The organism is Puniceibacterium sediminis, from assembly GCF_900188035.1.
In the GTDB taxonomy this organism is placed as follows: Bacteria; Pseudomonadota; Alphaproteobacteria; order Rhodobacterales; family Rhodobacteraceae; genus Puniceibacterium; species Puniceibacterium sediminis.
Genome location: NZ_FZNN01000002.1, coordinates 1 through 225797 on the forward strand (window position 1 = coordinate 1; position 225797 = coordinate 225797).

The 225797-nt window shown below is 61.0% G+C and carries 212 protein-coding genes, 2 tRNA genes, 1 pseudogene and 1 riboswitch (1 of these 216 running past the window's edge); of the genes and pseudogenes, 128 read left to right on the top strand and 87 right to left on the bottom strand.

All coding sequences use genetic code 11. The features are described from left to right. The coding region (locus tag CHB75_RS02665) for a transposase (protein WP_176439043.1) at positions 1-305 on the bottom strand (305 nt) is incomplete at its 3' end. A 567-nt stretch (positions 306-872) separates the two neighbouring features. Here CHB75_RS02665 and CHB75_RS02670 point away from each other — a divergent pair. The 5 genes and pseudogenes from CHB75_RS02670 (at position 873) to CHB75_RS02690 (ending at position 7164) form a co-directional block, all read left to right on the top strand. After that, positions 873-3416, top strand: a complete 2544-nt coding sequence (locus CHB75_RS02670; RefSeq protein WP_176439044.1) for a xanthine dehydrogenase family protein molybdopterin-binding subunit — start codon at positions 873-875, stop codon at positions 3414-3416. Next, a complete protein-coding gene (locus tag CHB75_RS02675) occupies positions 3413-3928 on the top strand; it encodes a (2Fe-2S)-binding protein (protein ID WP_089268994.1) in 516 nt (171 codons plus the stop codon). The genes CHB75_RS02670 and CHB75_RS02675 overlap by 4 nt, the downstream gene beginning before the upstream one ends. Before the next feature lie 2 nt (positions 3929-3930). Next, positions 3931-4920: a hypothetical protein gene (locus CHB75_RS02680; RefSeq protein WP_089268995.1), complete on the top strand. Its 990-nt coding sequence runs from the start codon at positions 3931-3933 to the stop codon at positions 4918-4920. A 333-nt stretch (positions 4921-5253) separates the two neighbouring features. Beyond that, positions 5254-6615: pseudogene (locus CHB75_RS02685) on the top strand (transposase). A 192-nt stretch (positions 6616-6807) separates the two neighbouring features. After that, complete coding sequence (locus tag CHB75_RS02690) at positions 6808-7164, top strand: phasin family protein (protein ID WP_176439045.1); 357 nt, start codon at positions 6808-6810, stop codon at positions 7162-7164. 108 nt (positions 7165-7272) lie between these two features. On the opposite strand, the gene xylA is transcribed toward CHB75_RS02690, so the two are convergent. The 5 genes from xylA to xylF all read right to left on the bottom strand — a co-directional run bounded on the left by xylA (position 7273) and on the right by xylF (position 13239). Beyond that, a complete protein-coding gene (gene xylA, locus CHB75_RS02695; RefSeq protein ID WP_089268997.1) occupies positions 7273-8574 on the bottom strand; it encodes a xylose isomerase in 1302 nt (433 codons plus the stop codon). Positions 8575-8586: 12 nt separating this feature from the next. Continuing rightward, positions 8587-10026, bottom strand: a complete 1440-nt coding sequence (gene xylB, locus CHB75_RS02700) for a xylulokinase (protein ID WP_089269294.1) — start codon at positions 10024-10026, stop codon at positions 8587-8589. 5 nt (positions 10027-10031) lie between these two features. Continuing rightward, on the bottom strand, positions 10032-10781 hold the full coding sequence (locus tag CHB75_RS02705) for an ATP-binding cassette domain-containing protein (protein WP_089268998.1): 750 nt from the start codon (positions 10779-10781) through the stop codon (positions 10032-10034). After that, positions 10782-12080 (bottom strand): sugar ABC transporter permease, encoded by a 1299-nt coding sequence (locus CHB75_RS02710; RefSeq protein ID WP_089268999.1) that lies wholly within the window; start codon positions 12078-12080, stop codon positions 10782-10784. It abuts the gene before it with no gap. Between the two features lie 124 nt (positions 12081-12204). After that, the gene (xylF, locus tag CHB75_RS02715) at positions 12205-13239 is read right to left on the bottom strand and encodes a D-xylose ABC transporter substrate-binding protein (RefSeq protein WP_089269000.1); all 1035 of its coding nucleotides are present in this window, start codon (positions 13237-13239) and stop codon (positions 12205-12207) included. Between the two features lie 221 nt (positions 13240-13460). On the opposite strand from xylF, the gene CHB75_RS02720 reads away from it, so the two are divergent. Both CHB75_RS02720 and CHB75_RS02725 read left to right on the top strand, forming a co-directional pair. Continuing rightward, positions 13461-14729 carry an ROK family protein gene (locus tag CHB75_RS02720; protein WP_089269295.1) on the top strand — a complete coding sequence of 423 codons (1269 nt, stop codon included), beginning with the start codon at positions 13461-13463 and terminating at the stop codon, positions 14727-14729. Then, positions 14726-16192, top strand: coding sequence for a CRTAC1 family protein (locus tag CHB75_RS02725; protein ID WP_089269001.1), 1467 nt, complete (start codon positions 14726-14728; stop codon positions 16190-16192). Before CHB75_RS02720 ends, CHB75_RS02725 begins: the two co-directional genes overlap by 4 nt. A gap of 2 nt (positions 16193-16194) precedes the next feature. On the opposite strand, the gene CHB75_RS02730 is transcribed toward CHB75_RS02725, so the two are convergent. The 3 genes from CHB75_RS02730 to htpX all read right to left on the bottom strand — a co-directional run bounded on the left by CHB75_RS02730 (position 16195) and on the right by htpX (position 20057). Continuing rightward, complete coding sequence (locus CHB75_RS02730) at positions 16195-17514, bottom strand: cytochrome-c peroxidase (protein ID WP_089269002.1); 1320 nt, start codon at positions 17512-17514, stop codon at positions 16195-16197. Positions 17515-17583: 69 nt separating this feature from the next. Continuing rightward, positions 17584-18840, bottom strand: a complete 1257-nt coding sequence (locus CHB75_RS02735; RefSeq protein ID WP_089269003.1) for a D-amino acid dehydrogenase — start codon at positions 18838-18840, stop codon at positions 17584-17586. Positions 18841-19127: 287 nt separating this feature from the next. Further along, on the bottom strand, positions 19128-20057 hold the full coding sequence (gene htpX / locus CHB75_RS02740; RefSeq protein WP_089269004.1) for a zinc metalloprotease HtpX: 930 nt from the start codon (positions 20055-20057) through the stop codon (positions 19128-19130). Positions 20058-20276: 219 nt separating this feature from the next. Here htpX and fnrL point away from each other — a divergent pair, with 219 nt between their 5' ends. Beyond that, on the top strand, positions 20277-21014 hold the full coding sequence (fnrL, locus tag CHB75_RS02745; RefSeq protein WP_089269005.1) for a transcriptional regulator FnrL: 738 nt from the start codon (positions 20277-20279) through the stop codon (positions 21012-21014). A 2-nt stretch (positions 21015-21016) separates the two neighbouring features. Here fnrL and CHB75_RS02750 read toward each other — a convergent pair whose 3' ends face one another. Next, positions 21017-21847 carry a universal stress protein gene (locus CHB75_RS02750; RefSeq protein ID WP_089269006.1) on the bottom strand — a complete coding sequence of 277 codons (831 nt, stop codon included), beginning with the start codon at positions 21845-21847 and terminating at the stop codon, positions 21017-21019. A 172-nt stretch (positions 21848-22019) separates the two neighbouring features. On the opposite strand from CHB75_RS02750, the gene ccoN reads away from it, so the two are divergent. The 8 genes from ccoN (at position 22020) to ccoS (ending at position 30101) form a co-directional block, all read left to right on the top strand. Then, positions 22020-23621, top strand: coding sequence for a cytochrome-c oxidase, cbb3-type subunit I (ccoN, locus tag CHB75_RS02755; protein ID WP_089269007.1), 1602 nt, complete (start codon positions 22020-22022; stop codon positions 23619-23621). Further along, entirely contained in the window at positions 23621-24370 is a 750-nt protein-coding gene (ccoO, locus tag CHB75_RS02760; protein WP_425439484.1) for a cytochrome-c oxidase, cbb3-type subunit II, read from the top strand. Before ccoN ends, ccoO begins: the two co-directional genes overlap by 1 nt. A 19-nt stretch (positions 24371-24389) precedes the next feature. Continuing rightward, entirely contained in the window at positions 24390-24614 is a 225-nt protein-coding gene (locus CHB75_RS02765; protein ID WP_089269008.1) for a cbb3-type cytochrome c oxidase subunit 3, read from the top strand. After that, positions 24601-25467 (top strand): cytochrome-c oxidase, cbb3-type subunit III, encoded by an 867-nt coding sequence (ccoP, locus tag CHB75_RS02770; RefSeq protein WP_089269009.1) that lies wholly within the window; start codon positions 24601-24603, stop codon positions 25465-25467. The genes CHB75_RS02765 and ccoP overlap by 14 nt, the downstream gene beginning before the upstream one ends. 332 nt (positions 25468-25799) lie before the next feature. Beyond that, positions 25800-27338 carry a cytochrome c oxidase accessory protein CcoG gene (gene ccoG / locus CHB75_RS02775; protein ID WP_089269010.1) on the top strand — a complete coding sequence of 513 codons (1539 nt, stop codon included), beginning with the start codon at positions 25800-25802 and terminating at the stop codon, positions 27336-27338. Beyond that, entirely contained in the window at positions 27335-27796 is a 462-nt protein-coding gene (locus CHB75_RS02780; protein ID WP_089269011.1) for a FixH family protein, read from the top strand. Before ccoG ends, CHB75_RS02780 begins: the two co-directional genes overlap by 4 nt. Continuing rightward, positions 27793-29946 carry a heavy metal translocating P-type ATPase gene (locus CHB75_RS02785; protein WP_089269012.1) on the top strand — a complete coding sequence of 718 codons (2154 nt, stop codon included), beginning with the start codon at positions 27793-27795 and terminating at the stop codon, positions 29944-29946. Before CHB75_RS02780 ends, CHB75_RS02785 begins: the two co-directional genes overlap by 4 nt. Next, positions 29943-30101: a cbb3-type cytochrome oxidase assembly protein CcoS gene (gene ccoS / locus CHB75_RS02790; RefSeq protein ID WP_089269013.1), complete on the top strand. Its 159-nt coding sequence runs from the start codon at positions 29943-29945 to the stop codon at positions 30099-30101. Before CHB75_RS02785 ends, ccoS begins: the two co-directional genes overlap by 4 nt. Before the next feature lie 102 nt (positions 30102-30203). Here ccoS and CHB75_RS02795 read toward each other — a convergent pair whose 3' ends face one another. Both CHB75_RS02795 and CHB75_RS02800 read right to left on the bottom strand, forming a co-directional pair. Then, positions 30204-30824: an enoyl-CoA hydratase/isomerase family protein gene (locus tag CHB75_RS02795; protein ID WP_089269014.1), complete on the bottom strand. Its 621-nt coding sequence runs from the start codon at positions 30822-30824 to the stop codon at positions 30204-30206. After that, the gene (locus CHB75_RS02800) at positions 30821-31570 is read right to left on the bottom strand and encodes an SDR family oxidoreductase (protein ID WP_089269015.1); all 750 of its coding nucleotides are present in this window, start codon (positions 31568-31570) and stop codon (positions 30821-30823) included. Before CHB75_RS02800 ends, CHB75_RS02795 begins: the two co-directional genes overlap by 4 nt. Before the next feature lie 125 nt (positions 31571-31695). On the opposite strand from CHB75_RS02800, the gene CHB75_RS02805 reads away from it, so the two are divergent. Beyond that, positions 31696-33222, top strand: a complete 1527-nt coding sequence (locus CHB75_RS02805) for a DUF2125 domain-containing protein (protein WP_176439046.1) — start codon at positions 31696-31698, stop codon at positions 33220-33222. A 154-nt stretch (positions 33223-33376) separates the two neighbouring features. Here the strand turns inward: CHB75_RS02805 and CHB75_RS02810 are convergent, their stop codons facing one another. After that, a complete protein-coding gene (locus tag CHB75_RS02810; protein ID WP_089269017.1) occupies positions 33377-34642 on the bottom strand; it encodes a UbiH/UbiF/VisC/COQ6 family ubiquinone biosynthesis hydroxylase in 1266 nt (421 codons plus the stop codon). Between the two features lie 50 nt (positions 34643-34692). Between CHB75_RS02810 and CHB75_RS02815 the strand changes: the two genes are divergently transcribed. Beyond that, the gene (locus tag CHB75_RS02815; RefSeq protein WP_089269018.1) at positions 34693-36024 is read left to right on the top strand and encodes an amidase; all 1332 of its coding nucleotides are present in this window, start codon (positions 34693-34695) and stop codon (positions 36022-36024) included. 62 nt (positions 36025-36086) lie between these two features. Here CHB75_RS02815 and CHB75_RS02820 read toward each other — a convergent pair whose 3' ends face one another. Both CHB75_RS02820 and CHB75_RS02825 read right to left on the bottom strand, forming a co-directional pair. Beyond that, on the bottom strand, positions 36087-37331 hold the full coding sequence (locus tag CHB75_RS02820) for a multidrug effflux MFS transporter (RefSeq protein WP_141135064.1): 1245 nt from the start codon (positions 37329-37331) through the stop codon (positions 36087-36089). Beyond that, positions 37328-37807 (bottom strand): MarR family winged helix-turn-helix transcriptional regulator, encoded by a 480-nt coding sequence (locus tag CHB75_RS02825; protein ID WP_089269019.1) that lies wholly within the window; start codon positions 37805-37807, stop codon positions 37328-37330. The genes CHB75_RS02820 and CHB75_RS02825 overlap by 4 nt, the downstream gene beginning before the upstream one ends. A 505-nt stretch (positions 37808-38312) precedes the next feature. Between CHB75_RS02825 and CHB75_RS02830 the strand changes: the two genes are divergently transcribed. The 3 genes from CHB75_RS02830 to CHB75_RS02840 all read left to right on the top strand — a co-directional run bounded on the left by CHB75_RS02830 (position 38313) and on the right by CHB75_RS02840 (position 43510). Continuing rightward, positions 38313-39494 (top strand): aminotransferase class I/II-fold pyridoxal phosphate-dependent enzyme, encoded by a 1182-nt coding sequence (locus tag CHB75_RS02830; protein WP_089269020.1) that lies wholly within the window; start codon positions 38313-38315, stop codon positions 39492-39494. A gap of 46 nt (positions 39495-39540) precedes the next feature. Then, complete coding sequence (locus CHB75_RS02835) at positions 39541-42615, top strand: DNA translocase FtsK (RefSeq protein WP_089269021.1); 3075 nt, start codon at positions 39541-39543, stop codon at positions 42613-42615. Positions 42616-42910: 295 nt separating this feature from the next. Then, the gene (locus tag CHB75_RS02840; protein WP_089269022.1) at positions 42911-43510 is read left to right on the top strand and encodes a LolA family protein; all 600 of its coding nucleotides are present in this window, start codon (positions 42911-42913) and stop codon (positions 43508-43510) included. Between the two features lie 31 nt (positions 43511-43541). Here the strand turns inward: CHB75_RS02840 and CHB75_RS02845 are convergent, their stop codons facing one another. Continuing rightward, on the bottom strand, positions 43542-44132 hold the full coding sequence (locus tag CHB75_RS02845; RefSeq protein ID WP_089269023.1) for a transglycosylase SLT domain-containing protein: 591 nt from the start codon (positions 44130-44132) through the stop codon (positions 43542-43544). A gap of 288 nt (positions 44133-44420) precedes the next feature. Here CHB75_RS02845 and hspQ point away from each other — a divergent pair, with 288 nt between their 5' ends. After that, positions 44421-44747, top strand: a complete 327-nt coding sequence (gene hspQ, locus CHB75_RS02850; RefSeq protein WP_089269024.1) for a heat shock protein HspQ — start codon at positions 44421-44423, stop codon at positions 44745-44747. A gap of 52 nt (positions 44748-44799) precedes the next feature. Here hspQ and CHB75_RS02855 read toward each other — a convergent pair whose 3' ends face one another. The 6 genes from CHB75_RS02855 to CHB75_RS02880 all read right to left on the bottom strand — a co-directional run bounded on the left by CHB75_RS02855 (position 44800) and on the right by CHB75_RS02880 (position 49739). Continuing rightward, the gene (locus CHB75_RS02855; protein ID WP_089269025.1) at positions 44800-45840 is read right to left on the bottom strand and encodes a threonine aldolase family protein; all 1041 of its coding nucleotides are present in this window, start codon (positions 45838-45840) and stop codon (positions 44800-44802) included. After that, the gene (locus CHB75_RS02860; protein WP_089269026.1) at positions 45840-46310 is read right to left on the bottom strand and encodes a YcgN family cysteine cluster protein; all 471 of its coding nucleotides are present in this window, start codon (positions 46308-46310) and stop codon (positions 45840-45842) included. Before CHB75_RS02860 ends, CHB75_RS02855 begins: the two co-directional genes overlap by 1 nt. After that, a complete protein-coding gene (locus CHB75_RS02865) occupies positions 46307-47239 on the bottom strand; it encodes a bifunctional riboflavin kinase/FAD synthetase (protein WP_089269027.1) in 933 nt (310 codons plus the stop codon). The genes CHB75_RS02860 and CHB75_RS02865 overlap by 4 nt, the downstream gene beginning before the upstream one ends. 109 nt (positions 47240-47348) lie before the next feature. Beyond that, positions 47349-47792 carry a MaoC family dehydratase gene (locus CHB75_RS02870; protein ID WP_089269028.1) on the bottom strand — a complete coding sequence of 148 codons (444 nt, stop codon included), beginning with the start codon at positions 47790-47792 and terminating at the stop codon, positions 47349-47351. Between the two features lie 136 nt (positions 47793-47928). Continuing rightward, entirely contained in the window at positions 47929-48624 is a 696-nt protein-coding gene (locus CHB75_RS02875; RefSeq protein ID WP_089269029.1) for a helix-turn-helix transcriptional regulator, read from the bottom strand. 242 nt (positions 48625-48866) lie between these two features. Then, the gene (locus CHB75_RS02880) at positions 48867-49739 is read right to left on the bottom strand and encodes a TIGR01459 family HAD-type hydrolase (protein ID WP_089269030.1); all 873 of its coding nucleotides are present in this window, start codon (positions 49737-49739) and stop codon (positions 48867-48869) included. Positions 49740-49904: 165 nt separating this feature from the next. On the opposite strand from CHB75_RS02880, the gene CHB75_RS02885 reads away from it, so the two are divergent. Continuing rightward, a complete protein-coding gene (locus tag CHB75_RS02885; protein WP_089269031.1) occupies positions 49905-50369 on the top strand; it encodes an NUDIX hydrolase in 465 nt (154 codons plus the stop codon). A 159-nt stretch (positions 50370-50528) separates the two neighbouring features. Here CHB75_RS02885 and CHB75_RS02890 read toward each other — a convergent pair whose 3' ends face one another. The 3 genes from CHB75_RS02890 to mutY form a co-directional block, all read right to left on the bottom strand. After that, entirely contained in the window at positions 50529-50936 is a 408-nt protein-coding gene (locus CHB75_RS02890) for a hypothetical protein (protein ID WP_141135065.1), read from the bottom strand. 201 nt (positions 50937-51137) lie between these two features. Then, positions 51138-52058, bottom strand: coding sequence for a manganese-dependent inorganic pyrophosphatase (locus CHB75_RS02895; protein WP_089269033.1), 921 nt, complete (start codon positions 52056-52058; stop codon positions 51138-51140). A gap of 133 nt (positions 52059-52191) precedes the next feature. Then, positions 52192-53247 (bottom strand): A/G-specific adenine glycosylase, encoded by a 1056-nt coding sequence (gene mutY / locus CHB75_RS02900; protein ID WP_089269034.1) that lies wholly within the window; start codon positions 53245-53247, stop codon positions 52192-52194. Positions 53248-53340: 93 nt separating this feature from the next. Here mutY and CHB75_RS02905 point away from each other — a divergent pair, with 93 nt between their 5' ends. Genes CHB75_RS02905 through CHB75_RS02915 form a run of 3 tightly spaced genes read left to right on the top strand, consistent with a single transcriptional unit; the run spans position 53341 to position 55669 of the window. Then, a complete protein-coding gene (locus tag CHB75_RS02905; protein ID WP_089269035.1) occupies positions 53341-53856 on the top strand; it encodes a DUF721 domain-containing protein in 516 nt (171 codons plus the stop codon). 32 nt (positions 53857-53888) lie between these two features. Continuing rightward, positions 53889-54551, top strand: coding sequence for a DsbA family protein (locus tag CHB75_RS02910; protein WP_089269036.1), 663 nt, complete (start codon positions 53889-53891; stop codon positions 54549-54551). Next, entirely contained in the window at positions 54548-55669 is a 1122-nt protein-coding gene (locus CHB75_RS02915) for a CaiB/BaiF CoA transferase family protein (protein WP_089269037.1), read from the top strand. Before CHB75_RS02910 ends, CHB75_RS02915 begins: the two co-directional genes overlap by 4 nt. An 86-nt stretch (positions 55670-55755) precedes the next feature. Here CHB75_RS02915 and CHB75_RS02920 read toward each other — a convergent pair whose 3' ends face one another. Both CHB75_RS02920 and CHB75_RS02925 read right to left on the bottom strand, forming a co-directional pair. Beyond that, a complete protein-coding gene (locus CHB75_RS02920) occupies positions 55756-56898 on the bottom strand; it encodes a saccharopine dehydrogenase family protein (protein WP_089269038.1) in 1143 nt (380 codons plus the stop codon). Beyond that, entirely contained in the window at positions 56895-57953 is a 1059-nt protein-coding gene (locus CHB75_RS02925) for a saccharopine dehydrogenase (protein ID WP_089269039.1), read from the bottom strand. The genes CHB75_RS02920 and CHB75_RS02925 overlap by 4 nt, the downstream gene beginning before the upstream one ends. A 300-nt stretch (positions 57954-58253) precedes the next feature. Here CHB75_RS02925 and fdhF point away from each other — a divergent pair, with 300 nt between their 5' ends. Both fdhF and CHB75_RS02935 read left to right on the top strand, forming a co-directional pair. Further along, positions 58254-61040 (top strand): formate dehydrogenase subunit alpha, encoded by a 2787-nt coding sequence (gene fdhF / locus CHB75_RS02930; protein ID WP_089269040.1) that lies wholly within the window; start codon positions 58254-58256, stop codon positions 61038-61040. 143 nt (positions 61041-61183) lie between these two features. Next, positions 61184-62380, top strand: coding sequence for a Zn-dependent hydrolase (locus CHB75_RS02935; protein WP_089269041.1), 1197 nt, complete (start codon positions 61184-61186; stop codon positions 62378-62380). Here CHB75_RS02935 and CHB75_RS21245 read toward each other — a convergent pair. After that, a complete protein-coding gene (locus tag CHB75_RS21245) occupies positions 62377-62589 on the bottom strand; it encodes a hypothetical protein (RefSeq protein WP_141135066.1) in 213 nt (70 codons plus the stop codon). The two genes, CHB75_RS02935 and CHB75_RS21245, sit on opposite strands and share 4 nt — an antisense overlap. 169 nt (positions 62590-62758) lie before the next feature. On the opposite strand from CHB75_RS21245, the gene CHB75_RS02940 reads away from it, so the two are divergent. Further along, entirely contained in the window at positions 62759-64723 is a 1965-nt protein-coding gene (locus CHB75_RS02940; RefSeq protein WP_089269042.1) for an AMP-binding protein, read from the top strand. Positions 64724-64816: 93 nt separating this feature from the next. Here CHB75_RS02940 and CHB75_RS02945 read toward each other — a convergent pair whose 3' ends face one another. Continuing rightward, positions 64817-65542: a VPLPA-CTERM sorting domain-containing protein gene (locus CHB75_RS02945; RefSeq protein WP_089269043.1), complete on the bottom strand. Its 726-nt coding sequence runs from the start codon at positions 65540-65542 to the stop codon at positions 64817-64819. Between the two features lie 191 nt (positions 65543-65733). On the opposite strand from CHB75_RS02945, the gene CHB75_RS02950 reads away from it, so the two are divergent. From CHB75_RS02950 to CHB75_RS02985, 8 genes are all read left to right on the top strand, one after another. Next, positions 65734-66534: an ABC transporter ATP-binding protein gene (locus CHB75_RS02950; RefSeq protein ID WP_089269298.1), complete on the top strand. Its 801-nt coding sequence runs from the start codon at positions 65734-65736 to the stop codon at positions 66532-66534. Positions 66535-66613: 79 nt separating this feature from the next. Further along, entirely contained in the window at positions 66614-67567 is a 954-nt protein-coding gene (locus tag CHB75_RS02955; RefSeq protein ID WP_089269044.1) for a branched-chain amino acid ABC transporter permease, read from the top strand. Between the two features lie 36 nt (positions 67568-67603). Further along, positions 67604-67978, top strand: coding sequence for a VOC family protein (locus CHB75_RS02960; protein WP_089269045.1), 375 nt, complete (start codon positions 67604-67606; stop codon positions 67976-67978). A 109-nt stretch (positions 67979-68087) separates the two neighbouring features. Beyond that, a complete protein-coding gene (locus CHB75_RS02965) occupies positions 68088-69164 on the top strand; it encodes a branched-chain amino acid ABC transporter permease (protein ID WP_089269046.1) in 1077 nt (358 codons plus the stop codon). Between the two features lie 61 nt (positions 69165-69225). Then, the gene (locus tag CHB75_RS02970) at positions 69226-70512 is read left to right on the top strand and encodes an ABC transporter substrate-binding protein (protein WP_089269047.1); all 1287 of its coding nucleotides are present in this window, start codon (positions 69226-69228) and stop codon (positions 70510-70512) included. A gap of 67 nt (positions 70513-70579) precedes the next feature. Beyond that, complete coding sequence (locus CHB75_RS02975; protein ID WP_089269048.1) at positions 70580-71404, top strand: ABC transporter ATP-binding protein; 825 nt, start codon at positions 70580-70582, stop codon at positions 71402-71404. A gap of 28 nt (positions 71405-71432) precedes the next feature. Continuing rightward, positions 71433-71819: a cupin domain-containing protein gene (locus CHB75_RS02980; protein ID WP_089269049.1), complete on the top strand. Its 387-nt coding sequence runs from the start codon at positions 71433-71435 to the stop codon at positions 71817-71819. 27 nt (positions 71820-71846) lie between these two features. Beyond that, positions 71847-73067, top strand: coding sequence for a phenylacetate--CoA ligase family protein (locus CHB75_RS02985; protein ID WP_089269050.1), 1221 nt, complete (start codon positions 71847-71849; stop codon positions 73065-73067). Positions 73068-73335: 268 nt separating this feature from the next. Here the strand turns inward: CHB75_RS02985 and ykgO are convergent, their stop codons facing one another. Both ykgO and CHB75_RS02995 read right to left on the bottom strand, forming a co-directional pair. Continuing rightward, positions 73336-73461, bottom strand: a complete 126-nt coding sequence (ykgO, locus tag CHB75_RS02990) for a type B 50S ribosomal protein L36 (protein WP_089269051.1) — start codon at positions 73459-73461, stop codon at positions 73336-73338. 83 nt (positions 73462-73544) lie between these two features. Then, a tRNA-Val gene (locus CHB75_RS02995) sits at positions 73545-73619 on the bottom strand. Between the two features lie 146 nt (positions 73620-73765). Here CHB75_RS02995 and CHB75_RS03000 point away from each other — a divergent pair. Beyond that, positions 73766-74626 carry an N-formylglutamate amidohydrolase gene (locus CHB75_RS03000; RefSeq protein WP_089269052.1) on the top strand — a complete coding sequence of 287 codons (861 nt, stop codon included), beginning with the start codon at positions 73766-73768 and terminating at the stop codon, positions 74624-74626. 78 nt (positions 74627-74704) lie between these two features. On the opposite strand, the gene CHB75_RS03005 is transcribed toward CHB75_RS03000, so the two are convergent. From CHB75_RS03005 to CHB75_RS03020, 4 genes are all read right to left on the bottom strand, one after another. Further along, positions 74705-75496, bottom strand: coding sequence for a phosphodiesterase (locus CHB75_RS03005; protein ID WP_089269053.1), 792 nt, complete (start codon positions 75494-75496; stop codon positions 74705-74707). Positions 75497-75658: 162 nt separating this feature from the next. Next, positions 75659-76645 (bottom strand): tetraacyldisaccharide 4'-kinase, encoded by a 987-nt coding sequence (gene lpxK, locus CHB75_RS03010; RefSeq protein WP_089269054.1) that lies wholly within the window; start codon positions 76643-76645, stop codon positions 75659-75661. Beyond that, a complete protein-coding gene (locus CHB75_RS03015; RefSeq protein WP_089269055.1) occupies positions 76645-77856 on the bottom strand; it encodes a 3-deoxy-D-manno-octulosonic acid transferase in 1212 nt (403 codons plus the stop codon). The genes lpxK and CHB75_RS03015 overlap by 1 nt, the downstream gene beginning before the upstream one ends. A 3-nt stretch (positions 77857-77859) precedes the next feature. After that, positions 77860-78099 (bottom strand): DUF4170 domain-containing protein, encoded by a 240-nt coding sequence (locus CHB75_RS03020; protein ID WP_089269056.1) that lies wholly within the window; start codon positions 78097-78099, stop codon positions 77860-77862. A 199-nt stretch (positions 78100-78298) separates the two neighbouring features. Between CHB75_RS03020 and CHB75_RS03025 the strand changes: the two genes are divergently transcribed. Continuing rightward, positions 78299-78775 (top strand): BrnA antitoxin family protein, encoded by a 477-nt coding sequence (locus CHB75_RS03025; protein WP_089269057.1) that lies wholly within the window; start codon positions 78299-78301, stop codon positions 78773-78775. Positions 78776-79059: 284 nt separating this feature from the next. On the opposite strand, the gene CHB75_RS03030 is transcribed toward CHB75_RS03025, so the two are convergent. Together CHB75_RS03030 and CHB75_RS03035 are read right to left on the bottom strand one after the other, a co-directional pair. Then, complete coding sequence (locus CHB75_RS03030) at positions 79060-79515, bottom strand: hypothetical protein (RefSeq protein ID WP_089269058.1); 456 nt, start codon at positions 79513-79515, stop codon at positions 79060-79062. After that, positions 79508-79954, bottom strand: coding sequence for a helix-turn-helix domain-containing protein (locus CHB75_RS03035; protein WP_089269059.1), 447 nt, complete (start codon positions 79952-79954; stop codon positions 79508-79510). Before CHB75_RS03035 ends, CHB75_RS03030 begins: the two co-directional genes overlap by 8 nt. A 997-nt stretch (positions 79955-80951) precedes the next feature. Between CHB75_RS03035 and gpmI the strand changes: the two genes are divergently transcribed. The 4 genes from gpmI (at position 80952) to CHB75_RS03055 (ending at position 85556) form a co-directional block, all read left to right on the top strand. Further along, positions 80952-82472, top strand: a complete 1521-nt coding sequence (gene gpmI, locus CHB75_RS03040; protein WP_089269060.1) for a 2,3-bisphosphoglycerate-independent phosphoglycerate mutase — start codon at positions 80952-80954, stop codon at positions 82470-82472. Further along, on the top strand, positions 82469-83593 hold the full coding sequence (locus tag CHB75_RS03045; RefSeq protein ID WP_089269061.1) for a murein hydrolase activator EnvC family protein: 1125 nt from the start codon (positions 82469-82471) through the stop codon (positions 83591-83593). Before gpmI ends, CHB75_RS03045 begins: the two co-directional genes overlap by 4 nt. A 4-nt stretch (positions 83594-83597) precedes the next feature. Further along, positions 83598-84935 (top strand): S41 family peptidase, encoded by a 1338-nt coding sequence (locus tag CHB75_RS03050; RefSeq protein ID WP_089269062.1) that lies wholly within the window; start codon positions 83598-83600, stop codon positions 84933-84935. 123 nt (positions 84936-85058) lie between these two features. Next, a complete protein-coding gene (locus CHB75_RS03055; protein WP_089269063.1) occupies positions 85059-85556 on the top strand; it encodes an RNA pyrophosphohydrolase in 498 nt (165 codons plus the stop codon). A 7-nt stretch (positions 85557-85563) separates the two neighbouring features. Here the strand turns inward: CHB75_RS03055 and CHB75_RS03060 are convergent, their stop codons facing one another. Next, positions 85564-86901: a lytic murein transglycosylase gene (locus CHB75_RS03060; RefSeq protein WP_089269064.1), complete on the bottom strand. Its 1338-nt coding sequence runs from the start codon at positions 86899-86901 to the stop codon at positions 85564-85566. Positions 86902-87114: 213 nt separating this feature from the next. Between CHB75_RS03060 and CHB75_RS03065 the strand changes: the two genes are divergently transcribed. Next, positions 87115-87741, top strand: coding sequence for a 3'-5' exonuclease family protein (locus CHB75_RS03065; RefSeq protein ID WP_089269299.1), 627 nt, complete (start codon positions 87115-87117; stop codon positions 87739-87741). Positions 87742-87764: 23 nt separating this feature from the next. Here the strand turns inward: CHB75_RS03065 and rnr are convergent, their stop codons facing one another. From rnr to CHB75_RS03100, 7 genes are all read right to left on the bottom strand, one after another. Beyond that, positions 87765-90053 carry a ribonuclease R gene (gene rnr, locus CHB75_RS03070; protein ID WP_089269065.1) on the bottom strand — a complete coding sequence of 763 codons (2289 nt, stop codon included), beginning with the start codon at positions 90051-90053 and terminating at the stop codon, positions 87765-87767. Between the two features lie 72 nt (positions 90054-90125). Further along, complete coding sequence (locus CHB75_RS03075) at positions 90126-90548, bottom strand: GNAT family N-acetyltransferase (protein ID WP_089269066.1); 423 nt, start codon at positions 90546-90548, stop codon at positions 90126-90128. Beyond that, positions 90545-91690, bottom strand: a complete 1146-nt coding sequence (gene dapE / locus CHB75_RS03080; RefSeq protein ID WP_089269067.1) for a succinyl-diaminopimelate desuccinylase — start codon at positions 91688-91690, stop codon at positions 90545-90547. Before dapE ends, CHB75_RS03075 begins: the two co-directional genes overlap by 4 nt. 66 nt (positions 91691-91756) lie before the next feature. After that, positions 91757-92110, bottom strand: coding sequence for a hypothetical protein (locus CHB75_RS03085; protein WP_089269300.1), 354 nt, complete (start codon positions 92108-92110; stop codon positions 91757-91759). A gap of 70 nt (positions 92111-92180) precedes the next feature. Continuing rightward, entirely contained in the window at positions 92181-93209 is a 1029-nt protein-coding gene (locus CHB75_RS03090; RefSeq protein ID WP_089269068.1) for a sodium:calcium antiporter, read from the bottom strand. Between the two features lie 88 nt (positions 93210-93297). Next, on the bottom strand, positions 93298-94125 hold the full coding sequence (gene dapD, locus CHB75_RS03095) for a 2,3,4,5-tetrahydropyridine-2,6-dicarboxylate N-succinyltransferase (protein ID WP_089269069.1): 828 nt from the start codon (positions 94123-94125) through the stop codon (positions 93298-93300). Between the two features lie 153 nt (positions 94126-94278). Then, positions 94279-95190 carry a threonine/serine dehydratase gene (locus CHB75_RS03100; RefSeq protein ID WP_089269070.1) on the bottom strand — a complete coding sequence of 304 codons (912 nt, stop codon included), beginning with the start codon at positions 95188-95190 and terminating at the stop codon, positions 94279-94281. A gap of 73 nt (positions 95191-95263) precedes the next feature. Here CHB75_RS03100 and CHB75_RS03105 point away from each other — a divergent pair, with 73 nt between their 5' ends. After that, complete coding sequence (locus tag CHB75_RS03105; protein WP_089269071.1) at positions 95264-96106, top strand: LOG family protein; 843 nt, start codon at positions 95264-95266, stop codon at positions 96104-96106. A gap of 73 nt (positions 96107-96179) precedes the next feature. Here CHB75_RS03105 and CHB75_RS03110 read toward each other — a convergent pair whose 3' ends face one another. Further along, entirely contained in the window at positions 96180-98054 is a 1875-nt protein-coding gene (locus tag CHB75_RS03110; protein ID WP_089269301.1) for a polysaccharide biosynthesis protein, read from the bottom strand. Next, complete coding sequence (locus CHB75_RS21250; RefSeq protein ID WP_141135067.1) at positions 98054-98434, bottom strand: hypothetical protein; 381 nt, start codon at positions 98432-98434, stop codon at positions 98054-98056. The genes CHB75_RS03110 and CHB75_RS21250 overlap by 1 nt, the downstream gene beginning before the upstream one ends. 98 nt (positions 98435-98532) lie before the next feature. Between CHB75_RS21250 and CHB75_RS03115 the strand changes: the two genes are divergently transcribed. From CHB75_RS03115 to CHB75_RS03125, 3 genes are all read left to right on the top strand, one after another. Then, entirely contained in the window at positions 98533-99555 is a 1023-nt protein-coding gene (locus tag CHB75_RS03115) for an aspartate-semialdehyde dehydrogenase (RefSeq protein WP_089269072.1), read from the top strand. Positions 99556-99689: 134 nt separating this feature from the next. Continuing rightward, entirely contained in the window at positions 99690-100727 is a 1038-nt protein-coding gene (locus CHB75_RS03120) for an ATP-grasp fold amidoligase family protein (RefSeq protein ID WP_089269073.1), read from the top strand. A 261-nt stretch (positions 100728-100988) separates the two neighbouring features. After that, positions 100989-101318 (top strand): hypothetical protein, encoded by a 330-nt coding sequence (locus tag CHB75_RS03125; RefSeq protein WP_089269074.1) that lies wholly within the window; start codon positions 100989-100991, stop codon positions 101316-101318. 1 nt (position 101319) lies between these two features. Here the strand turns inward: CHB75_RS03125 and CHB75_RS03130 are convergent, their stop codons facing one another. Then, positions 101320-101988: a carbonic anhydrase gene (locus tag CHB75_RS03130; protein ID WP_089269075.1), complete on the bottom strand. Its 669-nt coding sequence runs from the start codon at positions 101986-101988 to the stop codon at positions 101320-101322. Between the two features lie 147 nt (positions 101989-102135). On the opposite strand from CHB75_RS03130, the gene CHB75_RS03135 reads away from it, so the two are divergent. From CHB75_RS03135 to speB, 4 genes are all read left to right on the top strand, one after another. Then, positions 102136-102519, top strand: a complete 384-nt coding sequence (locus CHB75_RS03135; RefSeq protein WP_089269076.1) for a hypothetical protein — start codon at positions 102136-102138, stop codon at positions 102517-102519. 64 nt (positions 102520-102583) lie between these two features. After that, positions 102584-103969 carry a leucyl aminopeptidase family protein gene (locus CHB75_RS03140; RefSeq protein ID WP_089269077.1) on the top strand — a complete coding sequence of 462 codons (1386 nt, stop codon included), beginning with the start codon at positions 102584-102586 and terminating at the stop codon, positions 103967-103969. After that, complete coding sequence (locus CHB75_RS03145) at positions 103966-104832, top strand: C40 family peptidase (protein ID WP_089269078.1); 867 nt, start codon at positions 103966-103968, stop codon at positions 104830-104832. Before CHB75_RS03140 ends, CHB75_RS03145 begins: the two co-directional genes overlap by 4 nt. After that, positions 104829-105797 (top strand): agmatinase, encoded by a 969-nt coding sequence (speB, locus tag CHB75_RS03150; RefSeq protein WP_089269079.1) that lies wholly within the window; start codon positions 104829-104831, stop codon positions 105795-105797. The genes CHB75_RS03145 and speB overlap by 4 nt, the downstream gene beginning before the upstream one ends. A gap of 21 nt (positions 105798-105818) precedes the next feature. Here the strand turns inward: speB and CHB75_RS03155 are convergent, their stop codons facing one another. Next, positions 105819-106160, bottom strand: a complete 342-nt coding sequence (locus tag CHB75_RS03155; protein WP_089269302.1) for a DUF2794 domain-containing protein — start codon at positions 106158-106160, stop codon at positions 105819-105821. Positions 106161-106627: 467 nt separating this feature from the next. Between CHB75_RS03155 and CHB75_RS21590 the strand changes: the two genes are divergently transcribed. The 3 genes from CHB75_RS21590 (at position 106628) to rpsU (ending at position 108294) form a co-directional block, all read left to right on the top strand. Continuing rightward, a complete protein-coding gene (locus CHB75_RS21590) occupies positions 106628-107065 on the top strand; it encodes a c-type cytochrome (RefSeq protein ID WP_176439047.1) in 438 nt (145 codons plus the stop codon). Between the two features lie 130 nt (positions 107066-107195). Continuing rightward, on the top strand, positions 107196-107747 hold the full coding sequence (locus CHB75_RS03165) for a carboxymuconolactone decarboxylase family protein (protein ID WP_089269081.1): 552 nt from the start codon (positions 107196-107198) through the stop codon (positions 107745-107747). 346 nt (positions 107748-108093) lie between these two features. After that, complete coding sequence (rpsU, locus tag CHB75_RS03170; RefSeq protein ID WP_089269082.1) at positions 108094-108294, top strand: 30S ribosomal protein S21; 201 nt, start codon at positions 108094-108096, stop codon at positions 108292-108294. A 410-nt stretch (positions 108295-108704) separates the two neighbouring features. On the opposite strand, the gene CHB75_RS03175 is transcribed toward rpsU, so the two are convergent. The 8 genes from CHB75_RS03175 to CHB75_RS21255 form a co-directional block, all read right to left on the bottom strand. Next, a complete protein-coding gene (locus CHB75_RS03175; RefSeq protein ID WP_089269083.1) occupies positions 108705-109001 on the bottom strand; it encodes a putative quinol monooxygenase in 297 nt (98 codons plus the stop codon). Between the two features lie 71 nt (positions 109002-109072). Further along, positions 109073-110629 carry an amidase gene (locus CHB75_RS03180; RefSeq protein ID WP_089269084.1) on the bottom strand — a complete coding sequence of 519 codons (1557 nt, stop codon included), beginning with the start codon at positions 110627-110629 and terminating at the stop codon, positions 109073-109075. Positions 110630-110692: 63 nt separating this feature from the next. Next, positions 110693-111400: an ABC transporter ATP-binding protein gene (locus tag CHB75_RS21945; protein ID WP_089269085.1), complete on the bottom strand. Its 708-nt coding sequence runs from the start codon at positions 111398-111400 to the stop codon at positions 110693-110695. After that, a complete protein-coding gene (locus CHB75_RS03190) occupies positions 111397-112119 on the bottom strand; it encodes an ATP-binding cassette domain-containing protein (RefSeq protein WP_089269086.1) in 723 nt (240 codons plus the stop codon). The genes CHB75_RS21945 and CHB75_RS03190 overlap by 4 nt, the downstream gene beginning before the upstream one ends. After that, positions 112116-113147: a branched-chain amino acid ABC transporter permease gene (locus CHB75_RS03195; RefSeq protein WP_217898757.1), complete on the bottom strand. Its 1032-nt coding sequence runs from the start codon at positions 113145-113147 to the stop codon at positions 112116-112118. The genes CHB75_RS03190 and CHB75_RS03195 overlap by 4 nt, the downstream gene beginning before the upstream one ends. Beyond that, a complete protein-coding gene (locus tag CHB75_RS03200) occupies positions 113147-114013 on the bottom strand; it encodes an ABC transporter permease subunit (RefSeq protein WP_089269087.1) in 867 nt (288 codons plus the stop codon). The genes CHB75_RS03195 and CHB75_RS03200 overlap by 1 nt, the downstream gene beginning before the upstream one ends. A gap of 10 nt (positions 114014-114023) precedes the next feature. Further along, positions 114024-115262, bottom strand: a complete 1239-nt coding sequence (locus CHB75_RS03205; RefSeq protein WP_089269088.1) for an urea ABC transporter substrate-binding protein — start codon at positions 115260-115262, stop codon at positions 114024-114026. A 128-nt stretch (positions 115263-115390) separates the two neighbouring features. Beyond that, entirely contained in the window at positions 115391-115612 is a 222-nt protein-coding gene (locus CHB75_RS21255) for a hypothetical protein (protein WP_141135069.1), read from the bottom strand. Between the two features lie 300 nt (positions 115613-115912). Between CHB75_RS21255 and CHB75_RS03210 the strand changes: the two genes are divergently transcribed. Together CHB75_RS03210 and CHB75_RS03215 are read left to right on the top strand one after the other, a co-directional pair. Then, complete coding sequence (locus CHB75_RS03210) at positions 115913-116803, top strand: helix-turn-helix domain-containing protein (RefSeq protein WP_245840690.1); 891 nt, start codon at positions 115913-115915, stop codon at positions 116801-116803. 319 nt (positions 116804-117122) lie between these two features. Continuing rightward, complete coding sequence (locus tag CHB75_RS03215; RefSeq protein ID WP_089269090.1) at positions 117123-119006, top strand: methyl-accepting chemotaxis protein; 1884 nt, start codon at positions 117123-117125, stop codon at positions 119004-119006. A 369-nt stretch (positions 119007-119375) separates the two neighbouring features. Here the strand turns inward: CHB75_RS03215 and CHB75_RS03220 are convergent, their stop codons facing one another. Genes CHB75_RS03220 through CHB75_RS03230 form a run of 3 tightly spaced genes read right to left on the bottom strand, consistent with a single transcriptional unit; the run spans position 119376 to position 121814 of the window. Further along, the gene (locus tag CHB75_RS03220; RefSeq protein ID WP_089269091.1) at positions 119376-120602 is read right to left on the bottom strand and encodes a CaiB/BaiF CoA transferase family protein; all 1227 of its coding nucleotides are present in this window, start codon (positions 120600-120602) and stop codon (positions 119376-119378) included. Beyond that, a complete protein-coding gene (locus tag CHB75_RS03225; protein WP_089269092.1) occupies positions 120595-121026 on the bottom strand; it encodes a PaaI family thioesterase in 432 nt (143 codons plus the stop codon). The genes CHB75_RS03220 and CHB75_RS03225 overlap by 8 nt, the downstream gene beginning before the upstream one ends. A 2-nt stretch (positions 121027-121028) precedes the next feature. After that, positions 121029-121814 carry an IclR family transcriptional regulator gene (locus tag CHB75_RS03230; RefSeq protein WP_089269093.1) on the bottom strand — a complete coding sequence of 262 codons (786 nt, stop codon included), beginning with the start codon at positions 121812-121814 and terminating at the stop codon, positions 121029-121031. Between the two features lie 146 nt (positions 121815-121960). On the opposite strand from CHB75_RS03230, the gene CHB75_RS03235 reads away from it, so the two are divergent. From CHB75_RS03235 to CHB75_RS03275, 9 genes are all read left to right on the top strand, one after another. Then, positions 121961-123520 carry an acetate--CoA ligase gene (locus CHB75_RS03235; protein WP_089269304.1) on the top strand — a complete coding sequence of 520 codons (1560 nt, stop codon included), beginning with the start codon at positions 121961-121963 and terminating at the stop codon, positions 123518-123520. Positions 123521-123555: 35 nt separating this feature from the next. Further along, the gene (locus CHB75_RS03240; RefSeq protein ID WP_089269094.1) at positions 123556-124692 is read left to right on the top strand and encodes an FAS1-like dehydratase domain-containing protein; all 1137 of its coding nucleotides are present in this window, start codon (positions 123556-123558) and stop codon (positions 124690-124692) included. Positions 124693-124725: 33 nt separating this feature from the next. Next, a complete protein-coding gene (locus CHB75_RS03245) occupies positions 124726-125214 on the top strand; it encodes a TRAP transporter small permease (protein WP_217898758.1) in 489 nt (162 codons plus the stop codon). Positions 125215-125239: 25 nt separating this feature from the next. Beyond that, on the top strand, positions 125240-126241 hold the full coding sequence (locus tag CHB75_RS03250) for a TRAP transporter substrate-binding protein (RefSeq protein WP_245840649.1): 1002 nt from the start codon (positions 125240-125242) through the stop codon (positions 126239-126241). A gap of 74 nt (positions 126242-126315) precedes the next feature. Further along, positions 126316-127605: a TRAP transporter large permease gene (locus CHB75_RS03255; RefSeq protein WP_089269095.1), complete on the top strand. Its 1290-nt coding sequence runs from the start codon at positions 126316-126318 to the stop codon at positions 127603-127605. 105 nt (positions 127606-127710) lie between these two features. Continuing rightward, a complete protein-coding gene (locus CHB75_RS03260; protein WP_089269096.1) occupies positions 127711-129318 on the top strand; it encodes a carboxyl transferase domain-containing protein in 1608 nt (535 codons plus the stop codon). After that, positions 129318-131321 carry an acetyl-CoA carboxylase biotin carboxylase subunit gene (locus CHB75_RS03265; protein WP_089269097.1) on the top strand — a complete coding sequence of 668 codons (2004 nt, stop codon included), beginning with the start codon at positions 129318-129320 and terminating at the stop codon, positions 131319-131321. Before CHB75_RS03260 ends, CHB75_RS03265 begins: the two co-directional genes overlap by 1 nt. Beyond that, positions 131318-132181, top strand: a complete 864-nt coding sequence (locus tag CHB75_RS03270) for a hydroxymethylglutaryl-CoA lyase (RefSeq protein ID WP_089269098.1) — start codon at positions 131318-131320, stop codon at positions 132179-132181. Before CHB75_RS03265 ends, CHB75_RS03270 begins: the two co-directional genes overlap by 4 nt. 13 nt (positions 132182-132194) lie before the next feature. Continuing rightward, positions 132195-132986, top strand: a complete 792-nt coding sequence (locus tag CHB75_RS03275) for a crotonase/enoyl-CoA hydratase family protein (protein ID WP_089269099.1) — start codon at positions 132195-132197, stop codon at positions 132984-132986. Between the two features lie 87 nt (positions 132987-133073). Here CHB75_RS03275 and CHB75_RS03280 read toward each other — a convergent pair whose 3' ends face one another. Beyond that, complete coding sequence (locus CHB75_RS03280) at positions 133074-133457, bottom strand: winged helix-turn-helix transcriptional regulator (protein WP_089269100.1); 384 nt, start codon at positions 133455-133457, stop codon at positions 133074-133076. 100 nt (positions 133458-133557) lie between these two features. Between CHB75_RS03280 and CHB75_RS03285 the strand changes: the two genes are divergently transcribed. Continuing rightward, a complete protein-coding gene (locus tag CHB75_RS03285) occupies positions 133558-134625 on the top strand; it encodes an SDR family oxidoreductase (protein ID WP_089269101.1) in 1068 nt (355 codons plus the stop codon). 125 nt (positions 134626-134750) lie between these two features. Then, entirely contained in the window at positions 134751-135068 is a 318-nt protein-coding gene (locus CHB75_RS03290; protein WP_245840651.1) for a hypothetical protein, read from the top strand. Between the two features lie 186 nt (positions 135069-135254). Here CHB75_RS03290 and ychF read toward each other — a convergent pair whose 3' ends face one another. Beyond that, positions 135255-136352, bottom strand: coding sequence for a redox-regulated ATPase YchF (gene ychF / locus CHB75_RS03295; RefSeq protein WP_089269102.1), 1098 nt, complete (start codon positions 136350-136352; stop codon positions 135255-135257). Between the two features lie 88 nt (positions 136353-136440). Then, a complete protein-coding gene (locus tag CHB75_RS03300) occupies positions 136441-137604 on the bottom strand; it encodes an alpha-hydroxy acid oxidase (RefSeq protein WP_089269308.1) in 1164 nt (387 codons plus the stop codon). 283 nt (positions 137605-137887) lie between these two features. Here CHB75_RS03300 and rsgA point away from each other — a divergent pair, with 283 nt between their 5' ends. Genes rsgA through nagA form a run of 3 tightly spaced genes read left to right on the top strand, consistent with a single transcriptional unit; the run spans position 137888 to position 141003 of the window. After that, complete coding sequence (gene rsgA, locus CHB75_RS03305) at positions 137888-138922, top strand: ribosome small subunit-dependent GTPase A (RefSeq protein WP_217898759.1); 1035 nt, start codon at positions 137888-137890, stop codon at positions 138920-138922. A 51-nt stretch (positions 138923-138973) separates the two neighbouring features. Continuing rightward, positions 138974-139846: a glucosamine kinase nucleotide-binding domain-containing protein gene (locus CHB75_RS03310; RefSeq protein WP_089269309.1), complete on the top strand. Its 873-nt coding sequence runs from the start codon at positions 138974-138976 to the stop codon at positions 139844-139846. Then, positions 139843-141003, top strand: coding sequence for an N-acetylglucosamine-6-phosphate deacetylase (nagA, locus tag CHB75_RS03315; protein WP_089269104.1), 1161 nt, complete (start codon positions 139843-139845; stop codon positions 141001-141003). The genes CHB75_RS03310 and nagA overlap by 4 nt, the downstream gene beginning before the upstream one ends. 10 nt (positions 141004-141013) lie before the next feature. On the opposite strand, the gene irr is transcribed toward nagA, so the two are convergent. Further along, positions 141014-141445 carry a Fur family transcriptional regulator Irr gene (irr, locus tag CHB75_RS03320; RefSeq protein ID WP_089269310.1) on the bottom strand — a complete coding sequence of 144 codons (432 nt, stop codon included), beginning with the start codon at positions 141443-141445 and terminating at the stop codon, positions 141014-141016. Positions 141446-141621: 176 nt separating this feature from the next. Between irr and fabA the strand changes: the two genes are divergently transcribed. From fabA to CHB75_RS03335, 3 genes are read left to right on the top strand one after another with little or no spacing between them, the layout of a single operon-like run. Beyond that, positions 141622-142131, top strand: a complete 510-nt coding sequence (fabA, locus tag CHB75_RS03325) for a bifunctional 3-hydroxydecanoyl-ACP dehydratase/trans-2-decenoyl-ACP isomerase (RefSeq protein ID WP_089269105.1) — start codon at positions 141622-141624, stop codon at positions 142129-142131. A gap of 36 nt (positions 142132-142167) precedes the next feature. After that, entirely contained in the window at positions 142168-143394 is a 1227-nt protein-coding gene (gene fabB / locus CHB75_RS03330) for a beta-ketoacyl-ACP synthase I (protein WP_089269106.1), read from the top strand. A gap of 10 nt (positions 143395-143404) precedes the next feature. Continuing rightward, entirely contained in the window at positions 143405-144196 is a 792-nt protein-coding gene (locus tag CHB75_RS03335; RefSeq protein WP_089269107.1) for an enoyl-ACP reductase FabI, read from the top strand. Positions 144197-144683: 487 nt separating this feature from the next. Here CHB75_RS03335 and CHB75_RS03340 read toward each other — a convergent pair whose 3' ends face one another. Further along, entirely contained in the window at positions 144684-145352 is a 669-nt protein-coding gene (locus tag CHB75_RS03340) for a Crp/Fnr family transcriptional regulator (protein WP_089269108.1), read from the bottom strand. A gap of 439 nt (positions 145353-145791) precedes the next feature. Between CHB75_RS03340 and miaB the strand changes: the two genes are divergently transcribed. The 10 genes from miaB to CHB75_RS03385 all read left to right on the top strand — a co-directional run bounded on the left by miaB (position 145792) and on the right by CHB75_RS03385 (position 156193). Continuing rightward, positions 145792-147111 (top strand): tRNA (N6-isopentenyl adenosine(37)-C2)-methylthiotransferase MiaB, encoded by a 1320-nt coding sequence (miaB, locus tag CHB75_RS03345; protein ID WP_089269109.1) that lies wholly within the window; start codon positions 145792-145794, stop codon positions 147109-147111. Between the two features lie 475 nt (positions 147112-147586). After that, positions 147587-148570, top strand: a complete 984-nt coding sequence (locus tag CHB75_RS03350) for a PhoH family protein (RefSeq protein ID WP_089269311.1) — start codon at positions 147587-147589, stop codon at positions 148568-148570. Between the two features lie 14 nt (positions 148571-148584). Next, a complete protein-coding gene (gene ybeY / locus CHB75_RS03355; protein WP_089269110.1) occupies positions 148585-149088 on the top strand; it encodes an rRNA maturation RNase YbeY in 504 nt (167 codons plus the stop codon). Between the two features lie 55 nt (positions 149089-149143). After that, positions 149144-150073, top strand: a complete 930-nt coding sequence (locus CHB75_RS03360) for a hemolysin family protein (protein WP_089269111.1) — start codon at positions 149144-149146, stop codon at positions 150071-150073. Then, entirely contained in the window at positions 150066-151589 is a 1524-nt protein-coding gene (gene lnt, locus CHB75_RS03365; protein WP_342745285.1) for an apolipoprotein N-acyltransferase, read from the top strand. The genes CHB75_RS03360 and lnt overlap by 8 nt, the downstream gene beginning before the upstream one ends. Positions 151590-151628: 39 nt before the next feature. Then, positions 151629-151676, top strand: a riboswitch (SAM-SAH riboswitch). A 6-nt stretch (positions 151677-151682) separates the two neighbouring features. After that, positions 151683-152864 (top strand): methionine adenosyltransferase, encoded by a 1182-nt coding sequence (metK, locus tag CHB75_RS03370; RefSeq protein WP_089269112.1) that lies wholly within the window; start codon positions 151683-151685, stop codon positions 152862-152864. 187 nt (positions 152865-153051) lie between these two features. Further along, complete coding sequence (locus tag CHB75_RS21595; protein WP_176439048.1) at positions 153052-153225, top strand: hypothetical protein; 174 nt, start codon at positions 153052-153054, stop codon at positions 153223-153225. A 100-nt stretch (positions 153226-153325) separates the two neighbouring features. Then, positions 153326-154039 (top strand): tRNA (guanine(46)-N(7))-methyltransferase TrmB, encoded by a 714-nt coding sequence (gene trmB / locus CHB75_RS03375; RefSeq protein WP_089269113.1) that lies wholly within the window; start codon positions 153326-153328, stop codon positions 154037-154039. Positions 154040-154176: 137 nt separating this feature from the next. Beyond that, positions 154177-155550, top strand: coding sequence for a 3-phosphoshikimate 1-carboxyvinyltransferase (aroA, locus tag CHB75_RS03380; protein WP_089269114.1), 1374 nt, complete (start codon positions 154177-154179; stop codon positions 155548-155550). Between the two features lie 28 nt (positions 155551-155578). Continuing rightward, complete coding sequence (locus CHB75_RS03385; RefSeq protein WP_089269115.1) at positions 155579-156193, top strand: (d)CMP kinase; 615 nt, start codon at positions 155579-155581, stop codon at positions 156191-156193. Between the two features lie 26 nt (positions 156194-156219). Here CHB75_RS03385 and CHB75_RS03390 read toward each other — a convergent pair whose 3' ends face one another. Both CHB75_RS03390 and CHB75_RS03395 read right to left on the bottom strand, forming a co-directional pair. Next, entirely contained in the window at positions 156220-156489 is a 270-nt protein-coding gene (locus CHB75_RS03390) for a hypothetical protein (protein ID WP_089269116.1), read from the bottom strand. A gap of 387 nt (positions 156490-156876) precedes the next feature. Then, positions 156877-157485, bottom strand: coding sequence for a hypothetical protein (locus tag CHB75_RS03395; protein ID WP_089269117.1), 609 nt, complete (start codon positions 157483-157485; stop codon positions 156877-156879). A 580-nt stretch (positions 157486-158065) separates the two neighbouring features. Here CHB75_RS03395 and rpsA point away from each other — a divergent pair. From rpsA to CHB75_RS03415, 4 genes are all read left to right on the top strand, one after another. Beyond that, positions 158066-159745 carry a 30S ribosomal protein S1 gene (gene rpsA, locus CHB75_RS03400; protein WP_281253177.1) on the top strand — a complete coding sequence of 560 codons (1680 nt, stop codon included), beginning with the start codon at positions 158066-158068 and terminating at the stop codon, positions 159743-159745. 298 nt (positions 159746-160043) lie between these two features. Then, positions 160044-160325, top strand: a complete 282-nt coding sequence (ihfB, locus tag CHB75_RS03405; protein ID WP_089269119.1) for an integration host factor subunit beta — start codon at positions 160044-160046, stop codon at positions 160323-160325. A gap of 4 nt (positions 160326-160329) precedes the next feature. Further along, the gene (locus CHB75_RS03410) at positions 160330-160680 is read left to right on the top strand and encodes a lipopolysaccharide assembly protein LapA domain-containing protein (RefSeq protein ID WP_089269120.1); all 351 of its coding nucleotides are present in this window, start codon (positions 160330-160332) and stop codon (positions 160678-160680) included. 124 nt (positions 160681-160804) lie between these two features. Then, positions 160805-161470, top strand: a complete 666-nt coding sequence (locus tag CHB75_RS03415) for a phosphoribosylanthranilate isomerase (protein ID WP_089269121.1) — start codon at positions 160805-160807, stop codon at positions 161468-161470. 1 nt (position 161471) lies between these two features. Here CHB75_RS03415 and arsC read toward each other — a convergent pair whose 3' ends face one another. Genes arsC through CHB75_RS03430 form a run of 3 tightly spaced genes read right to left on the bottom strand, consistent with a single transcriptional unit; the run spans position 161472 to position 163209 of the window. Next, a complete protein-coding gene (arsC, locus tag CHB75_RS03420; protein ID WP_089269122.1) occupies positions 161472-161819 on the bottom strand; it encodes an arsenate reductase (glutaredoxin) in 348 nt (115 codons plus the stop codon). Next, positions 161816-162871, bottom strand: a complete 1056-nt coding sequence (locus tag CHB75_RS03425) for a quinone-dependent dihydroorotate dehydrogenase (RefSeq protein ID WP_089269123.1) — start codon at positions 162869-162871, stop codon at positions 161816-161818. The genes arsC and CHB75_RS03425 overlap by 4 nt, the downstream gene beginning before the upstream one ends. Continuing rightward, positions 162868-163209, bottom strand: coding sequence for a DUF952 domain-containing protein (locus CHB75_RS03430; RefSeq protein WP_089269124.1), 342 nt, complete (start codon positions 163207-163209; stop codon positions 162868-162870). Before CHB75_RS03430 ends, CHB75_RS03425 begins: the two co-directional genes overlap by 4 nt. Before the next feature lie 281 nt (positions 163210-163490). On the opposite strand from CHB75_RS03430, the gene CHB75_RS03435 reads away from it, so the two are divergent. Beyond that, complete coding sequence (locus CHB75_RS03435; protein WP_089269125.1) at positions 163491-165050, top strand: bifunctional metallophosphatase/5'-nucleotidase; 1560 nt, start codon at positions 163491-163493, stop codon at positions 165048-165050. A gap of 142 nt (positions 165051-165192) precedes the next feature. Next, entirely contained in the window at positions 165193-166386 is a 1194-nt protein-coding gene (locus CHB75_RS03440) for a class I SAM-dependent methyltransferase (protein WP_089269126.1), read from the top strand. A 706-nt stretch (positions 166387-167092) separates the two neighbouring features. Here the strand turns inward: CHB75_RS03440 and CHB75_RS03445 are convergent. Then, the gene (locus CHB75_RS03445; RefSeq protein WP_089269127.1) at positions 167093-168472 is read right to left on the bottom strand and encodes a hypothetical protein; all 1380 of its coding nucleotides are present in this window, start codon (positions 168470-168472) and stop codon (positions 167093-167095) included. 744 nt (positions 168473-169216) lie between these two features. Here CHB75_RS03445 and pnp point away from each other — a divergent pair. Both pnp and CHB75_RS03455 read left to right on the top strand, forming a co-directional pair. Then, complete coding sequence (gene pnp, locus CHB75_RS03450; RefSeq protein WP_089269128.1) at positions 169217-171361, top strand: polyribonucleotide nucleotidyltransferase; 2145 nt, start codon at positions 169217-169219, stop codon at positions 171359-171361. 188 nt (positions 171362-171549) lie between these two features. Next, positions 171550-171903, top strand: a complete 354-nt coding sequence (locus CHB75_RS03455; RefSeq protein ID WP_089269129.1) for a cupin domain-containing protein — start codon at positions 171550-171552, stop codon at positions 171901-171903. A 174-nt stretch (positions 171904-172077) separates the two neighbouring features. Here CHB75_RS03455 and CHB75_RS03460 read toward each other — a convergent pair whose 3' ends face one another. After that, positions 172078-172764: a response regulator transcription factor gene (locus CHB75_RS03460; RefSeq protein WP_089269130.1), complete on the bottom strand. Its 687-nt coding sequence runs from the start codon at positions 172762-172764 to the stop codon at positions 172078-172080. 153 nt (positions 172765-172917) lie between these two features. Between CHB75_RS03460 and ribA the strand changes: the two genes are divergently transcribed. The 3 genes from ribA to CHB75_RS03475 all read left to right on the top strand — a co-directional run bounded on the left by ribA (position 172918) and on the right by CHB75_RS03475 (position 175620). Continuing rightward, the gene (gene ribA / locus CHB75_RS03465) at positions 172918-174009 is read left to right on the top strand and encodes a GTP cyclohydrolase II (protein WP_089269131.1); all 1092 of its coding nucleotides are present in this window, start codon (positions 172918-172920) and stop codon (positions 174007-174009) included. Between the two features lie 106 nt (positions 174010-174115). Then, a complete protein-coding gene (locus CHB75_RS03470; RefSeq protein ID WP_089269132.1) occupies positions 174116-175117 on the top strand; it encodes an LLM class flavin-dependent oxidoreductase in 1002 nt (333 codons plus the stop codon). Next, a complete protein-coding gene (locus CHB75_RS03475) occupies positions 175114-175620 on the top strand; it encodes a L,D-transpeptidase family protein (protein WP_089269133.1) in 507 nt (168 codons plus the stop codon). The genes CHB75_RS03470 and CHB75_RS03475 overlap by 4 nt, the downstream gene beginning before the upstream one ends. Positions 175621-175728: 108 nt before the next feature. On the opposite strand, the gene CHB75_RS03480 is transcribed toward CHB75_RS03475, so the two are convergent. Continuing rightward, positions 175729-176757, bottom strand: a complete 1029-nt coding sequence (locus CHB75_RS03480; protein WP_089269134.1) for a permease — start codon at positions 176755-176757, stop codon at positions 175729-175731. After that, a complete protein-coding gene (locus CHB75_RS03485) occupies positions 176750-177133 on the bottom strand; it encodes an ArsR/SmtB family transcription factor (protein ID WP_089269135.1) in 384 nt (127 codons plus the stop codon). The genes CHB75_RS03480 and CHB75_RS03485 overlap by 8 nt, the downstream gene beginning before the upstream one ends. A 241-nt stretch (positions 177134-177374) precedes the next feature. On the opposite strand from CHB75_RS03485, the gene CHB75_RS03490 reads away from it, so the two are divergent. Both CHB75_RS03490 and tuf (CHB75_RS03495) read left to right on the top strand, forming a co-directional pair. Further along, on the top strand, positions 177375-178088 hold the full coding sequence (locus tag CHB75_RS03490; RefSeq protein ID WP_176439049.1) for a hypothetical protein: 714 nt from the start codon (positions 177375-177377) through the stop codon (positions 178086-178088). 115 nt (positions 178089-178203) lie between these two features. After that, positions 178204-179379, top strand: a complete 1176-nt coding sequence (gene tuf / locus CHB75_RS03495; protein WP_089269136.1) for an elongation factor Tu — start codon at positions 178204-178206, stop codon at positions 179377-179379. Positions 179380-179659: 280 nt separating this feature from the next. On the opposite strand, the gene CHB75_RS03500 is transcribed toward tuf (CHB75_RS03495), so the two are convergent. After that, positions 179660-179878, bottom strand: coding sequence for a hypothetical protein (locus CHB75_RS03500; RefSeq protein WP_089269137.1), 219 nt, complete (start codon positions 179876-179878; stop codon positions 179660-179662). Between the two features lie 42 nt (positions 179879-179920). Beyond that, the gene (locus CHB75_RS03505) at positions 179921-180139 is read right to left on the bottom strand and encodes a hypothetical protein (RefSeq protein ID WP_089269138.1); all 219 of its coding nucleotides are present in this window, start codon (positions 180137-180139) and stop codon (positions 179921-179923) included. Between the two features lie 528 nt (positions 180140-180667). On the opposite strand from CHB75_RS03505, the gene CHB75_RS03510 reads away from it, so the two are divergent. Continuing rightward, a tRNA-Trp gene (locus CHB75_RS03510) sits at positions 180668-180743 on the top strand. Positions 180744-181099: 356 nt separating this feature from the next. Here the strand turns inward: CHB75_RS03510 and CHB75_RS03515 are convergent. Continuing rightward, on the bottom strand, positions 181100-181867 hold the full coding sequence (locus CHB75_RS03515) for a hypothetical protein (protein WP_089269139.1): 768 nt from the start codon (positions 181865-181867) through the stop codon (positions 181100-181102). A gap of 371 nt (positions 181868-182238) precedes the next feature. Between CHB75_RS03515 and secE the strand changes: the two genes are divergently transcribed. The 8 genes from secE (at position 182239) to rpoC (ending at position 194436) form a co-directional block, all read left to right on the top strand. Further along, positions 182239-182436 carry a preprotein translocase subunit SecE gene (gene secE, locus CHB75_RS03520; protein WP_089269313.1) on the top strand — a complete coding sequence of 66 codons (198 nt, stop codon included), beginning with the start codon at positions 182239-182241 and terminating at the stop codon, positions 182434-182436. Between the two features lie 236 nt (positions 182437-182672). Then, positions 182673-183209, top strand: a complete 537-nt coding sequence (nusG, locus tag CHB75_RS03525) for a transcription termination/antitermination protein NusG (RefSeq protein ID WP_089269140.1) — start codon at positions 182673-182675, stop codon at positions 183207-183209. A 129-nt stretch (positions 183210-183338) separates the two neighbouring features. Next, complete coding sequence (gene rplK, locus CHB75_RS03530; RefSeq protein ID WP_089269141.1) at positions 183339-183788, top strand: 50S ribosomal protein L11; 450 nt, start codon at positions 183339-183341, stop codon at positions 183786-183788. 1 nt (position 183789) lies between these two features. Continuing rightward, complete coding sequence (rplA, locus tag CHB75_RS03535) at positions 183790-184488, top strand: 50S ribosomal protein L1 (RefSeq protein WP_089269142.1); 699 nt, start codon at positions 183790-183792, stop codon at positions 184486-184488. A gap of 258 nt (positions 184489-184746) precedes the next feature. Next, entirely contained in the window at positions 184747-185262 is a 516-nt protein-coding gene (gene rplJ / locus CHB75_RS03540; RefSeq protein ID WP_089269143.1) for a 50S ribosomal protein L10, read from the top strand. A 71-nt stretch (positions 185263-185333) separates the two neighbouring features. Continuing rightward, positions 185334-185711 (top strand): 50S ribosomal protein L7/L12, encoded by a 378-nt coding sequence (rplL, locus tag CHB75_RS03545; protein WP_089269144.1) that lies wholly within the window; start codon positions 185334-185336, stop codon positions 185709-185711. Between the two features lie 247 nt (positions 185712-185958). After that, the gene (gene rpoB, locus CHB75_RS03550) at positions 185959-190095 is read left to right on the top strand and encodes a DNA-directed RNA polymerase subunit beta (protein ID WP_089269145.1); all 4137 of its coding nucleotides are present in this window, start codon (positions 185959-185961) and stop codon (positions 190093-190095) included. Between the two features lie 99 nt (positions 190096-190194). Next, positions 190195-194436 carry a DNA-directed RNA polymerase subunit beta' gene (gene rpoC, locus CHB75_RS03555; protein ID WP_089269146.1) on the top strand — a complete coding sequence of 1414 codons (4242 nt, stop codon included), beginning with the start codon at positions 190195-190197 and terminating at the stop codon, positions 194434-194436. 401 nt (positions 194437-194837) lie between these two features. Here the strand turns inward: rpoC and CHB75_RS03560 are convergent, their stop codons facing one another. Then, complete coding sequence (locus CHB75_RS03560) at positions 194838-195839, bottom strand: HWE histidine kinase domain-containing protein (RefSeq protein WP_089269147.1); 1002 nt, start codon at positions 195837-195839, stop codon at positions 194838-194840. Between the two features lie 688 nt (positions 195840-196527). On the opposite strand from CHB75_RS03560, the gene rpsL reads away from it, so the two are divergent. The 10 genes from rpsL to CHB75_RS03610 all read left to right on the top strand — a co-directional run bounded on the left by rpsL (position 196528) and on the right by CHB75_RS03610 (position 204604). Next, entirely contained in the window at positions 196528-196899 is a 372-nt protein-coding gene (gene rpsL / locus CHB75_RS03565; protein WP_005621086.1) for a 30S ribosomal protein S12, read from the top strand. Between the two features lie 12 nt (positions 196900-196911). Next, positions 196912-197382, top strand: coding sequence for a 30S ribosomal protein S7 (gene rpsG, locus CHB75_RS03570; RefSeq protein WP_089269148.1), 471 nt, complete (start codon positions 196912-196914; stop codon positions 197380-197382). A 24-nt stretch (positions 197383-197406) separates the two neighbouring features. Further along, positions 197407-199530: an elongation factor G gene (gene fusA / locus CHB75_RS03575; protein ID WP_089269149.1), complete on the top strand. Its 2124-nt coding sequence runs from the start codon at positions 197407-197409 to the stop codon at positions 199528-199530. A gap of 84 nt (positions 199531-199614) precedes the next feature. Continuing rightward, the gene (tuf, locus tag CHB75_RS03580; RefSeq protein WP_089269136.1) at positions 199615-200790 is read left to right on the top strand and encodes an elongation factor Tu; all 1176 of its coding nucleotides are present in this window, start codon (positions 199615-199617) and stop codon (positions 200788-200790) included. Positions 200791-200941: 151 nt separating this feature from the next. After that, positions 200942-201250 carry a 30S ribosomal protein S10 gene (gene rpsJ / locus CHB75_RS03585; protein WP_047995998.1) on the top strand — a complete coding sequence of 103 codons (309 nt, stop codon included), beginning with the start codon at positions 200942-200944 and terminating at the stop codon, positions 201248-201250. Between the two features lie 14 nt (positions 201251-201264). Beyond that, on the top strand, positions 201265-202077 hold the full coding sequence (rplC, locus tag CHB75_RS03590) for a 50S ribosomal protein L3 (protein ID WP_089269150.1): 813 nt from the start codon (positions 201265-201267) through the stop codon (positions 202075-202077). Next, positions 202074-202691 (top strand): 50S ribosomal protein L4, encoded by a 618-nt coding sequence (rplD, locus tag CHB75_RS03595; RefSeq protein WP_089269151.1) that lies wholly within the window; start codon positions 202074-202076, stop codon positions 202689-202691. Before rplC ends, rplD begins: the two co-directional genes overlap by 4 nt. After that, the gene (locus CHB75_RS03600) at positions 202688-202984 is read left to right on the top strand and encodes a 50S ribosomal protein L23 (protein ID WP_089269152.1); all 297 of its coding nucleotides are present in this window, start codon (positions 202688-202690) and stop codon (positions 202982-202984) included. The genes rplD and CHB75_RS03600 overlap by 4 nt, the downstream gene beginning before the upstream one ends. Before the next feature lie 231 nt (positions 202985-203215). Further along, on the top strand, positions 203216-203734 hold the full coding sequence (locus CHB75_RS03605) for a GNAT family N-acetyltransferase (protein ID WP_425439485.1): 519 nt from the start codon (positions 203216-203218) through the stop codon (positions 203732-203734). A gap of 141 nt (positions 203735-203875) precedes the next feature. Then, on the top strand, positions 203876-204604 hold the full coding sequence (locus tag CHB75_RS03610; protein WP_089269153.1) for an NYN domain-containing protein: 729 nt from the start codon (positions 203876-203878) through the stop codon (positions 204602-204604). Between the two features lie 3 nt (positions 204605-204607). Here the strand turns inward: CHB75_RS03610 and CHB75_RS03615 are convergent, their stop codons facing one another. After that, the gene (locus CHB75_RS03615) at positions 204608-205225 is read right to left on the bottom strand and encodes a TetR/AcrR family transcriptional regulator (protein ID WP_089269315.1); all 618 of its coding nucleotides are present in this window, start codon (positions 205223-205225) and stop codon (positions 204608-204610) included. A gap of 163 nt (positions 205226-205388) precedes the next feature. Between CHB75_RS03615 and mbfA the strand changes: the two genes are divergently transcribed. The 6 genes from mbfA (at position 205389) to CHB75_RS03645 (ending at position 210336) form a co-directional block, all read left to right on the top strand. Next, positions 205389-206363, top strand: a complete 975-nt coding sequence (gene mbfA / locus CHB75_RS03620) for an iron exporter MbfA (protein WP_089269316.1) — start codon at positions 205389-205391, stop codon at positions 206361-206363. An 82-nt stretch (positions 206364-206445) separates the two neighbouring features. Continuing rightward, a complete protein-coding gene (locus CHB75_RS03625) occupies positions 206446-207375 on the top strand; it encodes an AEC family transporter (RefSeq protein WP_089269154.1) in 930 nt (309 codons plus the stop codon). 76 nt (positions 207376-207451) lie between these two features. Beyond that, a complete protein-coding gene (gene fghA, locus CHB75_RS03630) occupies positions 207452-208282 on the top strand; it encodes an S-formylglutathione hydrolase (protein ID WP_089269155.1) in 831 nt (276 codons plus the stop codon). Beyond that, positions 208279-208734: a YaiI/YqxD family protein gene (locus CHB75_RS03635; protein ID WP_089269156.1), complete on the top strand. Its 456-nt coding sequence runs from the start codon at positions 208279-208281 to the stop codon at positions 208732-208734. Before fghA ends, CHB75_RS03635 begins: the two co-directional genes overlap by 4 nt. 76 nt (positions 208735-208810) lie before the next feature. Further along, the gene (locus tag CHB75_RS03640; protein WP_089269157.1) at positions 208811-209428 is read left to right on the top strand and encodes an HAD-IA family hydrolase; all 618 of its coding nucleotides are present in this window, start codon (positions 208811-208813) and stop codon (positions 209426-209428) included. Beyond that, positions 209425-210336: an ornithine cyclodeaminase family protein gene (locus CHB75_RS03645; protein WP_089269158.1), complete on the top strand. Its 912-nt coding sequence runs from the start codon at positions 209425-209427 to the stop codon at positions 210334-210336. The genes CHB75_RS03640 and CHB75_RS03645 overlap by 4 nt, the downstream gene beginning before the upstream one ends. Positions 210337-210440: 104 nt before the next feature. Here CHB75_RS03645 and CHB75_RS03650 read toward each other — a convergent pair whose 3' ends face one another. Next, complete coding sequence (locus tag CHB75_RS03650) at positions 210441-211679, bottom strand: MFS transporter (RefSeq protein ID WP_089269159.1); 1239 nt, start codon at positions 211677-211679, stop codon at positions 210441-210443. 172 nt (positions 211680-211851) lie between these two features. On the opposite strand from CHB75_RS03650, the gene zapE reads away from it, so the two are divergent. Further along, the gene (gene zapE / locus CHB75_RS03655) at positions 211852-212907 is read left to right on the top strand and encodes a cell division protein ZapE (RefSeq protein WP_089269160.1); all 1056 of its coding nucleotides are present in this window, start codon (positions 211852-211854) and stop codon (positions 212905-212907) included. A gap of 306 nt (positions 212908-213213) precedes the next feature. Here zapE and CHB75_RS03660 read toward each other — a convergent pair whose 3' ends face one another. Further along, the gene (locus CHB75_RS03660; RefSeq protein ID WP_089269161.1) at positions 213214-214488 is read right to left on the bottom strand and encodes a bifunctional folylpolyglutamate synthase/dihydrofolate synthase; all 1275 of its coding nucleotides are present in this window, start codon (positions 214486-214488) and stop codon (positions 213214-213216) included. Continuing rightward, positions 214485-215438 (bottom strand): acetyl-CoA carboxylase, carboxyltransferase subunit beta, encoded by a 954-nt coding sequence (gene accD / locus CHB75_RS03665; RefSeq protein ID WP_089269162.1) that lies wholly within the window; start codon positions 215436-215438, stop codon positions 214485-214487. Before accD ends, CHB75_RS03660 begins: the two co-directional genes overlap by 4 nt. Positions 215439-215674: 236 nt before the next feature. Here accD and ilvD point away from each other — a divergent pair, with 236 nt between their 5' ends. From ilvD to CHB75_RS03680, 3 genes are all read left to right on the top strand, one after another. Next, positions 215675-217438 carry a dihydroxy-acid dehydratase gene (ilvD, locus tag CHB75_RS03670; RefSeq protein ID WP_089269163.1) on the top strand — a complete coding sequence of 588 codons (1764 nt, stop codon included), beginning with the start codon at positions 215675-215677 and terminating at the stop codon, positions 217436-217438. A 4-nt stretch (positions 217439-217442) separates the two neighbouring features. Continuing rightward, entirely contained in the window at positions 217443-218093 is a 651-nt protein-coding gene (locus tag CHB75_RS03675) for a hypothetical protein (protein ID WP_089269164.1), read from the top strand. A 177-nt stretch (positions 218094-218270) separates the two neighbouring features. Next, a complete protein-coding gene (locus CHB75_RS03680; protein ID WP_089269165.1) occupies positions 218271-219185 on the top strand; it encodes a DMT family transporter in 915 nt (304 codons plus the stop codon). A gap of 14 nt (positions 219186-219199) precedes the next feature. Here CHB75_RS03680 and CHB75_RS03685 read toward each other — a convergent pair whose 3' ends face one another. The 5 genes from CHB75_RS03685 to CHB75_RS03705 all read right to left on the bottom strand — a co-directional run bounded on the left by CHB75_RS03685 (position 219200) and on the right by CHB75_RS03705 (position 224621). Continuing rightward, positions 219200-220522, bottom strand: coding sequence for an NAD(P)/FAD-dependent oxidoreductase (locus tag CHB75_RS03685; RefSeq protein ID WP_089269166.1), 1323 nt, complete (start codon positions 220520-220522; stop codon positions 219200-219202). Then, on the bottom strand, positions 220519-221337 hold the full coding sequence (locus tag CHB75_RS03690; protein ID WP_089269167.1) for an ABC transporter permease: 819 nt from the start codon (positions 221335-221337) through the stop codon (positions 220519-220521). The genes CHB75_RS03685 and CHB75_RS03690 overlap by 4 nt, the downstream gene beginning before the upstream one ends. Positions 221338-221422: 85 nt before the next feature. Then, positions 221423-222313 carry an ABC transporter permease subunit gene (locus CHB75_RS03695; protein WP_089269317.1) on the bottom strand — a complete coding sequence of 297 codons (891 nt, stop codon included), beginning with the start codon at positions 222311-222313 and terminating at the stop codon, positions 221423-221425. A gap of 35 nt (positions 222314-222348) precedes the next feature. Beyond that, positions 222349-223470 carry an ABC transporter ATP-binding protein gene (locus tag CHB75_RS03700; protein ID WP_089269168.1) on the bottom strand — a complete coding sequence of 374 codons (1122 nt, stop codon included), beginning with the start codon at positions 223468-223470 and terminating at the stop codon, positions 222349-222351. 65 nt (positions 223471-223535) lie between these two features. Continuing rightward, on the bottom strand, positions 223536-224621 hold the full coding sequence (locus CHB75_RS03705; protein ID WP_089269169.1) for a polyamine ABC transporter substrate-binding protein: 1086 nt from the start codon (positions 224619-224621) through the stop codon (positions 223536-223538). Positions 224622-224776: 155 nt separating this feature from the next. Here CHB75_RS03705 and CHB75_RS03710 point away from each other — a divergent pair, with 155 nt between their 5' ends. Both CHB75_RS03710 and CHB75_RS03715 read left to right on the top strand, forming a co-directional pair. Beyond that, the gene (locus CHB75_RS03710) at positions 224777-225466 is read left to right on the top strand and encodes a GntR family transcriptional regulator (protein ID WP_245840655.1); all 690 of its coding nucleotides are present in this window, start codon (positions 224777-224779) and stop codon (positions 225464-225466) included. A gap of 51 nt (positions 225467-225517) precedes the next feature. Further along, positions 225518-225797, top strand: the beginning of a protein-coding gene (locus CHB75_RS03715) for an aspartate aminotransferase family protein (protein WP_089269171.1). Its footprint extends 1124 nt past the window's final position; the window shows 280 of its 1404 coding nt (coding positions 1-280); the start codon lies at positions 225518-225520; its stop codon lies beyond the right edge, outside the window.

The window sequence follows — 225797 nt, forward strand, 5'->3', positions numbered from 1 at the left end:
GTTCTCTGTCTACGGCACAGGGTGCTGAAGTCAGGAACGGACCAATTCAGCCCCGCCAGCCGCAGTAGGCTGGCCACCATCCCCGCGGTCTGTCGCAACGGGAGCTTAAAAAGAACCTTAACCGAAAGGCAGAACTGGATGGCGGCATCGGAGAAGACGGGTGGACGGCCGGGGCGGCCTTCATGCGGTGCCAGCCAAGCCATGTCTTGGTCCACCAAGATCAACATCGAGCCGCGCCTGCGCAGCGCCGCGTTGTAGCTGGACCAGTTCGTCGTGCGGTAGCGGGCGGGAGGTGGCTTGCTCATAAAGACCCTCTAACCGCATAGATTCACGTTGTGAATCGTCCATAGTCAGAGTTGTGCAACAATGCCAGTTGCGACACTACTCTTGGCATACGCGTCACAGAGATCGCGCATGAGTCAGTTCGAGACAAGGGAGCATCGCCCAAAGATCGTTTCATCAACAGAGCCCATGGCCTGACCAAAGCCCATCAAGAACGTGGCGATCCGCTCCGACCTAATATTGATGTCAATCTGAGTAGTATTACTAGAAGTTGTGCTAAAGTCATGTTTAGTTGTTTGTTCTCAGGGGGGGCAGTCGTGTCTCAATCACATCTGGGCGGTGCACAGATCACGCGCCGCATGTTTCTTAGATCCACAGGCGCTGCTGTTGCCGTTTCCGTAATGGGGGTTCCGGGGCTCGCCACGACGGCAAATTCTGGTCCAGCCGCAATCGGGGCAACTGCCTCGGCGATGCCTGGGGTTGCTAGTCAGCGTATTGACGGGCTGGCCAAAGTGACGGGCCAAAAGGTCTACGCACGGGATTTCAATGCACGAGACATGCCAGGCTGGCCGCAAGGCCAATGGTACGCGATGTATATGCGGGCCCTAACCACCGGTAGCGCCTTTGAAGGGGTCGATCTCAGTTTGCTGCCTGCGACGGCGCAGCCGACCCGGGTGGTGCTGGGCAACGAACTGAACGAGGTGCTTCGCGCGCCCAAGCTGCAATTCAACCGTGACCTGCATTTGCAGGAGCGGATTGCTCAGCTGCGGGCCAAAGGAGGCAATAGTCAAAATGACAACAGCTTCGACCTGCCCCCGGACATGTCCTATGATCTGATCGTGGTGCCCGGCAACGTGCCCGACTATCTGGGGCAGGCGGTCGCGCTTTTGATGTTTGACAGCCTCGCTGCTTTTCGATCCGCCAAGTCCGCAATGCAGTTCAATGATGCAGCCTTTCAGGTTTATGAGACCACCGACCAAGACAGTCCGGCGATGGGCAGCGCATTTTCGCCCCAGACCACCTATGTGAAATACAACGATGAGTTCAGCTATGCTTCGGCGGATCCTGAAACATATATGGACCAGGTAGGTGACTATCAGAGCAAAATCCGCAGGTCGCTGGGCCGCGAGCCGGACCTGATCCGACAGCCATTTCAGGCCGATATGCGGGCGATGGATCCGATGTTCATGGAACCAGAGGCCGGGTTGGTCTGGATCGAACAGGGCACTGGTACGATGAACATCGTTCTGGGCACGCAGTCGCCCGATGGCGACATCAGCAATATTCTGTCCATGTATGACAGCCCCGATGCGCCAGAGCATCTGCAGGCGGTCAACCTGACCAGCTGCTATCCTGGGGGCGGGTTCGGCGGGCGGGACAGTTCGCCATTTTCGCTCATGTTGGCACTGGCGGGCGCCTATTCCGACGGCAACCCCGTGCGTCTGGCCTATGATCGGTTCGAACAGTTTCGCGTTGGATTGAAACGTCACGGGGCAAGGCTTTCGGGCGAGCTGGTGGCTGGCGTTGACATGAAGCTGGAAGCCGTACAGATGAATCTGACCTTTGACGGCGGCGGTGAGCGTAACCTCAGCCCCTATGTGGCCTCACTGGGGGCGCTTTGTGCCGGCGGATCCTACAAGGTGCCGAAGGCCAGTATCTTTGCAGAAGCCCTGCATACCCAGAACATCACGGGCGGCTCTCAGCGGGGCTTTGGCGGGCCGCAGGCGTTCTTTGCCGTTGAAACGGCGTTGGACGATCTGGCTGCAGCGCAGGGGTGGGATCCTGTGGAATTGCGCGCAGCCAACCTGATCTCTTTGGGCGACACCACCGTCGTTGGCGGCCCGATCGAACAACCCTTGCGCCTTGACGAAATGCTGGAGATTGCGAGTAACCATCCGCTCTGGGCCGAGCGTGAGGCGATCCGGCAGGACTATGGCTCGCGTGGCATGACCTACGGCACCGGGATTGCCATGTCGTTGCAGGCCTATGGCACCTCGGGTGACGGTATGGTCGCGTCCGTCCGGCTGGAACCCGATGGCACCCTGACGGTGCAATCGGATGCGGTCGATATGGGGAATGGATCGGCCACCACGCTGGGGGTAACCATCGGCCCGATCTTGGGCTCCAATGCCGCGCGGGTGGATATGGGCTGTTACACGCTGTTCGGTCAAACCGGGCTGACCACAGATGATCCGGGCGGAGAACGTTGGGAAAAACCTAACTGGACGGCCAAATCCGTAGGCTCGTCCTCGGCCTGCCTGACCGGACTGCATCAGGTGCACACCGTCCAGCAAACCGCAAACGCGCTGTTTGAGGGCTCCATCCTGGCCGCCGCTGCACAGATATGGGGTGTTGCGGGCGTGTCTGCTTCGGAGGTCGTCTGGCGGGACGGCGCGCTTGGCCGCATAACCGTCGAAGGCAATCAACTGAGCCTGAAAACTCTGGCCGAAGAAATCCATGCCAGTGGTCTGCCTACCGGAGCGCTCGGCCATGCCTATTTTCAGAACACATGGGCGCAGGCACAGTACCAGACCCCCGGTGGCAGCTTGCTGCTGAAGCTTGACGGGCTGTCGTTTTATCACGCAGGCGGTGGCGATCCGGTGCAGATCGAGCGACAGGAGACAAGGGGACCGGACAAGCACAGCACGCGATATGCGCGCTATGTCTGGGCACCCTGCATCAATGTAGTTGGTCTGACTGTGGACACGAAAACCGGCGCGGTCCAGGTCGAGAACGTCCTGAGCGTTCTGAACGCTGGCCATATTCATGTGCCTCAGCTCGTCTCGGGGCAGAGTCAGGGCGGCGTTGCCATGGCCATCAGCTATGCCCTGCTTGAGGATATGCCACCCGGCATGGACGGTCCGGCAGATGGCATGTGGAACCTCAACCGCTATCACATCGCCCGCGCACAGGACGTTCCCTTGCGAAACGTCTACACGCCGGGCTTGCGCGGTCAGGAACTTATCACCCTTCCCCAACCGGAGGGTAGCGAACCTGCAGGCCGCGGTATAGCCGAGGCGGTGATGTGTTCGATCCCACCGGCGATTTCAAATGCACTGCGCGACGCTACGGGAAAACGCTTTTCATCGCTGCCGATAACGCCGACGAAAATTATGGAGGGTCTTGGCCAATGACGCTTTCTTTTACTGTCAACGGTGCGGCGTACAAGTTGGACGAAGGCCGCGCAGAAGAGCGGCTGATCGATTTCTTGCACGAAGATCTGAACCTGACGGGGACAAAATTCTGCTGCGGGATCGGCGTGTGCCGGGCCTGCACCGTGCAGGTATCCAAGCCGCCCAACCCAACGCCGTCGCCGGTGATCAGCTGTTCGACCACCTTGGGCATGGTGGACGGTAGCGCCATTTCGACCATAGAGTCTGTGGCCACAGACGGGGTGCCGGATGCGGTACAGCAGGCCTTTCTCGACAATTTCTCGTTTCAGTGCGGTTATTGTACACCCGGGTTTGTCATGGCGGCGCGGATGCTGCTGGCGGGATTGCGGGCCCAACCGATCCCGGAGGAACAGATCGATGCGGCGATGATGCAGGCGATTGGCAGTCATATCTGTCGCTGCACCGGCTATGCGCGTTATTTCGAAGCCTTGCGGCCGCTCGCAGTAGCGGCCAATGCCGGGGAAGGAAACTGACGATGAAGATCGCATCTCTATTCGCCACGGCGCTTTTGTTTTTTGCCGGGCCGGTTGCGTCTCAGACCTCTTCAGAGATCTATAGCGCGGCATGCATTGAAGAAATCGGTGCAATCCCGGTCTTTGACTGCGATGCAGGGGTGGTTGTGCCCGTCACCGTCGATGGTGTCCGTGTGAGCGACCATGCCCCGCCCCTCTGCGATCATCCGGCCCTGCTGAGCAATGGCGCGGATTCCGATGGTCAATGCGTACCGCATTCCCGCATTCTCAACCTGTCGACGGACACCGCCCAGGTGTCGGTGATGTGCCGCCAAAAACTGTATCGCGCGCCAGACAGCACCGACTATGATGAGATCGACGTAATCGCGCATAATCCCGATACCGGCGCAACCTGCTGGTTTCAGGCAAAGGCCGACGCCGAGACCCCCGTCAGTGGTTTGCAGGTTCCCTCGCCCACTTCTGCGATTGATGGCAGTTTTTGGGCCGAGCCAGAGCGTGTTGCCAGTGACGGTTGTGGCTTCTGCCACGACAATGATCCGTTCATGTATTCGCCCTTTGTGGGGCAAGTCTGGTCGCATGTGCCGGTCAATCCCTTTGGGCCCTATGCCCATGTTGACCCGGGAGGGATCTTTGCGGACTGGCCGACCACAGTGATGAATATGCGCGACAATACCTGCACGGGCTGTCACAGGATCGGCTCCGGCCAGCTGGGAGCAGAGGGTCCATGGGGGACTGAAAAGCCGGGGACTTGCGGGCAGCTTGCCGACTGGATGACGGGCCAGCAGATCCCCGAGGGCGCGGATAGCCGCGCGGCGACCTATCCCGGCAGCCATGCGATGCCCCCGGGGTTCGGGGAGACTGAGGCCGCGTGGAATGTGATCTATGCCGAAGCCACCAGCATGGTGAAGTCCTGCTGTTCCGATCCTGAACAGGCGATATGCAGCCTGACGCCGATACAGTCCTATCTTGATGAGATATATTCAAAACGATGAAATCCTTTTGACCCGCGTGTTGGAATATGGGTCCTGTCGCAAGTTTCGCGGATGTCTGTCATGTCGACTGTATCGTCGGATATGCTTGCGCAAAAGCTGGCGACGGGAAACCGTTCATGAGGATAGGTTTCATGAGCTCTCATTAGCCAAAGCTATGTGCCTCCAGGCAGTGTCATTTCGCGATCTGGAAGAGATATTGGTAGCCTGCAGCTCGGGAATTTCCGCCAGCAATCCTTCTGGGCGGATGCTGCGCTTGATCACTGGTGCTCCCCCCTAAAATTAGTGGTGTTCAAAAGTAGAATTTTCTCGGCAAGATATCTGAGGAGATTTACGATGAAGAACGGACGATTTAGCGATGCGCAGATCATGGCTGTGTTGAAGCAGGCGGAGGGCGGTGTGCCGGTCTCTGAGCTGTGCCGGGAGCATGGGATGAGCAGTGCCAGCTTTTACAAATGGCGGGCCAAATTTGGCGGTATGGACGCGTCGCTCATCGCAGAGATGAAGGACATGGCCGAGCAGAACCGCCGCCTCAAGAAGATGTATGCGGAGATGAGCATGCAAAACGAGCTGCTTAAGGAAGCCCTTGGAAAAAAGTCCTAAGGCCGTCCATTGCCCGACAGGCGAATGTCGGCATTCGCCGACAGGGTCAACGACGAGAGATGGCCATGAAGGTGGTCGCCGTGCATAGGGGGCAGTGTCGCGCTGGCGTGCCGCACGTTCCAGATCAGTGAGACATGTTATCGCTATAGCCCAACGCTGAGCGACGAGAACGAGGAAATCGCTGATTGGCTGGAACGTTTGACCACTGCCTGTCAGGGCATTGGAAATGCCTGAGAAGGGGCGAACAAGCGCAGTTGGGGCTTTGGCCTTTGCTTTCTGTATCTGCGCAACGTGCAAGGCTATGGCTGGAACCACAAACGCGTCTATCCCACTGGCCGTCAGGTGATTGCCTGCAATCACCGTCAGGCGGATCTACCGCGAACTGGAGCTGAATCTACGCCCCTCTCGGGACATTGCTGGGCAATGCCCTGCCGGGTGACAATCAAACCCAAGAAACGGCTGAAGCGCGACAAGCCAGAACCGCTGGCTGTGCCTGACAAGCCAAATGAGACGTGGTCGATCATTGCCCGGCAGGCGATGCGAAGCATCGCTGGGAGGGGATTTATGGCCGATCAGCTCTCTGACGGCCGGTCGATCCGGACACTGAACGTCCTGGATGACTTCAATCGCGAGGGCCTTTGCATCGAAGTCGACTTCTCATTGCCAGCCGAGCGCGTGGTGCAGAGTTTGAACCAGATCATCGAATGGCGTGGAAAGCCGCAGGCCATTCGTATCGATAATGGCCCCGAATATGTCAGTGGCAAGCCCCCCCCTCGGGACATTCCTTCGGAATACCCTGCCGGGCAATGCATGGAATGGGCTGAAAAACAAGGCATTAGGCTCGTATACATCCAACCAGGAAAGCCCCAACAGAACGCCTATATCGAGCGCTACAACCGCACGGTTCGGGGCGAATGGCTCAGCCAATACATCTTTGAAACGATCGAGGAGGCGCAGGATCAGGCCACGGTATGGCTATGGACTTACAACAACCCCTCTCATGGTTTGCACGCAAACCACTGCCGGGCAGCGGACCGACCCAACATGGGCATCGGCGGCATAACACCCGCTATGAAACTGAAAACAACCGCCTGAATTCTACGGCTGGACCCCATTAAAAATGGAGGGATTACCGATCCGGGCAGGTCAGCGAGAGCGCGCCTTGCGCAGGAGGCAAATGGACGAGGTTGATCTTCATCAATGCGAGTCAGGGCGGGATCGGGCATTATGGGCCGAGAAACTGGGGATTCGCCCTTTAATTTTCACCGAAATTCAGGAGCCGCCAACATGACCAAAGCGATTCACGAAAAGACATCTTCGCAATCGGGCGCACCGGAAAAGGCGCTTGAGGTTACACAGTTGGCGCAAACTGCCAGCGTTGCGGCATGGCTCGATCTAATTGAGGAGAGCACGCGGTTCGTGACAGAGCGCTGGGAACAGGACGTGAAGACGCAGCAGGCGTTGTTCGCTTGCCGCACCCCGCAGGACCTTCTGAAGCTTCAGTCCGACTACTGTCAGAAGGCAATAGAGCAATATACCGATCAGGCGACCCGGATGAGCGGCAAGATGTCCGGCGCCGCGACCCAGACAATGGGCGACATGAGCGCGACTTCGGCCCGCAAGTATGATGATGTCCCACTTTGAGCGTCACAAATTAGGTCCGGCAATATGAACCGGGCGAGCTGGCGCTGACGGTCTGACATCAGCGCCTTGAGGTTGAACGCCCCGGTGTTTCACAGGGCGCTCAGGTCGTCACAGGTATCTGTTTACCAGATTTTCCAGCCGCTCCTGTCGGCCAGAACGCGGCTGCGGGTTGATCCCTTCGGACTGAACGCGGGCGGCGATGCTCTCAAGATCGCTGTCGAGCATGGCCTTGGCGGTCGCCGTTTCCCAGCCCGAGTAACGCTCATCCCGCGCCGCTTCGAGCTTGCCATCTTCAAGCATTGCCGCCGCCGCCTTGAGCCCCGCCGCGCAGGCATCCATTCCGCCCACATGAGCAAGGATCAGATCCTCGGCATCCAGTGACTGGCGCCGCAGCTTGGCGTCGAAGTTGGTGCCACCGGTGGTGAACCCGCCAGCGCGCAGAACCTCGTAGTAGGCCAGCGTCATCTCGGGGACATTGTTCGGAAATTGGTCGGTATCCCAGCCGGACTGATAGTCGTTCCGGTTCATGTCGATGGATCCGAAGATGCCAAGCGACCGCGCCATCGCCAGCTCATGCTCGAACGAGTGGCCCGCCAGAATGGCATGGCCCTGCTCGATGTTCATCTTGACCTCGTTCTCCAGCCCGAATTCCTTGAGGAAGCCGTAGACCGTGGCGACATCGTAATCGTACTGGTGCTTTGTCGGCTCCTGCGGCTTTGGTTCGATCAGAATCGCGCCGTCAAAGCCGATCTTGTGCTTGTAGTCGACGACCATCTGCAGGAACCGCCCCGCCTGGGCGCGTTCGCGCGCCAGATCGGTGTTGAGCAGTGTTTCATACCCTTCGCGCCCGCCCCACAGGACGTAATTTTCGCCACCCAGCTGTTTCGTTGCATCCATGCAGGTCTTTACGGTCGCTGCGGAAAAGGCAAAGACATCAGGGTCAGGGTTCGTGGCTGCACCCGACATGAAGCGACGGTTGGAAAACAGGTTCGCCGTACCCCAAAGCAGTTTTACGCCGGTCGCTGCCTGCTTTTCCTCAAAGTAATCGACGATCTCGCGCAGGTTGCGGGTGTTTTCGGCAAAATCCGCGCCTTCGGGGCGCACATCCGCGTCATGGAAGCAATAGAACGGCACATCGAGTATCTGGAACATCTCGAACGCTACATCGGCCTTCAGCTTGGCCAGTACCATCGTGTCGCCGAACCAGGGGCGCTCGAACGTCTGGCCGCCAAACGGATCACCGCCGGGCCAGGCAAAACTGTGCCAATAGGCGGCGGCAAAGCGCAGGTGATCCTTTAGCGTCTTTCCCATCACAACCTCTTCAGGGTTGTAGTGACGGAAGGCGAAATCATTGTCGCTGTCCGGCCCCTCGAACTGGATTTTCGGGATGCCTTGGAAAAAATCGGTCATGGGTGGGGTCCTTCAGGTCAGGCTTTTCAGGGCCGTATAACTTTCGCGGTAGCGTGCGTGTGCCTCGGAAAAGGCCGGGGCGAGGGCGATATCCGGGTCGATACTGCGTTCAATCGGAGGCGCGGTGGCGATTTCGGCACCGGCGCCCGTGGCGGCCATCATGCCCAGACGTGCGGCACCAAAAGCTCCGCCGAAATCACCCGAGACAGGCAGGTCGATGGGCATGCCAAGTGAGGTGGCAATTGCCTTGACCCAGTAATCAGAGCGGGTGCCGCCACCAACGCCGATCAGGCGCGTGATCTGTGTGCCGGTGCCGGTCAGCGCGTCGAAACTGTCGCGGAAGGCGTGGGTGACACCTTCCAGAACGGCGCGGGTCAGGGCTGCGGTGTCGTTGCTATGATCCAGATGCAGGAAGGCACCCCGGATCGCAGCATCGTTGTGCGGTGTCCGTTCGCCGCCAAGGTAGGGCAGGAACAGCATGCGTCCGGGGGCCCTGAGATCGCCCAGAGACCTGGTCAGCGCATCCGCCTTTTGGCCCACGGTTCCGGCAAACCAGTTCAGAGCATCCGCTGCCGCCAAGATCACGCCCATCTGGTGCCATGTGTCGGGCAGGGCGTGGCAGAAGGTGTGCACGGCACTGGCTGCGTCCGGCTGATAGGCGGCGGATGACGCAAAAAGAACGCCCGAGGTGCCAAGCGACACGAAGGCCTCGCCGGGTTTGACCACGCCGACGCCGACCGCGCTGGCCGCATTGTCGCCGCCGCCACCCGCAATGACGACCCCTTTGGGCAGGCCCCATTGCGTGGCGAGCGTATCACGCAGGGTGCCCGAAACTTCGGACCCTTCGACCAGACGTGGCATGTGATCCCGGCTGAGGCCCGTCGCGGCAAGCAGGTCATCGGACCAGTCCCGCGCGCCGGTGTCGAGCCAGCTTGTCCCGGCGGCATCCGACATTTCGGCCACGTGATCGCCTGTCAGCCAAAGACGCAGATAATCCTTGGGCAGCAAGACCTTGGCGACCTTGCTAAATATCTCGGGTTCGTTTTCGTTGACCCACACCAGCTTGGGCGCGGTGAACCCGGGAAAAACGATGTTGCCAGTCAGGGCGCGAAAACGCGGATCGGCGTCCAGCGCCGCCGCCTGTTTCGCGGACCGTGTGTCGTTCCACAGGATGCAGGGCCGCAGAACGGCGTCATCCGCACCGAGCAGCGTGGCCCCGTGCATGTGGCCCGACAGGCCGATGCCCGCCACACCGTCCAGAGATACCTGCGACGCGAGCGCGCTCATCACCTGATCCGCCGCCTTCAGCCAGCTTTCGGGATCCTGTTCGGACCAACCATCGTGTGGGCGGGCCACGGTCAAAGGCGCAGTCGCCTCTGCCAGAATCGTCTGCTCCGAGTCGATTACGATCCCTTTGAGCGACGACGTGCCCAAATCCAGCCCGATATACATGCCGCTCATGCTGCCGCCTTGGGGTTCTTGCCCAGGATGATCATCGACAGGATGTCATCCTCGGTCACATCCTCGACCCGTTCGGTGCCGACGATCTGGCCGTTCTTCATCACCGACACCCGGTCGCAAAGCTCCATCATCTCGCGCGTGTCGTGGCTGATCAGGAAAATGCCAAGACCCTGCTTTTTCAGCTCGGTGATCAGGTCGGCAACCATCTTGGTCTCGTGTACACCCAGCGCCGCCGTGGGTTCGTCCATGATCAGAATGCGGGCCTTGAAATAGACCGCGCGCGCAATCGCGACCGACTGGCGCTGACCGCCGGACAGGGCCGATACCGGTTCCTTCAGTTTCTTGAAGTTGGGGTTGAGCCGCGCCATGATCTTGCGCGTTTCGGCCTCTTGCCGCGAGTCATCGACAAAACCAAAGGGCGTGGTCAGTTCGCGCCCCAGAAACAGGTTCGACGCGGCATCAAGGTTATCGGCAAGCGCAAGCGTCTGATAGATCGTCTCGATGCTATTGGCACGGGCATCGCGGGGGGACTGGATGTCGACCTTTTTACCATTGATCCAGATCTCGCCCGCATCTGCCTTATAGGCGCCGGACAGGATCTTGATCAGGGTCGATTTACCGGCACCGTTATGGCCCAGCAGTCCCACGACTTCGCCGGGGTAGAGGTCGAGGCTCACGTCCTCGACCGCATGTACGCCGCCGAAGGCAATCGAGATATTCTTCATCTGCACAAGGGGTGTGGTCATTTACTTGGCTCCCGTCCGCTTGCGATATTCGATGTCCACCCAGACGGCAAAGACCAGAACCGCACCCACCACAATATTCTGATAGGGTGCGTCGACCCCAACCATCGCCATGCCTGATTGCAGCGACTGCATGATCAAGGCACCAAAAATCGCGCCGTAGATCGTGCCGATGCCGCCCGAGAGGGCCGTCCCGCCAATCACCGCCGCCGCGATTACGCGAAGTTCGTCCAGCGTGCCGATGTCATTGGTGTGATACCCCAGCCGGGCCGAAGCGACGACGCCGCCCAAGGCGCAGAGCACTCCGACCATGGCAAAAATCTTGACCGTCAAAAGGCGTGTGTTGATCCCCGACAGGCTTGCCGCATCCGGGTTGCCGCCGGTGGCAAAGATGTAGCGACCCAGCCGTGTGCGCGTCGCGATAACTGTCATGACGATGGCGACAAAGATAAGCAGCAGTACGGAATAGGGGATGCCGTAAGCGACGTTGCAGCCTTCGGCCTGCGCACAGCCGTAGGCCGCAAAATCCCGCGCCACAACGCGCTCGGGCAGTTCATAGGCGTTCAGCACTGCGACAAAACCCAGGATCGCGAGGACCGTGACGGCGATCACCGCAACTTCGGCCCAGACCGGTTTGACCGGGAATTCATGGCGAATCTTGGTGCGCCGCGCTGACCAGAGGCCGGCGGCAGCCGCCACAGCTGCTGCGATCCCGATGATCCAGCTCCAGTCGGCGCCCAGCGTGCCTGTGATCCCGCCGAACAACACATATGTTTCGTCAAGCGGCCCAATCGTTTGGCCGCTGGTCAGATACCACCCGACGTTGCGCCAGACCAGAAGCCCGCCCAATGTCACGATAAAAGCCGGAATGCCGCGATAGCCCACCAGCCAGCCCTGCATTGCGCCAATCAGGGCACCCGTCAGCAGCCCCAAGCCGATGGTGATCCAGGGAATCAGGGGTGACCCGATCTCGATACCCAGCATTCCGGGCAGCCACCGCGTCTGTAGCATCCCCATTACCGCGGTGCAGGTGGCCAGAAGGGCACCGACAGACAGGTCGATATGGCGGGTGACGATCACGAAGACCATGCCGGTCGCCATGATGGCGACGCTGACCGTCTGGATTGTCAGGTTGAAGATGTTGCGCGGTGTCAGGAAACGTCCGTCGGTCCAGACGTTGAAGACAAGACAGACCACCAGAAACGCCCCGATCATGCCCAAAAGGCGGGTGTCAAGTTCTAGCTGTTTGAAAATGTTGCGCTTTGTTGCGGGCGTCGGTGTGGATTGTGTCTGATCAGACATTCTTGCTCCAAGGTGCAGTAGGTAGTCTGCAGGTCATCGCGGCGGTTCGTCGGCACGGTCTGTGCGGAACGCCTGCGGAAAAAAAGATCCCGGCCCGCACGGATGCAGGCCGGGAATGGTCAACTTAGTTGCAGGGCGCGGGGCCGTCGGTCACACCCTGGCAGAGCGCGTCCTTGGTGATCCAGCCGGCATCGACCACGACGGACAGGTTGTCCTTGGTGATCGGCACGGGGGTCAGGAACATCGCATCCATCTCGGTCCCCGAGGGCGACGTCCAGGGCGCGGCGCCCGCAATCTCGACCTTGCCATCTTCGTCGCTGGCCAATTCCACGGCGATTTCCGCAGCAGCCTTGCCCAGATCACGTGCGTCCTTCCAGACGGATACGGTCTGCGTTCCCAGCGCGACGCGGTTCAGCGCAGCGTGGTCGCCGTCCTGGCCGGACACCGGAATGCCCTCCATGCCCTGTGCGGTCAGTGCCGCTACTGAGCCACCCGCAGTGCCGTCATTCGAGGCAACAACCGCGTCGACCTTGTTGTCGTTCGCGGTCAAGATCTGTTCCATGTTGCGCTGTGCGTTCGCGGGCAGCCAGCCGTCGGTATAGGCTTCGTCCACGATCTTGATAGCGCCGGAGTCGATGGCTGCTTGCAGAATTTCCTGCTGTCCGCCACGCAGGAAGTCAGCGTTCGGATCGGTGGGCGACCCCTTGATCATCACGTAGTTACCCTCGGGCTTGGCGGCCAAAACAGCGCGCGCCTGCATCCGGCCCACTTCGACGTTGTCGAAGGTGAGGTAAAAGGCGCGCGGGTCTTCGATCAGGCGATCGTAGGCCACGACCGGAATGCCTTCGTTCGCGGCGGCATCTACGGCCGGGCCGATGGCGGCAGTGTCCTGCGCCAGAATGATCAGCGCGTCGACACCCTGTGCGATCAGCGATTCAACGTCCGACAGCTGCTTGGACGAAGATGACTGCGCATCGGCCGACACATAGGTCGCGCCCGCTGCTTCAAGGGCTTCCTTGATGGCGGCTTCGTCGGTCTTCCAGCGCTCTTCCTGAAAGTTCGACCAGCTGACGCCGACGGTCATGCCGTGGCTTTCGGCCAGAGCGGCCGAGTTTAAACCAACGACGGCGATGGCCGCTGCTATAATGGATCTATTCATAATGTCCTCCCGAGACGTATCCCCGCCTTGATGCGGGGCGTGGGGCCTGCAGCCCGACCCGCGCAAAATGCCATATTTATTTCAGGTGTCAAAATAAAAAAGACGTCACGGAGCCTAGGTGGTGCATTTTTTGCTGTTAAACCGCAAATAATTGCGGCAAATTCGGTTTCAGGGAAGGGGCTCACCTTTGCGGGTGCAGCAATTAGTTCGATTTGCAAAAAATACATGAAACCGGCGTCAGCCGCATAGAGGACGCGCCGCGAATCAGCGGCTGCGGACCGATTCTGTCGGCTTCTGCTGCGCCCTCTCGGCCTTTGCGCCAGCAGATTTTCGAATCGGTTCGCGCGGCGGGCCGAAGCGCGCGAGCTGATGTGACCCGCAATCTGGGTATTAGCGCTGGATCGGCTACTACGCTCAGCGCAGAACTGATAGCCGCCGGTTTCCTGCGTGAGGTCGAGGGCCTGACACGCGAGGCGGGGCGGGGTCGCCCGCCTGTCGCGCTCGAAGTGGTCCCGGATGCGCGGCTGGTCATCGGGATAAAGCTGTCCGATGCGCTGCACACGGCGGTACTGACCGATTTCGCGGGCACTGTGCTTGCCAATGCATCGCAGCCTACACCGGATCACCGCAAATCGGTGGAGAATATCCTGACCGAGGTGAGCGATCTGATCGCGGCCCTTCTGGCAAATGCCGATCGCTCTTTGTCCGAGGTCAGCGCGATCGGTGCCGGACTGTCCGGTCTGATTGATCACAATACCGGAATGGTGCTTTGGTCACCGCTGCTCGATCAGCGTGATCTGCCACTGGGGCCAGCGCTGCAGCAGCGTTTCGGCCTTCCGGTGTTTCTTGATAACGATGCCAACATGCTGACCCTGGCGGAATTGTGGTTTGGCGCAGGGCGAGCGCGGTCGGATTTCGCGGTGGTCACGATTGAGGAGGGCGTCGGCATGGGCGTGGTGCTGGGCAATCGCCTGTTCCGTGGCAGCCGCGGTATCGGGCTGGAACTGGGACACACCAAGGTGCAATTGGATGGTGCCCTGTGCCGCTGCGGTCAGCGTGGCTGTCTCGAAGCTTATGTCGCCGACTATGCTCTTGCACGCGAGGCGGCAACGGCGCTTGGTCGCAACGCACACAACCTGCAAAGTGCCAGCGTCATGTTGGACAAGCTCTTTGCTCAGGCCAAGGCGGGCAATGTCTCGGCGCGCACCATCTTTCGCCGTGCCGGGCGCTATCTGTCTTTGGGTCTGGCAAATGTGGTGCAGCTGTTCGATCCGGAACTGATCATTCTGTCGGGTGAGCGCATGCAGTACGACTATCTTTATGCAGAAGAGGTCATGGCCGAAATGCGCGCCCTGATTCTGGCGGATGGCCGCGAACCCTGTCCGGTCGAGATCCATGCCTGGGGTGATCTGGTCTGGGCCCGTGGCGCATCGGCTCTGGCGCTGAGCGCGGTCACCGATATGGCGCTTGGTGAAGGCTGGGCGGGATGATCCGGGCGGTGCTACTTTGCCTGCTTGCTACCTCAACGGCGGCTGATCCGTTGTTCGAGGACCATTCCGACGCCCTTCCGGAACACATCTATTCGGGCGGATGGGAGCATTTTGTCGGCGGTGGCGTGGCGGTTTTCGACTGCAACGGCGATATGCGGCCAGACATCTTTGCCGCCGGTGGCGAGGCGTCGGCGATCCTCTTGCGCAATATAGGCGGGTTTACCTTTGACGCTGTCCCGCTGGAGGAAATGACTTCTGTCACCGGTGCCTATCCTTTGGATATGGATGCTGATGGCTGGATGGACCTTTACGTGCTGCGTGTCGGGCCGGACAAGGTGCTGAAAGGTGGCCCAGATTGCACATTTTCCGACGTGACTGACGATTGGGGAATTCCGCAAAGTGACCAGTGGAGCACGGCATTCACTGCGTGGTGGGTGGATGATCGCCGACCGCAGATTGCCGTGGGGCACTATGTCGACCGCGCGAACGCAGAGGGGCCATTTGGTGCCTGTGACACCAATACCCTGCTGATCCCCGAGGCCAAAGGCTACCGCGCTGACATTCTGGCGCCGGGGTTCTGCAGTCTGTCGATGCTGGCGGCGCGGGATGCGCGGGGTCGTGCGACACTGCGTATTTCGAACGACAGGCATTACTATGTAAAGGGCGGCTACGAACAGATGTGGGACATCCCGCTGGGCCGGTTTCTGGACGAGGATGACGGTTGGGCCAAGGTGTCGCTGTGGGGTATGGGGATCGCTAGCCGGGATCTGACCGGGGATGGCAGGCCAGAAGTCATGCTGACTTCCATGGCCGACCAATTGCTACAGATTGCCCAGGCGGATGGCACCTATGTGGGGGCACCCCACGACATAGGCACCTATGCGACGCGACCGCATGTGGGCGATGACGGGCGGCCGTCGACAGGATGGCATGCGCAGTTTGGCGATGTGGATAATGACGGGCGCGCCGATCTGTTCATCGCCAAGGGAAATGTCGATCAGATGCCCGGCATGGCGATCCATGACCCCAACAACTTGCTGATGCAGCAGGCGGACGGAACCTTTGTTGAGCGGGCCGCTACGGCTGGCGTTGCCACAACGGCACGGTCCCGCGGCGCGGCGCTTGCGGATTTCGACGGTGACGGGCGGCTGGATTTGGTGGTTTCCAACCGCCGTGCGCCGCTGGAGCTGTATCGCAACGTGACCAAAGGGACTGGCCACTGGCTGGAGGTCGCACTGACCCAGCCGGGGGGCAATCGCAATGCAGTCGGGGCGCAGGTCACGGTGAACGGGCAGGTGCAAGAGATCACGATCGGCGGCGGCCATGCTGGTGGGCAGGCCGTGCCACTGCATTTCGGTCTGGGGGGTGAGGCCACGGCGCAGGTGTCGGTGATCTGGCCGGATGGAGAGGTATCCGATGAAAACGTTCAGGCGGACAGGATGATATCCCTGTCCCATCCCTGACGTCAGCGCGCCACCGGTAGCCCGCTGGGCAGGCTTTCCGGCACGCCCAGCCGCCCCTTCATGGCGGCAGAGTCGGTGAGAGTGCCAAGAAAAGCCACGAGGTTCGCGATGTCATCGTCGCTGAGCGGGACTGACCAGGTCGCGGTGGCGGAAATGGCGGCGACCTCCTCTGCGTCGGCCATGAGAAGCCCGTCGTCAAATGGCAGGTTTGGCAGAACGGCCTGAGTTATGTCGTAGTCTCGTAATCCCGCGGCGGGGTCCGCATGGGAAGCGATGAACCCAGCCAGATCGGCATGTCCCCCGGCATGGCCATAGGGCGCGGTCAGCGCGATGTTGCGCAGGGATGGCGTGCGAAAGGCATAGAGATCCTCCTCCTTACCGGTCACGCGATAGCGGCCTTCGTCTCGGAAATGGCTCTCAAATTTTGCTGCCTTGCCCGGCCCGATCTGGGGCGCGCCCATGGCGTGAAAACCGTGGTCGGTCTGGAAGGGACCAGAGTGGCAGGTGCTGCATTCGGCGCGGCCGTAGAACAATTCCATCCCTTTATTCGCGGTCGTCGGCAGGGTGCTTTCGCCTCTCAGGTATGCATCGAACGGTGACGTGTCGGAACGCCATTCCAGTTCCATGAAGGCGGCAATGGCGTTCGAGATATCGGTAAAGGCAATGTCGTCCGGCCCTGTGATATGCGGATAGATCTGGGGAAACCGGTCAGCATAACCCGGCACTGCTGCCACCCGGCGTGCGATCATGTCCCACGCGCCACCCGGACCGGTGATCAGCCCTTGTCGCACAGCGCGGGATACGTCGTTTTCCTGTACATGGCCCGCCATCTCATCAGCGCTGACCACGGGGAACATGGTCTGAGCTGAAAGAAGCGAGGCGAATCCTACCACCATGTCGTCGTCCAGCGGGGTGCGGAAACCACCGGGGCGGGCGGGATCGACTTCGATCCGGCCATCGTCAAAGAGGCGGGTGAACTCGTGCGCGCCAAGGTTGAATAGGGCGGGCGCGTTGCGGGGCACGCGGGCCTCTGGCGGGTTGGCAGGGTCGGCGCGCCGGTCCGGGCCTAGGCCGATGCCGCCGTCGCCCAGCGAAAGGGACAGCCCGTCGCCGGTGCCGAACCGGGGGTGATGGCAGGTGGCGCAGGACACCTCGCGGTTGCCCGACAGGATCGAGTCGTAGAACAGCAGCTGACCCAAGGCGGCCTCTGCCGGATCGACCGGCGCATAGGCGGCATCGGTTATCGGCGCGGGTATCTCTTGCGCCCAGACTTCAGGCACCAGCGCGAGGCTGACAAAGATCGCCGCAATCCCGTTTCGCATGAACAAACTCCCCGCTGCTTCCGCCATATTGGCCGGGCGGGAGCGGTACCGCAAGGGACCGGGCGCGCGTCAGGCGTAGCGTTCCGCCGTCAGCCCATCCATGGCGATTTCGGGCGTCTTGCCCAGCACCACATCAGCCACGGCACGGCCCGACCCGCAGGCCATGGTCCAACCCAGCGTGCCGTGCCCGGTATTGAGGAACAGGTTGTCATAGCGTGACCCGCCCAGAACGGGTGTGCCGTCCGGGGTCATCGGGCGCAGGCCTGTCCAGCCTTCGGCCTTGGTGATATCACCGCCCTTGGGGAACAGATCGCTGATGACGTGTTTGACCGTGTCAGTGGCGTGCGGCCCAAGGCGGTTGGAATAGCCTGCAATCTCGGCCGTGCCGGCAACACGGATGCGGTCGCCCAGCCGGGTGATCGCCACCTTGTGCGTCTCGTCCATCAGCGTGGATTGCGGGGCATAGGCATCGTCGGTGACGGGCAGAGTGACCGAGTAGCCCTTGACCGGATAGACTGGCAGCCTGACCCCGATGGGATTGAGCAGGCGCGGGCCAAAGCTGCCCAGAGCGCAGACATAGGCATCGCCCGTGATACGCCCTGCCAGTTCAGTATCGACGCCTGCAATCTTGTCATTTTCGATGGCGATGGCGCGGATCGACTGGCCGTATTGAAATTCGACCCCCATTTCGGCGCATTTATCGGCCAGGGCGATGGTGAACATCCGGCAGTCGCCCGTGCGGTCTGCGGTCAGGCGCAGCCCGCCGACGAACTTGTTGCGCACTTCGGCCAGGGCCGGTTCGACGGCAATGCAGGCGTCGCGGCCCAGAACCTCGTAGGGGCTGTCATATTCGGCAAGGATATCCTGATCGGCCTTGGATCCCTTCATCTGCTTGGCCGTACGGAACAGCTGCAAAGTGCCCTGCGCGCGTCCGTCGTATTCGATGCCCGTCTCGGCGATGAGGTCCGGCATCACATCGCGCGAATAGTTCGAGATGCGCACCATCCGGCCCTTGTTGATGCGATAACTTTCGTCGTTGCAGTTGCTGATCATCTGCGCGCTCCACTTCCACATCGTGGGGGAGATAAGCGGCCAGATGAACAGTGGGCGCCGTTTCATGAATAGCCATTTCAAGGCCTTTACCGGGATGCCGGGGGCCCCCCAGGGAGAGGTCATGCCGTAACTGAGCTCACCCGCATTCGCATAGCTTGTTTCCAGCCCGGGTCCGGCCTGCCGGTCGAGCACGACAACTTCGGCACCGCCTTTGGCGAGGTAATATGCGGTGGTCACGCCAATGACACCTGCTCCCATCACGACGACTTTCATGGCGGTCCCAATCCTTTTCCCGGTTCAACTCCAGCATGCGTCGGGTGGCGTTGGTCCACAAGGCGCGAGGCGCAGTAGCCTTGGTCAGGGAGTGGGAATTGTGTGAAAACGGCAGGCTGGGGGGCAGAAGTGAGCGACAGGCATTGAACCGGCCCTCAACACATAGGCCGACGCCAGCCGGTCAGGCGCTGCCCGCATGGCCAATGCCTTGGACGTAATGTGACGACCCTCGCGCGCAAAGGCCGCGATCTATCAGCTTGCCGGGCACCGCCACGCCAGACCCCAATTCAGCTCCATGGACCCAGTGATCTGCCGCCGCCGCGACGCACATGCGGGATGTTCGAATTGCCGGTGACAGATTCGCGTCGCGGTGTACGAGCAGGGGCTGATCCGGCCATCTGGCGCAGGGCCGCAACGCGGTTTTCCGTGGCGGGATGGGTTGCGAAAAGGTTGTCGAATTTGCCGCCATGCAATGGGTTGATGATGAACATATGCGCCGTGGCGGGGTTACGTTCGGCTGTTGCGTTATCTATTTGCGACGCCCCAGCCTGAATCCGCTCTAGCGCAGAGGCAAGCCAAAGCGGATGACCGCAAATCTCGGCCCCGGCCTTGTCGGCGGCATATTCGCGGGTACGGCTGATCGCCATCTGCACCAGTCCGGCGGCCATCGGGGCCAGGAACATCATAGCGAGTGTGCCGATCATGCCCAGCCGCTCGCGGCTGCCGCCAAAGAACAGCGCAAAGTTGGCCAGCATGGAAATCGCACCGGCAAAGGTGGCCGTCACGGTCATGATAGCCGTGTCGTGGTTGCGGATATGGGCCAGCTCGTGGGCGATCACACCGGCCAGTTCTTCGCGGCTGAGGTTATGTATCAGACCGGTGGTCACAGCGACGGCGGCATTCGCAGGGTTGCGCCCGGTGGCAAAGGCATTCGGCTGGGGCGTGTCGATCAGGTAGACCGCAGGCATCGGCAGTCTGGCGTTGTCGGACAGCTCGCGGACCATCTGGGACAGCCCGCTTGGATCGCGCGCGCCAACAGGACGCGCGTTGTGCATTTTCAGCACCATTTTATCCGAGGACCACCATGTGACCGCGTTCATGCCCGCAGCGATGACAAGGGCAATCGTCGCACCGGTCGCGCCGCCCAGAAGGTAGCCTATTGCCATGAACAGCGCGGTCATTGCCGCCATCAGAATGGCCGTCTTGAAATATCCCATCTCCGTACCTCCGCTCACCTACTCGATTGTATATAGGCAGTGAGGGAGGCGGCGATAAGAAGTGCTGATCGAAAGGATGCCCGGAAATTCTACTGTGCCGGGCGGCGTTCGCTGATCGATTTCATGCAATGTGGTGCGGGGGAACGGGTGCTTGGTCAGCATTCTGCTATGCAGCACGCGCAGATTGAATAGCGCCCAGGATGTTGGCATAGTGAACCCATGAACATGTCGCCCCGCAACGACAGCTGCCAGAACTGCCCCATCCGCCACTCTGCCGTCTGCGCAGAGTGCGATGCGCACGAGCTTGCCGTTCTCGAACAACTAAAAAGCTATCGGACCTATGCTCCCGGCGCCTCCATTGCCTCGGCTGGGGAGCCGCTTACGCATCTTTCGTCGTTGGTCGTCGGATGTGCAACCATGTCGCGTACGCTGGAAGACGGGCGCAGACAGTCGGTCGGGTTGCTGTTGCCGGCCGATTTCATCGGGCGTCCGGGGCGCGCGGTGTCGCTGTTCGATATCGAAGCGGTGAGCGAGGTCACATTGTGCCGGTTCGAGAGGCAGCAATTTGAAAGGCTTGTCCGCGACACGCCGCATATCGCATCACGCCTGCTGTCCATGACCCTGGATGAACTGGACGTGGCACGCGGGATGGCCGTCACACTCGGGCGGATGACTGCGCGGGAAAAGATCGTATCCTTCCTTGTGTCGCTTGCGCGGCGGCAGGCTGCCGTCACTAAGCGTGAACCGCGGGAAATGCCGGTCGCACTGCATCTCCCGTTGTCGCGACAGGCGATTGCCGACCACCTTGGGCTGACGATTGAAACCGTCAGCCGACAACTCACGCAGCTACGCAAAGCCGGGCTGATCACGCTTGGCGACAGCCGCGACATTACAATTCCCGACTTCGAGCGCCTGCAACTCGAAGTCGGCGAAGATGAGGTGACCGGAACCATCTGAGGCTACCGGGCAAGGAACATCGGCATGCCCGAGTTCTGAACCAACTCGCGGGTAACGCCGCCCAGCAGTTGTTCACGCAGTTTGGAATGGCCGTACGCCCCCATGACCAGCAGATCCGACTGTGTATCGCTCGTGTGTTGTTTGATCACATCGGCAATCCGCGCCTTCATTCGGGGCAGCAGGTCGATGTCACACTCGATATCATGACGCGACAGGAAGGTCGCAAGGCATTCGCCGGGGGCAAAACGGCCCGCAGGCGACTCGGGCGGATCCACCATCAGAACGGTCACGACCTTGGCCTGCCGCAACAAAGGCAGCGCCGCCCTTGCCGCCGCCAGCGACTGATCAGAACTATCCCAGGCGATGGTGATCCGATTGAATTCCGGGACCTCAGGTCCGTCAACTAGAAGAATCGGCAGGGCGGTTCCAAAGAGGATCGCGTCGAAAAGCGATTCAACTTCGAAATTTTCGCCGTTCGGACGTGCCAGAACGGCAAGATCGGCAAAGCGGCAGGCGTCCTTTACCGTCTGCGCCAGTCCGCCGCCCCCGGCCATCAGGGCCTGACTGCTCCAGCTGATGTCTTCACGCGAAAGGCGCTTGCGGGCCATGGCGTCGGTATCGCGCAGCCGGGCGCTGGTTTCTTCGATCGTATCGGCGATGATCGCACCGCCGACGCCAAACCCCGCGCCAAAGTCAGCGGTATTTATCGCCGGGGACGCGGTGCAGACGACATCGAGATGCGATTTGAACCGGCGCGCACAGGCGATCGCGGTTTCGAGCGTCCGATCCGCCCCGGCTTCGGGCAGCAGGGTACATAGGGTCGGGAATTCCATGGCAGAAATCCTTTGTTAAGGTGCACTTTGATACGGCATAGTCTGGTACGGAATTTCTTACCCGACCTTGATTCAGATCAACGCAGCCCCATGCGCCGACGGGATAGGGATGCGGTAACACGGCATCCCGGACTCTGTCTGGCGGCTGAAATAACCATTGGGGACAGTTGACATGGATTACCTAAAGCTCGCCATGTTTGCCATGATCGCGCTTCTTGCTGCGATCGCGGCCAATTTCGGGCATGACTTGGCCTATACGGTACATGCGGTCATTATCATGCTGGTCGCTGGGGGCATGTTCCTCTGGCAGTTGCGGCAGGTGGACGAGGATAAGCCTCTCCCCGACGTCAGCGGCTACATGGATGGGCCGGTGCGCTATGGTGTCGTCGCCACTGCGTTCTGGGGCGTCACAGGCTTTCTGGTGGGCGTGTTCATTGCGCTGCAACTGGCCTTTCCCGTGCTCAACTTCGACTGGTCCGAGGGTTATGCCAACTTTGGTCGGCTACGCCCGCTTCACACCTCGGCCGTTATTTTTGCATTCGGCGGCAACGCCTTGATCGCAACATCGTTCTATGTCGTCCAGCGGACGTCTGCCGCGCGTCTCTGGGGCGGAAACCTCGCCTGGTTCGTGTTCTGGGGGTACCAGCTCTTTATCGTGCTGGCCGCGACCGGCTATCTGCTGGGTTCCACCCAATCCAAGGAATATGCCGAACCTGAATGGTACATTGATATCTGGCTGACAATCGTCTGGGTTTGCTACCTTGCCGTTTTCCTCGGCACGATCATCAAGCGCCGCGAGCCGCATATCTATGTCGCTAACTGGTTCTATCTTGCCTTTATCGTCACTGTGGCGATGCTGCATGTGGTCAACAACATCTCGATCCCGGTGTCGATCTTCGGTTCGAAATCCGTGCAGGTCTTTGCGGGTGTGCAGGATGCGATGGTGCAGTGGTGGTATGGCCACAACGCCGTTGGCTTTTTCCTGACGGCCGGCTTTCTGGGGATGATGTACTATTTTGTGCCCAAACAGGCGGGGCGCCCGGTTTATTCCTACAAGCTGTCGATCATCCACTTCTGGGCACTGATCTTCCTTTATATCTGGGCCGGTCCGCACCACCTGCACTACACTGCGCTGCCTGACTGGGCCGGTACGCTGGGCATGGTTTTCTCGATCGTGCTCTGGATGCCCAGCTGGGGCGGCATGATCAACGGCCTGATGACGCTGGAAGGTGCCTGGGACAAGATCCGCACCGACCCGATCATCCGGATGTTCGTAGCTTCGCTTGCCTTCTACGGTATGAGCACCTTCGAAGGCCCGATGATGTCGATCCGTGCGGTCAATTCTCTGTCGCACTACACTGACTGGACCATTGGTCACGTGCATTCCGGTGCGCTAGGCTGGAACGGTCTGATCACATTCGGTTGCCTCTACTTCCTGACACCCAAGCTTTGGGGCCGCGCGCGGATGTATTCGATGAGCGCGATCAACTGGCACTTCTGGCTCGCCACGATCGGCATCGTTCTCTACGCCGCGTCGATGTGGGTGACCGGCATCATGGAAGGCCTGATGTGGCGTGAAGTGGATGCCAACGGGTTCCTCGTGAACTCCTTCGCCGACACGGTTGCTGCCAAGTTCCCGATGTATGTGGTCCGTGCCGCAGGTGGCGGTCTTTTCCTGGCGGGTGCGCTGATCATGGTTTGGAACATGTGGATGACCGTTCGCGCTGCTCCGGTTCACCAGGGCGCCCCCAATAACGCCATTCCTGCGGAGTAATGACGATGAGCGATACACAAAAACCAAAGATTCTGGATCGCCACGCCAAGATCGAGCGTAATGCCACCCTTTTGCTGGTGTTGTCCTTCCTTGTCGTCACGATCGGCGGGATCATCGAAATCGCGCCGCTGTTCTGGTTGGAAAACACCATCGAAGAGGTTGACGGTGTGCGCCCCTATTCGCCACTGGAACTGGCGGGGCGTGACATTTACGTGCGCGAAGGCTGCTATGTCTGCCACAGTCAGATGATCCGCCCGATGCGGGATGAAAATGAGCGTTACGGCCATTATTCACTGGCGGCTGAATCGATGTACGACCACCCCTTTCAGTGGGGAAGCAAACGCACCGGGCCGGATCTGGCCCGGGTTGGCGGGCGCTATTCTGACGATTGGCATGTGGTGCACCTTTCGGATCCGCAGTCGCTTGTCCCCGAGAGCGTGATGCCGAAATACGACTATCTGACCCGGACGCGGTTCGAACCCGAAGGCCTGACGGCGCTGATGAAGACGCACCGCCTGGTCGGCGTGCCCTACACCGACGAGATGATCGAAAATGCGGTTGCGGATGCGCGCGTGCAGGTCGATCCGGACGAAGACTATGATGGTTTGCTGGAACGCTATCCCGGCGCGCAGGTCCGCAGTTTCGACGGGCAGCCCGGTATTTCCGAAATGGATGCACTGGTCGCCTATCTGCAGATGCTGGGCACACTGGTAGATTTTTCAACCTTCCAGCCCGATGCCAGCCGCTGAGTGAAAAAGGAGAGCCTTGATGGACACCTATTCGATATTTCGACAGATCGCTGACAGCTGGGTGCTGCTTGCCATGTTCGCTTTTTTCATTGGCTGCATCCTGTGGGTCTTTCGCCCCGGTGCACGGGACGAGTACGCTCAGGCTGCGGGTTCGATCTTTAACGACGACGAGCTGACCTCGGCGAAAGACCCTGCCGAGACTTCCTCCAATACCCGTCTGGATGTGCCCCATGACAACGCATGAAGATGACAAAGATGTCGGCACCACCGGTCACAGCTGGGACGGCATCGAAGAACTGAACAACCCGCTGCCACGATGGTGGCTCTGGACGCTCTATGCCACCATCGTCTGGGCTGTGGGCTATACGATCCTGTTCCCGGCCTGGCCTTTGGTTAGTGGCGCAACCTCTGGCGTGCTGGGTTGGTCCACGCGTGGCGCTGTAGCGGAGGAGATTGCCGCCGTGGATGCGGCCCAATCCGGTTTGCGCGCCGATCTTGAGGCCACGGATCTGAACGTCCTGCAATCGGACGCGCCGCTGCACCACTTTGCGGTTCAGGCGGGTGCTTCGCTGTTTGCCAACAACTGCGCACAGTGCCACGGCGCCGGTGCGGCCGGTGCGACGGGGTATCCCAACCTTTTGGACGATGACTGGCTCTGGGGTGGGCAAATCGAACAGATCGCCACCACGATTCGCCACGGTATCCGCAATACAGAAGATCCGGACGCGCATTTCAGCCAGATGCCCGCCTTTGGGGACATTCTTTCCCGGCCCGAGATCGATACGCTGGTGGTCCACATCCAATCCATGTCCGATGGTGCCGATCCATTGGCTGGCGAGGGTGGTCAATTGTTCGCCGACAATTGCGCGGCCTGCCACGGAGAGGACGCGAAGGGTGACCGAGAGATGGGTGCGCCGAACCTGACGGATGCAATCTGGCTTTATGGCAGCGACACGGCGGCTTTGACCTCCACGATCAGCAAGGCGCGGTTTGGGGTCATGCCCGCATGGGGCCCACGGCTGGACGAGGCTGAGGTTCGCGCGCTGGCCGCCTATGTGCACCAATTGGGTGGCGGAGAGGCGACGTCGGAGGAATAACAGAGCGCAGGGTGTGGAATTCGAACCACCGCTAAAGGGGGGGGGGGCAATCCCAGCCCGGAATCAGCAAGACGCGGCCGGCCGGACATATGCCTGACCAAGTCGGCGGGCTGTTTGGTGACTTGGACACCAAGATCCAAGTGGCCGACCGCCTTCCCACCATGAGGTATCGTGCCTCGAAGGCCGCGCCGCTCCACTGGCAAGCGCCAACCCGGCTTACGTGGCGCTGTTCGAGGATGAAGAAACCAATATCCCGACCTGCTGTTGATGCAGGTCAATGCCGGTCGGGCGCCCCCTTTGCATGAGACAATGGAATATATGGGATCTTGAATATGACCACCCCGACGCCGACCGCATCGCTTTATGCCCCACGCCTGCCGATCTTTCCGCGGCGGGTTTCCGGATTTTACCGTCGTCTGAAGTGGACGCTGTTGGTGGTGACACTGGGGATCTATTATATCACGCCTTGGCTGCGCTGGGATCGTGGACCAGAAATGCCGGACCAGGCCGTGCTGATCGATATGGCGAACCGTCGATTCTATTTCTTCATGATCGAGATCTGGCCCCACGAATTCTACTTCGTCGCCGGGATGCTGGTGATGGCGGGCCTAGCCCTGTTCCTGTTCACCGCAGCGCTAGGCCGCGTCTGGTGCGGCTATGCCTGCCCGCAAACCGTCTGGACCGACCTGTTCATCCTGGTCGAGCGCTGGATCGAGGGTGACCGAAACGCGCGCGTCCGCCTGCATCAGGCCCCATGGGACCTGCGCAAGTGGCGTCTGCGCATTACCAAATGGGTGGTTTGGCTGGTGATCGGACTGCTTACCGGCGGTGCCTGGGTCTTTTACTTTACCGACGCGCCGACGTTGTTGGTGGACCTCGCCAATTTCAGTGCGCCGCCAATTGCCTACATCACGATTGCCATTCTCACCGCGACAACCTTTGTCTTTGGCGGGTTCATGCGTGAACAGGTCTGCATTTACATGTGTCCCTGGCCGCGCATTCAGGCGGCAATGATGGATGAGGACACGCTGACCGTTGCCTATCGCGACTGGCGCGGAGAGCCGCGCGGCAAGGGCCTGCGCCGCCGCGCCGCCGCAGAAGAGGCCGAGGCATCGATCCGCGCCGCAGGCCCGCAGATCGGCCCCCGTTCGCCGGTGATCCCGATGCCAGGCATGCCTTCGGGGCTTCGCGTGCCAAAGAATACCGTGGCAAAAGGCGACTGTATCGACTGCAATGCCTGCGTGAACGTCTGCCCGATGGGAATCGATATTCGGGATGGGCAGCAGATGGCCTGCATTACCTGCGCACTGTGCATCGATGCCTGTGACGAGGTGATGGAAAAGACCGGCCAGCCGCGTGGCCTGATCGACTATATCGCGCTGTCTGACGCCCCTGCCGAGGCGGCAGGCCAGCCGCCGCAGTCTGTCTGGCGCCACGTCCTGCGCGCGCGTAACCTGATCTATGCGGGGCTGTGGTCGGGCATCGGCATCGCGCTTGTCTTTGCGCTTTTCCTGCGCCCCGAAGTCGAGATGACTGTCGCGCCGATCCGAAATCCGACCCATGTGGTGCTGGCCGATGGCACGATCCGTAACGCCTACGATGTCCGCGTACGTAACAAGCAAGGCACCGAGCAGATCTTTGACCTGTCGCTGGACAAGCCGGGCCTGATCATTACAGTCGAAGGCAGCGAGACGGATAAGATCACGGTGCCTGCGGATTCCCAAGGGCAGGCGCGGGTCTATGTCGACGCTCCCGCCGGGTCCCCGTTGGCGAAAAGTGCACGCAGCGATTTGCGGCTCTGGGTCACCGGCCTCGAATCCGGTGAGCGTGCGGCGGTGGAAACCAACTTTACCGGAAAGGGCACCGAATGACTGTGCAAAATGAGGGACGCCCCCTGACCGGGCGGCACGTGCTGGCAATGTTCGTTGCGGGCTTTGGCATCATCATTGCGGTCAATCTGGTGCTCGCATTCAACGCGGTGCGCACATTTCCCGGTCTTGAGGTGCCCAACAGCTACGTGGCAAGCCAGTCCTTTGATGCCCGTCGCGCCGCCCAGGATGCACTGGGTTGGGGGGCGTCCGCGCAGTATCGTGACGGACGTTTGACCATCGCGATCACCGACCGCACGGGGCAACTTCAGTACCCGGAGGACCTGACTGTCACCGTGGGCCGACCGACCGAATCCGCCGAGGACGTGACCCCGCATTTCGACAGCGAACTGAGCGCGCCGCTGGATCTGGCATCGGGTCTGTGGCGCGTGGACGTGCTGGCACATGCGATGGACGGCACCCTGTTCGAACAGCAGCTGATCGTAAGTATCGCAAAATGACCATGGCCTGCCCGGGATGTGTTGCCGCGCCCGACGTTCGGGACGCCTCGCCGGTGGCCAGCGACATCACTCTGCACCTGCCCGACATTCATTGCGCCGTCTGTATCGCTGCGGTCGAGGATGGCCTTGGTGCCCTGCCGGGCGTGAAGGATGTGCGGGTGAACCTGACGCAGAAACGGGCCTATGTGTCGGTCCAGCGGGATGTAGATGCAGATAGCCTGATCGACACGCTCGCGCGGTTGGGGCACCGGGCGCAGGTGCTGGACACCGGTCCGTTGGCGGGGCAAAGCGCGGTCGGGCGCGATCTGCTCATGCGGATCGGCGTTGCGGGCTTTGCAATGATGAACGTCATGCTGCTGTCGGTGGCGGTCTGGTCCGGCGCGGCCGACGCCACGCGTGAGGTGTTTCACCTGATCGCAGCGGCGATTGCGCTGCCGGCAGTGGCGTTTTCGGCCCGGCCGTTCTTTGCCTCGGCGTTTCGGGCGCTGTCGGTGCGACGGCTTAACATGGATGTGCCGATCGCGCTGGCCATCGGACTTTCGGCGGTTGTGTCGCTGGCCGGGGCCTTGGGGTTGTCCGACCGGGCCAGCTGGTTCGACGCCGCGCTGGCGCTGACATTCTTTCTGCTGGTGGGCCGGTATCTGGACCATCTGGGCCGTCACGCGGCCAAATCGGCGGCGGCGGATCTTGCGGCGCTTGCCTCGCCGCAGGCGGTGCTGGTGCGGGATGGTGGGGATCAGGTGGTCCGGGCTGACGCGCTGGTGCCCGGCGATATCATCCGTGTCACCCCGGGCAGCCGCATTCCGGCAGATGGTATTATCCTTGAAGGGCGGACCGAGCTCGACTGCGCGGCCCTGACCGGTGAAACTATGCCCGATTTGCGTGCAGTTGGCGAGCTGGTCGCGGCGGGCGAAATGAACCTGACCGCGCCGCTGTTGGTGCGCTGTACCCGGGCGGGGACGGACACCACGCTGCATCGGCTGGCGGATCTGATCGCCCAGGCCGAAATGCAGAAGTCGCGTTATGCCGGGCTTGCCGACCGCGCGGCGCGGATCTATGCGCCGGCCGTGCATCTGCTGGGCCTTGGTGCCTTTGTCGGCTGGTGGTGGGCCACGGGCGAGGTCGGCCGCGCGCTTGAGGTTGCCATTTCGGTCTTGGTGATCACCTGCCCCTGCGCGCTGGGATTAGCCGTTCCAGCGGTTTCGACAGTCACCACGGCGCGGCTGTTCCGTATGGGATTGTTGGTAAAATCCCGCACCGCGCTGGAGCGGTTGTCGGAAATCGATGAGGTTGTTTTCGACAAGACCGGTACGCTCACCACCGGCATTATGGCGCTGAAGAACGCGCCTTCGGACCGTGATCTGGCGGTTGCGGCGGGTCTGGCCGTCGGATCGTCGCATCCGCTTTCGCGGGCGATCTGCGCGGCGGCCAAGCAACGCGGGCTGACCCCTGCCACGGTTCAGGATCTTGAGGAAACGGCCGGAGCCGGTGTTTCGGGTAGCCTTGACGGTCAGCGGCTCCGGTTGGGTCGGCCCGAATGGGTAGCCCCGGATCAAACTGCCCCAGAGGCGTCCGAGGTCTGGCTGCAACAGGGAAACAACGCCCCTGCCGTCTTTCGCTTTGCCGAAGAGTTGCGCCCGGATGCGCTGGCCTGCATTGCGGCACTGCGGGCGGATGGTATCGGCGTGGCGCTGCTGTCGGGGGACGCGCCGGGGGCGGTGGGGCGTATCGCTGGGGCTTTGGGGCTGACGGAGGCACATGCGCGGATGACGCCGGAGGGCAAGGCCGCGTGGTTGCAGGCGCGTGCGGATGCGGGGCACAGGGTGCTGATGGTTGGCGACGGGCTGAATGACACCGGGGCGCTGGCGGTGGCGCATGCGTCGCTGGCCCCCGCGACGGCACTGGATGCGGCGCGGACGCTGGCGGATGTCGTGCTGCTGTCGGACAGCCTGATGCCGATCCGCGAGGCGCTGGCGCAATCGCGCCGGGCACGTCGCCGGATGGGCCAGAATATGGGCCTTGCGCTGGGATATAACGTTATTTCTGTACCACTTGCGCTGGCTGGCCTTGCCTCGCCGCTGATTGCGGCGATTGCCATGTCCACGTCTTCGCTGACCGTTTCTGCAAATGCCATGAGGTCGACAAAATGAACGTTCTGGTCTTTCTCATTCCGGTATCTGTCACGCTGGGCCTGCTGGGGCTGGGGTGCTTTGTCTGGACCCTGCGGCATCGTCAGTATGAGGATCCGGAGGGTGATCGGCAGCGGGTTCTGGATGATCGCTGGGATGATGCGCCACGGCAATAGGGTCGGCGAAAACCGCGAAAATCCCATGTTTTAAGGCAAAAACGGCGTATGGCAGCCGTATGGTTTGCGTATGGAAAGCGTATGGCTCGGATATGGGCGGGGCTAGGCCGGGCGCTGACGGATCAGCGTCTTGATCGCTGCGGCATGTTCCGGCGTTGCGCCCATTGTATCGGCGGCCAGTGACGCTGCTTCGGTTAGCAGGGCGTCTGGCTCGACGATCCGATCCAGCAGACCCCATGTCAAAGCCTCGGGCGCGGGGATCTTTTGCCCGGCCATCAGGATCATCTTGGCGCGCGACGGCCCGACCAGTGCCGCGAGGCGCGCGGGGTCCGAGGGTTGCGGCAGGAAGCCGAGCTTCATCACCGGATAGAAAATCCTGGCCGAGGGCACCGCGATGCGCAGATCGCAGGCCAGCACCATCCCCAGCGCACCCCCGGCGGCGGTGCCGTTGAGCGCGGCGATGGTCAGCCCGTTCAGCCGTGACAGCGCGCCGGACAGACGTTCCCAGAGCGGCGAGACGGCCAGACCCGCGCGGGCGGCGTCAAGATCGGCACCGGCGCTGAAGACCGATCCCGCGCCGGTGAGGACAAGGGCGCGGGCGTCGCGGGCGGATTCGGCAATGCGGCACAGCTCTTCCAGCATCTCGGCTGTCAGGGAATTCGCCTTGTCCGGACGGTTGATCGTAACCGTCCAGAGACCGCCGTCCTGCGAAAGCCCGATCAAATCAGGCCGACCGTTTTGCGGATGCCTTCGTCGCGCAGGGAAATTTCGTCGCCCAGCCATGTGTCGGCCTCAGGCGAGCACATCCAGAGCAGGGCGCGGGCGGGCCAGTCGGCGGGGATATGCACGTTCCAGTCAAGCTGACTGACGGGGTTGACGCCCGAAGCCTTGATTTCGCGCTGCATCTGGGTGGCGACGGTGCCGGGGGACAGGCCGATGGCGCGGATGCCGTGGGCGCGTTCTTCGAGGTCAAGGCACCGGGTCAGCATGTTCACGGCAGCCTTGGATGCACAATATTGTGACCATGCCTCGATCGGGCTGTGCGCGGCGCCGGAACTGATTGTCAGAACCGTGCCGCCGCCACCGGCCTTCATCAGCGGAACAGCGGCGCGCATGCCGTGAAAGACGCCTTTGACGTTGATGTCGATGACCTGATCCCAGGCGTCGGGATCGGCGGTGGACAGATGCGCGATGGGTTCGATCACCCCGGCATTGTTGATCAGCACATCAAGGCCACCAAAGGCGGTCTGGCAGTTTTCAACGGCCTTCGCGACCTCCCAGTACCGCGAGATATCGCAGGGGATGGCGACGGCCTGCGGGCCGATTTCCCCGGCAAGTTCTGCGATGGCATCGGCGCTGCGGGCGATCAATGCGACATTGGCCCCGGCGGCGGCAAAGACCCGCGCGGTTTCGGCGCCGATCCCGCGGCTTGCGCCGGTGATCATCACGGTTTTCCCTGTCATATCCATGGCATGTTCCTTTTGGTGTCCCGCAACTTTGGTAAAGGCTGCTTTTGTCGGGGTCCAGCCCCTTGACCATGGGTGCCACGAAGCCGAAGCTGTGGGAAAATAATTGCGAACAGAGAGGGCCTTTGATGCACCGTACCACACACCTTATGAGTTGCAGTGCCATTGGCGCGTTCATGCTTGCTGCACCGGTAAGCGCCGATATCACGCCTCAGCAGGTCTGGGACGATCTTGAAGCCTACATGAGCGGCTTTGGCTATGCGGTGTCGGGAGCCGAGCAGGCCAGCGGTGATGCGCTGACCATCAGCGATTTCGTTCTGAGCATGGATCTGCCCGAGGGCGAGGGCAATTTCAGCTTTGCCGCCGACAAGATTGTATTGACCCAGATGGACGACGGATCTGTGTCCGTGGTGTTCCCTGCGGAAATGCCGATCACGCTGACGGCGCGACCCGAGGATGCAAAGCCTGTCGATATGGTGGTCAATTACACACAAAACGGACTGGATATGGTCGTGTCGGGCACGCCCGGTGACATGGTGTATGACTATAACGCCGATACGCTGGGCATGGTTTTGTCGGAACTGGTGGTCGATGGTGCGCCGCTGAGCCGCGATATGGCGCGGTTCGATGTCACGATGAACGATGTCGAAGGCAAGTCGACCATAACATTGGGCGACATGCGTGAGGTTTCGCAGGTCATGAGCATGGGCAGCGTTGCCTACGATTTTGCATTCAACAACCCGGATGGGGCCGGTAACGGATTGTTTTCGGGGCGCATGGCCGATCTGTCGATCGACGGGTCCGTGAAGGTGCCGCTGGAGATTGATCCTGAAGACCCGGCCGCGATGCTGGCGCAGGGTTTTGCATTCGATGGGGCGTTCGCGCATTCCGGCGGGTCGATGCAGTTCGGGGTGACTGAGGCGGGCAAGACCACCAGCGGCCAGACGAGCACGGAATCGTCGAATTTCCGCATGGCCATGTCCAGTGAAGCGATGACCTATGACGTCAGTTCGTTGGGCGTGACGCTGGATATGAAAACGCCGGACTTTCCCTTTCCGGTGTCGGCCAAGATGGCTGAGAACCGTACCAACCTGACGCTCCCGATGGCGGCGGCCGACGAGCCGCAGGACATGGCCATTGGTATGACGTTGGGCGGGTTCACCATGTCGGATGTGCTGTGGAACCTATTTGACCCGGCCAGGACACTGCCGCGCGATCCGGCGACGATTTCGGTCGATCTGGTCGGGACTGTGACGCCGTTTGTGAACATGTTCGATCCCGAGGCGGTGGCGCTGCTTGAACAGACCGGCGGCGTGCCGGGTGAGCTGAACACCCTGACGCTCAAGGAGCTGATTGTGGAAGCGGTCGGGGCGCGGCTGACCGGCACCGGCGATTTCAGCTTTGACAACAGCGACCTTGTGACGTTCGACGGTATGCCGGCACCGGACGGGTCGGTGTCGTTCAGCCTGACGGGTGGGAACGCGCTGATCGACCGGCTGATCGCGATGGGTGTGCTGAAGGAGCAGGACGCCATGGGTGCACGCATGATGATGAGCATGTTTTCGGTCCCCGGCGATGGCGAGGACAGCCTGAAGTCTGACATTGTGGTCAAGGGCAACGGTCAGATCCTGGCCAACGGTCAGCGCATCCGCTGACCTTTTCCCTGCGGTGATCCGGCGGAGCGCGCGTGCCGCGCGCGCTGATATCTCGGCTGCGGGCCTTGCGGCCCGACGCCTCGGCGCCTGTGGCCGGTGTGACGCGCTGATCGACGGTTGGGCTGCTTTGCGGCGTGTTGGGAACGTTGCGTGATCAGCCGCGCATGAGGTCGGGCAGATCGCCCGAGAGGCCAGCGGCTTCGCGCATCACGGCGCGGCGCATGTCGGGGGTGGCGTTGACCATGCGCATCCCCAGATCGCGCAGCCCGCGCAGCAGTGGATTGTCATTCGAGAACAGGCGGTTGAACACATCCGTCGCCAGTGCCAGCGTCGCCGTGTCGAAGCGGCGCCAGGCGGCGTAGCGGTCGAGCACCTGCGGGGAAGCGAAATCTTCGCCCCGCCGTATGGCGTGGGTCAGGACATGGGCAAGGGCCGCGATATCGCGCAGGCCGGCGTTCAGGCCCTGACCGGCGATGGGATGCACGCCGTGGGCCGCATCGCCCACCAGCGCAAGGCGCGGGGCGGTCAGGGCATTGGCGAGGGTCAGCCCCAGCGGATAAGTGTAACGTGCACCGGCCAGGCTGATCGCGCCGAGGAAGTCGCCAAAGCGGGGGCGCAGGACCTTGAGGTAATCCTCCTCGGGCAAGGCGTTGATGCGCTGGGCCATGTCGGTGGTTTCGGTCCAGACGATTGCGCTGCGGTTTTCGGTCAGCGGCAGGATCGCGAGCGGCCCGGGCGGCAGGAACAGCTGGTGCGCGATGCCGTTGTGGGGCTTTTCATGGGCGATGGCGCAGACCAGCGCGCTTTGACGATAGGTCCAGCCGGTGCGGCGGATGCCCGCGCGGGTGGCGGTGCCGCTTTGGCGGCCATCGGCACCGATCAGCAGGCGGGCGCGCAGGGTTTCCCCGGTCGAGAGGGTGACGCAAGCGCCTGTGGTATCGGTGCTTTGGGCCACGACGGTTGCGCTGGTGCGGTGGGTGATGCCCGGCGTCGCCGCAAGGGCGTCAAGCAGGGCGGCGCGCAGGTGCCGGTCTTCGACCATGTAGCCCATCGGGCCGTCGGCCATTTCGGCGGCGTCAAAGGACAGGCCAAGGAAGGCGGCGCTGTCGCCGACGCGACCATCCGTGACCTTGATCTGCTGCATCGGCTGGGCGTGGTCCGCCAACCCCTGCCACAGGTTCAGCGCGGCCAGCATCCGCTGCGAGGTGACGGCGAGCGCGTAGGAGCGCCCGTCAAACGCCGGATCGGCGCGGGTTTCACCGCTGAGCGTATCGATGACCGTGACGGTCAGGCCACCCTGGGCGGCGGCAAGTGCCATGCAACTGCCGTTGAGGCCGCCGCCGATGACGAGGATGTCGCTGTCATATGTCGTGTCTGTTGTCATAAGGCGCAATATGGTCGTGCGGGCGGGATTGTCCATGCGCCGCACTGCCGCTACCGTCCCCGACAACACGAAAAAGGAGTGACGGCATGCAGGGTTGGACGTCTTTGAGCGCATCGGATCTGGGGCGCGGTATCGGGCGGGGCGAGATCGACCCCGAAACGCTGGCGCAGGTGTTTCTGGACGCCATCGCGGCGCATCCCGAGAGCGACCGTATCTATGCCCGCGTGACGCCGGAACGGGCGCTGGCCGAGGCACGTGCTGCCGGGCTGCGGGCCAAGTCCGGGCGGCGGTTGTCGTTGCTGGATGGTGTGCCGGTCAGCTGGAAGGACCTGTTCGACACCGCAGGTGTGGCGACCGAGGCGGGAACGGCGCTGTTGTCAGGCCGGGTGCCAGAGCGGGATGCAGAGGTTTTGCGGGACGCATCGGCCATGGGGCTGGTCTGTCTGGGCAAGACGCATATGTCGGAACTGGCGTTTTCCGGGCTGGGGTTGAACCCCGTCACCGCATCGCCGCCCTGCGTGAATGACGCGGAGGCGGTGTCGGGCGGGTCATCGTCCGGGGCGGCGGCGTCGGTTGCCTTTGGTCTGGCGGCGGCGGCTGTCGGGTCGGACACGGGCGGATCGGTGCGGATCCCGGCGGGATGGAACGATCTGGTGGGGCTAAAGACCACTTCGGGGTTGTTGTCGCTGAACGGCGTGGTGCCGTTGGCGGCAAAGTTCGACACGGTGGGACCGCTGACCCGAACGGTCGAGGATGCGGCGCAGATGCTGGCGGCGCTGCTGGGCGCCCCGGCGATGGATACCGGCGGGATGCCGGATCTGCGCGGACGGCGGTTTGGTGCGCTGCAAACCATCGTGATGGACGACCTGCGTGACGGACCTGCGGCGGCTTATGCCGGTGCACTGGAGCGGCTGCGCGCCGCTGGCGCGGTGATCGAGCCGGTCGATGCGCCCGAAATCATTGGGCCCATGGGCGATGCGCCGGTGCTGTATACCGGCGAGGCTTGGGGGATCTGGCGCGACAAGATCGAGGCACATCCTGATCTGATGTTCGCCCCGATCCGCGAGCGGTTCGAGGGGGGCCGTGCCTTTTCCGCAGCGGATTATGTTGCGGCCTGGCGGCGTCTGGAGGATGCGCGGGCGGTCTGGGCCACCCGCATGGCAGGCTATGACGCGGTGCTGTCACCCACGGCTCCGAACCTGCCGCCCAAGGCCGACAAGCTGATGGAGCAGGGGGAGTATTACGTGACCGAGAACCTGCTGACCCTGCGCAACACGCGGGTTGGCAACCTGATGGGGGTGGCTGCTATGAGCTTGCCCACCGGTGTGCCGAGCTGCGGGTTGCAGTTGCTGGGAACGGCGGGCGGAGAGGCGCAGTTGTTGCGGCTGGCGCTGGGCGTTGAGGCGGCGTTGCGTTGATTGGCAGGGCGGATGGGGGCGCTGCCCCCGCCGGGTTGTTTTTGGACCGATGAAGCCGGGGGTCAGCCCCGGGGGGCGGGCATGACGGGTTTGGGCTCGGGTTCGGCCAGATGCGGGTGGCTGCGGTAGATCAGGTAGGCGATGCAGGCGGCCGCGCCCATCAGCGGGATCAGCAGGGCCATGGCCAGCACGGCATCCCCCATCAGCGCGCCAAGTGAGCCGATCAGCAGCCCCGATCCCATTTGCAGGAAGCCCATCATCGAAGCGGCCGAGCCTGCCTCGCGCCCGAAAGGGGCCAGGGCGGCGGTGGACATGGCGGGCATGATGAAGGCGATGCCGATGGCGTAGATCGCGACCGGGATCATCACATGCAAAAAGCTGAGCGCGCCGAAGGCAAGGGACAGCGTGCCGAGGCTGCCAAGCAGGATGAACCCAAGCCCCGGTGCCACGAGGCGGTAGGCCGAGACGCGGCCCATCAGGAAACGCACGGTCAGAGAGCTTGTGAAGAAGAAGCCGGATTGCATCAGCATTCCAAGGCCGAACTGCGCCGGTGTCAGCCCGATTTCGTCCATCAGGATGAAGGGCAGGAATGTGGCCTGAGCGTAGAGCGCACCGAGGGCACCCGACATGACCATCGCCGTTGTCATGAAGTGCCGGTGGGTCAGAAGCATGAGGTACGTGCGGCCCAGAGTGCGGACGTTGAGGCGGCTGCGGTCGGGGGTGACGGTTTCGCGCAGGGCAAAGGTGGCCACGGTGATGATCGTGAGCCCCAGTATCAGCATAACCACAAAGGTTGATCGCCAGCCGAATATCCCCAGCAGGACGCCGCCGAGGGTAGGGGCAAGTGCCGGCCCGAGGGCGAGGATGATGCCGATGAGGTTCATGATGCGGCTGGAGTCCTCGCCCTTGAACAGGTCACGCACCAGCGCGCGCGAGATCGCCACGCCAGCAGAGGCGCCGATGCCCTGAAGGAAACGGGCGGCCATCAGTGTTTCGACGTTGGGAGCAAAGAGGGCAAAGACGCTGGCGGCGCAGTAGATTCCCATGAAGGCGATGATGATGGGGCGGCGTCCCAGCGCGTCAGAGAGGGGGCCTGCGACAAGCTGGGCAACAGCGAAACCGCCGAAATAGAGCGTCAGGGTCATCTTGATCGCTGACTGGCTGACGCCGAAGGCATGCACCAGTTCGGTCATCGCGGGCGTGTAGATCGCCATGGAAACCGGGCCGACGGCAACAAGCAATGCGCCGATCAGGCTGACCCGGCGGGCGGACATCAGCGGCGTGGCGGGGGGCGTCTGGTCGGTCATTCGGTTGGCTTTCTGTCGCTGGCGATGCGCGCTGTGCGCGCCGTATCAAGGGTGTCGCGGATCTGGTGGGCGGTGGCGCGAAATTGTTCCAGGGTCGGCTCGTCTATGTCTTTGGTGGCGATCTGGCGGGCACGAAGGCCGGCCTCGGCTATTTCGGTGAGGACTGGTCCGGCGGCCGGGGTCAGGCTGACCAGCTTGGCGCGCCGGTCGTCGGGATCGGGGCTGCGGACCACCAGACCGGCGGCTTCGAGGCGATCAAGGAAGGTGCTCAGGCTCATCGGGGCGACGCCCAGCAGGCAGGCGAGCCTTTTCTGCTGCATCGGGCCGGAACGGTACATGTTGGCCAGCACCCGCGCCTCGGACGGGGTTACGGGGACGGCACCTGCCGCGATCTCATGTTCAAAGGCCGCGCGCATCAGGCGGGCCAGATCGTTGAGCAGGAAGCCGAGGCTGTCGGGGTCGATGGTGCGGGACATGGGGATCCGAAATTCGATAAGTCTGAAATAATATAAGGTTCACTTACTATATTGCGTCGGGAAATCAAGAGGGGCGATTGCCTGTCCAAAGGGGGAGGGGCCGGTTGTGATCTGGCCGCTGGTCCCAAGGGGAGTGCGACCTGACCTGTTGGTACGATTCCCGAATCCTGCGGCAATGGAATGGCTGATGCCCGTGGTCCGTCTATTGAAATCATTCAATTTTGACGTGAAATGCGGCGCTTTCCGATTCTCTGGCGGTAGGGCAGGGGGGCTGATGCAGATCAGGTGCGCGGGCCGTTTGACAGCAGCGGCACGGCAGGGGAGGGGGCTGGGCCGCGTATTACGGGCGTTAACCATGTCAGGCGAATTCAGGCCGGGTTGGCCCATGCGATTTTCCTGCCACAGGTCCCGAAACACCCCTGCTTTTTCTGGACGTGGGCGCGGGCATTCCGTATCCTGCCCCAAAGCGGGGCGCCTATGATCCCGCATTCAGAGGCAGATGAATATGTTTCCCGAGCGGTTTTCGAACCTTCCGGCTTATGCGTTTCCGCGCCTGCGGAGCCTTTTGGACGCCCATGCTCCGGGTGGCCCCGTCGCGCATATGACGATCGGAGAGCCGAAACACGCCTTTCCCGAGTGGATTACCGGGATCATCACCGAAAACGCCCATGAGTTCGGGAAATACCCGCCGAACGATGGCACGCCGGAATTGCGCGATGCGATAGCGGCCTGGATTCAGCAACGTTATGGCGTTTCGGTTGATCCCGAGACGGACGTGATGCCGGTGAACGGCACGCGCGAAGGGCTGTACAACGCCGCGATGGCGCTGTGTCCCGAGACGAAGCACGGCAAGCAGCCCATCGTTCTGACGCCGAATCCGTTCTATCAGGTCTATATGGTCGCCGCGATTTCCGTCGGGGCCGAACCTGTGTTCGTGCCTGCCACCGCGGCCACGGGGCATCTGCCGGATTATGCTGGCCTGCCGACCGAGGTGCTGGACCGGACCACGCTGGCCTATCTGTGTTCGCCCGCCAATCCGCAGGGCGCGGTGGCGGATCGCGCCTATTGGGAAACGCTGATCGCGCTGGGCGAAAAACACGATTTCCAGATTTTGGCAGATGAGTGTTATTCCGAAATCTACCGCGACACGCCCCCGGTCGGGGCGTTGCAGGTGGCGCGCGACATGGGCGCGGACCCGGAGCGCGTGGTGATTTTCCATTCGCTTTCCAAACGGTCGAACCTGCCGGGGCTGCGATCCGGGTTTGTTGCCGGGGGGCCGCAAAGCATTGCGCGCATCCGTCAGCTGCGGGCCTATGCCGGTGCGCCGCTGCCGCTGCCGTTGCAGCGTGTGGCCGAAAAGGTCTGGGCCGATGAGGCGCATGTGGTCGAGAACCGCCGCCTGTATCAGGAAAAATTCGCCGTCGCGGACCGGATGTTCGGCAATGTGCCCGGATATCTGCCGCCCGAGGCCGGTTTTTTCCTTTGGCTGCCGGTCGAGGATGGCGAGGCGGCGGCGCTGAAGCTTTGGCAAGAGACAGGCGTTCGGGTTCTGCCCGGCGCGTACCTGTCGCGCGACACGAAAGAGGGCAACCCCGGCGCGGGCTATATCCGCGTCGCGATGGTGGCCCCGCTGGATGAATTGAAGGACGGGCTCGGGCGGCTCCGGGAATGTCTGTATGGCAACTAGAGCCGCAACAAGAGCAAAAAAACCGACAAAAGAGGCGAAGAAAAAGATGGCATATCAGGCTCGGGGGCGCGATCCTCTTTTTGACAGCGACATGCAGGCGGCGATTGAAAAGCGCGGCAAGGAGTTGGTGGGCCTTTTGCTTGTCGTTCTGGGATGCATGGCGGCTGCGATGATCGCGTCCTACACGCCGGATGATCCCAGTTTCATGTCGGCCACGGATGCGCCGGTGCAGAACATGATGGGGCGGATCGGCGCGTCGATCGCAGCACCGCTGTTCATGATCGTGGGTCTGGGCAGCTGGGGTATCGCGCTGGCGCTGATCGTCTGGGGGCTGCGCATGGTGGTCCACCGGGGTGACGAACGTGCCGTGTCCTGCCTGATCTTTGCGCCGATCTGGGTCGCTGTCGGTTCCGTCTATGCTGCAGGGCAGTCGGTGGGACCTGAGTGGAGCCACAGTTTCGGTCTGGGCGGTCTGTTCGGTGACATGATGATGGGCACGCTGCTGAACATCCTGCCGGTGGGGGCCAGCATCGGGATCAAGCTGCTGTTGCTGGTGCTGGGCGCGGTGATCGTGACGATGGGCGCCTTCGTGCTGGGCTTTACCGCGCCGGAACTGCGTGCGATTGCGCGGTTCCTGACAGTCAGCCTTGTCATGGCCTATGCCACGCTGCTGACGCTGCTTGGTCGCGGAGCAAGTGGTGCGGTGCAGGGGGCGCAGGCCATGCAGTTGGCCCATGCCGAACGCCGTGAACGCCGCCGTCAGGAAGAGGCGGAATCAGCCGCCTGGGCCGCCGCACAAGAGGCCGTGCCGGCGTCATCGGTGCGCCGCCGGATGTCTGCTGCGCAGGATATGGATAACGAGGTGCTTGAACCCGTTGCGGAAAAGCCAAGCTTTCTGTCGCGCATGCCGCAGATGATCAAGCGCACAGAGCCGATGCCGGAGCCCGAGTTGGTCGAGATGCAATCGGTGGCCGATGTCGACGAGATGCCCGGTGACGACCGCATCCGCGCCAAGATTGCCGATGTGATCAAGACGCGCCTTCGGTCCACGCCCGAGGCCCGCATCGCCGCGGAAACGCCGCTGACCAAGGGGCGCGGTCGTCGCCCCGAACCTCTGATCGTGGCACCTACGCCGCGCGCCTCGGCGCTGCCGCCGGAACCGCCGGTGACTGCACCGCGCGTGGTGCCCACCGTCGCGGCTGCTGCTGCCGGACTGGTCGCGTCGCGCGCTGGGGCGCTGCCTGCGGCCTCGGGGGGGGCGATGGTGGCACGGCGTGGCGGGGCCGTTCCCCCGGCGCCGATCTATGTGGATGACGTCGATATCGACGAAGACGGCGATGAGCGCGACTATTCCTCCATCGCCCATGTCGACGAAACCGATGCGCTGTCCTATCAGGCCGCGCCCGAGGACGACGACGACGATTATGCCGAGGCGGATGATTACGACGCTATGTCCTATCAGGCCGAAACCGCGCGCCCGGCCATCCCTGTCGCCGCGCCAAAGAAAGTCGTGCAGCAGCCGATCCGCAAGCCGATCCAGCCGTCGCGCCGCGCGCAGGAGGAATCTGAGCCGCGCCTGAGTTTCGACGAGAAGGAGTCGTTGGAATACGAATTGCCGCCGCTGAGCCTGCTGCTGAACCCGGACACGATCACCCGGCATCACCTGTCGGATGAATCGCTGGAAGAGAACGCGCGGATGCTGGAATCCGTGCTGGACGACTATGGCGTCAAGGGCGAGATCGTTTCGGTCCGCCCCGGCCCCGTTGTCACGATGTATGAACTGGAGCCTGCGCCGGGCCTCAAGGCGTCGCGGGTCATCGGCCTTGCGGACGATATCGCACGGTCCATGTCTGCCCTGTCCGCCCGTGTGTCCACCGTCCCGGGCCGGTCGGTCATCGGCATCGAATTGCCCAATGACAACCGCGAGATGGTGGGTTTCCGCGAAATCCTGTCGAGCCGGGATTATGGCGACGGCAACCAGAAGCTGCCGCTGGCACTGGGCAAGGATATTGGCGGCGACCCGGTTGTTGCCAACCTCGCCAAGATGCCCCACCTGCTGATTGCGGGTACCACCGGTTCGGGCAAGTCCGTAGCGATCAACACGATGATCCTGTCACTGCTTTACAAGCTGACGCCGGATGACTGCCGCATGATCATGATCGACCCCAAGATGCTGGAACTGTCGGTTTATGACGGCATTCCGCACCTGCTGTCGCCGGTGGTGACCGACCCGAAAAAGGCCGTTGTGGCGCTGAAATGGGTCGTGGGCGAGATGGAGGAACGGTATCGCAAGATGTCCAAGATGGGCGTGCGCAACATCGACGGTTATAATGGCCGTGTAGCGGATGCCCTGAGCCGCAACGAGATGTTCGAACGCACGGTGCAGACCGGGTTTGACGACGACACCGGCGAGCCGATATTCGAGAGCGAAGAGTTCGAGCCCAAGAAGATGCCCTATATCGTGGTGATCGTCGACGAGATGGCCGACCTGATGATGGTCGCAGGCAAAGAGATCGAGGCCTGTATCCAGCGTCTGGCGCAGATGGCGCGGGCGAGCGGCATCCACCTGATCATGGCGACGCAGCGGCCTTCGGTCGACGTGATCACCGGCACGATCAAGGCGAACTTCCCCACGCGGATTTCGTTCCAGGTGACGTCAAAGATCGATTCGCGCACCATTCTGGGCGAAATGGGCGCCGAGCAGCTGCTGGGTATGGGTGACATGCTGTATATGGCCGGCGGGTCCAAGATCATCCGCTGTCACGGGCCCTTCGTTTCGGACGAAGAGGTCGAGGAGGTTGTGAACCACCTCAAGGCCTTTGGTCCGCCGGACTATATCGGCAGGGTGGTCGAAGGGCCGGATGATGATCGCGAAGCGGACATCGACGCGGTGCTGGGCCTTGGGACTGGCGGCAATACGGATGGCGAGGACGCGCTGTATGACACGGCTGTGGCGATCGTGATCAAGGACCGGAAGTGTTCGACATCCTACATCCAGCGCAAGCTGGCCATCGGTTACAACAAGGCGGCGCGCCTTGTGGAGCAGATGGAGGACGAGGGCGTGGTCAGTTCAGCCAACCACGTCGGCAAGCGCGAGATCCTTGTCCCCGAACAGAATTGATCCCGCGGAGCAGGCGTGCCGCCTGCGCAGATATCTCGGTGACGGGCGTTGCCCGTCACCTCCGCGCTTGTTGCGCCCTGACTCCTTTGGCCAACTGTTGTCCGCGTTGCTGCGGTACTGTGTTATCGCCTGATAGGCGATGGGGGTAGCGCCCCCGGCCTTTGGGTGGGAACCGGTCTGCCCCCTTGATCGTTGGGTGCTGGGTGCTTTTATCCAATGACAGGGCGCTGATATCGCATATCCGTCCGGATTGAGGCATCAAGCCCCCGACCAGACCGAGCAGACAGGACACACCATGAAACTTGCCGCCCTTATGACCGCCGCCGCCGTGACACTTGCCACGGCGCTTCCCGCTGCGGCCGAAAAGCTGTCGCTGAACCAGATATCGGCCTACCTTAACGATCTGCAATCCGCGCAGGGGGCGTTTACGCAGATCAACGGCGATGGCTCAATCTCGACCGGGACGATCTACATCAAGCGGCCCGGGCGCGTGCGGTTCGAGTATAATCCGCCGGAACAGGCGCTGGTCATGGCCAATTCCGGTCAGGTGGTGATTCTGGATCGCAAGCTGGGTGGAGCGCCGGAAAGTTATCCGCTGAGCCAGACGCCGCTGAGCATCATATTGGCGCGCAACGTCAATCTGGGGCAGGCGGACATGGTTCAGGGGCTGACCTATGACGGTACGGCGACGACTGTGGTCGCGCAGGATCCAAAGCGGCCTGAATACGGCAGCATCGAGATGAAGTTCACCGATGGCCCGGTGGAGTTGCGGCAGTGGATCATCAAGGATTCCAGCGGGTCGCTCACCACGGTGGTACTGGGCGACCTGAACCGGACCGAGGTCAGTAACGCGCTGTTCGATGTGCACGCCGAGATGGCCAACAACGGCCGCTAGGAAAACGTCGGACGCCGCGCGCGCTGTTGTTTCAGCGTGCCGCGCGGCAGCTTGCGAGCTGTGACTGGTAGGTCACTGCGCGCTGGCCGACTTCACCTGCGACGCGCATAAGCCAGGCCTTGGAATTGTAGGAACCACGGGAATAACCGGTCCGACCTTCGTGATAGGCCAGATAGTGGTTACGTGCGTCCGACATCGGGATCCCGAGTGCGTTGCGGGTCTGGGACATGTACCAGCCCATGAAGTCGGCGGCATCGTCGATGCTGTCGCGCCGGGCGCGGCGTTTGCCTGTGGCGACGAGGTATTCGTCCCAGGTGCCGTCCAGTGCCTGCGAATATCCGAAGGCCGAGCTTTGCCGCCCCATCGGGATGACCCCGAGGGAATAGCGGAACGGTGTGCGCGCATCCGAGATGAATTTGCTTTCCTGATAGATCGTCGCCATCTGGACGTGCATCGGGACGCCCCATTTGCGTTCCGCGGCGCGGAAGGCGCGGGTATATTGCGGACGCTCCTGGACGATTGCGCAGGCGTTGTCGAGATTTCGGGGCGCAGAGCGATCTCCGCCGCCGCCGCAGGACGCCGTCAACAACATGATCACCAGTGCGCGAAGAGTTCTGCTCATCTGCCTCTCGCTTTTTGTAGTTTTTTATTTTGCGTAACTGTAGCCGATCAGGGCCCCGGAGGAAATCACAAATCCATCAAGAGCGGACTCCCTCGGCGGCGGGGCTATTGCTTCCTTGCCGTCATTGACTGCGAAACCCCTACGGGCTGCGGCCTTTTCCCCGGGTCAGATGGCTTTGGCGCGCATCTTGTGAATCCCGGTCACGGTATGTTTCCCCCGTCAGGATATGCAAGGATTGGACAAGCTGCCATTGAAAGGATTAATAACCCTCTGTAGAGGCCAGTGATCATGAGCACCCAGCAAGCAAAATATCATCTTGGACAGGTCGTCCGCCATCGCAAGCACCCCTTTCGGGGGGTGGTTTTTGACGTCGATCCCGAATTCAACAATACCGATGAGTGGTACGAAGCAATCCCCGAGGACAGCCGTCCGATAAAGGATCAGCCCTATTACCATCTGCTGGCGGAAAACGATCAGAGTTTTTACGTGGCTTATGTGTCCGAACAGAATCTGGTCGCGGATTCTTCGGGTGAGCCTGTGGACCATCCGGATATTCCCGATCTGTTCGGTGCCTTCCAGGATGGCAGCTATGAGCTGCATTTCCAGATGAACTGAATCGCCTGCGCGTTTGGCGCAGGGTTTCGGGGGCGCTGCCCCCGGCCGACGGTCAGGCTTTTCCCAACAGATCGAGGAAGGCCTCGATATCCGTTGGGTCGATGGACCAGTCGCAGACAAAGCGGGCGGTGAGCAGTCCGTCGGGGTCTTCGCCGTTCAGGTCCCCGCTGATGTGGTACTGCGCGCCGGCGGCCTGGGCCTTTTGGTGCAGAGCGCGGGGCAGGGCGGCAAAGATCATGTTGGCGCGGGCATCGTTGCGGATTTCTGCCAGTCCCTGAAGCCCGTCCAGAAGCTGGGCCGAGCGGGCATTGGCGGTGGTCGCAAGATCGCGCCAGAGATCATCCTGAAGATAGGCCGACATCTGTGCCGCAAGGTAGCGGTGTTTCGAAAACAGGTGCGCGCCCCGCTTGCGGCGCAGTTCAAACGCGCGGGCATGGGCGGGGTTGAAGAAAATCACCGCCTCGACTCCCATCAATCCATTCTTGGTGCCGCCAAAGACGGCGACGTCTATGCCGACCTTCCAGCTCATTTCGGCGGGGGTGCAGTTCAGTGCGACGCAGGCATTGGCAAAACGGGCACCGTCCAGATGGACGGGCAGATCGTAGTTCTGGGCCACGGTGGCGAGGGCGCGCAGCTCGGTAAGGCTGTAGAGATTGCCCTGTTCGGTGACTTGCGTGATCGAGACCGGGCCGCGTTGCGGGCCGTGGACGCCGCGGTTGCCCTGCCCCTTGATCGCGATGCGCAGGGCGTCTGCGGTCATGCGGTCGTCGCCGGGAACCAGCGTCAGCTTGGCGCCGCCGGTGTAGAATTCCGGGGCGTTGCACTCATCCTCGTGGATATGCGCGACGGGGGAGCAGAAGACCGTATCAAAGGGCTGGCAGAGCGTGGCGAGCGCCAAAGAGTTCGCCGCAGTGCCTGTGGCCACCAGATGAACCGAAGCATCGGGGGCCTCAAAAAGGGTGCGGATCTGGTCGGTGACGGCGTCGGTCAGGGCATCGGTGCCGTAGGACATGACGTGGCCGGTGTTGGCCGTGGTCAGGGCCGCCATGACCTGCGGTGGGACGGGGCCGGAATTGTCGGAGGCAAAGAACATCAGGTCGGCTCCTCGATGATGTAGTCTTCCCAGTCCTCTTCGTTCACCTCGAACTCGGCGACGGTGCGGTGCTGCATGGAGACGCCTGCGTCGTGGACCGACTGCGGCGTGCCCGAAATCAGCGGGTGCCAGTCATAAAGCGGCTTGCCCTCCCACAGCAGGCGGTAGGCGCAGGTCTTGGGCATCCAGTAGGCGTGGGTGTCGATATTGGATGGCTTCAGCACGATGCATTCGGGCACGAACTGGTGGCGGATCGGATATTGCGCGCAGCGGCAGGTGGTGTCGTCGAACAGGCGGCAGGCCACCTTGGTCAGCTCCACATGGCCGGTGTCTTCGTCCTCAAGCTTGTTCAGGCAGCATTTGCCGCAGCCGTCACAGAGGGCTTCCCATTCTTCGGGTGACATCTGGGTAAGCTTTTTCTTTTCCCAGAAACGTTTTTTCAGCCCGGTGCGGGGGATCGGATCGCTCATAATGTATCCAGAATCTGGCGGGTGCGCGCGACGTCGGCGTGCATCTGGGTGATGAGCGCGTCGAGACCGTCAAACTTTTCCTCGCCTCGCAGGTATTCGACCAGTGCGACAGACAGGTTGGCGCCGTAAAGGTCGCCTTTGAAATCGAGCAGGTAGGTTTCGAGGTTTGCGTGGTTGGTGCCGAACATCGGCCGTACTCCGATGCTGGCCGCGCCCTGATAGCGCCCCTTGTGGGGGCCATCGGTGACCTCGACCAATACGGCGTAGACGCCGAATTTAGGCGGATGCAACCCGTCGATGTTCATGTTTGCGGTGGGAAAACCCAGTTCGCGACCGCGCTGTTCGCCGCCGATCACGGTGCCTTCGATGCGGTGCCAGTGGCCCAGCTGTGTGGCGGCGTCGCGCGGGCGACCTTCGGTCAGGGCGGCGCGGATTGATGTGGAGCTGACCCGCCCGGCGGCGTTTTCGACCAGTTCCGCCACGGTGACGCCAAACCCCATCTCTGCGCCGAACCGCTGCAGATCTGAAACGGTTCCGGCACGGTGATTGCCAAAGCAGAAGTCGGCGCCAACAACCACATGGCGCAGGCCCAATCCGTCGGCGAGCACCTTTTGGGCAAAGGCCTGTGGTGTCAGGGCGGCAAGGGCGGTGTTGAAGTTCAGCTCGTACAACCGGTCGACGCCCAGCTTGGCCAGACGCGAGGCGCGGGCCGCGGACCCCATGAGGCGAAACGGTTTGGAGTCTGGGTGAAAGAATTCGCGCGGATGAGGTTCAAAGGTCACGATGCCCAGCGGGGCATCGGGCAGGGCCTGTCGGGCAAGGTCGATGACCGCCTGGTGGCCCAGATGTACGCCGTCAAAATTACCGATGGCGGCGCTGGCCCCCCGGTCGCGTGGCTCGACGAACTGATAATCCCGGATGATCCGCATGGCGCCGAGGGTTAGCCGGGCATCGGGGGCAGCGCAAGACGGTAAGCGCCGGAAATGGTGGTGCCGCGCCGTCGTCCGGGCGGGCATCTTTGCTTTGGTCGTTTTCGCGTCAGTCGAACTTGCGGCTGGGGGCCAGAACCATTGCTTCGCCGATTAGCACCTTCTTGCCGTCGACGGCGCAATGGCATTCCAGTTTGACCCGGCGCTTGGCAAGGTCGATGTCGATCACCTTGACCTCGGCATAGACCATGTCGCCGGGCCGGACGGGGGCAAGGAATTTCAGCGTCTGGCCCATGTAGACCGTGCCGTGGCCGGGCAGTTGTTCGCCGATCACCGCCGAAATGAGGCCGGCGGTCAGCATACCGTGGGCGATACGCCCCTCGAATATGGTGTCATTGGCATAGTCATCGTCCAGGTGAACGGGATTGCGGTCGGTCGAAACCTCGGCAAACAATTCGATATCGCGGTCGGTGATCTGTTTGCGAAGATGGCGGGTCATCCCCATCTCGATATCTTCGATGCAGATCGTTCCGCGCGGCAGATTGTCGAACATGTCAGTCCCCATCAGTTATCGGCCCGGTAATAAATGGGCGCATTTGCGCCGCTCTGAGGTAACTTAATTACTTCGCAGGTGCAGAAAATCAAGCATTACCTTCGGCCAATTCGTCGAAACAGCAACTTTATGATGATTATGCCGCAGGTGGGGCAGCGTTGTTGCCTGCTTCCTGCTCAGCCCAGAGGCTGCGCAGGGTTGCGCCCTGCCCCGCAAAACAAGCATCCAGCACGGTGCAGGATTCGATCCGGTCGCAGCGGAAATGCCGGAAGGTCCCGCGCAATTCGCACCAGGCGGCCAGCATCACGCATTCGATGTGATAATTCACGGCCAGCGGGCGGACGATGCGCCGAGTCTCGGTCCCTTCGCTGTCCTTGTAGACCAACTCAAGCTTGCGTTCGGCGCGGATTGCGTCGCGCAGCAGTGCCTTGGACACGCAGCCAAGGGCCGGATCGTCGCGTGGGGCGCCCCAGGGGGACACGACCAGCCAGTCCGAAGGGCCGTGCAGGGCCTCGACCTTGTCACACACACGCCGCGCGGCCTGTTCAAGCGATGTGTCGCCGGTGCGGGCCAGCATCGCCAGGCCGACGCGCAGGGCCTCGATTTCTTCGGTGTCAAAGTTCAGCGGCGGCAGATCGTAGCCACGGCGCAGCACATAGCCCAGACCAGAGGCCCCTTCGACCGGGACGCGCATCGCCTGCAACGAGGCCATGTCGCGGTAGACCGTGCGCACCGATACCTCGAGCGTTTCGGCCAACCTTTCGGCGGTCAGGGGCCCAGTGGCGGCGCGCAGGGTCTGGATCAGCTCGAACAACCGGCTGGTGCGTTCCATCGGGGCCTCCTTGCCTTGGCTGCTGCCGTTCTAGCAGGTGCCCCTGACAGGGTGTGTCAGGGGCCTGCTGTCAGGGTTGCATGGAAACTGGACAGACAGGAACCCGCCATGCACCGCCATTCAGACCGTCAGCGCCTTGGTATCGGACTGCTCAGCACGCCACCCGGGGCGGAGGCGCCGCGCCGCGTGACGCCGCCACGTCTGGTGTCAGTGCGTCTGATCGAAACCCTGCGGCGGTTTTTTCAGCGCAGAAAGCCGATGGCAAAATTGGGATGGGTCTGGGCGCGGTCAAGATAGGCGTTCAGGGCGTCAGGGTCGGGCTGTTCCGTGGTCTTTGTCTCGGCCGCAGCCAACCCGCCGGTGATGAACAGCGAATCGATATCTTCGCCCATCGCGCCCGAGATATCGGTGTGGATGCCGTCACCGATGGCGAGGATCCCGTTCGTGCCGACATCCCGGCCCAGTTCCGCCAGACGGCGGCGGGCGAGGTCATAGATGGGCGGGTGGGGTTTGCCGAAATAAAGGCTCTCTCCGCCCATCTCGGTATATAGCTGCGCCAGCGCACCAGCGCACCATTCCCGCGAATCGCCACGGTCGACAACGATATCGGGGTTGGCGCAGAGCAGCTTCAGCCCCTTCTGCTTGGCCAGCAGGAACTGCGGACGGTAGACGGCAGGATCGGCATTGGGGTCTTCGGGGCCGCAGCAGACGATGCCTTCGGCCTGATCCAGCGGCACCTGGGTGATGTCGACCGGGTTGGTGACAACCTTGAGCGGGGTAAAGAAGCCTTGTTCGTGCGGCTGACCGATGAACCAGACCTTTTCACCGATGACGCCTTCGAACATTGCAGCGCGGGCGGAATCGCCGCTGGTGGTGATGCTGTCCCAAGCGTCGGTGGGCACGCCGAACCGTTCCAGCTGCTTTTCGACATTGGCGCGCGGCTGGGGCGAGTTGGTGACCAAAATCACGGCCCCGCCACCCTTGCGATAGGTCTGAAGCGCTGCAACCGCCGAGGGGATCGCCTTGACCCCGTCATGCACGCAGCCCCAGAGGTCAACGAAAAGCGCGTCGTACCGGTCGGAGATTTCAGAGAGAGATTGGATCAGTTGGGTCATCTGGGCGGGCTCCTGCACCTCGGAAAATAAGTGTTGCGACCTTATGGACCGGCCCCGCCCCGCTGACCACTGGAATGTCGGGGGTGCGCGACCAAGCGGACGCTTTGCCAATCACCCGCGATCACCTAAACAGGGCGATAAATCATCAGATGCGGGGTAGTCGTCATGGCCGAAATTGCAATTAGGTCATTCATTGCATCGCTTGTCGCGGTCCGAAAAACTGAGGCGCAGCATGAGGTTCTACTCCTAAAAAGAACACGAACCTTGGTAGGCGAGTGGTGTCAGGTGGTGGGAAGCATCGAGGAAGGTGAAACAGCTTGGCAAGCTGCCTTGCGTGAATTGGATGAAGAGACTGGATTGAAGCCTGACGCCCTATATTCGGGCGATACTTGCGAACAATTCTATGAAGCGGATCGCGACGCGATTACGATTGCACCAGTGTTTGTTGCATTCATCGACAGTTCCGCGAAGGTGTCATTAAACCATGAACATAGTGAATACCGATGGGTCAGTTTCGGGGAGGCTATTGAGCTGGTCGCCTTTGGCGGGCAACGGCGCGTTCTCAGATGGATAGAAGACGAGTTCGTTAAGAGACCCCCAAGCAAACATCTTCTGATTGAGAATATTTAGATCCGCAGGGGCAAAGCCATATTGGCTCAGCACGGACCGTCGCACCAAGGCCGGGCGGTGGTCATTCCGGTCAGGGCGAGTTTCCGCTGCAATCGCCTAAATGGCAGCTTTGAGAAATTTTCCGGTACACATCAGCACCCTTAAGGCAGGGCAGATTGATCAGGACTTGAATGCTAAAAAGACTCGACGTTCCTTACCGACGGTAACCAGCCAGAAGACAGTCCCAGCAGACCCCCCTACAGCGAAGCCGAACAGTGCGTAGGTCAAGTTACCTGAAAAACCAAGAAAGCCTCCAAGGATAATTGAGCCGATGATCGGCGGCACCAACCATGAAATAAAGGATCGCCGCCAGCACAAGACAACCCACAATAACAAGGCAAGGACGCCCAAGAGAAGAGCCAACAATCCTCCGAATGCAATGTAGATGAACAGGCCAAGCCAAATTGGGGCATCACTGGGTATGTCCCATTCAAAGAACTGGCCACCTACATACATAGCCAAGATTGCAAAGATTGATGCGGCCAAAAGACCGAGCAACACTTCCAACACGTGCGGCGACCCGTCCATGATGTTTTCCATTTCGATCGGTTATTTTAATTCAACAGTATTCGAAGCAACTGCATTCTAAAAGCCGTCACTTCGGCCCTATGCAGCATTTGTCACAAGGACCCCAAGCGGTCGTTCGGACCATGACCACCCGGCGCCAAGCCCTGACAACGAAAAAGGGGCCGCAGTAGCGACCCCTTTAAAATCTCGGGCGCGCGACGATCAGACCTTGAGGAAGGGGATGATCTGTTTCTTGCGGCTCATCACGCCGGGCAGGACGACCGTGTCGCCGGTGACGATGACGCCAAAGCTTTTCTCGGCCACGGTTTTGACAAGGTCATTCGGGACCAGCAGCGTTGCCTCTTCGTTGAGGATATCCACGACGAACAGCAGCACCTGATCGGCGCCGTCTTCGGCCGCGACATCGACCATCGAGGCCATCAGGCTGTCCTTGCGGTCCAGCACGATCTTGGGCGCGGTGGTTTCGAGCACGGAAACGCGGAATTCCTTGCCGTCCACGGTGTATTCCTTGGAATCCATCCGCAGCAGTTCGGCGTCGCTGAACGACGATACATCGGATTTGGCGGCGAACATTTCAGCGGCGAAGGTGGCGATATCGATGCCCAGTTCGGTGGCGAGCGACAGGGCGATGGCCTTGTCTTCGTCCGTGGTGGTCGGGCTGCGGAATTCCAGCGTATCGGACAGGATGCAGGTCAGCATCGCGCCCTTGATGCCCCGGGGGGCCTGGGACAGGTCATCGCCGATGATCTTGTGCATAATCGTCGCGGTGCAGGCCAGCGGCTCCATGCGGATCTCGATCGGGCCCTTGGTTTCCAGCCCGCCGACCAGTTTGTGATGGTCGATGATGCCGCGAATGTCGGCCTTGTTGATGCTGGCGGGCAGTTCGGCGGGGTTGTTGGTGTCGACGATGAAGACCGGAGCACCTTCGGCGACGTCGCCGATGATTTCGGGTTTGTCGAGGTTCCAGTGGCTCAGCATGAAGGCCGCTTCGGTATTGGGTTCGCCCAGCAGGACAGGCGTTGCCGCTTCGCCGCGAATATGGGTGAGGTACCAGGCCCAGATGATCGGGCTGCCGGTGCTGTCTGTATCGGGGGATTTGTGGCCAAACACTTGCGTCGTCATGATGGGTCCTCGCGGTTGCGGAAAACTGTGTCGCGGGCGTTATATGAGGGCCGTTGCGCATTGTCACCCGTCTGCGCGGGTGTGTCGGGGCAGGGCGCGGATCAGGGGCCGTGGGCGTCGGGCAGGCGGGAGGCTACTTGCTTCGGGTCAGGTCAAAGGCCTTGCGCATCACCGTTGGCAGGTCCGTGGGGTCGAAGGCCTCCAATTCGATGAATTCGCCGCGGCTGGGCTGCCGTTCCATCGGGACCAGCGCGGTCTTGACCGTGAGGCGCAGATGGAAATGGGTGAAGGTGTGGCGCGCCTCGGCTTCTATCGTCTTCCATTCGGCGCGGATCGGCGGTGCCTCTTCCGGTGCATCATTCCAGTCCGACCCCGGCCAGCCGAGCATTCCACCCAGCAGCCCCTTGTCCGGGCGGCGTTCGAGCAGCCATGCGCCATCGACGCGGCGGACGAGGTAGGCATAGCCCAGCCGGGTGGGTTTGCGCGCCTTTGGAGATTTTTTGGGCAGTTCAGCCTGCGTGCCCATCGCCCAGGCGGTGCAGGATTGCCGCCAGGGGCAGAGCCCGCAGGCCGGGTTGCGCGGGGTGCAGATCGTGGCGCCAAGGTCCATGACCGCCTGAGCGTAGTCGCCGGGGCGCTGCTGCGGTGTCAGGGCGCGGGCATATTCCGTGAGGATCGGTTTCGCCGCGGGCAGGGGGGTGTGTTCGTCGTAAAGCCGGGACATCACCCGTTCCACGTTGCCATCCACAACCGTCTCGGGCAGGTCATGGGCGATCGCCGATATTGCCGCCGCCGTGTAGGGGCCGACGCCGGGCAGGGTCAGCAGGACCGCGGGATCGTCGGGAAAGATGCCATTGTGTTCGGAGGTGATGACGCGGGCGCATTTGAGCAGGTTGCGAGCCCGGGCGTAGTAGCCAAGACCGGCCCAGGCGGCCATGACGTCTCCATCTTCGGCGGCGGCCAGGTCTGTTACACGCGGCCAGCGGGCGGTGAAGGCTTCGAAATAGCTTTTGACGGCGGCGACGGTGGTCTGCTGCAACATGATTTCGGACAGCCAGATGCGGTAGGGATCCGGGCGCTGGCCCTGCGCGCGCGCCGATGGCCCGACGCGCCAGGGCATGGCGCGGGCATGGCGGTCGTACCATTCGAGCAGAGCCGATGGATCGGCAGGTTCACGCGGCTTTGACATAAGTTTGAACACGTCCCAAAGGCCCGGGGGTCATCCGGGCTGGCGCTTGTGGCCCGGGACACTAGAATAGCACCTTGAGAGGGGATTCAACCCATGGCCCGACGCCCGAGCAGCACACGCGGATTCGCCCGCACATCGTCCCTTCTTCAGGGGCAGATTCGGCGTACCAGCGAGGCGCGCGGCTTTGCCCAGTCGCGGCTGCTGACCCATTGGTCCGAAATCGCAGGCGAGGATATCGCCGCCATCTCGCGGCCTGTCGAAATCGGCTATGGCCGGGGCGGGATGGGGGCGACGCTGACGCTGCTGACCACGGGGGCCAATGCGCCGATGCTTGAGATGCAGAAGGTCAAGCTGCGCGAAAAGGTCAACGCGGTTTACGGCTACAATGCCATCGCGCGCATCCGGATCACCCAGACCGCCGCTATCGGTTTTGCCGAAGGAAACGTGTCCTTTGATCAGCGTACCAAGGCGAAGGCACCGGCGGAACCGGACGCCGCCACCGTTGAACATGCACGTGCCACCACCGGGGGCGTTGCGGATGAAGGATTGCGTTCCGCGCTTGAACGTTTGGCCACAAACATAATAACCAGATCGAAAGACCGGGCCTGACGGCCCCTTCTGACAGTAAAAAGGACTTGCTCATGAAACGGATGCTTCCCGTCGCGCTGCTGGCGCTGGCACTGATCGCAGGGGGCGGCTGGTTGCTGACCCAGCCACGCAATTCGGGTTCCGAAATCAGCCTGCCGGGCGCCGCCGTGGCGCAAGTGGCCGGAACGGAAATCGAAGTCGCTGACATGTATCAGGGCGACGTAGACGCACCGATCGAGGTCATCGAATACGCGTCGTTCACCTGCCCGCACTGTGCAAATTTCCACGCGACGGTCTATGATCAGCTCAAGGAAAACTACATCGACACCGGCAAGGTCAAGTTCACCTACCGCGAAGTCTATTTCGACAAGTACGGCATGTGGGGATCAATGATCGCACGCTGCGAGCCGACCAAATTCTTTGGCATCGCGGACATGCTGTATGACGAGCAGGCCGACTGGTCGCGGGCCGGATCGGATGGCGCGATTGCTGACGGGCTGCGCAAGATCGGCCTGAAGGCGGGCATCGGCAAGGATCAGCTGGACGCCTGTCTGGGTGACGGCGACAAATTGAAGGCGCTTGTCGGCTGGTATCAGGAAAACGCGACCCGCGACGAGATCGAATCGACGCCGTCCTTTCTGATCGACGGCAAGAAGTATTCCAACATGAACTATGCCGATTTCTCGGCCATTCTGGACGAAAAGCTGGCTGAATGACATCTGCACCCAAGGGCCCGCTGGCCGGACTGAAGGTCATCGAGCTTGCACGCATCCTGGCCGGCCCCTGGGCCGGTCAGACTCTGTCGGACCTAGGCGCCGAGGTGATCAAGATCGAGGCGCCGCAGGGCGATGACACCCGCAAGTGGGGGCCGCCGTTCATCGACCGGGATAATGATCATACCGCCGCCTATTTCCATTCCTGCAACCGGGGAAAGGCTTCGGTCATCGTCGATCTGGCCAGCCCCGAAGGGCAGGAGCAGATGCGCGATCTGGTGCGCGATGCCGATATCCTGATCGAGAATTTCAAGGTTGGCGGGCTTGCCAAATACGGGCTGGATTATGCCAGCCTGTCTGAGGTCAATCCGCGTCTGATCTACTGTTCGATCACCGGTTTCGGGCAGGACGGCCCCTATGCGCATCGCGCCGGGTACGACTATATCATTCAGGGCATGTCCGGCCTGATGTCGATCACCGGCGACCCTGATGGTCAGCCCCAGCGCGCGGGCGTGGCGGTGACGGATATCTTTACCGGGGTCTATTCGGTGGCCGGTATTCTGGCCGCGCTTTACCAGCGTTCGGTGACCGGCCGGGGCCAGCATATCGATATGGCGCTGCTGGATGTGGCGGTGTCCGTCACAGCCAATCAGGCGATGAACTATCTGGCGACCGGCACGCCCCCGGGGCGGACGGGGAACTATCACCCGAACCTGACGCCCTATCAGGTGTTTGACTGTTCGGACGGCTTTATCATCATCGCGACGGGCAATGATCCGCAGTATCAGCGGCTTTGTGGTCTGCTGGGGCTGGAGGATATGGCGCAGGATCCGATGTATCTGACCAATGCTGATCGTGTGGCGAACCGGCCCGAGATGATCCGCCGTCTGACCGAAGCAACCCTGCGCATGACCAAGGCCGATCTGCTGGCTGCCTGCGAAGGGGCGGGTGTGCCCGCCGGTCCGATCAACGACATGGCCGAAGTGATGGCCGATCCGCAGGTTCAGGCGCGCGGCATGCAGATCACGCCCGAGGGTGTTCCCGGGCTGCGCGCACCGTTCAAGTTCTCGGATGCGGATCTGGTGCTGGACAGGGCGTCACCAAAGCTGGGTGAGGCCTGAGTCTTCAGGCTGAAGGCCATCGGTTTTAGCGTCGCCACGACGCAAGCCGGGCGGGGTTTGCTCCCCGCCCCGCGACATTGACGCGCTTATTTCAAATGATCGACGACACCCAGATCCTGCGCCAGTTTGCCCACCTCACCCAGCCAGCGTTCGACCAGTTTCGGGTCCCCGGGGGCGGCGGAGACACCTGCCGGGATTTCGCCCGCCATGACCGATTCGACCGCCAGCGACACCGGGATGGACACAAGCCGCGCCATCGCCGTGCCGCGCTCATCCCCCCAGGCGTCCATCACATAGGTCTTGTGCCAGACTGTCTTGCCCTCGGATTCGGCCTTGAGTGATACGCACATCACCACGCGGTCCGGCTCACCTTCATCATAGGCGTGTTCGGCCCAGAACTGATCGGACATCTCTTTCAGCCGCGCATCACCTTCGGGGCCTTTCAGCGACTCGACTTCGCGGAAGACGTCCGCCCAGGCATCGGCCCATCCGTTCAGACGCAGTGTGCCGCGCACGAATTCCGCAACCTTCCAGGTCGGATCGAAATTGTAGTCGTCCATGAAGGGGACCGAATCGCGGTTGGGATAAACCTCGAATGTCTCGGGAGTCGTCAGGGGCGCCTGATAGCTCCCCAGAGCATCCCATGGCCGGTCCACGCGCAACTCCTCGAACGCCTTGACCGACCGGGAGGGGGATCGCAGCGCCTTGAGCACACCCAGAGGCGACCAGCTGAACTTGTAGCGGAAGGGGTTGGGGATCTTTGGCACGCCGCCGCAATAGGATGTGAACGACAGCACGTTACCCGCGTCATAGGCGTCTGAATTGCGGTACTCGGCCACCAGATGATGCGCCATCAGGTGGTCGATGCCGGGATCCAGCCCGACCTCGTTCACCAGTGATACACCTTTGAGCTGCGCCTTGGCGTGCAGGCTGCGCATCTCTGGTGCGATGTAGGATGAGCTCACAAAATGCGCGGCCTTGGCAATCGCGAGTTCGGCCAGCGGCACATGCCAGTCGGCGGGCAGCATGGACACGATCACATCGCCGGGCTGCAATTCGGCCGCCAAAGCGTCGATATCGAATTCGTGGATGCGCTGGGTCAGATCGCCGACCGCGTCCTTGGCCTTGTCGAGCGTGCGGTTCCATACCGTCACCTCGTGCCCCGCCGTGATCAGCCTGCGCAGACCGGGCACGGCCGACAGGCCCGTGCCGCACCAGTGAATCGTCATGCTGTCACCTTTTTGCTGTGTTCTTCAAAATGTTCATATGCCCGTTTCCAGACGCCGGATTGCAGATCATCCAGGGTCTTCAGAACGGGAAGAAGCTGAGCGGCGTAATCCTCGGATGATTCGACCGGCAGCATCGAGGGCAGGTTGTCGATCGCCGTCACGTCCAGCGGCGGATCGTCGTGCACCCGCAGCGCCGGTTCGGCCCATGTGGTGGTGCGGTCATAGACCTTGACCGGGGAAAAATCGCTGGTGGGGTCGCAGGCGATATCGCCGATCACCGTCAGCCGGCGGTTTACCGTCCCGGTATCCGCAGGCACAAAGACCGGCGCGCCGGGCCGGGCGAGGATGCAGTTGAGAAAGATTTCATGTTCGAGCACTTCGGGGAAGGGGCCGCCATGGGCCGTTTCTGCCAGATCCCAGCCGGTGACCGGAATCTCCATCGCAGCGCAGAGATCCGATGCCCCGGTGCCGACGCGCCCCAGCGCCCCGATGACCAGCGCCGTGGGGCGCTTTTGCAGATCTGCCAACCCAGACTGAAGATCGGCCAGAAGCTGCTCGGCTGACTTGTAGGTGCCGACCGGGCCGCAGATTCCGCCGTTCTGTTGCGCGATCCAGCATTTCAGGGCCACCGCGGCACCGGCATAGCCCGCCCAGTATCCAAAGGCCGCGACCCGGCGGCCATCCTTGTCTGTCAGGTACTCAAGATCGAAAAGCGTGCCGCCCCCGGCATTGAACCGCGCCAACAGACGCTGGCCGTCCGGCTGGCCCTTGTAGGCATGGCCGAACATGATGTGACGGTGCCGCAGGGGCGTGCCGTCATCCGGAAGTTCCTTGAGGCCAAAGATGATGGCGTCGTCGGGGGCCGTGGTCCAGCTACCCTCGGGCGCGATCTCGGCCCCGGCTTCGGCATAGCCTGTGACCGGCACGGAGCGCTGCCTGCTTTCTTCAAAGGTGAGCTGAAAGCCTTGCGCAATCAACGCACGAACACCGTCGGGTGTGATCCCGACACGCTCTTCATTCTCGCGCTGTTCGGCGCGCACCCACAGATGTACCATGTGTCCCATCCCCTGTTTCGCGCGACACTACCGCGGAATTCGGCGGGCTGAAAGATGTGCCCGAAACCTGGCCTGGCCACTCTGGTTTCATCTGCCCGGAAATGCGCGGCAGCACTGGGCATCGCCTTGTGTACCCCGCCGCCACACGCCGTGCCTTGCATAGATTCGGGGTCCGGACTCCGCAGAATTTAGCGTATCGGAAACCTTGTGGACGCCTTTTCTAAGCAAGGAGTCGGAATTGACGCGCCTTATGGTCTGCGGTCATGGTCTAATCTGCACCAAGTCACGGAAAGGCGCGTCATGTCCGATATCATCCGATTCACCCTCGACGGCGAAGAGGTAGAGGCCCAGAAAGGCATGACGATCTGGGAGGTCGCCAACGGGCGTGGGCTGGTGATCCCGCATCTGTGCCACAAACCCGCCCCCGGCTATCGCCCCGACGGCAACTGCCGCGCCTGCATGGTCGAGATCGAGGGCGAGCGAACGCTTGCCGCCTCGTGCATTCGCGAACCTGCCGAGGGCATGGTCGTCGTCAGCCAGTCGAACCGGGCGAAAACCGCCCGCAAGATGGTGGTTGAGATGCTGCTGGCCGACCACCCGGAACGTGATGTGGCGCACGACCGTTCCAGCCACCTCTGGGATATGGCCGATGCCAATGGCATCACGAAAAGCCGCCTGCCGACGCTTGAGGCAGAGCGGATTCCCCTGCTGGACGACAGCCATGTCGCGATGAAGGTCAACCTTGATGCCTGTATCCAGTGCGGGTTGTGCGTGCGCGCCTGCCGCGAGGTGCAGGTGAACGACGTGATCGGCATGGCCGGGCGGGGGCATGACGCCTATCCGGTTTTCGATCTGGACGACCCGATGGGCGAATCGAGCTGCGTGGCCTGTGGCGAATGCGTTCAAGCCTGTCCGACCGGTGCGCTGATGCCGTCTTCTGTCATGGACGCGGACCAGAAGGGCGACAGCAAGGATTTCGACGAAGAGGTGAAATCCGTCTGTCCGTTCTGCGGCGTCGGCTGTCAGGTCAGCCTCAAGATCAAGGACAACAAGGTCAAATATGTCGAGGGCATCAACGGCCCCGCGAACGAAGGCCGCCTTTGCGTCAAGGGTCGCTTTGGTTTCGATTACATCCATCACCCGCACCGTCTGACGAAACCGCTGATCCGTCGCGACGATGCGCCGGAAAAGGGGCTGAATGTCGACCCAACCAACCCGTTCACGCATTTCCGCGAAGCCAGCTGGGAAGAGGCGATGGAGTTCGCCGCCAAGGGGCTGGTCGATCTGCGGTCATACTATGGCGGGGCAACGATCGCGGGGTTCGGCAGCGCGAAATGCACCAACGAAGAGGCCTATCTGTTCCAGAAACTGATCCGCCAGGGCTTCAAGCACAACAACGTCGATCACTGCACGCGGCTCTGCCATGCCTCTTCGGTTGCCGCTTTGATGGAGAATGTCGGATCGGGCGCCGTTACGGCAAGCTTTAACGAGATCGAGAATGCCGATGTTGCCATCATCATCGGATCAAACCCGACCGAAAACCATCCCGTCGCCGCGACCTTCTTCAAGCAGTTCGCCAAGCGTGGCGGAGAGTTGATTGTCATGGATCCGCGGGCGCAGACAGGGCTCAAGCGCTATGCCAAGCATATGCTGCAGTTCCGTCCCGGCACTGATGTGGCGCTGCTGAATGCAATCATGAACGTGATCGTCGAGGAAAAGCTATACGACCGGCAGTATATCGAGGGCTTTACCGAAGGTTTCTTTGAATTCCGCGACCATATCCGTGCCTTTACGCCCGACCGCATGTCCGAGTTGTGTGGCATCAGTGCCGACACCATCCGCGCGGTGGCGCGTGACTTTGCGCGGGCGCGGGCGGGCATGATCTTTTGGGGGATGGGCATCAGCCAGCACATCCACGGCACCGACAATTCCCGCTGTCTGATCAGTCTTGCGCTGCTTTGCGGCCATGTGGGTCGGCCCGGCACGGGTCTGCACCCGCTGCGCGGACAGAACAACGTTCAGGGTGCATCCGATGCGGGCCTTATCCCCAATGTGATGCCGGATTACCAGTCGGTGACAGACCCCGAGGTGCGCGACCTGTTCCGCCACATCTGGCGCGGCACCGAGATTGACGCCAAGCCCGGCCTGACCGTGGTCGAGATCATGGATCGGGTGTACCGGGGGGAGATCAAGGGCATGTATGTGCAGGGTGAAAACCCGGCGATGTCCGATCCCGACGTGGAACATGCGCGCAACGCGCTGGCCAAGCTGGATCATCTGGTCGTGCAGGACATCTTTCTGACCGAGACCGCGATGTTTGCCGATGTGATCCTGCCTGCTTCGGCGCTGCCGGAAAAGACGGGGACTGTGACCAACACCAACCGTCAGGTGCAGATGGTGCGCAAGGCGGTGCCGACCCCGGGAGAGGCCCGCGAGGATTGGATCATTCTGGTCGATCTGGCGCGGCGCATCGGCCTTGACTGGGATTATGACGACCCGCGCGAGATCTTTGACGAGATGAAGATGTCGATGCGCAGCCTGCACAATATCACATGGAAGCGGCTCGAAACCGAGGGCGCTGTGACCTATCCCTGCCTTGGCCCGGATGATCCCGGCCAGGCGGTGGTATTCGGCGACGGTTTCCCGCGCCGTGCTGGGCGCGCCAAGTTCACGCCTGCACGGGTGACGCCACCTGCCGAGGTGCCGGACGAGCGGTTCCCGATGATCCTGACCACGGGGCGGCAGCTGGAACATTGGCACACCGGGTCGATGACCCGCCGGTCGACCGTTCTGGACGCGGTCGAGCCCGAGGCGAACTGTTCGCTGCACCCGAGGACCCTGCGCAAGCTGGGGGTCGAACCCGGTGGCTTTGTGCGCCTGACCACACGGCGCGGGACGCTGGACGTGATGGCGCGGGCCGACCGGCAGGTGGCCGAGGATATGGTGTTCCTGCCCTTCGCCTATGTCGAGGCGGCGGCCAACATCCTGACCAACCCGGCGCTGGACCCCTTCGGCAAGATCCCCGAATTCAAATTCTCGGCCGTAAAGGTCGAGAAGGTTGAAGCCGATCCGGTGGCGGCGGAGTAACGCCACTTTCGCCAACGCCTGACCAACAGACCCTGCCCGGAATAAAGTACTGCGCGCTCCGGGCGGGCGCTCTGCACCGATCGATTTGACGCTCTGCCGATGCCGGTGTCTACCTTGGGAAAATCCCAAACAGGAGAGCCGCAATGATTCCCGTAAAGCCGCAAAGATTCCTAGACGACCTGCATGCGCTGCGCGCCTTTGGCGCCGCCGGGGTTGGTAAGGGCGTCGTGCGCCCGGCGTTTTCGGATGAGGATATCGCAGCGCGGGATTGGCTGGCGGGAAAGATGGAAGAGGCCGGGCTGACGCCGGTTTTCGACCCGGTGGGATCACTTTTCGGTCTGGCCGAGGGGTCATCTGTGCTGATGGGGTCGCATTCCGACAGCCAGCCAGAGGGTGGCTGGCTGGATGGCGCGTTGGGTGTGATTTCGGCGCTGGAGGTGGCGCGGGCGTCTAAAGAGGCGGGTGGGCCGCCGGTGTCGGTGGTGTCGTTTCAGGATGAAGAGGGGCGGTTCGGCGTGACCACGGGCAGTTCCGTCTGGGGCGGGAACATGACGCTGGAAAAGGCCGACACGCTGACCGACCGGGACGGCGTGACCTTTGCGCAAGCGCGGGCACGGATGGGCGCGCGCGGTGGCGATTTTGTCGACCCCAAGCAGTTCACCGGTTTCATCGAGATGCATATCGAACAGGGGCCGACGCTGATCACTTCGGGTGAAAAGATTGGTGTTGTCGGGGCCATCGTGGGCATCCGCGACATGAAGATTACATTCAGCGGCCAGCAAAACCATGCGGGCACCACCCCGATGGGGCTGCGGCGCGATGCGTTTCAGGGGGTTTCCGCCTTTAACGCCCGGATCAACGAACGTTTCCGCAACGTGGTGACGCCGACGACGGTCTGGACCATCGGGCATGTGACGCTGCATCCCAATGCCTCGTCCATCGTGCCGGGGCGGGCGGTGTTCTCGATGCAATGGCGCGACGGTGACAGCGACCGGCTGGGCCGGATGGAGAAGATCGTCCGCGATACGGCCGCTGAGGTCGCAGACGAAATGGGCCTGAGCCTTGAGTATGGTCCGATGCTGGGGCTGGAACCGGTGGCGATGGATGCGCGGCTGCGTGGCGCGCTTGAAGCGGCTGCCGAAGCCGAGGTGCCGGGCAACTGGCGGGTCTTGCCGTCGGGCGCGCTGCATGATGCGACCAATGTGGCGCGGCTGATGCCGGTGTCGATGCTGTTCGTGCCTTCGATCGGGGGGATCAGCCATGACTTTGCCGAAGACACGGATGAGGCGGATCTGGTCGTTGGGCTGAACGTGCTGGCCCGGGCTGTGGCGGCGCTTTAGATCCCGGCGGCGGCGCGTAGAAACGGCAGCAGAGTGGCGGCGACAAGGCCGACCAGAGCCCCGATGGCCAATCGTACCGGCAGTCGGGGCACGCGCGGCGCAACAGCGCTGAGGCAGGCGCAGACTGTTGCGTAAAAGGTGAGAGTGATCGGATCCATGCCGTAGAGTAGCACAGGCCAGCGCTGTGGTAATCCTGTTTGCGGGCGCATCCGTTCACCTGTCGACCATGCATCCGCCGCCGCCGACTCGCAAAGTTGTTCTTGACCTGTGACCGCAGATGGCAAGGATTGTGGGCAAGGGCCACAAGGCCGCAAGAACGGCTGTGCAAACGGTCGGAGACGCCGGAAATACCGGTGTGGGAGGATAGATTTGGCGTATATGTCCGAGGGTGCAGAGGGTCTGCGCTCAATTCCGGCGCTTTTGCGGCGCAATGCCGAGATGCATGGCGCGGCCCCTGCGTATCGCGAAAAAGAATACGGCATCTGGCAAAGCTGGACCTGGGCCGAGACCGAGGATCAGATCGAGGCCTTGGCGCTGGGACTGCTCGACCTTGGTGTGGCGCCGGGCGATTTTGTCGCCGTGATTGGCCGCAACCGGCCTTATCTTTACTGGTCCATGGTCGCGGTGCAGATGGTTGGCGCGGTGCCGGTGCCGCTTTATCAGGACGCGGCCGCGGAAGAGATGGAGTATGTGCTGGTCCATTGCGGCGCACGTTTCGTGATTGCCGCCGATCAGGAGCAGGTGGACAAGGTGATCGACGTGCAGGATGCCTGTCCGCAGTTCGAGGAGATGATCTATCTCGACCCGAGGGGCCTGCGGAAATACGATCATACACATATTCGCGCCTACAGCGACGTGCAGGAAACGGGTCGGGCGCGGCGTGGTGATCTGGGGGCTGAACTGGCGCGACGGCGGGCCAAGCTGGGGTACGATGACACCTGTGTCATGCTTTACACCAGCGGAACGACCGGCAAACCCAAGGGCGTGGTGCTGTCCAACCGCAACATCATCGAGACGGCGAAGGCATCAGCCGAGTTCGACCATCTCAAGGTGGGCGAAGAGGTTCTGGCCTATCTCCCGATGGCCTGGGTGGGGGATTTCATCTTTTCCATCGGGCAGGCTTATTGGGCCGGGTTCTGCGTGAACTGCCCCGAAAGCCCCGCGACGATGATGACGGATCTGCGTGAAATCGCACCGTCCTATTACTTTGCGCCGCCCCGGGTGTTCGAAACACAGCTGACGCAGATCATGATCCGGATGGAGGATGCGAGCGCGCTGAAGCAGCGGCTGTTTCACTACTTCATGGGGGTCGCACGTCGGGTGGGGCCGCAGATTCTGGACGGCAAACCGGTGTCTATGGTGGACCGGTTTCGGTACTGGCTGGGCGAGCTTCTGGTCTACGGGCCGTTGAAGAACACCCTTGGTCTGAGCCGCGTGCGGGTCGGTTACACGGCGGGCGAAGCGATCGGGCCTGAGATCTTCGATTTCTACCGGGCATTGGGAATCAACCTGAAACAGCTTTACGGCCAGACCGAAGCGTCGGTGTTCATCACCCAGCAACCGGATGGAGAGGTGCGTTCGGACACGGTGGGGGTGCCATCGCCGGGGGTAGAGATCCGCATCGCGGAGAATGGCGAGGTGTTCTATCGATCACCCGGCGTCTTTGTCGAGTACTACAAGAACGCCGATTCAACGCGGGATACCAAGGATCCGGAGGGCTGGGTCGCGACCGGGGATGCGGGGTTTATCGAAGAAGGCACCGGGCATCTGCGGATCATAGACCGTGCCAAGGATGTGGGGACAATGGCAAGCGGTGCGCTGTTCGCACCCAAGTATGTCGAGAACAAGCTGAAGTTCTATCCCAACATCCTTGAAGCTGTGGTGATGGGTGCCGGGCGGGAAAAATGCTGTGCTTTCATCAATATAGACCTCACCGCGGTTAGTAATTGGGCCGAGCGGAACAACATCGCCTATGCATCCTATCAGGAGCTGGCGGGCCATCCGCTGGTGCTTGAGATGATCCAGGGCCATGTGGAAGAGGTCAACAAGAGCGTGGCGCAGGATAGCATGCTGTCAGGCTGCCAGGTGCATCGCTTTCTGGTGCTGCACAAGGAACTGGATGCGGATGACGGGGAGTTGACGCGTACCCGCAAGGTGCGCCGCAAGATCATCAGTGAAAAGTTCAACGATCTGATCGAGGCGCTCTATGGTGGGGCGGCGAGCGTCTATACCGAAACGGAAGTGACCTATGAGGATGGTCGCAAGGGGAAGATTACAGCGACGTTGGAAATTCGCGACGCGCGTGTCGTTCCGGTCAAGCCCGCACAGATGGCAGCGGAATGACGATTGGGACGCAGGTGCCAAGCGCCAAAAAGCAATGAGGCGCTCGACCGACTGGTCTGAGCGCCTCACATCACGTTAAGTCTTTGATATCGTTTAGGAATTCTTGCGACGCATAAGTCCCAGTGCGCCAAGTCCTACCATCAGCAGGGGGATGGACGCGGGCAGCGGCACAGTCGCGGGCGGCACGATGGTCGCCGAAAATTCGTTAATCTCGATGTCGCTGTTGTTGCCACCTGCCAAGATCAGCTGGATCGCGCCGACGTTCGTGAAATCGATGCCCGAGAACTCGGAGAACAGGATGTACTGCGTCGTCCCAGCGTCAGACACTTGGAATGTCTTGAGCGCGGTGCTGGACGAATCTGCATCCCAGAGTTGAAGCGAGAACAGGAACGGTGCGTCGATCGAGATCACATCAAATGCGAAACTGTCGTTTACGCCCAGAGACAGGTCCACGCCGCCCAGACCAAATGTATTGACGGAGGTTGGCGAGTCATCCCCATCCCATGTAAACGTACCTGAACCGCTGGTGCCAGCGCCGTTGGAAACGTTGAGGAAACCGCTGCTTGAACCGTTGGTTTTGGCTACTGTCCCGAGAAATTCACCGGTGTTGTTCGCTGCTTGCGTATCGCGAAACCCGCCGAGAATGGAGGCGCCTGAAACCTGAACCGCATTCGGAAGAAAGCCGCCGCCGTCATCAACGGCTGTCGAAGTCACATCAAATGTGTCGATGGTGACCACAGTAGACGCCGAAGCAGTGGAGGCCAGTGAAACCGAAAGAACTGCCGCTGATACAGCGGTCATAATATTTAACATACGCATTAGCCGACCCTTTTATCCTTTTCAGGCACATCTAGACATGTACACTGAGAAACAGAATTATCTCATTGTTGTATAGACCACCCAATGTGGTCAACGCAAGGCAAATGAGGCAAAATCTTGGCGTGCTTCCTGAGCGCGGTGCGAAGTAAGGTTAATGAATTCAATTCAAGGAGATTTGTTTGCTTGATAACATGATGTCGGCCTCTGCCGATCAAAGTGAGTCTGACATCGTTCTGATGGAAATGAAAAACATTACGCTGCGGTTTGGCGGGGTGGTGGCGATCAACGATATTTCCTTTGATATCCGCCAGGGCGAAGTGAGGGCCATTATCGGGCCCAACGGCGCGGGCAAGTCCAGTATGCTCAACATTATCAGTGGGTTCTATACGCCTTCCGAGGGCGAGATATTCTATAAGGGCGCGCCGCGACCGTCGATGAAGCCCTATGAGGTGGCCCGGATGGGGGTGGCGCGAACGTTCCAGAATATCGCGCTGTTCGAGGGTATGACGGTGCTAGACAACGTCATGACCGGGCGGCTGACGCATATGCATGCGGGAATTCTGAGCCAGGCTGTGTGGTGGGGCAAGGCGCGGGCAGAAGAGATCGCCAACCGGGAAATTGTTGAAAAAGTTATCGATTTTCTGGAAATCCAGAACATCCGCAAGACGCCCGTGGGGCGGCTGCCTTATGGGCTGAAGAAACGGGTGGAGCTGGCGCGGGCGCTGGCAGCAGAGCCGTCTCTGCTGTTGCTGGATGAGCCGATGGCGGGGATGAACGTTGAGGAAAAAGAGGACATGAGCCGCTTTATCCTTGATGTGAATGACGAATTTGGCACCACTATTGCATTGATCGAACATGACATGGGCGTGGTGATGGACATCAGCGACCGGGTTGTCGTGATGGATTACGGCAAGAAGATCGGCGACGGGACACCGGACGAGGTGCGGGGGAATCAGGATGTGATCGACGCCTATCTGGGTGTGGCGCATTGAGCAGAAGAGGGGCTGGGGGGCGTATGGAAACCGTATGGAAAGCGTATGGCTGGCGTATGGCTGATGTAGGGGCAGGGCCATGCTGAACGACATTTTCATCAAACCGTTTGTGGATATGTTCGCCGCGCCGGATTTCCTGTTGCAGGTTCTGTGGGAGGGGCTGGTTTCGGGGATTCTATATGCGCTGATCGCGCTGGGATTCGTGCTGATTTACCGCTCAAGCCGGATATTCAACTTTGCGCAGGGAATCATGGTGGTCTTTGCCGCGCTGACGCTGGTCGGGCTGCATGCCATGGGTGTGCCGGCCTGGGTGGCGGTGGTGCTGACATTGGCGGTGATGTTCGGGCTGGCGGTGACGATTGAACGGGTCGTGCTGCGGCCGCTGGTCGGGCAGCCGGATATCATCCTGTTCATGGCGACCATCGGGATCACGCTGTTCCTGATCGGTCTGGGCGAGATCATCTTTGGCGGTGAGAACAAGGTGATGATCACCGAGCAGTTGGGCATCCCGACCGGATCGGTGGTGCTGGAGCCCTGGGGCGGCCTGCTGATTCTGGAGCAGAAGGACATCACGGCGGTGATCGTGGCGGCGTTGCTGGTGGTTGGCCTGCTGTTGTTCCTGAACAAGACGCGGATGGGCCGGGCGATTCGGGCGCTGGGGGATGATCATCAGGCGGCTTTGTCTGTCGGGATCTCGCTTCAGACGATCTGGGTGCTGGTCTGGTTCATTGCGGGAATCATCGCGCTGGTCACCGGCGTGGCCTGGGGCGCGCGGGCCGGAGTTTCGTTCGCTTTGGAGGTGATCGCCTACAAGGCGCTGCCGGTGCTGATGCTGGGTGGGCTTGAGAGCATCACCGGCGCAATCATCGGCGGTCTGATGATCGGCATGCTGGAAAAGCTGTTCGAGATTTACTGGGGCCAGCCACTGCTGGGCGGTAATACCGAGACTTGGTTTGCCTTTGTTCTTGCGCTGATCGTGCTGCTGTTCCGTCCGCAGGGATTGTTCGGGGAGAAGATCATTGAGCGCGTCTAGGATCGGTGGAAACCGCCCGTTCGGGAGTATGGAAAGATGAGCCATAAATCCCGGATCGGTTGCCTTGTGATCGATTGTCAGACCGACGATCTGACCGAGGCCTGCGCTTTTTGGTCGGCGGCCTTGGGCAAGGAGGGCCGCGTGGATGCCGACGGCAAATATGCCGAGTTTGACGGGCATGCCGGATACCCGAAGATCCTGTTGCAGGCGGTGGATCACGCGCCGCGAGTGCATCTGGATATCGAAACCGACGACCGGGAGGCCGAGGCGGAGCGGCTTAAGGCGGCGGGTGCCCGCGAGATCGGCAAGATGAAGACCTGGACGGTGATGGAGGCGCCGTCGGGGCACCGGTTTTGTCTGGTCGGGCCGCAGGGAGAGGATTTCCCCGGCGATGCGCCGGAATGGCCCTGAGCCGGTAGGGCGGCAGGGGACGCGGGGGCGGAGGCCCGTAGCGGGCTGCGTAATTGGAAAAAGAAGAAGATCAAGGGGGGCCTGCAAGGGCCGGTGAGGGGAAAACCAGATGCTGTATAGAACAGCCGGACAGTTCAAGACGAGTTACGAGGCGGATCAGGCGCTGTTTCCGGTGCGGCAGGATGCGATTCTGCTGGGGGTCATTCTGGCCTTTGCCTGGGTGATCTTTCCGCTGACGGCGTCGGAATTCACCTTTCAGACGCTGCTGATTCCGATCCTGATCTATGCGCTGGCGGCGATGGGGCTGAACATCCTGACGGGCTATGCCGGGCAGCTGAGCCTTGGCACCGCCGCGTTCATGGGGGTGGGGGCCTATGCCTGCTACAAGATGGTGACGATCATGCCCTGGATGAACCCGGTGGTGGCGATCATGCTGTCGGGGGTGTTCAGTGCCGGGGTCGGCGTGGCCTTCGGGATTCCGTCGCTGCGGATCAAGGGATTTTACCTGGCCATTGCCACGCTGGCGGCGCAGTTCTTTCTGGTCTGGCTGTTCGAGAAATGGGCCTGGCTTTATAACTACAACGCGTCTGGTGCGATTCAGGTGCCGAACCTTGAGATGTTCGGGGTCTATGTGGCGGGGCCGCAGGCGGATAGCATGGTGCAATATTACGTAGTGCTGGCCATCGTTTCGGTGATGACGATGCTGTGCATCAACCTGACCCGTGGCAATCTGGGGCGGACCTGGAAGGCGACGCGGGATGTGGACATCGCCGCCGAACTGATCGGCATCAACCTGATGAAGAGCAAGCTGACCGCATTCATGGTGTCATCTTATGTGGTGGGCGTGGCGGGGGCATTGTTCGTGTTCATGTGGCGCGGTGCGGCCGAACCGAATCTGTTCGACATTCCGCTGTCATTCCGGATTCTGTTCATTGCGATCATCGGCGGGCTGGGGTCGATCCTGGGCAACTATCTGGGGGCGATCCTGATCGTCGGATTGCCGGTGGTGCTGGGGACGCTTCCGGCGGCGCTGGGAATTCCGATCGCGTCGTCCACGGTCGAACATATCAACGTGATGATGGTGGGAGGCCTCATCGTGTTCTTTCTGATCATCGAACCACACGGCCTAGCCCAATTGTGGCGGCTGATCCGGGAGAAGCTGATCATCTGGCCGTTCCCGCACTAGGGGCCCGCACTAGGGATGGCCCAACAAGACCAAAACGAAAACATCAATGGGAGGAACTTTGATGAGACATTTGACGAGACTGGCGGCGGTGGCCGCGCTGGGGGCCGTGATGGGCACCGGGGTCGTGGCGCAGGAGCTTTTCGCGCCCAACCTGTCGTATCGCACGGGGCCGTTTGCGGCGACGGGCATTCCGCTGATGAACGGTCAGCGCGATTACATGAACATGCTGAACGCGCGGGACGGCGGCATCGGCGGTGTGAAGATCAATTTCGAGGAGTGCGAAACCGGTTATTCCACCGAAAAGGGCGTGGAATGCTATGAAAAGACCAAGGGGCAGGCGATCGTGACGCAGCCCTGGTCGACCGGCATCACGTTGCAGGTTCTGCCCAAGACCAACGTGGACGAGATCCCGATCCTTGCGCCCGGTTATGGCTTTTCGCCGATGGCGGATGGCAAGGTGTTTCAGTGGGCGTTCAACACGCCGGCAAGCTACTGGGACGCGGCGAGCATGATGCTGCGCTATATCGGGGACGAGAACCTGAAGGGCAAGAAGGTCGCGTTCCTGCACCTTGATCACCCGTTCGGCAAGGAGCCGCTGCCGCTGCTTGAGAAGAAGGCGGCGGATATCGGGTTTGAGCTGCTGCCGATTCCCGTGGGCCTGAAGGAAATGCAGAACCAGTCGGCGCAGTGGTTGCAGATTCGCCGCGAGCGGCCGGATTACGTGATCATGTGGGGCTGGGGTGCGATGAACGCTGGTGCGATCACCGAGGCGGTCAAGACCCGGTTCCCGATGGACAAGATGATCGGTGTCTGGTGGTCGGGCCATGATGCGGACCTGAAAATCGTTGGCGCGGATGGCAAGGGCTACAAGTCGATCAGCTTCAGCTATCCGGTTCTGGATGCGCCGGTGATGGCGGACATCAAGAAGTACGTGGTGGATGCGGGCGATTCCCTGTCCAACGAGGAAGAGATGCAGGGCGTGTTCTATTCGCGCGGGCTTGTCATCTCGATGATCCTTGCCGAGGGGATCAAGGCGGCGCAGGCCCATACCGGCAAGGCCGAGATTTCGGCATCCGATCTGCGCTGGGGGCTGGAAAACCTGAACGTGACCGACGCGGTTCTGGCCGATCTGGGCATGACCGGCATGGTGCCACCGTTCCAGACCACCTGCGCCAACCACACCGGCCATTCGGGCGGCTGGATGCTGGAGTGGGACGGCGAAAAGTTCGTCAAGGTGAGCGATCTGCTGCAGGCCGAGGCCGAGGTGATCCAACCGCTTGAGGCAGCGACGGCAGCGGAATACGCCACGGCGAATGCGCCCTGGGCCGTGTCCGAAACCTGCAACTGATCCAAAGACCCCGGCGGCGGCGCGAATCGTCGCCGCCGGGATTTTGCGTATTTGGAAAGAGAAGAAGATGCTGGATAGCGCCCCTGCCCGCGAGCCTCTGTTAGAGGTCAACAATATCGAGGTGATCTATAATCACGTGATCCTTGTGCTGAAGGGGGTGTCTCTGTCGGTGCCCAAGGGCGGGATCACGGCCCTGCTGGGCGGCAATGGCGCGGGCAAGACGACGACGCTGAAGGCGATATCCAACCTGCTGAAGTCCGAACGCGGCGAGGTCACCAAAGGGTCGATCAAGTACAAGGGCGAGACCGTGCAGGGCCGCGATCCGGCCGAGCTTGTCCGCAAGGGCGTCATTCAGGTGATGGAGGGGCGGCACTGTTTCCAGCATCTGACCGTCGAGGAAAACCTGATGACCGGCGCCTATACCCGGCGCGATGGCAAGGGCGCGGTCGAGGCGGATTTGCAGATGGTCTATGACTATTTCCCGCGGCTGCGCGAACGGCGCAAGTCGCAGGCGGGGTACACGAGCGGCGGTGAGCAGCAGATGTGTGCCATTGGCCGGGCGCTGATGTCGCGCCCCGAGATGATCCTGCTGGACGAGCCGTCCATGGGCCTTGCCCCGCAGCTGGTCGAGCAGATCTTTGAGATCGTGAAATCGGTGAACGAGAACGAGGGGCTGTCGTTCCTGCTGGCCGAACAGAACACCAATGTGGCGCTGCGGTTTGCGCATACGGGGTACATTCTGGAATCGGGGCGCGTGGTGATGGAGGGGCTGGCGGCGGATCTGCGCGAGAACCCGGATGTGAAGGAATTTTATCTGGGCATGTCGGATGAGGGACGCAAGTCGTTCCGCGATGTGCGCAGTTACCGGCGGCGCAAGCGGTGGTTGGCGTGAGTATTTGTAGCTCTGGAGTGGATTTGAGATGAGGCATTTTGGAATTTCGGCGGCTTTTATGGTCACGCTGGCGCTGCCTGCGGGCGCGCAGGAATTGATCGAGCGGACAGAGCTGAGCCGCACGCCAATGACAGGATCAGAGGTGATGGAGGTGGTTGTGGCCAAGCTGGTGCTGCAACCCGGTGCCTACATCCCAAAGCACGCCCATCCCGGTGATGAAAATTCGGTTGTGGCCATTGGCGGGCAGATGATTCTGCCGGATGGCCGCGAGGTGCGCTTTGCCACCGACACGCCGCTGAATTTTGCCGAAGGGGTGGTGCATGGCGGTCTGACCGTCGCCGGGGATACGCCGCTGGTGATCTACACCACGCATATCGTGGACAAGACCAAGCCGTTCCAGATGCTGGCCGAATAGCGGCGGATTGCCGACAAGGGGGATGAGATGAGCAGTTATTTTGATGCGCTGGAAACGCGCAGCGACGAGAGCCGCGCGGCATGGCTGGCCGAGGCATTGCCGCAGCAGATCGAGCGCGCGCAGGGGCTGGCAGGCTATGGCGGCAGTCTGGATGCGGTCGATGCGGCGCAGGTGACGTCGTTGGCGGATCTGGCGGGTTTGCCGGTGCTGCGCAAATCGGCGCTGGGGGCGGCGCAGGCGGCGCAATCGCCGTTTGGCGGGTTCACGACGCGGCCAGTTTCGGGGTTCGCCCATGTGTTCCAGTCGCCGGGGCCGATCTATGAGCCCGGCGGCGGCGGGTTTGACTGGTGGCGGCTGGGGCGGTTTCTGAACGCCTGTGGCATCGGGCCGGGCGACGTGGTGCAGAACTGTTTCGGCTATCATCTGACGCCTGCGGGCATGATCTTTGAATCCGGGGCGCGGGCGGTGGGGGCGGCTGTGCTGCCCGCCGGCACCGGGCAGACTGAACTACAGGTGACTGCGGCGCGGGATGTGGGGGTTACGGCCTATGCCGGGACCCCGGATTACCTGAAGGTCATCCTTGAGAAGGCTGACGAGATGGGGGTGACGCTGGGCATCACCAAGGCGGCGGTCAGTGGCGGCGCGCTGTTCCCGTCCCTGCGGGAGTATTACGCCGGGCGCGGGATTGCCTGTCTGCAATGCTATGCGACCGCTGATCTGGGCAACATCGCCTACGAATCGGATGCCATGGAAGGCATGATCGTGGACGAGCATGTGGTGGTCGAGATCGTGACCCCGGGCACCGGCAATCCCGTGGCGGTGGGCGAAGTGGGCGAGGTTGTCGTGACCACGCTGAACCCCGACTATCCGCTGGTGCGTTTCGCGACCGGTGACCTGAGCGCGGTGATGCCGGGCAGCAGCCCCTGCGGGCGGACCAATCTGCGGATCAAGGGCTGGATGGGCCGGGCGGATCAGACCACCAAGATCAAGGGCATGTTCGTGCGCCCCGAGCAGGTAGCGGCGTTGGTGGCAAAGCACCCCGAGATTGACCGCGCGCGGGTTGTTGCGTCGCGCGAGGGCGAGACGGACGTGATGGTGGTGCGGATCGAAACCACGGGCACCGATGCGGCGGCGTATGAGGCGAGCGTGGCGGCGGTGCTGAAGCTGAAAGGCAAGGTTGAGCTGGTGGCCCCGGGCGGGTTGCCGCGCGATGGTCTGGTGATCGAGGATACGCGGACGTACGAATAGCGGTCCCTGACGGCTGTAAGGCGCGGCATCAAAGAAGGGCTCAGGGCGCTGCACCTGTAGCCCGCCCAAGGTGTGGGGGGGCGGCGTAAACCGGCGGCCTGTGTCCCAAGCGCATCATACGACCTGCGAAGCGGCCCCACGGGGGGCCGTTTTTGCGTTGGGGTCCAAGCGGGATCGGGAAGGGGCGGAGCGGATTTTTTGGTGGCCCCAAAAGAAAAAGCCACCCGGCGAGGGGTGGCTTGATCAAAATCCGGTAGTCCCGAATGGTTCAGCCCTGACGGGCCTTGAACCGGGGGTGTGTCTTGTTGATGACATAGACACGGCCTTTGCGGCGCACAACGCGGCAGTCGCGGTGGCGGCTCTTGAGAGAGCGGAGCGAGTTCTTGACCTTCATAGCGGTCTCTCCTCTTTCGCGGCGCGCGAGCGCCTTTCAGGTTGCGGGCACTCTGACCCGACGGGCCAGAGCAGGTGATCTCATGGTGGGCGGTACAAGGATCGAACTTGTGACCCCTTCGATGTCAACGAAGTGCTCTACCGCTGAGCTAACCGCCCATGACCGGTTTGGACATACGCCCCATTGTCGAAAATGGGGCGCGGAAATCCGCGCCGGTTCGGGTCCTATAAAAGGAGTCGCAGGCAGGATCAAGGGCTTTTGGCATCGGAAAAAATCGGTTTATGTTACGGACAAAGGATGTGTGATGCCAAAGGTTGCCTTTCATCTCTACCGCCCGGAGGTTGATACCTCTTGTGTGGTGTTTGCGTCGCCGCACAGCGGGCGGGATTACCCGTGGTCTTTCCTGCGTCACACGCTGCTGGATGAACGTGCGATTCGGTCGTCCGAGGATGCCTATGTGGATCAACTGTTCGACTGCGCGCCGCAGTTCGGGGCGACTTTCCTGACGGCCGGGGCGCCGCGCGCCTTTGTGGATCTGAACCGCAGCTGTGATGAGCTGGACCCCGCGCTGATCGAAGGTGTGCGCCGCAGTGGCCACAATCCGCGCGTGGCGAGCGGCCTTGGCGTGGTGCCACGGGTGGTTGCCAATGGCCGGGCGATCTATCGCGGCAAGCTGCCACTGGTCGAAGCCGAGCGGCGAATCGAGGAATACTGGCGTCCTTATCACCGGCAGGTTCAGGAGTTGCTGGATCAGGCGCACCAGCGGTTCGGAGAGACGATTCTGGTGGATTGCCATTCCATGCCGCACGAGGCCCTGGACGGGATCGTGCGCGGGGGGGCACCGCGCCCGGATATCGTGATCGGCGACAGGTTCGGGGCTTCGGCGGATTCGGGGATTGTCGACCTGATCGAGGCTGCTTTTGTCGGGGCCGGTCTGGTGGTGGCGCGCAATGCGCCCTTTGCCGGGGCCTATATCACCCAGGCCTATGGCCGCCCGTCCCGCAACCAGCACGCCGTCCAGATCGAGATCGACCGGGCAATCTATATGGACGAAGAGCTGATCCGCCCGAATGAAAATTTCAACGCCTTTCGCGATTTGCTGCGCGGCGTGATTTCCGAGGTCGCTTCGATAGGGCAGCGGGACCAGCGGCTGGCGGCGGAGTAGGGCGGGGGCCGGACCCTGACCGATGGGTTGCGCCCAAGCGGGGCGGCCCGTGATCAAGGATTGGGTTCGAGCCCAAACCTACTTGGGTCGTGTGCCCTCCTCAAACAGGCAGAATTGCTCATATTGAAGGTTCACATCCGAATCCGAAATTGTGATGATGCCAATATTTGGCGCCTCTTCACTTGGCTTGAAAGTGTCCCAATTCCATTCTGGTCGCGGAGCTGGGGCTTGATACAAGATCGAGCGCATCGTCGAAAACGGCACTCCGCGCACTGTTCCTGAAATAGGACGGTGAACATGCCCAATGAACAAGTATTTCACACACTCATAGTTTGAAACCAAGTCAAGAAAGACATCGCCATCAATCAAACCGTCTGTGTCTTGCATTGGCAAACCGACAGCCATCGGCGGATGATGCATGAAAATATAGACTGGTACTTCTGCGGTATTTTCCAGTAGGTTCTGCAGCCAATCAAGACGCTTGCCGCATAGCTCGCCTGCATCTGATCCGCTTTTCTGTGTATCTAAACAGACAATCAACCCGCTCGACGTGGAAACAGAGAATTGAATGAACTCATCCATACAAGAGTCGGGCAGCGATAGGATTTTCCTGAACAACTTACGATCGTCATGGTTCCCTGCCATTGGAAGCAGGGGAACATCAAGTTTTTCAAGCAACTGCGATAGTGCTTCGTAATTTACCTGTGTCCCGTGGTTGACCATGTCCCCAGAAATTACGCAAAAACTGGCGTCAGAATGGTTGCTGTTGATGTGATCCAATGCACTGTCTAGCCGAACACGCGGATCGTGGCCCAATACGTCGCCTTCATGTGAAAAATGCGGGTCGGACATCCAAATTGCTTTAAGCATGCTCGCCTCCTTCTAGCTGTCGTTTCGTCAGAGTTATCGCAGCCGACGAACGGCAGCAAAGTTCAGATTGCCACTACTGGGCACAGGTTTGCCGGATCCTTCATGGCGCCGGAGCCGCGCCTAGGTGGCTTTGAGGCGTAGGATGTGGATCTGTTGCAGCGCTCAGAACAGCGCGTCCAGCGCGCGGCCGAGCGACCCGGCATCGTCGATCTGAAGTCGCACCGGCAGGGTCAGAACCTTCATCCTGAAGGCTTCGGGCAGGCGCACGGCGTCCTTTTCGGTGGTGACAAGCTGCGCGCCAAGGGCCTTTGCCTCTGCCTCAAGCCGGGTCATGAGGGCGGCGGTCAGCGGTTGATGATCCTGAAGCGGTTCGGCGCGGACGAGGTCGGCGCCCAGCCCATGCAACGTGGCAAAGAACTTGGCTGGATGGCCGATGCCGGCAAAGGCGAGGGCGCGCAGGCCGTGCCAGTCCATCCCGGTTTGCAGTGGGGCGAGGTGGCCGGTCAGATGCGGCAGGGTGACCCTGTTCCCCCATTGGGTGGCAAAATGCGCCTGTGCGGGGCCGGGGCCGATGGAGAGCAGCAGATCGGCCCGTGCCAGACCCGTGCCGATGGGTTCGCGCAATGGCCCGGCGGGCAGGCACAACCCGTTGCCGAAACCGATGGCCGCATCGACGACGATTAGCGACAGATCCTTGTGCAGGGCGGGGTTCTGGAACCCGTCGTCCATCACGATCACACCGGCCCCCGCCGCCACAGCCGCCTGCGCACCGGCGGCGCGGTCCCGCGCGATCCATGTGGGCGCAAAGGCGGCCAGCAGCAGGGGTTCATCCCCAACATCCTGTGCGCTGTGGGTCTGTGGGTCGACCTGCACAGGCCCGGACAGCCGCCCGCCGTAGCCACGCGAAACCACATGCGGCGCAAGGCCCCGGTTGGTCAGCAGTTGCAGCAGGGCGATGACGGTCGGCGTCTTGCCCGTGCCACCGGCGTTCAGGTTACCGACGCAGATCACCGGCCTGTCGACCCGCACGCCCGGCTGGCGCAGGCGGCGGGCGGTGGCCATGGCGGTCAGGTGCCCGAGCGGCGACAGCAGCCGCGCCCGCCAGTCGAGCGTTTTTGGTCCGGTGTTCCAGAACTGCGGTGTCTGCATCAGGTGGCCTCCATCCGATCGAGCCGGTCGAGCACGAGGTCCACCACCTGATCCGTCATGGCCGCCCCGGCCGAGATGATATCCCAGCCGGCGTGTGCCATGGCCGCTGCACGGTCGGGGGCGATCAGCTGGGACACGGCGGCGGACAGCGTATCGACGTCCTTGACGATGCGCGCGGCGCCAGCCTCGGCCAGGCGGGAATAGGATGCAAGGTGGCGCCCCACTGCCGGGCCGTACAGGATGGCCGAGCCGAGCGCTGCCGCCTCAAGCGGGTCATGGCCCTGACGGCCGGGCACCAGCGAGCCGCCGATAAAGGCAAGCGGGGCCAGACGGTACCACAGGCCCAATTCCTCGGGGCCCGAGGCGAGGATGATCTGGGTGTTTTCGTCCGGCATTTCCCCGGCATCCCAATGGCATACGCGGAAACCCGCGGCATCGACCTGCGCTGCGATAACCGCCTGATCGGCGGGGTTGTCCGGCACCACGAAAAGCAGCAGACGGTGCGCCAGACGCGAGGCGCGGCCATGGGCGCGCAGGATCACATCGACCTCATCCGGGTGCAGCCGCGCGGCGAGCCAGAGCGGGCGCCCGACAAGGAGCGCGGCCATTTCCTCGTGCTGGCGGATCGGGCAATCGGGGGGCACGGCGGCTTCGGTCAGGGGCCCGGCGAGGGTGAGATTTTCGGGGGAAACGCCCATCCGGCGCAGGCGGCGTTCGGACGATTCGTCGGTGGCCAGAATGCTGTCGAATTGCCCGAGGGTGGCGGGGGCGAGGTCGGGAAGCCAGCGGGCGGAAGGGGTGGTCCATTCGCGGTCATCGGCGTCGATCAGGGTCAGCCCGCAGCCGCGTTCCGATGCCAGATGCAGCAGCGCGGGGCGCAGGGCGTGGCTGGCCCAGAGGCAGTGATCAGGCGCCCAGTGATCAAGGAAGGCATTGATTTCAGGAACGTTTTCGCCGGGCAGGTCATCGCGGATCATCCCCGGATCGACCAGTGTGTCAGGGCCGGTCACCAGCACGGAAAGTTCGGGGCGTTGCTGGCGGATCCGCTGGCAGACCGACACCAAAGCACGCAGGCGGGACAGGCTGTCGCCATGGGCCCAGAGCAGGCGGCCGGCGGGTCGTTCAGCGCGTAGAAAATCAGCCGGAACCGCGCCTGTGCGATCCCGGTTCAGAGCCAGATAAGCCTTTAGACTGAAGGGCTTGCGCGGCAAGTATCAGTCCAGCTTTTCGGTTCCCGAGGCCGCCACTTCTTCGTCCCGCAGGCGGTGCAGGTGGGCGATGAAATAGCGCATGTGGGCGTTGTCCACGGTGCGCTGGGCTTCGGCCTTCCAGGCGGTGTAGGCGCTGTCGTAATTCGGGAAAATACCAACGATATGAATATCATCGACGTTCTTGAACTGGTTCTTCGAGGGCGTGACAAGCTCCCCCCCGAACACGAGATGCAGGCGTTGCATGGGCATTCCTTTCCGCTGGGACCGACGGTCCTCTGACCCTTAGCGATCCATCCTGCGAGGTCAAGCAAGCTGAGCCAGACGGCGTATGGAAAGTATATGGAATGCGTATGGTTTTCGTATGGCTGCGCCGCGCGCTGGTGCAACCGGCGGTTAACCACGGGCAGGCAGGGTTGCCCTGTCCAGAACCGGAGGCAGAGCCATGCACAAGACCGACCTGATGAAGATGACCAAGGCCGAGCGGCTGCACTTCAGCTTTGGCATCGACGCGATGAGCATGATCGAGCACGAGCTGCTGGACATGCACTGGGCGGCGCACAGCTGTCCGCGCGACTGGCACGAGATCGCCAAGGACACCGACCGGCGCGACGCCAAACGCACCAAGGTGACGATCAATCTGGATGCCGATGTTGTGCGGTTCTTCAAGGGGATCGGGCCGGGCTATCAGCACCGCATCAACCGGGTGCTGCGCGCCTTCATGCACATGCGGCTGGCCAAGGTTGTGAACGGGCCGGACACGTCGGACATTGTCCTGCGCCCCGAGGCGGTGCTGGAAAAGGTCCGCGCCCGGCGTCCCGAATGGGGCGATTACGAGCTGTGGGAAGAGGACCGCCAGCGGTTCATCGAGGCCGAGAAGAAGGCGGTGGAGGAGAAGCGGAAGAATTGGGAGGTGGAGTGAGGGGGGCCTTGGATGTGCCTGCAACCTGAGCCGGGCGGTGCCTGACCGTCTCGCCAGAGGCGAGCCGACTCTCATTGGCGCACCTTCGGTGCGACGGAATGGCGCTACAAGGCTGGTGCTGCGCGATTTATGCCTGCAATGTCATTCGTCGTTCAGAAGTAGGCACTGACGTCACCAAAGCGCCAGCCCCGGGGAGGGGCAGGCACTGCCCGGCGCCTTCGGCTTGATTCCGGGCGGGGGATTTCACATACCAATCGCGAGCGATATGTTGTCATAAATAGTACTTAAGAATCATCTTTTTGTTGCTGCTCTTCTCGCTCGACTATTACATTCAATTCGATGAGTTTTTTGAAATTTTTGCCGTCAACCGACCCCACCAACTCATAATCTCCGGTCGTTGCAAATTCTATTGTTTCTGGATCGAGAATTACGGGCAAGCAGATGGGTTTTTCGTTCCCAAATAGTTCTCTGAACTGATCGGTTTGATTTGCCACCATTTCTCCCTTGACGTGCATAAGATTTTGCTTGGATCCTTTGCGACGAAAGATGAACTCTAATTCGGCTTTTTCGAAAATGGAGACTTGAATGTAGAAGGCCAGCTGATCCGTCGGCGGCTCAGCATCTTTGGGGCCTGAGTACACGACTACGCCGCCCCGCGCGCCAATAATAATGTGCTTTCCCGAAGCCTCTCGACGTACTTCATCGCAGGCAATTGCATTCAGTATTTTTGCGTTATGCATTTTGTCTAACGAAGTTCGATTGCTCTACAGACTTGCTTTTCACTGTAAAACCCTCTTTTCTAACATTTCTGTCTTGTGGTGAACGAGAGAAGTCAGCAAACATTTTCGCGGACTCTACCCAGTGACCGCTTATCTCTGGGATGTGAACAGAGTTTGACGTTGCGGCCGAAACTGAAGTGAGTTTTTCGCACTCCACATTGAGTCTAGCACCCATGCTCCGAAGGATCTTTGCGAGAGTTTTTATATTAGCATTTGGCCTTTTCCCGTTAATTGTTTTGGAGAGTGATGAGGGGTCTATTCCGCTCAATTCGGCAAGATCTTTAAGGGAATTCCCGTCTTTTTTGTATTCATCGAAGCAAGCTTGAAGGGCTTCGATGGCGCGGCGAACATCTTTGTCGGCTCCAAATTCAATTTTTAATTTTTGCAAGCTACCGCTCATGCCGTTCTCCACTTCGAAAATGCTCTTTCAGGTCTATTTGAGCCTATAGGCTCTGGTTTTGTTTCTTTTGGGATGTTCCATCTTGCCCAACTGTCTCTGACGTCTTTACAAGATGACAGCCAATTAAGGTCTGCTCTTGGTAGAAGCAAGCACCCTACAAAAACATCCTTGCTAGGGATTAACCCTAGCAATCGGTAGTTCATCGGCTCTCTGAAGCGCATCTGCCAACACATACTACCCGCTGGCTTTAAGCCTTTCATGTCGCCATCTGTACCTTCGGTGTCCGGAGTTGCTACTGTAAGTACATCCCCACGACAGAACGCCGCCAACTGCTGATGTATCGCGATTAGCCTTTTTGTTGGCACGTCTGATGAGTTGAGGTCCAGCGCCGACAAGATTAGTGGTCTTAGAAGAACACACCTTGGCTGTGTGTCGTCGGGGTCTAAGAAAAGAGGCGAGTAGCGGCGAATAGCTCCCTGTCGTTCGAGTTGTGTAAGAAATGCACTCATGGACTTTAAAGTCAATACCTTGAGGAAAAGTTTACAGTTTGCGCGGAGCGAGCCGTCATCTTAAACAACTTCAAGTTAGCTAGCTCGAATGTGGTAGCAAGGAGAAAATGCACATTCCCCCACACCCCGCCCGGAATCAAGCCGTAGGCGCCGGGCGAGCGCCTGCCCGTTCGGGCGGGCTGGCGCTTTGGTGACGGCAGTGCCGATTTCGGGGGGAAGATGTGGTTGAGGGATAAAGTGCCTTGCTTAGATGTTGTGGCGCCATCCCACGGGCAGGCGCTCGCCCGGCGCGGGTTGCGCTTTGTGCCTGACGGGCAGGTGTTTGCCCGGTGCGGGGGAGGGCGTTTGTGGATGGGGCGGCACATCGTTGGGTGGGGGCCGCGTGTGATCTGACGTTGAAAAGAAGGCGATGGCCGCACCCCCTCCACATCCTGCACAACCTCTGTTAGACCGCGCACAAATCATTCTTACCTCAAAGGGTGCGCCTCATGACCACTCCGAAACCCGTTGTTCTGACCATCCTTGACGGCTGGGGGCTGCGCGATGACCCGACCGCGAATGCGCCTGTCCTTGCCCGCACGCCCAATATGGACTGGCTGTCGGCCAATTGTCCCAAGGCCAAGCTGATCACCCATGGCCCCGACGTGGGGCTGCCGACGGGGCAGATGGGCAATTCCGAAGTGGGGCACACCAATATCGGCGCGGGGCGGATCGTGGCGATGGATCTGGGGCAGATCGACCTTGCGATCGAGGATGGGTCGTTCTTTAAAAACCCCGCCGTTCTGGACATGATCCAGACCTTGCAGGACAGCAACGGCACCGCGCATCTGATGGGGGTGGTCAGTAATGGCGGGGTGCATGGGCACCTGAACCACATCTTTGCCGCGGCCAAGGCGATCAGCCAGACCGGTGTGCCGGTGCTGATCCATGCGATCACCGACGGGCGCGACGTTGCGCCGAAATCCGCCGCTGGTTTCATTGAAAAGCTGCAAAAGCGGCTGCCGCAGAATGTCGGGATCGCCACGGTGATCGGGCGGTATTACGCCATGGACCGCGACAACCGGTGGGAGCGGGTGCAGACCGCCTATGATGCGATGGTGAATGGCAAGGGTGACCACGCTGACACCGCCAAGCAGGCCGTCGCGCAGGCCTACGGCGCTGACATCACGGATGAATTCATCCCCGCCACGGTGATTGACGGCTATGACGGTATCCGCGACGGCGACGGGTTCTTTTGCCTGAACTTCCGGGCTGACCGGGCGCGGGAAATCCTTGCCGCCATTGGTGCGCCCGGGTTTGACGGGTTTGATCGGGGGACGATGCCGAAGCTGGCGAGTTTCCTGGGCATGGTCGAGTATTCCGAGGATCACGCCAGGTACATGACCACGGTGTTCCCCAAGCGCGAGTTGCACAACACGCTGGGCGAATGGGTGGCCAAGCAGGGCAAGACGCAGTTCCGTCTGGCCGAGACCGAAAAGTACCCGCATGTGACGTTTTTCCTGAACGGGGGCAAGGAAACGCCCGAGCCGCATGAGGATCGCTTCATGCCGCAGTCGCCCAAGGTGGCGACCTATGATTTGCAGCCCGAGATGTCTTCGGCGGAAGTGACGGACAAGTTTGTCGAGGCGATCGAGCAGGGCTATGACCTGATCATCACCAACTATGCCAACCCGGACATGGTGGGGCATACCGGTGACCTGAAGGCGGCGATCAAGGCCTGCGAAGCGGTGGACAAGGGTCTGGGCCGCGTGATCGAGGCCGTGAAGGCGGCGGGCGGTGCGATGATTGTCACCGCGGACCATGGCAATTGCGAAACCATGATTGATCCCGAAACCGGCGGGCCGCATACGGCGCATACGCTGAACCTTGTTCCGGTGATCCTGCTTGGCGGGCCGAAAAAGGCAAAGCTGCGCGATGGGCGCTTGTCGGACCTTGCTCCGACGCTGTTGCAGCTGATGGGGCTGGAGCAGCCCGAGGAGATGACCGGGAAGAGCCTGCTTCTGCCATGATGCGGGCGGCGCTCTTTCTGCTGCTCTTTGCCACGCCGCTTGCGGCGCAGACCGGGCCCGCAGATGCGGCAAGGGCGGCGGCGGATCAGCTGGAGGAGGCGAGCCGGCAGCTTGACCGTGCAGATGGTGTGCGTGACCGGATCAAGGCGCTGACGGATGTCGTGCGCGCCTATGAGGCCGGCCTTTCCGCCATGCGGGACGGGCTGCGCGGCGCGGCCATTCGGGAAACCGAACTGCGCCGCGATTTGCGTGGTCGCGAGGATGAGGTGGCCGGGCTGTTGGGCATCCTTCAGGGCATCGGCGGGTCTGCCGCGCCGGAAACCCTGATGCACCCGGGCGGGCCGCTGGCCACCGCGCGGGCGGGAATGTTGCTGGCGGGGGTGACCCCGGGGCTTGCCGCGCGGGCGACATCGCTGCGCGGCGAGTTGGAAGAGGTCACAACCCTGCGCCAGTTGCAGGCGGATGCGATCAAGACGCTGCAAGAGGGGCTGGCCGGGGTGCAACGGGCGCGGACCGAGCTGAGCCAGGCGATGGACAGCCGCACCGACCTGCCGATGCGATTTACCGAAGACCCGGTGCGCACGGCGATCCTGATTGCTGCCACCGAAACGCTGGAAGGTTTTGCCAGTGGTCTGAGCAATGTGACCGAAGAGGATTCGGTGAGCGAGTTGCCATCTATCGAGTCGCGTATGGGCACATTGCCGATGCCCGTGTCCGGCAAGATCCTGCGCCGGGCGGGCGAAGCCGATGCCGCCGGGGTCGAACGGCCCGGTATTGTCGTGGCGACACGTCCCGGGGCGCTTGTGACGTCGCCGACGGCGGCGACGATCCGCTATCGTGGGCCGCTGCTGGACTATGGATTGGTGACAATCCTTGAACCGCAGGCGGATCTGTTGTTTGTGCTTGCGGGACTCGACATTGTTTATGGCGAGATTGGCGAAGTGCTGAGTGCGGGCGCGCCTGTTGGCCTGATGGGCGGGACTGAGGCCGAAACTGGTGACATGCTGTCACCAATTGGTGAAAGGGCTGGAAACGCCCGGCCGGAAACGCTCTATATAGAGGTCAGGCAGGGCGATACGCCCGTGGACCCAATGACCTGGTTTTTAACCGACAAGGGATGACACTATGAAGAAATTCGTCATGGCCGCGATGGGCGGTACGCTCGCCGGCGTGATCGCGACCACGCAGTTCGTGGGTCCGCTATTGGCGCAAGAGGGTGCCAAGACCACAAGCGTCTATGAACAGCTTGACCTGTTTGGTGACATCTTTGAGCGCATCCGCGCGCAATACGTCGAGGAAGTGGACGAGAAGAAGCTGATCGAGGCGGCCATCAACGGCATGCTGACATCGCTGGATCCGCATTCGAGCTACCTGTCGCCGGATGACGCCGACAACATGCGTGTGCAGACACGCGGCGAATTCGGCGGTCTGGGCATCGAAGTCACCCAGGAAGAGGGCTTTGTCAAAGTTGTGTCGCCCATCGACGGCACCCCTGCCGCCGAGGCCGGGATCGAATCCGGCGATTTCATCACCCATGTGGACGGTGAATCGGTTCTGGGTCTGACGCTGGACGCGGCTGTCGATCTGATGCGCGGCCCGGTCGGGTCGGAGATCGTGATCACCGTTGTGCGTGAGGATCAGCCCGAGCCGTTCGACGTGTCGATCATCCGCGACACCATCACCCTGCAGGCCGTGCGCACCCGTACCGAGGGCGAGACTGTCGTGCTGCGTGTGACCACGTTCAACGATCAGACCACTTCGGGACTTGAGGAGGGTTTGGCCAAGGAAGTCGAAGCCGCCGGCGGCATCGACAACGTGAACGGCTTTGTCCTGGATCTGCGCAACAACCCGGGCGGTCTGCTGACGCAGGCGATCCGTGTGTCGGATTCCTTCCTTGAGAAGGGTGAGATCGTATCGACCCGTGGCCGTGATCTGGCCGATGGCGAACGTTACAACGCAACCGAAGGCGATCTGGCGCAGGGCAAGCCCATCGTGGTGCTGATCAACGGTGGATCGGCTTCGGCGTCGGAAATCGTGGCGGGTGCCTTGCAGGATCACCGCCGGGCGATTGTTGTCGGCACCAAGAGCTTTGGCAAAGGGTCGGTTCAGACGGTGATGCCGCTGCGTGGCGATGGGGCGATGCGCCTGACCACGGCGCGGTATTACACGCCGTCGGGTCGTTCGATCCAGGCGCTGGGCGTGTCCCCGGACATCATCGTTCAGCAGCCCCGGCGCGATGCCGCATCGGAAGAGGAAGAGCCCGGTACAACACCGGCGTCGCGTTCCGAGGCTGATCTGCGCGGATCGCTGAACAACGACAGCCTGACCGAGGATGAGATCCGCCAGATCGAAGAGGATCGTGCCAAGGCCGAAACCGCAGCCGCGCTGCGCGAAGAGGATTACCAGCTGGCCTATGCCATCGACATCCTCAAGGGTCTGTCGGCACTGGGTCCGCAAGAGTAACCTCTTTGGGATGAAAGACATAAGCGCCCCGCCGGTTTTGGTGGGGCGTTTGCATTTGCAGCAGGGCTGGCATGGTGCGTGCGAACGTCGTATCCAGCGCAAGGTTCAGGAAAGGCAGCCCCCATGACCCCCGATGAGATCGCCAGACTTCCCTATCGTCCCTGTGTCGGCGTGATGCTGGCAAACAGCCGGGGCGAGGTGTTCGTGGGCCAGCGAATCGACAATGACGCCGCCGCCTGGCAGATGCCGCAGGGCGGTGTCGACAAGGGCGAGGCGCCGCAGGACGCCGCCCTGCGCGAGCTGTGGGAAGAGACCGGGGTGAGTGCCGATCTGGTGACGGTCGCGGCGCAGACCGAGGATTGGATCAATTACGATCTGCCGCATGAGCTTGTCCCCCGGATCTGGAAGGGGCGGTTTCGCGGGCAAAAGCAGAAATGGTTCCTGCTGCGGTTTCACGGCGCGGACAGCGATGTGAACATCGCCACCGACCACCCGGAGTTTTCCGAATGGCGCTGGTTGCCGACCTCGGAACTGGTGGCGAACATCGTGCCGTTCAAGCGCGCGGTTTATGAACAGGTGCTGGCGGCCTTTGGTGATGCCCTGCGGGAACCGGGGGCCTGAGCCACCGTTAGCGCAGCTGTGACAGCACGCGGAGCGAGGCATAGCCATCCGGCGGCATCCCGACGGAGTGCTGGAACCGCCGCACCGCTTCGATCGTCAGGGGGCCGACGCGGCCATCAACGCCCTTGGTATCAAAGCCACGCGCGGTCAGCCGGTGCTGCATTTCCTGCCGTTCGTCAAAGCTGAGCGCGCGGTCTTCGCGGGGCCAGTCGGCACGGATCGGCCCGCGTCCGCGCAGACGGTCGCTGAGGTGACCGACACCGATCACATAGGCATCCGCGGTGTTGTAGCGTTCGATTACCGAGAAATTCTTGAAGATCAGAAAGGCCGCACCTTTCGCGCCCGCTGGTAGCAGCACCGAGGCCGAGCCGTAGTCCGGCACCGGCGCACCATCCATGCCGAGCACGCCGCGCCGGGCCCAGTCGCTGGGCATGTGGAGGTTGTCGCGTTTCGCCTGGGCATAGTCGAACGCGGCGGGCAGGCGCACCTCAACCCCCCATGGCATGCCTTTGACCCAGCCGTAACGCGCGAGGTAAGCGGCGGTTGATGCCAGCGCATCGGTGGGATCGTCCGACCAGATGTCGCGCCGCCCGTCGCCGTCGAAATCGACGGCAAGTGCTTCGTAGGACGTCGGGATGAACTGGGTATGGCCCATGGCGCCGGCCCAGCTGCCGGTCATGGTTTCGGGGGCGGTATCGCCGTTTTGCAGGATCTTGAGCGCGGCGATCAACTGTTCCTCGAAAAATGCGCCGCGCCTGCTGTCATAGGCCAGCGTCGCCAGCGAATTCACGATGTTCATCGAACCGCGAAAGGTGCCGTAGGCCGATTCCAGCCCCCAGATGGCCACGACGACTTCCTTGTCGACGCCGTAGGTCGCCTCGATCCGGTTCAGCACTGAGGCGTTCTGTTGCAGGGCGGCGCGGCCATTGGCGATACGGGTGTCCGACGCGGCGCTGTCGAGGTAATCCCAGATCGATTTGGTGAATTCGGATTGGTTTGCATCGCGGCGGATGACTTCGGGGTCAAAGCGGGCATGGGCAAAGGCGCGGTCGAACACCGCATTGCTGATCCCGGCGTTGAGCGCGCGACTGCGAAAGCCACGTATCCAATCGTCAAAGCCGGGGTTGTCGGCGGAGGGCGGGGCGGATTTTGTCGCGATCGTGCCGGGCCTGACCGCGGGACGGACCGAGGTATGCGGCGCCTCGGCCGTGACCACGGGGGCCACTGCGGTTTCGGTGTCAACCGGTCGTGGGGCCGGACGGATCGACGTTTCCGTCGGCCCGGCAAAAGCGCCACCGCAAAGAAGGACCGAGGTTATGGCCCCGCGAATCACATGCCTGTTCATGGGTTTACCCTGATGAGTTGCCTGTTTTTTTATGGAGTGTACGTTGAATGGGGCGATTTCGGAAGTAATCAACTTTGCGTGTCGCAAGACCGGCGGATTTCAACCCGACGCTATGAAACCACGCCCGAGGCGCAGCTGGGAGGGAGGTGTAGGAGCCCAGGGGGGACTGTGATAGCAATGGAAGCCAGATAGGTACAAATGGAGGCTCTGGTGATGAAGCACGCCTTTGTATTGGATTGTGAGTTTTTGACTGCCGAAGGTTCGCCGTCGCGCTTCTGGTGCGGACCATACGATCCCGATCCGGTGGTTGCCCAGATCGGTGTCGCAAAGCTGGGGCTGGAGGCGGATTATCCTCTGCTCGATACGCTGCGCCTCTATGTCATTCCACGCGACCGGCATGGCGCTCAGGTCAGGCTGGATCCGTTTTTTACCAAGCTGACCGGCATTGCGGAAGAAAACATCGAACAAGAGGGGCTGCCACTTATCGATGCACTGGAGCGGATCAGTGACTTCGCTGCCGGACAACAGCTTTGGTCATGGGGAAAGGACGAGTTCAACATGGTGGCGATCAGTTGCTATGTTGAGGGCGTGACGCCGCCTATCCCTGCCGCGCAGTTTGGCAATGCTTGTGGTCTGCTGCTGCGGGCGGGGATGCCGTATGAGGATCTCAAGACGATGCGCAGCAACCGGCTTGCCGATTACTTCCAGATCGATCATCCGCCACTTCGGGGGCATGACGCCTTGGACGATGCCTTGTCCGTGGCCTATGTCCTTCAGGCGCTGCTGCGGCAGGGAAAACTGCACCCGGCAGATTTTCAGGAGCCGCTTCGCCAGACCTGAGCCGGGACGCCCTGAGGCGGCTGTCAGGATGTGCGGCGGCGTTTGACCTTGGTTTTGGCCTTGGCGTCCTTTTTGCGGGCATTCGCCTGCTTGCGCCGGGGGCCGCCGCCCGAAGGTGCGCCACGACGTCCGCGCGGGCCGCCGCGTGACGGGCCGCTGGGCATGTCGTTTTCCTCAAGCGTCAGCAGATCAAAGGCAAGGCCGCCCGTCACTGGCGCGGCTTCGATCAGTTTGACCGTGACGCGCATGCCAAGGGTGATGACCATACCCGTATCGGCGCCCATCAGCGTGGCGCTGTTGGGGTCGAAGTGGAAATATTCGTTGCCCAGATTGCGGATCGGCACGAGGCCGTCAGCGCCGGTTTCATCCAGCTTTACGAAGACCCCGAACTTGGCGACGCCAGAGATGCGGCCGGTGAATTCCGCGCCGATCCTGTCGGACAGGAAGGCGGCAAGGTAGCGGTCGGTGGTGTCGCGTTCGGCCATCATCGACCGGCGTTCGGTCAGCGAGATATGTTCGGCGGTGGCCTCGAGTCCGTCGATTTCATGCGGCTTCAGCCCGTCGTCGCCCCAGCCATGGGCCAGGATCAGCGCGCGGTGCACCACGAGGTCGGAATAGCGCCGGATCGGCGAGGTGAAATGCGCATAGGATCGCAGGGCCAGACCGAAGTGGCCGAAATTCGCGGGCGAATAATAGGCCTGCGTCATCGACCGCAGGGTCGCCATGTTGATCAGTTCAGCCTCGTCGCTTCCGGCGGCGTCGTGCAGCAGTTTGTTGAGGTGCGCGGTCTTCAGCACCTGCCCCTTGGCCAGCTGAAGGCCGGCGGAATCGGCCACCTCGCGCAGGGTTTCAAGCTTGGCGGGGGGCGGTTCTTCGTGCACGCGGAACAGCAGGGGGGTCTTTTTCGCGATCAGCGTTTCGGCGGCGGCCACGTTGGCGAGGACCATGAATTCTTCGATCAGGCGGTGCGCGTCGAGGCGGATGGTGAAGTTGACGGCGGTCAGCTTGCCCTCTTCCGAGAATTCGATCTTGCGTTCGGGCAGGTCGAGATCGAGCGGCTGGCGGCGGTCGCTGGCGGATTTGAGCGCGGCGTAGGCGGCATAAAGCGGTTTCAGCACGTCGTCGATCAGCGGTTCGGTCTGTTCGTCGGGGGTGCCATCGATGGCAGCCTGCACCTGTTGATAGGTCAGCGCCGCGATCGAGCGCATGAGGCCGCGGTGGAAGGTCTGGCCGGTCTTGGTGCCCGAGGAATCGATGGTCATGCGCACGGCAAGGCAGGCACGCGGCACGCCTTCGTGCAGCGAACAGAGGTCACCGGACAGGCGGTCGGGCAGCATGGGCACGACGCGGTCGGGGAAATAGCTGGAGTTGCCGCGCTTGCGGGCCTCGCTGTCCAGCGCGGAGCCGGTGCGGACGTAGTGGGCGACATCGGCGATGGCGACCCAGATCACATGCCCGCCGGGGTTTTTCGGGTCATCATCGGCATGTGCATAGCAGGCGTCGTCGCGGTCACGCGCATCCCACGGGTCGATGGTGACCAGCGGCATGTCGCGCAGATCCTTGCGGCCCTTCAGGCCTGCGGGCTCTGCGTTGTCGGCTTCGGCGATCACATCGTCGGGGAAATCATCGGGAATGCCGTGCTGGTGGATCGCGATCAGGGACACGGCGCGCGGTTCGCTGGGGTCGCCAAGGCGCATTGTAATGCGTGCCTTCGGCAGGCCCATGCGGCCACGCGGGGGACCGGCCTGTTCGGCTTCGACCAGCTCGCCCTCTTGCGCGCCGCCGGTGGCGTCGGCGGCGACGGTCCATTCCTTGTCCGCGCCCTTATCGATGGGCAGGATACGCCCGCCTTCGGAGCCTTTGCGGAAGATGCCGACAATCTTGTGCGGGTTGCTTCCGATGCGGCGGATCAGCCGGGCCTCATAGTTGTGATCCCCCTCTTGCACCAGTTGCAGGCGGGCAAGGATGCGGTCACCTTCGCCAAGCGCCGGGTCAGAGGCGCGCGGGATGATCAGAACAATGGGTTCGTGGCCTTCGCCCTGCCATTCAAGCGGCTTGGCAAAAAGATCGCCATCACTGTTGGGCGCCTTGACCTGCAACACGCTGACCGGGGGCAGGCGGTCGGGGTCGCGATAGGTCTTGTGGCGCTTTTCAAGATGGCCTTCTTCCTCCAGCTCTTTCAGCAGGCGCTTGAGGTCGATGCGGGCGGCGCCTTTGATGCCAAAAGCCTTGGCGATATCGCGCTTCGCGGTGAGTGTCGGGTTATCGGAGATCCATGCGAGGATGTCTGACTTTGTTGGCAGCGTGCTCATACTGCCGACGTATCATGCGCCGCAGGGGACGTCACGGGCGAAGACGCCTGTTTGCGGGATGATCCGCGCGTTTCAGGCAGGCTGGCGCATTTCGCGGTGCGGGACGCCGAGGTCGTCATAAATCGGCCCCGATACGGCAAAGCCGAGCTTTTCATAAAAGGGAATCGCGTGGACCTGCGCCCCCAGCGCGATCTCTGTGACGGTCGGTTCGGATCGCAGCAGGACGATGCCCTGTCGGACCAGTGCCGCGCCGATGCCGTGACCGCGCCCCGCCGCAAGGACGCAGATCCGCCCGATCCAGCCTGTGCCATCTTTTGCGTAAACCCGTGCGGTGCCGATGGGCGCGCCATCCTTCAGCGCCAGAAGATGCCGGGCGATGTCATCCACCGCGTCGAATTCTTCGGACAGGGGGAAGGCCTGTTCGTCGACGAACACCGCCACACGCAGGGCGCGGCAGGCCGCAATGTCCGCCGTTTCCTCGACCCGGAGGGTCATTGCGCGAAATAATCGCGCAGGATGCGGCTGTAGATCGATTTGAGCTGGTGGATCTGTGCGACCTCGACCCGTTCATCGACCTGATGCATGGTTTTGCCCACCAGCCCGAATTCGACGACCGGGCAGTGATCCTTGACGAAGCGCGCATCCGAGGTGCCGCCGCTGGTCGACAGTTCCGGCGTCACGCCGGTTTCGGCCTGCACGGATTTGGCCACGAGGTCGGACAAGGGCCCCGGCGGGGTGAGGAAGCTTTCGCCGGAAATCTTGATCTGGAGGGTTGTTTTTGTGCCGAATTCCGCGTCCACGCGGGCGGCTTCGGCGCGCAGCCAGTCGGACAGACCGGCCCCTGTGTGGGTGTCGTTGAAGCGGATGTTGAGCGTTGCGCGGGTCTGCGCCGGGATCACGTTGGTCGCTGGATTGCCGGTGTCGATTGTCACCACGGCAAGGGTCGAGGCGTCGAAATGGTCGGTCCCGGTGTCGAGTTCATGCGACGAGAGGCGATCCATCAGCCGCGCCATGGCAGGCATCGGGTTCAGCGCGCGGTGCGGGTAGGCGGAATGGCCCTGCTGGCCGGTCACGGTGAAATGCGCGTTCATCGACCCGCGCCGCCCGATCTTCATCATCTGGCCCATATGGTCGGGGCAGGTGGGTTCGCCGACCAGACAGTCAGTCATCTGTTCGCCGCTCTGCGCCATCCAGTCGAGCAGGGCGATGGTGCCATCGGTGGAATCGCCTTCCTCATCCCCGGTGATGGTCAGGATCACCGCGCCATCGGGCGGGGTATCGGTGACAAAATCGACTGCGGCGGCAACAAAGGCCGCGACGCCGGATTTCATGTCCGTGGCGCCGCGCCCATACATGAAGCCGTCTTTGATATCGGCACCAAAGGGGGCCATGGTCCAGTCGCCGGGGTCACCCAGCGGGACAACATCGGTGTGGCCATTGAAGCCAAAGCTGCGCGGATGACCCTTTGCACCCCAGCGGGCAAAGAGGTTGCTGATCCCTGCGCGATCCACGCGGGTGCAGGTGAACCCGGCGGCAGAAAGGTGGGTTTCAAGAAAGACCAGTGCGCCGCCTTCTTCGGGGGTGACCGAAGGACAGCGGATCAGGGCGGCGGTCAGGTCTGCGGGATCAAGGGGCATCGCGGCTCTCCGTTCGGGCGTTTGCGCTTGGGGTAGCGCAGCCGCGTGGCAGAGGCAAACCGTGCTTTATTGCACCTTGGTTTCGGGCTTGCTGTTGGGCTTGTCGAAAAACGGCGTGACCTGCGCGACGATGACCGAATTTTCGGCCAGGGCGCGGGCCATCAGCTCGGCTTCATCCTCGTCGATCTCGTGACCTTCGGCGCGGCGTTCCTCTTCTGTGCCGTAGCCGGTCACGTCGAGCGGCGCCATGTCCGCCTGTTTGAGGATCGCCACGGTTTCGCGCACGGCCTCGGCCTCGTCTATGCCGCTGGCATAGCACATCAGCGCCGCACCGGTCGCGCCTTTGGGCAGGCCGTCGCCGGTCTTGCGACCGACCTCGACCAGCAGGGTGTAAACCGCTTGTTTTGACGTTTTTGTCATGATGTGCCCCGCTGCGAAATCTGATCTGCGCAATGCCGGATCGTGGCGCATTTGTCCAGTGCCGGGCGGCTCAGGCGGTGAGTTCGACCAGCAGCGCGGTGGCGTAGATCACCATCACCAGAACGCTTTCGACACCGATCCGCCCCGGTCCGGCCTTTTGGCGCACGATCAACCCGCCAAGCAGGACCGCCGTCATCATCAGCCCGGCGCAGAGCCAGAAAAGATCGTGCAGCGATATGGCGTGAAAGAGCGAGCCATCGCGATAGGCCACATCCGAGGCCACAAGGACCAGCGTGTCAAAGCTGTTGCCGCCGATGATGCCCCCGACCGCCAGTTGCAGCGCGCCGCGCCGGACGGCCGCCAGCGTGGTGACAAGTTCAGGCAAAGATGTCGCCACGGCGGTGATCAGCGCGCCCACGAGGCTGGACGACAGGGAATAGCGGGTGATCAGGGTGCCGCCCACCTGGCTGATGACCCAGCCCCCTGCCGCCATCACCGCCGCGAGGGCGGCAAAACGCAGGATCGCGCCGCGGGCGGGGCGGTGGCGTTCGTTCTTGTCCTCGGGCAAATCCTTGCGGGTTTCATCGGTGTGCACGGGGCGCCACATCGGTGCCTCGCTGACCGATCGGGAAATACGCACGCCGGCGATATAGGCCAGAAACAGCAGGACCGAAGCAGGGTGGATGCCGAAATAGGCAATATCCGGTCCGGCCATGGCGGCGAGGGGGATCGACAGCAGGACGATCAGCAAAACGGACTGAAACAGAATGGCGGGTTCGGCGGCGGCATGTTCGAGGTTGGCACGCCTGTGCACCACATCGCCAATGGCCAGGAACAGGGTCTGGGCCGCGATGCCCCCGACCGCATTGGAAAAGGCAAAGCTGGCGTCACCCGAAAGCGCCGCGTTGATCGAGACGACGATACCCGCCACCGAGGTGGCGCCGCCAAGGATCAGCCCGCCGACCAGCGCCTCGCCCATGCGGGTGCGGTCGGCGATGATGTCCGCCAGTTCGGTCAGCTTGATCGAAGCAAGCACCACGATGCCCCCGGCGAGGGCCAGCACACACAGAAGCAGCGGCAGCGAGAGGGCGGAGATCATGTGGGATGGTTTCCTTTCGGGGGCACCAACGGCATGGGGCCGCGCAGGGTGTTCCTGCGCGGCCCCGACTCTTGACTCGCGCGCCTGCTTAGTCGCGCAGCAGTTCGTTGATGCCGGTCTTGGAGCGGGTCTTGGCATCGACACGTTTCACGATCACCGCGCAGTAAAGGTTCACGCCGTTCTTCGAGGGCATGGAGCCGGAGACGACAACCGAATAGGGCGGCACTTCGCCATACATGACTTCGCCGGTTTCGCGATCGACGATCTTGGTCGACTGGCCGATGTAGACGCCCATGCCCAGCACAGCGCCTTCGCGGACGATGCAGCCTTCAACCACTTCCGAGCGGGCCCCGATAAAGCAGTTGTCTTCGATGATCGTGGGGCCGGCCTGCATGGGTTCCAGCACGCCGCCGATGCCGACGCCGCCCGAAAGGTGCACGTTCTTGCCGATCTGCGCGCAGGAGCCGACGGTGGCCCATGTGTCGACCATGGTGCCGCTGTCCACATAGGCACCGAGGTTCACGAAGGACGGCATCAGTACCACGCCGGGCGCGATATAGGCGGATTTGCGGACGATGCAGTTGGGAACGGCGCGGAAACCGGCGGTTTTCCAGTCGGTTTCTTTCCAGCCCATGAATTTGCTGTCGACCTTGTCCCACCAGCCGCCGCCCTGCGGTCCGCCGTCCTGAACTTCCATGTCCTTGATGCGAAAGCCCAGGAGTACGGCCTTTTTGGCCCACTGGTTGACGTGCCAGTCGCCGCTGTCCTGCTTTTCCGCCACGCGCAGTTTGCCGGAATCCAGCGCGTTCAGCGTGGTTTCGATGGCGTCGCGGGTCGCGCCCCTGGTTTCGGGTGTGATCGAATCGCGGGCGTCCCAGGCGGCTTCGATGGCGGTTTCAAGATCGGCGTTGGACATCTGTGTCTCCCTAGCGTGGTGCGTGTTTGACTGCCCTATACCCGCCGGCGGTGGCGCGGACAATGCGCCCGAAGGGAGGGGGCGCTGGCCCCGCCGCCGGATTGGCGGCTTTGCCGGGATATTTATCGGCAGATGAAACCGCAGGCGCGGCGGTCAGCCAAGGGGGTCGGGTGCGATGTTGCCACCGCAGACCAGCACGGCGACACGTTCGCCGGGCTCGGGTCGGTAGGCGCCCGAGGTCAGCGCGGCAAGCGCGGCGGCACCGGCGGGTTCGACCAGCTGGCGGTGATCCTGCCAGAGGCGGCGTTGCGCATCGGTGATGGCGTCGTCGGTGACCAGAACGCTGGGCGTGTTGCTGGCGAGATCAAAGGCAATCTGCCCGATGCGGCGCGCCCCAAGGGCATTGGCAGCGACCCCGGACACGTCGACATCCGTTGGCGCGCCTGCCTGTTGCGCGGCGTGCAGTGCGCAGGAGGTTTCGGGTTCAACCGCGATGACGCGGCGTTTGTCACCCCACCATGCCAATGCGCCGGAGAGCAGGCCGCCGCCGCCGACGGCGATCAGCACCGTATCAGCCACCAGCCCCTGCGCGTCCCATTCGGCAAAGCAGGTGCCCTGACCGGCGACCGTGGCGGGGGCGTCGTAGGCGTGGATCTGCATGGCGCCGGTGCGGGCCTCGAACGCCTGGGCCTGTTCCAGCGCGTTGGCATAGACACCGGGGACCACATGCAGGTCGGCGCCTGCCCGTTCGATCAGCGCGATCTTGGCGGGGCCGGCCATTTCGGGGACAAAGATCGTTGCCCGGTGGCCCAGCTGGCGGGCCGCATAGGCGACCGCCGCGCCATGGTTGCCACCAGAGGCGGCGACGACTCCGGCCTTTGGGACGTCCATCGACAGAAGGTTGTTGAACGCGCCACGGGCCTTGAAGCTGCCGGTGTGCTGCATCTGTTCGAGCTTCAGCGTCAGCGGGATGTCGGCCAGAGTCCAGCTGTCGAGCAGCGGCGTCCGCACGATATGGCCCTGCAGGCGGGCGGCGGCGGCGGTGATCTCTGCGGTCCAATCCATCAATACTGTCCTCTTAACTGGCGGTTGCCGAACAGACGCTATACGCAGTGGAAAAGAGACGAAAGGCCAAGACATGTCAGACGACCGCCGCAGCCCGTTTCGGGGCGCCAAACTTGACCGGGACACCGCCAGCCAGGTGCCCGACACGCCGCAGACGCGTGCGCCGACCTACCGGCTGGCCTTTGCCGACGTGGATTTTCTGGGAAAGGACGCGCTGCGCCCGGTGCGGTTGCAACTGGAACTGCTGAAACCCGAAATGGTGCTGGATGAGCATGGTGTGGATTCGACTGTCGTGCTGTTTGGTGGCGCGCGCATTCCCTCACCCGAAAACAGCGACAAGGCGCGTACGAAGGCGCTGGGAGAGCTGTCGCATTTCTATGACGTCGCGCGGGAATTTTCGCGCCGCATGACGGAAAAGTCACTGGCCGGGGGCGGGCGCGATTTCATCATTGCTACCGGCGGCGGGCCGGGCGTGATGGAGGCCGGCAATCGTGGTGCCGATGATGCGGGCGGCGTGTCCATAGGCCTGAACATCGTTCTGCCGCACGAGCAGGCGCCCAACGCCTATGTCACGCCGGGGCTGTGTTTCAACTTCCACTATTTTGCGATCCGCAAGATGCATTTCCTGATGCGCGCCTGTGCGGTTTGCGTGTTCCCGGGCGGGTTCGGGACGCTGGACGAGATGTTCGAGGCGCTGACGCTGATCCAGACCGGCCGGATGCGGCGGGTGCCGTTCCTGCTGTTCGGGCGCGCGTTCTGGGAAAAGATCATCAACTGGGAGGCGCTGGCCGAGGCTGGCACGATCTCGGAAGAGGATTTGCAGCTGTTCCAGTTTGTCGAGACCGCCGAAGAGGCCGAAGCGGCCATCGAGGGCTGGCGGCTGATCGGCACGCGGGACGATATTCCCGGTCGCTAGAGCGGGTTTCGCGGCGATTTTTCGGCCGGGACGGGGAAACGTCCCGGTGGCTGGCCTGTTCGGTGCCTAAGGTTCAGAGTGCGACGTCTTCGGCCTGCGGCATGTCGATGCCGCGTTCGACCCAGCGGGCAATGACGGCCTTGGCGCCCTCTTCGTCAAGCCGGGAAATGGCCCGGCTCAGATCCTTGAGCGCACTGGCCATTTCGATTTCAGACAGAAAGCTTTCCTGCGCGCGCAGGATCTTGGCATGTGGCGTGGTCAGCATGTCCGAGGAGATCAAGAGTTCTTCGTGCAGCTTTTCGCCCTGACGCAGGCCGCTGATCTGGATTTCGATGTCGCCATCCGGCGTTTCGTCGTCCTTGACGCAATAGCCGGCGCCTTCGATCATCTGGCGGGCTAGCCTGGCGATAGGCACAGGCGCGCCCATGTCGAGCACGAAAACGTCACCGCCGCGTGCAAAGGATCCTGCGAGCAGAACAAGGCGGGCGGCTTCGGATATTGTCATGAAATACCGGGTTACCGCGCTGTGGGTAAGCGTCACCGGGCCACCACGGGCGATCTGTTCTTCGAACAGCGGCACGACCGAGCCCGAGGAGCCCAGCACATTTCCAAAACGCACCATGGAAAAACGTGTCCCCGAAGAGCGCGTGGCCAGATCCTGTATCACCAGTTCAGCGAGGCGTTTGGAGGCCCCCATCACGTTGGTGGGGCGCACGGCCTTGTCAGAGGAGACGAGGATAAAGCGTTCGACCCCGGCATCACGTGCCGCGTCGGCGATGATCTTGGTCCCGATGACGTTGTTGTGCAGCCCGACGATGGCGTTGCTTTCGACAAGCGGCAGATGCTTGTAGGCGGCGGCGTGCAGCACGACGTCGATGTTATGGCTCGCGAGGACCTTGCGTATCTTGGCGTCATCCGTGACCGACGCGAGGATCGGCACGATATCAATGTTGGTCCTTAGTTCGCGCAGCTCCTTGTCGATATTATAGAGCGCCAGTTCAGAGTGGTCGAGCAGCACGATACGCTCGGGGTTGCAGGCAATCAGGTGCTGGCAGAGTTCGGACCCGATGGAGCCGCCCGCCCCGGTGATCAGAACGCGGCGACCACGATAGGCGTCGCTGACACCGGGCAATTCGGATTCGAGCCGGTTGCGGCCCAGAAGGTCGTTGAGCGATACGGGCAATACACGCTTGCGCAGATCGCCCTCTCCCACCATCTCGGCAAAGGACGGCAGGGCATGAACTTCGCAGCCTATTTCGCGCAGGCTATAGGCGATGCGGGCCTGGCGGGACTGGTTGATTGACGGCATGGCAAGAACGACGCGGTCGATCCGGCGTTTGGCGATCAGTTCCTTGAGGTTGGCGGGGGAGTGAACCACCAGACCGGCGACCCGAAGGCTTTGCAGTGTGGGATTGTCATCGACGAAGGCGACCGGTTCGATGGCTCTGTCGGTGCGCAGCGCGGCGACAAGCTGATGTCCCATCTGGCCCGCACCATAGATCAGCACCCGCATACGGGACTGGCGCAGGCGGTAGATTTTCATCACGACATGGCGAAGTGTGACACGCCAGCCAGCGATCAGGACCAGAAACAGCAATGCGAAGATAAAAAACACCTCGGTCGGGATGTGTGGCGCGACAAGGCCGTTGATCATGGCGCCAGCCAGCGCCACGCTGCCAGACAGCACACCGCTCATTGCGACGCAGCGCATTTCATAGGCGTTGAGCCTGATCTGCGGCAGACCGATGTAGAGAGACAGTGCGACAGTCGCAGCGAGCATCCCGCCGAATTCCGGGGCGGCGGTGATCAAGGTTGCAAGATCAACATCGATCTGGGCATTCAGGACCATTGCCCCACCCATGGCGAGGATCATCATCACAGCATCGATGAGCAGAAATAGATATTTCTTCTGTGTCGTCGTGAACGCGGTTGCGATCCGGTACAGTATCAATTGCCTTCCCCCGCTGCCAAGACAGCATTGTTTCGCGCTGCTGGCCCAAAGGGCTTTGTCAGACTGAAGCAGGCTGCTTGCAGAAACGCGTTCATCTCCTTCTGTCTGGAATTCGTTAAAAAACTTTTTACTTTTGGGCGTTCTCTCAAATATTGTGGACTTAAGAAATTTGGGAATCGCGGAAATAAATGATTTCGACCCGCGCCGGTTCTTTGCGTCGAAAGAAAAGTAAATATTTTATTAATTTTATAAAAATACGCACTCCGGTTTGAAGTTTTATCCTTTCTTCCGACTTGCAAATGCGGATGGCGCAGAGCTCGGCCAGCCCCCGGATACTGCGGGTTGCCTGTAAAGGCGCGGGACGGAACGGCGCGCAAGTGCCTCTTTCGCCTTGCCCGTGCCTGCGGTATGCAGCGTCCAAGCCGCGCCCGCACCCCTTGCAGGCGGCGGGACAGATAAATGAAGGAGCCACAAAATGGGCTACAAAGTCGTTGTTGTCGGCGCCACGGGTAACGTGGGCCGTGAAATGCTGAACATCCTGGCCGAGCGTGAATTTCCGGTCGACCAGATTGCAGTTCTGGCCAGCCGCCGCTCGCTTGGTTCCGAGGTGAGCTTTGGCGACCGCACGCTCAAGACGCAGGATCTGGATACCTTCGATTTCACCGGCTGGGACATTGCGCTGTTTGCCATCGGCTCGGACGCGACCAAGAAGTATGCGCCGATCTCGGCCAAGGCCGGCTGCATCGTGATCGATAACTCATCGCTGTACCGCTATGATCCCGACGTGCCGCTGATCGTGCCCGAGGTGAACCCGGATGCGATCTTTGGCTATTCCAAAAAGAACATCATCGCGAACCCCAACTGTTCGACGGCGCAGCTGGTTGTCGCGCTCAAGCCGCTGCACGACCGCGCCAAGGTCAAGCGCGTTGTCGTTTCGACCTACCAGTCGGTGTCTGGTGCCGGCAAGGAGGGCATGGACGAGCTGTGGAACCAGACAAAGGCGATCTACAACCCGACCGACGACGTGCCGCCCAAGAAGTTCACCAAGCAGATCGCATTCAACGTCATTCCACATATCGATGTCTTCCTTGACGACGGGTCGACCAAGGAAGAGTGGAAAATGGTCGCCGAAACCAAGAAGATCCTTGATCCGTCGATCAAGCTGACCGCGACCTGTGTGCGGGTGCCGGTCTTTGTCGGCCACGGCGAAGCAGTGAACATCGAGACCGAAGAGTTCCTGGACGAACACGAGGCACGCGACATCCTGCGGGAATCGCCGGGCATCATGGTTGTGGATAAGCGCGAAGACGGCGGTTACGTCACACCGGTGGAATGCGCGGGCGATTTCGCCACGTTTATCAGCCGGATCCGTCAGGATTCGACCATCGATAACGGCCTGAGCTTCTGGTGCGTCTCTGACAACCTGCGTAAGGGCGCGGCGCTGAACGCCGTGCAGATCGCCGAGACCCTGGGCAACCGGGTGCTGAAAAAGGGCTGATCACCGGTGCATTCGGCTGGTGCGTTCCCTGCGTCTGCACCAACGTGAGCGAGGTACGAAAAGCGTAGGAGAGTTGCTCTACGGTTTCTTTGGCAATACTTGGTTTCAGTGTGTTGCAGAAGGAAGGCGTATCGATGTTTCCAGACGAATTGAGAAAGTTCGTACTGCGTAGATGGGGCGGGCGCAGTGGCCTGCAGGACAGGCTGGCGTCCGCTTCATCACCACACCCGGAATTGCGCCATCTCGCACAGAGTCTTTTGCAGGATGGCCGAATTCGATTTAATAATGGCTCGCGCGCCGAAGGTATGGCGTGTGTGTCAGCAGCCGTGAAGCTGGATCCAAGTGTCATTTGCGAGCCTTGGGATTTGCTTCCGTTACTGGAAGCCGAGGGGCGCAGCAATTTCCGCGAGCGACTGGATGCACGGCTGCGTGCCTGGTACCATTTGCCAGACCGCCGTGTTCATGCCGCCGTATCATTGCTCAGCAAAAAACCGGAAATGCGCGCTTGGATAGGGGACCTGGGGCTGCCTCTACCCAAGCTGTACGCAGGGCCGGTGGCTTTGGGTGCGCTAGACTGGGGAAGCCTTCCACCTGACGTGGTGATCAAGCCGGTAAATGGAGCCAACAGTGACGGTCTCGTGGTATCGAAAGGCGGGATAGACGTCATGCGGGGTCAGCCAGCCTTGCCCGATCTCCAAGAATATGTTTCGCAACTTTACAGCAAGATTTTCAAGTCTCCCCCACAGGTTCTGGTGGAAGAGCTCTTGGTCGATGTTCACGCTGAAAAAGATCAGACACTGCAGATTCCAAGAGACTTCAAGGTGTTTACAGTCGCCGGACATGCCGGGTTCACCCGTGTTTTTGACCGCAATGATCCATCTGGAAAGCGCTCACTTGCCAGTTATGATCGGGATGGACGCCGATTGCCGCCCTCTCGGGAAGGCTGGCGCGAGGCACCCAAGGGCGTTGTTTTGCCTGAAGGATACTCGGACCTCATCAAGATGGCCGAGTTGATTTCTCAAAAGCTACCGTGGCTATTGAGGCTTGATTTCTATCTCACAGATAGAGGCCCCGTATTTGGTGAATTCACTACATATCCGGGCGCCGGTCGTGGACTGACCCCTTTTTCCGATCGCACGCTTTTGCAGATGTGGGAACTCTGGCCTGACTGAGGTCTCGCAGGCGCAGCCAGGGCATGGCACGGCCGCGCCCGCCGCGCTCGCCGGACGAGTGGCGAGTGTTGACAGTTGCGTGCGTCCCGCGGTGTGTGAGCGGTTGGATTTGGTTAAGGAAAGATTAACATAAATAACTGAATTTTAAGGGTCTTTCGGCGAAAAAGGCAGCTTCATGGCACTGTGGGGCCGCACCGGCCCTAATGCGGTCAGATTGCTTTTGTAGCGTAGGTGCATAATCAGTTCGAAAGGTAATGTTCCATGCAAAGTCTCAGACAGCACCCGCCGGTCGGCACTCTGGTGTCCCCTCCCCAGGCCACCCTCGACTGCGAAACCGCATCGCTTTTGCGCCGCTTTCTGCTGCCGATTTTCGAAAACTCGAACGACTGGACGAACCTGCGTCGGCGTCTGATGGCCAAAGGCTATGAAATCGTTTTTCGGGACGGTCAGATGATCCTGTGCAATATCGAAACCGGTCAGACCCTTTGCACCAGCAGCCTGCTGGGCGCGCCGCTGCGCATCCTTGTCGCCCGGCTGGGCCGTGCGCGTGTGATCGCCCACCGCGACGGCGCAACCGGTACGCTGGCCTGACTTAGCCCACCGTGCCCTGACCGACCGGAGCGAACTTCGCGGTCTTCGGGTCGTAGCATTCCAGACCGCCTTCGCCGATGTCATGCCAGAGGCCGTGCAAGGTCAGATCGCCGGATTCGACCGCCTGACGTACAAAGGGGAAGGTCATGAGGTTTTCGAGCGAGACCAGAACGGCCTCTTTCTCGAGCTGGCGCATCCGCTTTGCCTGATCCGGTTCGTCCTTGACCCGCTCGTACCCGGGGCGGAGGATATCCATCCAGCGACCGACAAAGCTCGAGGTTTCTTCGAGATGCGGCGCCTCGCCCGAGCACATCTGCATGCAGCCCTGAACGCCGCCGCAGTTGGAATGCCCCAGCACCACCAGATGAGACACCTTCAGCGCCACAACCGCATATTCCAACGCCGCCGATGTACCATGCTGCGCGCCGTCAGGTTCGTAGTGCGGCACGAGGTTGGCAATGTTGCGGTGGATGAAGAATTCCCCCTGATCCGCACCGAAGATCGAGGTCACATGCACCCGTGAATCGCAGCAGGAAACGATCATGGCGCGGGGCCGCTGGCCTTCGTTGGCAAGGCGTTTGTACCAGGCACGGTTCTCGGTATAGGTCGTCGCCCGCCAGCCGTGATAGCGCTGCAGCAGGTAGGCAGGCAGGGGTTTTGCATTCAGCATGGCGTCCTCGTCATCTATGTCGTCCTCGTCCCAAATAGGCTGAATTCGACAGGAATTCGAGAGACATTCTGCCAAGCGCTAAACCTTTTGAAAACCGCAACACGGATAGCTTGGGGAATGCCGTGGGGGCGTGGGATAAAGGATGAAATGGTGGAACAGGTAATGGTGCTTGCACCAAAAGAAAGCGCGCGACTGGATCCGGACCGACTGGATGCGCTGTATTCACAGCTTGGCCCTAATGCCGCCGAGGAAGTGGTTTGCCGTGCGATGGAGGAACTGGCCGTTCGTCTTGGCCATATCGATCAGTTGTTTCGCAAGGGTTCCTGGGAAGACATGCGCAAGAATACGCGCGCGCTGATGGCGATAGCCGAGCAGATCGGGATGATGGGTCTTGCCCGGGTTGGCGGCCATGTGATCGACTGTATCGATGATGCGGACGGAATTGCGCTTGCGGCGACGCTGTCGCGGCTGGCCCGGTTGGGCGAGGGGTCGTTGACCGCGATCTGGGATCTGCAGGATCTTTCGATCTGACCCCCTTGCAGGCGTCGGCGGTCTGGCTAGGGTAGGGCCGATTGCCACAACAGGGTGACTCCCGATGCCATTTACCTTTGCCGCCCCCGATGCCCGGGCCCTGCCGCTGCATGTTCTGGAACCGGACGATCTGGAGGCCTGGACCGCACAGCAGTCCGATTTTGTGCGGGCCTGGATTGGGGCGAGCAGCTTCAAGGCGGCACTTGGCACAGCCCTGATGATCCCGGGGCCGGATGGTACGCCAGATCGCGCTCTGGCTGGTTATGGCAGCGCAAAACAACGGGCGCGCACCCGCTTTGCGCTGGCGGGCGCAGTGGCGCAGCTGGCACCGGGGACCTATCGTATTACCGAAGGCCTGCCGACCGAGGACGCCGCGACCGAGGCGCTGGGTTGGCTTCTGAGTGGCTATGGCTTTGCGCGCTATTCGGGGGCTTTGCCGACCGTGCCTGCGCTTGTTGCACCTGATGGCGTGGATGCGACACGGATCGAGATCCTTGCGAATTCAGAGGCGCTGACCCGTGATCTGATCAACACGCCCGCATCGGACATGGGGCCCGTGGCGCTGGAACAGGCGGCGCGGGATCTGGCAGCGGACTTTGGTGCGCAGATCGCCGTCGCGACGGGCGATGAACTGCTTGAGGCGAATTTCCCGATGATCCATGCGGTTGGTCGCGCCTCGGTTGAGGCACCGCGGCTGATTGACATGCGCTGGGGCACGACCGGTCCGACGCTGACGCTTGTGGGCAAGGGCGTGTGCTTTGACACCGGGGGGCTGAACATCAAGCCGGGCAGTTCGATGGGCCTGATGAAAAAGGACATGGGTGGGGCGGCCAATGTGCTGGGACTTGCCCGGATGATCATGGCGCTTGGCCTCAATCTGCAGCTGCGGGTGCTGATCCCCGCGGTGGAAAACAGCATTTCGGCCAGCAGTTTCCGCCCGCAGGATATCCTGACGTCGCGCAAGGGGCTGACGGTCGAGATCAACAATACCGATGCCGAAGGGCGTCTGGTTCTGGCCGATGCACTGGCCTTTGCGGATGAGGAACAGCCGGATCTGATGATCTCGATGGCGACGCTGACGGGGGCGGCGCGGGTGGCTGTCGGCCCAGACCTTGCGCCGTTTTTCGTGGATGAGGACGCTGTGGCCACGGCGCTGGAGAAATCCGGGCGGCGCACGGCAGATCCGCTTTGGCGACTGCCCTTCTGGGAGCCATACGAGGCGGTGATCGAGCCCGGCATTGCCGATCTTGATAACGCACCTTCTGGCGGGTTCGGCGGGTCGATCACGGCAGCCCTGTTTTTGCGCCGCTTTGTCACGGACACACCGCGGTATGTGCATTTTGACATCTACGGTTGGCAACCCAGCCCCGCGCCGGGGCGGACCAAGGGCGGGTTCCTTCAGGGGCCGCGCGCCATTCTGGATGCCCTGCCATCGCTGCTGAACCTGTGAGCGACCGTCGCCTGACACCGGCCAACACCCGCGTCGCGGCAGAGCATCTGCGCGGTCTGGTCGAGGCCGCGCGCTATGCCGTCGGAACCCCGCGCATGGTGGTCAAGGGCGTTGTCGACCTGTGGCGTGAGCCCGGTGGCGCCCGTGACCGCCAGTTGCTGATGGGGGCCGGGGTCACGGTCTTTGAGGATCACGACGGTTGGTCCTTTGTGCAGGCTGTGGCGGATGGCTATGTCGGATATGTGCCCGAGCAGGCAATCGGGCCGGTGGTCGAAGTGACCCATCGTGTCGACGTGCGGGCGACCCATGCCTACAGCGCGCCCGACCTCAAATCGCCGGAACTGCTGACGCTGAGCTATGGCGCGCGGCTTGCTGTTTTGCCCGCCCCTTTGGGTGGCGATGCGGACAGGGCTGCGCGTTTTGTAGAGACCACGCTGGGGTTCGTGCCGCGGCGGCATCTGGTGCCGGTGTCAGACCTTGCCCTGGACCCCGTTGCCGAGGCGGAGAAGCTGCTGGGGACGCCGTATCTGTGGGGCGGGAACTCTACCTTTGGCATTGATTGTTCCGGTCTGGTCCAAGGCGCGCTGGCGGCCTGTGGGCAGGCCTGTTCGGCGGACAGCGATCTTCAGGAACAGACACTGGGCCGGACCCTGCCGCCGGGGGCGCAGCCCCGCCGGGGCGATGTGCTGTTCTGGAAGGGGCATGTCGGTTGGGTTGCCGGGCCGGATCTGCTGCTTCACGCCAATGCCTATTCCATGTCCGTGGCCTATGAGCCTTTGGCCGATGCTGTGGCCCGGATCGAAAACCAGGGCGACGGTCCCGTGACACGTCATGCCCGCCTGACAGAGGAAGTCACCACATGACCAGCGATCCATTCTTTCACCCGGTGTCCGGGTTCGATCTGCCGCGCTTTGCCGGTATTCCGACCTTCATGCGGCTGCCACATATCGCGCCTGGCGATCCTCGCTTTGGCGAAATCGACGTGGCGATTGTCGGCGTGCCTTGGGACAGCGGCACCACCAACCGCCCCGGGCCGCGTCATGGGCCGCGCCAGTTGCGCGATGCCTCGACCATGATCCGGGCCGAGCATCCCGTCAGCGGCGTGCGCCCGTTTGAGGCGATGGCCTGCGCCGATGTGGGCGATGTGGCGCCGAACCCGGCGGATATTCAGGAGTCGATGAAGCGGATCACGGCGTTTTACGACCAGTTGCTGGATGCCGGTATCATGCCGATGACGGCGGGGGGGGATCACCTGTCGAGCCTGCCGATCCTGCGGTCGCTGGGGCGCAAGGCACCGCTGGGCATGATCCATTTCGACAGCCACACGGACCTGTTCAACAGCTATTTCGGCGGCACGATGTACACCCATGGCACCCCCTTCCGCCGCGCGGTGGAGGAGGGTCTGCTGGACCCAAAACGGGTGGTGCAGATCGGTATCCGGGGCACGGCCTATGATACCGAGGACAAGGATTTCGCCAAATCCGTCGGCATTCGCATCATCACGATCGAGGAATTCCACGACCGTGGCGTTGCCGATGTGATGGCCGAGGCGCGCGAGATCGTTGGGAATGCACCGACATACGTGAGCTATGACATTGATTTCGTTGACCCGACCTTTGCACCCGGCACCGGGACACCCGAAGTGGGTGGGCCGAATTCCTATCAGGCGCTGCAGGTGGTCCGGGCGCTTGACGGGCTGAACATCGTCGGCGCGGATATGGTCGAGGTGTCGCCACCTTTCGACACGTCCGGCGGGACGGCGTTTCTGGGCGTGTCGATCATGTTCGAACTGCTTTGCGTCATGGCCGGGCGCGTCGCGGCTGGGTGAGGGCGTGGCGGATCCGCGCTGTCAGTCGATGGCGCGGATCAGTTTGCGTTCGAGAACCCGGAGGACAAGTTTGAGGTCGTTGCCGCGTTTGAGCACCTGACCATCCATCCCGACGATGGCGTATTGGCCCTGTTTGCTGCGTAGCTTGGGGCGTTTTTCGACCCGGTAGAGCGGGTTTTCCGCCGCGCGGCGGAAGATCGAGAAGACCGCCACTTCCCTGAGGCAGGAGATGCCGTAGTCGCGCCATTCCCCGGCGGCGACCATTTTCCCGTAGAGTCCGAGGATCAGCGACAGTTCCGTGCGGTGAAACGCCACCTGTTCGGGCAGCTGGTGCGGCGCGGGAAAGGGCGTGAGGCTGTTCATTCCCACAGAGTCGCGCCGAATGCGCAGCAAATCAAGTCCTTTCCAAACGGGCCCGGCTGTGCCGGGGCAGATGTCTCGCCAGACGCGCTGGGCGCGTCCGGCTCGGCGCGGGTTGCAGCGTGACGCCGATGTCGGGCGCTGTGCCGGTGGCGCGGTTGGGTGACGGTCGTCATGGCCGCGCTGCTTCTGGGGTTACGCCGAATCGGGGGGCGATATTGTGGTGTCTGGTGGTTGTTTCTGCCATGCCCAAGGTGAGCGCGCAGGGGGCGGAGCGTTCGGAAACCGCATATGGAAGGCGTATGGATTTCGTATGGAAAGCGTATGGCTGGCGTATGGCTGGGCCGGGGCCGGTAAAGTCTTGCGGTCGGGGCGGCATGCGTCCAGAACGCGCCACAACCGGGGGCGCGATACGTAATGACGCCATCCCGGAATCATTGAGCAGATACCGAAGATACAGGATACCCCCGATGCCCCTGCGCCTGAGTGCCGCCCTTGTGCCGTTGATCTTTGCCGGTGCCGCCTTTGCCCTGCCCGGCACGCAAAGCACGGATGTGATGAAGCGTCTGCGGCTGATGACGCAGATCCGGGATACAAGTACCACGCTGGGATCGATGGCGCGGGGCGAGACGACATTTGATGCGGATCATGCCGGACGTCTGGCCAGCAAGCTGAGGGCGGATGTTGCGGCGATCCCGATCCATTTCGAATTTCAGGTCATTGATGCGGGGTCCCGCGCGCGTCCCCTGATCTGGGCGGATTGGTCCGGGTTCGAGGAAGCCGCGGCGCGGACAGAAGCGGCGGCCGCGGCGTTGCGGACCGACACGCCCGAGCAGTTGGGCGCCGGGATCAAGGTGCTGGAGCAGAGTTGCCAGAACTGTCATCGGCGCTATCGGCTGGCCGACTGAGGGCGCAGGTCCGAGTGACCGCAGGGAGAGGCGGTGAATCTCGCGGGTTTGCAATTGGCAGATCCGCGCTCTGGTTCTTTGCCCGGGTTTTGGGCAGTGTGATGCCACCATGTCCCGAAAGGTCCACGCCATGCCGAATTCTGATTATCCGCCGCTAAGCGATGCCGGGTGGCCTGCCAGTCTGGACGGGTTGAAGGGCGGTTTTGCCACCCGGTTGAACGTCTATCGCGTGATGGCGCATCGGCCCGCGCTGCTGAATGCCTGGGCGCCGCTGCGCGACCATCTGGTGGTGCAGACCGCGCTGGGGGCGGAGCTGAGCGAGGTTGCGATTCTGCGCACCGGGCATCGGCTGGGATCGCCCTATGAATGGGCGCATCACGTGGTGCGGTCGCGCAAGATAGGCATGAGCGATGCGCGGATCGGCAGCATTCGTGGCCCGGTCGAGGAGATGGCCGAGGCGGATGCGGTGATCGCGGGGGCGGTGGATGCGCTGTTTGACGATCACCGGATCGGAGAGGAACTGGTGGCGCAGGTCGAGGCATTGGTGGGCAGCGACGGGTTGTTCGACCTGATCGCGACGGTGGGGTTCTATTCGGTGCTGGGCGGAATTCTGAACACAACCGGGACGCCGATCGATGCGGATGTGGCAGCGGCGCTGGAGGCGGACCCGTTTGAGGGCTGAGACTTGAGTACGGGCATGTTTGCAGGTCTGCGGGTTTTCGGACGGAGCTGCATCCGCAGGCCGAAGGAGGGCGAGAATCACGGACGATCTTTGGGGATTTCCGGGAATCGCGCCAAAAACCGAGGCCGTCGCGGTGCACCCCGAGGGTATGGCGGTTGCCGTTACAGATCAGCCGGAATGGGGCATCTGGCGGACCGCGGACTGCGGAAAGGCCGCTTTGGAATGGTTTTATCCGGATTTCCTGAGAGAATCCCCGTCAGCAGGCTCGACAAGACAATATTCACGCGGTATCGAGCGGCTCCTGTAATTCAATGCAACTTCACTCCAGAAAGATGGTCATAACCACATGCAGGTTAGTGTTCGCGACAACAATGTCGATCAAGCCCTTCGGGCTTTGAAGAAAAAGCTCCAGCGTGAAGGCGTTTTCCGTGAGATGCGTCTCAAGGAGCAGTTCGAGAAGCCGTCCGAGAAAAAAGCACGCCAGAAGGCTGAAGCCATCCGTCGTGCCCGCAAGCTGGCGCGCAAGAAACTGGAACGCGAATCCTGAGGCGGATTCTGCTTCGGTGCCCGGTTCGGGCATCTGCGTGAGTTAGGCTCCAGCCCCATTGATTTTGGGCTGTTTGCGTGATTCGGGTTCCATAGGATGCTCACATTCAGGAGCAATCTGTTCGGGCTGACTGAGACGCAGGTGGCATGCCGTTTGCGTTTGTCTGCCCGTGCTTTGTCTGGGTGGCGCAAGCACGTCCTATCGGCCTGATGCCTCTGCGCGGAAACCTCAGAGAAACCTTACAGAAAATGGCAGGCGCCCTCGCTGGCGTGGCCCGCATGACCCGAGGTCGTGGCGACTTGCGCGGGCCATATGGTGCCCGGTGGTGTTGATTTGCTGCTGATGCCTGGCGTTAGAACGACACTGCCCCCGAAGGTTTTACGCGCGTCGGCGTTGTTGCGTCGAAGGCGCTATTTGCAGGACACCTCCTGGCAGGTGTGCAGAATGACCGGCCCATCAATCAAAGCCTCGGCCTGAGCGAAAAAGATTGCGACGGCGGGCGATCCATTGTGCAGCTCCATTGCGGCTGTTGAGGTGAACCGTTCGTATGTCGTGAATACGTTCGGGTCGGACAGGTCCTGCGAAATGAAGAAGCCGATGGTCCCGGGTTCGTTCTTTGCGACATTGTCGGCGACCGCACAGAGGGCATCGCGCAGGGTATCTGCCTGTCCGGCCTTGGCCCGGATGACGGCGGTGATGGTGATCATGATGCTCGAAGGCTCCTTTATGAGACAACAGGCCGACCGCGAATTGCGATCAGCCTGAAGCGGTTCACTTGTTACGCCGAAGCCAGTTCCGGCTGGGCTGTCGCGGCTTTGCCCGTGCCGCCGGTCCAGTCTACGGTTGCCTCGAAAGCCGCTGCCGCTGCGTAGATCGTGCTTTCGCAGTAATCCGCGCCGGTCAGCATCAGACCAACGGGCAGGCCGTCCACCTGACCGCAGGGGATCGACATGGAGGGATGACCGGTCACGTCGAACTGCGAGGTGTTGGCGATCATTTCGAAGGCTTTGGTGATGATTTCGGTGATCGAGGCACCCGGTTCCGGCAATTTGGACGCGGTGATCGGAAGCGTCGGCATCAGCAGAAGATCGTGGTTTGCGAACACGGCGTCATAGCTGGCCTTGACCTTGCGGGCGATGTTCTGTGATTTGGCGTAGTAGCGGCCATTGTAGTGATCGATGCCGTATTGACCGATCAGCATGCTGATCTTGAGGCTTTCCGACAGGTCATCCGCCTTTTCGCGCCAAGCGGCGTGGAAATCCATCAGGCCGACGTCGTAGGCGCCTTTCCAGTTCATGCCCATGCCGTTGCCCTGCATCATCTGCCATTGCAGGCCTTCCAGGGCGATCGGGCCCCAGATGGCGGCGGCCAACAGGTGATCGGGGATCGAGATTTCTTCGACGATGGCACCGAGCTTGCGATAGGTTTCTGCGGCTTCCATCACGGAATCCGCCACGCCGGGCATCATGTTGGCCGCGACAAAGCCTTCTTTCACGACGGCGATCTTCATGCCCTTGACGCCGCGGTCCAGCGACGCGGTGTAGGTGTCGACCTTTGGCGCGTATTGGCGCGGGTCGAGGCCATCAGCGCCGGCCAGCACTTCGAGCAGGAGGGCATTGTCAGCAACCGTGTTGGTCATCGGGCCGGTGTGGTCGATGGTCGACTCGATCGGCATCACGCCGGTATAGGGCACGAGGCCGTGGGTCGGTTTCATCCCGGCAATACCGCAATAAGAGGCGGGCATACGGATGGATCCACCCTGATCGCCGCCAATCGCCATGTCGACGACACCACCGCCGACAAGCGCGGCAGAACCCGACGACGACCCGCCAGCGGAATAGCCTGCTTTGCGCGGATTATGGACCATGCCGGGTTTCGAGGTGTGGCTGCCGCCCGACAGGCAGAAGTATTCGCAGACTGCCTTGCCGTGAATGGTTGCTCCGGCTTCAAGCATGCGTGTGACGATGGTTGCATCTGCGACCGGGACGAACCCGGCGAGCGTGGATGCGCCGTTGGTCATCGGAACGCCGGCAAGTGCGACGTTGTCCTTTAGCGCGACGGTCTTGCCGCTCAGCTTGCCGTCGGGGGCGCCTTTTACTTCGACCTTGCGGGCCCAGGCGCCATAGGGGTTTTCGGCGGCAACAGGCGTGTACCCCGTGGTGCGGGGGAATGCGACGGGCGGGGTAAAGTCGGGTTCGGCATCGACGACGTCATAGGCATCAAAGTTGGCCTGCATCAGGGCGTGGTATTCTGCCGCCTCTGCATCGGTCAGGGTCATCCCCAGGCCTTTGCCGATTTCGATCAGCTGTTCAACGCTTGGTCTTGTCACGGTCATGGTTTCTCTCCTCTGGGACAGTTGGTCATATGATTGCGTCGGGCATCGCTGCCGGGGGCGCCTTCAGGTGCTGCTCATGCCGACGAATTCGGAAATCATTTCCGGGTCTTGCAGGTCTTTTGGCGACATTTCCCCGGTGATCACGCCTTTCTGGATCGTCAGAACGCGACCCGAGAGCGCCGCGATGAATTCGAGGTTCTGTTCCACCAGAACAAGGGACAGCCCCCGTTCCCGAAGCACTTTCAGGGTGTCCACGATCTCTTCGAGAATTGACGGCTGAATGCCTTCGGTCGGTTCGTCCAGCAGCATCAGTTTAGGGCGCGAACACAGGCATCGGGCCAGAGCCAGAAGCTGTTGTTCTCCGCCGGACAAGGCACCGCCGCGGCGGTCCAGAAGGCGGTGCAGCCGGGGGAACAGCGACAGGATTTCCTGCATGAAGGCAGGGTCCTCGACCGTGCTGCCTGCCATGCCCATGCGCAGGTTTTCGTGGACGCTGAGGTCTGGGAAAATCTGACGGCCCTGGGGGACAAGGCCCAGCCCGGCGCGCGAGCGTTTGTGCGGCGACAGTCTGGTGATGTCCTGCCCGTTGAAGCGGACGGTTCCCGAGGTTGCGGGCAGATGTCCCATCAAGGTGTTCATGAGCGTCGTCTTGCCCATGCCGTTGTGGCCAAGAATGCCGAGGAATTCGCCTTCGGCCACGTTCAGCGTCACCCCCATGAGGATCGGAATCTTGCCGTAACCGGAATGCAGAGAGTCGATTTCGAGGATCATGCTGCCAGCCCCTTGCCCAGATAGACGTCGCGGACCCGGGAATCCTGTAGCACCGTGGCGACATCGTCTTCGATCAGGACCGCCCCCTGGTGCAGGACCGTGACGGTCTTGGCGATCATCTTGATGAATTGCATGTCATGTTCGACAACGATCAGGGCGCGTTTCCTGTTGATTTCGAGGATCAGCTCTGCGGTGCGTTCGACTTCGTCATGGGTCATGCCGGCGGCCGGTTCATCAAGCAGGATCAGGTCCGGCTCGCCTGCAAGAACGGTGCCGATTTCGACCCACTGGCGTTGTCCGTGGGCCAGTTGCCCGACCTCGCGTTTGGCGATCCCGGTCAGGCGCAGCTGGGTCAGTATCGCCTCGGCGAGGTCCGTGGCATAGGCCGGGGTGTGTTTGTGACGCGCCGCGATCCACAGGTTTTCTTCGACCGTCAACGCATTGAACACGTTCGGCACCTGGGTCTTGATACCCACGCCCTTGCGGGCGATTTCGTGCGGGAGAGAGCCGGAAATATCCGTGCCCCGCAGGTGAACATGCCCCTCGGATGGGCGCAGCTGGCCGGTCAGGAGTTTGAAGAACGTCGATTTGCCAGCGCCGTTCGGGCCGATCAGGCAGCGCAGTTCCGATTCCCGGAGGGTGAAATCGACCGCGTTCACGGCGGTGACGCCGCCGAAGCGAATGGTCAGGTTGCTGGTCTGGAGAAGGGGCGTTGTCATGCCTTCACCCTTTCGTTCGAAGGGGCGGTTTCGGATTTCTTTGCGGGCAGCCGTGCAAGCACCAGATCGCGCAGGGTGGGTGCGATCCCCTTGGGGACCAGCAGAACGAAGACGATCAGGATCGCACCAAGGATGAAATTCGCGTCCAGCGTCTGTTGTTCGCCAATCGACGTCACCATCCACTGCATCAGCAGGCAACCGATCACCGGCCCGATCAGGGTGCCGCGACCGCCGATGATGACCCAGATGATGATCTGTGCAGAAAGCCCGAGGGCAAAGATCGTCGGGCTGACAAACGCGCCCCAGTTGATGTAAAGCGCCCCGGCAAAGCCTGCGATGGCGCCGCCGATCATGAAGGTGATCAGCTTGTAAAATCGGGGATCATAGCCCAGCAGGGCGGCGCGGGTTTCATTTTCGCGGATGGCGATGATGATCCGTCCGAAGGTGCTGGCAATCAGGACCCGCAGCCCGAGGTAGACGACGATCAGGGCAAGGCCGGTGACGGTCCAGGCCTGTTCGGGGCTGAGGATGTAATCCGGGTTGCCGGGCATGTTGAACGTCGGGATGCCGGGTATCCCGTTGAAGCCGCCCAGACGGGCATTGCCGATCTTGTAGAAATCACCGGCGGTCGAATTGACCATGTTGAACAGGATCAGCGACACGGTCAGGGTGATCACCCCCAGATAGACGTCGCTGACGCCGCCATAGATCATGAAATACCCCAGCAGCGCCGCAAAGATCACCGGGATCAGGATGGCCATTACGATGGCGGGCGTGCTGTCGCTGAAATTGATGGCGGCGATCGCGTAGGCATAGGCCCCAAGCCCGAAGAAAGAGGTCTGACCAAAGCACAGTATCCCGCCGTAGCCCCAGATGAACCCGAGGCTGAGCGCCAGCACCGCCATCGCGGCGAATACGGTGAGCTGCATGATTTGGAACAGGTCGACATAATACGGCGCGGCGATCACTCCGACCGCGACAACGGCGGACCCGATCAGTGCGGCGTTCATTCCTTTTAAGATCTGCATTACAGACGTCCTTTGAAGAACTTGCCGGAAATCCCGGTGGGCAGCATCCGGATCAGAACGACAGCCGCCACGAACAGGATCACTTCGCCAAAGACCGGCGTGGTCAGGAAGGCGGCAATCTGGTTGATGAAGCCGAAAAGCCCGGAGGCCGTGATCAACCCCCACAGAACCGAGGTTCCGCCGCCGACGACGGTGATGAAGGCCTTGGCGATATAGGCGGCGCCCATGGTCGGCACGACGCCCGCGACGGGGGCGAGCAGCCCGCCCGCAAGCCCCGACATGGCCGCGCCCGCGCCAAAGGTTGCCATGTAGACGCGGGCCGGATTGACGCCGAGCGTGGCCGCCATGTCAGGGTTCTGCATGACCGCCCGCGCGATCAGACCGGCGCGGGTGAACTTCATCACGGCCCAGACCGTTGTCATCAGCAAGATCGCCATGAGGGCAAGGAAGGGGGTGTAGAGGCTCGATTGATACTGGCCGACGGAAAAGCCCCCGAGGGGTGAGCCGACGCCGACAATCGTATTGCCGAAGATCATGGTGGTTCCGCCGACAATCACCAGGCTGAGGCCCCATGTGGCCAGCATGGTATCCACCAGCCGGCCATAGAGGAACTGGATCAGGCAGCGTTCGACGAGGACGCCGAACAGCCCGACAAAGACGGGGGCGATGACCAGCATGGCCAGCCAGATATTCACCCCCGCCGAAACCGATAACACCGTGGCATAGGCCCCGAGCATGAGGAATTCCCCATGCGCGAGGTTGATGATTTTCATCATGCCAAAGATCACCGCAAGCCCGGCGCTGATAAGCACAAGAGAGGCAATGCCGCTGATAACGTCCAAACCTACGATGATCGCAATGTCCATATCGGTGTCCTTAGATGTCGATTTCGTACTGGGTGGTGTCAGTCGGGTTCGCTTCGAGGTCGCAAACAGCCGCAGTATCCAGCGGGGCCTGCTGTTCGAAGGTTTCGAGAACCTTCCAGGACTTGTCTTCGACTTCGGCGAGGAAGGCGTTGCGCGTGACGTGGTGGGTCTTGGGATCGATCACGACCTTGCCGCTTGGCCCGTCGAAGGAAATCCCGGTCTCAAGCGCCTCGATGACGGGGATCCGGTCGACCGTTCCGGCCTTTTTGACGCCTTCGGCCCAAAGGTGGACACCCTCATAGCTCGCTGCGGCCAGTTCCGAGATATAGGGCGTCTGTGCGCCGTGCTTGTCCTTGATCGCCTTGACGAAGGCCAGACTTGCGGGGGTCTGAAGCTCTTCGAAATAGCCGTAAGAGCCAAGCACCCCGTTGCTTTCGGCGGCTTCGAGGGTGGCGGGTTCGTTGACCAGACCAAAGGTGGTGGAGGCGATGGGGATTTCACCCTTCAGGCCCGCGGCAGCCCACTGGCGGTAAAAGGCGGTGTGATTGCCCCCGACCATGGCCGAGAGCAACAGGTCGGGCTTGGCCGCCTGAATACGCGAGATCGACGGCCCGAAGTTGGTCACGTCCAGCGGGAAGAAGTCGATCGACAGGACTTCTCCGCCGTTGTCCTGCACGTATTTCTTCATCCATTTCGCGGTGATCTGACCATAGTTGTAGTCCGCCGCGATGATGTAGACCTTCTTACCCCACAGGTTCATTGCATAGGGCACCAGCTTTTCGACGGTCTGGGCCGGAGTCGTTCCGGTGTTGAAGGTGTTGCGGTCGCAGACGCCGCCTTCGTACAGGGTGTTGTAGAAGTAGAGCGTTCTGAACCGGTCAAAGATCGGCCGGATCGCTTCGCGCGAGGCCGAGGTGATGCCGCCGTGGATGACATCGACCTTGTCGCGAACGGCAAGTTGCTGGGCGAACTGGGAATATAGCTGAATGCTGGACTGGGTGTCGTAGCTGACCAGTTCAAGCTCGCGGCCCAGAAGACCGCCGGCGTTGTTCAGCTCTTCCACGGCCAGTTCGGTCGCATATGCCATCGGTTCACCGGTCGCGGCAAGCGGGCCGGCAAGGTCAAGCAGGCTGCCGATCCTGATGGGGCCGTCAGCCGCCTGCGCCATGCTGCCAATCAGTGACGGCGCGGCGAGGGCTGCGCCGCCAATCGCGGTGGTCCGAAGAAAATTACGGCGTGAGAGTGTCATGTTCAGATACCTTTCTGTTGGATGTCTCTAGTTGATCTGAGACTTGTTTTTGGTCTGTCGTTAGTTCCACGAGCCCTGACGGATCACTGCCGGAGCGCGCCCCCGATCTGGGTCAGAGCATTTTCAAATCATGCGCCTGCCCGATGGCGGCGCCGTGGCAATATCCAAGGGCTTTGCTGCCAGATTCCGGCCAACCGGCAGACCAAAGTGGCTGTCAAAGCGGGGGCAGAGGTCATCGGCTGGGGTCTTTCGTTGACCAGGCCAATCCCGCCTTCTTTGGTCGCGACAGTGATGCGCAAGCCTTGGGTGATGCCTTTCAGGTGCTCAATTGTTGGGCGGCTGATCGTCATTTTTGTGTCCATCGAACGAGAAGGCAGCGCGGGTTTCTTCATCCCGGACCGCTGGTCGTTGTTAAGAATTTATGAACCAGCGTTTGACTTACGCTTGTCTCGCCTTGCCAGCTTCTGTGTTGAAACTGCCAAAAGCGGGCCGGACCGGGCCGGGAGCACCGGTTGTCGAAAACCTTGCGCTCTTAAGAATTGGCCGCACTCTTTTCTGGGGGATGTCTGGGCTGAGAAGAGGACGCCATGCTGCAATCAAGTTACATTGACACCGGGACCTGTGGCGCCGGCTTTGACGGCTGGCACAATATGACCTGCAGAAATTTCTCGACGACCGAGTGCGGGATCGCGAAGAAACGCGAATTTACAGGGTCTGTCAGGTCCTGGCGATCCGGTGCGCTCGGGTTTGGGGACGTTGCTGCAAAGTCTGCGGATCGGCACCTGTCACTGGTGCGCAGTGCATCCGATATCCGCATGGATCCGCGCGATCACATCATGGTCTTTCTGTCCCTCAAGGGCAAACTGGGGATGAAGCAATCAGATCGCAGCACGGTATTGGGGCCGGGGGATGTTGCGCTTTATGATCAGGCCGCGCCGTTCACGCTCGACTTTATCGGCGATTCACGTGGGTTGGTCATGGCCGTCGAGAGGTCATTTGTCACCACCCGGCTGGAGGGCGTCGCGGATCTGACTGCCCGCAGGATTTCGGGACAATCCCATGCCGGCAAGTTCACCCAGTCCCTTTTGTCGCGATTTCAGGATTTCGAAAACGAGGGTGATGCCGATATCTCGGCCAAAATGGAATCCTCGGTTCTGGATCTGATTTTCGGGAGCGTTGAACACTGCTTTCGCCCGGATTGCAGTCAGTCCAACGATCATCGCGACAAACAGCTGCGCAAGATCAAGGACTATCTTCTTGGCAATCTTCAGGACACCAATCTGAACCTCGATATGATCTGCGGCATACATGGGGTTTCTCCCCGGTCTCTGAACCGGCTTTTCAGCGCTGAGGGGACAACCCCGATGCGGTGGCTCTGGAAGATGCGGCTTCAGGGGGCGTACCGGGCCATCACCGAAGGTCGCTCGGGCTCGATCACGGACATTGCTTTCGATTTCGGGTTCAGCGACGCGTCGCATTTCAGCCAGGCCTTCAAACGCGAATTCGGGCGATCACCCAGTTCAATCCTGCTGCGAAGCTGACACTGCGATGTCCGTGCGAGCATCTTCTGCGGTATCACGCTGAAACTGGCGGCCCAGGACCTGACGCTCGAAGCGGTCGGGCGCGAAATCCCTGCGGCCAGATGGCAGCCGCCTGCGCGCCCTCCCGGCACGCCATTGAACCGGCGCGCATCCGTTTCTGGGGCAAGCAGACCCGGGCGAGCGGGGCCGGGCTTTTGATCCCGGGGATCCGGACGCAACGTCAGAGTGCGCCCGACTCAGGTGTTCGTGACTGTCTTCCAAAAATCTTAACAGACTGCCTTTAAGCCGAGGTGAATGGTTGTTCCCAAAGGCTCTGCAAATGAACATTCTTGGAAAAATCGGTGTGGGTGGGCGTTTGTGCGTTCTGGTCGCTCTTTCAATAGCGGGGCTGTTTGCCCTGCAGAAAAACTCGATCGCGACGTTCCACGCGGCCTCGGTCGAGCTAAAAGAGACTGAGCTCACTCATTTGACTGATCTCGCGATGTCCATTGTCAAAGAATACCACACTCTGTCTGAGACTGGACAGCTGTCTGTCGAAGAAGCGCAGACGCAGGCTTTGGCTGTCCTGGAAGGGCTTCGCTACGAAGGTAACAACTATTTCTGGATCAATGACAGGGATGCCGTTGTGCTCATGCACGGAGCCAAAGCATCTTTGGTCGGTAATAACATGATGGGTTTCAAAGATCCAAACGGCACCTTCATTTTCAAAGAAATGGTTGAGGGCACGAAAGATGGTACACCGGCAACAGTCGCATACCAATGGGCCGCGCCCGGTGCCGCCGAAGGCGATCCGCCTGTCGACAAGTTATCTGTTGTCCAGCCGTTCGTTCCCTGGGGCTGGGTTGTCGGGACAGGTGCCTATCTTACGAGTATCGAAGCGGCGCAGGTTGCAATCGACTCGGAACTCAACAAGCTCCTGATGATGATTTCTGCGGCACTTCTTGGTTTCGCAGCTTTGATTACCTACAGCGTCACACGGCCTATTCAGCGTCTCACCACGCGTATGTCAGATCTTTCCGAGGGTGATCTGGATAGTGCGGTGCCCTATAGCAAAGACAAGACGGTCTTTGGCAAGATCTCCCGCGCGCTTGAGGTTTTTCGCACCGGCCTGATCGAGCGTGCTGCCATGCAAGAGCGGCAAAAAGACGAAGCGACCGAACGCGAAATCCGCGCAGCGGAGCAAAACAGAGTGGTCGAAACGCTTGGCCTGGGACTGAAAAAACTCGCAGAAGGCAATCTGGGTGATGATCTCTCCGCAGCTTTTCCGCAAGAGTATGAAAAGCTCAGAGAAGATTTCAACAAAGCCCTGGGGTCACTGAGGGACACGATTGGCGTCGTTGCGAACAATGCGGAAACAATCAGAAACGAGACCAATGACATTGCATCTGCAGCCGATGATTTGTCGCGGCGTACTGAAACACAAGCCGCAACCCTCGAAGAGACGGCCGCAGCGCTTGATCAGCTGACAGTATCGGTGAGCGCAGCTGCGGAAAGCGCGGATGAAGCGTCAAAAATGTCCTCAGAGGCCAAGCACAACGCCGAAAATGGCGGGGCTGTCGCAGCCAAAGCCATTGGCGCCATGGAAAGCATTAAGAATTCCTCGCGTGAAATATCAAAGATCACGAATGTCATCGACGATATTGCCTTTCAGACCAATCTGCTGGCTTTGAATGCGGGTGTTGAAGCGGCAAGGGCCGGGGATGCTGGTCGTGGGTTCGCGGTCGTTGCGGCAGAAGTGAGAGCGCTCGCACAAAGGTCATCCGGAGCGGCTCAGGAAATCCGCGCCTTGATCTTAAATTCCGGCGAACAGGTGGATAATGGTGGCGAGCTGGTTGGACAGACAGGAAAAGCCCTGAAAGCAATTCTGGATTCGGTAACTGTCATCTTTGAGCGCATTTCTACTATCGCCAAACCCGCACGGGAACAATCTGGTGGTATCAGTGAAATCAATACGGCAATCAATGAACTGGACCGCGTTACACAGCAGAATGCTGCCATGTTCGAAGAAACGACTGCTGCGAGTCATGCCCTGACACAGGAAGCGAATTCTCTGGTGGCGGCAGTGACGCGTTTCTCTCTGGAGCGCTCGGCAGCGGGTGCGCAGATGTCCAATGTGTCAAACAACGAGTTTGGGGAGCGCCAAGTTTCAGCGGACGCGAGAAATTGGGAAGAACCGGTGCCTGCGAAGAGAAAACAGGCATAAGTGTTTTGTCCCACGATTCTATGGGACCTGGACCTTTGTGTTTCATGAGGACGACATAGCGTTCCCCAGGCGACCCGCGCCTTGAAGCTGGTCATAGCCTTTTGTGCAGCGGCAAAGGGCTGCATCCATAACGCCCCCTTTCGCAATTGTGCTGCCTGTGACCCGGCCGGGCACTGGATCAGTGGCAGCCAATTTTGTTGGCGCGATTAGAAGAAGATCCTGCGCCAGCATGGGTTCCGCTGCCCATGTGTGGCAAGGGTACATTCATGAGACCGCAGCGGTCGGGACCTTGTTCAAGACCATCGGGGCTGAACTCATCTGGCGAGATTTTTTGGGACACGTGGTGGCCAACTGAAATGCCGCGCCGCCTCAGGCATCGGCGGCGCCCACAATCTTTTTCAGGATCAAGTCGTCGATTGTGTTTTGATCCAGCCCAAGCTTTTCGCGCAATATATCGCGAGAGTTCTCACCCAGCAGGGCGGGGGCGGCTGAGGTATCGGGGCCCTGACCGTCAAAAAGCATCGGGCTGCGCACGAGTTTCAGGTCGCCGACCTGCGGATGTGTCACCGTTTCGATCATGTTGCGGGCAGAGACGTGCGGCTGTTCCAGCGCTTCGGCAATACTGAGGATCGGGGCATTCGGGACGTCGAACTCTGACAAACGCTCCAGCCAGTACTGGGTCGTGTTCCCCGCCATCCGCGCGCAGATCTCTTGTTCAAGGGCGTCGCGGTTGGCAAGCCGCTGTTCATAAACGGCAAAGCGCGGGTCCGTGATCAGGTTTTCCAGATCCAGACAGCGTGCGAAATTATGCCAGAACCTTTCTGTCAGGCAGGCCACGATGACATGCCCGTCCGCGGTCGGAAATGATCCGTAGGGGACGATGCTGGGATGGCGGGTGCCGACGGGCTGTGGGTCCTGCCCCGAGACAAAGTAGATCTGCGACAGATACCCCTGCATGGCGATGAGGCTGTCCAGCATGGCGATTTCGACATGGCGGCCCTGGCCGGTCTGATTGCGTTCGTGCAGCGCGGCGAGGATGCCGAACACGGAAAAGATGCTGCCGGACATGTCGCCCAGCGGCAGGCTCAGTTTGTTGGGGGCCTGACCGGGTTCGCGGTTCATGTGCATGACGCCGGAGAGCGCCTGCGCGACGATATCAAACGCCGGTTTGTCGCCGTGCGGGCTGTTGGCGCCAAACCCGCTGATCGAACAATAGATCAGGCCCGGATTTTCCGCCCGCAGTGCATCATAGCCAAGCGCGAGACGGTCCATGACACCGGGGCGGAAGTTTTCCAGAACGATGTCGCACTGCGCGGCGAGTTCACGGGCGATCTCGGCACCCTCAGGCGATTTCAGATCGAGGCTGAGGCTTTGCTTGCTGCGATTGAGGGCGATGTAATAATGGCTCATTCCCGCCTGAAACGGCGGAAAGTTGCGGGTTTCATCGCCGGTTTCAATCGGCTCGATCTTGATGATTTCGGCGCCGAGGTCTGCAAGAACCATGCTGGCATAGGGGCCGGACAGGATGCGCGAAAAATCAAGCACCTTGATGCCGGACAGGGGGCCTTTGCGCGGGGATGTCTGCGTTTCAGTCATTGGATGTTCCTGCAGTTTTCGAAATTTTCATGACGGCGGTGGCGTTTGCGACCTGTTTGTCGCCGCAGGTGATATCGGCGTCCACAAACATCAGACTGCGGGTCGCGTGACGGATGCTGGCGCGTGCCTCAAGGAAATCACCGGCCTTTGCGGAGTCAAGGAACCGGGTATCCATCTGCACGGTGACCGATGGGCGGCGGTCCGCGGCGTACCAGGCCTCCATCGCGATGACCTGATCCAGCAGACTGGTCAGCACACCGCCGTGAATGATGCCGATCGGGTTCCTGTGCGTGTCATTGGTCTGCAGCCCGTAAAGGTTGCGCGCCTCTGGTCGGGTCGATCGCAGAAGCGGGCCGATCAGCCCGAGGAATCCGTCTATCTTCAATTCCCGCCAATCTGCGGGGGAGGTATCAGGTTGCGTCACGGTCAGCTCCCGGTGTCGATTTGTGATGTCTGGATGTCGTCCCGGATCGCCATCATCGCCTTGGCGAGCTTTGGGATTTCCTTGTTCCGAAGGCGTTCGGTGATGCCAAGCGCGACAAGCGAGCGTGTCATTCGCCCGTCAGTGCCAAAGACCGGGACGGCCACAACCGTCACGCCGGAAATGTAGATGCCCGGGTCGACGGCATAGCCACGTTCGCGCGTCTCAGAAACCTGAAGTGACCAGTCTTCGAATGCGGGTGGGTGGTCCCATTTCAGTTTCTGGAACTCGGCCCGCAGGGTGTTTTCGGGCAGATTATTATAGGCGGCAAGCAGACGGCCGGTCGCGCTGATCAGGGCGGGGAAGCGGCTGCCCAGATCGACCTGGAGCCGGAAAGGGGTGCTGGATTGCGCCAGCGCCACCACAACCATCTGGCGCGGTTCGGCCAGCTGGGTTGCGATGCTTGTGACGTCAAATTTGTTGGACAGTGCCGACAGGTGAGGCTGCACCACCGATGAGAAGGTGTTGCGCTGTAGCGCCGCGCGGGCCAGCGGCAGGATACCGATTCCGATCGAGTACTGTTTCGTATTCGAATCAAAATCTACCAGCCCTTCGTCCTGCAGAACCCGCAGAATGTGCAGGCAGGTGCTGGGCACCAGTCCCAGACCCCGGGCAATTGGATTGACCCCGACAGGGTCGGGCGAGCGTGCCAGAAACCTCAGGATTGCAAGGGCGCGGGTGACGGCTGGCACCTGCCTTTTGGTCGTTGTCTTGTCTTCTTCGGCGGTCATTTCAGCCCCCTCGCTGCACGGTATTTGTTGTACAGATACAATAATATAACCATATTGACAATACTTGGCGATAATCCCTACCCTTGTCAACGAAGCCGCCGGTCAGATCGGATGACCTGTTGATCGAGATTTGGGAGGAGATCGAAATGACGCGCCTGACAGAATTCACGTCCTATGCGGATGCACAGACGCATTTTTCCAAGGACGGGCTCTGGCAGTTGTTCGACGGGACGCGCGACCATTTCAACATCGCACATGAATGCATCGACCGGCACGTGGATGGCGACAATGTCGCGCTGCGGGTGGCCCATGCAGACGGGGCGGACGAGGTCATTACCTTTGAAGAGATTTCACGCCGGTCGTCACAGATCGCGCATTACCTGACAGGCCGGGGCATTGCCAAAGGCGATCGGGTCGCGGTGATGATCGAGCCGTCGCTGCCGTTCTATTGCGTGCTGTTCGGGGTGATCAAGGCCGGGGCGGTTGCAGTGCCGATGTTCTCGCTGTTCGGGCCGGACGGGATCCGTCTGCGGGTCGGCGATTGCAAGCCAGAGATATTCTTTACCAATTCCGAAAAGGCATCGGACGCGACCGAGGGCGGCGCCAAGAATGTGGTCGTGGTGGATCAAGCGTTTCTGGACGGGCTGAACGATCTGCCCGCAACCTTTGACTGGACGACATCGGGCCGCGACCTTGCGGTGCTGCAATATACATCCGGCACGACGCGCGCGCTGCCCGCCGCCGTCAAGCACAGCCAGCAGTCCATCGTGACGCTGATGGTTGCCGCGCTTTATGCGACCGGGATCCGCCCCGGCGACCGGTTCTTTTGCCCGTCGTCGCCGGCCTGGGGCCATGGATTGTGGCACGGCACACTGGCGCCGCTGGCGATGGGTGTTTCGACGGGGACGTTCAGCGGACGGTTCGACGCGGTGCGCCTGCTGAAGGCATTGCAGGATTTCCGCATCACCAACCTGACTGCCGCCGCCACCCATTACCGGATGATGCGCAACACCGGCGAGGCCGAGAATTTCAACTATGTCTTCGAAAAGCTGAGCTTTACCGGCGAGCCGATTGACACCGAGACTGCCAATTATGTCGAACGTGTCTTTGGCACCAAGGTCCGGTCGATGTACGGCACGACCGAGATCGGGGTGATCATCTCGAATTATCCCGGTGCGGATGATCTTGAGGTGCGCGACGGTGCCATGGGCAAGGCCGTGCCCGGTGTCGAGGTCGAGGTGCAGCGCCCCGATGGTACACCCGCCGACCCCGATGAAACCGGCGAATTGATGGTCAAGAAGCACGGCGAGTGGTTTCCCACCAAGGATCTGGGGCGCGTCGATGCCGACGGCTATTTCTATCACGGTGGGCGGGCTGACGACGTGATCATCTCGGCCGGTTGGACCATTGGCGCGGTCGAGGTTGAAGATGCGGTCCTAAGCCATCCGGCTGTGGCCGAATGTGCCGTCATCGGTGCGCCCGACCCGGTGCGCGGGCTGGTGGTCAAGGCCTACATCATCCTCAAGTCGCCCGAGACCGAGGGCCTGACGAAAAGCATTCAGGATCACGTGCGCGCGCGGCTGGCGCGGCACGAATACCCCCGCCAGATCGAATTTGTCACCGAGCTGCCCAAGACACCTGCCGGCAAGGTGAACCGAAAAATCCTTCGCGACCAGCAGGCCGCAAAGCGAGAAGCAGCGGAGTAATCCGCCCCGCGTATAGAACATTCAAGGAGGACACGATGAACGAAATGACCCGAAAATTCCCGAAGATCACGCCAGAGGGCGTGGAGGAGCTGCGCAAGCGCGTCGGCGTGAAGATCGAAAAGACGGTCGAGCCGTGGTGCTATGAAGCGACCCGCGACAACATCCGCCACTACGCCCACGGTATCGGCGATGACAACCCGCTGTGGTGTGACCCGGAATACGCCAAGACCACCAAATACGGTGACGTTCTGGCGCTGCCCAGCTTCCTGTTTTCCACCAGCCGGATCATTTCGGGCTATGTCGGCGGTCTGCCGGGCGTGCACGCAATGTGGTCGGGCGCGAACTGGACATGGCACAAGCCGATCCTGCGCAACACCGAGTTCCGCACCGAGGCGTATCTCAAAGACCTGATCGAGCATGATACGCGTTTTGCCGGCAAGGCGATCCAGCAGATCTATCATGTTGATTTCTTTGACGCGAACACCGGCGAGATGCTGGCCGAGGCCGACAGCTGGTGTTTCCGCACCGACCGCGACCAAGCCCGCGAAAACGGTACGAAATACACCGAAGCCAAGGAAAAAGGCCGCAAGGTCTATACCCAGGAAGAGCTTGATAAATACTACAAGTATTACGAGCAGGAAACGGTGCGCGGCGCCGAGACCCGGTATTGGGATGACGTGACCGAAGGCGAAGAGCTGCCCACCATGGTCAAGGGTCCGATGACGGCCACTGGTTTCATCTGCTACGCGCAGGGTTGGGGCGGGTTGTACATTCGTGCCAACAAGCTGGCCTGGCAGTTGCAGCAGAAGCACCCGAGCGCCGGCATCAAGAACAAGTTCGGCATTCCCGACTGCCCCGAGCGGGTGCACTGGGAAGAGGAGTTCGCGCTGGAGGTCGGCGCACCGGGTGCCTATGACTATGGTCCGGAACGCACCTCGTGGCTGACGCATCAGATCACCAACTGGATGGGCGATGATGGTTTCCTTGCACAGGCCAAATGTCAGGTCCGCCGTCACAATCCCGAAGGCGACATTATCCTGATCAACGGCACAGTGACTCGGAAATACGAGGAAAACGGCCGCTACCTGTTGGAAATCCAGCAGCGCGCGGAACAGCAGGATGGCGAAATGTCTGCTGTCGGATCTGCAATCGTAGAGCTGCCCAAGCGCTAGGGGAGCTTTGCGTCAACCGCTGGGGAGGCGAGGTTGAACGTACTGGATAAACTATTGTCGAAACTCGAGGATACCCTGCATCTTGGCGGGTGCCTCGCTCTTGTCGCGGTGGCTGTGCTGATCAATGGGGACATCCTGCTCAGGCTGTTCTTCAACGAACCAGTGCAGATCCAGTTCGAACTGACCGAACTCTACCTGATGCCCGCCCTGGCAACACTGTCCCTCTCGCGCGTTTTTCGCGACGGGGGGCACCTTGCGCTGGATTTCGGTCCGGAAACCTTGCCGGGCGTGTTCGGCAAGGTCGTCGCGCTTGGTCGACTGCTTCTGCCGGCGGTGTTCTTTGCCGCCGTCACCTATATGTCCGGAAAATTTGCCCTGAAGGCCTTTACCAACAATGAGGTCGAATACGGGGTTCTCGACTGGCCGCTCGGGTGGGCCTATGCCGTCGTTCCCCTGGGGTGCGGCGTGCTGGTCCTGCGGCTGATCCACGATGCCTTTGTGGTGCGCGCGGATCACACCTGAAACAACAACTCTGGGAGGAGAAAACATGACACCGATGAATAAAATGGTTTCGACTTTTGTCGGCGCGCTGGCGCTGGGATTTGGGCCTGTTCACGCGGAAACGCTGCGTCTGGGGGATTTTCAGTCCACCAGCCACATCGTTTCTGTCGAGGGAACGGCAAAGTGGATGGCCGCCGTCGAAGAAGCCACCGGGGGTGAGATCAGCTTTGAACACTTCCCGTCGCAGCAGGCCGCAAAGTCTGCGGCGCAGCTGGACGCTGTGAACAACGGCATTCTGGACGCCGCACTGTTGGGTGCAATCTACCACGCTGAATCGCTGCCGCTGAACTCTGTTGTCGGTCTTCCGGGCTTTTACGGATCAGCCGTGCAGGGTACCAAAGCGCTGCAGACCATGTTGGAAGAGGGGCCGCTGCGCGACGAATTCCTGGCGGCCGGTGTCACCCCGATCTTTGGTTTCGTGTTGCCGCCCTATCAGGTTCTGGCCAAGAAACGTCTGGGCATGCCTGCCGATTGGGACGCGCTGGACGTGCGTACATCCGGGTCAACTCAGGCCATGACGGCGCGGGCGCTTGGCGCTGTCGGAATTTCGATCCCCGGGCCCGAAGTCTATACCGCCATCGAACGCGGTCGTCTTGATGCGGTGCTTTTCCCGCTGGCCTCTGTCCCCGGCTACAAGCTGAACGAAGTGGTCAGCCACATTTCGACCAACGGGTCGTTTGGCGGCTACAGCTTTGTCATGGTGCTGGGCAACAGCGTGTTCGACGGTCTTTCGGATGACGTGAAGGCGGAAATGATCCGTCTGGGCGGCGAAACCGCGACCCATGTTGCGCAGGCGCAGGATGCTTCGGTCAGTGACCTTATCGTGGAATGGCAGGCGGAGGGGATCGACACTTACGAATTCACCGATGCCGAACTGGACACGATCAGGGATGCCCTGACGGCCGTCAACACGGACTGGGCCGAACGTATCAACAACGACCAGGCCGCGGAAATTCTTGAGACTTATCGCAAGCTGACAAGCGAATAAGGCGCGTTTCCTAAAGAAACCGAATGGGCGGTCGCAGGTGTGGCCGCCCCACCCAAGGAGCGCGGGCCCCGTCGATGCTTACATTTATTGCCATACTCTTCCTACTTGCCATTCTCATGGCCTTCCGGATGCCGATTGCCTTTGCCATGGGGCTTGCGGGCTTTGTCGGGCTGGCGGCGCAGCTGGGCATGCGTCCGGCGCTTTCTGTTCTCGAACGGGTTTTCTTTGATACCTCTTCGTCCTTCATTCTGGTGGCGATCCCGCTGTTCATCCTGATGGCCGAATTGTTGACTGCCGGGGATGTGACGCGCCGTGCGATCATCGCCTGCCAATCCTGGATCGGCCATGTCAAAGGTGGATTGGCGATGGCGACCGTCGCGGCATCGGTCATCCTTGCCGCGCTTGTCGGCAGTTCAACCGCCTCGACCGCAGCCATGGCGGCCTCGGCCTTTCCGGAAATGCGCAACCACAATTACTCGGATCGTCTTGCCGCGGCGGTGGTCAGCGTCGGGGGCACGCTGGCGGTGGTGGTGCCACCATCCATCGTCCTGGTGGTTTATGGCGTGCTGACCGAAACCTCGATCGGCAAGCTGTTCATCGCCGGAATAATCCCCGGCCTTCTGACTGCGCTTGGCCTTGCGCTGGTGATCAAGGTGATCGCCCACACCACGGATCAGGCCCCAAAGGGTGCGCCTTTTGTCCTGAAGACCGCAGTGGTCCAAAGCCGCCACGTCCTTCCCATGGCCCTTTTGATTGTCGCGGTGATTGGCGCAATCTATGGCGGGATCGCATCCCCGTCAGAGGCCGCAGCGCTGGGTGTCATGGGATCGCTGATCATCGTTCTGTTTCAGCGCAGTCTCAGCTTTGGCGCCTTCAACCGGTCGGTCAGTGGCGCGATCCGGGCGACTGTCATGATCGTGACCATCGTCGCCTGTTCGGCAATTTTCGCGAACTACCTGGCTTTCACGCGGATCACGCAGAACCTGCTGGAATTCGTCGCGACAACGGATCTGTCACCCACGACGATCATGGCCATCATGGTCCTGGTGCTTCTGATCATGGGCATGTTCATGGACCAGCTTGCGATCCTGTCGCTGGCCATGCCGCTGGCTTTTCCGATCGCCATGGCGCTGGACTACAATCCGGTCTGGTTCGGTATCGTGGTGACCAAGACGGTCGAGATCGGTTTGCTGACACCGCCGCTGGGGTTGAATGCCTATGTGGCAGCAGCGCAGACCGGAGTGCCGCTCAAGACGATCTTTCGTGGAATTCTGCCCTTCCTCGGGATGGAAATCATCGTTCTGCTGCTTTTGCTGTGTTTTCCGCAGATCACCCTGTTCCTGCCGGAATTCATGACGCGCTGACGCTGTTTTCAATTAAATACAAACTGTGTGCATCCGGTTTCCTTCCCTTTTACCGTGGAAAAGGCCCCCGGGAGAAAAGCACCAGAACACGGAGACATATGTGACATGACGGTACTGGAAAGCAGTATTTCACCAGCCTCGGACGACTTTGCCCGCAACGTTGAGGCGATGGAACGGCAGTACTCTGTCATCGCTGACGAGGCGGCGCGCATCATCAAGGGTGGATCCGAGTCATCCCGAGCGCGGCACGTTGCGCGTGGCAAGCTGCTGCCACGGGACCGGATCGCCGGTCTGCTCGATCCGGGGTCACCGTTTCTTGAAGTCGGGCTATTTGCGGCTTCGGGGATGTATGGCGATGAAATACCGTCTGCTGGCGCCATCGCGGGGATTGGCCGTGTCGAGGGGCGCGATTGCATGATCCTGTGCAACGACGCGACCGTAAAGGGCGGCACCTATTTCCCGATGACGGTGAAAAAACACCTGCGCGCGCAGGAGATCGCCGAGGAAAATCACCTGCCCTGCATCTATCTGGTCGATTCCGGCGGCGCGAACCTGAACAATCAGGACGAGGTGTTCCCGGACCGCGACCACTTTGGCCGGATCTTTTACAATCAGGCGCGGATGAGCGCCAAGGGCATCGCCCAGATCGCCGTGGTGATGGGCTCCTGCACGGCCGGCGGTGCCTATGTGCCCGCGATGAGCGATCAGACCATCATCGTGCGTGAACAGGGCACGATCTTTCTGGCCGGTCCGCCGCTGGTCAAGGTCGCCACGGGCGAGATCATCGACGCCGAAACCCTTGGCGGTGGTGACACCCATACGCGGCTGTCGGGCGTTGCCGATTATCTGGCGGATGATGACCGCCACGCGCTGGCGCTGGCGCGCGAAATCGTCAGCCATCTGGGCCCCATGCCGCGCCCGTCGGTTGATTTCAAGACGCCCCAGGCACCGCTGTTTGCGGCGGATGAGGTGATGGGCATCGTTCCGGCCAACGACAAGACGCCCTATGACGCGCGCGAGATCATTGCACGTCTGGTGGATGGGTCCGACTTTGCCGAATTCAAGCCGCGCTACGGCACCACGCTGGTCACCGGCTTTGCCCATATCGACGGGATTCCCGTGGGTATTATTGCCAACAACGGCGTGCTGTTTTCCGAAAGCTCGGTCAAGGGCGCGCACTTCATCGAGTTGTGCTGTCAGCGCAAGATCCCGCTGTTGTTCCTGCAGAATATCACCGGCTTCATGGTCGGGTCGAAATACGAGGCTGGCGGAATAGCCAAGGACGGTGCCAAGCTGGTCACCGCCGTGTCGACCGCGTCGGTGCCCAAGGTGACGGTGGTCATCGGCGGGTCCTATGGTGCGGGCAATTATGGCATGTGCGGACGCGCGTTTGGCCCGCGCTTTGTCTGGATGTGGCCCAACGCGCGGATTTCGGTGATGGGCGGGGCGCAGGCATCGGGCGTGTTGGCAGACGTGCGCCGCGCCGGAATCGAGGCCAAGGGCGGCACATGGAGCGCCGAGGAAGAAGCCGCCTTCAAGCAGCCCACCATCGACATGTTCGAACGCCAGTCCCAGCCGCTCTATGCCTCGGCGCGGTTGTGGGATGACGGGATCATCGATCCGCGCAAAACCCGCGATGTCGTCGCGCTTTCGTTTCGTGCCGCGCTGAATGCGCCGGTCGAGGATACCAAATTTGGCCTGTTCAGGATGTGATGATGAAACCGTTCAACAAAATACTGATCGCCAATCGCGGTGAAATCGCCTGCCGTGTCATTCGTACTGCCCGCGCCATGGGGGTGCAGACCGTGGCCGTCTATTCCGATGCCGATGCGCGCGCGCAGCACGTCGCGCTGGCGGATGAGGCCGTGCATATCGGTGCCTCTGCTGTGTCAGAAAGCTATCTGAAGGGCGATGTGATTATTGCCGCCGCTTTGGCCACAGGCGCGCAGGCGATCCACCCCGGCTATGGTTTTCTGTCCGAAAACCCCGGTTTCGTAGAGGCGGTGGAAAAGGCCGGGCTGGTGTTCATCGGTCCTTCCGCCAGTGCGATCCGGGCCATGGGCCTGAAAGACGCGGCCAAGGCGCTGATGCAAACGGCGGGCGTGCCGGTTGTGCCGGGATATCACGGGGAAAATCAGGACCCTGCGTTTCTGGCAGAACAGGCGGATGCCATCGGGTATCCGGTTCTGATCAAGGCCCGTGCGGGCGGTGGCGGCAAGGGAATGCGCAAGGTGGATCAACCCGACGCATTCGCCGCTGGCCTTGCTTCGGCCCAGCGTGAGGGTGTGTCGGCCTTTGGTGACGGACATGTGTTGATCGAGAAATTCATCACGTCCCCGCGTCACATCGAAGTGCAGGTGTTTGGCGACAAGCACGGCAGTGCGGTGCATCTGTTTGAACGCGACTGTTCCCTGCAGCGTCGCCATCAGAAGGTGATCGAGGAAGCCCCGGCACCGGGCATGACGCCAGAGGTCCGCGAGGCAATGACATCGGCGGCTGTGACGGCGGCCAAAGCCATCAACTATGCCGGGGCAGGGACCATCGAGTTCATCGTTGACGGGTCTGGCCCGCTGCGCCCCGACGGGTTCTGGTTCATGGAAATGAACACCCGCCTGCAGGTCGAACATCCGGTGACCGAGGCGATCACCGGCGTCGATCTGGTTGAATGGCAGTTGCGCGTGGCCGCCGGAGGGCCGCTGCCCCGCGCGCAGGACGAACTGACGATCAGTGGTCATGCGTTCGAGGCCCGTCTTTATGCCGAAGACCCGTCCAACGGGTTCCTTCCGGCGACCGGGACCCTGCACCACCTGTCGTTCCACGACGCGGCCCGCAACGATACCGGCGTGCGCAGCGGCGATGATATCAGCCCGTGGTACGATCCGATGATCGCCAAGATCATCACGCATGGTGCCACACGCGAAGAGGCGCTTGGCCGGTTGCGCACGGCCTTGGCGCAGACCCATGTAGCGGGCACGGTGACCAACGCGGGGTTTTTGGCCTCTCTGGCGGCGCACGAGGGTTTTAACGCCTGCCACTTTGATACCGGTCTGATCGAGCGTGATCTGGAGAGCCTTTGCAACGCCGAACCGCTGAGCGAAGCGCATATCGCCTTTGCGGCGCTTGTCGCTCTGGACATACCGCTTGATACCCCTGCCGCGACCACCCGCCCGGGATGGCGGCTGTGGGGCGAGGCGCGTTCGGAGCTGCTGATGTTTTTCGGGGCTGATCTGATTGAGCGGTCACTGACCATCAATGGCGACGGGTCCATCACCCTGTCCGGGGGCGAGGCGTCTGTGACCCTGTCCGATATCCTGCGCGACGGGGATCTGATGTCGGCGCGGACCGGTGCGCACAGCGCGCGGATCGTCGCCCGGGTGATCCGGGCCGATCTGGGCGCGCGCAGGCTGGTTTCGGTTCTTTGTGACGGCGTGACCCGCGATCTGATTTTCCCGGACGCACGGTCTGGCCAAGCGGCGCGGGCGGACACCAGCAATGCAGTCGTGGCGCCGATGACCGGAGTGGTGATTCAGCTTCTGGTTCAGGTCGGTGATGCCGTGAAAGAGGGCGATACCCTGGGCGTCATCGAAGCGATGAAGATGGAAACCACCCTGAGGGCACCGCGTGACGGCACGATCATATCTGTGGCCTGCACTGTCGGGGCGGCGGTCGAGGGCGGTCTGGTTCTGGTGACATTCGAAGAACAGGTGGCGGAATGAGCGACCGCGTATCTATCTACGAAGTCGGTCCCCGTGACGGCCTTCAGAATGAAAAGAGCATCATCCCGACCGAGAAAAAGATCGAGCTGATCGACCTTTTGTCCCGTTCGGGGTTTAAAAAGATCGAGGCGACAAGCTTTGTGTCGCCTAAATGGGTGCCGCAGCTTGCTGATGCCGCCGATGTCATGGCCGGAATAGCGCGGGCAGAGGGCGTGGATTATGCCGTTCTGACGCCCAACCTGAAGGGGTTTGAGGCGGCAGTCGCAGCCGGAGCCGACGAAGTTGCGATCTTTGGATCGGCTTCGGAAGGCTTCAGCCAGAAGAACATCAACTGTTCTATCGCCGAAAGCCTTGCCCGGTTCGAACCCGTTATGGCGGCGGCTGCGGCGGCGCGGATCCCGGTACGGGGCTATGTGTCCTGTGTAGTGGCCTGCCCCTATGATGGGGATGTCGCGCCGCGCGCAGTCCAGAAGGTGGCCAGCACGCTTTTCGGAATGGGCTGCTACGAAGTTGCATTGGGCGATACCACCGGGGCCGGTACGCCGGACAGCATCCGCCGGATGATTGAGGCCGTTCAGGCTGCGGTGCCGACATCGCGGCTGGCGGGCCATTTCCATGATACCGGCAACACCGCCATCAGCAACGTCAAGGCGGCGCTGACATTGGGTCTGCGTACGTTTGACAGTGCCGTCGGGGGGCTGGGCGGATGCCCATACGCACCGGGGGCAAAGGGCAATGTTTCGACCAGCGCGCTTGTCGCGATGCTGGCTGCCGAAGGTTTCGAAACTGGCATAGACATGCAGGCCCTTGCCAAAGCGGAGGCCTGCATCGGCGCGCTTTCCCTTGGTCATGGTGCGTAGCAGGAGAGAATTCATGGAATACCAGACGATTCAGGTTGAAACCGACGCGCGTGGGGTTGCGATTGTCACGCTGCAGCGACCCGAAAAGCACAACGCCATGAACGCGCAGATGATCGCCGAACTGTCAGAGGCCGCGCGGGCATTGGGGGGTGATGACACTGTCCGCGTCGTCGTTCTGACCGGTGCTGGCAAAACCTTTTGCGCGGGCGGCGACCTTGGCTGGATGCGCGATCAGGCGGGCAAGGATCGTGCCGGAAAGATGGCAGAGGCCGGGGCGCTGGCCACTATGTTGGGCCTTTGGAACGCGCTGCCCAAACCGCTGATCGGGCGGGTGCACGGCGCGGCCTATGGGGGCGGTATCGGTCTGGTCGCGGTATGCGATATCGTTGTGGCAGAAAGTGCGACGCGCTTTGCCCTGACCGAAACGCGGCTGGGCCTGATCCCGGCGACCATCGGACCCTTTGTGGTGCGCCGTCTGGGCGAAGCTTTTGCCCGACAGGTGTTCTTCAACGCCAAACCCTTTGACGTCGATTTCCTGATACGGGCCGGTCTTGTTGCCAGAACTTGCCCCGCTGATGGGATGGATGCCGCCGTGGAAGAGGAAGTTTTGGCGTTTCTGGACTGCGCGCCCGGTGCCGTGGCACGCGCCAAGGCCCTGTGCCGCACGCTGTCTGGCCCCGACCCGGTTACCGCCGCCGACCTGACCGCCAACGCGCTTGCCGATTGTTGGGAAACCGACGAAACTCGGGAAGGCATCGCCGCCTTTTTTGCCAAGCAGACGCCGTCCTGGCGATCCGGAAAGTGAAGGGGGCGCTGGCATTTCAGCGATGCCCGTCCCTGGCCAAAACGCGGTTCTGAAGGGATTGGAAAGCGCACCGGAAAAGCGGTGATTTCAGACCTTTCGCCGGGACGTCTGGCGGACCTGCAGCTGATCCAGCGCATCAGCGTTTTCCCGGCCCCAGCCATAGACCAGTTCGACAAGACCGACGAACCTGATGCCCAGCGGGGTCAGGCTGTATTCGACCGCAGGCGGGACTGTGTTCTCGACATGACGGTGGATCAGGCCGCTTTCTTCCATTTCGCGCAGGGTCTGCACCAGCATCTTTTTAGAGATCCCCGGCAGGCTGCGGTGCAGGACGCCGTTGCGCGCCGCGCCATCGTGCTGGGCATGAAGGGTGTGCAGGATCATGCTGGTCCATTTTGTCGCAAAGATCTCCATCACGCGGCGCGGCGCGCAATCTTCGCGCCAGTTACCTTCGTCGCTGCCTGCCTGCATGGTGGTTACCTCTTGGTGACTACGTTCCAATTTGGTGCCGTCTAGCGGATAGCCAAGTGCCTGACTAGGTGATCTTCAACGCTAACAAAGGAGACATCAAATGGAACGCAAAGCACTCGTGGTCGGCGCGACTGGCATTCAGGGCACTGCGGTCGCGGATCAGCTGGTTCTGGATGGATGGACGGTCTACGGTCTGTCCCGGACCCCCCAATTGCAGGACGGCGTTACGCCCGTTGCGGCGGATTTGCTGCAGCCTGAAACCCTGGCCAAGGCCTTGGACGGTATCGCACCCACACATGTCTTTCTGACCACGTGGCTGCGCCGCGATACCGAAGCCGAGAACATCAGGGTGAACGCCGCAATGCTGCGGAACCTGTTTGATGCACTGCGCGAAAAGGGATCTGTTCAGCATACGGCGCTGGTTACGGGCCTGAAGCATTACCTTGGACCATTCGAGGCCTATGGCAAAGGCACCCTGCCCAAGACGCCGTTCCGCGAAGATCAAGGGCGGTTGAATGTCGAAAATTTCTACTACGCCCAAGAGGATGAGGTGTTTGCGGCCGCCGAACGTGATGGCTTTGGCTGGAGCATTCACCGTCCGCACACCGTGATCGGCAAGGCGGTTGGCAACGCGATGAACATGGGCACCACGCTTGCGGTCTATGCCACGATCTGCCGCGAAACCGGACGACCGTTCCGCTTTCCTGGGTCCGCCGTTCAGTGGAACAGCCTGACAGACATGACCGACGCCCGTCAGCTGGCGGCGCAGGCGATCTGGGCGGCGACGACACCTGCGGCCCGCAATCAGGATTTCAACATCGTCAACGGGGATGTTTTCCGCTGGAGTTGGATGTGGCACCGCATCGCCGACTGGTTCGGGATCAAGGCAGAGGAGTTTGATGGTACGGTGCGCCCGCTGGAAGAGCAGATGCGGGACGATGCCGGAATCTGGGCCGGGATCGCAGAGCGCCATGGCCTGAGTGAGCACGATCTGTCACGGCTGGTTTCGCCTTGGCACACCGACGCAGATCTTGGTCGGCCGATCGAGGTTGTCACAGACATGTCCAAAAGCCGAAAGCTGGGTTTCACGGGCTATCAGGCGACCGATGAGGCGTTTTTCGACCTGTTCGAACGGCTGCGCGCGGACGGAATTCTGCCGTCCAACTGAGCTGCAAAGCGAAGGATCGGTTGTCGTGAGAAATGGCAACATGCGCCACCGGCCCATATTCCAAAGGCGCGAATCAGGGCCGGTGGCGCAGTGTTGTCTCTCAGGATCAATGGGATAAACTTACGGTGCTTGATCCGATCCCCGTCCGTGGTAACATGGTAAACGCAAGGGGGATGATCATTATGGCAGCACCTGCGGAAGTAACATGGGTCAAAACTGACCCGACCGGCGCAGAAATCCTGAAGATCGGTGGCACCCGTCGCGGCTTTTTCAGCAAGTCGAATTGGGAATTGTCCGTGAAAGAGGCCATTGCGCTGGTTGAACAGGATGAGTGGCGATTTTTCGTCCACGTTGACGAGCGGAAGGGCTGGCTCGAGGTTCTTGAGCAGCCTGATGGCACCAAGAAATTCAGCGCTGATGGCCCCATTCAGACGCTCATGTAATCGCTCCAGCGGGCAGATCGATGCGCTATTGGTGATCATCAGTCGATGAAACGGCTACTGCTGGGCTGAAATTCTGATTTTTCGGGCCAGACCGTGCGCTTCCGGTCCGTGCGCTATCGGCATCGAACCGAAATTCGGTGGGGGCGGGCTGTTGTACGAAACAATTGAGCGCCGCCCCGCAAAAGGTCAGGTGTTGAACAGGAAGTGCAGCACGTCACCGTCCCTGACGATATAGGCCTTGCCCTCGGCACGCATCTTGCCGGCGTCTTTGGCGGGCTGTTCGCCACCCAGAGTGACAAAATCGTTAAAGGCGATGGTTTCCGCGCGGATGAAGCCGCGTTCGAAATCGCCGTGGATGACACCGGCCGCCTGAGGCGCCGAGGTGCCCTGACGGATGGTCCAGGCGCGCGCCTCTTTCGGGCCGACGGTGAAATAGGTCTCAAGGTGCAGCAATTCGTATCCGGCGCGGATCAGCCGGTCGAGTCCCGGCTCCTCCAGACCCATCTCGCTCAGGAACATTTCGGCTTCGTCGGCGTCAAGCTGCGAGATGTCCTCTTCGATCTTGGCGGAAATGACGACGTGGGAATTGCCCTGATCAGCGGCCATCTTCGCCACGTTTTCCGAATGCTGGTTGCCGCTGGCGGCCTCTTCTTCGGACACGTTGCAGACGTAAAGCACAGGCTTGGTCGTCAGCAGCTGGAGCATGCGCCACGCCTTGGCATCTTCGGGATCGACGGCGACGGTGCGGGCGGGCTGGCCCTGCTCCAGCGCGGCAAGAGCGGCCTTCATCAGGCGTTCCTGCTGGACCGCCTCCTTGTCGCCGCCACGAACCTTGCGGGTGATGTTAACAAGACGCTTTTCAATCGATTCGATGTCCGAAATCATCAGCTCGGTTTCGATCGTTTCGGCATCGGCAACCGGATCGACACGGCCATCGACATGGACGACATCACCATCTTCGAAACAGCGCAGCACATGGGCGATGGCGTCGACTTCGCGGATGTTGGCCAAAAACTGGTTGCCCAGGCCTTCACCCTTGGAGGCGCCCTTGACCAGACCGGCGATGTCCACAAACGTCATACGCGTCGGGATCGTCTGCTTGGATTTCGCGATTTCCGCCAGTTTATCAAGGCGTGCGTCGGGCACGGCCACATCACCGACATTGGGTTCGATGGTGCAGAACGGAAAGTTCGCAGCCTGCGCTGCGGCGGTTTTCGTCAGCGCGTTGAACAGGGTCGACTTGCCCACATTGGGCAGACCCACGATTCCCATCTTGAAGCCCATGATGTGTTCCTTTTCACCGCTGCAACGCGCCGCTTCTAGTGCCAGCGGTCAGAGGGCGCAAGCCTGCGCTCCCCTGACTATGTGGTCTTTACTGCCAGTCCCCTTCAAAGCCTTTGGGGATCAGCAGGATATCGCGGTCGAGCGTGGTGACATCGCGTCGGCCACACATCGCCATGGAGAGGTCGAGTTCCTTGTGGATGACCTCGAGCGCCTTGGTCACACCCGCTTCGCCCATCGCGCCAAGGCCATAGACGTAGGCGCGTCCGATCCAGGTGCCCTTGGCCCCCATGCTGAGCGCTTTCAGAACGTCCTGACCCGAGCGGATGCCGGAATCCAGATGGACCTCGATCCTGTCGCCGACAGCATCCATGATAGCGGGCAGGGCGCGGATGGAACTGAGCGCGCCGTCGAGCTGTCGACCGCCGTGGTTCGAGACAACGATGGCATCGGCACCGACATTGCAGGCCTCGAGCGCATCGCGCGGATCCATGATGCCCTTGATGATCAGCGGGCCGTCCCACATCTTGCGGAACTGGCGAATGCGGTCCCAGTCCAGAGAGGGATCAAAGGCTTCGGCCGTCCATGTGGTAAGCGAGGAGGGGTCCGTGACCCCCTTGGCGTGGCCGACGATATTGCCGAAAAAGCGGCGTTTTGTCTGTAGCATCCCCAGACCCCAGCCAACCTTGGTCATCATGTTGGCCACCGACTTGGGCGTAAGCTTGGGCGGGGCGGACAGGCCGTTCTTGATGTCCTTGTGGCGCTGGCCCATGATCTGCAGATCGACCGTGATCACCGCAGCCGAGCATTTCGCGGCCTTGGCGCGGTCGAACAGCCGCTGCATGTAGTCGTCGTCCTTGAGTGTATAGACCTGCATCCAGAAGGGTTTGGATGTGTTTTCGGCAACGTCTTCGATCGAGCAGATCGACATGGTCGAGAGGCAATAGGGCACGCCGAATTTCTCTGCGGCGCGCGCGGCCTTAATCTCTCCGTCGAAGTGCTGCATCCCGGTCAGCCCGACAGGCGCAAGCGCTACGGGCATCGCGACATTCTGCCCGATCATGCGGGAAGCGGTCGTGCGGCCCGCCATATCCATGGCAACCCGCTGGCGCAGGTAGATCTGATCGAAATCGCTGGAATTCTCGCGGAAGGTCTGTTCTGACCAGCTCCCCGACTCGGCATAATCATAGAACATCCGGGGCACCCGGCGCCGGTACAGGCGCTTGAGGTCGGCGATCTCGGTGATCACGGGCATGGGCTGCGGCCTTTCCTTCAGATTGGTCAGGAATACGTACCAAGAGCCTGCGGCGTCGGCAATGGACAAGCCACGCAGGACCCCGGGGGTGATCCCATTGAGCGCCTGCGGCGCACCGGTCATGTCGCCCCCCGCCTGTGGCGGGTGTCTTCGCACGGGCCCGACCGTGACGCATTTGTCCGGCGGAAAGGAAGGCCGCGAATTTCACAGCAAAAGCGTTCTGGACGGGCGATGCATATCAGGAAGGCTTGCATCTGGGCCGCGTCACATTATGCAGGATTCCATGACACAAAATTCCTCCGATGAACTGCTCACACTTGCCGCGCTCGGCTGGTCCGAGGCGTTTGACGAACAGTTGGCTGCCGACGAGGTGGATCTGGTGCGACTGCGCGTCGCGACCGTGCACCGCGCGAGGATGACAGCGATCGGCGTGGCGGGGCCGGTCAAGCTGTCGCTTCCGGCGCAGGTCAATACCGGCGATTACGCCGTTGGCGACTGGGTTCTGGCCGAACCGGGAACAAACCTGCTGATCCGGCGGCTGGAACGGCAATCGCTGCTGCAACGCCGGACAGAGGGCAGCCGCGGTCCACAGCTGATCGCCGCCAATGTCGATACGCTGTTTATCGTCACCTCGTGTAATGCCGATTTCAATCCGGCGCGGCTTGAACGCTATCTGGCCTTGAGCAACGAAGCGGGCTGCGCGCCTGTCATCGTCCTGACCAAGGCCGATCAGGTCGAGAGTGTTGAGCAGTACCGCGAACAGGCCGAAGAACTGCAGCGCGATCTGCCGGTGGTTGCCCTGAATGCCAAGCTGGCCGAGGCTGCGACGCCTCTGGCCCCATGGTGTGGGGCTGGTCAAACCGTGGCGTTGGTGGGGTCCTCTGGTGTCGGGAAATCAACGCTGCTGAATACGCTGGCCGCCACGGCACCCGGAGAGGGGCAGGAGACCGGCGGAATTCGCGAAGGCGATGCCAAGGGGCGGCACACCACCACCGCGCGGTCGCTGCATGCGATCAAGGGTGGCGGCTGGGTGATCGACACGCCGGGTATGCGCACGCTTCACATGAGTGACGCGGCCGAGGGGCTGGAAGCGGTCTTTGCCGAAATCACCGAGCTTGCGCCCGGTTGCAAGTTCCGGGACTGCACCCATGAGCATGAGCCGGGCTGCGCTGTCCAGGCGGCGATCGCCAGTGGTGATCTGGACCCGGCGCGGTTGGACCGCTGGCGCAAGTTGCTGGGTGAAAACCGCGAGAATACTCCGGTGCAGACCGGGCCGCGCGGCAACAGGATCACACAGATGCCCGGGCGGAAGCGGTGAGGGTGCGATGGGTTGTTCAGCTATGCGCCGTTATTGCTTAATCAGCGCCGCATGACCGTTTCGGGGGCATGTCTGGCGGTCGATGGAGGCGGCACCCGCTGCCGGTTTGCGCTAATGTGGGACGGTCACCGGCATGAACTGCTTGGGCCGGGCGCCAATGTGAGCACGGACTTTACCCAGTCTCTGGAAGTGCTGCGAAATGGCTTTGCCTCGCTGGCGGCGGATGCCGGGATGACCTGTGACGCGCTCTATTCTGTGCCGACTTATTTGGGACTTGCGGGTGTGATTGATGCCGCCACAGCCGCGCGAGTGGCAGCGGCGCTGCCGTTCGCCACGCTTCGGGTGGAAGAGGATCGTCCCGCCGCCCTGACGGGTGCGCTGGAGGCGGGCTTTGGCTGTGTTGCAGCGGTCGGCACCGGATCCTTTCTGGGGCGGGCCGATGCCGGTGGTGTCAGGTTCATCGGCGGGCATGGGATGGTTCTGGGGGATGAGGCATCGGGTGCCTGGCTTGGCCGTTCGGTGCTGATCAGGAGCTTGCATGCGATAGATGGCATTGCGCCGGATAGCGAACTTTGCGCCGGTTTGCGGGAACGGTTGGGGGGCGCGGTCGGCCTGATCAACTTTGCGCGCAGCGCGACGCCGGGGCAGTTCGCGGCCTTTGCACCGGAGGTGGTTGCCGCCGCAGACAGCGGGGATGCCGTCGCGCGTGAACTTATGGCCGAGGGGGGCGGGTATCTGGCCCGTTGCCTGTGTGCTCTGGGCTGGCAGGAGGGCGAGCGGCTGTGCCTCATGGGGGGACTCGGCCCCTCCTATGCGCGCTGGCTGACGCCTGGAATGCAGGCGGCGTTGATGCCGCCTGTCGGCAGCGCGCTTGACGGAGCACTGACACTGGCGGCCCGGTTGGCAAGGGGCGAAGTACAATGAAAACGCGGTTTGCACTGACAGGCGCACAGGTCTTTGACGGGCGCGATTTACATGACGGGATTGCCGTTGTCGTGGCCGGGGGCCAGATCGAGGCGGTACTGCCTGAGGATCAGCTGCCTGCTGGTGTGACGCGGGTCGCGTTGGATGGTGGCATTCTGTGCCCCGGATTTGTCGATCTGCAGGTGAATGGCGGTGGCGGGGTGTTGTTCAACGACGCCCCGGAAGTGGCAGTGTTGGAGCGGATGGCCCGGGCACATGCGGGGCTGGGCGCAACGACGATCCTGCCGACGTTGATTTCCGATGTGCCCGACAGGACCCGTGCCGCGATTGATGCTGTGGCTCTGGCCGTTGCGCAGGGCGTTCCGGGGATCGGCGGGCTGCATCTTGAGGGGCCGCATCTGGCGCTGTCGCGCAAGGGCGCGCATGAACCCGGATGCATTCGGGTGATGCAGGCGGCAGATCTGGAATTGTTGCTTGAGGCGGCGAAGCGCCTGCCGGTGCTGATCGTCACGCTGGCCCCTGAGGCTGTGTCGCTTGAACAGATCGCGGCGCTTGCGCAGGCAGGTGTGGTGGTCTCACTCGGGCATAGCGATTGCAGTTGTGAACAGGCGCGGGCGGCGTTCGGGGCGGGTGCCCGGATGGTCACGCATCTGTTCAACGCCATGAGCCAGCTGGGCAGCCGAGCCCCCGGTCTGGTGGGAGCGGCGCTGAGCGAACAGGGAATCGCTGCTGGGGTGATCGCCGATCTGGTGCATGTGCAGGGCCCGGCATTGCAGGTGGCGCTGGCTGCGGATGCGATGCGCGCGGGTCTCTTTCTGGTCAGCGATGCGATGGCGCCTGCGGGCAGCGATCTGGCCTCGTTCACGCTAACCGGACAACGCGTGACACGCGCGGGTGGCACGCTGCGGCTGAATGATGGCACGCTGGCGGGTGCGGATCTGGATTTGGCTCGGGCAGTTCGCAATCTGCTGGGGCTGGGAGTTCCTGTGGCGCAGGCGCTGGCAATGGCAACGATTCGGCCTGCACGGGCGGCGGGGCTTGGCCATGCGGGGTTTCTATGCGCCGGGGCCGACGCAGACCTTGTGCACATGAACGAGCGGTTGGAGCTGAAGGCGGTTTGGCAGAAGGGGCAGGCTGTGGCGCTGTCGCCTAGCTAGCGGCAGCCTTCTAAGGATCCTGGCGTGACGTGCGGCGCAAGCGGATGACCACATCGACACTGGCAATTTCGGCCCCGTCGGGTGCCGAAGGCAGGCGCGCAATTTCGAGCTGATCCGACGGCGCGTCGGTCAGGGTGCCATCGTCTTCCCAAAAGAAATGCGGATGATCATGGGTGTTGGTGTCGAAGTAGCTTTTCGAGCCGTCCACCGTGACCTCTTGCATGAGGCCGGCATCGCAGAACGCCTTGAGCGTGTTGTAGACCGTGGCCAGCGACACACGCTCGCCGTGATCCCTTGCGGCGTCGAAAAGGCTTTCGGCGGTCACATGCCGGTTCTGACCATCGCCGACAAGCAATGCAGCCAGCGTCAGGCGCTGCCGCGTCGGGCGCAGGTCGGCACGAGCCAGCCAGTCGGTTCCACGATTTGCCGCGTCGGGTGTCATATGGTCCATGTCCTTTGAGCCTCCTGACTACGTATAGAGCGTCTGACTACCGGATTTCAAACGAAATTGCCCGGACAGGGTTTCACGCGGCCTCGGCACCGCAGGCTTGCGCCCTGCGCGACCCCGATGCTAGAGGGGTCAGACGAGTAGGACCAATAGATGAGGCGCACCCTAATATGGCTGACTACCCGAGCCAGTTTGACAAGGACGATCTGCTGAAATGCGCGCGGGGCGAATTGTTCGGCCCCGGAAATGCGCAACTGCCAGCCCCGCCTATGCTGATGATGGACCGGATCACCGAAATTTCGGGTGACGGCGGCCTGCATGGCAAGGGCCATGTCGTGGCCGAGTTCGATATCAACCCGGACCTTTGGTTCTTTGAGTGCCATTTTCCCGGCAATCCGATCATGCCTGGCTGTCTTGGCCTTGACGGTCTGTGGCAGCTGACTGGTTTTAACCTTGGCTGGCGTGGCTGGCTGGGGCGGGGGTATGCACTGGGAGTGGGCGAGGTCAAGCTGACCGGAATGGTGCGGCCTGACCGCAAGATGCTGACCTACAAGATCGATTTCACCAAGGCGATCCAGACCCGCCGCCTGACCATGGGCGTGGCCGATGGTATTGTCGAGGCGGACGGCGAAGTTATCTATCAAGTCAAGGACATGAAGGTCGCATTGTCGGAGAGCTGATCCGACCACAAGCTGACCGAACAGGAGGAGAGCGCCATGCGCCGTGTCGTCGTCACTGGACTGGGTATCGTGTCGTCCATCGGGAACAATTCCGAAGAGGTTCTGGCCTCTTTGAAGGCCGGTAAATCCGGGATCACCGCCAACGCCGACATGGCCGAGCGTGGGTTCCGCAGCCAGATCGCCGGCAACGTCAAACTGGACGTGACCGAGCATGTGGAAAAGCGCACGCTGCGGTTCATGGGGCCGGGTGCGGCCTATGCCCATATCGCCATGGCCCAGGCCATCGCCGATTCGGGGCTTGAGGAATCTGACATCTCGAACCCGCGTACCGGCCTTATCGCCGGGTCGGGCGGACCGTCGACCAGTTCCATGTTTGCCGCGCATCAGGTCGTGCTGAACTCTGGCGCGCCCAAGCGGATCGGGCCGTTCGCCGTGCCCAAGTGCATGTCCTCCACGATCTCGGCCAACCTCAGTACCGCTTACAAGATCAAGGGCATCAACTATTCCATCACTTCGGCTTGCTCGACCTCTCTGCATTGCATCGGCAACGCGGCGGAACAGATCATGATGGGCAAGCAGGATGTGATGTTCGCAGGCGGCGGCGAGGAGTTGGACTGGACGCTGTCCTGCCTGTTCGACGCCATGGGGGCGATGTCGTCCAAGTACAACGACACACCCGAAAAGGCGTCGCGCGCCTTTGACGCCGCTCGTGACGGGTTCGTCATCGCGGGCGGCGGGGGCATTCTGGTTCTCGAAGAACTGGAGCATGCCAAGGCGCGCGGTGCGAAGATCTATGCCGAAGTGACCGGCTATGCGGCAACGTCGGACGGACATGACATGGTTGCCCCTTCGGGCGAGGGCGGCGAGCGGGCAATGCGTCTGGCGCTGCAATCCCTGACTGATCGCAAGGTCGGCTATATCAACGCGCACGGCACTTCGACGCCCGTCGGTGACGTGGGCGAGATCGAGGCGGTGCGCCGCGTCTTTGGTGACGGACAGACACCGCTGGTCAGCTCGACCAAGTCGATGACGGGACACAGCCAGGGCGCAACTGGCGCGCAGGAGGCGATCTATTGCCTGCTGATGCTGCGGGACGATTTTATCGCGCCGTCGATCAACGTCGAAACGCTCGATCCGGCGCTCAAGCCTGCGGAAATTGCGACCAGCCTTGTGGAAAACGCCGGGCTGGATACGGTGATGACCAATTCGTTTGGATTTGGCGGCACCAACGGCTCCATGCTTCTCAGCAGATATCACGGGTGAGATCAGAACAATGTCGGATCAGCTAAAAGGCAAACGCGGCCTTGTCATGGGTGTCGCGAACGAACGGTCGATCGCCTGGGGTATTGCCAAATCGCTTGCCGGGGCAGGGGCCGAACTGGCCTTTACCTATCAGGGTGAGGCCTTCGGGAGCCGTCTGAAGCCGCTGGCCGAAAGCGTCGGGTCGGACTTCATGGTAGATGTGGACGTGACCGACGATGCTTCGCTTGATGCGGCGTTCGAGCAGCTCGGCGCGCGCTGGCCGACGATAGACTTTGTGATTCACGCCATCGCCTTTTCGGACAAGTCCGAACTGACGGGCCGGTTCCTGAACACCAGCCGTGCGAATTTCAAGAACTCGCTGGATATATCGGCCTACAGTTTCGTTGAAATCGCGCGGCGCGCGCATCCGCTGATGGTGGAAAGCGGCGGGACGTTGATCACGCTGACCTATCAGGGGTCCAACAAGGTTGTGCCGAATTACAACGTGATGGGGGTCGCCAAGGCGGCGCTAGAGGCGGCAACACGCTACCTTGCCAACGATCTGGGCCCCGAGGGTATCCGGGTGAACGCAATCAGCCCGGGGCCGATGAAGACGCTTGCCGGGGCGGCCATTGGTGGCGCACGCAAGACCTACAAGCACACCGACATGAATGCCCCGCTGCGTACCAACGCAACGCTCGACGCGGTTGGCGGCACGGCAGTCTACCTCGTGTCGGATGCTGGTGCCTGCACCACGGGCGAGATCATCCATGTGGACGGCGGGTTCCATGTGCTGGGTATGCCGCAGTACGAAAACCTCTGAATCCTTTGAACCTGGGTAACTGGCGCTGGCCGAGCTTCGGCTGTGCCGTGATCCGCCGCGAGGTTGTCAAATGGTTGGTGCTCTAATTCTGGCGCAGCGATATTCCCATTTTTGGGGAATTGTCCAAGTGTCAGAGGTCATGTTTGGCAACTGATTCTGTCGGAATTTTTACCGGCATGTTGGCACATCCTCAAAGGGTTGTGACGTCAATGCGCGTCAACTGGAGGTAGAGGAGCGGGAGATTTGCCCCAAAAATCTGCCAAAACCTGCAAGTTTCGTCATGTAACACCCCCGGCAAGTCGCGTTGGCGACACGACCATGATCCGCAGGCATGTATCATGGTCCTTAGTGATGAGTTTAAGTTTTACTTATAATGTTCGCGTACTGAGTTGTTGTTTCCCCGACATGGACCCCGGCAGTTCCGGGGTCCCTTTTTTTATGGAACGTCCATGCAAGCGTTCGCTGGATCGCTATGTTGCTAACGCGATCACAGGCCTCGAGTCAGCTGTGAGCCAAGTCCGTCGGGGTTGAGAATTTCGATCTCTTCCTTGCGAATTGCAATCAAATCTTCGTCCCGCAGGCGACCCAGCACTTTGTTTACGGTCTGTCGCGAGCAACCCACCACATTTGCGAGATAGGATTGGGTGATCCGCACCACGCGATCTTCTGCGGAGAGATGCCAAAGATAACTGCTGATCCGTTGTTCGGCAGGCTGGAATTGATCAATGGCCTTGAACTGGTTGTCTCGCTGCATCCGTAAGACATAAGAGCGCGATACATTGCGCACAAAGATCTCGGACCTCATCATCGTGCGCAGCTTGCTACTTGGATAAAGCAGCGTCACGGTGTTGGGGTGGACAACAGCGCTCGCGACGCAGGGAAGCTGCGCGAAGACTTCCGGCTCTCCCACTGCATCCCCGGTTGAAAGTTGGGTGATGATCGCACGGTGGCCATCCACAGACAGGTAAGAAATTTCGACAGTGCCGGTGGCGATGAGTATAAAACCTGGCGACGGTTCGCCCTGAGTCAGTATCTCTGTCGCGCCCACGTGAGTCTGGACGATACAATCATCAAGAAACGCAGCCTTTTCACAAGGCGGCATATCTTCCAGAAGAGCGCAGTTCTTGAGATGGGGAAACCGGAGAGACGTCTTCATCTGTGCGTGTTCAATCTCCGAAGGGTCTTCTACAGGACGTTGCCACAAATTTAATTCAGCCTGTTCATGCTTTTGACAGCATGCGCCGGACGGTACGTATTGTATGTGCCATAGCCCAGACCGTTTCCACTGGTACCAAGGTCTGAGGATCCATGCTGCCCGACATTCATTGGTTAGGCTACGGGGCCGCAAGTGAACCTCTCACACGCTTCTTGATGTAACGTCCGTGAATTATCGTGATAATGCAAGCACAGTCGGTGCCGGGCCAGCAATTGTCGGACTTCGTGGCCCCGCCTGTATCGCTAGGCACACTCCGTCCATTCAGCAGTGACCTCCTGCCGTCCGAGACGGCTGCCATGGGGTCGACATTTTTCACGTTGAGCCACCCCCCGGTTTTGCGCTATCCCCCGCCTTTGTACCCGTTTTCGGAGTCCTCGCCATGACAACGCCCAAAAAGCTGTTCATCAAAACCTATGGCTGCCAGATGAACGTCTACGATTCCGAGCGTATGTCAGAGGCGTTGGGTGAGCAGGGCTATGTGGCGACCGATACGCCGGATGATGCCGACATGATCCTGCTGAACACCTGCCACATCCGCGAACGGGCGGCGGAAAAGGTCTATTCCGAGCTTGGCCGTTACAGGGGCCTTAAGGAAGCGAAACCAGATCTCAAGATCGGGGTGGCCGGTTGCGTCGCGCAAGCCGAGGGCGCCGAAATCATGCGCCGCCAGCCGCTGGTCGATCTGGTGGTTGGGCCACAAAGCTATCATCGTCTGCCGCAGATGGAGGCGCAGGTTCGAACGGGCGTCCGCGCGCTTGATACTGATTTCCCTGAAGAGGACAAATTCGAGGCGCTGAAGGCCCGGCCTAAGGCGCGTCGCGCTCCGGCGGCCTTTCTGACCGTGCAGGAGGGCTGTGACAAGTTCTGCGCTTTCTGCGTGGTGCCCTATACCCGTGGCGCAGAGGTCAGCCGCCCGGTGGACCGTATCCTGACCGAGGCGCGTGATCTGGTGGATCGGGGTGTACGCGAGCTGACGCTTCTGGGTCAGAACGTGAACGCGTATCACGGCGCGGGGCCGGACGGTGACTGGACACTGGCCAAGCTCATCTGGGCGCTGAACGACGTGGATGGGCTGGAACGCATCCGCTTTACCACCAGTCATCCGAACGACATGACCGATGAGTTGATCGAGGCGCATGCCTCCTGTCCCAAACTGATGCCATATCTGCACCTGCCGGTGCAGTCCGGCAGCGACCGCATCCTTAAACGCATGAACCGCTCTCACACGGCGGAAAGCTATCTTCGGCTGATCGAGCGTCTGCGTGCCGCACGGCCTGATATCCTGATGTCTGGCGATTTTATCGTCGGTTTTCCCGAAGAGACGGAGGAGGATTTTCAGGCAACGCTGAACCTGATCGAAGCGGTTGGCTACGGCTATGCCTATACCTTCAAATACTCCACCCGTCCCGGCACCCCGGCCGCCGAGCGCGCACAGGTGCCCGAGGATGTGAAGGATGAACGGCTGAAGCGAATTCAGGCGCTGATCACACAGCAGCAGCAGGACCTGCAGCAGTCCATGGTCGGTCGGGAACTGACTGTGCTGTTTGAAAAGCCTGGCCGGTTCGAAGGCCAGATGGGCGGCAAGTCAGAATACCTTCACGCCGTTCATGTGATGGCACCCGACGCGAAACCGGGTGACATGGCCCGGGTCAGAATCACCGAGAGCGTTCGGAATTCGCTCAAGGGCGTTTTGATCTGATTGCCCCGCCATCTGGTGAATCGGTCGGCCTTGGGAAGCAAGTTTCTGAGTGCCACCGCGATTTGAACGGATTTGCTCATCAAACCAGCGATCGATTCCCTTGGCACTCAAAGTCACCACAACATCTTGTGGTTTTCACTTCACACAGGCGTATTCCTTGCTAATGTGATGGGTATATTGAGCTTGCGCCGTGGTCCACTTTTTGCCCACGGCCTCTTGCAAACAACAAGAGGGACAGAGGCCATGGCCAACCGCACCACCAAAGCCCACTTAGCCGCAATGACGGCCGCAGCACTTTGCGGTTTCATCCGTGCCCCGCTCTGGAAAATCCGTCAGTGCCTGCATACGTAGTGTCGTGCAGTTACCCGCTGCATAGGTTTTTTACCATTTCTACCCCTGCCATCCGTCGGCATTCGCTTGCCTTGCCCGCTCAGGCTTGGCACCCTTCCCAGGAACCGCAAGTTTGGAGACATGCGTGACCACAGGCACCCTGATTGAAGCCAGTATCGAATTTCCTGACAACCGTCTGCTGATCGAACTCTGTGGTGAGTTTGACCGCAACCTGACAGACATAGAAACGCGACTTGGCGTGCAGATCCTGCGCCGGGGCAATGTCCTGTCCATTCATGGCGAACCCGCGGCACAGGCCGAAGCGAAAGAGGTGCTGGAGTCGCTCTACGCCCGCCTCGAACAAGGCCGCAGTGTGGGCGAGGGTGACATCGACCGCGAATTCCGGATGGCCCCAGAAGCGCCTGCCGCAGGCAGCGACAGGCAGCTTGAAATGTTTTCCGGCGGCAAGGTCGAGATCAAGACCCGCCGCAAGCTGGTCGAACCGCGCACCGATGCGCAAAAAGCCTATGTCAAGGCGCTGTTCCAGAACGAACTGGCCTTTGGCATCGGCCCGGCTGGTACGGGTAAGACTTACCTCGCTGTCGCTGTCGGCGTGAACATGTTCATCAATGGCATGGTCGACAAGATCATTCTGTCCCGCCCCGCCGTCGAGGCCGGGGAAAAGTTGGGGTTCCTGCCCGGCGCGATGGAGGACAAGGTCGATCCCTACATGCAGCCGCTATATGATGCGCTGAACGATTTCCTGCCTGGCAAGCAGCTTGCCAAGCTGCGCGAAGAAAAGGTGATCGAGATCGCCCCGCTTGCCTTCATGCGCGGCCGTACGCTTGCCAATGCCTTTGTGGTGCTGGACGAGGCGCAGAATGCCACGACGATGCAGATGAAGATGTTCCTGACGCGCCTGGGCGAAGGGTCGCGGATGGTGGTGACGGGGGACCGCACTCAGATCGACCTTCCGCGCGGCGTGCCCTCGGGGCTGCAGGATGCCGAACGTCTTCTGGGCAATATCCCCAAGATCAGCTTCAATTATTTCACGTCCAAGGATGTGGTGCGCCACCCGCTCGTGGCGGCGATCATCGAAGCCTACGAAAAGGACAGCGGGGGCACGTGACATCACCGGACCAAATGCTGACTGATACAATCGTCGAGGATGATCGTTGGAGCGACCTCGACATCGAAACCCTGGCCGAGGGGGCGTCCCGTGCCACGCTCGGCCATCTGGATCTTGATCCGGCACAATTTGAAATTGCGGTGCTGGCCTGTGACGATACACGAATCGCCACGCTGAATGCCGAATTCCGCGCCAAGCCGACGCCAACCAATGTCCTGAGTTGGCCCTCCTGGGATCTTTCCGCCGAGACAGAAGGCGATGCCCCGGAGGAGGCGCCAGAAGCGGACGGAGAGCCGGAAAGCCTTGGAGATATAGCCATTTCCTGGGACACCTGCGAGCGCGAAGCAAAGGAATCGGGTAAGCTTTTAGCCGATCATGCGACGCATCTGATCATTCACGGAGTGTTACATCTGCTTGGTTATGACCATGTGCGTGACGGCGATGCCACGCTCATGGAGGGGCATGAAACCGCAATACTTGGCAAAATGGGTATCGACGACCCATATAGGGACCATTAGACGACGACATAGGAATGGCAGTGCCTGATGCGCAGCCGATTTGGACAGGGATAAAATGGGCGATAGCGACGGTTCTTCTAATGCAGCGCAAAGCGCGCAGGATGAAGAACAGGATAACAAGTCGGTAGGATTTTTCCGCCGGATCGTGGGGGTTCTGACTCCTGGTGATGGTGTACCAATGCCGGAGAATGGTGTGACGCAAAACATAGTGTCACAGCCGACACATGGCATGATTAATCTGCGCCGGATGCGGGTCGAGGATGTGGCTCTGCCACGCAGCGAAATCGTTTCGGTTCCCGACTCCATCACACGGGATGAACTTGTGCAGGTTTTCCGCGAGACCGGATTGACCCGCCTGCCGGTCTACAGCGGCACGCTGGACACACCGGTCGGCATGGCTCACCTCAAGGATTTTGCGCTGATGCACGGCTTTAACGGCTCTGAAACGCCCTTCAATCTGTCCAAGATGCTGCGCCCCCTGCTTTTTGTGCCGCCATCAATGCCGATCGGTGTGCTGCTGACCAAGATGCAGACCGAACGCCGCCACATGGCATTGGTGATCGATGAATACGGCGGCGTCGACGGCCTGGTCACAATTGAAGATCTGATCGAACAGGTCATCGGCGAGATCGAGGACGAGCACGACACCGATGAGGGCAAGAACTTTACCCAGGAGAAATCCGGTTGCTACCTCGCGCTCGCGACAACTCCGCTTGAGGAGTTCGAGGCCGAGATAGGGATGCAGTTGACCGAGCACGAGGATATCGACGGCGAAGAGATCGATACTCTGGGCGGTCTGGTATTCTGGCTGTCGGGCCATGTGCCGGCGCGCGGAGAAATGGTGCCGCATCCCTCGGGGCTGGAATTCGAAGTGGTTGATGCTGATCCGCGCCGGATCAAGCGTCTGCGCGTGCGCATGCCTGGCAGCCCGGGAACCTCTGCAGCCGCTGCCGCCACAGCCGCCGCCGAGGCGGGCCGTGTCTGACACGAGCTTCTCGGCTGCCCGGCTGTGGGCCGCGCGCCTGCCGCTCTGGTCCCGATTGCCGGTTGCCATGGGGGCAGGCGGGGTTTTTGCGCTGGGGCAGGCGCCCTATGATCTCTGGGCGGTGGCCTTTCTGGGACTGGTGGTTGTTTTTGTGCTGGCCCGGCTGGTGCGCCATGGCTGGGCGGGTACGGCCTGGGCGTTTGGCGTGGGACATTTCGGCCTTGGTCTCAGTTGGATTGTAGAGCCGTTTCAGGTGGACGCTGCTGCGACCGGCTGGATGGCACCCTTTGCCCTTTTCGGGATCGCGGCGGGGCTGGCGTTGTTTTGGGCTTTGGCATTCCGCTGCGCGTCGCTGGCGGGGCAATTCTGGGCGCTCGTGCCGTTCTGGGCCGCCGCCGAACTCGCCCGTGCTTATGTCCTGACCGGGTTTCCCTGGGCGCATGTGTCCTATCTCTGGGCACCTTCTCCGGCCATCCAGTGGGTGTCAGTCTTGGGTCCGCATGGGCTGGGCCTTCTGACGCTCGCTCTGGCAGCGCTCACGGCAACGGCTCTGACGACGCTGCGAGTGTTGCCGACCCTTGGTGCTGTTTTTCTGGCAGGCGTGCTGCTTGCGGGGGGGCTTTGGTTGACGCCACCGAAGGCGGACCTTGCAGGCCGACCCATCGTGCGGCTGGTGCAGCCCAACGCGCCGCAGGAAGAGAAGTGGGACCGCACCAAAGCGCAGTTGTTCTTTGAACGTCAGGTTGATTTCACTGCTGCGGTTCCGGCGCCTGATAGCCCTGTCCCGGCATTGACTGTCTGGCCCGAAACGGCGCTGCCAATGCTTTTGGGTGACGCGGGCATGGCCTTGGCCGTTATTGCGGACGCTGCTGGCCCCACGACCTCTGTCATCGTCGGAGTTCAGCGTGAAGAGGGTGGTGCCTATTACAACAGTCTCGTTGTCACTGGCTCCGATGGCGCCGTCCATCAGGTCTATGACAAGCACCATCTGGTGCCGTTTGGCGAATACATGCCCTGGGCCAGCCTTTTCGCGCGCTTCAACATCCTTGGCCTTGCCGCCCGGGCAGATGGCGGATTTTCGTCCGGGCCGGGGCCGACCTTGCTGGATCTTGGACTGCTCGGTCATGCTCTGCCGCTGATCTGTTACGAAGCTGTGTTTCCGCAGGATGTCAGCGGCGCGCCCAGTCGGCCCGGCATGCTTTTGCAGATCACCAATGATGCCTGGTTCGGCAAGCGGTCAGGACCATACCAACACCTCGCCCAGGCCCGCATCCGCTCCATCGAACAGGGTCTGCCCATGCTGCGCGCCGCGAACACCGGCGTATCGGCGGTGATCGATGGTGGTGGCCGCATACTGGGCCAGATTCCGCTGGGGCAGGCGGGGTATCTTGATCTGCCGTTGCCGCCCGCTCTGGCTGCAACGCCCTACAGTCGCACCGGGGATCTGCCGATCCTTCTTTTGTTGACCTGCCTTTGTCTTTACGTTCTGTTAATTCGGCTGTGCAATTCACGTTGACCGGCCTCAAACCTGAGAGTAGGTCCTATTTTAATGTAATTCCCGTCACAACGGCTTCCTGGCGTGACGGCTGACCCCAACGGAGCACTCCCCATGACGCGCAAATCCTTCATTTTCACCTCCGAGTCCGTCTCGGAGGGGCATCCCGATAAAGTCTGTGACAGGATTTCGGATGCCATCCTCGATGCTTTCCTGTCCGAGGACCCGCTGGCGCGCGTTGCCTGTGAGACCTTTGCCACGACAAATCGAGTGGTCATCGGCGGCGAAGTTGGCCTAACCGACGAGGCCAAGATGCCCCGGTTCATGGCGTCCGTGCCGGATATCGCCCGTGCCTGTATCAAGGACATTGGCTACGAGCAGGACAAGTTCCACCACGCCACCTGCGAGATCACCAATCTGCTGCATGAACAATCCGCGCATATCGCCCAGGGCGTTGTGGGCGGAGATCGTGACGAAGGTGCCGGTGATCAGGGCATCATGTTCGGCTATGCCACGAATGAAACAGACGCGCTGATGCCTGCGCCGATTCAGTATGCCCACGCGATCCTGCGGCGGCTGGCCAAAGTGCGCAAGGACGGGACAGAACCGCTGCTGCGTCCCGATGCCAAGACGCAGCTGTCGGTCCGGTATGAGGATGGCAAGCCAGTCGGCGTGACGCAGATCGTGCTCTCGACCCAGCATGCCGACGAAAGCCAGACATCTTCCGATGTGCGCGCCATCGTCGAACCCTATATCCGCGAAGTGCTTCCTGCGGGCTGGGTCACGGATGAGACCGAATGGTGGGTCAACCCCACAGGCACCTTTGTCATCGGCGGTCCCGATGGCGACGCAGGCCTGACTGGGCGCAAGATCATCGTGGATACCTATGGCGGTGCTGCCCCCCATGGTGGCGGCGCGTTCTCCGGTAAGGATCCGACCAAGGTTGATCGCTCTGCCGCCTATGCCGCGCGCTATCTGGCCAAAAACGTCGTCGCGGCAGGCATGGCAGAACGCTGCACGATCCAGTTGTCCTATGCCATCGGCGTTGCGCGGCCCCTTTCGATCTATGCTGACCTGCATGGCACCGGCCTGCTGGATCCGTCCCAGATCGAACGCGCGATCCCCAAGGTGATGGACCTCACCCCGCGCGGCATCCGCACCCATCTGGAGCTGAACAAGCCGATCTACGCCCGCACTGCGGCCTATGGCCACTTTGGCCGCGCGCCAGAGGCTGACGGTGGGTTCTCCTGGGAACGCACGGATTTGGCAGGGGCGCTGCAAAAAGCGATCATCTGAGACAGCGACACTTAAAATCAGTCAGGGGCGTCACGCAAGTGGCGCCCTTTTGCATTTCTTGGATGTTGAAAAAGGGATCTGCTGGAGGAGCGATAACTTGGTTCAGATATAATGCGAAATCCGGGATCTGGGCTGTATTTTTACCCGTCTCCATCCGAGCCTGAAGACGGGCCGGTGAAATCCTCAAATGACCGCCGATACCGGCATTGCCTTTGCCGCCGTCACGGCGATTTTCGCCAAAGCCGGGGTTGAAGGTGTCAATTCCGATCCGGCGGCCTTTCTGGGCGAGCGGCTGTCGGCCATGGGGTGGGGCGGAGTGGTCCTGATTGCGCTGGGGTCGCTGATGGTCGCTTGCGGATAGGAGCTACTCTGGTAGCAAGGCCGTCTTCATTGCCGGGCGCTGCCAGGATAGCGCCCTGACGCGGTTGCGTGCGGGGCAAAGCGGCATTAAACGCCAGCCCATGGATAACGATACGCACCCCTCGGGCGCCCCGTGGCGCAATTTCTATGGCCGCTTCAAGGGCAAGACCCTGCGTCCTAGCCAGGAGACCTACCTGGACGAGGATCTTGACGCCTTGTCGCCGGGGCCGATCAGCTGGGAAGAGAACCCCGACCGTAACCCGATCAACCTTGCATCGGTGTTTGGTGATGTGCCGCTCTGGCTCGAGATCGGCTTTGGCGGGGGGGAACATATGGTGCATCAGGCGGCGGCCAATCCCGGCACCGGTCTGGTTGGCTGTGAACCCTTTATCAACGGCGTCGCCATGCTGCTGGGCAAGGTACGTGCTGCTGGGGTGAGTAATCTGCGCATCTATCCCGGCGACGTGCGCAACCTGTTCGACGTCGTGCCTGACGCGACATTTGAAAAGGCATTCCTTCTTTACCCCGACCCATGGCCCAAGAAACGGCACCATCGTCGGCGGTTTGTGACGCAGGAGTTCCTTGTCCCGTTGCACCGTGCGCTGAAACCGGGTGCCGAATTTCGGGTTGCGACGGATATTCCCGATTATGTCCGGCAAACCCTGCAGGAAGTGCCCAAGGCCGGATTTGAGTGGCTTGCAAATGGACCGGAGGACTGGCGCAAGCCCTGGGGCGACTGGACCCGTACCAGGTACGAGCAGAAAGCCCTGCGCGAAGGACGTGTGCCGCATTATCTGACCTTCCGCAGGATCTGACATAAGGTTCTGTTCGCCAAACGGATCGCTTGCGGCGCGCAGGGTTTGTCTGCGTATTTGAAAAGAGAAGAAGCCGGGGGCGATGGACGCCGTCGCGGTGGGTTGCTATCACGTGATCGAAACACGGAGACTTTCAGATGTCCGCACATGGCACCCCGATCCCGATGACCGCGTACCCCTCTGGCCCTCTCAAGGGTGAGGCGCATGTGCCGGGCGACAAGTCGATTTCGCACCGGTCATTGATCCTTGGGGCGATGGCGGTGGGTGAAACCCATATCACCGGGCTGCTCGAAGGGCAGGATGTGATCGACACAGGCCGCGCCATGCGGGCCTTTGGTGCCGAAGTTACGGATCACGGCGGTGGTGTTTGGACTGTGCAGGGCGTCGGTGTTGGTGGATTTTCCGAACCTGACAACGTGATCGATTGCGGCAATTCGGGCACCGGGGTGCGGCTGATCATGGGGGCGATGGCGACGTCGCCGATTACCGCGACGTTCACCGGCGACGCGTCTCTGAACAAACGGCCCATGGCGCGGGTAACGGACCCTCTCGCGCTCTTTGGCACTCAGGCGTTCGGTCGCAGCGGTGGCCGTTTGCCGATGACGATCCTTGGCGCACGCGACCCTTTGCCGGTGCGCTATACGGTGCCCGTTCCGTCGGCGCAGGTGAAATCGGCGGTTCTACTGGCTGGGTTGAATGCGCCGGGGGAAACCGTGGTGATCGAGCAGGAAGCGACGCGCGATCATTCCGAACGAATGCTGGCGGGGTTTGGGGCCGAGATTTCCACCGAAGTGACGGAGGAAGGCCGGGTCATCACCCTGCAGGGTCAGCCCGAACTGAAACCGCAAACCATTATCGTGCCGCGCGATCCCAGTTCGGCTGCCTTTCCCGTCTGTGCGGCGCTGGTTGTCGAAGGATCGGATGTGCTGGTGCCGAATATCGGCCTGAACCCGACGCGGGCGGGTTTGTTCACCACCTTGCAAGAGATGGGCGCGGATCTGACATTCGAGAACTTGCGCGAAGAAGGCGGTGAGCCTGTCGCAGATCTGCGTGCGCGCTTTTCGCCGGATATGAAAGGCATCGAGGTGCCGCCCGAGCGAGCCGCGTCGATGATTGACGAATACCCGGTGCTCTCCGTTGTCGCTGCTTTTGCGTCCGGCGACACGGTGATGCGCGGCGTAAAGGAATTGCGCGTCAAGGAAAGCGACCGGATCGACGCCATGGCCACGGGCCTGCGCGCCAACGCTGTCACCGTCAAGGATGGTGAAGACTGGTGGGTCGTGACCGGCAATGGTCCCGGCAGCGTCGCAGGTGGCGAAACGGTGCAGAGCCATCTGGACCACCGCATCGCGATGTCCTTTCTGATCCTCGGAATGGCCGCGCAAAAACCCGTCTCGGTTGATGACGGCGGCCCGATCGCCACGTCGTTCCCGATTTTTGAACCGTTGATGACATCTCTCGGTGCCCGGATCGAGCGGACGGGGCCAGATCTGAACAGCACTGCGCGGTAACCGACGCAGAACAGGAATAGGGGCAGGCATGGCGTTCACCATTGCGATCGACGGGCCGGCGGCGGCGGGCAAGGGCACCATTTCCAAAGCCGTAGCACAGCATTTCGGCTTTGCGCATCTGGATACCGGGTTGCTCTACCGTGCGGTGGGACGGCGGGTGCTGGACGGAGTGCCTGCGCTTGATGCCGCACGCGCACTGGTCGCCGCAGATCTTGACGCCGGTGACCTGCGCACACCTGCTGTGGCGCAGGCGGCGTCGAAGGTGGCCGTCATTCCCGAAGTGCGGGCCGAACTGGTGGATTTCCAGCGTGCCTTTGCGCGGCGCCAGGGGGGCGCTGTACTCGACGGGCGCGATATCGGCACGGTGATTTGCCCCGAGGCTGAAGCCAAGCTTTTTGTCACCGCCAGCGCTGAGGTTCGGGCGCAGCGCCGCTTTGCCGAATTGGCTGAAGCAGGGCTAGCGACGGATTACGACCGGGTTCTGGTCGAAGTGAAAGAGCGCGACGCCCGCGACACTGGGCGCGCAGATGCGCCCCTGCGTCCTGCTCCAGATGCCGTGCAGATCGACACATCGGAACTGGACATCGGTGCGGCTGTGGCCTTGGCCATACAGGCAGTCAACAATGTGCGCGGCGTTTTTTGACTGGCCGCACAACGGGCGATGGCACGTCAGTAACTGCCGACCGTTTCGGGTTCGGTCAGTTTGTAGGTCCCGCTGGGCAGACCCTGTACGTGACGGACAAAGCCCCTGTTTATCAGGCGTTTGAGCGTACGATGAAATGTCGGCTGGGACATATGCACCACTGTTGGATGCAGACGCACCTTATCAGTGGATCCCAACATGCCCTGTTCCGGGTCGGTGACAGCGTTGGCATGAAATGCCAACAGGATATCACGCTCGTTTCGGGTTAGGTCCATGAGACCGGAATCGTGTTCCATTGTGTTTAGAAGATCTCTTAAAACTGCTAACTGACTAAATTTTCCAGACAAGGTTTTGTTCCTGATCGGCGCGGACAATGAATTAAGGTATCACGCCACCGTCCCGGAAAGAAGCGTTTTGACTAAATCCAGGCAAAGAAAAACCAAAAGGCCCGCCGGCGGGAAGTCGGCAGACCAAACGACCAGCGCCGAGCGCGTCGTTTTCAACGGCTGAACTCTCAAGGATTGAGCCGCTATTTACCTTTGCCCTCGTCGGGCCAAACAATTACGTCGAGATCAAAAAACTTGAAATCCTGCAGGCCGAAAACCCGGCATCTGGAACTCATAAAGATAACAATATTGTCTCAGTCCACTTTCCGGAATCGACGGACATCCTCACCGAAATACTCATAGATCGTGTCGTCTGCGGGCGTTGTTCACCGCATAGCCAATGCCGCGCATGATTGAGGACGCGGAAGCCGGCAACCGTACCGACGCATCGGCAATGCCTTCGCGTTTGCCCGAAAGATCGTCGCGATGGAAGCGTTCTGACAAAAGCACAACAGTCAGAAGTGGGTTCATCTTTCGTAGGTGCGTCAATTTGGGCAACGCTCTGTCCGCAGGTCCGAGCGCATCGTAGTCGACCGCAAAAACCGTTTTGTGGCCAACCCGTAGACTTGCTGCGCGAAAGGCGAGCACCCGTGAGCGATAGACCTCGGCAGACAGAAAGTTGTCACCGATGCGATCAAAGACCGGTGCGAGCCCAAAGTTCTTGCCCTGAAATACCACGAGGTCCATGCGATCCGTGGCGTCCGGTGTGGTGCCAATCTTTGCATCAAGCTGGGCGTCGAGACGATCAAACAGTTTATCCGACACCGCCCGGAAATCTGCTGTTTCCCGAAGCTTGGCATATGCATCGCGGTTGCGCCAAGTCGGCGTATTGAACGCTAATGCTTTGGGAGTGAACCCTTCAACAGAGGACCGATCGACTATGAGGCTTCTGATCTGCCGCGACATTTTTTCGATTCCTTATTCTGACGGCCCTCAGGCGGCAATCATGATGAATACAGTAGATAACACCCTTAAGGTTGCAAGGCTTTGAATCATGTACCCCTTGGAGTGATCATGTTCCCGGCGGCCTCATGTTTCTAAAAATCATTGATTTTCATAAAGTTAGATCAGGTTAAGCGCGCGTTAACCTATTATGTGTCATAACTGGTGCCATATCGCGTCATTGCCGCTAGTATAATCTCTTAGGCGGCCCTTCCTGCTATTCGGCAAAGAGGTTTGCGCGGAAATTTTCTGTTGCACTGGTGCCGCCGATTCGCGCCAAGCTGGCGAAATCCGACGCATGCAGCCGGACCATCAATGCATTGCAGCCTTGCCATGCGACCGTTCAGGCGCTATAGCGCCCCGGTCGATAAGGCGAATAATGCCACAGAACAAAAAGAGCAGGCAGGGTCGGAATACCACCGGCCCTCTTTATGTTTTGCGGCGGCTCAAGACCAATCCGTTCCGCCCAAGGCGGACACCAACCTAGACCGGCGGAGACAACCGCGCGGCCAGAAATCTGAAGTAGATAGGATATCAGACCCGTATGTGCGCTAAAGCATCCATGGAGGAATTCGAAGCCCTTCTGAACGAAAGCTTCGAAATGGACACCCCGGACGAAGGTTCGGTTGTCAAAGGCAAGGTAATCGCGATCGAAGCGGGCCAGGCCATCATCGACGTCGGCTACAAGATGGAAGGCCGTGTCGAGCTCAAGGAATTTGCGAACCCCGGCGAACAGCCCGACATTTCTGTCGGCGACACCGTCGAAGTGTTCCTCCGTCAGGTTGAAAACTCTCGTGGCGAAGCTGTCATTTCCCGTGAAATGGCCCGCCGCGAAGAAGCCTGGGACCGTCTCGAAAAAGCTTATGCTGACGATGCCCGCGTCGAAGGCGCGATCTTTGGCCGCGTCAAGGGTGGCTTTACCGTTGATCTGGGTGGCGCAGTTGCGTTCCTACCCGGTTCGCAGGTCGACGTTCGTCCCGTTCGCGATGCCGGCCCACTCATGGGTCTCAAGCAGCCGTTCCAGATTCTCAAGATGGACCGCCGTCGGGGCAACATCGTTGTGTCGCGCCGTGCGATCCTCGAAGAGAGCCGTGCCGAGCAGCGTGCCGAAGTCATCGGCAACCTTACCGAAGGTCAGGCTGTGGACGGCGTCGTCAAGAACATCACCGAGTACGGCGCATTTGTCGATCTGGGTGGCGTAGACGGCCTGCTGCACGTGACCGACATGGCATGGCGCCGTGTGAACCATCCGTCCGAAATTCTCGCCATCGGCGAGACGGTCAAGGTTCAGGTCATCAAGATCAACAAAGAGACGCACCGTATCTCCCTCGGCATGAAGCAGCTGCAGGAAGATCCGTGGGATCTGGTTGCCGGCAAATATCCGCTGGAATCCGTTCATGCGGGCCGCGTGACGAACATCACCGATTACGGCGCGTTTGTTGAGTTGGAGCCGGGCGTCGAGGGTCTCGTTCACGTCTCCGAGATGTCCTGGACCAAGAAAAACGTTCACCCAGGCAAGATCGTGTCGACCTCTCAGGAAGTCGAAGTCATGGTTCTGGAAATCGACCAGGCCAAGCGTCGCGTTTCCCTTGGTCTCAAGCAGACCATGCGCAACCCGTGGGAAGTGTTTGCAGAAACACACCCCGAGGGCACGCATGTCGAAGGCGAAGTCAAGAACATCACCGAATTCGGTCTGTTCATTGGCCTCGACGGCGAGATCGACGGCATGGTTCACCTTTCGGATTTGTCGTGGGACGAACGTGGCGAAGAAGCTATCCAGAACTACCGCAAGGGCGATATCGTTCAGGCAGTTGTCTCTGAGACCGACATTGAGAAAGAGCGTATCTCGCTCTCGATCAAGGCTCTTGGTGGCGACAAGTTCCAGGAAGCAGTCGGCGGCACCAAGCGCGGTTCGATCGTGACCGTTGAAGTGACGGCGATCGAAGATGGCGGTATCGAAGTGGAATACGAAGGCATGAAGTCCTTCATCCGCCGCTCCGATCTGTCCCGTGACCGTGCAGAGCAGCGCCCCGAGCGTTTCTCGGTTGGTGACAAGGTCGATGTGCGCGTGACCAATGTCGACGCCAAGACCCGCCGTCTTGGTCTGTCCATCAAGGCACGCGAGATCGCCGAAGAGAAAGAAGCCGTGGAGCAGTTCGGATCGTCCGCTTCGGGTGCGAGCCTTGGCGACATTCTTGGCGCCGCGCTTAAGCGCGACGAGTGATCCGGGCGTAACGTCCGACATGATTGTGAAAGGCCCCGGCGATCCCGGGGCCTTTTTCTTTGGCCCAAGACCACTGGATGGCTCGAATCAGGGTGGCCGCATCCATTCAGTACAGGAGGCAGCCATGGTGGCAGGGCGCTAATTTCTGTGCCAAATACCGCTCATCCAGGCGGCTGACAGGCAAAGCAATTGCAATTAATGGATTTTCCCTGCAGATCGTGTTTCCGTTTTGGAGACTTATACGTATAGTCCTAGAGATAAGAAATGGCCGCGAAGCGTGCACAGGGGGATGTAGACCATGATCAGGTCTGAGTTGATCCAGAAGATTGCCGACGACAATCCGCATCTTTATCAGCGGGATGTCGAACGGATTGTGAATACCATTTTCGACGAAATCACAGATGCAATGTCCCGGGGCGACCGGGTCGAACTGCGGGGCTTTGGCGCGTTTTCGGTCAAGCAACGCGATGCAAGGGTGGGGCGAAACCCGCGCACCGGAGAATCAGTCGAAGTAGAGGAAAAGCATGTTCCCTTCTTCAAAACCGGTAAGCTTCTGCGTGACCGGCTGAACGGAAAGTAAACCGATGCGCTATATCCGCTATGCTTTTTTGGCCTGTCTGGCCATTGTCCTCGTCTCGGTGGCTCTGGCCAACCGAGGTTTTGTCACGTTGCAGTTGCTGCCGGGCGATCTGTCTGTCCTGCTCGGCATGCAGAAAACAATGCAGTTGCCGCTGTTCATCGTGATCTTTGGCGGGATCGTTGCCGGTCTGCTGATCGGATTTTTCTGGGAATGGCTCCGAGAGCATAAACATCGGGCCGAGGCGGCGCGCCGTCAGGCAGAGGTAAAACGGCTGGAACGAGAGCTTCGTCGGGTAAAAGGCCAGCGTGACGCGGGCAAGGACGAGGTTCTTGCCCTGCTGGATCAGGCGAGCTGACCTGATTTTTCAAGAATGGGGCCCGATACTGGGCTTGGGGTAATGTCCCGTCGTCCTGCCAGAGGAACCGCTCTGAGTATTTTGGCCGGATAACGCATGGCGTTTGTACCCAGCAGGAGGCAGTTTGTCTGATATTCGGGTAAAGATCTGCGGCTTGACCCGGATCGAGGATGTGATTGCCGTTGCCGAAGCGGGGGCCGCCTATGCGGGCTTTGTCTTTTTTGCGAAATCGCCGCGCGCGGTGAGCGTGTCAAAAGCGCGTGCCCTGGCAATAGAAGCCCCTCTGGGACTGGCCAAGGTTGCGTTGGTTGTCGATGCCAGTGATGCCTATCTTGATGAAATCACCGGCGAAGTGCCGCTGGACCTGCTGCAGCTTCACGGGAAAGAAACGCCAGAGCGCGTCACCGAGATCAAGCAGCGGTACGGTTTGCCGGTGATGAAGGCCGTCGGGATTTCCGAAGCGGCGGATGTGGAACAGCTGGATGTTTATGGCAAGGTTGCTGATCAGTTGCTGGTCGATGCCAAGCCGCCAAAAGATGCGATTCTGCCGGGCGGCAACGGTCTGGCCTTTGACTGGCGGTTGATTTCTGCGCGCCGCTGGCCAGTGCCATGGATGCTTGCCGGTGGCCTGACGCCCCAGACGGTGGCAGAGGCGATTGCAGTGACGGGCGTCCGGCAGGTTGACGTGTCATCAGGCGTGGAATCGGCTCCGGGCGTCAAAGACGCGGCGAAGATCCGTGCCTTTGTCGCGGCTGCCCGGTCCGGGCGTGGGGCCGTGCCCCGGTTGTGAGTTAGATCAGGTCCAGAACGGCTTCTGGAGGGCGGCCGATGATCGCCTTGCCATCGGCAAAGGCAATTGGACGTTCGATAAGTTTTGGATTCTGGGCCATTGCCTGCATCAGCGTGTCAGCGTGTGTTTCGCGCGTCAGGGCCATATCGCGAAACGCCGGTTCGCATGGCCGCATCATCCCGATCACCGGGCAATTCAGCAAATCTTGCGCGGCGACCAGTTCGTCCCGGCTCGGCGCATCGTCAAGATAGAGGCGGATGGTGACTTCTGCGCCCGCGTCGGTCAGTAGGGCAAGCGCCGCGCGGGACTTTGAGCAGCGTGGATTGTGCCAGAGGGTTACTCTGGTCATGTCCAGTTGTCGCGGTCGATGCCCACCGCTTCGGACACATGGGCGAAACCGTCCTCGGCAAGCAGACGGTCAAGGCCTTCTGCAAGCTCCTGCACCAGCGAAAGGCCGCCATAGACCAGAGCTGAGTAAAGCTGCACCGCCGAAGCGCCGGCGCGGATCTTGGCATAGGCCTGCGCGGCTGAGCCAACGCCGCCGACGCCGATCAACGGAAAGTCCTGTGCTGTCAATTTTGAGAGACGCGCCAGCACCCGGGTGGATTTCTCGAACAGCGGCTGGCCTGACAGGCCGCCCACCTCCTGTGCATGAGAAGAGCGCAGCCCGTCGCGGGCCGAGGTAGTGTTGGTGGCGATGATGCCCGCGATACCGCTCGCCATGGCAACTTCGGCGACATCCTTCAGGCCGTCATCGTCCAGATCCGGCGCGATCTTCAGAAAGACCGGGATTTTTTTACCCAGCCCATTGCGCGCGGTCATCACACCAGCAAGCAGAGCGGCAAGCGCGTCCTTCCCCTGCAGATCGCGCAGGCGTTCGGTGTTGGGTGAGCTGACATTCACAGTGGCGAAATCCAGATAAACGCCGCAACGCGCAAGCACGGTGGCGAAATCGGCGGCGCGGTCTGTGCTATCCTTGTTCGCGCCCAGGTTCAGCCCGATCACCGCGTCGCGCGGGCGGGTAGCAAGGCGGCTCGCCATCGCCTCCATCCCGTCATTGTTGAAACCGAAGCGGTTGATGACGCCCTGATCCTCGCTCAGGCGAAAGAGCCTTGGCTTTGGATTGCCGGGTTGGGCGCGTGGAGTGGTGGCACCGACCTCAATGAATCCGAACCCGGCGCGGGACAGGCCCTGCAAGGCGGTGGCGTTCTTGTCGAAACCGGCAGCGAGGCCGATGGGATTGGCAAGGTTCAGCCCGGCGACCTGCGTGCGCAATCGGTCCGAGGTGACGAGCCCGGGGCAGGGGGCGGCCCCCAGACGCAGCGCCCGCAGCGCTATGCCATGGGCCGTTTCCGGATCGAAACGGTGCAGCAGGGCAAGCCCGAGGCCTTCGCCGATCACGAAAGCAGCCCGTCAAACTGATGGACGCCGTCGCGCAGGGGCAGGTCGCGGGCCCAAATCACGTCTTCTGCGCGCAGTTCGCGGTAGAGATGGGGGAACAAGGCGCCGCCGCGCGACACTTCCCACTTCAACGCATCGCCAAGGGTGTCTGTCTCGATCGCGAGGATCTTCAGCCCGTCTTCGCCCGCAAAGTGTTTGGCGACGGTTTCAACCACCTGATCGCGGGTCGAAATGTGGACATAGCCATCGGCGAGGTCGATGGGGGCGCCCAAGGTGCTGCCGTTCTGGACAAAGGCTGCGTATTCGGGTGCGCGGAAAATCTTGTATATGTGTGCCATTCTGACGGTGTGCCTTGGCAATGCACTTGCGTCAAGCCGGGGACGCTGATCAGTCGTCAGCGGCAGCGCTCCTTGAAAACAATCGAGTCGGATCTGCCGCCGCTGCTGGTTTCCGCCTTGTCACTTGCCTTGACCTGATCATTGTCTGAGCACGGGACATGGTTCTTGCCCTAAGGTCCGTTCGTGTAAGCTTTGACTTAGGTCCTGCTGCGTTGCAACATCCCGACAGATTTTAGTGAATCGGGCGTAAGTCCCGGAAAACCAACAGAGAGGAAGACCCTATGTCCCTTCGCCTATTCACAAGCGCCGCAGTGCTGGCCCTGACCGCAGGTGCCGCAAGCGCGGACTATTCCCTGACCATCCTGCACACCAACGATTTCCACGCCCGGTTCGAACCGATCAGCAAATATGATTCGGGCTGCTCGGCCGAAGACAACACCGCCGGTGACTGCTTTGGTGGCTCGGCACGTCTGGTAACGGCGATCGCCGCAGCCCGTGCCAAGACCAACAACTCGATCCTCGTGGACGGGGGCGACCAGTTTCAGGGCACGCTGTTCTACACCTATTACAAGGGCAAGCTGGCGGCCGAAATGATGAACAAAATGGGCTATGACGGCATGACCGTCGGCAACCACGAGTTCGACGATGGCCCCGAAGTGCTGCGTGGCTTCATGGATGCGCTTGAATTTCCGATCCTGATGTCAAACGCCGATGTCTCGGCAGAGCCGCTGCTGGCGGATGTGCTGATGAAATCCACGGTGATCGAAAAGGGCGGCGAAAAGATCGGCCTCATCGGGCTCACCCCGCAGGACACGGACGAATTGGCATCGCCTGGCCCGAACGTCATTTTCTCGGATCCGTCAGCAGCAGTGCAAGGCGAAGTCGACAAGCTGACCGCAGAAGGTATCAACAAGATCATCGTGCTGTCGCATTCCGGTCTGAACGTGGACACGATCGTGGCGACGAACACCACTGGCGTGGATGTGATCGTCGGCGGGCATGACAACTCCTTGCTGTCCAACACCATCGAGGGCGCCAAAGGCCCTTATCCGGTGATGGTCGGCGACACGGCCATCGTGCAAGCCTACGCCTACGGCAAGTTCCTTGGCGAGTTGAACGTGACATTTGACGACGACGGCAAGATCATCGAAGCCGTGGGCGAGCCTGTTCTGCTGGACGCTGCCGTGACCGAGGATGAAGCGACCAAGTCGCGCATCACCGAAGCAGCCGCTCCGCTGGAGGAGATCCGCAACAAGGTTGTGGCCGAGGCAGCCGAGGCGATCGAAGGCAGCCGCGATGTCTGCCGTGCGATGGAGTGCTCGATGGGCAACTTGGTGGCGGATGCGATGCTCGCACGGGTCAAGGATCAGGGCATCCAGATCGCCATCGCCAACTCGGGTGGTCTGCGCTCTTCCATCGACGCGGGCGAAGTGACAATGGGCGAGGTGCTGACCGTGCTGCCGTTCCAGAACACGCTGTCGACCTTCTTCGTGTCGGGCCAAACAGTCATCGACGCGCTTGAAAATGGCGTGAGCCAGATCGAGGAAGGTGCCGGTCGCTTCCCGCAGGTTGCCGGTATGACATTCACAGTGGACACGGCCGCCGCGCCGGGAAGCCGCATCTCTGACGTGATGGTCGATGGCACGCCCATAGACCCGACGGCAGAATATGGCCTCGTCTCCAACAACTATGTCCGCAATGGCGGCGACGGCTTCAAGATGTTCCTCGATGCTAAGAATGCCTATGACTTTGGGCCGGATCTTGCCGATGTGACGGCGGAATACCTGGCTGAAAAAGGCCCGTACCAGCCCTATACGGATGGCCGCATCACGATGAAATAAGGCCCTGCTAACGCACTGGCCGGCAAGGCGCGCCCATGATCGGGCGCGCCTTTTTTGTGACCACATCGCGAGCGCCCCGTCATGCGTGACATCCCTCCTTGCCCGTGCCAGATTGTGCCCGCCAATATCCGGGGGGGACATCATGGTTTCGGTCAGGGAACAGTATGACACCTATCCATATCCAGAGCGTGATCCGGCGGATGAGGCACACCGACTGATCACCGGTTCTCCGTCCCACCCCCTTGAAATCGATCACTTTCTCTTTCAGGGTAGGCACGACTGGTCGCAGCCTTTTCGCGCGCTTGTCGCCGGGGGCGGGACCGGCGACGGGCTAATCCAGCTGGCGCAGGTTCTGACCAGCGCCGGGCGCCCCTACGAAATCACCTATCTTGACCTGTCGACAACCGCCCGTGAGGTGGCCGAGGCGCGGGCAAAGGCACGCGGCCTGACCGGTATTACCTTTGTCACAGGTTCGCTGCTGGATGCGCCGGACCATGGCCAATTCGACTATATCGATTGCTGCGGTGTGCTGCATCATCTGCCCGATCCGGGTGCGGGGTTCGCGGCTCTGCGCAGCGCGCTCGCGCCCGGCGGCGGGATGGGTTTCATGGTCTATGCGCCTTATGGGCGGTCCGGCGTCTATCCCCTGCAGGAGGCATTCGGGGTATTGCTGGGCGGGATGACGGCTGCGGCGCGTCTGGAAGCGGCGCGCGGTCTGGTCGAGGCGTTGCCTCAGGGGCATCCGTTCCGCACCAACCCGAATCTCAGCGACCATCTGCAAAGTGATGCCGGGTTCTATGACCTGCTGCTGCATTCGCAGGACCGCGCCTACGACGTGGCTGACCTGAGCGCCGTTCTGGCGGATACCGGATGGGCGCTGCTGTCCTTTGCTACGCCAGCCCTCTACGATCTGGGGCGGATTGCGCCCGTGCCAGCGGGGGTGGATAAGGTCAGCGCCTGGGGAATTGCGGAAAAGCTGCACGGGACCATCAAGATGCACGTGGGTTACGCGGTGCCAGATGATGACGTGCGCGCGGTGGCCTGCGGGCGTGATCGCAGTCTCGTGCCGCATCTGCGCGGGGTGGGGGCGACGGCTTTGGGGCGGGCGGTGGCGCAGGGCAAGGCCGTACCGGTGCGGATGGGACAGAATGCAACCACTCTGAACTTGCCAGCCAATATGGGCCGGGCGCTGTCAGCCGTAGATGGCCGCCGCAGCATTGCGCAGATCGCCGCCCTTTCGGGTTTGGATCCCATCGCCTTTGGCGCGGGCTGGGGGCAAGTGGAAGGCGAGCTTTGCGACTGGGGGCTGATGCTCTATTCCGGGCTGGGTGCCTGAGGCGGTATGAACTACAGAACGACAATGTCTGCCCGAACATAAACGTGTATGCAACCTGCTCCGAGGGCGTTCAATGGGATCTGCACACAACGTGCTGGCGCTTCCTGCCGCGTTGGTAGAATGCGGTGGCAGGTGGCCTGCGGCTGATCGATGTGCGCGCCGAAGCGATTGCCGAAAAGCCTTCGTTCAAGCAAGATCGCCTGCCGCCAGAGGCCCCGCGTCATCCCGGGAGGCAGGTTTTATGAATGAAGGATACTCGCGGGAAGCGGCTGCCTTCGTAGATCCATCTCGCGAACAGCAATGCCCGGTCCTGCGCAGGAGGGGGGAGCTGGCAGCAGCGTGGTGGGGATGTTCAGCAAATCCGGATCTGCGACATCGTGGCGACCCGCGGACAATCAGCCGATGCCGCCGATCCTCGTTGGGGATGACTGACTGAGGCATAGAAATGCGCGGTAGTGATGATCAGGCCGCGGTCAGAAGGTTGTCCGACGTTTCGCGGCGTCCGTCCGAAAATCGTTCTGAACTATGTGAGTGGCACCGGTCTGACGGAACCACCACCACGGCCATGATCGGGACATACAAAAAGTGTCCATGGCGGTCACCGTTGCTCGACTAATTTTTCTTGGAATCTTCGTGTACTCGGTATGGTTTGTACTTTGATAATCCTTCCGCAGGTCCGAAACATTTTTAGCCTGCAGGATGAGGTTTAGAATGACGAAGAACGGACAATGTAGGCGATGTGCGCGCGTCGGCTCACGAGAAGCAATGCCATAAAGGCGCCAAGCATAAGCAGTAGCCCCGCAGGTAGCGGGACCGGTGAAATGATTGGTATATCTCCGCCTTTTGGATCTGTCGGCGTGGGGGTCTTGATCGTCGGCGGCACAGATCCCGGTGTCGTGATTATAACGGGTGGGTTTTCCGTCGGGGGTATTGAGGTCGGTGATCTGCCGCCTGATCGACCGGGTCTCAAGTCACCGGATGTTGCGCGGGTGACACCGCTAGGGCCGTACAAGGACGGCGAAAGCCCTGCGAGTTCGGGGACGAAACCGGTCGCGTCGGGAAACATATCCAGCATATCCCCTCCGAGGCATGGACCAATGGTGAACGCTCCATCTTCCGTGGGGCTGCTGCAGATGTGAATTTCGGCGGAGCCAAGGCAGCCTTTTACGTCATTCGCGGCAGTAGGGACGTTGGAATCCGCCGCGCGGCTGAGCCGGGCCGACTGCCAGAATTCTCCGAAATCTCCGTCAAAGATTCCGGGAATGTAGGCGCGCCCAAGCGTTCCATCCTCGTTGAAGGCCACAAAAATCTTGTCGGTCTGGGAATAGAAGCCAGTTACCGATTCCAGCTTGGCCAAATGCAGAAGGCCAGGTTCGTCATCCATGCGACAAGCGCGCAGGTCTGGCAAGGTTGCCAATGGAGTCGTTTCGGGGTCAGCCGTGAAGTGCAGCCTGATGACGTTATCAACCTCCGCGTCCAGTTCGCTGCCGGATGGCAAGTCGAGAGCGCAAGCCTCAAGGGCCGCGAGATCTGGTGCGAGAAGAGTGTCAGAGACAGAGTGCCCGGTATCAAGCGATACACTGGACAGCGTCGCTACGACGCCGTCGCGGAATGCCGCCGCTATGAGCACAGCCGTGTCACCCGTCATCAACAGGCTATCGGTGCTTTTTTCGAGCGATTCCTGCAGATCCAGAACGCGGTCCTTCAGGGCGAGAATAATGGGAGTGCCTTCCGCGACGCTGTATTTCAGCTGAATCCGGAAAGAAATTTCGCCTGCTTCCGTAGCAACCGCCTGCACTGATGTGGCAGGGCTGCGCACGATTCGGTCAAAGTCGAGCTGATCGCCCTTCGCGTCGAGATAGACGGAGTTTTCGATCTCGATCCGCTGGCTGACGACGCAGGATTTTGTGTCATGTGTCGTCACGACCGAGGCACCACTGGGCAGGAACTGCTGATGTACAGGCTCACCAAGATTTTGCGACAATGGGTCGACGCCTGTCAACACGGCGGCCTGTGCTGCAGACGTGGAAAGGCAAAGCAGAACCTGCGCAATCATTGTCACAACGGGGCGGGTGAAGAGGGGCATACTACCGGCGTCTCACAAACATCTAACGTTTTACTCTGCCCAAAACTGAATTCCGCCCCACTTGCTTTTCGCTTTGTGGGCATGGTGACGCCGGAAATTTGGACACATCCGGGCACTGCAAGGCCTTCACGTCGCGGGCAAAGAGGTCGCCGTTGTCATGAAAGCCCGTATATTCTTAAAAAACGCCTAAGAACAACTGACTTGAGTCTTCTGGGCGTTCTTTTCAACCTCCGCCGTTTTATATAGAGCGAAGTCTTTTGTTTTGCTGGTGCTGGGTACAACCGATTGGCTTGCCTGCGCCGATTTAGAAGATGACCGGAAACATCGCTGTTCCTGGCATTTGGCTTTAAGGGACTGATGCGCTTTGGCACAAATCAGTAATATTAACCCTTCAACGCACGGTGAAGTGTATAGTTCCAGACTACCTCTAGTACTTTGCCGCACACGCCGCTGGCAAGGAGATTTATAACGTTGCACATTGGCTGCGGTTTCCCTGCAACATGGCTAAGCTTCAAAGAACATGTAAATGTCCGGTAGTCAAAAGTTTTATCGTGTTTTGGTAAATGCCAATGATGGAACCTTGCCTGTTTTAAATCCCGCAAATGTGGTGTAATGGCGTTCAATCTGAGACGTGACGCCATGACTCCGGCGCATGACATGATGAAAGGAGTCGGCGGCAATGGGGCCGCCATTTGCATCGGGAGACCCGGAGGGCCGGGAGTGCTCCCTTACAGGATACGCTAGATGTTCAATGTGACAACGAAATCAATGCAGTGGGGCGAAGAGACGCTTACACTGGAAACGGGCAAGGTTGCCCGTCAGGCCGACGGCTCGGTCATCGCCACTCTGGGCGAGACCTCTGTCATGGCCAACGTGACCTTTGCCAAGAAGGCGAAAGAAGGTCAGGACTTTTTTCCGCTGACAGTCCACTACCAGGAAAAATACTATGCCGCCGGTAAAGTGCCAGGCGGTTTCTTCAAGCGCGAGGCGCGGCCGACCGAAAAAGAGACGCTGACTGCGCGTCTGATTGACCGTCCGATTCGCCCGCTGTTCGTACCCGGCTTCAAGAACGAAGTCCTGGTGATGTGCACCGTGCTGAGCCACGACCTCGTCAACGACCCGGACATGGTTGCGATGATCGCCGCCTCTGCTGCGCTGACCATTTCTGGCGCGCCCTTCATGGGGCCGATCGCTGGCTGCCGCGTGGGTTATTCGGATGGCGAATACATCCTGAACCCCGAAATCGACGACATGCACAAGCTGAAGGACAACCCCGATCAACGCCTTGATCTGGTCGTCGCCGGCACCAAAGACGCCGTGATGATGGTCGAATCCGAAGCTTACGAGCTGACCGAGGAAGAAATGCTGGGCGCTGTGAAATTCGCGCACGAGCAGATCCAGCCGGTTGTGGACCTGATCATCTCGCTGGCAGAAGCCTGCGCCAAAGAGCCCTTCGATTTCCAAGCCCCGGATTATTCGGAGTTGTTTGACGTCGTCAAGGCCGCTGGCGAGGACAAGATCCGCGCCGCTTATGCGATCATGGACAAGCAGGAGCGTACGACCGCCCTGTCCGACGCCAAGACCGCGATCAAAGCAGCCCTGAACGAAGAGCAGCTTGCTGATGCCAATCTTGGCTCGGCGATGAAGAAGCTTGAAGCCAACATTCTGCGCGGCGACGTGGTCAAGACCGGCAAGCGGATCGATGGCCGTGCACTGGATACCGTGCGCCCGATCGTATGCGAAACCGGCCTGCTGCCGCGGACGCATGGTTCGGCTCTGTTCACCCGTGGCGAAACCCAAGGTCTGGTTGTGACCACTCTGGGCACCGGGGACGACGAGCAGATGATCGACAGCCTGCAGGGCATGTACAAGTCGAACTTCCTGCTGCACTACAACTTTCCCCCGTATTCGGTGGGCGAAGCTGGTCGCGTTGGACCTCCGGGACGTCGTGAAATCGGCCATGGCAAGCTCGCATGGCGCGCGCTGCAGGCTGTTCTGCCGGCTGCCACCGATTTCCCCTACACCATCCGCGTCGTGTCCGAGATCACCGAATCCAACGGCTCTTCGTCGATGGCATCGGTCTGCGGCGGTTCGCTGTCGATGATGGACGCGGGTGTTCCGCTCAAGTCCGCTGTCGCTGGCGTCGCGATGGGTCTGATCCTCGAAGAGGATGGTTCCTACGCGGTTCTGACCGACATCCTGGGCGACGAAGATCACCTTGGTGACATGGACTTCAAGGTTGCCGGCACCGAGGCAGGGATCACATCGCTGCAGATGGACATCAAGATCGCTGGCATCACGCCCGAGATCATGGAAAAGGCGCTAGCGCAGGCCAAGGCCGGTCGTCTGCACATCCTTGGTGAAATGTCGAAGGCCCTGAGCGGCGCGCAGGAATTCAGCGTCCATGCCCCGCGCATCGAGACGATGCAGATCCCCACCGACAAGATTCGGGAAGTCATCGGATCGGGCGGCAAGGTCATCCGCGAGATCGTCGAACTGTCGGGTGCCAAGGTTGACATCAATGACGAAGGCATCATCAAGATCGCATCGCCCAACGGCGAAGCCATCAAGAAAGCCTACGACATGATCTGGTCCATCGTGGCCGAGCCGGAAGAGGGCAAGGTCTATGACGGCAAGGTCGTGAAGATCGTCGATTTCGGTGCCTTCGTGAACTTTTTTGGCAAGCGCGACGGTCTGGTGCACGTGTCCCAGATCGAAAACCGCCGCCTGAACCATCCATCGGATGTGCTCAAGGAAGGTCAGGACGTGAAGGTCAAGCTTCTGGGCTTTGACGATCGCGGCAAGGTCCGCCTGTCGATGAAGGTCGTCAACCAGGAGACTGGTGAAGAGTTGACCGCCGAGCAGCAGAAAGAAGCTGCTGAAGGCTGATCTCGCCTTATTGTGAAAATAGAAAAGCCCCCGCCGATGTGCGGGGGCTTTTGCGTTCTGGCGTGGCCGACTTGAGGACGTTCATGTAATGCGCGCGCGACTTGGCAGGGTCTGGTGCTCGGACAAACTTGCCATCTGTCAGCCGGAGCGCATACCCTTTGCCTGACTTGAGGATAGGGAAAAACACAATGGATGAAGCGGTGAATCTGGCGGCAAAGCTGTCCACATTCGATGAGACGTGGTCGCCTCGAACTGTCGCAGAGTTCAACGGTCATGACGTTATGGTCGTCAAAGTCGAGGGTGAATTCAAATGGCATTCACATCCCGATACGGATGATTTCTTTCTTGTCTTGTACGGCGAAATTGACATCCAGCTTCGGGATCAAGTCGTCAGTTTGAAGGCCGGAGAAATGTTCATCGTGCCGAAAGGTGTAGAACACTGCCCGTTTGCTCGGAAAGAGGCACATCTTTTGCTGATTGAGCCGACCGGCACCCCTAACACTGGTGATACCGCGACAGCTGCCGATCGTAAAACAATCTGAACGAATACCGTCGAAGAGCCAAAGCCGCGATCTGGCCGGACAAAAAAAGGCCCGGGCAAAGCCCGGGCCAGTCCAACAGGGAGGTGCATGCGATAACCCGCACATGCAACGGGATCCGGTATTCAACGCTTGATGGTCATATAGGTTCCACCAATCGAAAGAAAAACTGCGACCTTAGGACACAAGCCGATATCCGCCTGACTCCGTCACAAGGAGTCGGGCATTCGACGGGTCCGGCTCGATCTTCTGGCGCAGGCGGTAGATGTGAGTTTCCAGCGTGTGAGTGGTCACCCCGGCGTTGTATCCCCAGACCTCGTGCAGCAGGACATCACGCGCCACGATTCCATCGGTCGAACGGTATAGAAACTTGAGGATATTCGTCTCTTTTTCGGTCAGGCGTATCTTCTTGTCATCATCGGTGATCAGCAGCTTCAACGACGGTTTGAACGTGTACGGCCCGAGTGTGAACACGGCATCCTCGGACTGTTCATGCTGACGCAGCTGGGCGCGGATGCGGGCCAGAAGGACCGGAAATTTGAATGGTTTTGTGACGTAGTCGTTTGCGCCGGCGTCCAGACCAAGGATTGTGTCGGCATCTGAATCATGGCCGGTCAGCATCAGGATCGGTGACTTGACGCCCTGCTTGCGCAGCAGTCGGCACAGCTCGCGGCCATCCGTGTCGGGCAGGCCGACATCGAGGATGATCAGATCGTAATTCTGTTCCTTGGCGCGGCTCATCGCCCCGACGCCATTCTCGGCCTCAAAGACCTCGAAGTCCTCGGTCATGATCAGCTGCTCGGCGAGCGCCTCGCGCAGGTCGTCGTCGTCATCGACCAGCAGGATGTTCTTGAGTTGCGCCATGTTGCCTTCTCCTTGTGTTGTGATGCAAATGTGATGTGCGGGCCGCAAGGACAAGTTTTGCTGCAAGGCTCTCACGGGCTCGTGTTTCAGCGGGGCAAATATTACAGATTTAGCGCCCAATGTTGCAGGTGGGCCGAGGCACGAGGCGACAGCATGAGCTTTCAACCCGATCTGACCGAGGTTCTGGCCCGCGCCCGCGCGGATCTGCGCATGGGGGTGCCGGTGGTGCTGTGTACAGCGCGTGCCTCTGTTCTGGTACTGGCGGTCGAGACGCTGACAGCGCAGCGGCTGAAGGACGTTCACAGCCTGGGGGTGTCGGCGGATCTGGCTTTAACCCAGCGGCGTGCCGAGACGCTGAAGGTCCGGGCCTACGACGGCGATCTGGCGCGGGTGCTGCTGCCGATCGATTCCGGTTTGGCCTGGGTTCAGGGGCTGGCGGATCCGGCGGATGATCTTTCTGCGCCGATGAAAGGCCCATTCCAAAGCCGTCGCGAAGGTTCTGCAGAGCTGCACCGACTGGCGCTGACCCTGATCAAGAGCGCCCGGCTGCTGCCTGCCGCTGTGGTGGTCCCGCTTGAGGATGGCGCAGGGTTTGCCCGCGCGCATGATCTGGGGGTGATCGACGCGACAGTTGCCGCCCCGCATCTGTTGACACTGAGCGCGCTGAACCGGGTGATCTCCGCGCGTGTCCCTTTGCGGGCAGCCCGCGATGCACGCCTGCACATCTTTCGGCCCGAAGATGGGTCGGACGAACATTATGCCATCGAGATTGGCCGCCCGGACCGCGCGGCCCCGGTTCTGGCGCGGTTGCATTCGGCTTGTTTTACCGGCGATCTGCTTGGTTCTCTGAAATGCGACTGTGGTCCGCAACTGAACGCGGCGCTGGCGCAGATGGGACAGGAGGGGGCCGGAGTGCTCCTTTATCTCAACCAGGAGGGGCGGGGGATCGGCCTTGCGAACAAGATGCGCGCCTACAGCCTGCAGGATCAGGGTTTCGACACGGTCGAGGCCAATCACCGGCTGGGGTTCGAGGATGACGAACGGGATTTTCGGCTGGGCGCGCAGATCCTGCGGCGGATGGGCTTTGATCAGGTGCGGCTGCTGACCAACAATCCGCGCAAGATCGAAATGATGCGCGCCTGTGACATCAAGGTGACCGAACGGGTGCCGCTGAAGGTGGGCGAGAACCCATATAACGAGGCCTATCTTGCGACGAAGGCGGCCAAATCCGGGCACCTGCTGTAGGTGTGTCGACCCGGTCGGCAAAATCGCACATAGGCTGCGCATGGATTGGCCTCTTGCATGGCATCACACGCGGCTTAACTTTTGGGGCAAAAGAAGGACTGCGCGCATGAAATATTCCGTTCTCGATCTCGCCCCGGTGCCCGAAGGCTCTGATGCCTCGGACGCGTTGCGCAATACCGGCGAACTCGCCCGCCATGCCGAAGCTTTGGGGTATCACCGCTATTGGCTGGCCGAACATCATAACATGAAGGGTATCGCGAGCGCTGCGACTTCGGTTCTGATCGGGTACGTGGCTGGATTGACCAACACGATGCGGATCGGGGCCGGGGGGATCATGCTGCCGAACCATGCGCCGCTGGCCGTGGCAGAACAGTTTGGTACGCTGGCCACGCTTTACTCCGATCGGATCGATCTGGGCCTGGGACGTGCGCCCGGTGGTGACATGGCGGTGATGCGCGCGCTGCGTCTGCGACAGGAGGCGAGCGATCGCTTCCCGGATGACGTGGCAGAACTACTCAGCTATTTCGGCCCCGAATTACCCAATGCGCCCGTCGCGGCGCATCCCGGGCAGGGGACGAACGTGCCCCTCTGGATTCTGGGATCGTCGCTTTACGGCGCGCAGGTGGCTGCCCATTTCGGGCTGCCTTATGCCTTTGCCTCGCACTTTGCGCCTGCTGCACTTGAACAGGCGGCCGAGATTTACCGCGCGAAGTTCCAGCCGTCTGAGACGCTGGAAAAGCCGCATTTCATGCTGGCGGTGAATGTCTTTGCCGCCGACACGGATGCTGAGGGTATCAGGCTGCGAACCTCGATGCAGCAGGCGTTTTACCGGCTGCGCACGGGCACGCCCGGCAAGCTTCCGCGCCCTGTCGATCGGATCGAGGATGCGATTCCAGCAAACGCGATGCCAGCAGTGAACGAGGCGCTGCGGATCACCGCGGTCGGCAGCCCCGAAACGGTGCGTCGCCAGCTGGGGGATCTGATCACGCAGCACCGCCCGGATGAAGTCATCCTGACCGGCCAGATTCATGACCACAAGGCGCGTTTACGCTCCTTTGAGATCGCGGCAGAGGCATTGCAGGGACTGAACGAAAGCCTGGCCGCGTGACCCATGAGGATCTGGTCCTGACGCAGCGCGGCCTGCGATTTCAGGGGCGTCTGTGGCCCTGCAGCATAGGGCGGGGCGGCGTTTCGACACATAAGGTCGAAGGTGACGGTGCGACCCCGGTTGGCGTGCACCGTATCGTCGGGATGCTGTACCGGCCTGATCGCATGGCGCCGCCGACCGACTGGGCCGTGCCGATCCTGCCCGGCGATCTGTGGTCGGACGATGCAGAACACGAGGATTACAACCAGATGGTCCGCGTGCCCTATCCACACAGTCATGAAAGACTGCGGCGGGCGGACCCGTTGTATGATCTTGTTTTGTTGACGGATTGGAACTGGCCCCACGCGGTCAAGGGGCGCGGTTCGGCGATCTTTCTGCACCAGCAGCGGCGCAAGGGCTTTCCCACCGAAGGCTGCATCGCCTTTGCTCGCGCGGACCTGCTGCGCATTGCGCGGAGAATTGGATTGGGCAGCCGGGTGATCGTGCCAGAGGGGCTGGCCTGATCGGGGTGTAAGCTTCGAGCTGCGGGAGCGGAGTAAATTGGCCACGCACCCGCCCGAATCTTATGCACACCGCCCACTGGGCGGTGTGTGTCACATGATACAACGGTCTCAGGCCGCCACGGCGCCCCATGCCAGGCCGGCGAGGACTGCCCCAGCCACTGCGAACCCGAGATAGGCCGCAAAGACCCGGGGTCTCACCAGTGCCCAGACTGCCAGAGCTGCCGGGATACAGCTGACCCCGCCCGCGATGACAAAGCTCATGGCCGCGCCCTGCGACATGCCCTGCGCAAGCAACGCATCGACCAGCGGCACGGCGGCGTATCCGTTGAGATAGGCAGGCGCACCAACCAAAGCCCCGAGCAGGATCGGCATGATCCCGGTGCCACCCAGCACTCCGGCGATCCATTCCGCAGGGACGTAGTGGATCATTACCGCCTCGACGACATAGGCCAGCGTCAGCCATTTCACCAGAAAGAGCGCATTGCTGACACCGGTTTCGCGGAAGGCTGCACGTCGTTCGGGTTCCTGCCAGAAACGCCACACGGGCACCCCACGGAACGGTTTGCGCGAACCACAGCAGCTACCCGACGGCGTTTCGGCCCGCAGCGGATCACGGAACACCGGACTTTGCGCAAAGGCCATGGTGCCGAGGCCGCCGAGCAGACCGATGCCCACCGCAGAGATGGTCTTGGCCATGGCGAAATCCCAACCTAGCGTTCCGCTGGTGATGAGGAACATCGCCGGGTCCATCAGCGGCGAAGCGAGCCAGAAGGCCATGACCGCGCTCAGCGGCGCGCCGACTGCCAGCAGGGCAGCGATAAAGGGAATTACCTCGCAGGAGCAGAAGGGCGACAGGCCCCCCAGCAACGCCGCGAACAGGATCATCCGCGTCTCGCGCCCCTCAAACGCGCGGGCCAGCAGGCTCTCGGCACCGGTGGCCTTCAGGTACGCGACAGCGAGCACGGCAAACAGAATGAAGGGCGCGGTGTTCCAGAGCGCCGTGACAGTGAAGCCGACTGTGGGCCAGAACTGGGCGTTGTCCAGCAGCGCGATCACCGCCAGTATCAATGCCGCCGCAAGCCAGGGCTTGCTGAGCGGTGGCAAACGGCGCGGGGCCGGGTTCGTGATGTCAGCCATGGTCACATTCCTTGTGGGTATCGGATTGGGTATCGGTGCTGCAGTCCGGGCAATCGGCACAGCAGTTGCGTAGAAGAAAGGCAGAGAGTTCCTGTAGCTGGTCATAGGCCACGGCGGCGCAGATGATGCTGCGGCCCTGCCTTTCCTGCGCGATCAGCCCGGCCTGAGCGAGGATGCGCAGATGATGGGTCAGCGTCGATCCGGTCACGCCCGAACGGGTCCCAAGCTCTCCGATGCTCAGCCCTTGCGGCCCGGCGCGCACCAGCACACGCAATACAGAGAGGCGCTGTTCCGAACCGAGCGCGGCAAAGATCGAAGCCGCAACTTCGAGCGGAAATTCGTTGGTGTCGGTGGTTTGGGGAGATTCTATTTTCATATTTCTATGATTATCGAAATGACGGAGCCGCGCAAGCATTATTTCGATATTTATAGAAATGAACGGGCGTCGTCGTCCCTGCACTTCTCCGCATCGACACGTGGAATATGCATTTCAGGCCAACAAAGACTCCAGCCCGTCGTCTTCTATGGCGGTGTGTGACTTAGCGCTGGGGTCGGGTTGATTGCATGCCGCCGCGCAAAGCCTTATGCGGGACAGGCTGCCAGAAACGAGGTTCTCAATGTCACGACTCCTGCTGTGCCTTGCCTTTGTCCTTGGACTCTCCGCCTGCGCCGATGGTGCCCGCGACCTGCGCAAACCGGTTGAACCGATTGGCAATTTCAAGCTGGGTCATGCCATTGTCGTCGCACCCAACATCGTGCAGGGGCCTGCATCCCGTGATGCCACGGCCGAAGAATGGATTGCCGGGGTCGATGCAGCATTGGAAGAGCGTTTCCGTCGCTATGAAGGTGACAAATTCTACCACATCGGGGTCAGTGTCGAAGGCTTTGTCCTCGCCTTGCCCGGCGTGCCATTGGTGTTCAATCCGAAATCCGTCGTGATCATCAAAGTCACCGTCTTTGATGACGCTAACGCGGCGAAGATGAACGAAGAACCCGAACAGATCACCGCGCTCGAAGCGGTTTCTGCCAAAACCGTGGTGGGCTCGGGCGTGACGCAGAGCAAGGAAGAGCAGTTGAAGCTGCTGTCCGACAACGTCTCGCTTCAGATCGAGAAATGGATGCGCCGAATGCAGCTCGAGGAAGGCTGGTTTGGCGGCCCGGATGCGGGTGTCGATGCCGCCGAGGCAGGCGTGGCGACAGCGGATGTACCATCGGCAATAATGTCGCCAGAGACCGAAAGGCCTGCGGCGACATCGGGACATACCGTAGCGGACCCGACCGTGCCGTTCTCTCCCATGATTGAAGCAGAGCCATCGGGCGTGTCCGGGTGAGGGATGGCCAAACCCAGGCATGTCATGCTTGATTTTTTGTGCCCGAGGCAATATCTCCCCCGCGATGTAAATCGGGCTGCACTGGCCCCCCAAAGCGCGAGGCATTTGCAAAGAGATGGCAAAGGCAAAGTTTGAACGTAACAAGCCGCACTGCAACATCGGCACGATTGGTCACGTTGACCACGGCAAGACGACGCTGACAGCTGCGATCACCAAGTATTTTGGTGACTTCAAGGACTACGACCAGATCGACGCAGCGCCGGAAGAAAAGGCTCGCGGGATCACGATCTCGACAGCACACGTCGAGTATGAGACCGAAAACCGTCACTACGCGCACGTTGACTGCCCCGGCCACGCCGACTACGTCAAGAACATGATCACCGGTGCGGCGCAGATGGACGGCGCAATCCTGGTTGTGAACGCGGCTGACGGCCCGATGCCCCAGACGCGCGAGCACATCCTGCTCGGCCGTCAGGTCGGTATCCCGTCGATGGTCGTCTTCATGAACAAAGTCGACCAGGTGGACGACGAAGAACTGCTCGAGCTGGTCGAAATGGAGATCCGTGAGCTCCTTTCGATGTACGACTACCCGGGCGACGATATCCCGATCATCGCAGGTTCGGCTCTGGCCGCCCTCGAAGGCCGTGACGCCAACATCGGCGAAGACAAGATCCGCGAACTGATGGCGGCAGTCGACTCCTACATCCCGCAGCCCGCACGTGCCGTGGACCAGCCCTTCCTGATGCCGATCGAAGACGTTTTCTCGATCTCGGGTCGTGGTACGGTTGTGACCGGTCGTATCGAGCGTGGCGTTGTAAACGTCGGCGACGAACTGGAAATCGTGGGCATCCGCGACACCAAGAAGACCACCTGTACCGGCGTTGAAATGTTCCGCAAGCTGCTGGATCGCGGGGAGGCGGGCGACAACATCGGCGCGCTTCTGCGTGGTATCGAGCGTGAGGGCGTTGAGCGCGGTCAGGTTCTGTGCAAGCCGAAGTCGGTTCTGCCGCACACCAAGTTCGAAGCCGAAGCTTATATCCTCACCAAAGAGGAAGGTGGCCGTCACACACCGTTCTTCGCGAACTACCGCCCCCAGTTCTACTTCCGTACAACGGACGTGACCGGCACGGTTATGCTACCCGAAGGCACCGAAATGGTAATGCCGGGTGACAACCTGAAATTCAACGTCGAGCTGATCGCACCGATCGCGATGGAAGACAAACTGCGCTTCGCCATCCGCGAAGGCGGCCGCACTGTCGGTTCCGGCGTCGTCTCCAAAATCATCGAGTGATTTGGGAGCGGCAGGGGCGGCGTGATCTGGAAAGATCACGCGAACCTTGCCCTTGGAGATTGCTGTTTCCAAGTCCCTGGAACGCCTGACTATGCCAAAGGCCCCGGACTTCGGTCCGGGACCTTTTTTGTCCGTGTCACAAGCTGGATTAAGGTGAAGTGACCTTAATCCGCAAAAGTGAAAAGGCCGCCTCGGGAAGAGGCGGCCTTTTCGGTTTGGCCGTCTCGCGCTGTAGCAAGGGCGCGGGACGGCGACTTTCACATGAGTGAACAGTCATGGATTAGTTGACGAAGTGCTGGATCAAAGCACGCTGTGTACCTTCGGAATCGCTGGAGCTGGTGATGTTCAGCAGGGTGCTGACCTGTGCGTCTGTCAGCGCCGCGACGTCGATGTTCGGTGCGTAGCGATCAAGGATCGCGGTCTCGGCAGGGGTGGCAGCAGATGCGGCACCGGCCAGAGTGGACAGGGCAAGAGCGGAGAAGAGGATAGTGCGTTTCATTTTCATGTTCCTAATTTGGGAGAGTTGCGGATTTGAGGTCGATTATTTGACGAGGTGCTGGATCAAAGCGCGCTGCACGCCTTCGGAATCGCCGGAGCTGGTGATGTTCAGCAGGGTGCTGACCTGAGCGTTTGTCAGTGTGGAGACGTCGATGTTCGGCGCGTAGCGATCAAGGATCGCAGTGTCGGCAGAGGTGGCCGCAGAGGCGGCACCGGCCAGAGTGGACAGGGCAAGAGCGGAGATGAGGATAGTGCGTTTCATTTTCGTAGTCCTTGGTATTGTGGCCCGTGGGGCCGGTTGTGTGTGTCGGCATTTGCTTCCGATGAGTGTCAGATAGGGAGCCCGATGCGCGGTGTGAAATCACGAAATGCGCGCGCATGATCACGCGCTTTTGTGCTTGATATAAAAGGATTAAATACGCCTATTGTGCGCTCATGCACAGGCAAGGTGCGGGGCTTATTCACAAGGCGTTGGAGGCTGCAAAAGCCAATTTGTCTTGCTCTCGGTTCGCGTGAGGACAGTGCGCGCCAAGTCGTTGACATGGTGGGACACAAAGACGTGAGCAGCCGATTTGCCTTGTCTTGGGGGCTACCGGACTGCCGAGAAGGGGCAAAATGCCTAACGAGCGAGCCCAATTCGGCAGACATGCCTGCCGTTTTGGCGAGGATCCAGCTGCCCTGCATGCGGCCGGGTGGACTGATAGTAAAAGGTCAGGAGAGGGATTGCAGCAGAACGACCGAAAGGCTCTTGATTTCACCTGACGGTTGGCTTAGTCCACGCCTCGGCGATAGGGGTATAGCTCAGTTGGTAGAGCGACGGTCTCCAAAACCGTAGGTCCCGGGTTCGAGTCCCTGTGCCCCTGCCAGTTCATAACAGTTCGAAGAAGATTCCCGATGTCGGGGCAGCTTGCCACTGGCTGTGCCGAAATCCGGGGTGGGTTTGGGTGCGGGCACCAGAGGGGTATCCAAGGGCCGCAATCGCGACCGATTGAGAGCGCTTCCCCCAATATGCCACCACGTTGCCAGCGACGCATGATAAGCACCGTCAGGACCTTGCCTGTGGAAAAATATGGCCAAGCATCGGCCTCGGGCCACCATCACGCATGGACCCAGTGCCGAGCACATAAAAAAGGGGCCATCCGAAGATGACCCCCATGAGGTAATTGTCCGCCCATTCCTGTGATCACGACTAATTACTGCGATCACAGGGAACGGGGGCGCCTTATTTGAACACGTTTTGGATCTTTTCCTCGATTTCAGTGTCGTTGCCGCCGCGGTCGATGATCGCCAGAGCCATAATCAGCTGTGCTTCGGTCATCGTCTCGACTTTGACATCCGGAGCGTAGCGCGCCAGAATCGCTGCTTGGCCGACGGTTGCGGTGTTCGCTTCGCCCAGCGGTTTGCCGTCGTCCAGCAGGACACCTTTGACAATGTTCGCTGTATCCGAGCGATTCGAGCCGCTGCTGATGATGGACAAGGCCGAATCGAGCTGGGCTTGAGATACGGTGGTTAAATCCACACCCGGTGCGTAACGCTCGATTTCTGCACGCTGAGCTTCGGTCGGCATTGCTGGTGTGCCAACATGGGTGTGGGTGCTAAGGATCTGCTCCACCTGGCTTTTGACCTCGGACGGCGAACCGCCGTTGCTGATCGCCAGCATCGCAGAATCAATCTGTGCCTGAGTCAGCATGGAGTAATCGATGTTGTCGACATAGCGCCCAATCTCAGAACGCTGCGCTTCTGTCGGCACGGCTTCGGTCGGCATTTCGCCGCCGAGGGTCAGGATGGTGTTCAGTCCACTCAGTTTTTCGTCGTGGCTCAGGTCACTGTTGAGCACTTCGACCGACAGAGTCATCTGCTCTTCGGTCAGAGCGGAGGCATCAATCGAGGGCAGGAAGGCTTCGAGTTGCGCCTGTTCGGCACTGGTCGCGGCGAAGGCGGCAGTGGCCAGGCTTGTTGTCAGAGCGGTTGCGATCATGAAGCGTTTCATCGTGAACTCCTTGGTTGTTTGTTCCAGTCAACCTTCAGAACAATCTGTCTTGAGGCTGTATGGGTTAACAACCAGTTGGCCAGTCTTTCGTTCCAATAAAAAGGCTTTGTTTTCAGATATTACCGGGTCCATAGGCAATGGAATAATCCAATAACAAGGATGCGCGCGATGCATCAACGCGCCAATTGGTTCCGATGCGCGCAACAAGGTTGGATCACAAGATCGCGACGAAGTGGGGCTTTCGCACCGCGCGTGGCTAGGCCGGGGTGCTGGGCAGAGCCCGGCCCGAAACGGCGGCGCCGGTGCGGATGCACTTGAAACCTCAGGGCGCTGCGAGTATGTGGCGCGAGACCGAAAGCAGAGAAGAGCGCATGGCCAGAACAAATCCTATACAATTCGTTCAGCAAGTACGGGCCGAAGTGGCAAAGGTTGTTTGGCCTACGCGGCGCGAAGTTTTGCTGACGACCGTCATGGTCTTTATCATGGCGACTCTCACCGCAATCGTCTTTGCGACGGTCGACATACTGATCCGGGAAGGTCTGCAGCTGGTTTTGAACTTTTTCGGCTAAAATAGGCGGGGGAGTTCGGCGGGCTTTGGCCAGACAGTCACCCGATCAGATGAAAAAGCGCTCGGCAGCACTTGAATAAAACTGGCGCGGCGAGTAGTGGACACGACACCTTCCGAAACGGGCGTGCAATGATTCGTGTTGCGCGCCGATTTTCTTTTCGCGAAGGCGTCACTGTTCTGGTGGCAGACAGACAAGACGCCGTGGTAATGCGGTGCAGGAATAAGGGTTGAGGCCAGATGGCGAAGCGGTGGTATTCGGTGAGCGTGCTCTCGAACTTCGAGAAGAAGATTGCCGAACAGATCCGGACGGCGGTCGAGGAGCAGGAGCTTCAGGACCAGATCGAAGAGGTTCTGGTGCCGACCGAAGAGGTGATCGAGATTCGCCGTGGCAAGAAGGTCACAACCGAGCGACGCTTTATGCCCGGCTACGTGCTGGTGCGGATGGAGATGTCGGATCGGGGCTATCACCTGATCAACTCGATCAACCGCGTGACGGGTTTCCTGGGCCCGCAGGGGCGTCCGATGCCGATGCGGGATTCCGAAGTGACCGCTATCTTGGGTCGCGTGCAGGAAGGCGAAGAGAGCCCGCGCACGCTGATCCACTTTGAGATTGGTGAGCGGGTCAAGGTCAACGACGGTCCGTTCGAAGATTTCGACGGCATGGTTGAGGGTGTGGACGAAGACAACCAGCGCCTGCGGGTGGCTGTTTCGATCTTTGGCCGGGAAACGCCGGTCGAACTGGAATTCACTCAGGTCACCAAGCAGGGGGCCTGAGGGTAGGGCGCCCGTAAGGGTGCCAGAGACGTGGAAGGCGAGGGCAACGCGATGTCCGGACCGCACCACGGCAACGAAAAGGCCCCATCTGACGCGTCAGGGGGCTGTTGGACATAAAGGAGTAGCCAGATGGCAAAGAAGCTTGCTGGCAAGATGAAACTGCAGATCAAGGCCGGCCAGGCCAACCCGAGCCCGCCCGTGGGCCCGGCGCTGGGTCAGCGCGGCATCAACATCATGGAATTCTGCAAGGCGTTCAACGCTAAGACGCAGGAAATGGAGCCCGGCGCGCCGTGCCCGACCGTGATCACTTACTATCAGGACAAGTCCTTCACGATGGACATCAAGACGCCCCCGGCGTCCTATTTCCTGAAGAAGGCCGCTGGCATGAAGCCCGTTGGCAAGCGCAACCGCCCCAAGGGTTCGCCCCTGCCGGGTCGTGAGACCGTTGCATCGGTGACCGTTGCGCAGGTGCGCGAGATCGCCGAAGCAAAGATGAAGGACCTGAGCGCAAACGACGTTGAGGCAGCCATGCAGATCATTCTGGGCTCCGCAAAGTCCATGGGCATCGAGGTTAAGTAAGATGGCTAAGTTTGGAAAACGCACCCGCTCCGCTCGTGAAGCATTCGCCGGCAAAGAGGATATCTCTGTCGAAGAAGCGGTAAAGCTGATAAAAGCAAACTCGAAGACCAAGTTCGACGAGACTGTTGAGATTGCAATGAACCTTGGTGTTGACCCGCGTCACGCAGACCAGATGGTCCGCGGCGTCGTTGGCCTGCCCAACGGTACAGGCAAGACTGTGCGCGTTGCCGTCTTTGCCCGTGGCCCCAAGGCAGACGAAGCCACCGCCGCTGGCGCAGACATCGTTGGCGCAGAGGACCTGATGGAGGCCATCCAGGGCGGCAAGATCGATTTCGATCGTTGCATCGCAACCCCGGACATGATGCCGATCGTCGGTCGTCTGGGCAAGATCCTGGGCCCGCGCAACCTGATGCCGAACCCCAAGGTTGGCACTGTTACCATGGACGTCAAGGCCGCTGTTGAAGCTGCCAAAGGCGGTCAGGTTCAGTTCAAGGCCGAAAAAGCCGGTGTTGTGCATGCAGGCGTTGGCAAGGTTTCCTTCGACGAAGCTCAGCTGGTCGAGAACATCAAAGCCTTCATTGGCGCGGTGTCCAAAGCCCGACCCGCCGGCGCAAAAGGCACCTACATGAAGCGTATCGCGCTGAGCTCGACAATGGGTCCGGGCGTGACCGTTGATGTGGCAACCGCAGCTGCGGAATAAGAGATTGGTCCCGGGGCGTAAGCCTCGGGGCGAATGCGCGGCCAGACTATCGGTCGCGTTCTGTCCGAGACGGAGGGTTCCGGGGATAAGCCCGGAATAATTCCTTCCTGAGATGGGAAACGAGAGACGAGATTTCCGCGGGTTCTTGACCCTCGGGCGATCAAGGCCTCGGGACCCTGAAACGGACCCGACTGTCCCGGACCCTAAGTCCGGGATGAACATGAGCCGGGGGGAAACCCCCAAATTTGGAGTGAAACTGTGGATAGAGCCCAGAAAGAGAAAGTGGTCGACGAACTCGGCCAGATCTTCGAAAGCTCTGGCGTCGTGGTGGTAGCACACTACGAGGGTCTCACGGTTGCCGAGATGCAGGATCTTCGGGGGCGCGCACGCGCCAACCAAAGCTCCGTACGCGTCGCCAAGAACAGGCTCGCCAAGATCGCCCTTGAGGGAAAGCCCTGCGCAAGCATTGCTGACTTCCTGACGGGCATGACCGTTCTGACCTTCTCCGAGGACCCCGTGGCAGCAGCCAAGGTGGCCGAGGACTTCGCCAAAGATAACAAGAAGTTTGAAATTCTTGGCGGCGCAATGGGTCAGAACGCTCTGGACCGGGCCGGTGTGGAATCCGTGTCGAAGATGCCGTCGCGCGAGGAGCTTATTGCTTCGATCGTTGGCTGTATCGGCGCACCCGCATCGAACATTGCCGGAGCCATTGGCGCACCTGCTTCGAATATCGCATCCATTTTGTCCACAATCGAGGACAAGGCGGCTGCGTAAGCAACCTATGGGATCATCGTGGGGTTGAAATCCCGACGTTGGAACACATTTAGATACGGAAAGAAGTCACAATGGCTGATCTTAAAGCACTTGCTGAGCAAATCGTGAACCTCACGCTGCTGGAAGCACAAGAACTGAAAACCATCCTGAAAGACGAGTACGGCATCGAGCCCGCCGCTGGCGGCGCTGTTATGATGGCGGGCCCGGCTGATGCCGGCGGTGCGGCTGCTGAAGAGCAGACCGAATTCGACGTCATCCTGAAGTCGGCTGGCGCATCCAAGATCAACGTGATCAAGGAAGTTCGCGCAATCACCGGTCTGGGCCTCAAAGAAGCCAAGGACCTGGTTGAAGCTGGCGGCAAAGCTGTCAAAGAGCAGGTTTCCAAAGCCGAAGCCGACGACATCAAAGCCAAGCTGGAAGCAGCTGGCGCCGAAGTCGAGCTCAAGTAATCAGTTCCGGGGCAACCCGGAGCGACACCTACACAGGCTGGATCCGGGTAGCCCCGGGTCCAGCCGAGCCTGTCTCAGAGAGGCCCTTCCTTCAAAGGGCTTTTCTAAGGCGAGGTTCAAGGATCGGGAGGCGTCCGGTGGGACGGGCGCCATGAATAGATCGAAACTCTGCCGTCTCTGATGGGTGTGCCGCTGTGGCCCGACAGCGCTGCGCATTCGTTGAGAAACTGAAAAGGTGACACCTGACATGGCGAAAAGCTTCCTTGGCCAGAAACGTCTTCGTAAATATTTTGGCAAAATCCGTGAAGTTCTGGAAATGCCGAACCTGATCGAAGTTCAGAAATCCTCTTACGATCTTTTCCTGAAATCCGGTGACCAGCTCGCGCCCATGGACGGCGAGGGCATCAAGGGCGTGTTCCAGTCTGTCTTTCCGATCAAGGACTTCAACGAAACCTCTGTGCTGGAATTCGTCAGCTACGAGCTGGAGAAGCCCAAGTATGACGTAGAAGAATGCCAGCAGCGCGACATGACCTACGCTGCACCGCTTAAGGTGACGCTGCGTCTGATCGTGTTTGATATCGACGAAGATACAGGCGCGAAGTCCGTCAAGGACATCAAGGAACAGGACGTCTACATGGGCGACATGCCCCTGATGACGCCGAACGGCACATTTGTCGTCAACGGTACCGAGCGTGTTATCGTATCCCAGATGCACCGTTCGCCGGGCGTGTTCTTTGACCACGATAAGGGCAAGACGCACTCCTCGGGCAAGTTGCTGTTCGCCTGCCGGATCATCCCTTACCGCGGTTCCTGGCTCGATTTCGAATTCGACGCCAAGGACAACGTCTATGCCCGTATTGACCGCCGCCGCAAACTGCCGGTGACGACCCTGCTCTATGCTCTCGGCATGGATCAGGAGGCGATCATGGACGCCTATTTCAATACCGTCACCTTCACCGCTGAGCGCGGGAAGGGCTGGGTCACCAAGTTCTTCCCCGAGCGTGTGCGCGGCACCCGTCCGGCGTTTGATCTGGTTGATGCGGATTCGGGCGAAGTCCTGGCCGAAGCCGGCAAGAAGATCACCCCCCGCGCGGTCAAGCAGATGATCGACGACAACAAGGTTCAGAACCTTCTGGTGCCTTTCGACAACATCGTCGGGCGTTTCGTGTCCAAGGACATGATCAACGAAGAAACCGGTGCGATCTATGCCGAGGCCGGCGATGAGCTGACTTGGGAAACCAACAAGGATGGCGAAGTTACCGGTGGCACGCTGAAAGAGCTTGTGGATGCCGGTGTGACCGAGATCCCGGTCCTCGACATCGACAACATCACTGTCGGTGCCTACATGCGTTCGACCATGGCGATGGACAAGAACCTGAACCGCGACTCTGCGTTGATGGACATCTACCGTGTCATGCGCCCGGGCGAGCCGCCCACCGTCGAGGCCGCATCGAACCTGTTCGACACCCTGTTCTTTGACAGTGAGCGTTATGATCTGTCTGCCGTTGGCCGGGTCAAGATGAACATGCGCCTCGCGCTCGACAAGCCCGACACCCAGCGCACGCTGGACAAGGACGATATCGTTGCCTGCATCAAGGCGCTGGTTGATCTGCGTGACGGCCAGGGCGATATCGACGACATTGACCACCTTGGTAACCGTCGGGTGCGCTCGGTCGGCGAACTGATGGAAAACCAGTATCGCGTCGGTCTGCTGCGTATGGAGCGCGCGATCAAGGAACGCATGTCGTCGGTCGAAATCGATACAGTGATGCCGCAGGATCTGATCAACGCCAAACCGGCAGCTGCTGCCGTGCGCGAATTCTTCGGCTCTTCCCAGCTCTCGCAGTTCATGGACCAAACCAACCCGCTGTCGGAAGTGACGCACAAGCGTCGCCTGTCGGCCCTCGGGCCGGGCGGACTGACCCGTGAACGCGCAGGTTTCGAAGTGCGCGACGTGCACCCGACCCACTACGGCCGGATGTGCCCGATTGAGACGCCGGAAGGCCCGAACATCGGTCTGATCAACTCGCTGGCGACTTTTGCCCGCGTGAACAAGTACGGCTTCATCGAAACACCCTACCGCGTCGTCAAGGACTCGGTGGTGACGGACGAAGTCCACTACATGTCCGCGACCGAGGAAATGCGTCACACCGTGGCGCAGGCGAACGCCAACCTCGACGAGAACATGCGTTTTGTGAACGACCTGGTGTCTACCCGGAAATCCGGTGACTACACCCTGTCCCCGAACGAAATGGTGGACCTGATCGATGTGTCGCCCAAGCAGCTTGTGTCTGTTGCGGCGTCGCTGATCCCATTCCTCGAAAACGACGACGCCAACCGCGCCCTGATGGGTTCGAACATGCAACGGCAGGCCGTACCGACCCTTCGCTCCGAGGCTCCGCTTGTGGGGACCGGCATCGAAGAGATCGTCGCGCGCGATTCCGGTGCGGCCATCATGGCCAAGCGGACTGGCGTCATCGACCAAGTCGATGCGATGCGGATTGTTGTGCGTGCGACAGATGATCTGGACCCGGGTGATCCGGGCGTCGACATCTACCGGATGCGCAAGTTCCAGCGTTCCAACCAGAACACCTGCATCAATCAGCGTCCGCTGGTGAAGGTGGGCGATCAGGTGATCAAGGGCGAAGTCATCGCTGACGGCCCGTCCACCGACATGGGGGAACTGGCGCTTGGCAAGAACGTCATCGTCGCCTTCATGCCGTGGAACGGCTACAACTACGAAGACTCCATCCTGATTTCCGAGCGTATCTCGCGGGATGACGTGTTCACCTCCGTCCACATTGAGGAATTCGAAGTGGCGGCGCGGGACACGAAACTCGGGCCGGAAGAGATCACCCGGGACATCCCCAACGTTGGCGAGGAAGCTCTGCGTAACCTCGATGAAGCAGGCATCGTCTATATCGGCGCCGACGTCGAACCGGGCGATATCCTCGTGGGCAAGATTACCCCCAAGGGTGAATCGCCAATGACGCCGGAAGAAAAGCTCCTCCGCGCCATCTTTGGTGAGAAAGCTTCGGACGTCCGGGACACATCGCTGCGGGTCAAGCCGGGTGATTACGGTACGGTCGTCGAAGTGCGTGTGTTCAACCGCCACGGTGTGGAAAAGGATGAACGCGCCCTGCAGATCGAGCGCGAAGAAGTCGAACGCCTTGCACGTGACCGCGATGACGAACTCGCGATCCTCGACCGTAACATCTACGCGCGTCTGCGCACGATGATCATGGGCAAGATCGCGGTCAAGGGTCCGCGCGGCGTGAAGCCGAACGCCGAGATTAACGAGGAACTGCTGTCCTCGCTAACCCATGGTCAGTGGTGGCAGCTGGCGCTGTCGGACGAAGATGACGCCAAGATCGTCGAGGCCCTGAACGAGCAGTACGAGGCGCAGAAGCGTACTCTTGATGCACGTTTCGAAGACAAGGTCGAAAAGGTCCGTCGTGGCGACGATCTGCCCCCGGGTGTGATGAAGATGGTCAAGGTCTTCGTCGCGGTTAAGCGCAAGCTGCAGCCGGGCGACAAGATGGCCGGCCGTCACGGCAACAAAGGTGTTATCTCGAAGGTTGTGCCAATGGAGGACATGCCGTTCCTCGCCGATGGTACTCCGGTCGACTTTTGTCTGAACCCGCTGGGCGTGCCTTCGCGCATGAACGTCGGTCAGATTCTGGAAACCCACATGGGCTGGGCCGCGCGCGGTCTGGGGCTCAAGATCGACGAGGCGCTGCAGGACTACCGGCGCACCGGCGACCTGACCCCCGTGCGTGAAGCGATGAAGATCGCTTATGGTGATGATGTATACGAAGAAGGCATCGTCGGCATGGACGAGGACACGCTGGTTGAGGCGGCAGGCAACGTCACCCGGGGTGTGCCGATCGCGACGCCGGTCTTTGATGGTGCGAAAGAGGCCGATGTGAACGACGCGCTGAAGCGCGCCGGGTTCGACACATCGGGTCAGTCGGTCCTGTTCGATGGCCGCTCGGGCGAGCAGTTCTCGCGCAAAGTGACGGTGGGCATGAAGTACCTGCTGAAACTGCACCACCTCGTGGATGACAAGATCCACGCGCGTTCCACAGGGCCGTACTCGCTGGTCACTCAGCAGCCGCTCGGTGGTAAGGCGCAGTTCGGTGGTCAGCGCTTCGGGGAGATGGAAGTCTGGGCTCTGGAAGCCTATGGCGCTGCCTATACCCTGCAAGAGATGCTGACGGTCAAGTCGGATGACGTGGCGGGCCGGACCAAGGTCTATGAATCGATCGTCAAGGGCGAAGACAACTTCGAGGCCGGTATCCCGGAATCGTTCAACGTGCTTGTGAAGGAGGTCCGGGGTCTGGGCCTCAACATGGAACTCCTGGATGCGGAAGAGGATGAGTAACACCAAAATTTTTCACGGAAAAATTTTGGTGGCGAGGTTCTTCGTACGAGAAACCTCGCGCCCGTCCCAGTCTTCCCACCCGATATTCGAGGTATCAAAATGAACCAGGAACTGACAAACAACCCGTTCAACCCGGTCGCTCCGGCAAAGACGTTTGACGAGATCAAGGTTTCGCTCGCGTCGCCGGAACGGATTCTGTCGTGGTCGTTCGGCGAGATCAAGAAGCCTGAAACCATCAACTACCGGACGTTCAAGCCCGAGCGTGACGGCCTGTTCTGTGCGCGTATCTTTGGCCCGATCAAGGATTACGAATGCCTTTGCGGCAAGTACAAGCGGATGAAGTACCGTGGCGTCGTCTGCGAAAAGTGCGGCGTCGAAGTGACCCTGCAGAAGGTCCGCCGCGAGCGGATGGGCCACATCGAACTGGCTGCACCCTGCGCGCACATCTGGTTCCTGAAGTCGCTGCCGTCGCGCATCGGTCTGATGCTGGACATGACCCTGCGCGATCTTGAGCGTGTTCTGTACTTCGAGAACTACGTGGTGATCGAGCCGGGCCTGACGGATCTTACCTACGGTCAGATGCTGACCGAAGAAGAGTTCATGGATGCCCAGGACCAGTACGGCATGGACGCCTTCACGGCCAATATCGGCGCTGAAGCGATCCGCGAAATGCTGGCAGCAATCGACCTTGAGCAGGAGGCCGACACTCTTCGCGCCGACCTCAAGGAAGCGACAGGCGAGCTGAAGCCCAAGAAAATCATCAAGCGCCTCAAGGTGGTGGAATCCTTCCTGGAATCCGGCAACCGTCCCGAGTGGATGGTTCTGACCGTCATTCCGGTCATTCCGCCCGAGTTGCGGCCGCTGGTGCCGCTGGATGGTGGCCGCTTCGCGACCTCCGACCTTAACGATCTTTACCGTCGCGTGATCAACCGGAACAACCGTCTCAAGCGGCTGATCGAACTGCGTGCGCCCGACATCATCGTGCGTAACGAAAAGCGGATGCTGCAGGAATCTGTTGACGCCCTGTTTGACAACGGGCGTCGTGGCCGCGTCATCACCGGTGCAAACAAGCGTCCCCTCAAATCCCTGAGCGACATGCTCAAGGGCAAGCAGGGTCGCTTCCGCCAGAACCTTTTGGGCAAGCGCGTCGACTTTTCGGGTCGTTCGGTCATTGTGACCGGTCCGGAGCTCAAGCTGCACCAGTGCGGTCTGCCGAAGAAAATGGCGCTCGAACTCTTCAAGCCGTTCATCTATTCGCGGCTCGAGGCCAAGGGCCTGTCCAGCACCGTCAAACAGGCCAAGAAACTGGTTGAGAAAGAGCGCCCCGAGGTTTGGGACATTCTGGATGAGGTAATCCGCGAACACCCGGTCATGCTCAACCGTGCGCCGACGCTGCACCGTCTGGGCATCCAGGCGTTCGAACCCCAGCTGATCGAAGGCAAGGCAATCCAGCTGCACCCGCTGGTCTGCTCGGCCTTCAACGCCGACTTTGACGGTGACCAGATGGCCGTGCACGTCCCGCTGAGCCTTGAGGCACAGCTGGAAGCGCGCGTTCTGATGATGTCGACGAACAACGTTCTGTCGCCTGCAAACGGCGCACCGATCATTGTTCCGTCGCAGGATATGATCCTCGGTATCTACTACGTCACGATTGCCCGCGATGGCATGAAAGGCGAAGGCATGAAGTTCTCTTCCATCGAGGAAGTCGAACATGCGCTGAACGCCAAAGAGGTGCACCTGCACGCCAAGATCGAATGCCGCGTCACCCAGATCGACGAAGAAGGCAACGAGATCATCAAACGCTACGAAACCACACCTGGTCGCGTCCGTCTTGGTGCCCTGCTGCCGATGAACGCCAAGGCGCCGTTCGACCTCGTGAACAACCTGCTTCGCAAGAAGGACGTTCAGAAGGTCATCGACACCGTCTACCGCTACTGCGGTCAGAAAGAGTCGGTCATCTTCTGCGATCAGATCATGACCATGGGCTTCCGCGAGGCGTTCAAGGCCGGCATTTCCTTCGGCAAGGACGACATGGTCGTGCCGGAAACAAAATGGCCGATCGTCGAAGAGACCCGCACCCAGGTCAAGGATTTCGAACAGCAGTACATGGACGGCCTGATCACTCAGGGCGAAAAGTACAACAAGGTTGTCGATGCCTGGTCCAAGTGTAACGACAAGGTCACCGATGCGATGATGTCGACCATCTCGGCCTCCAAGACCGATGTCGATGGCTCGGAAATGGAACCGAACTCGGTGTACATGATGGCCCACTCCGGTGCGCGTGGTTCTGTCACACAGATGAAGCAGCTGGGCGGTATGCGTGGCCTGATGGCCAAGCCGAACGGCGACATCATCGAGACGCCAATCATCTCGAACTTCAAGGAAGGTCTGACCGTTCTTGAATACTTCAACTCAACCCACGGCGCCCGTAAGGGTCTGTCCGACACCGCTCTGAAGACGGCGAACTCGGGTTACCTGACCCGTCGTCTGGTGGACGTCGCGCAGGATTGCATCGTGCGCATGAAGGACTGTGGCACCGACAAGGCGATCACCGCCGAAGCGGCTGTCAACGATGGTGAGGTTGTGTCGTCCCTAGCAGAGCGTGTGCTGGGCCGTGTGACGGCTGAAACCGTCTATCGTCCAGGCACCGAAGAAGTGCTGGTCAAGGACGGTCAGCTGATCGACGAACGTCTGGCAGATATCGTGGACGAAGCGGCGGTACAGACCATGCGCATCCGTTCGCCCCTGACCTGTGAGGCCGAAGAGGGCGTGTGCGCCACGTGCTACGGTCGTGACCTTGCACGCGGTACGCTGGTCAACCACGGCGAAGCTGTCGGCATCATCGCCGCACAGTCCATCGGCGAACCGGGCACACAGCTGACGATGCGGACCTTCCACATCGGCGGCGTTGCACAGGGTGGCCAGCAGTCGTTCCTCGAGGCATCTCAGGCGGGCATCATCACCTTCGAGGGTGCTCTGACGCTGCAGAACTCCAACGACGAGACACTGGTCATGGGCCGCGGCATGAAGCTGCGGATCATGGACGAGCATGGTGCCGAACGCGCCAGCCACAAGGTCGGCTATGGCACCAAGCTGTTTGTCAAAGAGGGCGACACTGTTGCCCGCGGCGACAAGCTGTTCGAATGGGATCCCTACACCCTGCCGATCATCGCCGAAAAAGACGGCATGGCGCGTCACGTCGACCTCGTGAACGGTATTGCCGTGCGCGAAGAGACTGACGATGCGACAGGCATGACCCAGAAGATCGTCTCTGACTGGCGCGCGGCCCCCAAGGGCAACGAGCTCAAGCCCGAGATCATTCTGGTCGACGCAGATGGCGAACCGGTCCGCAACGACGCGGGTAACCCGGTGACCTATGCGATGTCAGTTGACGCGATCCTTTCGGTCGAAGACGGTCAGGACGTCAAGGCCGGTGACGTCGTCGCGCGTATCCCGCGCGAAGGCGCCAAGACCAAGGACATCACCGGTGGTCTGCCGCGTGTGGCCGAACTCTTTGAGGCACGTCGCCCCAAGGACCACGCCATCATCGCGGAAATCGACGGCTATGTGCGGTTCGGCAAGGACTACAAGAACAAGCGCCGCATCAGCATCGAGCCGGTGGACGACAGCCTGTCGCCCGTCGAGTACATGGTTCCCAAGGGCAAACACATCCCGGTTGCCGAAGGCGACTATGTGACCAAGGGCGACTACATCATGGACGGTAACCCCGCGCCGCACGACATCCTCGCCATCATGGGGATCGAGGCGCTGGCGAACTACATGATCGACGAAGTGCAGGATGTTTATCGTCTGCAGGGCGTGAAGATCAACGACAAGCACGTTGAGGTCATCGTTCGTCAGATGCTGCAGAAGTGGGAGATCCAGGACTCTGGCGACACCACCCTGCTCAAGGGCGAACATGTCGACAAGGCCGAGTTCGATGCCGCCAACGAAAAGGCGATCAAGAAGAACGGCCGCCCCGCACAGGGCGAACCGATCCTTCTGGGCATCACCAAGGCGTCGCTGCAAACTCGCAGCTTCATCTCGGCTGCGTCCTTCCAGGAAACCACGCGCGTCCTGACTGAGGCCTCGGTCCAGGGTAAGAGAGACAAGCTCGTGGGTCTGAAAGAGAACGTGATCGTCGGTCGGCTGATCCCCGCCGGTACCGGTGGTGCAACACAGGCCGTCCGTCGCATCGCGACCGAGCGGGACACAGTCGTCATCGACGCGCGTCGTCTGGAGGCTGAGTCGGCTGCCGCCCTCGCAGCGCCAATCCCGGAGTCTGTGGCTGAAGATCAAACCGATACGGTCGTAGTCGACACGCCGGAGAGCAACGACTAAGGCACCCCTTCGGTCAGTTGAAAATCAAAGGCCTCCGTGCGGACAGCACGGGGGCCTTTTCTATAGTGAAATAATAATAGGCGTGTCGCTCAATGACGGCGCCCGCCAGACAACGGCACGGATTCAGCCCCTCTATCGGTCGAGATGACCCGGCGCTGAATAGCGAAGCGCAGTGCCGGAAAGTGCGTGAAACGAGGGATACCCTAATGTCTGAGAAGTTTATCACGCACTTGGTTTACGTATGAAGCGGGTCGCAAATATCCGCAGAAGGGGCAGGGTCCCGTGCCATTAGCGCGAAATTCCAATCTCGAAAACACCTCAAGGAGGCGCATTCTTGTAATTCGGCTATTCTCGCGGCTGAGGCCAAGCCGTGAAGCTCATCCCGGTGGTGGTTGCCGCGGTCAAACCGGCATCGACCTTTCAGGAACCGACAGGCGATAGACAAAGCTTTCCGCGCTGAATTCGCGCACCGCTTCGGCCTGCAACTGGCGCGGCACGATCGTGTCGAGGATCATGGAACCGAAGCCGGAACGCTCTGGCTCCTTCTCCACCAGAATTCCGCCTTCGCGCCATTCGAGATCGTAGCCGGACGGTCCGATCCTGTTCCACTTGATTGCCAGACGGCCTTCCGGGTTTTTGAGCGCGCCGTATTTGACCGAATTCGTGGTCAGCTCGTGCACGGCCAGCGTCAGGATCTGCGCCTCGTCCGCAGTCAGGTGGATTTCCCCGCCCATCATGTCGATCTGACCGGCGTCGGCCTCGAAGTGGTCGGCCAGCTGGCGCGACAGGATCGATTCGATGGTCATGCGGTCCCAGTTGTTGCCGGTCAGATAGGAATGGGTGCGGGCCAGGGCCTGCAAGCGTCCCTCGAACCGATTCAGGAAATCCGGCAGGTCATCTGCATTGTTCGCCGTCCGCCGTGCTATGACGGACACCAGACTGAGGATATTGCCCACCCTGTGCTGCAACTCTGCGGCAATGGTCTCCTTCAGCCGCTCGGCCTTGACCTCCTGGGTGACGTCCAGCGCCTTCTGGATCATGAAACGGATTTCGCCGTCCGGACCGGGAACCGGGTGATGGATGCTGGTCCACCAGATCTCACGCATTTCCGGGCCGTCCGGGGTATCAATCGGGATCGAAAACGGAATTTTGACAAGACTGTTCTTTTCGCCATTCAGCGCCTTTTGAAACGCCCCGCGCAGCATTTCCAAGCGTTCGGGTTCTTCTGGGAAGGCGTCAAAAACGAATTTCCCTCTGAGTTCCTCCATGCTGCGCTGGACGACATCCAGATAAGAGTCGGACGCGGTGACGATCTTCATATCCCGGTCCAGCACAAGGCAGGGCGCCGGGACGTGCTTGAATACCTGCACGAAATCCAACATGTCGGCTGATGTGTCGCGCATGATCTTCCTCTTACAAAAGCCGTTGGGCGCAGAAGATTGATACAACCAGAAATGAACATATACGGCAAGCTGTCACCCACCAAAGGTTTCGCTTTGTACGGTTAAATCGCTGATGACCCCACGTCGCGTTGGCGCGGGTAGCAGTGTGTCTCGGCAGGGCGCCCCTAAGGTTGCGCCAGAGGTGATCATGCCAGTCCGTAGTGCGCGATGGGCAGGGATAAGGGGATGCCCGCAAATGCGCGCAGGACATCTTTTGTAGATCCGTGAAACAGTCATCCGAGGCGACGGGCACTATGGTCGCTACAGCTGAATGATGGTATATATAACAGGGAAGAAAATCGCAGTGTCATTGAGCGAAAGCAAGTATGCGGTGCTGTTGACAACCCCTGCGACTCCCCATATACGCCCGCTATCTCGGAGACGGGATGCATTGCATCCGACGTCCGATCTACAGAACTGAAGCGGTCAAGATCCGGGCCTAATCGCCCCGATCCTCTGGAAACCCCCGCGTCGTTCCCGCAATTGGGGAACGCATGCGGTTTTTTGCGTCGCACGCTAACGTGACGTGTCAATGTCGTGCACCCGATGTGCACAAAGGTGACTTGCGGACGCGCAAGGCGCTGTAACTGAAACCCGCACGGGGCAACTCGTGCACCACATATGTGAGCTACACGGGGAAAGAACCGGAATGCCAACGATCCAACAGCTGATCCGCAAGCCGCGGCAGCCGAAAGTCAAGCGCTCGAAGTCGATGCACCTTGAGCAGTGCCCTCAGAAACGTGGCGTGTGCACACGCGTCTACACAACCACGCCGAAGAAGCCGAACTCGGCCATGCGGAAAGTCGCCAAGGTCCGTCTGACTAATGGCTTCGAGGTCATCAGCTACATTCCTGGCGAAAGTCACAACCTTCAGGAACACTCTGTGGTTCTGATCCGTGGCGGTCGTGTAAAAGACCTTCCCGGTGTGCGTTATCACATCCTGCGCGGTGTTCTGGATACCCAGGGCGTCAAGGACCGCAAACAGCGTCGCTCCAAGTATGGCGCGAAGCGTCCGAAATAAGAGGGTATTTAGATGTCACGTCGCCACGCAGCCGAAAAACGCGAAGTCCTGCCCGATGCCAAGTATGGTGACCGGGTTCTGACAAAGTTCATGAACAACCTGATGGTTGACGGCAAGAAGTCCGTCGCCGAAAGCATCGTCTACAACGCGATGACCCGGGTTGAAGACAAGATCAAGCGCGCACCCATCGAGGTGTTCCACGAAGCGCTCGACAACATCAAGCCGAGTGTCGAAGTTCGTTCGCGCCGCGTCGGTGGTGCCACCTATCAGGTGCCCGTCGAAGTCCGCATCGAACGTCGCGAAGCACTGGCGATCCGTTGGCTCATCGATGCCAGCCGCAAGCGCAACGAGAACACGATGGAAGAGCGCCTTGCAGGCGAGCTTCTGGACGCTGTCAACTCGCGCGGGTCTGCCGTGAAGAAGCGCGAAGACACACACAAGATGGCCGACGCAAACAAAGCGTTCAGCCATTACCGCTGGTAACCCATAAGTCAAAGGACCGACCCAATGGCACGCGATTATCCCCTTCAGCGCTACCGGAACTTCGGGATCATGGCCCACATCGATGCGGGCAAGACCACGACGACCGAGCGTATTCTCTTCTACACCGGAAAGTCCCACAAGATCGGCGAAGTCCACGACGGCGCCGCGACAATGGACTGGATGGAGCAGGAGCAGGAACGCGGTATCACGATCACTTCCGCCGCGACGACCACTTTCTGGCAGCGCCAGGAAGATCCGACCGTTGAAGGGACGTCCGACACCAAGTACCGCTTCAACATCATCGACACTCCCGGCCACGTCGATTTCACCATCGAGGTCGAGCGTTCGCTCGCCGTTCTCGACGGCGCGATCTGCCTGCTGGACGGTAACGCCGGCGTCGAGCCGCAGACCGAAACAGTCTGGCGTCAGGCCGACCGTTACAAGGTTCCGCGGATCGTCTTCGTCAACAAGATGGACAAGATCGGTGCTGACTTCTTCAACTGCGTGAAGATGATCAAGGACCGTACCGGTGCCATTCCTGCGCCCATCGCGCTGCCGATCGGTGCCGAAGACAAGCTCGAAGGCATTATCGATCTGCTGAAGATGGAAGAGTGGGTTTGGGAAGGTGAAGACCTGGGCGCGTCCTGGGTTCGTAAGCCGATCCGTCCCGAGCTTCAGGACATGGCCGACGAATGGCGTGCGAACCTCATCGAGGTTGCCGTCGAAGTCGACGACGAAGCGATGGAAAAGTACCTTGATGGCGTCATGCCGGACGAGGCGACTCTGCGTAAGCTGATCCGTAAGGGCACACTGGAACTGGCGTTCGTGCCGGTCGCCGCTGGTTCCGCGTTCAAGAACAAGGGCGTACAGCCCCTCCTGAACGCCGTGATCGACTTCCTGCCGTCGCCGCTGGATGTGCCCGCCTACATGGGCTTCTCCCCTGATGACGAGACCGAGACACGTAACATCGCGCGTCACGCCGATGATTCCGAGCCTTTCTCGGGCCTTGCGTTCAAGATCATGAACGACCCTTTTGTTGGTTCGCTGACATTTACCCGGATCTATTCGGGTACGCTTAAAAAGGGCGACGGGATCCTGAACACGACCAAGGGCAAGAAAGAGCGCATCGGTCGTATGATGATGATGCACGCCATTGATCGCGAAGAGATCGAAGAAGCGTTTGCTGGCGACATCATCGCGCTTGCGGGTCTCAAGGACACCACAACTGGTGACACCCTTTCGGACGCGCAGCACCGTGTTGTTCTGGAAACGATGACCTTCCCCGATCCGGTCATCGAGATCGCAGTCGAGCCCAAGACCAAGGCCGACCAGGAAAAGATGTCTGCCGGTCTGGCCCGTCTGGCCGCCGAAGACCCCTCGTTCCGCGTCGAGACAGATCTTGAGTCCGGTCAGATCATCATGAAGGGCATGGGCGAACTTCACCTCGATATTCTGGTTGATCGTCTCAAGCGTGAATTCAAGGTCGAGGCCAACATCGGTGCCCCGCAGGTTGCTTATCGCGAGACAATCGATCGTGAAGTAGAGCATACCTACACCCACAAGAAGCAGTCGGGTGGTTCGGGTCAGTTCGCCGAGGTCAAGCTGATCATCTCGCCAACAGAGCCGGGCGAAGGTTATTCGTTCGAATCCAAGATCGTTGGTGGTGCTGTTCCCAAGGAATACATCCCGGGCGTCGAAAAGGGTATCAAGTCGGTGATGGACTCCGGTCCTCTGGCAGGCTTCCCCGTGATCGACTTCAAGGTCCAGTTGATCGACGGCAAGTTCCACGACGTCGACTCTTCGGTTCTGGCCTTCGAAATCGCCGGTCGCATGGGCATGCGTGAAGGTATGCGCAAGGCTGGTGCCAAGCTGCTCGAACCGATTATGAAGGTCGAAGTGGTGACACCGGAAGAGTATACCGGCAACGTGATCGGCGATCTTACATCCCGTCGTGGCCAGGTGACTGGTCAGGAAAGCCGCGGCAACGCCGTTGCGATCGCTTCGATGGTGCCGCTGGCCAACATGTTCGGCTACATCAACAACCTGCGCTCCATGTCTTCGGGCCGCGCGCAGTTCACGATGCAGTTTGACCATTACGATCCGGTTCCGCAGAACATCTCGGACGAGATCCAGAAAAAATTCGCATAACGGGATGGCGGGGTGAACCCCGCCCTACCCACCACTACGTAGGGCGGGGGCTACCCCGCCATCCAGGAAAGACAGGAGGCCATCATGGCAAAGGCAAAGTTTGAACGTAACAAGCCGCACTGCAACATCGGCACGATTGGTCACGTTGACCACGGCAAGACGACGCTGACAGCTGCGATCACCAAGTATTTTGGTGACTTCAAGGACTACGACCAGATCGACGCAGCGCCGGAAGAAAAGGCTCGCGGGATCACGATCTCGACAGCACACGTCGAGTATGAGACCGAAAACCGTCACTACGCGCACGTTGACTGCCCCGGCCACGCCGACTACGTCAAGAACATGATCACCGGTGCGGCGCAGATGGACGGCGCAATCCTGGTTGTGAACGCGGCTGACGGCCCGATGCCCCAGACGCGCGAGCACATCCTGCTCGGCCGTCAGGTCGGTATCCCGTCGATGGTCGTCTTCATGAACAAAGTCGACCAGGTGGACGACGAAGAACTGCTCGAGCTGGTCGAAATGGAGATCCGTGAGCTCCTTTCGATGTACGACTACCCGGGCGACGATATCCCGATCATCGCAGGTTCGGCTCTGGCCGCCCTCGAAGGCCGTGACGCCAACATCGGCGAAGACAAGATCCGCGAACTGATGGCGGCAGTCGACTCCTACATCCCGCAGCCCGCACGTGCCGTGGACCAGCCCTTCCTGATGCCGATCGAAGACGTTTTCTCGATCTCGGGTCGTGGTACGGTTGTGACCGGTCGTATCGAGCGTGGCGTTGTAAACGTCGGCGACGAACTGGAAATCGTGGGCATCCGCGACACCAAGAAGACCACCTGTACCGGCGTTGAAATGTTCCGCAAGCTGCTGGATCGCGGGGAGGCGGGCGACAACATCGGCGCGCTTCTGCGTGGTATCGAGCGTGAGGGCGTTGAGCGCGGTCAGGTTCTGTGCAAGCCGAAGTCGGTTCTGCCGCACACCAAGTTCGAAGCCGAAGCTTATATCCTCACCAAAGAGGAAGGTGGCCGTCACACACCGTTCTTCGCGAACTACCGCCCCCAGTTCTACTTCCGTACAACGGACGTGACCGGCACGGTTATGCTACCCGAAGGCACCGAAATGGTAATGCCGGGTGACAACCTGAAGTTCAACGTCGAGCTGATCGCACCGATCGCGATGGAAGACAAACTGCGCTTCGCCATCCGCGAAGGCGGCCGCACTGTCGGTTCCGGCGTCGTCTCCAAAATCATCGAGTAAGGCGTCTCCCGGGTGCGCGTCACAGCGCACCCACGGAACCACCCCTCGTTAGGTGTGCAGCCTTTGCGCACCTCAGAAATACGGGTTCGATGAGGGGGCAGGATGATCCTGCCTCCTCCTCTCAACTCAAACGCCGCGAAAGGCCAAGATCATGCAAAGCCAGAACATTCGCATTCGGCTCAAGGCTTTCGACTACCGCGTCCTGGATGCCAGCACGCAGGAAATCGTTAACACAGCCAAGCGGACAGGTGCCGCAGTACGCGGGCCCATCCCGCTTCCGAACAAGATCGAGAAATTCACTGTTCTGCGTGGACCCCACGTAAACAAGAAATCCCGTGACCAGTTCGAAATCCGGACGCACAAGCGTCTTTTGGACATCGTTGATCCGACCCCCCAGACCGTGGACGCGCTGATGAAGCTCGACCTCGCCGCTGGTGTGGATGTCGAGATCAAGGTTTAAGGGAGCAGATACAGATGCGCTCTGGAATCATAGCAAAGAAAGTCGGCATGACCCGGCTTTTCATGGAAGACGGCAAGCAGATCCCTGTAACCGTTCTTCATGTCGATAACCTTCAGGTCGTGGCGCAGCGTACAGCTGATGCACACGGATACTCGGCTGTTCAGCTGGGTACCGGCACGATCAAGGCGAAAAACGTAAGCCAGGCGATGCGCGGACACTTTGCCGTCGCCAAGGTAGAACCCAAGCGCAAGGTCGCTGAGTTTCGCGTTGCTCCCGAGAACCTCATCGCCGTTGGCGAAGAGATCACGGCCGACCATTACTTTGAAGGTCAGTACGTGGACGTTTCCGGGACCTCGATCGGTAAGGGTTTCGCCGGTGCCATGAAGCGGCACAACTTTGGCGGCCTGCGCGCCTCGCACGGTGTCTCCGTGTCGCACCGTTCGCACGGTTCGACCGGTCAGTGTCAGGATCCGGGCAAGGTTTTCAAAGGCAAGAAAATGGCCGGCCACATGGGTGCCGCCAAGGTAACGACGCAGAACCTGCAAGTGGTCAAGACCGATGCCGAGCGTGGCATCATCATGATCAAGGGCGCTGTGCCGGGCTCCAAGGGTGGTTGGGTGACAATCAAGGACGCGGTCAAGAAGCCGACGCCCGAGAACGTCATTCTGCCCGCAGGCCTGCGTTCCGCCGCTGAAGAAGCCAAGAAGATGGCCGAAGAAGCAGCCGCAGCAGCAGCAGAAGCAGCAGCCGCAGCAGCCGAGGCAGCAGCGGCAGAGGCAGCCGCAGCAGCAGAAGCCGCAGCTGAGAAGAAGGAAGGCGACGAATGAAACTCGACGTGATCAAACTTGACGGCGCGACTGCCGGATCGGTCGAGCTGGGAGACGAGATCTTTGGTCTCGAACCCCGCGCCGACATCCTGCACCGTGTGGTCCGCTGGCAGCGTAACAAAGCGCAAGCCGGTACACACTCGACGCTGGGCCGCTCTGAAGTGTCCTACTCGACCAAGAAGATCTATCGCCAGAAGGGCACCGGCGGCGCACGCCACGGCTCCCGCAAGGCACCGATCTTCCGCTCGGGTGGTATCTACAAGGGTCCGACGCCGCGCAGCCACGCACACGAACTGCCCAAGAAGGTTCGCGCGCTGGGTCTGAAGCACGCCCTGTCGGCCAAGCTGAAGGAAGGCTCGCTCATCATCATCGAGAGCGCCGAATCCGATGGCAAGACAGGCGCACTGGCCAAGCAGATCAAATCGCTTGGTTGGAAGCGCACGCTGATCATTGACGGCGCCGCCGTGAATGAAGGCTTTGCCAAGGCCGCCGCAAACATCGAAGGTCTGGATATCCTGCCGTCGATGGGTGCAAACGTCTATGACATCCTCAAGCGTGACACGCTCGTGCTCACCAAAGCGGGTGTCGAAGCACTGGAGGCTCGTCTGAAATGAGCGCGAAAGCAGAACATTACGACGTCGTCCGCAAGCCGATCATCACCGAAAAGTCGACCATGGCGTCGGAAAATGGTGCGGTCGTGTTCGAGGTGGATATCGCTGCCAACAAACCCCAGATCAAGGAGGCCGTAGAGGCTCTCTTTGGTGTGAAGGTCAAGGCCGTGAACACCACGATCACCAAGGGGAAGGTCAAGCGGTTCCGCGGCCAGCTGGGCCGTCGCAAAGACGTCAAGAAGGCCTATGTGACCCTGGTTGAGGGCAACACAATCGACGTGACCACCGGTCTCTGAACTGGTCGAACGTTGGAAGAATCAAACCCCGGCTGCGAAAGCGGCCGGGGTTTTTCGTTCTAAAGATTTTAGTAGAATTTCAACATAAACGTATTGGAGTGCGTTTTAATCGGCCATTCGGGCGGGGCGATGCGTCGGGTGGTCACCTTGCCCCCATGAGATGAGCTGCCTTGCGTGCCGTGACTGGCGGACGTAGTCATGCCACTGACAAGAGCGTCCGGAGTTAACACAATGGAAAACCTCATGCAGGACGTCATGATCAGGACCTTTCGGAGCGGGGACGAAGCGGCGCTCTGGTCGCTGCTGGAACCGGTGTTCCGGGCGGGCGATACCTATGCCATCGACGCGGACATCTCGCGCGAGGCTGCGCTGGCCTACTGGTGCGGGCCGGGGCGCGTGGTGCATATGGTCGAAATCGCCGGAGAGGTGGTGGGCAGCTATTATCTGGTGCGCAATCAGGGCGGCGGCGGGTCACATGTGTGCAACTGCGGTTTTGTCACCGGACCGGCGGCGCGCGGCAAGGGCATCGCGCGGGCGATGCTGGATCATGCGCTGACTGCGGCGGCGCGGGCGGGGTTCCGGGCGATGCAGTTCAACTTTGTCATTTCGACCAACACCCGGGCCATCGACATCTGGCAGCGTGCCGGATTCGAGGTAGTGGGCCGTCTACCGGGGGCGTTCCTGCACCCGGTGCAGGGATATGTGGATGCGCTGGTGATGTTTCGCGGGCTGGGTGATATCGCGCCCTGACCCCGGGGGGCGGGCGCGGCGTCTTTTCATGCCGACTACGCACCTGCGGCGCTGCCGCGCGCCTTGCCACCGGGGCGGGGTGATCCATTTGTAAGAATGTGCGGACTCCGTCAGGGTGCCGCCAAACCGAAAGGAGCCGAAATGGCCGATGTGAACCGATCCCCGCTGCTTGCCGTGCTGATCGATGCCGATAATACCTCGCCCAGATATGCCAAGGCCATTTTCGAGGAAATCGCGAGCCTTGGAGAAGCCTCGGTCCGGCGGTGTTATGGGGACTTTTCCAGCCCGCAGATGTCGGGATGGTCCAAGGTGCAGGCCGAATTCGGTCTGGTGCCGCACCACCAGCCGGCCAATACCGTCGGCAAGAACGCCAGCGATATCGCGCTGGTGATCGATGCGATGGACCTGATGCATTCGGGTCGGTTTGACGGATTCGTTCTGGTCAGTTCGGACAGTGACTTCACCCGCCTTGCCAGCCGGGTGCGTGAACAGGGGTTGGACGTGTTCGGCATGGGTATGCAGAAAACTCCGGACGCCTTTCGCAAGGCCTGCAAGCGGTTCATCTATCTTGAGAACCTTGAAAGCCTCGAGACCCCGCCCGGAAGCGGCGGCAGGGCCACCACGCCACGTCAGCCGACGCGCAACCTTGATGAGGTGCGCAACCTGATCTTCAAGGCGATGGACGCGATCGAGCAGGAGGATGAGTGGTACACGCTGGGCCAGCTGGGCCAGTTCATGATATCAGCCAATCCCGATTTCGACACACGCACCTATGGCAAGCGCAAGCTGAGCGATATCGTGGCCGAGCTGAAGGTGTTCGAGACGCGGCGCAGCACTGGCAATCAACTGCTGGTGCGGCGGGTCGACTGACGTTCAGACGCCGTAGCGGGCCATGAAGGTGGCGATGGCGCCATCGACGACACGGGCCTTTTCGGCCTTGGTAAAGCTGGTGCTGATCCCGAAAACCAGCCGGGGCCAGATGTCGGATTTGCACAGTTCGGCGAACTGGTCCGCCGCCAGCGCACAGTCACTGACCCGCAGTTCGCCACGGTCGGCGGCTGCCTGGATATAGTCGGTGATGGCGCCGTGCACCTTTTTGGGGCCGCTGTTGTAAAAGGCGCGCCCCAGTTCGGGAAAACGATCCGCTTCGGCGACGCAGATGCGAAAGATCCGCTGCCCCATGTCCGACAGGATAAAGCCCAGAAAACTGTTTCCGATCTGGGGCAACACGATGCTGGGCGGCTGCGACATGTCGATGGTGTGCAGGGCCTCATCGGCCTGAAGCGCGCATTGCGTGTTGGCGACTTCCATGAAGAGCAGTTTCTTGTCGGGGAAGTAGCTGTAGAGCGTCGCCTTGGACACGCCGGCCGCGCGGGCGATATCGTCGACCGATGCGCCTTCGAATCCGTCGCGCATAAAGATTTCACGCGCGCCGTTCAGCACCTGATCGAATTTGCGGCCCCGACGGACCTTTGCAGCGGGTGCTGTCATGATTGTCCGTTCCCCTTCGCTCTTGTCCATATAAACTGGTTGGTTCAGTTTGGGCAAGCAGCCAGCAAGGTTAACGGCAGGACGTCCGGCCCCGGAGAAGTTCGGGATTGAAGAAGTGCGCGGCCTTGTTAAGCTGGAAATAGTCCAGAAATCGGGAGCGATCATGTCATTTTTCACTCAACGCCGCCGGTTCAGAGACCTGTCAGAGCAGGAGGTCCTCGCCCTCGCCATCTCGTCCGAGGAGGATGACGCGCGAATTTATCGCAGCTACGCCGAAACGCTGCGCGCCGAATTTCCCGATACGGCGCAGGTGTTTGACGGCATGGCGGTCGAAGAGGATGGCCACCGGCAGGCGCTGATCGAATTGCACCGCGCCCGGTTCGGAGAGGTGATTCCCCTGATCCGGCGCGAACATGTGGCGGGATATTACGCGCGCCGTCCGGTCTGGCTGATCCAGAACCTTGGGATCGAGCGGATCCGCGACGAGGCAGAGGCGATGGAAAGCGACGCCGAGCGGTTCTACACCGAGGCGGCGAAGCGCAGCACCGATGCCGCGACCCGCAAGCTTTTGGGCGATCTGGCTGCGGCAGAGGCGGGGCATCAGGACCGGACCGGCGCGCTGTCGGCGGAACATCTGGCACCGGACGCCCGCGCATCCGAGGATCGCAATGCCCACCGCCAGTTTGTGCTGACCTGGGTGCAGCCGGGGCTGGCGGGGTTGATGGATGGCTCTGTCTCGACCTTGGCTCCGATTTTTGCGGTGGCCTTTGCGACACAGAATACCTGGACGACGTTTCTGGTGGGGCTGGCGGCAAGCGTCGGCGCGGGGATTTCGATGGGGTTCACCGAGGCCGCGTCGGACGACGGCGAATTGTCGGGCCGGGGTTCACCGCTGAAACGCGGCATTGCCGCCGGGGTGATGACGGCACTTGGCGGGTTGGGGCACGCGCTGCCCTACCTCATCCCGCATTTCTGGACGGCGACGATCACCGCCTTTGTGGTGGTCTTTATCGAGCTTTGGGCCATCGCCTGGATCCAGAACCGGTACATGGACACGCCGTTTTTCCGCGCCGCCTTTCAGGTGGTTCTGGGGGGTGCGCTGGTCTTTGCCGCCGGGGTTCTGATCGGGTCCGGCTAAGGGGGGACGTCGTGCCTGTGTAAAGGCGGCCCGCCGCATGCTTGGCGATTGACGGTTCCGCTGGGGCTGCTAACTAGTTCTTATGCTGGAAATTTTCCTTAGAACCCTGCCCTTTTTCGCGCTGATCGGCCTTGGTTACGGGGCCGGGCGGACGCATTTTTTCAGCGAAGCGGCCACGGCCGCGCTGACCCGGTTCGTGTTCTACTTCGCGCTGTCGGCGATGCTGTTCCGGTTTTCCGCCAATCTGTCGATTGCCGAGATATTCGATGCCCGGCTGGCCATGGCCTATCTTTGGGGCACGGCCTTTGTTTATGGCATCGCCACGGCGGTGGCCTTTCTGCGCGGGCTGAACGTGGAAACGGCGGCGATCGAAGCGCAGTGCGCGGCCATCGGCAATACCGGCTTTCTTGGGGTGCCGATGCTGGCGCTGTTGCTGGGCCCCGAAGCGGTCGGGCCGATCATCCTGGTGCTGAGCATCGACATGATCGTGTTTTCGTCGCTTCTGGTGATCCTTGTCACCGGGTCGCGCGACGGGCGAATGTCATTTGGAATGCTGCGCACGGTGGGATTGGGGCTGGTGAAGAACCCGATGATCGTGTCCATCCTTCTGGGGCTGTGTGTTTCCGCCAGCGGGATGCCGATCCCTGTTCCGGCGAATGATTTCCTTGAGACACTGGGCAATGCGGCGACGCCCGGCGCGCTGTTTGCCATTGGCGCGTCGCTGGCCAGCAAATCGGCCGAACGGATGCAGATCGCGGGCTGGCTCAGCTTTTGCAAGTTGATCCTGCATCCGCTGTTCGTGGCGGCGGGGGCCTTTCTGTTCTTTCCTGTCACGCCGTATCAGGCGGCGGTTGTCGTTTCGGCCGCCGCCCTGCCGGTTGCGGGCAATGTGTTCATCCTGGCGCAGCATTACGGGGTGGCACCGCAGCGCGTTTCGGCGACGATCCTGATCTCGACCGCGCTCAGCATTGTGACCGTGTCGGTGTGGATCGGCTGGGTGACGGGCAGCTGACTGCGCCGCAAGTCGGGGTTGCCGCAGGGCCGGGCCTGCTTTAGCCCGGGATGCAAATCCAGAGGGAGGTTTTGACATGAAGACAGTTTCCGAGAACCGCTGCTACGGGGGCACCCAAGGCGTCTACAGCCACGCGTCGACAGCGACGGGCGGCGAGATGACCTTTGGCCTGTTCCTGCCGGAAGAGGCGCAGCTGGGTGAGGTGCCGGTGCTGTGGTACCTGTCGGGGCTGACCTGCACCCATGAGAACGCGATGACCAAGGCGGGCGCGCAGGGCTGGTGCGCCGAGCAGGGCATCGCGCTGGTCTTTCCCGACACCTCTCCGCGCGGTGACGACGTGGCCGATGACGAAGCCTATGATCTGGGCAAGGGCGCCGGTTTCTACGTGAACGCGACGCAGGACCCCTGGAAGCCGCATTTCAAGATGTGGGATTACATCTGCGACGAACTGCCCGCACTGCTGGGCGCCGAATTCGCGGTGGATCTGGAACGGCAGTCGATCACCGGGCATTCGATGGGCGGCCATGGCGCGTTGACCATCGCGATGGCGAATCCGGGGCGGTTCAAATCAGTTTCGGCCTTTGCGCCGATCGCGAACCCGACCAAAAGCGACTGGGGCCGCAAGCAGCTGGGTGCCTACCTTGGCGCGGATGAAAGCACATGGGCCAAACATGACGCATCGCTGCAGATGCGCGACGTGGGCTTTGACGGGCCTGTGCTGATCGATCAGGGCAGCGCGGATCAGTTCCTGCAACTGCTGAAACCCGAAACGCTGGCCGAGGCCATGGCGGCACGTCGGCAGGAGGGGCTGTTCCGCATGCAGAAGGGGTATGACCACAGCTATTTCTTCATGTCGTCCTTCATGGAAGATCACGTGACCTTTGCCGCCGAGGCACTTTACGCGTGACAAAGCTCTACATCGACGCCGATGCCTGCCCGGTCAAGGATGAAGCCGAGCGGGTGGCCACGCGCCACAAGGTGACGATGTATCTGGTCTGCAATGGCGGGTTGCGCCCTCCGCGCAATCCGCTGGTCGAACTGGTGATGGTCCCCGACGGGCCGGACGTGGCGGACATGTGGATCGCCGAACGCGCCGGACCGGGCGACGTTGTGGTGACCGGGGATATTCCGCTGGCCGCGAAATGCGTGGCGGCGGGTGCGCGGGTGCTGAAACACAACGGCGAAGCGCTGACCGAGGCCAACATCGGCGCACAACTGGCGATGCGGGATCTGATGACCGATCTGCGTGCGGCGGACCCCTTTCGTCAGGGCGGCGGCAAGGGGTTTACAAAGGCCGACCGGTCCCGTTTTCTGGAAGCGCTGGAGCGCGAAATACGCGGCGCGCTTCGGGTGGGCTGACGCAAAACTTTCGTGAAAAGTTTTGCCAAGACTTTTATCTAAAAGTCTTGGGGTTCCGCGGATTGGAGACGGAAGTATGCAGCCACAGGCGGTGATCTTTGACATTGGCAACGTGCTGATCGAGTGGCAGCCCGAGCGGTATTATGACCGCATCATGGGCCCCGAGCGGCGGCGCGCGATGTTTGCCGAGGTCGATCTGCATGCGATGAACGATGCCGTCGACCGGGGTGAAAATTTTCGTCAGAAAATTTATGACACTGCCGAAAGCTATCCCGAATGGCGCGACGAAATCCGCATGTGGCACGACAACTGGCTTGAACTTGCCACACCCGAGATCCCGCAATCGGTCGCCCTGCTGCGGTCTTTGCGCGCCACTGGCGTACCGGTCTTTGCGCTGACCAATTTTGGCATTGGCACCTTCGAGATCGCCGAGCCGGCCTATCCCTTCCTGAGCGAATTCGACCGCCGCTATATCTCGGGGTATATGGGCGTGATCAAGCCTGATGCCGAAATCTTTGCCATGGTCGAGGCAGACTGTGGCCTGCCGCCTGCGTCGCTTTTGTTCACCGATGACCGGGCTGACAACATTGCCGCCGCTGCGGCGCGCGGCTGGCAGGTGCATCTGTTCGAGGGGCCAGAGGGTTGGGCGCAGTGTCTCGCGCATCATGGTCTGCTGGAGGCGAACGCAGCATGAGCGCGCCAGTCATCATCCCGTTTGCGGAGGGCGAGGCGCGGCTGGACTGGCTGGGGCTCACCCGGGCGATCACCGCCGGGCATGATCTGCCAAAGGCCGAGATTGCCGATACCTTTCTTTATCGCGGCAAGGATACGCTGCTGAACAGGGCGGCCTGGATCGACGGGTTGGGGCTTGCGGTCAAGGCGGCGACGATCTTTCCGGGCAATGGCGCGCTTGGCCTGCCGGGGGTGAACGGCGCGGTGAACCTGTTTTCCGATGTCGATGGCACCTTGCGGGCCATCGTGGATTTTCACCTTGTGACCAAGTGGAAGACCGCCGGCGACAGCCTGCTGGGAGCGCTGAAGCTGGCCCGGCCGGACAGTCGCGAGATTCTGATCGTGGGGGCGGGTACCGTCGCGCGGACTCTGATCGCGGCCTATGGCGCCGGGTTTCCCGAGGCGCGTTTCACCGTCTGGAACCGCAGTCCCGCCGGGGCCGAGGCGCTGGCGGCTGAGGTGCCGGGGGTGGTCGTCGCCACGGACTTAGAGGCCGCAGTCGGGGCGGCGGATATCATCAGCTGCGCCACCATGGCGACGGCGCCGGTGGTGTTGGGCGACTGGCTGCACCCCGGGCAGCATCTGGACCTGATCGGTGCCTACCGGCCCGACATGCGCGAAACGGATGACCGCGCGCTTCAGCGGGCAAAGGTGTTTGTCGACAGTTTCGACACCACGCTGGGCCATATTGGTGAATTGAAGATTCCGCTGGCCGAGGGCGCGATCACCCGCGACCATATTCTGGCGGATTATTACCAGATGGATCGGTTCACCCGCGCGCCCGACGATATCACCGTCTTCAAGAATGGCGGGGGGGCGCATCTGGATCTGATGACCAGCCGTTATATCCTTGATCGCTGGACCGCCTGAGGCCTCAAGCGGTCGGGTTAGGCCTGCATCGGATTTTCGCGGCCCCTCCCATCGGGCGAACGCGAAATCCAACACGCCTTGCTTTCAGGCAAACCCGAAGCGCCTTAGGCCGGTTGCATCACCGGGCTGCGGCGTTCACGGATCGGCAGGTGGACGATCGCGCTGAGCGCACCGACGCCAAGGCCAATCCACCAGACGGCGGTATAATTGCCGGTCAGGTCATACATCCGCCCGCCCAGCCAGACGCCCATGAAGCTGCCGAGCTGGTGTGAAAAGAATACGATCCCGTAGAGCGTGCCGAGATAGCGCATCCCGAAGATCTGGCCGACAAGGCCAGCGGTCAGCGGCACGGTGGCAAGCCAGAGCGCGCCCATAACGGCCGAGAAGATCAGCACCGACGCCGGGGTGATCGGCAGCAGGATGAACAGGACCCCGGCCAGGGTGCGCGCGGCGTAGATCCCGGCGAGCAGGTATTTCTTGGTGTAGGTCTTGCCCAGCCACCCGGCCAACAGCGTGCCGCCGATATTGGCAAGGCCGATCACCGAGATCGAGATTGCCCCAAGCGCCGAGGTTGTCCCGATCCCCAGCGTCGACAGCAGGCCACCCGGCGCGATTGGGCCGCAGAGTTCGGTCACGAAGGCCGGGAAATGCGCGGTGATGAAGCCAAGCTGATAGCCGCAGCTGAAAAAGCCGATGAAGATCAGCGCAAAGGACGGATCGCGTAGGGCGCGGCCCAGAATGCGGGTCAGGCTTTCTTCAAGCTCGGCGCGGGGCATGACGGGGGCGCGCATCAGCGGCAGGGCCAGCATCACCAGCAGGATGGTGGCGGCAAAGACCAGAAAGACCGACTGCCATGTCATGAAGTTCAGCATCCATTCGGCCAGCGGCGCGCCAAAGACCTGTCCGCCGCTGCCGGCTGCCGTGGCGATGGCCATCGACATCGAGCGGTTTTCGTCCGTGCTGGCGCGGCCGACGATGGCAAGGATGACGCCGAAACCGGTGCCCGCAATGCCGAAACCGACAAGGATTTCATACATCTGATGCGCCTCGGGCGTGACGGCAGCGCTGGAGAGGACGAGGCCCGCGGCATAGACCACGGCGCCCAGCAGGATCGTTTTGCGGTCGCCAATCTTTTCCGCAAGGGCGCCAAAGATCGGCTGGCCAAAGCCCCATGCGAGGTTCTGGATCGCGATGGCGAGGCTGAATTCCGTGCGCAGCCAGCCGAATTCGCTGGCGATGGGGATCTGGAAGACGCCGAAGCTGGCCCGGATCGCAAAGGAGATGAGGATGATCAGGCAGCCGACAAGCAGCACCGGGGTGAAGATGGACGTGCGCGCTGTCATGGGAGCCTCCGGATATTTTGGCGGACCTTACGCCAAGCCGGGGGGGCGTCAATTCGGAAATTTTGCGCGACGCCATCAGGGAATTTGATGGACCGGTGAAACTGACCGTCGGGGTGGGCGATTTTTGGTGCAGGGCTACACAACGCCTGCGGGTCAGGATATGCGATGGCCCATGGTCAGCATGACGGAACTTTACGAACAGCGGGTCGCCGAAGGGCGGCTGAACCGGGACGCGGCACAAGAGGCGGCGCTGCCCGAGTTCGAGCGTATTCGCGCGGCGCTTGCCGAGCCGGTGAAGAAGGGGCTGTTCCGCAAGGCACCCGAACCGCCAAAGGGGCTATATCTTTGGGGCGGGGTCGGGCGCGGCAAGTCGATGCTGATGGATCTGTTCGTCGAATCGGTGGATGTGCCCGCGCGTCGTGTGCATTTCCATGCCTTCATGCAGGAAATCCACGCCCAGATGCATGCCGAACGCAAAAAGGGCACCGAGGATGTGATCAAGCCGGTGGCCAAACGTGTGGCGGATGAATTGCGCCTGCTGGCCTTTGACGAGATGCAGATCACCGACATCACCGATGCGATGATCGTCGGCCGCCTGTTCGAACAGCTGTTCGCGGCGGGCTGCGTGGTTGTGACCACGTCCAACCGTGTGCCGGATGAATTGTACAAGAACGGGTTGAACCGGCAGTTGTTCCTGCCATTCATCGAGCTTTTGAAGCAGAAGATGGTGGTGCAGGAACTGGCGTCGCCCAAGGATCACCGGCAGGACAGGTTGTCCGGCGCGCAGGTCTATTTCACCCCGAACAACGCCGAAGCCCGGAGCGAGATCGAACGCATCTGGCAGGAGCTGTCGGGCGGGCAAGAGGAACCTCTGGTGCTGCATGTGCAGGGCCGGGAGGTGGAATTGCCACGCTTTTCCAACGCCGTGGCGCGGAGCGAATTCTATCAGCTATGTGGCAAGCCGCTGGGGGCTGCGGATTACCTGAAGCTTGCCGAAACGGTGCGGGTGCTGATCATTGAGGATATTCCGACGCTGGGCCGGTCGAACTTCAACGAAGCCAAGCGGTTCGTGACGCTGGTGGATGCGCTGTATGAGGCGAAGGTGAAGCTGATCGTGAGCGCGGCATCCGAGCCTGAGATGCTCTATGTCGAGGGGGTCGGCGCATTCGAGTTTGACCGCACGGCCAGCCGCCTGCGCGAGATGCAGGCCGAAGGCTGGGGGCAGTAAACGCCCCAAAAAAAGGGGCCCCGAAGGACCCCTGAAACTGCTCTTTTTTTGGTTTTGCCTGCCTGTTAACGCCGCTGCGGGGGCCGTATTTCACGGTACCCCGGAATTCTGTGGTGTCAGTCGTTTCTGCCGACCCTGAACCGGGCCGTTGCGCGACACTGCCTAATCATAGGCTGACAAGGGGTGATCCGTCAACATTTAGTCGAATCGTCAAGACATATACCTAGGGTACGGTTAAGCGAGCAGATCTGGTGGGGTGGCAATCTGTGGTTGTGGGGTCTTGGCGGAAGTCCCGCCGCCGACGCTTTAGCCGTTGCTGCGCAGAACGTGGCCGGCAAGGTAGAGTGATCCGCAGATAAGGACGCGCGGCGAGGGGTCCCGTTGCACGATGTCGCGAAGCGCTTGGGCGACCGATGCGGCGGTGTGGGCAGGCAGGCCGACCTTTTCTGCAATCCCGGCGGTGGTTTCAGCGGGCAGGGTGTTCGCCTCGTCCGGGATCGACACGGCGGTTAGGCTGTCGGCCACCTGCGCCAGCGGTGTCATGTAGCCGCGCGCATCCTTGGTGTTGAGCATCCCGCAGATCAGATGCGTGGAGCGTTTGGGCAGGCTTTTGAGGTGTTCGGCCAAAGCCATACCCGCCGCCGGGTTGTGGCCACCATCAAGCCAGAGTTCCCCCTGAGGGACGATTTTGCACAGCGGGCCGGTGCGCAGGCGTTGCATCCGGGCGGGCCAGAAGGCGGTGGTCACGGCAGCCTCGCAGGCATCGGCATCCGCGCCCAGAAAGCGCAGGGCGGCAATTGCGGCTCCGGCGTTCATGTATTGGTGCTGGCCGGGCAGGTTGGGCAGTGGCAGGTCGAGCAGGCCGGTTTCGTCCTGATAGACAAGGCGGCCGTGTTCGGATGTGACGTGCCAGTGCTGACCATGGGCGATCAGCGGCGCGCCGAGGCGGGCGGCGGTGGCCTCGATCACCTCCATCGCGGCGTCGTCCTGCGGGCCGACAACGCAGGGCACGCGGCGTTTCAGGATCCCGGCCTTTTCGGCGGAAATCTTTGGCAGGGTATCGCCAAGATAGCTTTCGTGATCCATCGAGATCGGGGTCAGGATCGTCAGAGCGGGGGTGTCGATGACGTTTGTCGCATCAAGCCGCCCGCCCAGCCCGGTTTCCAGCAGGGTGTAATCCGCCGGGGTGCGGGCAAAGGCGAGAAAGGCCGCGCAGGTGGTGATTTCGAAGTAGGTGATCGGGTCGCTGCCGTTCTTGGCGTAACATTCATCAAGAATGGCCGACAGATGCTCTTCGGTAATGAGGTCCCCGGCGAGGCGGATGCGTTCGTGAAACCGCGCGAGGTGGGGCGAGGTATAGGCGTGCACGCGTTTGCCCGACGCTTCGAGCCCGGCGCGGATCATCGCCTGCGTCGATCCCTTGCCGTTGGTTCCGGCCAGGTGGATCACCGGGGGAAGGGCGCGTTCGGGGTGGTCCAGTGCCGCGAGCAACCGCCACACGCGGTCGAGCGTGAGGTCGATGATCTTGGGGTGCAGCGCCATCATCCGTGCAAGGATGTGGTCGGAATTTTGCGGCTTCATTTCTTGGCGGGCTGCTTGTCTGCCTTGGCAGGCGCCTTTGCGACTTCGATCGCGTTTGGCGCGGCCTCTTCCGGGCCGGTCAGGTGGCCTTTGACCGGCGGGGGCAGAAGCATGAGCATGCGAGTGATCGAGATCAGCTCGTCCCGCATGTCGTTGCGGTCTGTGACTCGGTCGAGCATGCCATGTTCCAGCAGGTATTCGGCGCGCTGGAAGCCTTCGGGCAGCTTTTCGCGGATGGTCTGTTCGATCACGCGCGGGCCGGCAAAGCAGATCAGCGCGTTGGGTTCGGCGATCTGGACATCGCCCAGCATGGCATAGGATGCGGTGACACCGCCCGTCGTCGGGTGGGTCAGAACCACGATGTAGGGCAGGTTTGCCTCGCGCAGCATCTGGATCGCAACGGTGGATCGGGGCATCTGCATGAGGGAAAGGATACCCTCTTGCATGCGCGCGCCGCCGGCGGCGGAGAACAGGATGAGCGGCCGCTTGAGGCGCACGGCCTCTTGGGCGGCCTTCACGATGGCATTGCCGACATACATGCCCATGGAGCCACCCATGAACGAGAAATCCTGCGCGGCGGCAACGATGGGCGTCTGGCCGATCTCGCCCAGAGCGACAAGCATCGCGTCCTTTTCGCCGGTGGATTTTTGCGCGGCGCGCATCCGGTCGGGGTATTTCTTCTGATCGCGGAACTGCAGCGGATCGGCGATCGGGTCCGGCACGGTGACTTCGGCAAAGTTGCCGGCATCGAACAGCGCGGTAAAGCGTTCACGCGGGGTGATCGCCATGTGATGGCTGCAGTTGGTGCAGACATTCAGGTTGTCCGACAGCTCGCGGTGAAACAGCATGGTCCCGCATTCGTCGCACTTGGTCCACAGGTTCTCTGGAACCTCGCGGCGCGAAAAGATCGAGTTGATCCGGGGGCGGACGTAGTTGGCGATCCAGTTCATGTGCGGCACTATCCCAGGGCGTCGTTTCTGCGCGTGATTTAAGCCTGTTGCGAAGGAATTGCAATGCAGCTGGCGGGGTCGGGCGCGGCGCAAAACTTTTCAGAAAAGTTTTGCCAAGAGTTTTGATAAAACTCTTGGGGCGTGGCACCGGGACGCGGATGGGTGCAATCCGTCTTGTGAAGGGAGGGGCGCTTGGGTATTCCGGGACCCAATCACGGTTTTCAGGGGGTCCAGCCATGCTCAAGCGTCCGTTCGACAAATCCAAACTGCCAAGCCGCCACGTGACCGAAGGCCCGGCCCGCGCGCCGCATCGGTCATATTACTATGCCATGGGCATGTCGGAGGCCGAGATTCACCAGCCTCTGGTCGGAGTTGCAACCTGCTGGAACGAGGCGGCGCCCTGCAACATCTCTCTGAATCGTCAGGCGCAGGCCGTGAAGCTGGGTGTGAAGGAAGGGTCCGGGACGCCCCGCGAATTCACCACGATCACCGTCACCGACGGTATCGCCATGGGCCACGAGGGCATGCGTTCGTCGCTTGCCAGCCGCGAGGCGATTGCCGACTCGGTCGAGCTGACCATGCGGGGTCACTGCTACGACGCGCTTGTCGGTCTTGCGGGCTGTGACAAGTCGCTGCCGGGCATGATGATGGCCATGGTGCGGCTGAACGTGCCGTCGGTTTTTGTTTACGGCGGGTCGATCCTGCCGGGCAAGGTTCCGGCCGGAGCCGATGTGCCCGCCGATTTCGCATCGCGCGACCTGACCGTGCAGGATATGTTCGAAGCTGTCGGTCGTCACCAGAACGGCACGCTCAGCGATGCCGCGCTTGAGATCCTTGAGCGCGTGGCCTGCCCGAGCGCCGGTGCTTGTGGTGGTCAGTTCACCGCCAACACCATGGCCTGTGTCTCTGAGGCGATTGGTCTGGCGCTGCTGAATTCGTCGGGTGCTCCGGCACCTTACGAAAGCCGCGACCAGTATGGCACGGCGTCGGGTCTCGCGGTGATGGATCTGCTGGAAAAGAACATCCGCGCGCGGGACGTTGTAACGCTCAAATCCCTGCAGAACGCGGCGCGGGTGGTGGCCTGCACCGGCGGGTCGACCAATGCCGGTCTGCACCTGCCTGCGATTGCCCATGAGGCGGGGATCGATTTCTTCCTCGACGATGTCTGCGAGATCTTCCGCGACACGCCCTATTTTGTCGACCTCAAGCCCGGTGGCCAATACGTTGCCAAGGATCTTTACGAGGCGGGCGGTGTGCCGGTCGTGATGAAGGAACTCCGCAAGGCCGGTCTGCTGCACGAGGATTGCATGACGGCGTCGGGCTACAGCCTTGGCGAAGAGCTGGACAAGATCCAGGGCGAGGCTGATGGCCGTGTGATCCACACCGTCGCCAATCCGATCACCAAGACGGGTGGCGTGGTTGGCCTCAAGGGCAACGTCGCCCCCGGCGGCGCGATCGTGAAGGTTGCGGGCATGACACCCGAAGAGCAGGTGTTCAGCGGTCCGGCGCGTGTCTTTGAGTGCGAAGAGGATGCGTTCGAAGCCGTCAAGGCGCGCACCTACAAGGAAGGCGAGGTACTTGTCATCCGCAACGAAGGGCCGCGCGGCGGACCGGGCATGCGCGAGATGCTGGCGACCACGGCGGCGCTGTCGGGTCAGGGCATGGGCAAGAAGGTGGCGCTGATCACCGACGGGCGTTTTTCCGGTGCGACACGCGGTTTCTGCGTCGGTCACGTCGGTCCCGAGGCAGCACTGGGCGGGCCGATTGCCTTGCTGCGTGATGGCGATATCATCACCCTGAACGCGGTCACCGGCGAGCTTTCGGTCAATGTGACCGACGAGGAATTCGCCGAGCGCCGGAAGAACTGGGCCGGTCCGCGTGACACGATCTATGCCAGTGGCGCGCTGTGGAAATACGCGCAGCTTGTGGGCGAGACCTACAAGGGCGCGGTCACCCATCCCGGTGGCGAAGCCGAAAAACACGTCTACATGGACCTCTGAAACCATGCGCGTGGTCCTTGGCATAGCGATTCTGACCTGCCTTTGGGCTGCGGGTTGCTCTGCCTTGGTGCCGAGTGACGGCGGTACACAGCGCGGATTTCTGGATGAGGGGTCGGTGGCTGTGCCGCTGAAGCGCGCGACGCTCGGGGGTGGGGATGTGCGGATTGCGGGGCCGACGGGATATTGCGTCGACCCCGAAACGCTGCGCATCGGATCAACCCAGAGCTTTGCCCTGCTGGCGAGCTGCCGGATCCTGTCCGGGGGGGCCTCTGGCCCCGAGGTGCCGCCGTTTCTGATCGCGGTGACCGTGGGTGCGCCGGGGTCCGGGCTGCACGTACCAGAGCCACAGAGGCTTGCCACGGCGGCCTCAGCGCCTTTGCTTGAGGGGCGCACAAGCGACGGGCTGTCGCTGGCGCTGTTGGGGACTGGCGGGGATGTGGCCTTTGAGGGCGGTGAAACCCGCTACTGGCGCGGAGCCTTTGCGCAGGGCGGGCGGTTGGTCGGGCTGGCGCTGTATGTACGAAAGGGCGACGCGCTCCAGCAGGAACGCGGGCCAGAGATACTGCAATCGCTGCAGGCACAGGTTCGGGCGGATAGTCCGAAGCGGGGCGAAGCCGGGGCTGCGGCGGACATGGGGCGTTTGCCCAAAAAGTAGACCCAGCCATGGCACGGCCGAGGCTGTCGGTGCGGCCAAGACAGATGCCCGGGGGGCCAGGCTGCGCTGCGTCGGCTTGCATCCGGCGCGTGATCCCGGCGAAGTCGGGCCACTGTGGCCTGGTTGACCTTGCCGGTCGGCGGGTGCAGGAGGGAAGTATCCCAAGCAGGATCTCCCATGTCTCCGTTCCGTGGCGTCGCGCTCAAGCTCATATCCGTATTTCTGTTCATCATCATGGCATCGCTGATCAAGGCCACGGCGGACCGGGTCCCGGCGGGCCAGGCGGTGTTCTTCCGGTCCTTCTTTGCGATGCCGGTGATCGTTGCCTGGCTGATGATGCGGCACGACATGACCACCGGGTTCAAGGCGAAAAGCCCTTGGGGGCATGTGTTGCGCGGGGTCGCCGGGGTGGCGGCCATGGGCACCGGTTTTGCCGCCCTCGGTCTGTTGCCGCTGCCTGAGGTGACGGCCATCGGCTATGCCTCTCCTCTGTTGACGGTGTTGCTGGCGGCGGTGCTGCTGGGGGAACGGCTGCGGGCGTTTCGGCTGACGGCGGTGGGTATTGGGCTGGTGGGCGTGCTGGTGATCCTGTGGCCGCGTCTGACCCTGGCCGATGTGGATCGCGCGGCGGCCATCGGGGTGGTGCTGATCCTGGTATCAAGCGTGCTGCGCGCGCTGGCGCAGGTGCAGGTCCGCCGGTTGGTGGCGACCGAGCAGACCTCGGCCATCGTGTTCTATTTCTCGCTGACGGCGACGGTGCTTTCGTTGCTGACGCTGCCGTTTGGCTGGGTCGTTCCGACACTGGCAGAGGCGGTGACGCTGGTGGGCGCCGGTCTGATCGGCGGGTTGGCGCAAATCATGCTGACCTCGGCCTATCGCGAGGCCGAGGCAGCGCTGCTGGCGCCGTTCGAATATGCCTCGATGCTGTTCGCGCTGCTGATCGGATACGTGATCTTTGAAGAAGTGCCAACCGGCGCGATGCTGTTGGGGGCGGCCATCGTGATTTCGGCGGGCGTGCTGATCATCTGGCGTGAGCGTCAGTTGGGATTGCGGCGCGGCAAGGCCAAGGCGGCGGTGACGCCGCAGGGCTGACGTTGGCGGCGTTGTCAGCGATCCAGCAGGCTTGCTGCCGCATAAGCAGGGGCGAGCAGGGCGCGGCGGAATCGGCCTAGAGGAAAGCGTGTTGCGGGCTGTCGCATCGCCTGCGGGTAAGGTGCGTCGGGCGTTTTGCCCTGCACGATTGCGGCGAGGAGGCGGCCGGTGTGACTGCCCATGGCGACGCCGTTACCGTGATAGCCAAGGCCTGCGAACACGCCGGGCAGTTCGGGGACCGGCCCGGCAAAGGGTGTGAGGTTGGCCATCAGGCAGACCAGCCCGGACCAATCGTGGGTGATTTCGACATCTTTCCAGGCGGGGAACATAGCGTGGAAATCCGCGCGGATCTTGCGGCGGATCGCTGTTTCCGCCCGCGGCGTGGCACGCAGGCCGCCGCGCATGCCGAACAGGAACCGATTGTCCGGCAGTTTGCGGAAATAGTGCAGCAGGGTGCGGGTGTCATAGGCCATCTGCGCGCTGGTCCAGCCCTGTGCGAGCTGTTCGGGCAGGGTGAGCGGACGGGTGACGATGACGCTTGACTGCACGGGCAGATAGCGGGCGCGCAGCCAGTCGGGGACGTCTTCGGACGAATAGCCATTGGTGGCGAGGATGACCCTGTCGGCGGTGACGGTGCCGCCGGGGGTGGTCAGGCGGGTCTTGCCGTCCTGCTGCGTCAGTCTGGTGACAGGTGTTCGGGCGTGGAGCGTGGCACCGGCCGTCTGCGCCGCCTGTGCCAAACCACCGTGGTATTTCCGAGGGTTGAGCGCAAAGCCGAGGGGGATGGTCAGCGCGCCGTGGAACGGACCGGAGAGGCCTTCGTGCGGCAGGTCAGAGGCTTCGGTCAGATGTGGCGTGACGCCGAAATCTGTGCGGATCTCATCCATGCTGGCGCGCAGGTTGGCCATGGCGCTCGGGGTGTGGGCAACTATCGTCTCGCCGTCGCTGTGGGTGTCAGCGTCGATCCCGTGGGCGTCGAGCAGGGTCGCGACGGTGTCGATGGCGGCCTTTTCCGTGGCACACCATTCGGCCAGGCCGTCGGTGCCAAAGCGTTTTTGCAACAGGCGACGCGGCGCCTTTGCTCCACCAAGGCAGCAAAATCCGCCGTTGCGCCCCGATGCGCCCCAGCCGGGAGTTTCCGCCTCGATCACCGTGACGCGGACGTTGTCCTGTGCCAGATGCAGCGCGGCCGAGAGGCCCGTGAACCCGCCGCCGATGATCGCGACATCGGTCTGGATATCGCGGTCAAGTGTTGGCCAGTGTGCAGGCTGCACTGTGTCCGCCCAGAAGCAGCCCTTTTGCGGGCCGTATGCTGCCGCTTCGTAAAGTCGTTTCATGTGGCGCGGGCGGCGGCCTGTTCGTCGCGCTGCTGCGCCACGGCGGCGCGTTTGGTGATCAGCGAGGCGGTGATGACGCCCACGGTCACGATAGAGATCATGATGGTGGAGAGGGCGTTGATTTCAGGGGAGACGCCAAGACGGACGGCAGAGAAGATCTTGATCGGCAGGGTTGTGGCCGAGGGGCCTGTGGTGAAGCTCGCGATGACCAGATCGTCGAGCGACAGGGTGAAGGCGAGCAGCCAGCCGGAGATCACCGCCGGCGCGATGATCGGCAGAGTCACGAGGCGGAATACCTCGAACGGTGAACAGCCGAGGTCGAGTGCGGCCTCTTCCAGAGAGCGATCAAAGGAGGTGAGGCGGGAAGAGACGACCACCGAGACGTAGCACATGGAGAAGGTGGTATGAGCCAGAACGATGGTAAAGACGCCGCGGTCCAGGCCGATGCCGATGAAAAGCAGCAGCAGGGACAGGCCGGTGATGACTTCGGGCATGACCAGCGGGGCATAGATCATGCCCGAGAACAGGGTTCTGCCCATGAAGCGCCCGGACCGGACCAGAACCGAGGCCGCCATGGTGCCAAGGATGGTAGCAAGGGTCGAGCTGAATACGGCCACCTTGAGCGTGACCCAGGCGGCATCGAGGAATTCTTCGTTGCGAAGCAACTCGCCGTACCACTTGGTGGAAAATCCGGCCCAGACGGTAACGAGCTTGGATTCGTTGAAGCTGTAAATCACCAGAATGACCATGGGCAGGTAAAGGAAGGCGAACCCGAGGGTCAGCGACGTCGCGTTGAACCAGGAAAAACGTTTCATGTGACGATCTCCGCCGATGAGGGGCGCGACCAAGAGTTTTGTGAAAACTCTTGGCAAAAATTTTCGTAAAATTTTTGGGTCGCGCTCATCCCCCGGCCTCGCGCTGTTTCTGCTCGTTGCGCTGGAACAGGATGATCGGGATGATCAGGATCAGCAGGAGGATGATCGCAACAGCGCTTGCCACCGGCCAGTCGCGGTTCGAGAAGAATTCCTCCCAGAGGACCTTGCCGATCATCAGCGTACCCGACCCACCCAGCAGCGAGGGGATCACGAATTCGCCGATCGCCGGGATGAAAACCAGAAAACAGCCCGCGATGATGCCACTTTTCGACAGTGGGATCGTCACCAGCCAGAAAGCTTTTGTGCGCGAACAGCCCAGATCTTCGGCCGCTTCGAGAAGGCTGTCGTCCATCTTTTCAAGCGCGGCATAGATCGGCAGGATCATGAAGGGCAGGTAGGTGTAGACGATGCCGATATAGACCGCGAGGTTGGTATTGAGGATCGTCAGAGGTTCAGAGATCAGGCCGGTCCAGATCAGAAACTGGTTCAGCACGCCTTCGCCCGAAAGAATGCCCATCCAGGCGTAGACGCGGATCAGGAAGGAGGTCCAGAACGGTAGAATCACCAGCATCAGCAGGGTCGGGCGCCATTCCGTCGCGGCGCGGGCCATGCCGTAGGCCATGGGATAGCCGACCAGCAGGGTGATCACGGTGGACACCACTGCAATCTCAAGCGAGCTGAGATAGGCCTTCCAATAAAGATCGTCGGTCGTGAGGAAGGCGAAATTTTCGAAATCCAGAGCGGCGAAGAAGCTGCGGATGCCCTCCCACCCGGCGGAGAGATCCAGCTGCGGCATGTAGGGTGGCCGCGCGAGGGCGATGTCCGAGAGTGCGATCTTGAGCACGATCAGGAACGGCACCAGAAACAGCGCCAGCAGCCACAGATAGGGCACCCCGATCAGGATGAAACGGCGCAGGTTCATGGCTTCACCTTGGGAATCTCGGACATCCGTTAACGCTCCAGCAGGACACCGGCGGTGTCGGTGAAGGAGAGCCAGACGTCATCCTCCCAGGTGATGCCGCGGTTGGCGAGGCGTCGGGTGTTGGCGGTCTGCGCCTTCATCATCGTGCCGTTGGGCAGCTTCACATGATAGGTCGAGAGGTTCCCGAGATAGGCGATATCGATGACCTTGCCCTGAAGGACGTTGGCGCTGTCAGGGCGTTCGGTGGTGATTGTCACCTTTTCGGGGCGGATGGCAAAGTGGCAGGGCTGGCCGGGGGCGAACGTCTTGGCCGTGGTGCCGCGGATCGGCATTTCGCCTTCGGCCCAGGAAATTTCGACCTTGTCCCCGGACTGGCTTGCGGAACCTTCGATGATGTTCACGTCGCCGATGAAGTCGGCCACATAGACCGACTCGGGTGCCTCGTAGATGACCGAAGGGGTCGCGACCTGGATCAGTCGGCCTTCGTCCATCACGGCAACGCGGGAGGCGACGGTCATCGCTTCTTCCTGATCGTGGGTCACGATGACAAAGGTGGTGCCGGTCTTTTCCTGAATGTCCATCAGTTCGAACTGGGTGTCCTGGCGCAGTTTTGCGTCCAGCGCGCCCAGCGGTTCGTCCAGCAGCAGCAGCTTGGGCGCCTTGGCGAGGCTGCGGGCCAAGGCGACGCGCTGGCGCTGACCGCCCGAGATCTGATGTGGTTTGCGCTTGGCGAATTTTTCAAGGCGGGTCAGGCGTAGCATCTCTTCGACGCGTTCGGAAATCTCTTGCTTGGAGCCGTTGCCGCGGCGCAGACCAAAGGCGATATTGTCCCAGACCGACAGATGCGGGAACAGCGCGTAGCTTTGGAACATCATGTTCACGGCGCGTTTGTTCGGCGGCACCGGCGCAATGTCCTGCCCCGAGAGCAGAATGGTGCCAGAGGTCGGGTTTTCGAACCCTGCCAGCATCCGCATCATCGTGGTCTTGCCGCAGCCCGAAGGACCAAGCAGCGCAAAGAATTCCTGCGCATAGATATCGAGGCTGAGATCATCGATGGCGGTGAAATCGCCAAATCTCTTGGTCACACCCTTGAACTGGATCAGGGGTTTTTCGTTCGGATCGTCCCAGGGGGCAAAGACCTTCTGGCTCATGTCGTGCTCAAATCCAGCAAGAGAAAGGCCCGCGCAAAGTTGTCGCGCGGGCCGTTTGGCAGGGTTCAGACGCCGGATTTGATCCCGGTCCACAGACGCGTCACGGTGCGCTGCAGTTTGGGGTCATAAGGCGAGAAGGTATAGAGATTGTCGAGCGCCGCCTGATCCGGATAGATCGCGGTATCGTCGATCACGTCCTCGACCAGGAATTCCTGAGACGCCTTGTTGCCGTTGGCGTAATAGACATAGTTCGACGCCGCTGCCATGTTCTGCGCATCCATGATGAAGTTCAGGAACTTCAGTGCGCCATCGGGGTTCGGGGCATCGACCGGGATCGCCATCTGGTCGAACCACATCAGCGCGCCTTCCTTGGGCGCGTTAAAGGCAATCTCGACGCCATTTTCCGCTTCGGCAGCGCGGTCGCGGGCCTGAAGGATGTCACCCGACCAGCCGAAGGCTACGCAGATATCGCCGTTTGCCAGCGCGTTGATGTATTCCGAGCTGTTGAATTTCTGGATGTAGGGCCGCACGGCCATCAGCACATCCTTGGTCTTTTCGATGACCGCGGCATCCTTGCTGTCAGGGTCTTCGCCCAGGAATTTCAGCGCGGCGGGAATGACTTCGGTCGGAGCATCAAGGAAATAGACGCCGCAAGCCGCCAGCTTTTCCATGTTCTCGGGCTTGAAGATCAGATCAAGGCTGTCGATCGGGGCGTCCTCGCCCAGGGCTTCCTTGACCTTGGCCAGGTTCACACCCATGCCGGTGGTGCCCCACATGTAGTTGATCGAATATTCGTTGCCGGGGTCAAATTGCGATGTACGCTTTTCGATGACGTCCCACATGTTGGTGATGTTGGGCAGCTTGGACTTGTCCAGTTTCTGGAAGGCACCGGCCACGATCTGGCGTTGCAGGAACGAACCCGTAGGCACAACGACATCATAGCCCGACCCGCCGGCCAGCATCTTGGTTTCCAGCACTTCGTTGCTGTCGAACACGTCATAGATCAGATCGATCCCGGTCTCTTCCTCGAATTTCGCCAGCAGCGCTTCATCGATATAGTCGGACCAGTTGTAGACGCGGACTTCCTCGGCCTGAACCGCCGCTGCGGAAAGGGCCAGTGTCGCTGTGATACTCAGCAGTGAGGTCTTCATGATTTTCTCCCGTTGGATCGGGGGTCATCGCCCCCTTGTGGTCGAATTTGATCAAACTTAATCCCATAAGGCAACAGCTGGATGTTTTCATGCAAGCCCCGGACGTGCAAGATGCAGAGTGAATGGGGGGTCGGCCAGTGCGATCAGGGGAAGTGATGAATTTGCAGGCAGAACAGGAAAAGGTTGTGACAGGTGCGGGTGTGCCGGCGCATGAGCAGGTCTACCGGACGCTGAGGGAACAGATCCTGTTCGGCGAGTTGGAGCCGGGACAGCCCGTCACGATTCAGGGCCTGACCGAACAGCTGGCTGCCGGCATGACCCCCGTACGCGAGGCGTTGCGGCGGCTGATCGCTGAAGGTGCCCTTGAGTTCATGGGCAACCGGCGGATCTGCGTGCCGGTGCTGAATGCCTCGGCAGTGTCGGAACTGACGGTGGCGCGCAAGGCGCTAGAGCCGGAACTGGCGCGGATGGCCGTGGCCAAGGCCACGCCAGCCAGGATCGCGACCCTTCGGGACACCGACCGGCGGCTGGACCGTGCCATCGCGCGGGGCGACGTGCGAGGCTATCTGGAAGAGAACTACCGCTTTCATGCAGAGCTGAACGCCATGGCCGAGGCCCCGATCCTGACCACCCTCGTCGAAGGTCTGTGGCTGCGATTCGGGCCGTCGCTTCGGGTGGTCTGCGGGTTGTTCGGCACGCGCAATCTGCCCGATATGCACAAAGATCTGCTCATTGCCCTAGAAAGAGGCGATTCGGCCGCTGCGGCCCGCGCGATGGAAGGTGACGTGGTGCAGGGCATGAGCCAGATCGGCGCGGGACTGGGCGAGTCCATTGACACTGCATAATTTGATCATATTCTGGCGCCAACTTCTCTCATACAGTGAAAGGCGCACCTGATGACGCTTATCTCGACAAACACGCCGACCGCAGAGCTGCAGGCGCTGGACGCTGCACACCACATGCATCCGTTTACCCACAATGCGGAACTTGGCGAAAAGGGCGTGCGGATCATCACCCGCGCCGATGGCGTCTGGCTGAACGACAGTGACGGCAACCGGATTCTGGACGCGATGGCGGGTCTGTGGTGCGTGAACATCGGCTATGGCCGCAAGGAACTGGTGGATGCCGCCGCGCGCCAGATGCAGGAACTGCCGTTCTACAACACGTTCTTTCAGA

What these genes read in the sequence shown, in the direction of transcription:
- CHB75_RS02670 (WP_176439044.1), top strand. Translation starts at nt 873, where the DNA reads ATGTATATGCGGGCCCTAACCACCGGTAGCGCCTTTGAAGGGGTCGAT.
- CHB75_RS02675 (WP_089268994.1), top strand. Translation starts at nt 3,413, where the DNA reads ATGACGCTTTCTTTTACTGTCAACGGTGCGGCGTACAAGTTGGACGAA.
- CHB75_RS02680 (WP_089268995.1), top strand. Translation starts at nt 3,931, where the DNA reads ATGAAGATCGCATCTCTATTCGCCACGGCGCTTTTGTTTTTTGCCGGG.
- CHB75_RS02690 (WP_176439045.1), top strand. Translation starts at nt 6,808, where the DNA reads ATGACCAAAGCGATTCACGAAAAGACATCTTCGCAATCGGGCGCACCG.
- xylA (WP_089268997.1), bottom strand. Translation starts at nt 8,574, where the DNA reads ATGACCGATTTTTTCCAAGGCATCCCGAAAATCCAGTTCGAGGGGCCG.
- xylB (WP_089269294.1), bottom strand. Translation starts at nt 10,026, where the DNA reads ATGTATATCGGGCTGGATTTGGGCACGTCGTCGCTCAAAGGGATCGTA.
- CHB75_RS02705 (WP_089268998.1), bottom strand. Translation starts at nt 10,781, where the DNA reads ATGACCACACCCCTTGTGCAGATGAAGAATATCTCGATTGCCTTCGGC.
- CHB75_RS02710 (WP_089268999.1), bottom strand. Translation starts at nt 12,080, where the DNA reads ATGTCTGATCAGACACAATCCACACCGACGCCCGCAACAAAGCGCAAC.
- xylF (WP_089269000.1), bottom strand. Translation starts at nt 13,239, where the DNA reads ATGAATAGATCCATTATAGCAGCGGCCATCGCCGTCGTTGGTTTAAAC.
- CHB75_RS02725 (WP_089269001.1), top strand. Translation starts at nt 14,726, where the DNA reads ATGATCCGGGCGGTGCTACTTTGCCTGCTTGCTACCTCAACGGCGGCT.
- CHB75_RS02730 (WP_089269002.1), bottom strand. Translation starts at nt 17,514, where the DNA reads ATGCGAAACGGGATTGCGGCGATCTTTGTCAGCCTCGCGCTGGTGCCT.
- CHB75_RS02735 (WP_089269003.1), bottom strand. Translation starts at nt 18,840, where the DNA reads ATGAAAGTCGTCGTGATGGGAGCAGGTGTCATTGGCGTGACCACCGCA.
- htpX (WP_089269004.1), bottom strand. Translation starts at nt 20,057, where the DNA reads ATGGGATATTTCAAGACGGCCATTCTGATGGCGGCAATGACCGCGCTG.
- fnrL (WP_089269005.1), top strand. Translation starts at nt 20,277, where the DNA reads ATGAACATGTCGCCCCGCAACGACAGCTGCCAGAACTGCCCCATCCGC.
- CHB75_RS02750 (WP_089269006.1), bottom strand. Translation starts at nt 21,847, where the DNA reads ATGGAATTCCCGACCCTATGTACCCTGCTGCCCGAAGCCGGGGCGGAT.
- ccoN (WP_089269007.1), top strand. Translation starts at nt 22,020, where the DNA reads ATGGATTACCTAAAGCTCGCCATGTTTGCCATGATCGCGCTTCTTGCT.
- ccoO (WP_425439484.1), top strand. Translation starts at nt 23,621, where the DNA reads ATGACGATGAGCGATACACAAAAACCAAAGATTCTGGATCGCCACGCC.
- CHB75_RS02765 (WP_089269008.1), top strand. Translation starts at nt 24,390, where the DNA reads ATGGACACCTATTCGATATTTCGACAGATCGCTGACAGCTGGGTGCTG.
- ccoP (WP_089269009.1), top strand. Translation starts at nt 24,601, where the DNA reads ATGACAACGCATGAAGATGACAAAGATGTCGGCACCACCGGTCACAGC.
- ccoG (WP_089269010.1), top strand. Translation starts at nt 25,800, where the DNA reads ATGACCACCCCGACGCCGACCGCATCGCTTTATGCCCCACGCCTGCCG.
- CHB75_RS02780 (WP_089269011.1), top strand. Translation starts at nt 27,335, where the DNA reads ATGACTGTGCAAAATGAGGGACGCCCCCTGACCGGGCGGCACGTGCTG.
- CHB75_RS02785 (WP_089269012.1), top strand. Translation starts at nt 27,793, where the DNA reads ATGACCATGGCCTGCCCGGGATGTGTTGCCGCGCCCGACGTTCGGGAC.
- ccoS (WP_089269013.1), top strand. Translation starts at nt 29,943, where the DNA reads ATGAACGTTCTGGTCTTTCTCATTCCGGTATCTGTCACGCTGGGCCTG.
- CHB75_RS02800 (WP_089269015.1), bottom strand. Translation starts at nt 31,570, where the DNA reads ATGGATATGACAGGGAAAACCGTGATGATCACCGGCGCAAGCCGCGGG.
- CHB75_RS02805 (WP_176439046.1), top strand. Translation starts at nt 31,696, where the DNA reads ATGCACCGTACCACACACCTTATGAGTTGCAGTGCCATTGGCGCGTTC.
- CHB75_RS02810 (WP_089269017.1), bottom strand. Translation starts at nt 34,642, where the DNA reads ATGGACAATCCCGCCCGCACGACCATATTGCGCCTTATGACAACAGAC.
- CHB75_RS02815 (WP_089269018.1), top strand. Translation starts at nt 34,693, where the DNA reads ATGCAGGGTTGGACGTCTTTGAGCGCATCGGATCTGGGGCGCGGTATC.
- CHB75_RS02820 (WP_141135064.1), bottom strand. Translation starts at nt 37,331, where the DNA reads ATGACCGACCAGACGCCCCCCGCCACGCCGCTGATGTCCGCCCGCCGG.
- CHB75_RS02825 (WP_089269019.1), bottom strand. Translation starts at nt 37,807, where the DNA reads ATGTCCCGCACCATCGACCCCGACAGCCTCGGCTTCCTGCTCAACGAT.
- CHB75_RS02830 (WP_089269020.1), top strand. Translation starts at nt 38,313, where the DNA reads ATGTTTCCCGAGCGGTTTTCGAACCTTCCGGCTTATGCGTTTCCGCGC.
- CHB75_RS02835 (WP_089269021.1), top strand. Translation starts at nt 39,541, where the DNA reads ATGGCATATCAGGCTCGGGGGCGCGATCCTCTTTTTGACAGCGACATG.
- CHB75_RS02840 (WP_089269022.1), top strand. Translation starts at nt 42,911, where the DNA reads ATGAAACTTGCCGCCCTTATGACCGCCGCCGCCGTGACACTTGCCACG.
- CHB75_RS02845 (WP_089269023.1), bottom strand. Translation starts at nt 44,132, where the DNA reads ATGAGCAGAACTCTTCGCGCACTGGTGATCATGTTGTTGACGGCGTCC.
- hspQ (WP_089269024.1), top strand. Translation starts at nt 44,421, where the DNA reads ATGAGCACCCAGCAAGCAAAATATCATCTTGGACAGGTCGTCCGCCAT.
- CHB75_RS02855 (WP_089269025.1), bottom strand. Translation starts at nt 45,840, where the DNA reads ATGTTCTTTGCCTCCGACAATTCCGGCCCCGTCCCACCGCAGGTCATG.
- CHB75_RS02860 (WP_089269026.1), bottom strand. Translation starts at nt 46,310, where the DNA reads ATGAGCGATCCGATCCCCCGCACCGGGCTGAAAAAACGTTTCTGGGAA.
- CHB75_RS02865 (WP_089269027.1), bottom strand. Translation starts at nt 47,239, where the DNA reads ATGCGGATCATCCGGGATTATCAGTTCGTCGAGCCACGCGACCGGGGG.
- CHB75_RS02870 (WP_089269028.1), bottom strand. Translation starts at nt 47,792, where the DNA reads ATGTTCGACAATCTGCCGCGCGGAACGATCTGCATCGAAGATATCGAG.
- CHB75_RS02875 (WP_089269029.1), bottom strand. Translation starts at nt 48,624, where the DNA reads ATGGAACGCACCAGCCGGTTGTTCGAGCTGATCCAGACCCTGCGCGCC.
- CHB75_RS02880 (WP_089269030.1), bottom strand. Translation starts at nt 49,739, where the DNA reads ATGACCCAACTGATCCAATCTCTCTCTGAAATCTCCGACCGGTACGAC.
- CHB75_RS02885 (WP_089269031.1), top strand. Translation starts at nt 49,905, where the DNA reads ATGGCCGAAATTGCAATTAGGTCATTCATTGCATCGCTTGTCGCGGTC.
- CHB75_RS02890 (WP_141135065.1), bottom strand. Translation starts at nt 50,936, where the DNA reads ATGGACGGGTCGCCGCACGTGTTGGAAGTGTTGCTCGGTCTTTTGGCC.
- CHB75_RS02895 (WP_089269033.1), bottom strand. Translation starts at nt 52,058, where the DNA reads ATGACGACGCAAGTGTTTGGCCACAAATCCCCCGATACAGACAGCACC.
- mutY (WP_089269034.1), bottom strand. Translation starts at nt 53,247, where the DNA reads ATGTCAAAGCCGCGTGAACCTGCCGATCCATCGGCTCTGCTCGAATGG.
- CHB75_RS02905 (WP_089269035.1), top strand. Translation starts at nt 53,341, where the DNA reads ATGGCCCGACGCCCGAGCAGCACACGCGGATTCGCCCGCACATCGTCC.
- CHB75_RS02910 (WP_089269036.1), top strand. Translation starts at nt 53,889, where the DNA reads ATGAAACGGATGCTTCCCGTCGCGCTGCTGGCGCTGGCACTGATCGCA.
- CHB75_RS02915 (WP_089269037.1), top strand. Translation starts at nt 54,548, where the DNA reads ATGACATCTGCACCCAAGGGCCCGCTGGCCGGACTGAAGGTCATCGAG.
- CHB75_RS02920 (WP_089269038.1), bottom strand. Translation starts at nt 56,898, where the DNA reads ATGACGATTCACTGGTGCGGCACGGGCCTGTCGGCCGTGCCCGGTCTG.
- CHB75_RS02925 (WP_089269039.1), bottom strand. Translation starts at nt 57,953, where the DNA reads ATGGTACATCTGTGGGTGCGCGCCGAACAGCGCGAGAATGAAGAGCGT.
- fdhF (WP_089269040.1), top strand. Translation starts at nt 58,254, where the DNA reads ATGTCCGATATCATCCGATTCACCCTCGACGGCGAAGAGGTAGAGGCC.
- CHB75_RS02935 (WP_089269041.1), top strand. Translation starts at nt 61,184, where the DNA reads ATGATTCCCGTAAAGCCGCAAAGATTCCTAGACGACCTGCATGCGCTG.
- CHB75_RS21245 (WP_141135066.1), bottom strand. Translation starts at nt 62,589, where the DNA reads ATGCGCCCGCAAACAGGATTACCACAGCGCTGGCCTGTGCTACTCTAC.
- CHB75_RS02940 (WP_089269042.1), top strand. Translation starts at nt 62,759, where the DNA reads ATGTCCGAGGGTGCAGAGGGTCTGCGCTCAATTCCGGCGCTTTTGCGG.
- CHB75_RS02945 (WP_089269043.1), bottom strand. Translation starts at nt 65,542, where the DNA reads ATGCGTATGTTAAATATTATGACCGCTGTATCAGCGGCAGTTCTTTCG.
- CHB75_RS02950 (WP_089269298.1), top strand. Translation starts at nt 65,734, where the DNA reads ATGATGTCGGCCTCTGCCGATCAAAGTGAGTCTGACATCGTTCTGATG.
- CHB75_RS02955 (WP_089269044.1), top strand. Translation starts at nt 66,614, where the DNA reads ATGCTGAACGACATTTTCATCAAACCGTTTGTGGATATGTTCGCCGCG.
- CHB75_RS02960 (WP_089269045.1), top strand. Translation starts at nt 67,604, where the DNA reads ATGAGCCATAAATCCCGGATCGGTTGCCTTGTGATCGATTGTCAGACC.
- CHB75_RS02965 (WP_089269046.1), top strand. Translation starts at nt 68,088, where the DNA reads ATGCTGTATAGAACAGCCGGACAGTTCAAGACGAGTTACGAGGCGGAT.
- CHB75_RS02970 (WP_089269047.1), top strand. Translation starts at nt 69,226, where the DNA reads ATGAGACATTTGACGAGACTGGCGGCGGTGGCCGCGCTGGGGGCCGTG.
- CHB75_RS02975 (WP_089269048.1), top strand. Translation starts at nt 70,580, where the DNA reads ATGCTGGATAGCGCCCCTGCCCGCGAGCCTCTGTTAGAGGTCAACAAT.
- CHB75_RS02980 (WP_089269049.1), top strand. Translation starts at nt 71,433, where the DNA reads ATGAGGCATTTTGGAATTTCGGCGGCTTTTATGGTCACGCTGGCGCTG.
- CHB75_RS02985 (WP_089269050.1), top strand. Translation starts at nt 71,847, where the DNA reads ATGAGCAGTTATTTTGATGCGCTGGAAACGCGCAGCGACGAGAGCCGC.
- ykgO (WP_089269051.1), bottom strand. Translation starts at nt 73,461, where the DNA reads ATGAAGGTCAAGAACTCGCTCCGCTCTCTCAAGAGCCGCCACCGCGAC.
- CHB75_RS03000 (WP_089269052.1), top strand. Translation starts at nt 73,766, where the DNA reads ATGCCAAAGGTTGCCTTTCATCTCTACCGCCCGGAGGTTGATACCTCT.
- CHB75_RS03005 (WP_089269053.1), bottom strand. Translation starts at nt 75,496, where the DNA reads ATGCTTAAAGCAATTTGGATGTCCGACCCGCATTTTTCACATGAAGGC.
- lpxK (WP_089269054.1), bottom strand. Translation starts at nt 76,645, where the DNA reads ATGCAGACACCGCAGTTCTGGAACACCGGACCAAAAACGCTCGACTGG.
- CHB75_RS03020 (WP_089269056.1), bottom strand. Translation starts at nt 78,099, where the DNA reads ATGCAACGCCTGCATCTCGTGTTCGGGGGGGAGCTTGTCACGCCCTCG.
- CHB75_RS03025 (WP_089269057.1), top strand. Translation starts at nt 78,299, where the DNA reads ATGCACAAGACCGACCTGATGAAGATGACCAAGGCCGAGCGGCTGCAC.
- CHB75_RS03030 (WP_089269058.1), bottom strand. Translation starts at nt 79,515, where the DNA reads ATGCATAACGCAAAAATACTGAATGCAATTGCCTGCGATGAAGTACGT.
- CHB75_RS03035 (WP_089269059.1), bottom strand. Translation starts at nt 79,954, where the DNA reads ATGAGCGGTAGCTTGCAAAAATTAAAAATTGAATTTGGAGCCGACAAA.
- gpmI (WP_089269060.1), top strand. Translation starts at nt 80,952, where the DNA reads ATGACCACTCCGAAACCCGTTGTTCTGACCATCCTTGACGGCTGGGGG.
- CHB75_RS03045 (WP_089269061.1), top strand. Translation starts at nt 82,469, where the DNA reads ATGATGCGGGCGGCGCTCTTTCTGCTGCTCTTTGCCACGCCGCTTGCG.
- CHB75_RS03050 (WP_089269062.1), top strand. Translation starts at nt 83,598, where the DNA reads ATGAAGAAATTCGTCATGGCCGCGATGGGCGGTACGCTCGCCGGCGTG.
- CHB75_RS03055 (WP_089269063.1), top strand. Translation starts at nt 85,059, where the DNA reads ATGACCCCCGATGAGATCGCCAGACTTCCCTATCGTCCCTGTGTCGGC.
- CHB75_RS03060 (WP_089269064.1), bottom strand. Translation starts at nt 86,901, where the DNA reads ATGAACAGGCATGTGATTCGCGGGGCCATAACCTCGGTCCTTCTTTGC.
- CHB75_RS03065 (WP_089269299.1), top strand. Translation starts at nt 87,115, where the DNA reads ATGAAGCACGCCTTTGTATTGGATTGTGAGTTTTTGACTGCCGAAGGT.
- rnr (WP_089269065.1), bottom strand. Translation starts at nt 90,053, where the DNA reads ATGAGCACGCTGCCAACAAAGTCAGACATCCTCGCATGGATCTCCGAT.
- CHB75_RS03075 (WP_089269066.1), bottom strand. Translation starts at nt 90,548, where the DNA reads ATGACCCTCCGGGTCGAGGAAACGGCGGACATTGCGGCCTGCCGCGCC.
- dapE (WP_089269067.1), bottom strand. Translation starts at nt 91,690, where the DNA reads ATGCCCCTTGATCCCGCAGACCTGACCGCCGCCCTGATCCGCTGTCCT.
- CHB75_RS03085 (WP_089269300.1), bottom strand. Translation starts at nt 92,110, where the DNA reads ATGACAAAAACGTCAAAACAAGCGGTTTACACCCTGCTGGTCGAGGTC.
- CHB75_RS03090 (WP_089269068.1), bottom strand. Translation starts at nt 93,209, where the DNA reads ATGATCTCCGCCCTCTCGCTGCCGCTGCTTCTGTGTGTGCTGGCCCTC.
- dapD (WP_089269069.1), bottom strand. Translation starts at nt 94,125, where the DNA reads ATGTCCAACGCCGATCTTGAAACCGCCATCGAAGCCGCCTGGGACGCC.
- CHB75_RS03100 (WP_089269070.1), bottom strand. Translation starts at nt 95,190, where the DNA reads ATGGATTGGACCGCAGAGATCACCGCCGCCGCCGCCCGCCTGCAGGGC.
- CHB75_RS03105 (WP_089269071.1), top strand. Translation starts at nt 95,264, where the DNA reads ATGTCAGACGACCGCCGCAGCCCGTTTCGGGGCGCCAAACTTGACCGG.
- CHB75_RS03115 (WP_089269072.1), top strand. Translation starts at nt 98,533, where the DNA reads ATGGGCTACAAAGTCGTTGTTGTCGGCGCCACGGGTAACGTGGGCCGT.
- CHB75_RS03120 (WP_089269073.1), top strand. Translation starts at nt 99,690, where the DNA reads ATGTTTCCAGACGAATTGAGAAAGTTCGTACTGCGTAGATGGGGCGGG.
- CHB75_RS03125 (WP_089269074.1), top strand. Translation starts at nt 100,989, where the DNA reads ATGCAAAGTCTCAGACAGCACCCGCCGGTCGGCACTCTGGTGTCCCCT.
- CHB75_RS03130 (WP_089269075.1), bottom strand. Translation starts at nt 101,988, where the DNA reads ATGCTGAATGCAAAACCCCTGCCTGCCTACCTGCTGCAGCGCTATCAC.
- CHB75_RS03135 (WP_089269076.1), top strand. Translation starts at nt 102,136, where the DNA reads ATGGTGGAACAGGTAATGGTGCTTGCACCAAAAGAAAGCGCGCGACTG.
- CHB75_RS03140 (WP_089269077.1), top strand. Translation starts at nt 102,584, where the DNA reads ATGCCATTTACCTTTGCCGCCCCCGATGCCCGGGCCCTGCCGCTGCAT.
- speB (WP_089269079.1), top strand. Translation starts at nt 104,829, where the DNA reads ATGACCAGCGATCCATTCTTTCACCCGGTGTCCGGGTTCGATCTGCCG.
- CHB75_RS03155 (WP_089269302.1), bottom strand. Translation starts at nt 106,160, where the DNA reads ATGAACAGCCTCACGCCCTTTCCCGCGCCGCACCAGCTGCCCGAACAG.
- CHB75_RS21590 (WP_176439047.1), top strand. Translation starts at nt 106,628, where the DNA reads ATGCCCCTGCGCCTGAGTGCCGCCCTTGTGCCGTTGATCTTTGCCGGT.
- CHB75_RS03165 (WP_089269081.1), top strand. Translation starts at nt 107,196, where the DNA reads ATGCCGAATTCTGATTATCCGCCGCTAAGCGATGCCGGGTGGCCTGCC.
- rpsU (WP_089269082.1), top strand. Translation starts at nt 108,094, where the DNA reads ATGCAGGTTAGTGTTCGCGACAACAATGTCGATCAAGCCCTTCGGGCT.
- CHB75_RS03175 (WP_089269083.1), bottom strand. Translation starts at nt 109,001, where the DNA reads ATGATCACCATCACCGCCGTCATCCGGGCCAAGGCCGGACAGGCAGAT.
- CHB75_RS03180 (WP_089269084.1), bottom strand. Translation starts at nt 110,629, where the DNA reads ATGACCGTGACAAGACCAAGCGTTGAACAGCTGATCGAAATCGGCAAA.
- CHB75_RS21945 (WP_089269085.1), bottom strand. Translation starts at nt 111,400, where the DNA reads ATGATCCTCGAAATCGACTCTCTGCATTCCGGTTACGGCAAGATTCCG.
- CHB75_RS03190 (WP_089269086.1), bottom strand. Translation starts at nt 112,119, where the DNA reads ATGACAACGCCCCTTCTCCAGACCAGCAACCTGACCATTCGCTTCGGC.
- CHB75_RS03195 (WP_217898757.1), bottom strand. Translation starts at nt 113,147, where the DNA reads ATGCAGATCTTAAAAGGAATGAACGCCGCACTGATCGGGTCCGCCGTT.
- CHB75_RS03200 (WP_089269087.1), bottom strand. Translation starts at nt 114,013, where the DNA reads ATGGACATTGCGATCATCGTAGGTTTGGACGTTATCAGCGGCATTGCC.
- CHB75_RS03205 (WP_089269088.1), bottom strand. Translation starts at nt 115,262, where the DNA reads ATGACACTCTCACGCCGTAATTTTCTTCGGACCACCGCGATTGGCGGC.
- CHB75_RS21255 (WP_141135069.1), bottom strand. Translation starts at nt 115,612, where the DNA reads ATGACGATCAGCCGCCCAACAATTGAGCACCTGAAAGGCATCACCCAA.
- CHB75_RS03210 (WP_245840690.1), top strand. Translation starts at nt 115,913, where the DNA reads ATGACCTGCAGAAATTTCTCGACGACCGAGTGCGGGATCGCGAAGAAA.
- CHB75_RS03215 (WP_089269090.1), top strand. Translation starts at nt 117,123, where the DNA reads ATGAACATTCTTGGAAAAATCGGTGTGGGTGGGCGTTTGTGCGTTCTG.
- CHB75_RS03220 (WP_089269091.1), bottom strand. Translation starts at nt 120,602, where the DNA reads ATGACTGAAACGCAGACATCCCCGCGCAAAGGCCCCCTGTCCGGCATC.
- CHB75_RS03230 (WP_089269093.1), bottom strand. Translation starts at nt 121,814, where the DNA reads ATGACCGCCGAAGAAGACAAGACAACGACCAAAAGGCAGGTGCCAGCC.
- CHB75_RS03235 (WP_089269304.1), top strand. Translation starts at nt 121,961, where the DNA reads ATGACGCGCCTGACAGAATTCACGTCCTATGCGGATGCACAGACGCAT.
- CHB75_RS03240 (WP_089269094.1), top strand. Translation starts at nt 123,556, where the DNA reads ATGAACGAAATGACCCGAAAATTCCCGAAGATCACGCCAGAGGGCGTG.
- CHB75_RS03250 (WP_245840649.1), top strand. Translation starts at nt 125,240, where the DNA reads ATGACACCGATGAATAAAATGGTTTCGACTTTTGTCGGCGCGCTGGCG.
- CHB75_RS03255 (WP_089269095.1), top strand. Translation starts at nt 126,316, where the DNA reads ATGCTTACATTTATTGCCATACTCTTCCTACTTGCCATTCTCATGGCC.
- CHB75_RS03260 (WP_089269096.1), top strand. Translation starts at nt 127,711, where the DNA reads ATGACGGTACTGGAAAGCAGTATTTCACCAGCCTCGGACGACTTTGCC.
- CHB75_RS03265 (WP_089269097.1), top strand. Translation starts at nt 129,318, where the DNA reads ATGATGAAACCGTTCAACAAAATACTGATCGCCAATCGCGGTGAAATC.
- CHB75_RS03270 (WP_089269098.1), top strand. Translation starts at nt 131,318, where the DNA reads ATGAGCGACCGCGTATCTATCTACGAAGTCGGTCCCCGTGACGGCCTT.
- CHB75_RS03275 (WP_089269099.1), top strand. Translation starts at nt 132,195, where the DNA reads ATGGAATACCAGACGATTCAGGTTGAAACCGACGCGCGTGGGGTTGCG.
- CHB75_RS03280 (WP_089269100.1), bottom strand. Translation starts at nt 133,457, where the DNA reads ATGCAGGCAGGCAGCGACGAAGGTAACTGGCGCGAAGATTGCGCGCCG.
- CHB75_RS03285 (WP_089269101.1), top strand. Translation starts at nt 133,558, where the DNA reads ATGGAACGCAAAGCACTCGTGGTCGGCGCGACTGGCATTCAGGGCACT.
- ychF (WP_089269102.1), bottom strand. Translation starts at nt 136,352, where the DNA reads ATGGGCTTCAAGATGGGAATCGTGGGTCTGCCCAATGTGGGCAAGTCG.
- CHB75_RS03300 (WP_089269308.1), bottom strand. Translation starts at nt 137,604, where the DNA reads ATGCCCGTGATCACCGAGATCGCCGACCTCAAGCGCCTGTACCGGCGC.
- rsgA (WP_217898759.1), top strand. Translation starts at nt 137,888, where the DNA reads ATGACACAAAATTCCTCCGATGAACTGCTCACACTTGCCGCGCTCGGC.
- CHB75_RS03310 (WP_089269309.1), top strand. Translation starts at nt 138,974, where the DNA reads ATGACCGTTTCGGGGGCATGTCTGGCGGTCGATGGAGGCGGCACCCGC.
- nagA (WP_089269104.1), top strand. Translation starts at nt 139,843, where the DNA reads ATGAAAACGCGGTTTGCACTGACAGGCGCACAGGTCTTTGACGGGCGC.
- irr (WP_089269310.1), bottom strand. Translation starts at nt 141,445, where the DNA reads ATGACACCCGACGCGGCAAATCGTGGAACCGACTGGCTGGCTCGTGCC.
- fabA (WP_089269105.1), top strand. Translation starts at nt 141,622, where the DNA reads ATGGCTGACTACCCGAGCCAGTTTGACAAGGACGATCTGCTGAAATGC.
- fabB (WP_089269106.1), top strand. Translation starts at nt 142,168, where the DNA reads ATGCGCCGTGTCGTCGTCACTGGACTGGGTATCGTGTCGTCCATCGGG.
- CHB75_RS03335 (WP_089269107.1), top strand. Translation starts at nt 143,405, where the DNA reads ATGTCGGATCAGCTAAAAGGCAAACGCGGCCTTGTCATGGGTGTCGCG.
- CHB75_RS03340 (WP_089269108.1), bottom strand. Translation starts at nt 145,352, where the DNA reads ATGAAGACGTCTCTCCGGTTTCCCCATCTCAAGAACTGCGCTCTTCTG.
- miaB (WP_089269109.1), top strand. Translation starts at nt 145,792, where the DNA reads ATGACAACGCCCAAAAAGCTGTTCATCAAAACCTATGGCTGCCAGATG.
- ybeY (WP_089269110.1), top strand. Translation starts at nt 148,585, where the DNA reads ATGCTGACTGATACAATCGTCGAGGATGATCGTTGGAGCGACCTCGAC.
- CHB75_RS03360 (WP_089269111.1), top strand. Translation starts at nt 149,144, where the DNA reads ATGGGCGATAGCGACGGTTCTTCTAATGCAGCGCAAAGCGCGCAGGAT.
- metK (WP_089269112.1), top strand. Translation starts at nt 151,683, where the DNA reads ATGACGCGCAAATCCTTCATTTTCACCTCCGAGTCCGTCTCGGAGGGG.
- CHB75_RS21595 (WP_176439048.1), top strand. Translation starts at nt 153,052, where the DNA reads ATGACCGCCGATACCGGCATTGCCTTTGCCGCCGTCACGGCGATTTTC.
- trmB (WP_089269113.1), top strand. Translation starts at nt 153,326, where the DNA reads ATGGATAACGATACGCACCCCTCGGGCGCCCCGTGGCGCAATTTCTAT.
- aroA (WP_089269114.1), top strand. Translation starts at nt 154,177, where the DNA reads ATGTCCGCACATGGCACCCCGATCCCGATGACCGCGTACCCCTCTGGC.
- CHB75_RS03385 (WP_089269115.1), top strand. Translation starts at nt 155,579, where the DNA reads ATGGCGTTCACCATTGCGATCGACGGGCCGGCGGCGGCGGGCAAGGGC.
- CHB75_RS03390 (WP_089269116.1), bottom strand. Translation starts at nt 156,489, where the DNA reads ATGGAACACGATTCCGGTCTCATGGACCTAACCCGAAACGAGCGTGAT.
- CHB75_RS03395 (WP_089269117.1), bottom strand. Translation starts at nt 157,485, where the DNA reads ATGTCGCGGCAGATCAGAAGCCTCATAGTCGATCGGTCCTCTGTTGAA.
- rpsA (WP_281253177.1), top strand. Translation starts at nt 158,066, where the DNA reads ATGTGCGCTAAAGCATCCATGGAGGAATTCGAAGCCCTTCTGAACGAA.
- ihfB (WP_089269119.1), top strand. Translation starts at nt 160,044, where the DNA reads ATGATCAGGTCTGAGTTGATCCAGAAGATTGCCGACGACAATCCGCAT.
- CHB75_RS03410 (WP_089269120.1), top strand. Translation starts at nt 160,330, where the DNA reads ATGCGCTATATCCGCTATGCTTTTTTGGCCTGTCTGGCCATTGTCCTC.
- arsC (WP_089269122.1), bottom strand. Translation starts at nt 161,819, where the DNA reads ATGACCAGAGTAACCCTCTGGCACAATCCACGCTGCTCAAAGTCCCGC.
- CHB75_RS03430 (WP_089269124.1), bottom strand. Translation starts at nt 163,209, where the DNA reads ATGGCACACATATACAAGATTTTCCGCGCACCCGAATACGCAGCCTTT.
- CHB75_RS03435 (WP_089269125.1), top strand. Translation starts at nt 163,491, where the DNA reads ATGTCCCTTCGCCTATTCACAAGCGCCGCAGTGCTGGCCCTGACCGCA.
- CHB75_RS03440 (WP_089269126.1), top strand. Translation starts at nt 165,193, where the DNA reads ATGGTTTCGGTCAGGGAACAGTATGACACCTATCCATATCCAGAGCGT.
- CHB75_RS03445 (WP_089269127.1), bottom strand. Translation starts at nt 168,472, where the DNA reads ATGCCCCTCTTCACCCGCCCCGTTGTGACAATGATTGCGCAGGTTCTG.
- pnp (WP_089269128.1), top strand. Translation starts at nt 169,217, where the DNA reads ATGTTCAATGTGACAACGAAATCAATGCAGTGGGGCGAAGAGACGCTT.
- CHB75_RS03455 (WP_089269129.1), top strand. Translation starts at nt 171,550, where the DNA reads ATGGATGAAGCGGTGAATCTGGCGGCAAAGCTGTCCACATTCGATGAG.
- CHB75_RS03460 (WP_089269130.1), bottom strand. Translation starts at nt 172,764, where the DNA reads ATGGCGCAACTCAAGAACATCCTGCTGGTCGATGACGACGACGACCTG.
- ribA (WP_089269131.1), top strand. Translation starts at nt 172,918, where the DNA reads ATGAGCTTTCAACCCGATCTGACCGAGGTTCTGGCCCGCGCCCGCGCG.
- CHB75_RS03470 (WP_089269132.1), top strand. Translation starts at nt 174,116, where the DNA reads ATGAAATATTCCGTTCTCGATCTCGCCCCGGTGCCCGAAGGCTCTGAT.
- CHB75_RS03480 (WP_089269134.1), bottom strand. Translation starts at nt 176,757, where the DNA reads ATGGCTGACATCACGAACCCGGCCCCGCGCCGTTTGCCACCGCTCAGC.
- CHB75_RS03485 (WP_089269135.1), bottom strand. Translation starts at nt 177,133, where the DNA reads ATGAAAATAGAATCTCCCCAAACCACCGACACCAACGAATTTCCGCTC.
- CHB75_RS03490 (WP_176439049.1), top strand. Translation starts at nt 177,375, where the DNA reads ATGTCACGACTCCTGCTGTGCCTTGCCTTTGTCCTTGGACTCTCCGCC.
- tuf (WP_089269136.1), top strand. Translation starts at nt 178,204, where the DNA reads ATGGCAAAGGCAAAGTTTGAACGTAACAAGCCGCACTGCAACATCGGC.
- CHB75_RS03500 (WP_089269137.1), bottom strand. Translation starts at nt 179,878, where the DNA reads ATGAAACGCACTATCCTCTTCTCCGCTCTTGCCCTGTCCACTCTGGCC.
- CHB75_RS03505 (WP_089269138.1), bottom strand. Translation starts at nt 180,139, where the DNA reads ATGAAACGCACTATCCTCATCTCCGCTCTTGCCCTGTCCACTCTGGCC.
- CHB75_RS03515 (WP_089269139.1), bottom strand. Translation starts at nt 181,867, where the DNA reads ATGAAACGCTTCATGATCGCAACCGCTCTGACAACAAGCCTGGCCACT.
- secE (WP_089269313.1), top strand. Translation starts at nt 182,239, where the DNA reads ATGGCCAGAACAAATCCTATACAATTCGTTCAGCAAGTACGGGCCGAA.
- nusG (WP_089269140.1), top strand. Translation starts at nt 182,673, where the DNA reads ATGGCGAAGCGGTGGTATTCGGTGAGCGTGCTCTCGAACTTCGAGAAG.
- rplK (WP_089269141.1), top strand. Translation starts at nt 183,339, where the DNA reads ATGGCAAAGAAGCTTGCTGGCAAGATGAAACTGCAGATCAAGGCCGGC.
- rplA (WP_089269142.1), top strand. Translation starts at nt 183,790, where the DNA reads ATGGCTAAGTTTGGAAAACGCACCCGCTCCGCTCGTGAAGCATTCGCC.
- rplL (WP_089269144.1), top strand. Translation starts at nt 185,334, where the DNA reads ATGGCTGATCTTAAAGCACTTGCTGAGCAAATCGTGAACCTCACGCTG.
- rpoB (WP_089269145.1), top strand. Translation starts at nt 185,959, where the DNA reads ATGGCGAAAAGCTTCCTTGGCCAGAAACGTCTTCGTAAATATTTTGGC.
- rpoC (WP_089269146.1), top strand. Translation starts at nt 190,195, where the DNA reads ATGAACCAGGAACTGACAAACAACCCGTTCAACCCGGTCGCTCCGGCA.
- CHB75_RS03560 (WP_089269147.1), bottom strand. Translation starts at nt 195,839, where the DNA reads ATGCGCGACACATCAGCCGACATGTTGGATTTCGTGCAGGTATTCAAG.
- rpsL (WP_005621086.1), top strand. Translation starts at nt 196,528, where the DNA reads ATGCCAACGATCCAACAGCTGATCCGCAAGCCGCGGCAGCCGAAAGTC.
- rpsG (WP_089269148.1), top strand. Translation starts at nt 196,912, where the DNA reads ATGTCACGTCGCCACGCAGCCGAAAAACGCGAAGTCCTGCCCGATGCC.
- fusA (WP_089269149.1), top strand. Translation starts at nt 197,407, where the DNA reads ATGGCACGCGATTATCCCCTTCAGCGCTACCGGAACTTCGGGATCATG.
- tuf (WP_089269136.1), top strand. Translation starts at nt 199,615, where the DNA reads ATGGCAAAGGCAAAGTTTGAACGTAACAAGCCGCACTGCAACATCGGC.
- rpsJ (WP_047995998.1), top strand. Translation starts at nt 200,942, where the DNA reads ATGCAAAGCCAGAACATTCGCATTCGGCTCAAGGCTTTCGACTACCGC.
- rplC (WP_089269150.1), top strand. Translation starts at nt 201,265, where the DNA reads ATGCGCTCTGGAATCATAGCAAAGAAAGTCGGCATGACCCGGCTTTTC.
- rplD (WP_089269151.1), top strand. Translation starts at nt 202,074, where the DNA reads ATGAAACTCGACGTGATCAAACTTGACGGCGCGACTGCCGGATCGGTC.
- CHB75_RS03600 (WP_089269152.1), top strand. Translation starts at nt 202,688, where the DNA reads ATGAGCGCGAAAGCAGAACATTACGACGTCGTCCGCAAGCCGATCATC.
- CHB75_RS03605 (WP_425439485.1), top strand. Translation starts at nt 203,216, where the DNA reads ATGGAAAACCTCATGCAGGACGTCATGATCAGGACCTTTCGGAGCGGG.
- CHB75_RS03610 (WP_089269153.1), top strand. Translation starts at nt 203,876, where the DNA reads ATGGCCGATGTGAACCGATCCCCGCTGCTTGCCGTGCTGATCGATGCC.
- CHB75_RS03615 (WP_089269315.1), bottom strand. Translation starts at nt 205,225, where the DNA reads ATGACAGCACCCGCTGCAAAGGTCCGTCGGGGCCGCAAATTCGATCAG.
- mbfA (WP_089269316.1), top strand. Translation starts at nt 205,389, where the DNA reads ATGTCATTTTTCACTCAACGCCGCCGGTTCAGAGACCTGTCAGAGCAG.
- CHB75_RS03625 (WP_089269154.1), top strand. Translation starts at nt 206,446, where the DNA reads ATGCTGGAAATTTTCCTTAGAACCCTGCCCTTTTTCGCGCTGATCGGC.
- fghA (WP_089269155.1), top strand. Translation starts at nt 207,452, where the DNA reads ATGAAGACAGTTTCCGAGAACCGCTGCTACGGGGGCACCCAAGGCGTC.
- CHB75_RS03640 (WP_089269157.1), top strand. Translation starts at nt 208,811, where the DNA reads ATGCAGCCACAGGCGGTGATCTTTGACATTGGCAACGTGCTGATCGAG.
- CHB75_RS03645 (WP_089269158.1), top strand. Translation starts at nt 209,425, where the DNA reads ATGAGCGCGCCAGTCATCATCCCGTTTGCGGAGGGCGAGGCGCGGCTG.
- CHB75_RS03650 (WP_089269159.1), bottom strand. Translation starts at nt 211,679, where the DNA reads ATGACAGCGCGCACGTCCATCTTCACCCCGGTGCTGCTTGTCGGCTGC.
- zapE (WP_089269160.1), top strand. Translation starts at nt 211,852, where the DNA reads ATGGTCAGCATGACGGAACTTTACGAACAGCGGGTCGCCGAAGGGCGG.
- CHB75_RS03660 (WP_089269161.1), bottom strand. Translation starts at nt 214,488, where the DNA reads ATGAAGCCGCAAAATTCCGACCACATCCTTGCACGGATGATGGCGCTG.
- accD (WP_089269162.1), bottom strand. Translation starts at nt 215,438, where the DNA reads ATGAACTGGATCGCCAACTACGTCCGCCCCCGGATCAACTCGATCTTT.
- ilvD (WP_089269163.1), top strand. Translation starts at nt 215,675, where the DNA reads ATGCTCAAGCGTCCGTTCGACAAATCCAAACTGCCAAGCCGCCACGTG.
- CHB75_RS03675 (WP_089269164.1), top strand. Translation starts at nt 217,443, where the DNA reads ATGCGCGTGGTCCTTGGCATAGCGATTCTGACCTGCCTTTGGGCTGCG.
- CHB75_RS03680 (WP_089269165.1), top strand. Translation starts at nt 218,271, where the DNA reads ATGTCTCCGTTCCGTGGCGTCGCGCTCAAGCTCATATCCGTATTTCTG.
- CHB75_RS03685 (WP_089269166.1), bottom strand. Translation starts at nt 220,522, where the DNA reads ATGAAACGACTTTACGAAGCGGCAGCATACGGCCCGCAAAAGGGCTGC.
- CHB75_RS03690 (WP_089269167.1), bottom strand. Translation starts at nt 221,337, where the DNA reads ATGAAACGTTTTTCCTGGTTCAACGCGACGTCGCTGACCCTCGGGTTC.
- CHB75_RS03700 (WP_089269168.1), bottom strand. Translation starts at nt 223,470, where the DNA reads ATGAGCCAGAAGGTCTTTGCCCCCTGGGACGATCCGAACGAAAAACCC.
- CHB75_RS03705 (WP_089269169.1), bottom strand. Translation starts at nt 224,621, where the DNA reads ATGAAGACCTCACTGCTGAGTATCACAGCGACACTGGCCCTTTCCGCA.
- CHB75_RS03710 (WP_245840655.1), top strand. Translation starts at nt 224,777, where the DNA reads ATGAATTTGCAGGCAGAACAGGAAAAGGTTGTGACAGGTGCGGGTGTG.